This is a genomic window from Streptomyces sp. NPDC104307, from assembly GCF_055584045.1.
In genome coordinates this window covers 223769-450481 of the sequence record NZ_JBVJMU010000006.1, presented here as the reverse complement: position 1 = coordinate 450481, position 226713 = coordinate 223769, and the positions used below count along the sequence as shown (strand labels likewise).

Sequence of the window (226713 nt, the reverse complement as noted above, 5' to 3'; positions counted from 1 at the left end):
CTCCGGCGCCATCTTCGGTCTGCTCGGCGCCACCGCGGTGCTCATGCGCCGGCTCAACTACGACATGCGCCCGGTCTTCGCACTCCTCGCGATCAACCTGATCATCACCTTCAACCCCTGGGGCGGAATCGCCTGGCAGGCGCATGTCGGCGGGCTGGTCGCGGGCACGCTGATCGCGATCGGCATGGTGCACGCTCCGCGCGAGCGGCGGAATCTGGTGCAGTACGGCACCTGCGCCGTGGGCCTGGTCGCGGTGGTCCTGATCGTGGTCCTCAGAACAGCCTCACTGACGTAGAAAGTGCGCCGTCAGCTCGATACGGACCGTTTGTGATCGAAGTTGTCCACAGCGTGTACCTGATCTTGTGCATTCGGTGGGTACAACTGCGCCCCTTGCCGCTGAGCTGGGTTTTTCCAGCTGGGACAAGGGGCGTACCGCCCGAGTGAGGGGCGGCTGCAGTCACACCGGCGTCAACGGTCAAGGAGTTATCCACAGATCGTCTGACCTTTTCCCCCGCCTGTGGATAACGCTGTGGGTAACTCAGGGCAAGGGTTGCGGAACCGGGGTCCGCTGTGGTGCTACGTGCTCGGTGGGGCTACTTCCACTGGGTGGAGACGCCGAAGCCGCCGGCGATGAAGCCGAAGCCGACGACGATGTTCCAGTTCCCCAGCGCATCGATCGGCAGGTCGCCGTCGGTCACGTAGAAAACGACGATCCAGGCCAGACCGACCAGGAAGAGCGCCAGCATGACCGGCGCCACCCAACTGCGGTTGGTCAGCTTTATGGCCGTTGCCTGCTTCGCCGGAGGGGGCGTGAAATCGGCCTTCTTGCGGATACGTGACTTCGGCACGAGGAACTCTCCTGTCGATGCGCTGCGTTACCGCGCAGGGAACTGTTGGCTGACGCCGGGCGTGGCGCGAGGGGGAAATCCTGCCTCCCCCGGGCGTCCGTTAGCGTAGTGCTTCCGTGGCGCCGAAGGAGATAAGGGTACGTTGAGCAATTCTGCCGACTCTCCCCCAGGGCCGGTCCGGCGCTCCCTCCGGAACCCGGTCAGAGTGCTCACCGCTGCCGTTTTCGCCCTGGCCGGTCTGATCTTCGTCACCAGCGCGAACACGGCCAAGGGCACCAACATCCGCACGGACTCCTCGCTGCTGAAGCTCTCCGACCTCATCCAGCAGCGCAGCGACAAGAACGCCGGCCTGGAGGAATCCGCCGCGTCCGTGCGCGGGGACATCGACGCCCTCGCCCAGCGCGACGACGGCAGCACCAAGGCGGAGGACGCCCGGCTCAAGGCGCTGGAGCGGTCGGCCGGCACCACGAAGCTCTCCGGCCGGGCCGTGTCCGTCACCCTCGACGACGCCCCGCCGAACGCCACCGCCAACCCCGGCTACCCCGATCCGCAACCCAACGACCTGGTCATCCACCAGCAGGACCTGCAGGCGGTCGTCAACGCCCTGTGGCAGGGCGGGGCCGGCGGCATCGAGGTCATGGACCAGCGGCTGATCTCCACCAGCGCGGTGCGCTGCGTCGGCAACACCCTGATCCTCCAGGGCCGGGTCTACTCACCGCCGTACAAGATCACGGCCGTGGGTGACCCCGGAAAGCTCAAGCAGGCACTGAACGCCTCCCCGGCGATCCAGAACTACCTGCTGTACGTGAAGGCGTACGGGCTCGGCTGGAAAGTCGATGAGCGCCAGGCGGTGACTCTTCCCGGCTACTCGGGCACAGTGGATCTCCACTATGCGGAGCCGGTGAAGTAGCGACAGCTGCGGGGAGGCCGACCGGTGTCGGTGCGACTGATCGTCAGGACGTTCAGCGAACTGTGCATCACGATCGGTGCCCTGATCATCCTCTTTGTGGTGTACGTGCTGTTCTGGACCGGAGTGAAGGCCGCCGGTGCGACCGAGGGGCAGATCGACGACCTGCAACGCCAGTGGGCCCAGGGCGCGATCTCCGCACCCGCACCCGCCCCGTCGCAGTCGGCCTCACCGAAGGCCCCGAAGTCCCCGGCCACCAAGGCCCCGGCCCCGAAGGCGTACCGCGACGGGAAGCCGTTCGCGATGCTCTACATACCGCGCTTCGGAAAGGGCTGGGACTGGCCCGTTCTGGAGAACACCGAGGTGAAGACCCTGCAGAAGGGGCTGGGGCACTACCGGGGCACCGCCCGCCCCGGAGCCACCGGCAACTTCGCGGTGGCCGGCCACCGACGCACGTACGGTGACCCCTTCAAGGACTTCCCGAAGCTGCGCCCGGGGGACCCGGTGCTGGTGACGGACGGGACTACGTGGTTCACGTACCGCATCGACAAGAAGCCCTACCGCACCGTGCCGAGCGATATCGGCGTCATCGATCCCGTCCCGCGCAAGTCCGGCTTCGACGGGCCCGGCCGCTATCTCACGCTGACCACCTGCGACCCGGAATGGGGCAGCAGCCACCGGCTGATCGCCTGGGCGCACCTGGACGCGACCCAGCCCGTCACCGACGGAAGGCCTGCGGCTTTCCACAACTGATGCGCCGGACAGGCTCTACTCTGGTCCCGTATCGAATACGGAGGGGTCAGCATGTACGGCTGGATCTGGCGTCATCTGCCGGGCAACGCGTGGGTGCGCGGGTTCATCTCACTCGTGCTCGCAGTGGCGGTTGTCTACGTGCTGTTCCAGTACGTCTTCCCGTGGGCGGAGCCGCTGCTTCCGTTCGGCGACGTGACGGTCGACGGCGCGGCCGCGACGGGGGCCGGCCGATGAGCGCCCGCATCCTGGTCGTCGACAACTACGACAGCTTCGTCTTCAACCTCGTCCAGTACCTCTACCAACTCGGCGCCGAGTGCGAGGTGCTGCGCAACGACGAGGTGACCACGGCCCACGCCGAGGACGGCTTCGACGGCGTCCTGCTCTCGCCGGGCCCCGGCACCCCCGAGCACGCGGGCGTCTGTGTCGACATGGTGCGGCACTGCGCGCGGACCGGTATCCCGGTCTTCGGGGTCTGCCTCGGGATGCAGTCGATGGCGGTGGCGTACGGCGGTGTCGTGGACCGCGCCCCCGAACTGCTGCACGGCAAGACGTCCGCGGTGATCCATGAGGGCAAGGGGGTCTTCGCCGATCTGCCCTCGCCCTTCACCGCGACCCGCTACCACTCGCTCGCCGCGGAGCCGGACACGGTTCCCGAGGAGCTGGAGGTCACCGCGCGCACGGCCGACGGCATCATCATGGGGTTGCGGCACCGGGAGCTCGCGGTCGAGGGAGTGCAGTTCCATCCGGAGTCGGTGCTCACCGAGCACGGTCATCTGATGCTGGCCAACTGGCTCGCGCAGTGCGGTGACGCCGGAGCCGTCGAGAGGTCGGCGGGGCTCGCGCCGGTGGTGGGCAAGGCCGTCGCGTGACCCCACCGCGCCACGGTCGGGACGCCGGTCGGGACGGCCCGCACGAAGAGGGGACGGACGAGGCCGCGGGCGCGTTCGAGGCGGCGGTCGGCCAGCTGGCGGACCCGCTGAACGACCCGCTGCCCGGGGAGCACGCCTCCCCCTGGTTCCGCGCGGAGGGCACCCCCGGGAGGGCTGCCGGTCCGGACGGCGGTCCGGGGGTCGCCGGTACGCCGTCGCCGCAGGCGCCACACGGGCCGCAGGCGGCTCAGGAACCCCCGCGCGAGTGGTACGACCCCGAGGGGTACGAACGGGACTGGTACGGCCACCAGGAGCCCGCCCCGGCTGCCCCGTCCGCCCCTGCTGCCTCGGCCGTGGTGTCACCCGCCCACGACGAGACGGTCGCACTGCGGACGTCGGACACCCGGCGAATAGCGTCGCACGCGCAGCCGCAGGCGCGGCCGCCGCGCCGCCCGGAGCCGGAAGGCGGGCCGGAGGCCGAGGACGCCACGGAGGTCATGGCGGTGGTACCGGCCGCGGGGCGCGTGGACGCCACGGACGACACGGATGCCCTGGACTCCCCGGAAGGGGAGCCGAACAGCACCGGCGGCCGGGCCGAGCGGCGGCGTGCGGCCAAGGGCCGCGGCCGCAGGCGCGGCGACCAGCGTCCGGGGACGGGGACGGGGACGGGGACGGGGACGGGTCCGGCGTCGGAGCCCGCCGCCCCCGCGAAGCCGATGTCGCGCGTCGAGGCACGACGGGCCGCGCGGGCGGCCAAAGACAGCCCGGCCGTCGTGGTCAGCCGGGTGGTCGGTGAGCTGTTCATCTCGCTGGGCGTGCTGATGCTGCTGTTCGTCACGTACCAGCTGTGGTGGACCAATGTGCGCGCCGACCAGATCGCCGGCAACGAGACGCACAAGATCCAGGACGACTGGGCCAGCGGAAAGCGTGCCCCCGGCATGTTCGAGGCCGGCCAGGGCTTCGCCATCATCCACATCCCGAAGCTGGACGTGGTTACACCGATCGCAGAGGGCACCAGCAAGGAGAAGGTCCTGGACCGGGGCATGGTCGGTCACTACGGCGAGAAGCCGCTGCGCACGGCGATGCCGTCGGACAAGCAGGGCAACTTCGCGCTGGCCGGTCACCGCAACACCCACGGTGAGCCGTTCCGCTACATCAACCGGCTGAAGCCCGGTGACCCGATCGTGGTCGAGACGCAGGACGCCTACTACACGTACGAGATGACGAGTGTGCTGCCCCAGACCTCGCCGTCGAATGTGTCGGTGATCGGCCCGGTGCCGCCGCAGTCCGGGTTCACCAAGCCCGGCCGGTACATCACACTGACGACCTGTACGCCCGAATTCACGAGTACGTACCGAATGATCGTCTGGGGCAAGATGGTCGACGAACGGCCGCGCAGCAAGGGGAAGCCCGACGTGCTCGTGGACTGAACGGGCCGAACATCATCAGAACAGGGACGGTGCGGTGGCAGCGAGGACCGAGGACCAAGAGCAGATCGGCGAGTCCGCACCCGTGGTGCGGCGCACGCGCCGCCATCCCTTCGCGACCGCGGTCAGCGTCTTCGGTGAACTCCTGATCACCGCGGGCCTGGTGCTGGGTCTCTTCGTCGTCTACTCCCTCTGGTGGACCAACGTGCTCGCCGACCGCGAGGCGACCAAGCAGGGCCACACCGTCCGCGACCGCTGGGCCGACGGACCCGGGGCGCTGGACACCAAGGACGGCATCGGCTTCCTGCACGTCCCGTCGATGAAGAACGGCGAGGTGCTCGTCAAGAAGGGCACCGACACCGAGAACCTCAACGACGGCATCGCCGGCTACTACACCGACCCGGTGAAGTCGGCGCTCCCCTCGGCAGAGAAGGGCAACTTCACCCTGGCCGCCCACCGGGACGGCCACGGGGCGAAGTTCCACAACATCGACAAGGTGCGGACCGGGGACGCGGTCGTCTTCGAGACCAAGGACACCTGGTACGTCTACAAGGTCTTCAAGGAGCTTCCGGAGACGTCGAAGTACAACGTCGACGTCCTTCAGGAGGTCCCGAAGGGCTCGGGCAAGAAGAAGCCCGGCCGCTACATCACGCTGACGACCTGCACGCCCGTCTTCACCTCGAAGTACCGCTACATCGTTTGGGGCGAGCTGGTCCGCACGGAGAAGGTCGACCGCGACCGTACGAAGCCGGCGGAGCTGCGCTGAGCCGGGCACCGACAAGCACGTCGAGCACCAACGAACACGGGGCCCCGATCACCGTTGAGGTGATCGGGGCCCCGTGCTGTGTTGTGCTGTGGCGCGACGGCTAGTGGCCGTTGTTCCCGCCCAGGAAACCGTTCCCGTCCCCGTCCCCGCCGCCGCCCATGGTGGTGAGCGTGATGGTGGTGCCGGCGGGGTCGGCCTGGGTGTTCGGCTGCGGGTCGATGCCGGTGACCATGGCGTTGTCGTCGTCGGAGCTGCCCTCCGCGAACTGGATGTTCGTGAAGCCGGCGTCGTTCAGGATCTGCTTGGCCTCGGAGACCTTCTTCGTCCTGACCTCGGGAACGGGCTTTGTCGTCGGCTGCGGCGGGCCCTTGGAGACCTTGAGGAGGATCGCGGTGTCCTTGCCGACCTTCTCGTGGGCCGCCGGGGTCTGACCGACAACCTCGCCCGCGGGCTTCTCTTCGTTGTCGACCTCGGACTTCCCGATGTTCGTGAAGCCGTTGCCGGTGAGCTGCGCGACCGCTTCCTCGTACTTACGGCCACTCACATCCGGCACCAGGATCAGCTTCTCCGTCGCGACCGAGATCTCGACCTCGGAGTTCTTCTCGGCCTTGGCGTTGCCCTTGGGCGACTGGTCCAGGACGGTGCCCGGCTGGGCGTCGGCGGACTCCACCGACTTCACGTTGACCGTGAAGCCCTGGTCCTCAAGGACCTTGCGCGCGCTGTCCTCGGACTTCTCCGTGACGTCCGGGACGCTGACCTTCGGAGCACCGGTGGAGACGAAGACCGTCACGGTCTCGTTCTCCGACATCTGCTCGTCGGGCGTCGGGGTCTGCCGGCAGATCTTGTTCTTGGGCTGGTCCTTGCACGCTTCCTTCGGGCCCTGCTTGAGCACGATGGTGGCGTTGTCGGCGAGCCTCTGCGCTTCCTTGACGGTGCTGCCGACCATGTTGGGAGCGTCGAACTTGTCGCCGCCGCCGCTCGTGTCACCGAAGACCGACTTGCCGATCAGGACCGCCCCGATCAGCACCAGGATGCCCGCGACGATCAGCAGGATCGTCGAGGTGTTGCTCTTCTTCTGACGGCGGCGGTCGGGCCGGTCGTCGTAGCCGTAGCCGCCGTCGTCCGGGTTGACCGGGGGCAGCATCGAGGTCTGGGCGCCATTCTGGTCCGCGGGGCGCATGGCGGTGGTGGGCTGGTCGTTGCCGTACCCGTCGTAGCCGCCGTAGCCGGCCGCACCCATCGCCGCGGTGGCGGCGACCGGCTGGCCGTCGAGGCAGGCCTCGATGTCGGCGCGCATCTCGTCGGCCGACTGGTAGCGGTAGTCCGGGTCCTTGACCAGGGCCTTCAACACGATCGCGTCCATCTCGGGCGTGATCTCGGGGTCGAAGTTGCTCGGGGTCTGCGGCTCTTCCCGTACGTGCTGGTAGGCGACCGCGACGGGTGAGTCACCGATGAACGGCGGCCGGACCGTCAGCAGCTCGTAGAGCAGACAACCCGTCGAATAAAGGTCCGACCTGGCGTCGACCTGCTCGCCCTTGGCCTGCTCCGGGGAGAGGTACTGAGCGGTGCCGATGACGGCCGAGGTCTGGGTCATCGTCATACCGGAGTCGCCCATGGCACGGGCGATGCCGAAGTCCATGACCTTGACCTGGCCGGTGCGCGTCAGCATGACGTTGGCCGGCTTGATGTCACGGTGGACGATGCCCGCGCGGTGCGAGTACTCCAGCGCCTGGAGGATGCCGACCGTCATTTCGAGGGTGCGCTCCGGCAGCAGCCTGCGGCCCGAGTGCAGCAGCTCTCTGAGCGTCGAGCCGTCGACGTACTCCATGACGATGTACGGGATCGAGACCCCGTCGACGTAGTCCTCACCCGTGTCGTACACCGCGACGATCGCCGGATGGTTCAGGGAGGCGGCGGACTGGGCCTCACGGCGGAACCGGGCCTGGAAGGACGGGTCGCGGGCGAGGTCCGCCCGAAGCGTCTTCACAGCTACGGTGCGGCCGAGCCGGGTGTCGTGGGCGAGGAATACCTCGGCCATGCCACCACGGCCGAGCACCGAGCCCAGCTCGTACCGGCCGCCGAGGCGACGCGGCTCTTCCATAACTGTTCCAGCCCTCTCCGTCAGTCCTGACCACACCGGTGTGCGGTCCGGCGGTGTGCTGTTCGCGCATACGCTACCGGCCGCGCACTACGTGATCAGCCCGCAGCCCCTACCTGATATCCGACCGGTATCCCAACGTGCGGATATGGCGTCCGGCGTGACGGGCATCACTTCTTGCTGTCGATGACCGCCTGCATGACCTTCTTCGCGATGGGGGCCGCCAGGCCGCCACCGGAGATGTCGTCGCGGGTGGCCTTGCTGTCCTCGACGACCACGGCGACGGCGACGGGGGAGCCGCTGTCGGTCTTCGCGTACGAGACGAACCAGGCGTACGGGTTCTCGCTGTTGCCGAGACCGTGCTGGGCCGTACCCGTCTTGCCGCCGACGGTGACGCCGGGGATCTTGGCGTTACCGCCGGTTCCCGACTCGACGACGGTCTTCATCATTTCCTGGATCTTCTGGGCGTTCTCACCCGACAGGGGCTGGCTGAGCTGCTCCGGCTCGTGGGTGTAGATGTCGTCCAGGCTGGGCGACTGCCGCTTGGCGACCATGTACGGCTGCATCAGCTTGCCGTCGTTGGCGACCGCGGAGGCCACCATGGCCATCTGGAGCGGGGTGGCGCGGTTGGACGCCTGGCCGATGCCGGCCATCGCGTTCTGCGGCGGAACGTCCTTGGGGTAGATGCTCGCGGTGGCGCGGACCGGGGTGAAGACGTCCTTGTTGAAGCCGAACTTATCGGCCTGGTCGATCATCTTCTGGTTGCCGAGGTCATCGCTGATCTTGCCGAAGACAGTGTTGCAGGAGATCCGCAGCGCTTCTCGGAGCGAGACGTTCTCACACTGGATGCTGCCCTCGTTCGGCAGGTCCTGGCTGGTCTGGGGCAGGCGGAAGGGCACCGGCGAATTCGTCTTGGCGTCGATGTCGGTGTACAGCCCGTTCTCCAGGGCGGCGGCCGCGGTGACGATCTTGAACGTCGAACCGGGCGGGTAGGTCTCGCGCAACGCCCGGTTGAGCATCGGCTTGTCCTTGTCCTTCTGGAGCGCCTGCCAGGCCTTGGAGTCCTTGTCCGAGTTGCCCGCGAAGGTCGAGGGGTCGTACGAGGGCGTGCTGGCGAGTGCCAGGATGGCGCCGGTCTGCGGGTCGAGGGCGGCGACGGCGCCCTTCTTGTCACCGAGCCCCGTGAAGGCGGCCTTCTGCGCGGCGGAGTTGAGCGTGGTGACGACGTTGCCGCCCTGCTTCTTGTCGCCGGTGAACATCGACATGGTGCGGTCGAAGAACAGCTGGTCGTCGTTGCCGGTGAGGATGCCGTCCTCGATGCTTTCCAGCTGGGTGGCCCCGAAGGCCTGCGAGGAGTAGCCGGTGACCGGGGCCCACAGGGGGCCGTCCTGCCAGACCCGCTTGTACTTGAAGTCGCTGTCCTCCGTCTCCTTGGACCCGGTGACGGCCTTGCCGCCGTCGACGATGATGTCGCCGCGCTCGTGGGCGTACCGCTCGATGCGGACGCGGCGGTTCTCGTCGCGGGTGTTGAGCTCGTCGGCCTTCACGTACTGGAGGTAGTTGGTCCGCGCGAGCAGGGCGAAGATGAGGACGCCGCAGAAGATCGCGATCCGGCGCAGGGGCTTGTTCACGGTCGGACCACCTGGGTCATCTCGGCGTCGGAGGTAGGCGCGGGGGCCGGGGCGGGGCGGCGGGCGGTGTCGCTGATCCGGATGAGGATCCCGATCAGTGCCCAGTTGGCGATCACGGACGATCCACCGGCGGCGAGGAACGGCATCGTCATACCGGTCAGCGGGATGAGGCCCATCACACCGCCGGCGACGACGAAGACCTGGATGGCGAAGGCGCCGGAGAGGCCGATGGCGAGGAGCTTGCCGAAGGGGTCACGGGCGGCGAGTGCCGTACGGACGCCGCGCTCGACGATGAGGCCGTAGATCAGCAGGACGGCCATCATTCCGGCGAGTCCGAGTTCCTCACCGACGGTGGAGAGGATGAAGTCGGCGTTGGCGGCGAAGCCGATCAGGTCGGAGTGGCCCTGGCCCCAGCCGGTGCCCAGGGTTCCTCCGGAACCGAAGGACATGATGGCGTTGCCGATTTGCTCGCAGGCGCCGTCCGTCTGATAGCAGGCGAACGGGTCCATCCAGGCGTCCACGCGCTGTTGCACGTGGGATTCGAACGTCGAGACACCCACCGCTCCGACCGCGGACATCAGCAGACCGAAGACAATCCAGCTGGTCCGCTCCGTGGCTACGTACAGCATGATCACGAAGAGACCGAAGAACAGCAGCGAGGTCCCGAGGTCGGTCTCGAAGACCAGGATCAGGATCGATACCGCCCAGATGACCAGAATCGGGCCGAGGTCACGGCCGCGGGGCAGGTAGAGCCCCATGAACCGGCGGCTGGCCAGGGCCAGGGCATCACGTTTCACCATGAGATAGCCGGAGAAGAAGATCGCGATGATGATCTTTGCGAACTCGCCGGGCTGGATGTGGAGGGGGCCGATACTGACCCAGATCTTGGCGCCGTTCACCGCCGGGAAGAACATCGGCAGGACCAGTAGGGCCAGCGCCGCCACCATGGAGATGTAGGTGTACCGCTGCAGGATGCGGTGGTCCTTCAGGACAATCAGCACCGCGACCAGCAGCGCGATGCCGATCGCGGAGTACATCAGCTGCTTGGGGGCGTCAGGGGTGAACTTGCCCCACGCGCTCTCGGCACGGTCGATCAGCCGCTGCGACTGGTCCAGCCGCCAGATCAGTACCAGGCCGAGGCCGTTGAGCAACGTGGCCAGCGGCAGCAGCAGCGGGTCCGCGTACGGCGCGAACTTGCGCACCACGAAGTGGGCCACGCCGCCGAGCAGGATCAGGCCGAGGCTGTAGCCGAACATGCCGGACGGGAGTGTGCCGTCGATGGCGAGACCCACGTTGGCGTAGGCGAACACCGAGATGGCGATGGCGAAGACCATCATCATCAGTTCGGTGTTGCGCCGGCTCGGTGCGTCGATCGCGCCGATCGTGGTCGTGTTGGTGACAACGCTCATAGTGCTGAAGGCCCCCTACGGCTTTACTGCTTACCGCACTGCGGGACCAGCTTCTTCTCTTCCTCCGAGAGGCTGGGACCAGGAGTGGGAGTCGCTGAAGTCTGGTTGGTCTTGGTGGTGCCGGACTTTCCGGACGACTTGTTGGTGCCCGTGTCCGTACCGCCGGCCCGGCCCTCGTCACTGGGGGCGTTCTTCTCGGCTGCGCGGCGCTGTGCGTCCTTCTTGCAGGCAGTCGCCTGGGCGGAGAGTTCGTCGATCTTCTCGCGGGCGTCCGCGAGGTTGCCCTCGGTGATGGTCGCCTCGACCTGCTTGCGCTGGTAGGGCGGCAGGTACTTGAGTTCGATCTCGGGGTGGTCGTTCTCCACCTTCGAGAGCGAGACCCAGGCGAGGTCCTGGCTGATGCCCCGGTACAGCGCGACGTTGTCGTTCTTGGCGCCCACGTAGAACTGGGTCTGCGTCCAGCGGTAGCCGCCGTACAGACCGCCGCCGATGACCGCCAGCGCGAGCACGACGTACAGCGACCTCTTGAGCCACTTGCGGCCGCCGGGCTTGACGAAGTCCTCGTCGGAGTAGGACCCGAAGGACCCGTCCGGCATTCCGTCGTACCCGGAGTCGTCACCGCTGCCGGGCGGGCCGAAGCCACCCGCGGGCGGCGGGACGGGGCGGCCGAGGCCTGCCGCCCGTCCGGCGGGGGTCTGCATCGCGCCGTCGTCGTTGAGCTGGGCGGCCTGGTTCTCCGCCACCGCGCCGACGATGACCGGGGTGTCGTTGAGCTGCCCGGCCAGGGTGTCGTTGCCGTCGACGTCGAAGACGTCCGCGACGATGCAGGTGATGTTGTCCGGGCCACCACCGCGCAGAGCGAGCTGGATCAGGTCCTGGATGGTCTCCTGCGGCCCCTGGTAGCTGGCGAGCGTCTCCTCCATCGTCTGGTGGGAGACGACGCCGGAGAGGCCGTCGGAGCAGATCAGATAACGGTCGCCGGCCCGGACCTCGCGGATGGAGAGGTCGGGTTCGACGTGGTCGCCACTGCCCAGCGCGCGCATCAGCAGGGAGCGCTGCGGGTGGGTGGTGGCCTCCTCCTCGGTGATCCGGCCCTCGTCGACCAGCCGTTGGACCCAGGTGTGGTCCTGCGTGATCTGGGTCAGTACGCCGTCACGCAGCAGGTACGCGCGTGAGTCACCGACGTGTACGAGGCCGAGCCGCTGACCGGTCCACAGGAGGGCGGTGAGCGTGGTGCCCATGCCCTCCAGCTGCGGGTCCTCCTCGACCATCATGCGCAGCTGGTCGTTGGCCCGCTGCACCGCCGTACCGAGCGAGGTGAGGATGTCGGAACCGGGTACGTCGTCGTCCAGCTGCACGAGTGTGGAGATCACCTCGGAACTGGCGACCTCACCCGCGGCCTGTCCGCCCATTCCGTCGGCGATGGCGAGAAGGCGGGGACCGGCGTAGCCGGAGTCCTCGTTGCCTTCCCGGATCATGCCCTTGTGCGATCCGGCGGCGAAGCGCAGGGAAAGACTCATGCGCACCTCGCCCGTCGGTTCGGGGTACAGCCGGTCTCGCGCCACACTGCCCACCCTCCGGTCGGGAGCCCTGCCGGGTCCGATGCCCGGGTCACCGCGGCTCGCTCGCTCCGCTCGCTCATTGTCGTACTACTTCCGCAGCTCGATGACGGTCTTGCCGATCCGGATCGGCGCGCCCAGCGGAACAGGCGTCGGGGTGGTGAGACGGGTCCGGTCCAGATACGTGCCGTTGGTGGACCCGAGATCCTCGACGATCCACTGGCCGTCACGGTCGGGGTAGATCCTGGCATGCCTGCTGGACGCGTAGTCGTCGTCCAGCACGATCGTTGAATCATGGGCGCGGCCCAGCGAGATGGTCTGTCCCTGGAGCGCCACCGTGGTGCCGGTGAGGGTGCCCTCGGACACGACCAGCTTGGTAGGCGCCCCCCGGCGCTGGCGGCCGGGCTGCTGGCGTTGCTGCGGCGGTGCCGCAGCGGTTTGGCGTGCCTGTGGCGGGCGCGCGTCGTTCGCAGTACGGCGTGAGCCGCGCTGCGTCACGCGCGTTCCGAACAGGTCGCTGCGGATGACCTGGACGGCCACGATCACGAACAGCCACAGAACAGCCAGGAAACCTAGCCGCATGACCGTAAGGGTCAGCTCTGACATTGCCCCCGCTTCACCCTTCGGCTTGCCGGTAAACGATGGTGGTGTTGCCCACGACGATCCGCGAGCCGTCGCGGAGCGTAGCGCGGGTTGTGTGCTGCCCGTCTACCACGATGCCGTTGGTAGACCCGAGATCCTGGATCGTCGAGGGCGTTCCGGTCCGGATCTCACAGTGCCGGCGGGAAACGCCGGGGTCGTCGATCCGCACGTCGGCGTCGGTGCTGCGGCCCATCACCAACGTCGGGCGGGAGATCTGATGGCGGGTGCCATTGATCTCGATCCAGCGTCGCACCTGCGTGTTCGGCAGGGGGCTGGGATTGGCCGGCGGGCGCCGGTCGGATGCGGGTGCTGCGGGACGCCCCGCGCCCGGCGGTGGGGCCGCGGGCATGGGCGGGGCGGAGGTGGGCGGGTAGCCGTAGCCGCCGGGGGCCTGCGGGGCGGCGGGGCGCCCGTGGCCGGAACGGGGCGGGCCGGCGGGCTGTCCGGGCTGGTTCTGGAAACCGTGCTGCTCAGGCTGGCTCTGCTGTGACGAACTCGATGCCAGCGTGCGGCTGCGTACCCGGTAGAGACCGGTGTCGAGGTCGTCGGCCTTCTCCAGGTGGACCTTGATGGGGCCCATGAAGGTGTACCGCTGCTGCTTGGCGTAGTCCCGGACCAGGCCCGAGAGCTCGTCGCCCAGCTGGCCCGAGTACGGGCTGAGCCGCTCGTAGTCGGGGGCGCTGAGTTCGACGATGAAGTCGTTGGGGACGACGGTCCGCTCGCGGTTCCAGATGGTGGCGTTGTTGTCGCACTCCCGCTGGAGGGCTCCAGCGATCTCGACCGGCTGCACCTCGGACTTGAAGACCTTGGCGAAAGTGCCATTGACGAGACCTTCGAGACGTTGCTCGAAACGCTTCATGACTCCCATGGGGCACCTCCTCCGGTGTCGTCGTCCCTGTACTGCTTACTGATCGTATCCACGCGTCGGGAAATCGGCTGGTTCCCCTTGTCTGCACTGCGGATGAGTGTCCCCCCTCACACGGATCGTAGAGGCGGTCTCCTCACAGTGTCCCGCACCTTGGGTGCACTCAGGAGGAGTGGGGGGCGCCGGGTCCGGGTTCCCGGTTCCCGTCAGGCGTTCGACGAAACAAAGGGATGTGAATCCGCCCTGTCCAGCGTGCTAATCTTCCAGATGTCGCCAGGGGCTCGCACCGAAAAGTGAGAGATTCTGGAAACACCACTCATGCGCGAGTGGCGGAACGGCAGACGCGCTGGCTTCAGGTGCCAGTGTCCTTAGGGACGTGGGGGTTCAAATCCCCCCTCGCGCACAAGAAAGAAGCCCCGCAGACCTTGGTCTGCGGGGCTTCTTCAGTTTGGCCCGGGGTCGGTCGGCCGGTCTTGGTTTCACGTGAAACGCCCGATTGATGCCCGTCGGCGCGGGCGCGCAGGGGGAGCGGGTCGGGCGGGAGTCGGGCGGGAGTGCTGGGATCGTTATGCGGAAGGTCCGGTCCCATGGGACCGGACCTTCCGTATGTATGCAGGCGCCCCGGGTTTCTCGGGGGCCTCAGGTGTTCAGTTGCTTGGGGTGCTTGGGGTGCTTGAGGTGTCTCAGGCGGCGAGTCGGGATGCGAGGCTCTTGGCCTTCTCCGTGGCGTCGGTGAGCGCCTTCGCGCGGGAGGCCTCGGCGAGCGGGATCAGCTCGGCCATCCCCGGATTGCTGTGGGCCAGGGTGAGCTCCGGGACGATGAAGTCGACCTCGGCGGCGAACATGGACGTCAGCAGCGTCGCCAGATAGTTCTGGACGAACTCGGCGCCCTCGCGCGGGGTGCCGGGGGCGTAGGAGCCGCCGCGGCTGGCGACGACCGTGATCGGGGTACCGGCCACCGGGCTGTCGGGGCCGGTGTTGTGGCCCGCGATGATCACGTGGTCGAGCCACGCCTTCAGGGTCGACGGAATCGAGAAGTTGTACATCGGTGCGCCGATCAGCACCGCGTCCGCGGCGATCAGCTCGGCGGCCAGTTCGCTGCGCAGCGGGTGCTCGGCGCCGGCGGCGGCGGCCGCGGCGTCCAGGTGCGGCAGCGGGGTGACGGCGAGGTCGCGGTAGATGACCTGCCCGTCGGGGTGCTGCTCGCGCCAGGCCTCCACGAACGCGGCGGTGACCTCACGTGACGCCGAACCCTGGGGGAAGACGGCGGAGTCGAGGTGAAGAAGGGTGGCCATGGGGGTCTCCAGGGATGTCAGTAGCCAGACGGGCCGGTGAGGCGGGCCTAGTTTTCGTATGTACCTAGTAATAACATAGTGGCTTACTAATCGTAAGTCCCTAGCGATGGCGCAGTACCCTGGGCGTATGGCGGATCACAGCGAGCAGGCGTGCCGACGGGTCGACGTGAGCATCAGCCGCGTCTTCGAGCTGTTCGGCAAGCGCTGGACGGGGCCGATCGTCTCCGTGCTGATGCAGCAGCCCGTGCACTTCGCCGATCTGCGGCGAGCGATTCCCGGCATCAGTGAGCGCATGCTCTCGGACCGGCTGTCCGAACTGGGGACGGCGGGGCTGGTGGTCCGGGAGGTGGACGAGGGGCCGCCGCTGCGGGTTTCGTACCGCCTGACCGAGGCCGGCGCCGCGATGGAGCCCGCGCTCAAGGAGCTGGGGCGCTGGGCGGAGACGCATCTGACGGACGGCGGGGGCGACTGCTAGGGACTGGCGTCAGTTTGACGACATGCCCGCGCCTTTCGGACGCGCCGGGGGTTTTCCACAGGTGCTCGGAGCGGTCATCCACAGGGGGAGACGGCTGCCGGTGAACGGCGGTACCTTCGTCGGTAGTTGATGTTGGACCGGGGCGCCGGGCGGCGGCTCCGGGCGAGGCCGGGGGAGCTGCGCGCCATGGGTGGGATCGAAGCGACGGTGCCGGTACAGCGGGCCGTGGAGGGGGATTCGCGCATTCCGGTCGTGCCCGGGTTCGCCCGGCGCGGGTACCCGGAGGGGCCCGGTGGCCCTCGGTCGCCGCGGGACGCGGGCAAGGCGCTGCGTGAGCGGGTACCCCGGTCCTCACACGCGTCGCTGGTCCTGCCCGGGGGCAGGCCCGACGCGGTCCGGGCGGTCGAGGAGTCGAACCGGGGCCGGGTGCCCGAGCTCACGCCGATCCGGGTGGGGCGGATGGCCGCCACCCCGTTCGCCTTTCTCCGGGGTTCGGCCGGGCTGATGGCCCACGATCTGGTGGGCACCCCCGTCACGGGTGTGGCGGCCCAGCTCTGCGGCGACGCCCACGCGGCCAACTTCGGTCTGTACGGCGATGCGCGCGGCAACCTGGTCATCGACCTGAACGACTTCGACGAGACCGTGACCGGGCCGTGGGAGTGGGATCTCAAACGCCTGGCCACCTCACTTGTGCTCGCGGGCCGTGAGGCCGGCGCGGACGAGGAGACGTGCCGCAGGGGCGCGTACGACACGGTGGGTGCCTACCGGCGGACGATGCGGCTGCTGGCCAAGCTGCCCGCGCTCGACGCCTGGAACGCCATCGCGGACGAGGAGCTCGTCTCGCACACGGACGCGCGTGATCTGCTCGGCACGCTGGAGCGGGTCTCCGAGAAGGCCCGCAACAACACCAGTGCCCGCTTCGCGGCGAAGTCCACGGAGGAGTCGGGGGACGCCGGACGCCGATTCGTCGACGCACCGCCGGTGCTGCGCCGGGTGCCGGACGCGGAGGCCGCGGCCGTGGCGGCGGGGCTCGGTGACTACCTGGGCACCGTCTCACCGGACCGGGTGCCGCTGCTGGCCCGGTACGCGATCCACGATGTGGCGTTCCGGGTGGTCGGCACGGGGAGCGTGGGCACCCGGTCCTATGTGGTGCTGCTGCTCGATCACCGGGGCGAGCCGCTGGTGCTTCAGGTGAAGGAGGCCAGGCCCTCGGTGCTGGCTCCCCATCTGCCCGCTGCCGGGTTCGAGGTGCCGGAGGTGGCGCACGAGGGGCGCCGGGTGGTGCTCGGGCAGAAGAGGATGCAGGTCGTCAGCGACATCCTGCTCGGCTGGACGACCGTGGACGGGCGGCCCTTCCAGGTGAGGCAGTTCAGGAACCGCAAGGGCAGCGTCGATCCGGCGGCCCTCGCCGCAGACCAGGTCGACGACTACGGCCGGATGACCGGCGCGCTGCTGGCCCGTGCGCACGCGCACAGCGCCGACCCGAGGCTCATCGCGGGCTACTGCGGCAAGAACGACGAGCTGGACGAGGCGGTGGCCGCGTTCGCGGTGACCTACGCGGACCGTACGGAGGCGGATCACGCCGAGCTCGTGCGGGCGATCGCCGCCGGTCGGACGGAGGCGGAGCCGGGGGTGTGACATCCGTTGCGCGGACCGCGCGTCTCCGGGGCGTTGGCCGTGGCCATACGCTGGACGAGTGACCCACGAAGCCGCCGGGGTGCCGACCACCCGGAACGACGATGACCGGCAGGACGACGACCGGCTGGACCAGGACGTGCAGGACCAGGACGTGCAGGACCTGGGCTCGCAGGACCAGGACCGGAACCGGCAGGACCAGGACCGGCAGGACGAGCGGCCCGGCCGTTCGGACGACGCGCGCGCCGAGACCGCTCCTCCCGCCGGGGCGTCGGCCGACGGCGTCGGCGGTGGGCCTGCTGAGCAGCCACGGCCCGAGGCGCGTCTCGCACATGCCGTGCGGGTCGCCGAGCAGGCCCTGATCGAGTTCGAGATCGCGGTGGAGACCTTCCGGGTGGAGGTGGAGAACTTCTCCCGGCTGCATCACCAGCGGCTGGGCCCGATGTACGCGCGTCTCGACGAGCTCGATGCGCAGATCGCGGAGGCACGGGCCGCGAGGACCGGCGACCCCGAGGATCTGCGCAAGGCGCAGGAGGCGCGGGCGGTCGTGATGCCCATGCCGGGTGTGGACGAGCTGTTCCACGACTGGATGGACTCCGACGGGCTCTCCCCCGAGGCCAGCGCGATGCTGACCGAGCAGCCCGTCCGGCCGCCGAAGCGGGTCCGGCCGACCGAGGAGGCCCGCAAGCTGTACCGCGAGCTGGCGCGCAAGGCCCATCCGGATCTGGCCCAGGACGAGGAGGAACGGGCCCGCCGGGACGAGTTCATCACCCGCGTCAACGCCGCGTACGGGCGTGGGGACGAGGAACTGCTCAAGGAGCTGGCCCAGGAGTGGGCGGCCGGACCGGCCGCTCCGGAGGCGGAGCTGGGGGAGGCCGATGAGCTCTACGCCCGGCTGAACTGGCTGACCCAGCGCAAGGAGCTGCTGACGGTGCTCGCGCAGGAGCTGGAGCAGAGCGCGATCGGCGCCATGCTGCGGATGGCTCCGGACGATCCGGATCACCTGCTCGAAGAGATCGCGGATCAGCTGCTGGGCGAGGTGTCGCAGCGTGAGGCGGAGCTGGCAGCCCTGGTGCAGTAGCGTTTCCGGAGATTTCGGAGCGTAACTAACGAAAGAAGGCGTGACCCATGAATTTCGGCCCGCTCCCCACGGTCGATGTGACGGCGGTGCCGGCGGACGGCCTCGTGCTGGACGTACGGGAGGACGAGGAATGGGCGGCCGGGCACGTCGACGGCGCCCTGCACATCCCGATGAGCGGCTTCGTGGGCCGCTTCGGTGAGCTGACGGAGGCGGCGGAGGACGGTCGGCGCGTGCATGTGATGTGCCGGGTCGGCGGCCGGTCCGCCCAGGTCACCCAGTACCTGGTGCAGCAGGGCATCGACGCCGTGAACATCGACGGCGGAATGCTCGCCTGGGACGCCGCCGGTCGCCCGATGGTCACCGACAGCGGAAACCCGGCCTTCGTCGCCTGATCGTCCGCCGCCTGGGGCCTGGGGTGCCTCGTGGGTGCCTCGCGGGTGTCCCCGGGGTGCCTCCTGGGTGTTGTCTGGCCCCGGCGGCGGGTGGCGGGTGGCGGGGGTCAGTCCAGGGAGTGCGCGGCCAGCAGGTCGCCCAGAGCCTCCTCGTGGGCGGCGGCCGGGCCGAGGGAGAGCTCCAGCTGCTTCGCCCAGGCGTGGAAGCGGTGCAAGGGGTAGTCGGTGTCCGCGCCGAAGCCGCCGTGCAGGTGCTGTGCCGTCTGCACGACCCGGCGCACCCCGTCCGACGCCCAGATCTTCGCGACGGCGACATCGCCCGCCGGGGGCAGCGCGCCACTCCCGCCGGTCGCGATCCGCCAGGCGGCCTGCCAGAGGGTGACCTCCATGGCCCGCAGGTCGATGTATCGGTCAGCGGCCTGTACGGCGACGGCCTGGAAGGTCGCCACCGGGAAGCCGAACTGCTCGCGCTTCCCGGTGTATTCGCTCGTCATGGCCAGCACGGCCTCACCCAGCCCCAGCGCGAGCGCGCAGGTCCCGGTGGTGAGCAGCGCGTGCAGCCACTCCCAGGCGCCGGCGGCGTCGATCAGCTCGTGGGGCGCGATCCGTACCGCGTCCAGCCGTACCTCACCGAACAGTTCACCGCTGGTGGAGACCTGCTCCGCGATGGTGAGGCCGTCGTGGCCGCTCCGGACCATGGCCACAACGGCGCGGCCGTCCCCGGTGTGGGCGGGCACCGCGATCCAGTCGGCGGTCCGCGCCCACGGAACGGCCGACTGCACACCGTCCAGCACCCAGCCGGCTTCCGAGCTGTCGCCCTCGTGCCCGGTGTCGTCCGGGCGGGCGGTGACGGCGAGTTCGGCCGGATCGTGGCCGGTGCGCCCGTTGGCTCCGACGGTGAGGACGAGCTCACCGCGGCCGACGCCGGGCAGTAGCTCGGCGGCCAGCCCCTGGTCCCCGTACCGCTGGAGCGCCATCGCGACCGCGCACGTCTCCAGCAGGGGGACCCGGGCGAGGACCTTCGCGGATTCGCGCAGCACCAGGCAGAGCGCGATCAGGTCGAGGCCGGCCCCGCCGTGCTCGGGGGAGAGTGTCAGGCTCAGCAGGTCCCCGGCGGCGAGCCCGGCCCACAGCGGCCTGTCGATGTCCTCGGCCACCGCACCCGGTACGAGCGCGGGGCTGGGAACCGCGTCGGGCACGACGCCCGAGAAGACGGCCCGTGCCGCCTCTGCGGCTGCCTGCTGTTCCTCGGTGTAGGTGAAGTCCACTGTCCTGGCCTCCCGCGAACCGCTTTGCCCGTACCGGACCTGACGGAGCGTCAAGATAGAACAGGTTCTACAAGAAGGGAACAGGTGCGGGGGTGCGGGGGTGCGGGTACGGGTGCGCCGGTGGAGCGCTCACCGGTCGAAGTCGAGTTCCACCTCCCCGGTCACCGGATGGGACTGGCAGGCCAGTACGTAGCCGGCGCCCGTCTCTTCCGGTTCGAGCGCGAAGTTGCGGTCCATCCGCACCTCGCCCGAGACCAGGAAGGCCCTGCACGTACCGCACACGCCCCCCTTGCAGGCGTACGGCGCGTCCGAGCGGCTGCGGAGCACCGTCTCCAGCAGTGATTCGCCCTCCTGCACGGGCCACTTGCCCGAGCGGCCGTCCAGAGTCGCCGTGAGCATGCTGTCGGCAGGAGCCTCGATCCGGGGGCGGACCGCGGCGCCGGGCCCGTCGTCGACGTGGAAGATCTCCTGGTGGATCCGGGCCCGCTCGACTCCCAGGCCGTGCAGCGCGCCCTCGGTGGCCCGGACCAGGCCGAGCGGACCGCACAGATACCAGCCGTCCACATCGGACACCGGGAGCAGCGCGGGCAGCAGCCCGGTGAGCCGGTCGCGGTCCAGCCGACCCGAGGGGAGGCCGGCCTGCTGCTCCTCCCGTGAGAGCGCGGTGACCAGCTGGAACCGGTCCGGATAGCGGTCCTTGAGGTCAGCGACCTCGTCCAGGAACATCGTCGACGCGGCGGTCCGGTCGCTGCGGATCAGGCAGAACGAGGCGTCGGGCTCCCGCGCCAGCAGCGTCGCCGCGATGGACAGCACCGGGGTGATCCCGCTGCCGCCCACGACCGCCGCGAACTGCCCGGGGCGCGGGGTGAGTACGAAGCGGCCCATCGGGGGCATCGCCTCGACCTGGTCGCCGACCGCGAGCTCCTTCAGCGCGTAGGTGGAGAAGACGCCGCCGTCGACGAGCCGGATGCCCACCCGCAGGCGCGGCTCGGCCGGCTGCTCGGTGGCCGGTGCGCAGATCGAGTACGAGCGGCGGACCTCCTCACCGTCGACGGTGTAGCGGACATTGAGGTGCTGGCCGGGTCTGTGGCGGAAGGTCTCGCGCAGATCCGGCGGCACGGCGAAGTCGACAGCGACCGAATCGTCCGTGAGCCGTTCGATCGCGCTGACCCGGAGCGGATGGAACATCTACAACTCCTTGAAGTGGTCGAACGGTTCGCGGCATGACACACACCTGCGGAGCGCCTTGCAGGCGGTGGAGGAGAACCGGCTCAGCAGCTCCGTATCGGTGGAGCCGCAGTGCGGGCAGCGCACCGACAGGGCGAGCGGCACGGGCCCGGCGGCGGGCGAGGCCGTGCTGTGCGACCGAGGAGGCGCTATGCCGAACTCGGTGAGCTTGCGGCGCCCTTCCGCGCTGATGTCGTCCGTGGACCAGGCCGGGGTGAGGACGGTGACCACGGAGACCTCGGTCATGCCGTGGTCGAGCAGCACGCGCTCGATGTCCGTGGACATCGTCTCTATGGCGGGGCAGCCGGTGTAGGTGGGGGTGAGCCGGACCGTGACGCGGCCCGGTGCCAGCACCTCCACACCCCGGAGCACGCCCAGCTCCTCCAGGGTCAGCACCGGCAGCTCCGGGTCGGGGACGGAGCCGGCGATGCCGCGCAGCTCGTCCTCCAGCGTCGTACGGGTCACCATGACGCCCCCGGGTGACTGCGGTGCAGATGCTGCATCTCGGCGATCATCCGGCCGAAGGGCTCCGTGTGGATGCCCTGGCGCCCCGCTCCGGCCGTCCAGGCGCCGGACTGCGGGCCGGTCGGTACGGTCAGCGTGGCCCGCTCCAGAACGGTGGTGACGGACGCCAGCCAGTCGCTCCGCAGGGCGTTCCAGTCCACCTCGACGCCTTCGACGGGCTGGGACAGCTCACCGGTGAAGCGCCACAGCGCGTCCACCGCGTGCTGCATCCGGTCGTGGCTCTCCGGCGTGCCGTCCCCGAGGCGCAGGGTCCACTGCTCGGCGTGGTCCCGGTGATAGGCGACCTCTTTGACCGCCTTCGCCGCGATGCCCGCGAACTCGCCGTCACCGGCCGCCAGCCGCTCGTACAGCCCGTGCTGGTGGACGGAGAAGAAGAGCTGGCGGGCGATGGTGTGGGCGAAGTCGCCGTTCGGCTGCTCGACCAGCTGGACGTTGCGGAAGGCGCGCTCCTCGCGCAGATACGCCAGCTCGTCCTCGTCCCCGACGAGGGAGAGCAGCAGTCGCGCCTGGCCCAGCAGGTCCAGGGCGATGTTGGCGAGGGCCACCTCCTCCTCCAGTACGGGGGCGTGGCCCGCCCACTCCCCCAGCCGGTGCGACAGCACCAGCGCGTCGTCGCCCAGGGCGAGGGCCGCGGTCACAGGTGCTTCACCCCTTCCGGGATCTTGTAGAACGTGGGGTTCCGGTAGGGCTTGTCACCGGCCGGCTCGAAGAACGTGTCCTTCTCGTCCGGCGAGGACGCCGTGATCTGGGTGGACGGCACCACCCAGACGGAGACCCCTTCGGACCGGCGTGTGTACAGATCGCGTGCGTTGCGCAGCGCCATCTCGGCGTCCGGGGCGTGCAGGCTGCCGGCGTGGGTGTGGGAGAGGCCACGCCGCGAGCGCACGAACACCTCCCACAGTGGCCATTCGGTCGAGCTGCTCATGCTGTCGCCTCCCCGTTCGGTACGACCGTCGTCTGCGTCGTGGACGCCCGATGCGCCCGTTGCGACTGTTGCGTCTGTTGTTTCTGTGCGTAGGCGGCGGCTGCCTCGCGGACCCAGGCGCCTTCCTCGTGTGCCCGGCGGCGCTGGGTGAGGCGCTCCTCGTTGCACGGACCGTTGCCCTTCAGGACCTCCTGGAACTCCGTCCAGTCGATCGCCCCGAAGTCGTGCTGACCGCGCTCCTCGTTCCACCGGAGGTCCGGGTCGGGGAGGGTGAGGCCCAGCACCTCCGCCTGCGGGACGCATATGTCGACGAAGCGCTGCCGCAGCTCGTCGTTGGAATGCCGCTTGATCTTCCAGGCCATCGACTGGGCGGAGTGCGACGAGGCGTCGTCCGGCGGGCCGAACATCATCAGGGACGGCCACCACCAGCGGTTCACCGCGTCCTGGGCCATCTCGTGCTGGGCGGCCGTGCCGCTGCTGAGGGCCAGCAGCAGCTCGTATCCCTGTCGCTGGTGGAAGGACTCCTCCTTGCAGATGCGGACCATCGCGCGGGCGTAGGGGCCGTAGGAGCAGCGGCACAGGGGCACCTGGTTGGTGATCGCCGCCCCATCCACGAGCCAGCCGATCGCGCCCACGTCCGCCCAGGTCAAGGTGGGGTAGTTGAAGATCGACGAGTAGCGCTGGCGGCCCGCGTGGAGCTTGTCGAGCAGCTCCTCGCGGCCGGTGCCGAGGGTCTCGGCCGCGCTGTAGAGGTAGAGGCCGTGTCCCGCCTCGTCCTGCACCTTGGCGATCAGGATCGCCTTGCGGCGCAGCGAGGGCGCACGGGTGATCCAGTTGGCCTCGGGCTGCATGCCGATGATCTCGGAGTGGGCGTGCTGGGCCATTTGCCTGACCAGCGAGGCGCGGTAGGCATCGGGCATCCAGTCGCGCGGCTCGATGCGCTCGTCGGCCGCCACTGCGGCGTCGAAGGCTTCCACCAGGGCCCCGTCCGCCCCCTCGGTGCTGCCCGCTGTCGCCTGCGCCGCCTGGCCCGCAGTCAATGCCGCCATCCCGGACTCCCTACCGACCGATCGTTCGGTTCAATGACTTCAATGGTGAGTCTGCGGCCCGTAGGGTGTCAACCCTGTGGATAACTGACCGGGATCGACGGGGATCGGGGCGGGATGGATTCGTACGACGACAGGGGCGTCGGCGGCAGGGACGGACGCGTTGCCGGTCCCGATTCGGGGGCGGTTCCAACGGTTCCCGATCCCCGTGCGGAGCCCGATCCGGAGCCGGGTCCGAGCCCGATACCTGGTCCGGTTCCGGATACGGACCCTCGCGGAGACGCTGGTTCGGAGTCCCGTTCCGGAATGGCCGGGCTGTCGTTTCCGTACCAGGTCGCCGCCGCTGTGGCGCTCGCGGTGATCGGGCTGGTCACCTGCACTCAGCTGGCGATGGTGTTTCTGCACGTCGCCCCCTCCAACACGGTGACCAAGCAGCACGGCAAGGGGGTGGACCAATGGATCTATCCGGAGTTCGAGCAGAACTGGAAGCTCTTCGCCCCCAATCCGCTCCAGCAGAACGTCGCCGTGCACGTGCGTGCCGAGATAGCAGGCCCCGACGGCCGTCGCACCACCCCCTGGATGAGCCTCTCGGGCGAGGACGGCAAGGCGATACGCGGTAATCCGCTGCCCAGTCACGTCCAGCAGAACGAACTCCGCCGGGGCTGGGACTTCTACCTCGGGTCCCACGACAGCAAGAACCGGGCCAACGGACTGCGCGGCACCCTCTCCGAGCAGTACATCCGCCGGATCGTCATGCTGCGCCTCGGTGAACACGACTACGGCGGCACCGTCGAACGGATCCAGGTCCGCTCCGAGGTGCGCTCCGTCGCGGCGCCTGCGTGGAGTGACGAGAAGATCAGCACGAAACCGTCCTACCGGGTGCTGCCGTGGTGGAACGTCACCGCGGCCGACCTCCCCGAGGGCTCGGCGGATCCGAAGGAGACGGACCAGTGAGCACGGCCGGACCAGTGAGCACACCTGGACCAGTGAGCACGCCCGGACCAGTGAGCACGCCCCGCCACGCGCACGGGCTCGCCCGCGGTATCCAGCGCATCACCGCCTCGTCCCTCGGCCCGTACCAGAGCGCCGTCATCCGGATCGGCTTCTCCGCCACGTACCTGCTGTTCCTGCTGCGGGAGCTGCCGCACCGGCACGAGATGTACGGCCCCGATGCCCCGTGGCGCTGGGACATGGCGGAACAGCTGATCTCGAACAACCAGGCCTTCACCACCCTCATGTGGACGGACAGCACTGTCTGGTTCGAGATCGTGTACGCGCTGGCGCTGATCGCCGCAGCCCTGCTGCTGGTGGGCTGGCACACCCGCGCCATGTCCGTCCTGTTCATGGCAGGAGTGCTGTCGCTGCAGAACCGCAGCATCTTCATGGGCGACGGCGGCGACAACGTCCTGCACCTGATGGCGATCTACCTGGTGCTGACCCGGTGCGGGCAGGTCTGGTCGCTGGACGCCCGCCGTGCGGCGCGCCGAGCGCGAGCGGCGCTGACGGCGGACGGGGGCGCGGACGCGGACGCGGACAAGGGCGGACGCTCGCCGCGTGGGGACGTGGCCGGTCCGCTGCTGTGGGTGGCGTTCGGGGCCGTGCTCGTCTGGGCCACGGGGACGGACCACCTGGGCGGAACCGTGTGGCTGCCGGTGCTGTTCTGGATTCTGTGGACCGGGCACGGCGTCTGGTGGGCCGTGAACCGGTACGCGCCGCACAGCGAGCCACGCACCCTGCTCGACGTCATCGCCAACCTCGCGCACAACGCCACTCTCGTCGTGATCATGGCCGAGGTCTGTCTGATCTACTCCACCGCCGGCTGGTACAAGATCCAGGGGTCGAGGTGGCAGGACGGCACGGCGCTGTACTTCCCGCTCCAGCTCCACTACTTCACGCCGTGGCCCGCCCTCTCGGACCTCCTCGCCTCAAGCGGGGTGATGGTGATGGTGCTGACGTACGCCACGGTCATCGTGCAGGTCGCGTTCCCGTTCACCCTGTTCAACCGGCGGGTCAAGAACATCCTGCTCGTCGTGATGATCGGGGAGCACGCCGGTATCGCCCTGCTGCTGGGGCTGCCCTTCTTCTCGATGGCCATGATCGCCGCGGACGCCGTCTTCCTGCCGACCGTCTTCCTGGTGTGGCTGGGGGGCCGGGCGGCCCTCGGACGGGAACTGCTGTCCCGGGGGCGTGGCAAGGTCCCGCCACCCCGGGACGGGGCCGAGGACCGGGAGGCACCGGAGCACAGTGGCAGCGGGGGCCATACGCTCGTCGGGTGAGCAGCGAGACCGGTAACACCGGCAGTACGAGTGGTGCCAGCGGTACCGGCGATACCAGCGGTACCAGTAGGAATGCGTCGACCGATGAGTCCGTGGTGGCCGAATCGTCCGTGGTGGACGAGCCGGCTCAGTACGACGACGGGTTCGGCACGGAGATCGGTGTCGGGCCGCACCCGCTGCCCTGGCCCGTGGGCGAGCGTTACGACCCCGAGCTGCTCGCCCACGGCGACCGGCGCAATGTGGGCGACGCGTACCGGTACTGGAGCCGGGAGGCGATCGTCGCCGATCTGGATCTACGGCGGCACGATTTCCATGTGGCGGTGGAGAACTGGGGCCACGACTTCAATATCGGCTCCGTGGTGCGCACCGCGAACGCCTTCCTCGCCAAGGAGATCCACATCGTGGGGCGGCGGCGCTGGAACCGGCGCGGGGCGATGGTCACCGACCGCTACCAGCATGTCCGCCACCACCCCGACACCGCGGATCTGACCGCCTGGGCCGCGGCCGAGGGGCTGCCGATCATCGGTATCGACAATCTGCCGGGCGCCGTGCCGCTGGAGCGGACCGCGCTGCCGCGGCGGTGCGTGCTGCTGTTCGGTCAGGAGGGGCCGGGGCTGACCGAGGAGGCCCGGGAGCACGCCTCGATGGTGTGCTCGATCGCGCAGTTCGGGTCGACGCGGTCGATCAACGCGGGGGCGGCTGCGGCGATTGCGATGCATGCGTGGGTGCAGCGGCATGCGGATATTCCTGGGGCGGGGGTGTAGGGCTGCCTGGGGCTGCCTGGGGCTGCCTGGGGCTGCCTGGGGCTGCCTGGGGCCCGGGGGGCGGGCTTGGGCGTCGGGGCGGGTGCGGGTGCGGGTGGGGCCTGCGGCCGGCCTTCCCCCACCCGCCCCTTCCCGTAACCGGGGGCGCTGCCCCCGGGCCCCCGGTCCTCGAACGCCGGACGGGCTGAGTGTGCGGGTGGGCTGAGTGTGTGCGGGTGGGCGGTCAGCGTTGGCGGCGGACTTCCAGGGTGCGGAAGCGGTTGGAGACGAATGCTCCGTCGCACAGGGCCGCATTGGCCGCGGGGTTGCCGCCCGAGCCGTGGAAGTCGGAGAACGCCGCGGTCTGGTTCACGTACACCCCGCTCGTCAGGTTCAGCGAGAGCTGGGCCGACTCGTCCAGGCAGACGTCCACCAGTGCGCTCTCGACCTCCGGTGACGTGGTGTACGCACCCACCGTCATCGCGCCCTTGTCGCGGATCGTCCGGCGCAGGAGCTCCACGGCGTCGGTCGTCGAGTCGACCGCGACGGCGAACGAGACCGGGCCGAAGCACTCCGACAGGTAGGGGGAGTCCTCGTCCGGCTTGGTGCCGTCCAGCTTGACGATCAGGGGCGTACGGACCACCGCCTCCGGGAAGTCGGGGTTGGCCACCTCCCTGGAGGGCAGGGCGACTTCGCCCAGCTCTGCGGCGGCCTCCAGACGGGCCCGCACCTCAGGGTTGACCAGGGCGCCGAGCAGGGCGTTGGCACGCGCGTCGTCACCGAGGAGACCGGTGACCGCCGCGGCGATGTCGACGACCACGTCGTCGTACGCCTTGTCACCGATGTCCGTCGTGATGCCGTTGCGGGGAATCAGCAGGTTCTGCGGGGTGGTGCACATCTGGCCGCTGTAGAGGGAGAGCGAGAACGCCAGGTTGGAGAGCATGCCCCGGTAGTCGTCCGTGGAGTCGAGAACGATCGTGTTGACCCCGGCCTTCTCCGTGTAGACCTGCGCCTGAAGGGCGTTGGCCTCCAGCCAGTCACCGAACGCGGTGGACCCGGTGTAGTCGATGATCCGGATCTCCGGGCGGAGCGCCAGGGTCTTGGCGATGCCCTCGCCGGGCCGCTCGGCGGCCAGGGCGACCAGGTTGGGATCGAAGCCCGCCTCCGTGAGCACCTCACGCGCCAGTTGAACCGTGAGGGCCAGCGGAAGCACCGCGCGGGGATGCGGCTTGACCAGGACGGGATTGCCGGTGGCGAGGGAGGCGAAGAGGCCCGGGTAGCCGTTCCACGTGGGGAAGGTGTTGCAGCCGATCAGCAGCGAGATGCCACGGCCCGCCGCGGTGAACGTCTTGTGCAGCTCGATCGGTTCGCGCTTGCCCTGCGGTTTGGACCAGTCCGCGGTACGCGGGGCGCGGGTCTGCTCCTCGTACGCGTACGCCACCGCCTCCAGGCCGCGGTCCTGGGCGTGCGGGCCGCCGGCCTGGAACGCCATCATGAAGGCCTGGCCGCTGGTGTGCATCACCGCGTGGCCGAACTCGTGGGTGCGGGCGCTGATCCGGGCCAGGATCTCCAGACAGACCAGGGCCCTGGTCTCGGGGCCCGCCTCGCGCCAGGCCGGCATTCCCGCGCGCATCGCCGGGATCAGGACGTCCGGATCGGCGTGCGGATACTCGACGCCGAGCTCCGGCCCGTACGGGGAGGTCTCCCCGCCCGTCCACCCGTCGGTGCCCGGCTGACCGAGGTCGATACGGGTGTTGAGCACGGCGCCGAAGGCGGCCTTGCCCTCGGCGGCGCCCAGGCTGCCGGGGGCGCCGCCCTCGCCGTACGCCTTCGGGTGCTCGGGGTGCGGGGACCAGTACGCACGCGAGCGGGTCGCGTCGAGGGCCCGGTCGAGCGTGGGGCGGTGCTTCTCGGTCAGCAGGTGCGGGGAGAGCTCGGCGGCCATGACGGACCAACTCCTCATCGAGCTGGGCAGGGACGGGCGGACAGAGTTAGAGTAACCGAACGATCGGTCGGGACAAGGGGCCCCACGAAACCTGTGGATAACTCGTAGGGGAGGATCGCTGGCATGACCACGGCCAAGCGGGACACGTACACCCCGGAGACTCTGCTCACCGTCGCCGTCCGTGTCTTCAACGAGCGCGGCTACGACGGCACGTCCATGGAGCACCTCTCGAAGGCGGCGGGGATCTCCAAGTCGTCCATCTACCACCACGTGTCCGGCAAGGAAGAGCTGCTGCGGCGAGCGGTCAGCCGGGCGCTGGACGGGCTCTTCGGAATCCTCGACGAACCGGGTGCGACGCGTGGTCGCGCGATCGCGCGCGTCGAGTACGTCACCCGCCGTACGGTCGAGGTGCTGATAGCCGAACTGCCCTACGTCACGCTGCTGCTGCGGGTGCGGGGCAACACGAAGACGGAGCGCTGGGCGCTGGAGCGGCGGCGCGAGTTCGACCAGCGGGTGGGCGATCTGCTGAAGGCCGCGGTCGCGGACGGCGATCTCCGCTCCGACGTGGACATACGCCTTGCGACCCGGCTCCTCTTCGGCATGGTCAACTCGCTGGTGGAGTGGTATCGGCCGTTGCCCGACGGTGGTGCGGAGCGGGACCAGCTGGCGGACACCGTTGTGCGTCTGGCCTTCGACGGGATGAAGGCGTAGGGAGGCCCGAGGCCTCCCGGGCCCAAGTCGCCGGGCCTCAGGTGAGCTCCGTGGGGCGGTCCGGTCCCGGAGCCAGGTCCGTCTCCTCGAACACCAGCAGGGTGCGGGTGGAGAGCACCTCCGGGATGGACTGGATCCTGGTCAGCACCAGATCGCGCAGTGACTGGTTGTCCTGCGTGTGCACCAGCAGCAGAACATCGAAATCGCCGCTGACCAGCGCGATGTGGGTGGCTCCTGGCAGCGCCTGGAGCTGCTCGCGGACGGTGCGCCAGGAGTTCTGGACGATCTTGAGCGTGATGTAGGCGGAGGCTCCCTGCCCCGCCCGCTCGTGGTTGACCCGCGCGCTGAAACCGCGGATCACCCCGTCGTCGATGAGCCGGTTGATCCGGGCGTAGGCATTGGCGCGCGACACGTGAACGCGGTCGGCCACCGACCGTATCGAGGCCCGGCCGTCCGTCTGGAGCAACCGGACGATGGCGCGGTCGGTGGAGTCGAGCGGCCGTGCCGGAGGGGTCCGGCCGGGGTCCTCGCCCCCGTCGGCCATTTGTTCAGCTGCCATGTTCCCGCGCCTCCCTGTCCTGGACGAGCTGTCTCCATCCCAGGCTGTGGAGAACCGTTTGTCCACAGGCTGATGGTGCCTGTAGCCAAAATGCGCTCGCGACCGAACAATCGGTAGGTGAGACGCACCACAGTCGCGCCTCACGCAGTCGTTGATATTTCTACATATTTCGACACCCCTCGATGCCAGACCCCTCGATGCCAGGAGGTGCTTGTCATGACGGTCCAAGAGCTGCCCGGCGCGGCCGCCTACCGGCCCACCCCGCCCCCGGCGTGGAAGCCGCTCACCGACCCGGCGCCGCTGCTCCCGGACCCCGAGCCGTACCGCGTGCTCGGTACGGATGCCGCGGCCGACGCAGACCCCGAGCTGCTGCTCCGGCTCTACGCCGAGCTGGTGCGCGGCCGGCGGTACAACGCCCAGGCGACCGCCCTCACCAAGCAGGGGCGGCTCGCGGTCTACCCGTCGAGCACCGGCCAGGAGGCCTGCGAGATCGCGGCCGCCCTGGTGCTGGAGGAGCGGGACTGGCTCTTCCCCAGCTACCGCGACACGCTCGCGGCCGTGGCGCGCGGGCTGGACCCGGTCGAGGCGCTGACGCTGCTGCGTGGTGACCGGCACACCGGCTACGACCCGCGCGAGCACCGCATCGCCCCGCTCTGCACCCCGCTCGCCACCCAGCTCCCGCACGCGGTGGGTCTGGCGCACGCGGCGCGGCTCAAGGGTGACGACGTGGTCGCGCTCGCCATGGTGGGCGACGGCGGCACCAGCGAGGGCGATTTCCACGAGGCGCTGAATTTCGCCGCCGTGTGGAAGGCCCCGGTCGTCTTCCTCGTGCAGAACAACGGCTTCGCCATCTCCGTACCGCTGGCCAAGCAGACCGCGGCACCCTCCCTGGCGCACAAGGCCGTGGGATACGGGATGCCGGGCCGGCTGGTCGACGGGAACGACGCGGCGGCCGTGCACCAGGTGCTCTCCGAAGCGGTCGATCGGGCCAGGAGCGGCGGCGGCCCGACGCTCGTCGAGGCCATCACCTACCGCATGGACGCGCATACGAACGCCGATGACGCGACCCGCTACCGCGGCGACAGCGAGGTCGAGGCGTGGCGGGCGCACGATCCGGTCCGGCTCATGGAGCGAGAGCTGACCGGGCGCGGTCTGCTCGGGGACGACGGCATCGAGGAGGCGCGGTCGGCCGCGGAGCGGATGGCGGCCGCACTGCGCGAGCGGATGAACGCGGATCCGGTGCTCGACCCGATGGATCTCTTCGCCCAGGTGTACGCGGAACAGACCCCGCAGCTGCGCGAGCAGGCGGCCCGCCTGCGCGTCGAGCTGGACGCGGAGAACGAGCAGCACGGCACGGACGACGGGGGAGCAGGGCGATGACCACCGCAGCGGCCACGGCCACCGAGCGGGCGGCGAAGGCCAAACCCGCCACCATGGCGCAGGCCCTCGGGCGCGCGCTGCGCGACTCGATGGCCGAGGACCCCTCCGTGCACGTCCTCGGGGAGGACGTCGGGACGCTCGGCGGCGTCTTCCGAATCACCGACGGCCTGGCGAAGGAGTTCGGCGAGGACCGTTGCACGGACACCCCGCTGGCCGAGGCCGGCATCCTCGGGGCGGCCGTCGGCATGGCGATGTACGGGCTGCGGCCCGTCGTCGAGATGCAGTTCGACGCCTTCGCCTATCCGGCGTTCGAGCAGCTCATCAGCCATGTCGCCAAGATGCGGAACCGGACCGGGGGCGCCATGCCGCTGCCGATCACCGTCCGGGTGCCCTACGGCGGCGGCATCGGTGGCGTCGAGCACCACAGCGATTCCTCCGAGGCGTACTACATGGCGACGCCCGGTCTCCATGTCGTCACGCCCGCCACGGTCGACGACGCCTACGGGCTGCTGAGGGCCTCGATCGCCTCCGACGACCCGGTGGTCTTCCTGGAGCCCAAGCGGCTCTACTGGTCGAAGGCTGACTGGTCGCCGCAGGCGCCCGCCGCCGTGGAGCCCATCGGACGGGCCGTCGTGCGCCGGAGCGGACGCAGCGCGACCCTGATCACGTACGGGCCGTCGCTGCCCGTCTGCATGGAAGCCGCAGAGGCCGCGGTCGCGGAGGGCTGGGACCTCGAAGTCGTCGATCTGCGCTCGCTGGTCCCGTTCGACGACGAGACGGTGGCCGCGTCCGTGCGGCGTACCGGCCGGGCGGTCGTCGTCCACGAGTCCACCGGTTTCGGCGGTCCGGGCGGCGAGATCGCGGCCCGGATCACCGAGCGCTGCTTCCACCACCTGGAGGCGCCGGTGCTGCGCGTCGCCGGATTCGACATCCCTTATCCGCCGCCCATGCAGGAACGGCACCACCTGCCGGGCGTGGACCGGGTGCTCGACGCCGTCGCGCGACTTCAGTGGGAGGCGGAGCACTGATGCCGCAGGTACTCGAATTCAAGCTTCCGGATCTCGGGGAGGGGCTGACCGAGGCCGAGATCGTGCGCTGGCTGGTGGAGGTCGGTGACGTCGTCGCCATCGATCAGCCGGTCGTCGAGGTCGAGACGGCCAAGGCGATGGTGGAGGTGCCGTGCCCGTACGGGGGCGTGGTCACCGCACGGTTCGGTGAGGAGGGCAAGGAACTGCCGGTCGGGGCACCGTTGCTGACGGTCGCGGTCGGGTCCGTCGAGCCGGAGCCGTCCGGGAGTACGGAGGCCGCGGAGGCGGAGCCGTCCGGGTCCGGCAATGTGCTGGTGGGGTACGGGACCGGCGCACCGCCGGTCCGCCGGAGGCGGGTCCGGCCGGAGGGGCTCTCGGTGCCTGCCGTTGCTCCTGTTGCGTCTGTTGCTCCCGCGGGTCCTGTTGTTCCCGCTGTTGCTGTCGTTCCTCCTGTTTCTGCTTCTGGTGATTCTGGTGCGTCGGACGGGGCACGGGGGCCGGTCGCCGTCGTCTCCCCGCTGGTGCGCAAGCTCGCGCGGCAGCACGACCTCGATCTGCGGCAGCTCGCCGGATCCGGGCCCGACGGGCTGATCCTGCGCGCCGATGTGGAGTCCGCCATCCGGTCCGGACCCGAGACCCCGCAGGAGGCCGAAGCGACGGACCGGGCAGCCGTACACCCTGCCGGTGAGCGGGTTCCGCTGCGAGGCGTACGGGGCGCGGTCGCCGACAAGCTGGCGCGCAGCCGGCGCGAGATCCCCGACGCCACCTGCTGGGTGGACGCCGATGCCACCGAGCTGATGGCAGCCAGAGCGGCGATGAACGGCGCCGGTGGTCCCGGCGCCGGGCCGAAGGTGTCGGTGCTCGCGCTGCTCGCCCGCATCTGCACCGCCGCCCTGGCCCGGTACCCGGAACTCAACTCCACGGTGGACCAGGAAGCGCGGGAGATCGTGCGGCTGCCCGGTGTGCACCTCGGGTTCGCGGCCCAGACCGAGCGGGGGCTCGTCGTCCCGGTCGTACGGGACGCGCACGTGCGCAGCACCGAGTCGATCGGGGCCGAGATCACCAGGCTCACCGAGGCCGCCAGGACAGGAACGCTGAAGCCGGCGGAGCTCACCGGAGGCACGTTCACGCTCAACAACTACGGGGTGTTCGGGGTGGACGGATCCACGCCGATCATCAACCACCCGGAGGCGGCGATGCTCGGCGTCGGCCGCATCGTCCCCAAGCCGTGGGTGCACGAGGGCGAGCTGGCCGTGCGACGGGTCGTCCAGCTCTCGCTGACCTTCGACCACCGGGTCTGCGACGGCGGTACGGCGGGAGGCTTCCTGCGCTACGTGGCCGACTGCGTGGAACAGCCGGCGGTGCTCCTGCGGACGTTGTAGGTTCTCCGGCCGGTTGGTTCCTGGGCCGGACGGCAACCGGCCCAGGAACCAGGGTTCCACCCCCGGCCCGGAAGGTTCCCCGGCCGGGGCGGCACGCATACTCGGGGCATGACCGCGTATGACGCCATCGTCCTCGCCGGGGGTGCCGCGAAGCGGCTCGGCGGTGCTGACAAGCCGGGGCTCCGGGTCGGTGGCCGTGCGCTGCTCGACCGGGTGCTCTCGGCCTGCTCCGGCGCCGGGACCACGGTGGTGGTCGGGGGCAGGCGGCCCACCGCGCGTGCGGTGACCTGGGCACGCGAAGAGCCGCCGGGCGGGGGTCCGCTGGCCGCGCTCGACGCCGGGGTGCGGCACACCGGGGCGGAACGCCTTCTGGTGCTCTCCGCAGATCTGCCCTTCCTGGGGGCCGACACGGTCGGGGCCCTGCTGGCAGCCGCCGGCCTGGGCGACGCGGAGGGCGCCGTCTGTACCGACGGGGAGGGCCGCGACCAGCCGCTGGTGGCCGTCTACCGTGCGGAGCCGTTGCGCAGGGAGCTGGCGCTGCTCGCCGCGGAGCACGGTGGACTCGCCGGACTGCCGCTGCGGTTGCTGACGCACGAGCTGCGGCTTTCCCGGGTGGCGGCGGACCCGCTCGCCTCGTTCGACTGCGACACCTGGGAGGACATCGCTTCGGCCAGGGCCCGCATCAGAGAACATGGGAGCGTGCTGGACGAATGGATCACCGCAGTCAAGAACGAACTGGCCATCGAACTCGACGTCGACACCGCCGTCCTGCTCGACCTCGCCCGTGACGCCGCCCACGGTGTCGCCAGGCCCGCCGCGCCCCTGACGACCTTCCTGGTCGGGTACGCGGCGGCGAAGGCGAGCAGCGACGGGGGCGGGGCCGAGGCGGTGGCCGAGGCCGCCCGCAAGGCCGCCGCGCTCGCTCTCCGCTGGGCGGACGAGACCGGGACGCCATGACGGGCCGCAGCGGCAGTACCGGGCGGCCCCCGGCTGCCGCGAAGAGCCCGTCCGGAGGCGCTGACCCCGCTGAGTCCGCTGAGTACGCCGAACCCTCTGAATCCCTCCAATCCCCCGAGCCGCCCGACTCCGCCGATGCCGATGCCGATGCCGATCCCGACGCCGATACCGAAGCGCGGCGGGTAGCCAGGGCCAAGGCCAGAGCCAGGGCCAAGGCCGAGGCCGAGGCCGACGAGGAGCGGGCGGTCGCGCAGGCCCTCGCGCTGGTCGGCCGACAGCCGGGCCCCGGCCCGTACCCCGACCCGCGCCCCGGCCCCTACCTCGACCCGGGCCCCGGTGCCGCGCCTGTCGGCAGCCCCGCCACCGGCCTGCGTCCTGACCCGGACCCCGCCCCCCGGCGTATCCGGGCGACCCAGTGGGGCGAGGCGCGGGCCGTCGCGGCCCGTGCCGGGCTGGGGGCTCCTCCCCGTACCGGGCGCGTCCCCCTTGATCAGGCGCTCGGACATGTGCTGGCCGAACCGCTCGCCGCGCTCACCGATCTCCCGTCCTTCGACACCTCCGCCATGGACGGATGGGCCGTCGCGGGACCGGGCCCCTGGCACGTCCGGCAGCACGAAGGCGTCCTCGCGGGCCACGCCTCCCCCGCCCCGCTCCCGGACGGCGACGCCGTACGGATCGCCACCGGCGCCCGTATCCCGGCGGACGCGACCGCCGTCATCCGCAGCGAACACGCCTCGGCCGACGAGTCGAAGGGGCTGTTGTACGCGCGGCGGCAGGTGAGCCCCGGGCAGGACATCAGGCCGCGCGGCCAGGAGTGCCGGTCCGGGGAGCAGCTCCTCCCCGCCGGAACGCTGGTGACGCCCGCCGTCCTCGGGCTGGCCGCCGCCGCCGGGTACGACGAACTGCTCATCCGCCCCAGGCCGCGCGTCGACGTCCTCGTCCTGGGCGACGAACTGCTGACGGCCGGGCTGCCCCGCGACGGACTGATCCGTGACGCGCTCGGCCCGATGATCGGCCCCTGGGTGCACGCCCTGGGCGCCGAGGTCTCCGCGCCCCGCCGCCTGGGTGACGACGCGGAGGCGCTCCGTAAGGCGCTCGTCCTCTCCGAGGCCGATCTGGTCATCACCACCGGCGGCACCGCCGCCGGGCCGGTCGACCATGTGCACCCCGTACTCGCCGATCTGGGGGCCGAACTGCTCGTCGACGGTGTCGCCGTCCGCCCCGGTCATCCCATGCTGCTGGCCCGGCTGCGGGCCGGAGGGCCGTATCTCGTGGGGCTGCCCGGCAACCCGCTGGCCGCCGTGTCCGGGCTCCTCACGCTTGCCGAGCCGCTGCTCAGCGGGCTGGCGGGGCGGGCGTCGCAGGAGCTCTACCGCGTCGCGGTCCGTGACGACGTGCACGGCCACCCGCACGACACCCGGCTGGTGCCGGTGGTCCACCGCGCCGAGGCCCCGAGCACGTTCGCACCAGCCGGAACCGGCACGCTCGCACCAGCCGGAACCGGTGGTGGGGCAGACCACGTCGTACCCCTCCATTACAACGGTCCCGCCATGCTGCGCGGGATCGCCGCCGCGGACGGGCTGGCCGTCGTGGAGCCGGGCGGGGTACGGTCCGGCACCGAGGTGGAGATCCTCGATCTACCGTGGGCCCCGGCGACGCCGTGGACTGAAGGGTGTTTCACGTGAAACTTCCCGGCCATGACGCGATGGCCAGGCGCGCCGACGAGCATGTCGTACCCACCCGGGTGATGCTCCCGCGCCGGGTCGTCGACGGACCGGCGCGACAGGTCGCCAAGCGGCTGATGATGGCTCTGATGGTGCTGGCCGCCACGGTGCTGATCGTCTGGGTCGACCGCGGTGGCTACCACGACGCGGCCGACGACAGCGTCGATCTGCTGGACGCGGTCTACTACGCGACGGTCACCCTCTCGACCACCGGGTACGGCGACATCACCCCGTACAGCGACGGAGCCCGGCTCATCAATGTGGTGTTCGTGACACCACTGCGCGTGCTCTTCCTCATCATCCTGGTCGGCACCACCCTTGAGGTCCTCACGGAGCGGACCCGGGAGGACTTCCGGCTGAAGCGTTGGAGAACCAACTTGCGTGACCACACCGTCGTCGTCGGCTTCGGCACGAAGGGCCGTTCGGCCATACAGACTCTCTGCGCCACTGGACTGAGCAAGGATCAGATCGTTGTCGTCGACCCGGCGTCCAAGGTGATAGAGGCCGCCAACGCCGAGGGTTTCACCGGAGTGCTCGGTGACGCGACGCGCAGCGATGTGCTGCTGCGGGCCGAGGTGCAGAAGGCGCGTCAGATCGTCATCGCCACCCAGCGCGACGACACGGCGGTACTGGTCGCGCTGACCGCCCGCCAGCTCAACCGAGGGGCGAAGATCGTCGCTGCGGTGCGCGAGGAGGAGAACGCCCCGCTCCTGCGGCAGTCCGGTGCCGACGCCGTGATCACCAGTGCCAGCGCGGCCGGACGGCTGCTCGGCCTCTCCGTGCTCAGCCCCAGCGCGGGCACGGTGATGGAGGATCTGATCCAGCAGGGCAGCGGGCTCGATCTGGTCGAACGGCCGGTGATAAAGGCCGAGGTGGGCAAGAACGTCAGGGAGACCGACGATCTCGTCGTCAGCGTTCTGCGCGGTCACCGGCTGCTCGGTTACGACGATCCGGCTGCCAGCCCCCTCCAGCTGACGGACCGCCTGATCACCATCGTGCGGGCCACGAACGAAGCGCCCCCGAGCCACACCCCGCCGACGGCCCCGCGCCCCTGATCGGACGGGGCCCGGCAGGACCCGGCAGGACCCGCAGGACCTCACCGCGCCGAACGGCCCCGTCCCGTCGCGCCTCGCGGCGTTCGTCCGCACGGCACGGAGTAGCCTCGCGGCCATGCATGCGATCACGATCCCCGAACCCGGTGGCCCCGAGGCGCTCGTCTGGGCCGAGGTGCCCGATCCCGTCCCCGGCGAGGGCGAGGTCCTCGTCGATGTCGTCTCCAGCGCGGTCAACCGTGCGGATGTGCTCCAGCGGCAGGGCTTCTACAACCCGCCGCCCGGCGCCTCGCCCTACCCGGGGCTGGAGTGCTCGGGCCGGATCTCCGCCATCGGCGCCGGTGTCACCGGCTGGTCGGTCGGCGACGAGGTGTGCGCGCTGCTGGCGGGCGGCGGCTACGCGGAGAAGGTCGCCGTCCCGGTCGGGCAGTTGCTCCCCGTACCGGCCGGACTGGACCTCGTCCTCGCCGCGGCGCTGCCCGAGGTGACCGCGACGGTCTGGTCGAACGTGTTCATGGTGGCGCACCTGCGCCCCGCCGAGACGCTGCTCGTGCACGGCGGGTCCAGCGGCATCGGCACGATGGCGATCCAGCTGGCCAAGGCGGTCGGAGCCCGGGTCGCGGTGACGGCGGGCGGGCCCGAGAAGCTGGCGCGCTGCGCGGAGCTGGGCGCCGACATCCTGATCGACTACCGGGAGCAGGACTTCGTCAAGGAGATCGGCCGGGCGACGGACGGGGCGGGCGCCGACGTCATCCTCGACATCATCGGCGCGAAGTACCTGGACCGGAACGTGCAGGCGCTCGCCGTCAACGGCCGGCTCGCGATCATCGGCCTCCAGGGCGGTGCCAAGGGCGAACTGAACCTCGGCGCCCTGCTGAGCAAGCGGGCCGCCGTCACCGCGACCTCGCTGCGCGGCCGCCCGCTCGCGGAGAAGGCCGCGATCGTCGCGGCCGTACGCGAGCACGTCTGGCCGCTCCTCGCCGACGGCGTCGTACGGCCGGTGGTGGACCGTACGCTGCCGATGCCGGACGCGGCGGAGGCGCACCGGGTGATGGAGTCCAGCACCCACATCGGCAAGGTGCTCCTGCGCTCACCCGCAGCGGCCTGAGCCGGCCACCGCACCCCGGACCAGAACCGCAGGACCCCGAACCGGATGGGCCCGGCACACAGAGACCGTGTGCCGGGCCCATCCGGTTCGGGGTGATCAGTACGGATACGGGTACGGGGTTACAGGTACGGGCCGGAGCGGATCGCCCCGTTCGGGTCCCCGGCGCCTTCCTCCTCCTCGTGGACCGTGCCCGGGGGCAGGGCGCGGCGCATCGACTCCAGCTGTGCGCGGGCCGCCATCTGCTGGGCGAACAGTGCCGTCTGGATGCCGTGGAAGAGGCCCTCCAGCCAGCCCACCAACTGGGCCTGCGCGATCCGCAGTTCCGCCTCGGAGGGAACCGACTCCTCGGTGAACGGCAGTGAGAGCCGCTCCAGCTCCTCCACCAGCTCCGGCGCGAGGCCGTCCTCCAGCTCCTTGACCGAGCTGGCGTGGATCTCCTTGAGGCGGACGCGGCTGGCCTCGTCGAGAGGAGCCGCCCTGACCTCCTCCAGGAGCTGCTTGATCATGCTGCCGATGCGCATCACCTTCGCGGGCTGCTCGACCATCTCCGTCACCGGGATCTCGCGCGACTCGTCGTCAGTGCCACCGCCGCCGATCGCCATTCCGTCCTGTCCCACCACGAGGACTTGGGGGTGCTCCTGCGACCGTTCATTCCTCGGCATCTCCATGTCGTCCATTGTCTCGCACACCTGCGGTACAGCACTGTGGTGCCCCCGGAAACGTGAGATCCACCGTTTCCGAGGGCACCGGAACAATGCCGGAGCGACTGGTCAGCCCGCTGCCGGGGCCCGCCGGCCGGTCATCCCGCGCGCCGTGACAGCGTCAGCCGGGAGCGGGTGAACAGCGCCGCCAGCAGGCCGGCCAGCAGCGGAACGACCACGGCCAGCAAGCCGATGGTCACCCAGGGCACCACGATCGGGGTGTACGCGGACTCCATCGGGTCCTGCCGCATCGCCTCCAGCGCGTTGCGCAGGTCGATCAGGCGCAGCGCCACCGCGGGCACCAGCCCCGCGGCCGTCCCGAGCAGCACCCCGGTGAGCGCCACCACCAGGCACTGGAACCCGGAGAGCGTCCGCCGTACCCGCGGGGGCGCACCCACCGCGCTGAGCGTGGTGAGGTCGGCCTCCGCGTCCGCCTTGGACAGTCCGGTCGTGATCGCGGCCGCACCCACCGTCACCACCCCGGCGAACAGCGTCAGCACCAGCAGCATGATGTCCTCGCTGTTGCCGGGCTCCGTTCCGGTGCGCACGTAGACGTTCGCACCTGCCTGCTGGATCGCGGCATCCGTCCGCTGCGTCTCCGCGTCCGTCGGCGGGTGGGCGACGCTGTACACGCTGGCGTACGTGGCGGTGTGGAGGCCGAGCCGCTGTGCGGTCTTCTCCGGCATGATCATGCGGATTCCGGGTGTCTCGGCGTACTTCGCGTCCGTGACGTGGACCTTCAGCCGGTCCTTCGTCGTCCTGGCCGGGCCCGGGTGCAGGGTGAGGTTCTTCTTGTCCTTCTTGCTGTACTGGTGGACGGCCTTGAGCGTGACCTGCCCGTCCTTCGCGTACGCCCGGTTGAGCAGCACGGGGGTGCCCGCCTCCAGCGCCTTGGCGGCGGCCGGGTCGTCGAGCTTCACGTAGGCCTTCAGCAGCGACGCGTCACCGACGACGATGTTGCTCCCCCCGGCGTTGAACGCGTCCATGGTGTAGCGCTCGTCCACGCACTCGGGGGAGTGCATCATCTTGCGGTGCTCCTCGTCGCTCATCCGGAGGGCGAGCTCCTTGGCACCCGTGGTGTGGAGCGGGCAGGTGTGCCCCCTGCCGGTGGGCTTGACCAGTTCGAGCGAGCCGCAGGTGTCGTCGTCCTCGTAGTAGGTGTTGCAGTCGCTGCCGGCCCAGACCCGGGAGACTTCGGCGGGTTTGCCGATGGGGTTCATGTTCCGTTCCACGGCCGCGCGTGCCAGCGGAAGCTGCTCGGCGGACTTGGGGTCGTCGTCATAGGCGTACAGCGCGACCGACGTCGCGCTGAACATCGGCGTGTAGTCGTACTCCCCCTGGGCGTCCTTGCTGGACACGAACGTGGCGATGGCGACCGAGCCCGCGACCGCGGCCATGACCGCCGCGACCGCCGGGGCGGTCCTGCCCCGGTTGCGGGCCGCGTCACGCAGTGCCATCCGGGGCGAGAGCGGCAGCGCGCGGCCGAGCCGTCCGAGGAACCCGACGATCACCGGGATGCAGCACAGGAGCCCCAGCTCGGCGACCACCGAACCGGCGGCGACCTCGGTGGAGTTGCCGGTGGTGCCGCCCAGGATGGCGATCGCGACGCCGACGGCCAGGGCGCAGGCGCCCACGATCGGCAGGACCCGGGAGCTCCGCCGGATACCGCGGTGTCCGGTGAGCGACTCCAGTACGGACTGCCGGCCCGCCACGATCGCCGGGGCCAGCGCCGCCAGCACTCCGGTGATCATTCCGATCACGGCGATGGCCAGCAGTTCCGTCGGCTCCAGGGCGAGCGAGCCGAAGCGGTGTCCGGCCTGTTCCTCGATCAGCGGCCGGAACACCGCCGTGAGGATCAGTCCGGCCACCACCCCCACCACGGCTCCGGCACCGCCGAGCACCAGCCCGCCGGCGAGGACCACGGCCCGTACGTGCCGCCGGTCCCCGCCGCAGGTACCGAGGAGGCCGAGCTGACGGCGTGAGCGGCGCGCGCCGACGGCGAAGGCCGGTCCGGCGAGCAGCACGATCTCCAGGACCGCCATGGCGACGACCGTGATGAGGGCCGCGCTCAGCTCGGCGGAGGATTCGGGTGCCGTGTTGCTGCCGCGCTTCTTGATCAGCGGGACCTCGGAGTCCTGCGGCGGGTCGAGGACGACCTGGCGCGAGACGACGAGCGCGCCCTTCTTGTTGGCCGCCATGACGTCGGGCCAGGTGACTCCCGCTCCGCCGGCCGCCTTGACCAGCCAGGTCAGGTCGCCGGGATTGGGCGGCAGCACCTTCTTGTCGCGGGCGGCGTCGGCCTTCCACGGGGCGATGACCGCGCCCGGGTCCGCGTACAGGGCCTTGGCCGACAGGTTGTCCGGCTGCTCCACCGTGCCGGTGACGGTGTACTCGCGGTCCGGTCCGTGCACGGTGATGTGTGAGCCGATGTGCAGTCCGGCCGACTTCAGGAACGCCTCGGTGGCGGCCATCTCGCCGGTGCCCTTCGGGAACGCGCCGTCGACCAGGTCGAGCATGCCGCGCGCCATCGCGTCCGAGGTCCGGAACTCGACGATGTCGACGTCCGCGACGCCGTACCCGGTGGTGACGTTCGCGGGCACCGACTGGATGCTGACGGAGCGCGAACCCTTCGGGAACGCGGTCCGCAGGTCGATGGCGGGAATGCCCCCGTCCGGCTGCGGCTCTTCGCTGAGGGGGCCGTAGTCGTCCCCGTCGACCGACTGGTCCAACGGACCGGCCTGGGGGTCCTTGAACAGCGCGTCGGCCGAACCCAGCTGAGCCGCGAGCTTCTCGGTGGTGGTGTTGTCCACACTGCGGTACGTCACGTCCAGGGCGGTGACGCCGAGCACCGGTATCGCGATCATCGCGACCACCAGCGCGCTGCGCCCCTTGGCACGCATGGCGTCGCGCCGGGCTATCCGCAGGGCGGCACGCCACCCCGTGAAGACGCTCACTCGGTGCCCCCGGCGGCGAGCAGCGAGTCCGCGCCGACGCTCAGCGTCTGGTCGACGATCGAGCCGTCCCGCAGGAAGACGACCCGGTCCGCCCAGGCGGCGTAGCGCGGTTCGTGCGTCACCATCACCCCGGCCGCACCCTGGTCGCAGCGGTTGCGCAGCAGCGCGAGGACGGTCTCGCCGGTCTCGGAGTCGAGCGCCCCGGTCGGCTCGTCGGCGAGTACCAGACGCCGGTCCCCCACCAGTGCGCGGGCGATCGCGACGCGCTGTTGCTGGCCGCCGGACATCTCGTCGGGGAAGCGGTCACCGATCTCCAGGAGGTTCATCTCCTCCAGCGCGGCTCGGGCCTCCTTGCGTGCCTTGCGGACGGGGACACCGTCCAGCTCACGCGGCAGGGCGACGTTCTCCGCGGCGGTCAGGGCGGGGATCAGGTTGTAGTCCTGGAAGACGTAGCCGACGCTGCGGCGGCGCAGCGCGGCCACGCCCTTGCGGCCGAGCGAGGCGATGTCCTGGCCCTCGATGACGACCTGGCCCGCCGTGGCGGTGTCCAGGCCACCGGCGATGGTCAGCAGGGTGGACTTGCCCGAGCCGGACGGGCCCATCACGGCGACGAGTTCACCGGCGTGCACCGACAGGTTGATGCCGCGCAGCGCGTGCACCTCCGCGATGCCGGTGCCGTGGGTGCGGGTGAGCGAGCGGAGTTCGAGCACCGGCGCGTCCACCGACAGGGGCGGAGCGGTCGGGGACGGGGCGTGCAATGACATGACGGGTGGTTCCCCCTCGGAACGGAAAGGTTCTGTGGTCGGTGAGCCGGTCTCCGGTGGCGGGCGGCGGGCGGCCATGGCTCAGCGGCGGGTGCGGGCCTTGACGGTGCGGGCGGGGCGGGCGGGGCCGGGAGCGGGCGTGCTGGTCTCCGGCTCCGTGGCGGCGGCCTCTGCCAGCCGGACCAGCCGGGCCTCGCAGTGGTCCAGCCAGCGGGCCTCCGCCTCGGCCTGGAAGATCAGCTGTTCCAGTACGAGCAGCCAGGCGACCTCGTCGCGGTTGGCGGGCACATCGGTGAGGGCCTGCGCCTTGAGACGCGTGTAGTCCTGCATCGCCTTCACGGTGTGGTGGCGCTGGGACTGGATGACGGCCCTGATGTCCACGCCGGGTGCGCCGACGGCCATGGCGAGCTTGATGGCCAGCTCGTCGCGGGGCGGACTGCTCCGGTCCACGGGGGTCTCGAACCAGCTGCGCAGCTCGGTGCGCCCCTCGTCGCTGATCGAGTACAGGGAGTGCCCCTGGTCGTCCTCGCCGTCCTGGACGACCAGGCCGTCACGCTCCAGTCTGCTCAGTGTCGTGTACACCTGCCCGACGTTGAGCGGCCAGGTGGAGCCGGTGCGGGACTCGAATTCGGTGCGGAGCTGGGAGCCGTAACGCGGCCCCCGTTCCAGGAGGGCGAGTAGCCCGTGGCGGATCGACATACTGAGTATGTATACCGAGTATGTTGCTGAACGCAAGTCTGTGACCTGGTGCGAAGGGGGCGGATCGCCTCGGGTGTGGCGGTCAGTCGGCGCGGCGCATGCGCAGTGCGAGGAAGCCGAGACCCAGCCCGACCAGGCAGATTCCCACGCCGAGCGACATCTCCTTGACCTGTTGTACGGCCTGTCCGTCGAGGGCCTGCCGGGTGGTCCGGCCGACCCCGGGCGACGCGCTCGCGTCCGGGGTGGCGGCCGGTACGGCGGCGGGGTCCGTCGCGTCGGACCGGTTCTCCTCGGCCTCGATGGCGTCGTCCGCCCGTGCGATCTCCCGGGGCGTCAGCTGCCGCCCGGGGCGCTGCCGCCCCTCCCCGGCGGGCAGCCCGGCGAGCGGTGACTGTTCGTCGTCCGGCCGCGCCGATCCCGCGCTCGGTGAGGGTGATCCGGTGGCGTCGGACGGCTGGGGTGTGGAGGGGGGTGGCGGTGCGGGTGCGGCGGAGGATGCGCCGGGGCCCTGCGGGGCGGGCGTGGGCTCCGAGGGCGGCACGGTGGGCGTCGCGGACGGTGTCACGCCTGGCGACGAGCCCTGCGGCGGCCCGGAGGCGGACCCGGACGACGGCGCCGGCGACGGGCCGGCTGGTCCCGGCGACGTTCCGGCCGGTCCCGGCGCGCCGGAAGAAGAGCGCGCGGCCACGGAAGGTCCCGCCGCCCGTGCCTCCCCGCCCGTCATGGCACCCAGGGCCGCGGCCGCCGTCAGTGCGAGGCAGGCCGCGCGCCGTGAGGGCCGCGAGGGGGAGCGTCCTGAAGCCATGTGGCCAGCGTCACATGTGACGATATGTCCGGCATCTCAGGTGACGCGGACGGATGGCCCGACCCGGAATCGCCGTACCGAACCGGTCACACGAGGCCCGACCCGGAACCGGCCCACCGAAGCGGTCAACGAAGGACGCGACCAGGACAGGGACGTACTACGCCGGATCCCCGGTAGCGATACGGAGCTCGAAGTGGGCGCCGGTCTTGGGCACCGCGGTTCCGGCGGTGGGGAACTGGTCGACGACCTGGTCCTCCGCGTAGGCGTTACCCGGCACCTCGATCTTCTTGATCGTCCAGCCGGCCGCGTCCGCGCACTGCCGCGCGGAGATGATGTCCTTGTACAGGAAGCTCGGGGCGTCGACCTTGTTCGGGTCGTCGTTGTCCTCCATCGCGTCCGTGCACTTGTCGGTGTCCATCGTCCGGTTCCGCTCCGGACCCTTGTGATCGGCGGCCGGCTCCGACTGGTTCGTCGTGGGCTTGTCCTCGTCGCCGCCCTTCATCGAGAGCACCGTGATCAGTCCGCCGATCGCGATCAGCGCCACCACGATCGAGCCCACGATCACCGGAACGTTCCGCTTGGAACCACCGTTGGAACCGCCACCCGCGGGGGTGGTCGCCGTCTGCGGCGACACCGAGTACGGCGGAGGGGTCTGCTGCTGCATCGGCTGCATCGGCGCCTGGCTCTGGTACGCCGGGGCCGACTGGGGGTAGCCGTACGACGGCGCGGGCGTCGGCGTGCCGTAGGGGCCGGGCTGCTGCTGCGACTGGTACGGGCCGGGCTGGTACGGCGTCTGGACGTGCTGCGGGGCCGGGGCGGACTGGTCGACCGGCGGGAAGACGGCGGAACCGACGCCGGAGCCGCTGTTCGCCGGTGCGCCGGCGTCCCCGACGATCACCGGGGCGCCCGTCCGGCCGCCGGCGCTCAGCACCCGGTGGATCTCGTCCTGCATCGCGGCGGCGCTCGGGAAGCGCTCGTTCGGGTTCTTCTTCAGCGCGCGGGCGACGAGCGCGTCCATCGCCGGGGTGATCGACCGGTTGATGGTGGACGGCGCGACCGGCTCCTCCTGCACATGCGCGTACGCGATGGCCAGCGGGGAGTCGGCGTCGAACGGGATGCGGCCGGTCAGCAGCTGGAACAGCATGATGCCGACCGAGTACAGGTCGGAGCGCGCGTCCACCCCGCGGCCCAGGGCCTGTTCGGGGGAGAGGTACTGAGGGGTGCCGACGACCATGCCGGTCTGCGTCATCGACGTGACGCCCGACTGCATGGCGCGGGCGATGCCGAAGTCCATGACCTTCACGATGCCGCGCTTGGTCACCATGACATTGCCCGGCTTGATGTCGCGGTGGACCAGGCCCATTTCGTGGCTGGTGTCCAGGGCGGCCAGCACATCGGCCGTCACCTTGAGCGCCTTGTCGGCCGGCATCGCACCGTGACTGCGGATGTCCGCCTGGAGGACGGAGCCGAGCGGCTGCCCCTCGACGTACTCCATGACGATGTACGGCATCAGCGCGCCACCGAGCTCGTCCTCGCCGGTGTCGAAGACGGAGACGATGTTGGTGTGCTGGAGCTTCGCGACCGCCTGCGCCTCGCGCCGGAACCGCTCGCGGAAGGACTGCTCGCGGCCGAGTTCCGTATGAAGCGTCTTGATCGCGACCTGCCGGTCCAGCGCGGAGTCGTACGCCAGATATACGGACGCCATCCCGCCTTCGCCGAGCAGGTCACGCAGCTGGTAGCGGCCGCCGGCGACCGAACCGCCCGCGTAGCGGCCCTGGGCCCCTTGTGCGCCGTCCTGGCTCATGACTTGACTTCCCCCTCGGGCGCGTGACTCACGCGAAGATCCGTATTACGGGCCAAGTCTGCCCGAGGGGTACGACACGTCAAGCCAGGTGCCCGTTCCGTGACCCTACGCACAAGAAGCGTCTCGGAAGCGTTACAGGAACCGGATGTAACCGGAGGCAATTTGCGCGGGCGGCTTCCCAGCCGGTTGGATGGCCGGTCCCTCTCGAAATCGGTGTGTCCGACGAAGGCTGTAGCGTGACGTGGCAATGCGAGCGTGCGATGCGGACGTGGCAATGCAGCAGGGCAGTAGGGGCTTTTCGGACGAAAGGCCCCGGACACCGTGAGAACCGCGGACGCGCGGACAGATACGACGGCGAGGACTGATGGCACCCGAACCCGAAGCAAACGGCGGCGGAGTTCCGGATGGCACCGATTCCTGGGGCATCGGCGGTGTTGTCGGCGACGGACGTTACCGGCTGACCCACCGGCTCGGCCGAGGCGGTATGGCCGAGGTCTTCGCGGCCGAGGACGTCCGGCTCGGGCGCACGGTCGCGGTGAAGCTGCTGCGCTCCGATCTCGCGGAGGACCCGGTCTCCAAGGCCCGGTTCACGCGCGAGGCCCAGTCGGTCGCAGGGCTCAACCACCATGCGGTCGTGGCGGTGTACGACTCCGGCGAGGACACCGTGGGCGGGCAGACCGTCCCGTACATCGTGATGGAGATCGTCGAGGGTCACACCATCCGTGACCTGCTGCTCAACGCCGAGCCGCCGCCGCCGGAGCAGGCGCTGATCATTGTCTCCGGGGTGCTGGAGGCGCTCGCCTACTCGCACCAGCACGGCATCGTGCACCGGGACATCAAGCCCGCCAACGTGATCATCACGCACTCCGGTGCGGTCAAGGTGATGGACTTCGGCATCGCCCGCGCACTGCACGGCGCGCAGTCGACGATGACCCAGACCGGCATGGTCATGGGGACGCCGCAGTACCTCTCCCCCGAGCAGGCGCTCGGCAAGGCCGTCGACCACCGTTCCGACCTGTACGCCACCGGTTGTCTGCTGTACGAACTCCTCGCGCTGCGGCCCCCGTTCACGGGTGAGACGCCGCTCTCCGTCGTGTACCAGCACGTTCAGGACATTCCGGTCCCGCCCTCCGAGGTCTCCGGCGGGGTGCCCCCGGAGCTGGACGGGCTTGTCATGCGCTCGCTCGCGAAGGACCCGGACGACCGGTTCCAGAGCGCGGAGGAGATGCGCGGGCTCGTCCAGTACAGCCTGCAGATGCTCCAGGTCCAGGGCGGCCACACCGGCACCTGGAACACCGGACCGGTCGTGCTGAACGAGGGCGGCGCCACCCCGCCCCAGGGCATGACCGGCGCCACCCGCGCGATGGGACACCCGCAGCACGGGGACACCTCGCAGGGCCCGATCCTGCCGCCGATGAACCCGGACGACGGCGGGTACGGCGGCTACGACGGCAACGGCAGCCACCAGGCCGGCGGCGGCCGGGGCCGGGGCAAGCTGTGGCTGTTCGTCGTGCTGGCACTGATCGCGATCGGCGCGGGCGTCGCCATCGCGCTGAACGCGACGAAGAGCGACGGCGAGAAGCCCAAGAAGGACCCGACGCCGACATCCAGCTCCCCGTCGTCCCCGACGAAGAGTTCGTCCTCGCCTACCGACGAGCAGACCCAGGACACCGAGCAGCCCGGGAGCTCCTCCGGCGATCAGCAGGAGACGCCGCGCAGGCCCTCCTACACCCCGTCCACCACCCCAAGCAAAACGGACGAGCCCCCCAAGCCGCCGACCCCGTCCGAAACGGACTCGGGCACCACGACGGACGGCGGCGCGAGCACCGACACGGGCGGCACGACGACGGACGGCGGCAGCAACAACACGGGCGGCGACACCGGCAGCACGACCACCGACGGCGGCACCAACGGCGAGCAGGACGGCGGCACGACGCCGGCCGGTGGCGCGGCCGGCGAGCCGGGCGGCACGGCGGAGGGCGCCAGCACCGGCACCGCGGAGGGGCCGGTGGGCACCACCCCGTGAACGGCGCCCGCACGCCGTAGCACCCTCACCCCGTGAAGGCCTCGCACACCGCGTCGTACTCACGGGTCCACCACACCGCCAGGGCCGACACCGCGGGAAACTGCGGGTCGGCCCTCCGGTCGTTCAGGCAGTACCGCCAGCGCAGTATCCAGAAGTCGTTGAGCCGCTCCCACCACACCCGGTGCACCGCCGCGGCCAGTTCCGCGGCCCCGGCCCCGGCCGCCCGCCGGTAGGCGCGCGCGTAGGCCCGTACCTTCGCCAGCTCCAGCTCACCGGCCGGCTGGACGAAGAAGATCGCGGCGGCCCGTACCGCCTCCTCCGCCCGCGGCTGCACGCCGAGGCGGTCCCAGTCGAGGATCGCCACCGGATCCGCGCCCCGGTAGAGCACGTTCAGCGGGTGGAAGTCGCCGTGCACCCAGCCGGTCGCCGGGACCCCGGGCGTGGGTGGCCGGCGGTCCGCGTGCTGGTCCAGCAGGGTGCGCCGCTCCAGGAGCCGGTGCTCGGCCAGTTCGTCGAAGGAGTCCCGGGGCCGCCGGCCACGGGCGGCGGCCAGCAGCTCGTCGATCACCGCGAAGGTGTCGGCGGGATCAGGGCTGGCATGACCGGCCGGCCTGCCCGCACCCCCCGCAGCCCCCGCGCCCGCCTCCATCACCTGCTCAAGACCTGTGTGTACGGCTCCGAGGAGCGCCCCGAGCCGTACCGACTGGGCCACGGTGAGCTGGGCGCCGGCCCGGTGCAGCCCGTCGACCCAGGGGTGCAGGGCGTAGCAGCGGCCGCCGATCTCGGTGACGGTGCCGCCCTCGGCGTCCTTGATGGGCGGTGCGACGGGCACTCCGAGTGACTGGAGCCGCTGGGTGGCCCGGTGCTGGCGGACGATCGTGGCGCGGTCGCCGGTGGAATCGTCCAGGTGGTGCTTGAGGAAGTAGGAACCCCGGGTCGTGGAGACCCGGTATCCATGGTTGAGCAGTCCCTGGTCCAGCGGTTCGCAGGTGAGGGGCTCACCTGCGTGCGGGTAACGGCGGAGCACTTCGCGGACCGGGGGAACAGGCGTAAGGGTTACAGATGAGCGCGGCACCCGCCAGATGTTAGATCACGCTGTGTTGCAGGCTGTGACGAGTTGCGTGGAAGTCCAGAGTGTGCACCTTGACGAAATGCGGGTCGAGCCGGAGGAACGCCGGGGTGAAGGGCTCCCCGTTCACCTCGACGGGGGCGGGACCGAAGAGCTCGCGCTGGGCGCAGGTCGGCTCTACGGTCCGCGCGGGCCCGGTGAACTCCACGGACCACAGATCCCGGCTGCCGGCCGCGGCGGCCGCATTGAAGTTGTCCGCGCCGTACGCGACGACGGTGCCGTTGCAGGCGTCGTGGTAGCCGAGTCCGCCGTGCATCCGCAGGACCACCCGGCCGTCGATCACGACGTGGCGCGCCACCGTCAGGAAGGGAAGAGCACGCATGCTCGTCGCCAGTCGGCCGTAGGGGACCCGGCCGAGCAGGTCGATTGCGTGGAGTTCTTCCTCGGTGGACATGACCTCCACTGTGCGTGACCGCAACGTGAGTAGATAAGAGGCCGCAGCCCCCGGTGCCGGGGGACCAAAGTCCCGAATTCGGCTCCCCCGCCGACGTACGGCTCAGCGCTTCTCCGCCTGGAGCCGCGCCACATAGGCGGCGGCCTGCGAGCGGCGCTCCATACCGAGTTTGGAGAGCAGGCTGGAGACGTAATTCTTGATCGTCTTCTCCGCGAGATGCAGCCGCTCCCCGATCACCCGGTTGGTCAGCCCTTCACCGATCAGATCCAGGATCTTGCGTTCCTGGTCGGTCAGGCCCGCGAGTTTGTCGTCGCCGCGCCCATTCTTGCCGTCGCGCAGCCGCTCCAGGACCCGCGCGGTGGCCACCGGGTCGAGCAGCGACTTCCCGGCCGCCACGTCCCGTACGGCGGTCAGCAGCTCGTTGCCCCGGATCGCCTTGAGCACGTATCCGGAGGCGCCGGCCATGATCGCGTCGAAAAGTGCCTCGTCATCGGCGTACGAGGTCAGCATCAGGCAGTTGATGGACTCGTCCCGGGACCGGATCTCCCGGCAGACCTCCACCCCGCTGCCGTCCGGCAGCCGTACGTCGAGGACGGCGACATCGGGCCGGGTCGCGGGGATGCGGACCAGCGCGTCCTCCGCCGTACCGGCCTCTCCGACCACCTCGATATCGTCCTCCACCGAGAGCAGCTCATGAACTCCGCGGCGGACGACTTCATGGTCATCCAGCAGAAAAACCGTGATTTTTCCTTCTTTGCGCACAAACGCAGTCTCACACACTCCCCCCTTCCCTGCCGCTGTCCGGCGGGATAACGTGCCGTTGTTCCGGCAGCCTGCAAGGCTGTTACCAGTGCTGTGACCAGCGAGAGTTCCCGAATTCCTCGATTTACTTGGATATCCAAGCAAAATCGCAGGTCAGATAGGGTTTCGCAGTTACGCGAGGCACTGGGTAACGTGCCTGATAACAGGGCGCTCGCCGGGGCACCTGTCACGCCTGTTCCCGGACCGAGCGGCACCCCACCCCGTGCACGGGTACGGACACAGGCGAGCCGCACTGGTCTCCCGGCAGACCCCGGGGGCCGGACCGACGGAGGAGCACGCACGTGACCGTGGAGAGCACTGCTGCCGCGCGTAAACCGCGACGCAGCAGCAAGCGGACCAGCGCCGCGAAGACGCCCGCGAAGACACCGGGGACTTCCGGACCCGAGCTCGTACAGCTGCTGACGCCCGAGGGCGAGCGCGTCGAGCACCCGGACTACTCGATCGACCTGAGCGCGGACGAGCTGCGCGGCCTGTACCGGGACATGGTCCTCACCCGCCGCTTCGACGCGGAGGCCACCGCCCTCCAGCGCCAGGGCGAGCTGGGCCTGTGGGCCTCGCTGCTGGGCCAGGAGGCCGCCCAGATCGGCTCCGGCCGGGCCCTGCGCGACGACGACTACGTCTTCCCGACCTACCGCGAGCACGGTGTGGCCTGGTGCCGGGGCGTCGACCCGACCAATCTGCTCGGCATGTTCCGGGGTGTGAACCACGGCGGCTGGGACCCGAACACCAACAACTTCCACCTCTACACGATCGTCATCGGCTCGCAGACGCTGCACGCCACCGGCTACGCCATGGGCGTCGCCAAGGACGGCGCGGACTCGGCCGTGATCGCGTACTTCGGTGACGGCGCCTCCAGCCAGGGCGATGTGGCGGAGGCGTTCACCTTCTCGGCGGTCTACAACGCGCCGGTCGTGTTCTTCTGCCAGAACAACCAGTGGGCGATCTCGGAGCCGACCGAGAAGCAGACCCGGGTGCCGCTCTACCAGCGCGCCCAGGGCTTCGGCTTCCCCGGCGTCCGGGTCGACGGCAACGACGTACTGGCCTGCCTGGCGGTCACCCGCTCCGCCCTGGAGCGGGCCCGCCGCGGCGAGGGCCCCACCCTGGTGGAGGCCTTCACCTACCGGATGGGCGCGCACACCACCTCCGACGACCCGACGAAGTACCGGGCCGACGAGGAGCGCGCCTCCTGGGAGGCCAAGGACCCGATCCTGCGCCTGCGCACCTACCTGGGACACGAGGGCATCGCCGACGAGGCGTTCTTCACCGCCCTCGAAGAGGAGAGCGAGACCCTCGGCAAGCGGGTCCGCGAGGCGGTACGGTCCATGCCGCAACCGGACCGGATGGCGATCTTCGAGCACGCCTACGCCGACGGGAGCGCCCTCGTCGACGAGGAGCGCGCCCAGTTCGCCGCCTACCAGGCATCGTTCGCCGAGGAGGGCAAGTAGCCATGGCCATGGAAAAGATGTCCATCGCGAAGGCGCTCAACGAGTCGCTGCGCAAGGCCCTCGACACCGACCCCAAGGTCCTCATCATGGGTGAGGACGTCGGAAAGCTCGGCGGCGTCTTCCGGATCACCGACGGCCTCCAGAAGGACTTCGGCGAGGACCGCGTCATCGACACCCCGCTCGCGGAGTCCGGCATCGTCGGCACCGCGATCGGCCTGGCGCTGCGCGGCTACCGGCCGGTCGTGGAGATCCAGTTCGACGGCTTCGTCTTCCCCGCGTACGACCAGATCGTCACGCAGCTCGCGAAGATGCACGCCCGCTCGCTCGGCAAGATCAAGCTCCCGGTCGTCGTCCGGATTCCCTACGGCGGCGGCATCGGCGCGGTGGAGCACCACAGCGAATCGCCCGAGGCGCTGTTCGCGCACGTCGCGGGCTTGAAGGTGGTCTCCCCGTCCAACGCGTCCGACGCGTACTGGATGATGCAGCAGGCCGTCCAGAGCGACGATCCGATCATCTTCTTCGAGCCGAAGCGGCGCTACTGGGACAAGGGCGAGCTGGACACCGAGTCCATCCCCGGCCAGCTGCACCGCGCCGCCGTCGCCCGCACCGGCACGGACCTCACGCTCGTCGCGTACGGCCCGATGGTGAAGGTCTGCCTGGAGGCCGCCGCGGCCGCGCAGGAGGAGGGCAAGTCGGTCGAGGTCGTGGACCTGCGCTCGATGTCCCCGATCGACTTCGACGCCATCCAGACCTCGGTGGAGAAGACCCGCCGCCTGGTCGTGGTGCACGAGGCGCCGGTGTTCTACGGTTCCGGCGCGGAGATCGCCGCCCGCATCACGGAGCGGTGCTTCTACCACCTGGAGGCACCCGTGCTGCGGGTCGGCGGCTACCACGTGCCGTACCCGCCGGCCCGGCTTGAGGACGAGTACCTGCCGGGTCTTGACCGTGTGCTCGACGCCGTCGACCGCTCGCTGGCGTACTGAGGACTGGGGCGTGACAACGATGACCGAAACTACGAACGCCGCTCGCTTCCGTGAGTTCAAGATGCCCGACGTGGGCGAGGGACTGACCGAGGCCGAGATCCTCAAGTGGTTCGTCCAGCCCGGCGACACCGTCACCGACGGCCATGTCGTCTGCGAGGTCGAGACGGCGAAGGCGGCCGTCGAGCTGCCGATCCCGTTCGACGGAGTGGTGCACGAGCTGCGCTTCGGCGAGGGCACGACCGTGGACGTCGGCCAGGTGATCATCGTCGTGGACGTGGCACCGGGCAGCGGCGACGCGGCCCCGGAACCCGCTCCGGCTTCTGCTCCGGTTCAGGATGAACCGGAGCCCGAGGCGCCGAAGGGCCGCACCCCGGTCCTGGTCGGCTACGGCGTGGCCGAGTCCTCCACGAAGCGGCGCGCCCGCAAGGGCACGGAGACCGGACCGCCGGCCGCTGCGGCGACCGCGATCCAGGGCGAGATGAACGGGCACGGCACCGCCGCCGTGTCCGCTGTGCCCGAGACCCGGCCGCTCGCGAAGCCTCCGGTGCGCAAGCTGGCGAAGGACCTGGGCATCGACCTGGCGACGGTCAGCCCGACCGGCGAGGGCGGCGTCATCACCCGCGAGGACGTGCACGCGGCGGCGACCCCCGCCCCGGCCCCCGAGCCGGTGCGGGCGCAGCCGCAGATCCCGGCCCCGGCGGCGGCGGAGGACTCCCCGCCCCCCGCCGTGGTCGCCTCCATGGGTGCGCGCGAGACCCGTATCCCCGTCAAGGGCGTACGGAAGGCCATCGCGCAGGCGATGGTCGGCAGCGCGTTCTCGGCGCCGCACGTGACCGAGTTCGTGACGGTCGACGTGACGCGCACGATGAAGCTCGTCGCGGAGCTGAAGGAGGACAAGGAGATGGCCGGGGTGCGGGTCAATCCGCTCCTGATCATCGCCAAGGCCCTGCTGGTCGCGATCAAGCGCCACCCCGAGGTCAACGCGGCCTGGGACGAGGCGAACCAGGAGATCGTGCGGAAGCACTACGTGAACCTGGGCATCGCTGCGGCCACCCCGCGCGGACTGATCGTGCCGAACATCAAGGACGCGCACGAGCAGACGCTCCCGCAGCTGGCCGCGTCCCTGGGCGAGCTGGTCTCCACGGCCCGCGACGGCAAGACGTCCCCGGCGGCGATGGCGGGCGGCACGGTGACCATCACCAACGTCGGCGTCTTCGGCGTCGACACGGGCACGCCGATCCTCAACCCCGGCGAGTCCGCGATCCTCGCGGTCGGCGCGATCAAGCTCCAGCCGTGGGTCCACAAGGGCAAGGTGAAGCCCCGTCAGGTCACCACGCTGGCCCTCTCCTTCGACCACCGCCTGGTCGACGGCGAGCTCGGCTCGAAGGTGCTGGCGGACGTCGCCGCGATCCTGGAACAGCCGAAACGGCTGATCACCTGGGCGTAGCCGCCCCTGTGGTACGTGTGTGAGGTGGGCCCGCGCGAGGTGTTGCGCGGGCCCATTTCCGTTTCCCGCGTTGTAACAGCCATGTATTAGCCCGTGAACGGGCGGAACGGCTGAGTCCCTCCGGACGGTCCTCTTGATCAGAAGCGCTCGCTGGTACCGACCCGTACCGAGTGGGCCGGTACTGACCAACCGATTCTGAGGACGGAACCATGCGCGCTCGTAAGCTCACCTTCGCAGCCCTGGCGCTCGCCGCGGGTCTCTCGCTCACGGCCTGCCAGAACGACGACGACGCCGCGGGCCAGGCCGACCCGTCGTCCGGCTCGTCCGCCTCCGCCGCCTCCTCCTCGGGTGGTGGCTCGGATTCCGGTGGCACGGACGAGTCCGGTGGCAAGGATTCACCCGCCCCGGACTCCGCCGCCTCGGACTCCGCAGCCCCGGACTCCGCCGGCGGGAGCGGAAGCGGCTCCAAGGGTGGTAAGTGCACCACCGACGGGCTGAAGATCACGGCGCTGGACACCTTCATCGACGGCGACCGCGACGGCAGCATCGCGGTGGCGCTGACGAACACCAGCGGCGCGGACTGCGTGATCTCCGGGTTCGTTGGCGTCGACCTGAAGACCAACGCGGGGACGATCTCCGCCACGCGCAAGGGTGACCCCGGCGACCCGTACACCCTCAAGAACGGCAAGGAGATCGACTCCAACGTCAACTACCCGCTCAACAAGACGGGTGGCTCCGGCGTCCGCATCACGGGTCTTGTGGTGACCCCGCCGAACGAGACGAAGTCGGTCACCCTCGACTGGCCGGGCAGGAGCTCGCTGCCCGCAGGAGACGGCAGCGACGGTGGCAAGGTGCTGGTCGGCCCGATCGGCAGCGCCGGCCAGGGCGGCTGATCAGGTACGTGTGTGAGGTGGGCCCGTGCGAGGTGTGCGCGGGCCCACTGCCATGTCCGCCCGCCGGGACGGCCGGTAAATCCCCTGTCCGACCACCGGATCACAGTGATACACACTCGGAGTGGAAAAGACCCTGGACTTCTCCGACCTGCTGCGACTGATCGACGAACGGTCAACTGCCTTCGGCGCGGCGGTCGCTGCGGCGACCGACCTCGACGTGCAGGTGCCGACCTGCCCCGAGTGGACGCTGTTCGACCTGGTCCAGCACCTGGGCGAGGGGCGCCGCTCCTGGGCCGCGACCGTCGCCGCCGGGCCCGACGCCGTCGCCAAGGCCGGGTGCGAGGACGCCCCGCCCGCGCCCCGGGAGCGCCGGGCGATGCTGGACTGGCTGGCCGCGTCCACGCGGGAGCTGCTGGTCGCGCTGCGCGAGGCCGGGCCTGACCGCGCCTGCTGGACCTGGTGGGGCGCGTCGCAGTCGCCCTCGACCTGTGGCGCGGTCGCTCGCCACCAACTCCAGCAGATGGCGGTGCACACGTACGACGCACAGCTCACCGTCGGCACCCCGCAGCCGCTGCCGGACGAGGTGGCACTCGACGGAGTCGAGGAGTTCCTGTTCACCTGCAACGCGACCACGAGCCCCTGGCCGCACAAGCCCACCACCATCGACTACCACGCCACGGAGGGCCGCTCCTGGCGCCTCACGGTCGACGGCGACGGCGCCCGCTCCACCCGCATCCCCGGAGAGACCCTCGAACCGGCGGGCCTCTCCGTGTCGGGCAAGGCCGGTGAACTGGTCCTCGCCCTCTACGGCCGCATCGGGCTGGAGTCCTTGGAGGTCAGCGGCGACCTGGACATCTTCGACCAGCTCATCGCCTGGGAACCGGAGGAGTAGGGCGTAGGGCGTCAGGCGTTACGGGACGTTCCACGCGGAGATGACCGGCTGCCCGCCCTCGGTGGCGAGGAAGCCGAGCGTGCCCGGATGCGGGTGACCGAGGAGCCGGGCGGCCGAAGCGTCGAGGCCCGCGTCGGTCAGCGGAACGTCGGTCCGGCCGGCGTGCTGCCCGGACAGGCTCCACTCGGTCTGACCGTGCCTGATCAGGATCAGTTCGCCCATGGCCGTGCACTGTACCGGCCAACGCCGCGCCTCAGTCGCGTACTTCCACGTGCGGCTGCCTGCGCAGGTTGACTTCGGCGAAGACCGTCTTGCCGACGGTGCGCGGCTCGACGCCCCAGCGGTCGGCGAGCCGGTCGACGATGAGCAGGCCGCGCCCGTAGCAGTCGTCGTCCCCCGCCTCGCGCACGGCGGGCAGCCGCTCCCCGCGCGGGTCGCTGACCTCGATACGGAGGGTGGTGGCCGAGAGGATGAGGTGCACGCGGAAGAGCCGACCGCGCACGGAGCCGTGCAGTAGGGCGTTGGTCGCCAACTCGCTGACCAGCAGCGCGACTTCCGCGACGTGGTTGGGATACCCCCACTTGGTCACCAGCCGCACGGCCCGGAGCCGGCAGAGGTGGACGCTGCGCGCCGTGGGCGTGTAGTCGAGCTGGTCCTCCTGGAGGACGGGCTCGGGGGTGGGTGCGGGGGCCTTCTCCTGGGCTGCGGTCATGGACGCGTGCCTCTCGGGGTGGGGGGCGGTGGCGATGCCGGACCTGAGTAGGGCAGGGCGGTGCACTTCCGCCGGGCGGTGCCGCTGTGTGAGCGGCGTGGTGCCGAACGTAGCGAGCCATGAACGGTGGGCGCAAGTGAAACGGAGACACTTGTCCCCAATGAGTGACAGTGGTCGACGCGTCTGTCTCCCAGGCGAGAGACTGTGGCGGTGAATCGAGCAACTCAGCAGGGCAACCGGACGTCAACTGTCCTCGGCCGCAGGCTTGGCAGCGAGCTGCTACGCCTGCGCGACGCCTCTGGAAAGACGCAGCAGCAGGCCGCTCAGGTCATCAGCGCGACCAACTCGAAGATCGTGAAGATGGAGCGGGGATGGGTTCCGATGAGGGACCCGGACGTCCGCACCCTCTGCGAGTTCTATGGCCTCGCGGATGTGAAGCTCATCAACCGTCTTCTGGAGGTGGCTCGCCTCGACAGGGAGCGCCGCAAGGCGAAGGGCTGGTGGAACCAGTACCCGGAGCTGCGCTCGCTGGTTGAGTACGTTGCGCTGGAAGACATCGCGACGGAGATCAGAACCTGGCAAGGGGCCTTCGTACCCGGCCTGCTTCAGACGCCGGACTACGCGAGGGCGCTGGCAGTCGGCAACGCGGACTGGGAGGAACCCGAGGAGATCGAGCGCTTCGTCGAAGCGAAGGTCGCCCGCCAGGTGCGCCTGGCAGACAGCAACCCGCTCGCTCTGTGGGCGATCGTCGCGGAAGGTGCCCTCCGGCAACTGGTGGGCGGTCGCGAGGTAATGCGTACGCAACTGGACCGCCTGGCGGAGGCGGCTGCCGAGCCAAATGTCACGGTGCAGGTTGTCCCCTTCCTCGCAGGCTCGCACCCGGGCATGACCAGCGCTTTTAGCGTGGTGTCATTCGCTGAACCCGGGGCGATGGACGTGGTCTACATGGACACCACGTCGTCTACGCTGTGGCTGGAGAGCGAGACGGATGCCGCGCGTCACAACGTCACGTTCGGTCGTATCGCCAGAAACGGGCTCGCTCCCCGCGATTCCGTCGCTCTGATTGGGCGTATTCGCAAGGAGTTGTAGTCGTCGTGCCACACTTCGAGTTCGTCAAGTCCAGCTACAGCAGCGGGAACGGCGAGTGCGTCGAAGTGGCCCGCAACATCCCCCGTACCGTCGCCGTCCGGGACTCCAAGCAACTGGTCGGCCCCGTCCTCCTCCTCGCCCCCGCCGCGTGGGACGCCTTCCGGGAAAACCTGGGGCGACAGGCGTAGGGCGGCCCCCTCACCGGCCCGCTACCGGCGGCGCCGGTGGTGGGCGATGGTGACGGCGGCGAGGAGCGGCCCCCAGGCGATCAGCGGCAGGTAGAGGATTCCGGCGACGGTGCTGCCGAGGGGAGTCATGTCCGGGTGCGGGAAGGCGAACCAGAACGCGAACTGGGCCAGAAGCAGCGTCAGCAGCCCGGCGCCGACGCCTGCCGCCGCGGTCACCGCACGCGGGTTCGGCCGACGCCCGCCGACCAGGGGAATCCAGCGTGGCAGTACCTCACCCCATGGCCGGACCAGACCGAGCGTGAGCAGGGCGAGCAGCTCTCCGCCCAGGGTGAGCCCGACCACGTACACCGCGCCCCAGCCGGAGAAGCCCATCGCCTCGTACCCGGCCTCGGTGTAGCCGGCGGTGAATCCGGCTGCCAGCAGCAGGCGCCAGATTCCGGACGGCAGCGTGACGAGCGCGGCGACGTGGGCGGCACGGATGGCCCAGCGGGGCGGGTGCGTACTGCGCGCGTCGAGCTGTGTGGTCGTCATGTGCCCTATTCTCTCGGCGCGTTGCCACTGAGGCGTCGCCCCTGAGGACGGGCTACGGAAGCGGCTTCGGAGGGAGACCCGTACGTTCGTCTACCTCGCGAGGAGGAGGGCTGCCCGCCCCCGAGGGTTACTCGGCCCCGCCGCGTGGGACGCCTTCCGGGAGACGCTCGGGCGGCAGCCGTGGGCCGGCCGCGCGGCAGGGGCGGAGGCATCCTTGACGTGGGTCACGCGTGAGGACGACGCTCGTACACTCACGAGCAGCCGACCTGGTACAGGAGAGCCCAATGGCCTTACAGTTTCTGGGAATTTGGCCGAACACCCCCGACGACGGGTCACCCACGATCTGGTTGGACGACGCGACCGGTGACCTGATCATCCAGTCTTGGACTGCCGACGAAGAGACCGTTCGGCAGGCGCAGGAGGTCGGTTCCGTGCCCGGCCACTCGACCGACGTTCCAGATCACGAGAGCATGATCCGTCTGCCCGCCAACATGCTCCAGTTCATTCCGCGTCCGGACAGTGAGGCCAACGGTGGCAACAGCGGTACGTGAAGCACTCGCCAAGGCGCAGCACTCGGCCATGCACCTTGAGATGCGGGACAGCTACATGCGGGACGATCCCGAATTCGTCCGCTGGCAGGAAGGCCACCGACACGACCCGGCGGACCGCGAGTCCTGGTGGCGATCGTGGCTGGACGTGGTGGAGGAGACGACCGGCAGGGGCGTCTCCATGCGACGGCTACGCGTCGTCTCCGAGCCGCTGAGTGACTACGTGCGCTACGAGTACGACGGCACCTTTACGAACGTCGCAGCGGGTGAGGACGTGCGTTGGTTGCCCCGTGCCCGGTCGCACGGGCTGTTGCTCCCCGTGCTGGAGGGTTGGGTGATCGACGCGGAGACCGTGATCCTCCATCACTTCAGCGGTGACGGGCAGTGGGCCGGTGAGCGGATGGAAGCCCGTCACGATCCGGCGTTGGCGGAGCAGTACGCGACGGCGTACGAGGGAGCGTGGGAGAGGGCCGTTCCCCACGCGGAATACCGGCCTGCCTGACGGTCCCGCGCCATGGCTCTTTCTGCGTCATCCAGTGCCCAGCAGGCCCGGCAGGCTCTCGCGGACCGGCTCGCGGAAGTCTGCCGGGATGCCGGACTGTCCGGACTCGACCTTGCCGAGCGCTGCGGGTGGAGCCGTTCCAAGTCGTCCCGCATCATGAACGCCCGTACTCCTCCGTCTGCCGAAGACATCCGGGCATGGTGCCGGGCCTGTGGTGTGGAGGAGCAGGCCGAAGACCTCACGGCCATGCTGCGGACGGCGGAAGGCATGTGGGTGGGCTGGCGCCGCATGGAACGGGGTGGGCTCAGGCAGGCGCAGGAGGCGCGGTTGCCGCTGTACGAGCGCACTCGCCGCTTCCGGGCTTACTCGTCATGGCTCGTACCGGGCATGATCCAGACGCGGGCGTACACCACTGCCGCACTCCAGGCGATCCAGAAGCGGCGCGGCCTCGTGGACGACGTGGCGGACGCGGTGGCTGCGCGCATGGAACGTCAGCGCGTCTTGTACGAGGGTGACCGACGCTTCGCGTTCCTCGTGGAGGAATCGGTGTTGCGAGCCGGGATCGGCGGCGCCGAGGTCATGACCGGTCAGCTGGCTCGCCTGATCGCAGTTGCCTCACTTCCCAATGCGAGCTTGGGAGTTGTCCCCATGAGGCCGGATCGGGAGCGCTGGCCGGCAGAAGGGTTCTGGATTTACGACACAACGCAAGTCAACGTCGAACTGGTCTCCGGTTACCTCACGATCACGCAGCCGAGCGAGGTAGGCATGTACGTCGAGACGTACGCAGAACTGGCAGCACTGGCCGTCTACGGGGCGAACGCTCGTATGTTGATCAACTCGGCCATGGATGAGCTCGGCTAACTGGTGTGCAACCTCGTGCACAAAACTGTGAGTTGGTCGTCTTGCCCGCCTAGCGTGGTCGTCGTCGAGCCACGCGAGGGGGCGGCGATGACCAGGACGCAGACGACGTCTCCCCTGTCCGGGTTCCAACTGCCCTGGACGGGAACGTGGGCGTGACCCGGACCCCGCGCCATAAGTTGAACCGGCATCGCAAGCGTCCAACGTTTGCCCTGCAGAAAAGGTGCGTATGAAGCGAATCATTGCCCGGGTGTGGAAACTAATTCGTGGCCCTCTGCAATGGCGCGTCCTATGGTTCGCGCACGCCAAGTTCATGGTTGGCGTAACGGGTGTGGTGCGGAATGAGGCAGGAGAGATCTTGCTTTTGAAGCATCGCATGTGGCCCGCTGATCGGCCGTGGGGGCTTCCTACTGGCTACGCGATCAAGAGCGAAGAATTCTCGGACACCGTCGTTCGAGAGGTTCGGGAAGAAACCGGACTTGACGTTGTGCCGGGACGACTGGTTCAGGTGACCAGCGGCTACAAGCTCCGCGTGGAAATCGCGTACGAAGCCCTTCATGTGGGTGGAACTCTCAAGCTTGACGGCTTCGAGATTCTGGAGGCGAAATGGTTCAGTCCGGATGCACTCCCGGAGGGAATGCAAGGGAGTCACATTCAGCTCATCAAGTCAGGCACCCCAACCTAGCGGAGCTGGCCCCGAACGAGTCTGTGAGCGGCGCCGGGGCAATGGCCGGACTGGCGGCTATGCGTGCCGACGCGTCGTCGCTCACCGGAAAGCACCCAGCCCACGTCTTCCGGACTCTGTCGGAAATGCTCACCCGGTGGGCGGCTGACGGAATCGACACCACGCCGTTTCATGCCGGCATAGAGAACGTCAAGCGCCGGTACGCCAAGTATGGGCTGGTGAGAACGCTGCCGTTCGATCGGGTGCTGGTCGGCTGTGAATCCTCACGCGCCGGAGCCTTCGGCGGATTCCACCACCCGGACCAGGGATATCGACACCTTCAAATGGTGGCCGTCATCACGATGTACGGGCCGCTGGAACGCCGGAATCCCGAGCGCCCCGCGCTGGCACTTCTCGATCTGCTTCGCGCGTACGCCCACGACTGCCTCCACTACGGATCGCGTCGACGATACGTGGAAGTGGCAGGCATGCCGGTCCGGACTCAGTACGGAATCAATTATCGCCGCACGGGCGGTCAGTCCTACTCGGCAGCCGATCGGCACGGGACACGGCACACCCGGAACATTGGAATTGTCATGGAAGGTGCGTGCGACAAAGAAGCGCGCGCCATCACCCGGCAGGCAGCAGAGCGTTTCGGCGTCACGGAGCCCTCAGACGTTCTCGGCACACTCGCATTCAGGGACGTGACGGGTGCGCTGACCGAAGCGGACACCCGGCGGGTGGTGGAATTGCCGCAAAGCCAGGAACAGACGCTCTACGCGGCGGCACTCAGCGGCTACGAGAGGGGCGTCAATCGTCGGTACGCGCAATTCCTTGAAGAGTTCGCCCCCGGAGAAGGTAGCGCGTGTCACACGCGTCTGCTCGCAGCCATGATCAGCGGCGATGTCAGTGAGCTGGGGGCGTGGTTGGACGAGCGGCACGGCCCTGGAACGTTCACGGGCCTGTTTCGCACTCCTGGGTATTTTGATCCTGGCCTGACCGCGTAGGGCGCCTCTCAGGGCCGCCCGTGAGTACCCGAACAGCTGATCACGCAGGCCGTACTCCTCCTCGCCCCCCGCCGCGTGGGACGCCTTTCAGGGGACCTTGGGGCGGCACGCCGGGTAGCCCGCCCCGGGTTCCGTTGCGCGGCCTGATGTCAGGAGGCGAGCACGGCGGGGTTTCCGTCGCTCCAGATGTTGGTGATCCTGCGGTGTGTGAACCGCCAGCCGTCCGGGGTGCGGCGCAGTCGGTCTTCGTAGCGGCCTCCGCCGAGGAACTTCTCGCCGTCGGGCAGGCCGTGGCGGACGTGCTGGGCTTGGTAGTAGCACGTGTGCTCGGCCTCGTCGCCGTGCACCGCGGCGACATGGTTGCCGTTCAGGTGCTGGGTGGCGTCGGTCCGCTCCAGGCTGGTGCGGATCCTGGCGACGATCGCGTCGGGCCCGTGGAGCCGCTCTCCCGAGCCGCTGTACTCCCAGCGGGCGTCGTCCGTGAACAGTGCGCCCAGCGCCTCCCAGTCCCTGGTGTCCAGGGCTGTCGCGTACGCGATGACGGCGTCCACGATCGCAGCGCGGTCGGTGAGTTCCTGGAGCATTGAGCCGCCTTCCGGGTCGGTGCACGATTTGATACCGAGTACATGATTGGTAACTGTCGGACCGGGCGGAAGAAGGCACTTTCATGTCCCAGAGGCACATCGATGTGACAGCCCTGGCCAGCGAGGCGTGCCCGGTCTCGGAGGTTCTCGATCACGTCTCCGGGAAGTGGAGCATCGGCATCCTGGTGGCGGCTGCGCAGGGCCCGGTCCGGTTCACGGAGCTGGAGCGTTCGATCACCGGGATCAGCAGGCGCATGCTCACGCTCAATCTGCGCAAGCTGGAGCGGGACGGCCTGCTCGTACGCACCGTCCATCCGGTCGTTCCGCCCAAGGTCGAGTACACGCTGACGGAAATGGCCCGGGAGCTCCACACGTCGCTGCTGGAGCTCACCGACTGGGCCAAGCGGCACGGCGGCTCCGTCGCCGCCGCCCAGGCGGCCTACGACCGCGAGCACAACGGCTGACGGTCGCTGTCGCGGTGTGGTCCTTGTGCAGATCCGGGCGGAGATCGCCGGCACGTGATCGTCCGTGTGGGCAGCCTCTGACGGGCGGCGGTCCGTGAGGGGCCCGGGGCGGGTGGCTCGGCGGCATGTGCGGGTGGCCCTGGCGGGCGACGGCGAGTCGTGGCCGGTCACGCGAACGGGCCTACGGTGCGCGGTGGTTCAGACGGGCAGCAGGCCCGGGAACTGCCCGTGCCCCATGTCCGGCGCGGTGACCGCCAGCCAGCCGTGGCCGTGTACGACCGTGTCCAGGACACCCACCATGTCCGGGTCGACCGACAGTTCTCCGCAGGCCTCGCGGACGCCACCGGTTACGGCTTCGGGGTCCTCGTCGTCCTCCTCTTCCAGGTCGCCCTCGGCCGCGTACTGCTGGACCATCAAGCCGTCCTCGGCTGCGAACCAGATGTCCGCGCCGCCGGCGTCGTCCACGTAGAAGAGCTGGGCCCGACCGCACGCGATACTGACGCGCTCCACCGTCTCGATCATGTCGTTCCAGTCGTCGTCGCCGACGAGCTGGGTGAACTGGCCGAACACCAGCCGCCAGCCGTCCAGATCCGGCGTGACGAAGGCTCGGCTGATGCCGCGGTCCGCATCCTTCGGGCTCGGTATCCGTACCGCGTCGGCCATCGCGGCCGCGACACCCGCCTCGATCGTCACCGGACGGGGATGGTGCAGGCCCAGCGCTTCGAAGACGCCTTCGTATGTCGCCCCGGGCACGGCCAGCCACCAGGCACTGAGCTGGGTGTCCGGAACATTGCGGACATTGCCCGGCAGCTTCACTTGCACCAGCCGCTCCACCAGCATGCGGTCGCGATCGCCGAGTGCGTCGAGCCCGCCGCCTTCGACCAGGACACCGAGCGCCCCGCGCCGTACCGGCCGGTCAGCAGCCGGATCTCGGCACAGCTCCCGCAACCGAGGTGCGAAGGAATCCCACATGGCCCGGAGGTAGTCACCGGCCGCACCCTGGAAGTGACCGACCCGGACAACCCTGTTCACCAGCGCCCGCAACCCGGCCTCGGAGTCGACGCGCAGCCTGAGCAGCCCCGCGAAGCCGTAGTCGGAAAGCGAGCGGTCGAGGTCGAGAGCCAGTGCCGCGTACTGCCCGGCGCAACGCTCGTCGAAGACGCGGAGCAGCCGGACCGCGAAGTAGCCGTTCAACTCCCCGCCGCGTGACGCCGCGAGAACGGCGTCGAAGGCCGGCGGTCCGATACGGCTCAGCACACTCGCGTACGCCGCGAGACGCGGGGACGAATAGTCTGCGGACACCCCGGTCAGCAACCGCGGCAGCGCCCGCTCACCCCATGCCGCCAGCCGTTCGACCGCCGGGGCCACGCGCTCCGGGTCGCCGCTGTCCAGATCCCTGATGAGTACGGCGACCCCGAGTTCGGTGTTCACGAAGGGATCCTAACGACTCCGTGCATGGTCGGCGGTTCGCTCCCACCCCACACCTGCCCCCGGCTCGCGACATCAGGATGAGAGGTTCCCAGTGCCCAGCAGGCTCGGCAGGCCCTAGTGCCGCGTCAGTCAAGGTTCGCCCCGTCGCGACGCCCGGCACGCACTCTCGCCGCACCGGCCGAAAGCCCAAGTACATCCAGTACGAGGGCTTCCGGCCGGCAAGCCGAGAGCACACACCGGACGCCGCTCCTTTACGGGCAAACCTTGACTGACGCGGCACTAGCGGACGGTCTCGCTGCTGAAGGGGCTCTTCACGGGTGTCCATCGCACTGCTCAAGGCAGCGGATGTGGTCTCCCGGGGATCCGGGCGGCGGCTGCGGCGACGGTCGCCAGGTCTTCGCCCGAGAAGCCGGCGCGGCTCAGCACCGCCAGGGACTTGTTCGTTGCCAGCGTGCACAACGCCAGCTCTGCTGCCTCCTGCTCATCGGCCCCCGCCGCCAGCAACGCCTGCTCCAGCATCGCCCGCAAACCGTCGATCATGGCGCGGACCATCGCCTGGCCCGTTGCGTCGAGGGCCGGGAACTGTGTTGCCGACACCGTGAGCAGGCAGCCATCCGGGACCGTCGGGTCGGCGATGCGGTTCAGGGTGACCCGCAGGTAGGCGGCCACAGCGGCGCTGGGGCTCCGGTGGAGGCCGGACAGTGCCTGGTCGTACAGCGGGTGGTAGGTCTGCGCGTACAGCTGGAGGCTTTTCTGGAAGAGGGCGCTCTTGTCGCCGAAGGTGCCGTAGAGCGAGCTCCGGCCCAGGCCCGTGCCCTCGGTGAGGCGATCGATCGAGGCCTCTGAATAGCCCCAGCGCCAGAAGACGTGCATCGCACGTCGTAGCGCCTCGTCCACGTCGAATTGCTTGCGGCCTGCCATGGTTCGTCAGCCTACACATCTTGCACCGATCGTTTCAAGATGTGTAGGGTCACCGGCATGACAAGTTGCACTGATCGTTCCATGATGAGTACGGGCGACAGCACGGCACGCTTGAATTCGCTGCAGCTGCCCGACGGGTTCACCGACGTCTTCACCAGCCGGCTCGTGGAGCTGGACGGGCTGCGGCTGCACGCGGTCACCGGCGGGGACGGCCCGCCGGTGCTGCTGGTCGGCGGGTGGCCACAGACCTGGTACGCCTGGCGGGAGGTGATGCCCGCGCTCGCCCACGGGCACACCGTCGTCGCCGTCGACTCGCGCGGGGCCGGGCTCTCGGACAAGCCCGACGACGGTTACGACGCCGGCACGCTGGCCGCCGATCTGGTCGCGCTGATGGCCGCGCTCGGGCACGACCGGTTCGACGTGGTCGGCCACGACATCGGCACGTGGACCGGATACGCCCTCGCTGCCGATCACCCCGAGCGGGTGGGCCGGCTCGCCGTCGTCGAAGCCGTGATCCCCGGTCTCGTGCCGTCCCCGCCGGTCTTCAGCCCCGCCGCGGTCAACCAGAAGCTCTGGCAGTTCGGCTTCAACCGGCTCACCGAGCTCAACGAGGAACTGGTCCGAGGGCGTGAACGGCTCTTCTTCGGCCACCAGTTCGCCACCAAGGCCGCCACCCCGGCCGCGATCCCCGCGTACGCCGTCGACGTCTATGTCGACGCGATCGCCGAGGATCCGCGCGCGCTGCGGGCGAGCTTCGCGTACTACCGGGCGCTGGACGAGACGATCGCGCAGAACGAGCAGCGCAGCAGGACCCGGCTGGCGCTGCCGGTGCTCGCCGTCGGCGGCGCGCTGTGGAGCGGCGCCAACGCCGCCCAGACGATGCGACTGGCGGCCGACGACGTCACCGGGGTGATCCTCGACGACTGCGGCCATTATCCGGCCGAGGAGCAGCCGGTGCGGTTCACCGAGATCCTGGAGGACTTCCTCGGTGGTGGGGCGCCTGCCCGGCGCGATCTGGCGGGCCAGGCGCCCGTCCCAGGAGGGGTTCAGGGTTCGCGACTCATGAACCGTTCTCCGGGACCTTCAGCGGACTTCTAGGACGTGACGGTGTAGTGGCCCGAGCACTTGGAATAGCTGCCCTTCACCACGCAGACCCACATGGTGTACGAGTGCTTCTCCGGCAGGTTGCCCGTCACCTCCTTGTGGTATCCCGCAGTGTGACCACGGGTTGAGGCGACGCGGCCGGTGCTGAGGTGGGCCTCGACTCCGTATCCGTCCGACGAGTCGTCCTCAACGACGAGAGTGTCGCCGAAGGCCTTCCATTCGCCCCATCCGACACCCTTGCTGCTGTTTCCGTCGACGTAGATGCCAATGAATCGTCCGTCAGCGCTGCCGGGGGGAGCCGAGAACGTGAAGTTGGGTGCGGCGCTTGCCGGACCCGCCCCGAACAGCATCGTGGCTCCGGCCAGGAGGGCCGTGGACGTGATCAGCCCGGATATCCTGAGGCGGATTCTTGCCTTCATGTATGTGTGCTTCTTTCCTGTATGGCGGTTTGGGCATACCCGTGGGGAAGACCTCTTGCCCGCCGGGGCAAGAGCCGCGGACCGCCTTCGCTCGTTCGGGGTCCTGTACCCACATGCGGAACGCGGCCGGTGCCGTGATTCTCGACCATGGGACCGCCGCCGTCGAGCGGTTGGGTGCATTGTCCATCTTTCAGCTTGATGTGCTCCCGGCCCCGGTCTCCGGGCGGGCGCCGATGGCCGGTGGATTCCGGTCATATGCTGCAGAGGCGCTGGCGGCAGCGGTCGCGAAGCTCGAACAGGGCTCGTACCGACCGGTGACAGCATCTCGACCACTCTCTCCGGCGGTTGAGCGACACCGATGTGGCCCGACGCGGCGGACATTGCGTCCGTATCGCGCGGCTGGCCTCGGCTCAGCACAACTCGGTCAAGCTCACCGATGGAATGCTCAAGGAGCTGTAGACCACGTGCGTCGGTACAAGTCCGTCTGCGGCGGCGGCAACACGGGCCATCCGTCACCCTCCGCGCCGTGTGACCCGCACCGCGAGCACCGCCATGTCCGTCCCTGTGCGGGATGGCCGCGAGGCCGTGTCTGACAAATAGAGCCAGGCGGTATCTGTCAGACACGGCCTGCGGGACAGCCCTTAACCGCGTCGGGCCTCGGTGTCGCCGTTGACGGTGCGCAGGGTCAGCCGGTGCTTGTGGTCCGAGGCCTCGGACGGGATGTTCGTGGTCGAGCGGCCGTTCACGGTCTGCGCGTCGGTCGCGTACGCGGGGGCGTCGGCCGGCAGTGTCACGCGCACGGAGCCGTTGCGGGTCACGCCGTCGAGCGTGCCGGGCGAGGTGGCGCACCCCAGATCGACGTCGCCGTTGACCGTCTCCGCCTCGACACTGGCCCCCTTGAGGCCGCTCGCGCGGACGGACCCGTTACGCGTCACGAGGTGCTGGCGGGCGCTCTTGGTGCCCGCGTCCTGCACGGTGACGTCGCCGTTGACGGTGCTCAGGCTCAGCCCGCCCCGCACATCGCTCACATCGACGCCGGCGTTGCGCGCCCGCACCGTGAGCGTGACGCCGCTCGGTACGCGTACGAGCGGCATGCCGCCGCAATTCGCCTTCGCCCGGTCGTCGCCCTCGTCGCAGGGCAGGTCGAGGGTGTATGTACCCCCGTGCTCGTCCCCGTCCCCATGGGCGAGGACCGCCTCGTCCACCGTCAGGTGGCCGTCGTCCGTCCCGACGACCCGGACGCCGCCCTGGGTGGTGATGACGAGCCGGCTCCCCTGCGTGAGGGAGGCGGTCCGGAATCCCCCGTCGGACGAGGTGTGCGCCGTCCCGGGCAGCGTCCGGTCCGCGCCGTCGTGCCCGCAGGCCGTCAGCACCAGCAGCGGAACCAGCGCGCACCCGGCCCGGACGGTGCGGCCCTTCGCTTCGTTCCACGATGAGGTCATGGGACGCGTATGCCCCGGGAACGGGGGTTCACCTGGGGTGCGGGAACGCCGGGGGCCGAGCCCGGGAGGACCCGGCCCCCGGCGCCCCGCCGCCTCACCGCTTCAGCAGGAAGCCGAAGTCGCCGGAGACCCGTCCGGCCAGGCGGACCGGTGAGACGAGTTTCCCTTCGGCCAGCAGGCGTTCCGTCTCGGCCCGCGAGAGGCCGAAACCGTCCGCGATCAGGCGCAGCGGACGGACCGGAATCCTGGCCGCGAATCGGACCGATACGTCGATCGCCTCGCGGTCCAGGGCTTCCGGTTCGCCCGTGTCGAGGCGCCAGGCGTCGGTCCAGTCGAGGGCGATGCGGTTACGCCGCCGTAGCGCCGGGTCCTGGAGCAACTCGGCTGCGAGGGCCGGGTCGTTCTCGTGCATCCGGTCCAGCAGTTCGGGCCGGATGGAGCGCACGTGCGCCCGTTCCAGGACCGTGAGCTTCGTGGTCTCCCCGCATGTGGTGCAGAGCGCGAGGAGCCAGGCGTCGAGGAGCTTGTGGTGGGCGTTGACACGGAACTTGCCGTTCGCCCGGAAGCTCCCGGACGCGCACGCGTGGCAGCGGCGCAGGACGAGTGGCAGGCAGGTGGGCATGACGACCCAATGGGTGAGCACAGAGGTACACCGTTCTCAGTCTGAGAAATCCGCAGCAGGAATCAGCACGGCGCACAGGTGCGACGCGCGACAGATCAGCAGTCGGGAGGTCTCAAACGGTGTACAACGGAACGCCCTTGCCTGGACGACGGGGATCGGCAGCACGGTAATCGCGTGCGGGGGCGGCGATCCACTGGTTTTCCGGCCTCGCCGTGGGGCTGCGCTTTACCCGGCAGGTAATCGCGGTGGCGGCCGGTGCGGGCCAGGATGGCGATCACCGCGCCGATCGGGGCGGATCGGCGAACTGGAGGATCAGTCATGGCAGTCAACGCGCCCGCATCCCCGTCCACGACCACCCGCGACGCCGTGGAGGAACTGCTGCGCCGGATCGGCGCGGGGGACCCCGAGCGCATCGCTGAGCTGTACGCGGAGCGCGGTGACTGGAAGCTGGACTGGCCGGAGGCCGAGCACGGCCGGGCCGCCACTCCGTGGATCCGGCACCGCTCCACCCGCGCCGACGCCGCCGCGCACTACCGCGAGCTGGGCGAGCACCACGTGCCCGGTTCCGCCGCCACCGAGATCGAGCGCGTCCTGGTGGACGGCGACGACGCGGTCGTGTTCGGGGAGATCCGGCAGACGGCCCGGTCCACCGGACGGGCCTACCGCGCACGGTTCGCCCTGCACCTCACCTTCGCGGGCGGTCTCGTCACCCGGCACCACGTCTACGAGGACAGCCTCGCGGTGGCACGGGCCTTCGAGGCCGGGGACCCGGGCGCGAAGGCCGAGCGCCAGGACTGAGGGGATATCCCCCCTACCGATCCGCCTGCCTGCCCGATGTCGCCCCGGCGGGCCGTGCGCGATCGTCGGTCCCGTGACGCAGATCGCGTACGGGGAAAGGGGAGACTGTGCGACTTCGGAGTTCCAAGGCCGCGACGGCACTCGTGGCACTGGCCCTCACCGGCGGGGCGATCGTCCCCGCTGCGGCAGCGCAACCGGCGTCCGCCGACGGGACGTGGCGGGTGAGGGGTTACGGCACCGTCCTGCGCATCGCGGACGGTCGGTTGCGGGAGTACCAGACGACCTCGGTGAGCTGCCTGGAGGGCGAGTCCGCGGAGCAGACGGGGCAGGGCACGTTCAGGGCCGGCGACGGGACGGTCCTCACCGTGCGCCCTGACGCCGGGTCGCTGGAGCTGTCCGGTTCGGTGGGGCGCAGGGAACTGCGGCGGATCGGGAAGCTGCCGGAGGCGTGCGAGCGCCCCACCGGCACGGACCCGGTGACGACGTTCGACGTCTTCTGGCAGTCCTTCGAGGAGAACTACCCGTTCTTCGACGCCAAGGGCATCGACTGGCACGCCGTGCGCGAGACGTACCGGCCGAAGGTGCACGCGGACACCACGCGCGACGAACTGTTCGCGCTGTTCAGCGACATGGTGAAGCCGCTGTACGACGCGCATGTGGCCGTCTTCGACGGAGACCGCTACTTCGCGGAGAGCCGGCCGGGGACGGCGGTGCCCGGTCCGGAACTGGACGCCAGGATCAAGAACCACATCGTGGCGCGCGATCTCAAGGGCAAGAAGCCCCGGGAGTTCGCGAACGGCCGGATCAGCTACGCGGATCTGCCGGACGGCCTGGGCTATCTGCGGATCTCCGGATTCGCCGGGTACGACCCCGAGGACCCGTCGTACGCCGCCCAGTTGGCCCAGCTCGACACGGTGCTGGACACCGTCCTCACCACCGGGCGCACGGCGTCGCTCCAGGGGCTGGTCATCGACGTACGGATCAACGGAGGCGGCTCCGACGCGCTCGGCGTGCACATCGCGGAACGCCTCACGGACACCCCGTACGCCGCCTACCGCAAGCGCACCCGGTACACCCGGCCCCGGCCCGTCCCCGTACAGCCCGCGAAGGGGAAGCCCCGGTACACCGGTCCCGTCGCCGTACTGACCTCCGGGACGACGTACAGCGCGGGTGAGACCTTCACCCAGGCGCTCATCGACCGGCCCGGCCGGACGATCAGGATCGGGGAGCCCACCCAGGGCGTCTTCTCGGACACGATGGACCGGGTGCTGCCGAACGGCATGGCGCTGTGGCTGCCGAACGAGGAGTTCCTGACCCGCTCGGGCCGGACCTTCGACGGGGCGGGCATCCCGCCGCACATCCGTACGCCGGTCTTCACCGAGGAGGAGTTCGCGGAGAACCGCGACTCGGCGTTCGACGCGGCGGTGGCGGCACTGCGGCGTTGAGGCTCTCCGCGGCCGGCCGGCCGACGGGCTCTCAGGCGGGCCCGGCCCCCACGCAGAACTCGTTGCCCTCCGGGTCCGCCATCATGATGTGGTGCCCGTCGAACGCCTCCAGGACGGTGCCGCCCGCCCGCACCAGGCGTTCGGACTCCGCGCTGATCCGGGCCCAGCGCTCTTCGGGGGTGCCGTGCCCCGGCACCCGGACGTCCATGTGGAGTCGGTTCTTCGCGGTCTTGGGCTCGGGGACCTTGAGGATGGCCAGGCGGGGGCCGTTGCCGTCGGGATCGCAGAGCCATGCGCCGTCGTCCACGGAGTCGTCCTCCGGCAGGTCGAAGGACGCGTGCCACTCCTCGCGGGTGCGGAAGGGAGCGGGCGGTGGCTCGTCGACGTAACCGAGAGCCGTCCTCCAGAAGGCCGCGAGCAGCTGCGCGTCCGCGGCGTCCAGCGTCAGATCGATGGTGGCTGCCATGGAACGACCGTACTGCGCGCCTCTGACAGTCGACCCGCTCCGAGCCGGCCGCCGATCCTCCCGAAACGGGGGACTAGCCTGGGAGTTCCGGGCAGGCGACGGGTGCCGATACCGCTTCACCAGCTGGAGAACGATCTTGCCGAACGACGAACACGACCGGTCCGACGTGCACCCCGAGGCACCGTGGTGGTGGGGCATCGGCCCGGTGGGGGCCGTCCTCCTCATCATCATCGGGATCGCCGGAACGCTGTGGGTGTTCGTGTGGTCCGACGCGATGGACGACACGACGGCCGGCTACCAGACGGCCAGAGTCATCGCCATCGGGCTGGTGATTCTCGGCGCAGCCGTCCTGGAACGCTTCCGCAGCCGCCGTCCGCGTGCGGCCGAGGCGGAGGACCGGCAGGACAGCTAGGGCGTGTTTTGGTCAGGCCGGATCACGGCCTGGGTCACGGTGAAAGAGGGGTCCTGCGGGCTTTCCGCAGGACCCCTCTTCTGTGACGTCGGGCTTCTGTGACGTCGGGCAGGACCCGTCCGGGCTACTTCTTGAAGCCGTAGTCCATGAGCTTCTTCGCGTCCGAGGTCCGGGTGGACTCGGACGTGGCCGTCAGGACCGTGCCGATGACCGTCTTGCCCTTGCGGGTCGCGGCGAAGACCAGGCAGTACTTGGCCGAGGGGCCGGAGCCCGTCTTCACACCGATCGCGCCGCTGTACGAACCCAGCAGCTTGTTGGTGTTGGTCCACGACATGTAGCGGTAGCCACCGCTCTTCGTCGTGACCTTCTGCTTGGTCGACTTGGTCTTGACGACGCTGCGGAAGGTGGAGTACTTCATCGCGCTGCTCGCGATCTTCGTGAGGTCCTTCGGGGTCGAGTAGTTGGACCCGTTCCCTATGCCGTCGAAGGAGTCGAAGTGCGTGTTCTTCAGGCCGAGGGTCTTGGCCGTGCTGTTCATCTTGCCGATGAACGACTTCACCCGGGCCGCGCGCGTGGAGCCGGAGCCGAACTTGTCGGCCAGGGCGTACGCGGCGTCGCAGCCGGACGGCAGCATCAGGCCGTACAGCAGCTGACGGACCGTGACCTTGTCACCCACGATGAGGCGGGCCGAGGACGCGCCCTTGGAGACGATGTAGTCGCTGTACGCCTTCTGGATCGTGACCTTGGAGTCCAGGTTGAGGCCCTTCGTGGCCAGCACCACCCGGGCGGTCATGATCTTCGTCGTGGAGCCGGTGGAACGGCGGGTGTCCGCGGCCTTGCTGAACAGGGACTTCCCGGTGCCGTTGTTCATCACGTAGCCGCCCTTGGCGACGAGCGTCGGCGGCTTCGGCGCGGCGGCCTGGGCCTGGGAGGCGAACGCGCCTCCCGCGATGACCGCACCTGCGGTGAGGGCGACCGTGGCGGTGGCCGATACGCGGCTTATGCCCTTAATGCCGATATTCATGTTGAAAGCTCCAAATGCCCCTGGAATGCGGCCACATGAGGGTGCCGCGCGTTGTGAGACGTATGAGTCGGATGAAGGGTTGTAGGAAGAGGGGGGTGAATTCTCCGGTGTGCGCCGCCGCCTCACCGCGAGGGGGCGAGCGCCTTCCGGAAGGCGTGGTGGTGGTCGGCCGCGAAGTCGGTGGGCCCGACGCGGTCGGACGCGAGCCGCTGTACGTAGGGGGCGCGCGTCGTGAACGGCTTCCATGCGGGGCTGTCATGTCTGTTCATCTGTCCCGTGGCGGCGAACCGACTCCAGCTAGGAGGCCACCGTGTCCGACAGGTCGGCCTGGGCGGCGTCGGGCGGCTCGAAGAGATCGTTCTCGAACAGGTGGGCCAGGTCGATCATGTGGCCGGTGCCGGTGCCGGTGCCGGTGCCGGTGCCGGTGCCGGTACCGAGCGCCGTGCGCCGCCCGCGCGGCCCTTTGGCGGCGCGCACGGCGCAGTCCATTATCCGGACGCGCCGTTGTCTGCATCCATGTTGTATCTATGCTGTGCGCATGCCTGCCCCAGCCTCCTCGCCCGTCCGCCCGCCCGTGAAGCGTCCCCCCGCCGCAGAGCGCGTCTACACCCACATCAAGGAAGCGGTCCTGGACCGCCGTTACGAGGGCGGGACGCTCCTCACCGAGGGCGATCTCGCGGACGCCGTCGGGGTCTCCCGGACGCCCGTGCGCGAGGCTTTGCTGCGGCTGGAGGTGGAGGGGCTGATCAAGCTCTACCCGAAGAAGGGCGCCCTGGTGCTCGCCGTCTCCGCGCAGGAGATCGCGGACGTCGTGGAGACCCGGCTGCTGGTCGAGGAGTTCGCCGTGCGCCGGGCCGTGCCCGCCTCCGCGAAGCTGATCGCCCGGCTGGAGGAGCTGCTCGATGAACAGCGGCAGATGTCGGAGGCGGGTGATCTGGCGGCCGTCTCGGTGAAGGACCGCTGCTTCCACGCGGAGATCGTCCGGCACGCCGGCAACGAGATCCTGTCCCGCCTCTACGACCAGCTCCGGGACCGGCAGCTGCGGATGGGCGTCGCCGTCATGGAGGCCCACCCCGGCAGGATCGCCGCGAACATCACCGAGCACGGTGAGCTGCTGAAGGCGATCAGGTCCGGTGACGCGGACGGTGCCGCGCTGGTCGTGCGCCGTCATGTGAGCCGGGTCAAGGTGCTGGTCAGGGGGGAGGACCGGTGAGCTCCGCCGCCTCGCCCACCCTCTCCCTGCCCGGCGATCCCCCCGGCGGCCGGCGTGCCGCCCGGGTCTGGGGCGTCGGGGTGGCCGTCTACTTCGTCGCCATCATCTTCCGCACCAGCCTGGGCGTCGCGGGACTCGACGCCGCCGACCGGTTCCACGTCAACGCCTCCGCCCTCTCCACCTTCTCCATCCTCCAGCTGCTCGTCTACGCGGGCATGCAGATACCCGTGGGCCTGATGGTGGACCGGCTGGGCACCAAGAAGGTCCTCACCATCGGCGCCGTCCTGTTCACCCTCGGGCAGCTCGGCTTCGCGCTCTCCCCGTCGTACGGCGCCGCGCTGGCCTCCCGCGCCCTGCTCGGCTGCGGCGACGCGATGACGTTCATCAGCGTGCTGCGGCTGGGGACGCGATGGTTCCCGGCCCGGCGCGGCCCGATGATCGGTCAGGTCGCCGCCCTCTTCGGGATGGCGGGCAACCTCGTCTCGACGCTGGTGATCGCCCGCTCGCTGCACGGACTCGGCTGGACCACCACCTTCGTCGGCAGCTCGCTGGCCGGGGTCGTGGTGCTCGTCCTGCTGCTGCTCTTCCTGAAGGACCACCCCGAGGGCCACGAACCGCCGCCCGCGGAGCACGCCGGAGCGGCGTACGTGCGCAAGCAGATCGCCGCCGCCTGGCGGGAGCCCGGCACCCGGCTCGGGATGTGGGTGCACTTCACCACGCAGTTCCCGGCCATGGTGTTCCTGCTGCTGTGGGGCATGCCGTTCCTCGTCGAGGCGCAGGGGCTGAGCCGGGGGACGGCGGGGGAGCTGCTCACCCTGGTGGTGCTCTCCAACATGGCCGTCGGCCTCGTCTACGGCCAGATCATCGCCCGGCACCACGCGGCCCGGCTCCCGCTCGCGCTGGGCACGGTCGCGGCGACCGCGCTGCTGTGGGCGTCGGTCATCCTGCACCCCGGCGACCACGCGCCGATGTGGCTGCTGATCACGCTGTGCGTGGTGCTCGGCGCCTGTGGGCCCGCGTCGATGATCGGCTTCGACTTCGCCCGCCCGGCCAATCCGCCGGAGCGCCAGGGCACCGCGTCGGGGATCGTCAACATGGGCGGCTTCATCGCGTCGATGACCACGCTGTTCGCGGTCGGCGTGCTGCTGGACGCGACCGGCGACAACTACCGCATCGCGTTCGCCTCGGTCTTCGTCCTGGAGGCCCTCGGCATCACGCAGATCCTGCGGCTACGGCTCAGGGCCGCGCACCGGGAGCGCGAGCACCACGTGATCAGCCGCGTGGAGGCCGTGCACGTACCCGCGTGACCGGCCTGTGTGATTGGCCTGTGTGACCGGCCCGCGTGACCGGCCCGCGTGACCGGCCTGCGTGACCGCGCTGTGTGACCGCGCTGTGTGACCGGCTGCGTGACCGCGCTGTGTGACCGCGAAAACGGCGGCGGCGCGCCCGTCCCCTCGCGGGGGTGGGCGCGCCGATTGCCGTGACTACGGGGTGACGGCGAAGTTCCGCAGGATGGCGGCGGCCAGCTCCTGATCGCCCTCGGTCTTGATGCCGTCCGCGACCGCGCTCGCCCGCACCCGGCCGCAGGCCAGCCGTACGTACGTCTCCCAGTCCATCGCCAGCGTCACCGCGGGACCCAGCGACGGCGCACCGTCCACCGAGCCGCGGCCCTCCGCGTCGACCCGGACCGTCCGCAGGAACTCCACCGGACCGTGCACATCCAGCACGACGGCCGAGTTGGGCGGTGCGCCCGCGTCCTTGGCGACCACCTTCGGCAGTGCGGCCAGCAGCGTGTCCCGGACGATCGCCGCACCGGGGGAGTCCAGATTGCCGGGCTTCCCCAGCGTCGTCCGCAGATCCTGCTCGTGCACCCAGACGTCGAAGGCGCGCATCCGCAGCGCCAGTTCGAGGGTCTGCTCGGCGCCGAGCGGCGCACGCGTCATGGTCTCCGGGTCACGCGTCTCGTTGCGCAGCTGACGGGACCGCCGGATGATCGTGTACTCCAGCTCGGAGGTCATCTCCGGTGCGGTGTGGTGACGCCGCACATCGACCTGCATCTCCATGTAGCGGGCGAAGTCGCTCTGCACATGGTAGAGATCGCGCGGCAGGGTGTGGATGGGGCGCGGGTCACCGAGCTGCTCACACTCCATGCCGATGATGTGCGACACGATGTCGCGCACCGACCAGTTGGGGCATGGAGTACGGCCGTTCCACTCCCCCTCGGCGAGTGGGCTCACCAGCTCGGCTATCGACTCGATGGAGTGGGTCCAGGCATCGGCGTAGGTCTGGAGGCTGGGATGGACGGTCACGGGACCCCTCGGGCGGTTCTGCGGTGCATGGGCTGGAGAACTGGGCGCGGACGGCGGGCTGCGGGCTGCGGGCTGCGATGAGGTTCGGTCGGTCCAAGTTACGCTGCGAGCAGGCACCCCGGCAGTGCTTTCGTGTGACGATCGTAGGCCCGTGTTGACGGCTCATATGCCAGGACGGTGGTAGTGTGCGCGCCTCTCTCATCCAGATCGCAGTAGACCCGGACGAATCCATCGACGCGCGCAGAGAGCGGGCGGCTTCGCTGGTCGTGGACCGGCGGGGCGCTGGTCTGGTGGTCCTGCCCGAACTCTGGCCGGTCGGAGCCTTCGCCTACCCGGCGTTCGAGAGCGAGGCCGAACCGCTGCTCGGCCCCACGCACGAGGCGATGTCCAAGGCCGCGGCTGACGCCGGGGTCTGGCTGCACGCCGGTTCCTTCGTCGAGCGGGCCGACGACGGCACCCTCTACAACACCACCCTGGTCTTCACGCCAGAGGGCGAACGGGCCGCCGCCTACCGCAAGATCCACCGCTTCGGCTTCGACAAGGGCGAGGCGGTCATGATGGGCGCCGGGGACGAGCTGGTCACGCTCGCCCTGCCGCAGACCACGATCGGCCTCGCCACCTGCTACGACCTGCGCTTCCCGGAGATGTTCCGCGGGCTGGTCGACGCGGGCGCCGAGACCCTGGTCGTCGCGGCGGGCTGGCCCGAGCGCCGCCGCGCCCACTGGACGCTGCTCGCCCAGGCGCGGGCCGTCGAGAACCAGGCGTACGTGCTGGCCGTCGGCTGCGCCGGTACCCACGCCGGGGTCCCGCAGGCCGGGCACAGCATCGTCGTCGACCCCTGGGGCGAGGTGCTCGCGGAGGCGGGCGCGGACGAGGAAGTGCTGAACGTGGAGTTCGACCCGTCCCGGGTGGCCACCACCCGGGAGCAGTTCCCGGCACTCAAGGACCGCCGACTGGGACTCGCGCCGCCGGCCGTTCTCGGATAGCCGGGGACCCTTTTCGGGCCGCTCGCTGTTTCACGTGTGGGCCGGTGCCTGTTTCACGTGAAACAGGCACCGGCCCACACGGGGCTATGCGGCTCAGTCCTCGTGGTCCTTCTCCGCGAGGACGATCACGCACACCGCCACCGCGATCAGCAGGCTCGCATCGGCGTCGTCCCGCACGATGTCGATCCCGTACGTGTCCCGGATGGACAGCCAGCGGCGCGAGATCTGGGCCAGCAGCTCCCCGTCGTAGTCCACCGCGAACTCGCGGTCCAGGATCTTGCCGCTGACATCCAGCTCGGTGCCGTCCGCCAGGGTCACCCGGTAGTGATTGCGCAGCAGCGACAGATGCTTCCGCTTGACCTTGGCGAGCTGCTCGCCGTCCCGCTCGATGAGCATCGTGTCCCGCAGGCTCAGCAGCTTCTGCTTGATCTCGACGACGATCCGGCCCTGCGCGTCCTTCAGCTCGAAGGTGTCACGGACCCGCATGGCCTTGCCGTCGACGAGGAAGACCTTGTGGCCGTCCGCGTCCTCGATCCAGTAGTCGTCACCGATGCTGAAGAGTCGTTCACGTACGAGAAGTCTCATGGCTCACAGGTTCCCCGAGGTACCTGTGGAATGCGTGGACGCCACGGTGATGTTGACTGCTTACATGGCAACACGTGCGCGCGTCAGGGCCCCCGAACTGATCGGCAAGGGCGGCTGGCTCAATACAGGCGACCAGCAGTACACCCTCGCTGACCTGCGAGGGCGCATTGTGATCTTGGATTTTTGGACGTTCTGCTGTGTGAACTGCCTGCATGTCCTCGATGAGCTGCGCGAGCTGGAGGAGAAGCACCGCGACACCGTGGTGATCATCGGCGTCCACTCGCCGAAGTTCGTCCACGAGGCGGAGCACCAGGCAGTGGTCGACGCCGTCGAGCGGTACGAAGTGCACCACCCGGTGCTCGACGATCCCGAGCTGGCGACCTGGAAGCAGTACGCCGTACGCGCCTGGCCGACGCTCGTCGTCGTCGACCCCGAGGGCTATGTCGTCGCCCAGCACGCGGGCGAGGGCCACGCCCACGCCATCGAGAAGCTGGTCGAGGAGCTGGAGGCCGAGCACGCCGCGAAGGGCACCCTGCGGCGCGGCGACGGTCCTTACGTGGCGCCCGAGCCGGTGGCGACGCATCTGCGGTTCCCCGGCAAGGCGCTGCTGCTGGACGACGGCGGCTTCCTGGTCTCCGACACCACCCGCCACCGGCTGGTCGAGCTGGACGCGGACGGCGAGACCGTCCGGCGCCACTTCGGCACCGGCGACCGGGGGTTCATCGACGGCGGGCCCGAAGAGGTCCGGTTCAGCGAGCCGCAGGGGCTGACCGTGCTGCCCGACGGGCGGATCGCCGTCGCGGACACCGTGAACCACGCCATCCGCGCGCTCGACCTCACGACCGGTGCCACGACCACCCTCGCGGGCACCGGCCGCCAGTGGTGGCAGGGGGCGCCCACCAGTGGTGCGGGGCGTGAGGTGGACCTCTCCTCGCCGTGGGACGTCGCCTGGTTCGACGGCAGGCTCTGGATCGCCATGGCGGGCGTCCACCAGCTGTGGACGTACGACGCCGAGGACGGCACCGTGCGGGTCGCGGCCGGGACGACGAACGAGGGGCTGGTCGACGGTCCGGGAGCGGAGGCCTGGTTCGCCCAGCCGTCCGGGCTCGCCGCCACCTCGGACAGGCTCTGGGTCGCGGACTCCGAGACGTCCTCACTGCGCTATGTCGACCTGGAGGGCGCCGTCCACACCGCCGTCGGCACCGGGCTCTTCGACTTCGGCCACCGCGACGGGGCCGCTGAGCAGGCGCTGTTCCAGCACCCGCTGGGCGTCACCGCGCTGCCCGACGGATCGGTCGCCGTCTGCGACACGTACAACCACGCCCTGCGCCGCTACGACCCGGCGAGCGGTGAGGTCAGCACGCTCGCCACGGATCTGCGTGAGCCCAGCGACGCCGTGCTGGTGGACGGCGATCTCGTGGTCGTCGAGTCCGCCCGGCACCGGCTGACCCGGCTGCGGCTGCCCGAGGAGGCGGTACGCGTCGCCGACTCGGCGCACCGCACCCAGCGCGCCGCCACCGAGATCGCCCCGGGCACGCTCCGGCTCGACGTGGTCTTCCAGGCGCCCGCCGGTCAGAAGCTGGACACCCGGTACGGGCCCTCGACCCGGCTACTGGTCTCCTCGACTCCGCCGGAGCTGCTGGCCGGGGGCGAGGGCGCGGGCACCGACCTGTTCCGCGATCTGGTCCTGGCGGACGGGGTCACCGAGGGCGTCCTGCACGTCTCGGCGATGGCCGCGTCCTGCGACGACGACCCCGCGAACGAGTACCCGGCCTGCCACGTCCACCAGCAGGACTGGGGCGTCCCCGTCCGCGTGGTCGCGGAGGGGACGCCCCGGCTGCCGCTCGTGCTCGCGGGGATGGACGAGCAGGGCTGACAGCCGTACCGGGGGACGGGGACGGGCTCAGGGGCTGGCCCTATCGGGGGACGGGCTCAGGGGCGGGCGGCTCAGAAGTCGTCGGCGCCGTTGCGCAGCTCGTACGTCCAGTAGCCGGTCCGGTACGCCGCCGGGTCGACGGCGATGCCCTCGGCGCCGGGTGCCCGCACGGTGGCCTGGCCGCTGCCGCCCTGGAGCCACACGGCGAACGCCGTCACGGGCTCCACGTCCTCGTCGGCGCCGCCGTCAGACAGCTTCACCAGCGCGTACGCCGGTGCGCCCGCGGCGAGCACGATGGGGGTGGCCGGCTTGCTCTTGGCGACCGACGGGATGTTCTGCTTGTGGCTCTCCAGGAACTGGATCTCCGGGAAGCCCTTCATCTCGCACCTGTGGCCCGAGGTGTTCTTGGCCGTCAGGACGATGTGCGTGTAAGGCGGGCCGTCCTGGGTGGCGGCGCTGATCCTGACGTCCTCGGTGGTGCAGAGCGGGGCACTCGCGGACCCGGTGGCGGACTTCGCCGCGCCGCCGGTGCTGCTGCCGGTGGTGCTGCCTCCGGTGGTGCTGCCTCCGGTGGTGCTCTTCGCGGCCACGGAGGTCTTGGCGGCGGTGCCGTCCCCCGCGTCGGACTTGGCGGCGGAGCCGGAGCCGGTGGCGGGCTTCGTGGCGGAGGCCGGTGCGGAGTTGTTCGCCGGGCCCTCCGACCTGGTGCCGGTGCCGGTGCCGCTGTCGCCGCCGCAGGCGGTGAGCGCCAGGGCGAGTACGGCGGTGGTCGTGGCGGCCAGGGCCGCGGCGCGGCCGCGGGTCCGGAAGGCAGACATGGATGGTTCCCCCGAGTACGACGGTGAGACGAGAGGCCGGTGCGGTGGTGAGTCGCCCCGGCGTGCTGACAGTCATGAGTCTTCCGGGCACCGCTCACGTCCCGCTGACGTGCGGCTAACGTCCCGCTGACGTGGTCCGCACCCCGGCTGCCGCCGGGATCAGCCGTCTTCGGCGAGCCGCCGCACCGCCTGCTCGTACCGCCGTACGTACTCCGTCCCCGACGCCACCCGAAGCAGCGCCTCCAGCGCCCGCACCGCACCCTCGTCGTACCCGGCGCACTCCGCCTCCGCCGCTGCCAGGTCCAGCAGCCGGACGCCCTCGCCCTCCGTGCCCAGGGCCAGGTGCGCCTCGCCGCTGACGGTCAGCAGGAGCACGCGACGGGCCGCCTCCTCGTGCTCGGGGCCCAGGTCGAACGCGGTCCGGGCGCAGTCCAGCGCTTCCTGCGGCCGCCCGGCCACGAGCCGCAGCCGGGCCAGGTGCTGGAGGGCGAGCATCTCGGTGTGCGCGTCGCGCTCCTGCCTGGCCAGCGCGACGGCCTGCTCGCAGCCCTCCAGAGCCTCGTCCAGGCCGCCCTGCTCAGCCTGGACGACCGCCAGGTTGATCAGTGCCGTCGCCTCGCCCAGCCGGTCCCCGGCCCGCCGCGCCAGACCGGGCGAGGGCTCCAGCAACGCGGCGGCCTCCGTGGTCCTGCCCTCCTCAGACAGCACCCAGCCCAGCAGGTTGCGCACCCGCGACTCGGCGTACGGGTCGTCCCGAGCGACCGCCGCGTCCAGCGCCAGCCCCAGGGCCGGGGCCCAGCCGTCCCTGACCCGCCACACCACGTGCGGCCACTGGAGCAGGATGATCCGCCAGGCGCGGTCGTCGAGACCGGCACCGCGCGCGGCGGCGGCCGCCAGGGACAGGTCCTCGCGCTCGGTGGCCAGCCAGCTCATCGCCTCGGCCCGGTCGGTGAAGTCCCGTACGGCGGCGGGCTTGCGGAAGTCCTCCGGCAGCACGAAGCAGGGCTCACCGCCCGGTTCCGCCGTGTCGGCGGCGGCGAGCGCGGTCGCGATGCAGTGGTCGAGCACGCCGAGCAGGGCGTCGGGGCCGGACTCGGGGTCGATCTCCCGCGCGTAGAGGCGCACCAGATCGTGCAGCTCCCAGCGTCCGGGGCTCGTCTCGCTGACCAGGTGGGCGGCGGCGAGCCGCTCCAGCGCCGCCGCCGCGACGACCGGATCGCTGCCGGCCAGCGCGGCGGCGGTGTACCGGTCGAAGTGGCTGCCGGGGTGGTGGCCGAGCCGGGCGAAGTGGTGGACGGCGTCCGGCGGCAGCTGCTGCACGGTCAGCCGCAGCGCCGCGGAGACTCCGGTGTCCTCCACGTCGAGATAGGTCAGCCTGCTGCGCTCGTCGGCCAGTTCGTCGGCCGTCCCGGCGAGCGTCCGGTGCGGGCGGCCCGCCAGCCGGGCGGCCGTGACCCGCAGGGCGAGCGGCAGTCCGCCGCAGAGCTCGGCCAGCCGACCGGCCGCCACCGGTTCCGCGAGCACCCGCTCCTCGCCCAGCACCCCGGCCAGCAGCGCGGTGCCGTCCGGCGGTTCGAGCACGTCCAGCGGCACCGGGCGGGCGGCGTCGGAGGCGACGAGACCGTCCAGCCGGTGCCTGCTGGTGACCAGCGTGACGCAGTCGGTGCCGCCCGGCAGCAACGGCCTGACCTGGGCCGAGTCGCGGGCGTTGTCCAGCACGACGAGCAGGCTGCGCCGGTCGGTCAGGGAGCGGAAGAGCGCGGCGGCGCCCTGGACGGACTCCGGGACCCGGCGGGGCGCGACACCGAGCGCCAGCAGGAACTCCCGCAGCACCTCCAGCGGTGTCGGCTGCCCCGTGTCACCGAACCCGCGCAGATCGGCGAAGAGCCGCCCGTCCGGGAACGCGGCGGGGGCCCGGCGCGCCCAGTGCAGGGCCAGCGCGGTCTTGCCCACCCCGGCCGGTCCGGTGACCAGGCAGATGGGCGCCTCGCCGGCCGCCGCCCGGGAGAGCGCGGCCAGCTCGGCGGCCCGGCCCTGGAAGCCACGTGGGGCGCGCGGCAGCAGATCGGCGGGGTGGGGCTCGCCGCCCCGGAGGCCGCCCGGAGCGCCTGCGGCCGGCGAACCCGGGGCAGACACCCCGACAGCGGACACCCCGCCAGCGGGCACTCCCGTCGTGGGACCGCCCGTCGTGGGACCGCCCTTCGCGGCCGTGCCCGTGCCCGTCGCACCACCGGGCCCGTCCGGCTCCGGCTGCGGGTCGCCGCGCAGGATCCGGGCGTAGGCGTCCGCCAGTTCGCGGCCGGGGTCGATGCCCAGCTCGTCCGCGAGCAGCCGCCGGGTGCGGTGGAACCAGTCCAGCGCCTCCGACTGGCGCCCGGAGCCGTGCAGCGCCGACATCAGGGCCGCGGCGAGGGACTCCCGCATCGGATGGGCCACGGCCTCGTCGCGGAGCACCGCCGCCGCCCGGTGGTGCTCGCCCAGCTCGGCGTAGGCGTGGGCCAGTTGCTCGACCGTCGTGAGCCGGGACTCCTCCAGCGCCTGCGCGGCGGCCTGGAGCGGTGCGCTGGGATACGTACCGGTCAGCGCGGGCCCCTCCCACAGGGACAGGGCCTCCTTCAGCATCAGCACGCTGTCGGCCGGACTGCGCTGCTCCCGGGCCAGCATCAGGAGTTCCTCGAACCGCTGGGAGTCCAGCAGGGTCTCCGGCACCCGCAGCACGTACGCGTCCCCGAGCGTGGTCAGCTCGACCCCGTAGGCCTCCGCGTCCGCGCCCGTCAGCAGGGCGCGCAGCCGCGACACATGCCCCTGGATGACCGTACGGGCGTGCAGCGGCGGGGTGTCGTCCCAGAGGGAACCCGTCAACCGGGCCACGGACACGGGGGTGTTGGCGCGCAGCAGCAGCGCGGCGAGCAGGCTGCGGCGTTTGGCGGGGCCGAGTGGCAGCGGACCCGTCAGCGTGTCGACGCAGACGGTGCCGAGCAGCCGGAACTCCACGAGCGGCTCCCCTTCCGGGTGTGACGCGCCCGGTGCCGGGTCACGGACAGGGCCCCAGAATATCCGGCGCCGCCCGGGGACGGGGAGGGGGTGCGCCCGGTCCACGGGGCGCACCCGCCCGGGTCACAGGTGGCGGTCGTCCTCGGAAACCACTGTGGTGGTGGGGGGTACGACCATGCGGCGGCGCCGCATGACACTCGCGTAGACGAACACGCCGATGATGCCGACGATCATCATGATCCAGCCGACCAGGTCGACGTTGACGCTGTCCATCTCCCAGTCGGTCGCGAAGGCGAGAATCGCCCCCGCACCGATGAGAATGATGCATCCTCCGAGTCCCATGAGTTCCGCCTCCTCGATGCCCCGGAAGCTCCGGGCCGTGTATCGAGCGGATACCCGGCCCGGCAACGACCATGTCCGAGAAGACGGTTGGTGTTCTGCTCAGCCCGCCAGGAACGACGCCAGGGCGGTCGCCAGCAGGTGCGGGTCGTCGGCGCCGCACAGCTCGCGGGCGCTGTGCATCGACAGGATGGCGACGCCGATGTCGACGGTCTGGATGCCGTGCCGGGCGGCGGTGATCGGCCCGATCGTGGTGCCGCACGGCATCGAGTTGTTGGAGACGAACGTCTGCCACGGCACGCCCGCCTTCTCGCACGAGGCCGCGAACACGGACCGGCCGCTGCCGTCGGTGGCGTACCGCATGTTGACGTTGGTCTTGAGGATCGGTCCGCCGTTGACGACCGGGTGGTGCGTCGGGTCGTGCCGCTCGGCGTAGTTGGGGTGGATCGCGTGGCCGGTGTCGGAGGAGAGGCAGACGGTCCCGGCGAAGGCGCGGGCCCGGTCCTCGTACGTACCGCCGCGGGCGAACACCGAGCGCTCCAGGACCGTGCCGAGCAGCGGTCCGTCCGCTCCGGTGTCGGACTGCGAGCCGTTCTCCTCGTGGTCGAAGGCGGCCAGCACCGGGATGTACGGGATCTCCGCGTCGGGCTGTCCGGCGACGGCGGCGAGCGCGGCGACCGCCGCGTGCACCGAGAGCAGGTTGTCCATCCGGGGCCCGGCCACCAGCTCGCGGTCACGGCCCAGGTAGGACGGCGCCTCGACGGGGTGCGGCATCAGGTCCCAGCCGGTGATGTCCTCGGCGTCGACCCCCGCCTCCTCCGCGACGAACCGGATGAGGTCGCCCTCCTCCACATCGCCCAGGCCCCAGATCGGCTGCATGTGCTTCTGGCGGTCGAGCTTGAGCCCGTCGGGGTTGGCCGACCGGTCCAGGTGCACGGCCAGCTGCGGGACGCGCAGCAGCGGCCGGTCGATGTTGACCAGCCTGTGCGTCCCGTCCCGGAACGAGATGCGCCCGGCGAGGCCGAGGTCCCGGTCCAGCCAGGTGTTGAGGAGCGTGCCGCCGTAGACCTCCACGGCGACCTGCCGCCAGCCGTGGGCGCCCGTGTCGGGCAGCGGCTTCACGCGCAGGTTCGGTGAGTCGGTGTGTGCGCCCGCGATCCGGAACGGGGTGTGGGCCTCGGCGCCCTCCGGCACGTACCAGGCCACGATCGCGCCGCCGCGCAGGACGTACTTCCCGCCGCTGGACCCGTCCCAGGCCGCCGTCTCCTCGACCTTCCGGAATCCGGCCTTCTCCAGCCTCGACGCGGCGGTCGCCACGGCGTGGTACGGGGAGGGGCTGTCCATCAGGAAGGCCATCAGATCGTCGGTGTGCCCGCGGTCGAAGCGGAGGGGAGAACTCATGTTCTTCACTCTAACCAGGCAAGAGCGGGAGGTTTCACCGTCCGTCCCCGGTGACGCGCCGCTATCGTCCGGTCACCGCGGCGGACGGTTTCTCGCCGTCCTGCGCCTGCTGGGCCCGGTCCGCGACCATGGCGGCCAGCGCCTTGACCTCCGCGTCGGGGACGGCCGACTTGCCCTGGGTCCCGGTGCTGATGCCCAGCACGAGGGTGCCGACCCGGAGTTGGGTGATGGTGGCGGGGCCGCCCATGGTGCCCATGCCGGCCCGGTTGGCCTCGCGCTCCGCCCCCGGCTCACCGATCTCGACCGGTTTGGCGCCCACCCCGACCCTGTCCCCGCCGTAGTACGCGTTCAGCGCGTCATAGGCGGCGTCGGCCGTCTTCTCGTCCTTGTAGGCGAGGGCCCAGAAGTTCAGCGAGGTCACGTCGGGCTTGCGCACGAACGAGGAGGCGCCCCAGAACGTGATCTCCCCGCAGGTGGCCTGCCGCTTCTTCTTGTCGGGCACCTGGCAGACCGGCGGCGGGTACTCGGCCACCGGTTCCTGAGCCTCCGGTTTCATCACGGTCCGCCAGCCCGGCAGGGCCTTCGCGTCCGGTATGACCGACAGCAGCTCCGCCCTGCCGACCGCCTTCGCGGCACCGCCCTTGCCGTCGCCGCCGTCCCCGCTGCCGCAGCCCGCGAGGAGCAGCGCCACCGCCCCGACCGCCGCGCCCCGTACGTACCACCGCTCGCCCGGACGACTCATGTGCCGGCCTCCCCCTCGGAATCGGCTCCGATCATAGGGAAGGCACGGGCGGCGGCCGCTACAGCGTGTCGATCGCTGTCAGATCGATATCGATGTCGTACGGAACGGAGAGCTTGAGCCGGTCGCGGTGGACGCCGGTGGAGGTGTAGGTCTTGTGCGTGGCGTCGTACTCGTACGTCCACACTGCGGGCCGGTCGTGCTCGCCGCTCATCTCGACCCGCCAGAAGTGCGGGATGCCCGCTGCCGCGTACTTGTGCGGTTTGGTGTCACGGTCGCGGTCCTCGGAGTCGGGCGAGACGACTTCGACGGCGAGCAGGACGTCGGCCGCCTCGTACCGGGTCTGGCGACGGCCCGTGATGGCTTCGGCCTTGACCAGAACGATGTCTGGCTCGGGGACGGTCCTTTTACTCAGGACGACCGCCATCTCTCGGCGGACACGCAAATCTTCTGGAACGTGTACTCGCAGACCATTGACCAGCAGGTCCATCACCAGCGTGTGAAAATCGCGCTGCGGACTCACGAAAACCAGGCTCCCGTCGATCAGCTCTGTGTGCGGCGGGAGGTCAAGCGTGAAGAATTCGTCCACGGTGTAGCCGTCCTCCGGCGGGACCGGCCACGTGGAATCGTCGCGGCGCAGCTGCGACGCTTCGGGCAGTGCCTCGGCAGTCATGGTTCCTCCCATGGACGGGATTCTCGGACCTTCACTCAGCGTACCCACCCCATACGACAGCACCGCCACCCGAAAGCGTGTCCGGGTGGCGGTGCGTGTTGACGATCATGGGCGGTGAAGCCCTGAGCGGTGACGCCTAGAACGCGGCCTCGTCCAGCTCCATCAGGGAGTTGTCGACGGACTCGGCGAGCGCGCGCTCGGCGCCGACGCCGGGCAGGACGTTCGCGGCGAAGAACTTCGCGGCGGCGATCTTGCCCTGGTAGAAGGCGACGTCCTTCGCGGAGGCCGTCGGCAGCTTCTCGGCGGCCACGGCCGCGCCCTTGAGCAGCAGGTAGCCGACGACGACATCGCCGGAGGCCAGCAGCAGGCGGGTGGTGTTCAGGCCCACCTTGTAGATGTTCTTCACGTCCTCGCCGGTCGCGGTGAGGTCGGTGATCATCGTGCCGACGATCGCCTCCAGGTCCACGGCGGCCTTGGCGAGCGAGTCCAGCGCGCCGGACAGCTCCTCGTTGCCCTGGGCGCCCGCGAGGAACTTCTTGATCTCCTCGGAGAGCGCGTTGAGCGAGGCGCCCTGGTCGCGGACGATCTTCCGGAAGAAGAAGTCCTGGCCCTGGATGGCCGTCGTGCCCTCGTACAGCGTGTCGATCTTGGCGTCACGGATGTACTGCTCGATCGGGTACTCCTGGAGGTACCCGGAGCCGCCGAAGGTCTGGAGCGACTGGGCCAGCTGCTCGTACGACTTCTCCGAGCCGTAGCCCTTCACGATCGGGAGGAGCAGGTCGTTGAGGCCGTGCAGCGCCTTCGCGTCCTCGCCCGCGGACTCCTTCTCCTGGATCGCGTCCTGGACGGAGGCGGTGTAGAGGACCAGGGAGCGCATGCCCTCGGCGTACGCCTTCTGCGTCATGAGCGAGCGGCGCACGTCGGGGTGGTGCGTAATGGTGACCTTGGGGGCCGTCTTGTCCATGAACTGCGACAGGTCGGTGCCCTGGACGCGCTCCTTGGCGTACTCCAGCGCGTTGAGGTAACCGGTCGAGAGCGCCGCGATGGCCTTCGTGCCGACCATCATGCGGGCGAACTCGATGATGCGGAACATCTGGCGGATGCCGTCGTGCTTGTCACCGATCAGCCAGCCCTTGGCGGGGTGCTGGTCGCCGAACGTCATCTCGCAGGTGTTGGACGCCTTGAGGCCCATCTTGTGCTCGACGTTCGTCGCGTACACGCCGTTGCGCTCGGCCAGCTCGCCGGTGGTCCAGTCGAAGTGGAACTTCGGGACCATGAAGAGCGAGAGGCCCTTGGTGCCCGGTCCCGCGCCCTCGGGGCGGGCCAGCACGTAGTGGATGATGTTCTCGGACATGTCGTGCTCGCCCGAGGTGATGAAGCGCTTCACACCCTCGATGTGCCAGGAGCCGTCCTCCTGCTCGACGGCCTTCGTGCGGCCCGCGCCGACGTCGGAGCCGGCGTCCGGCTCGGTCAGCACCATCGTCGAGCCCCACTGCTTCTCGACGGCGATCTCGGCGATCTTCTTCTGCGCGTCGTTGCCCTCGTCGAAGAGGATGCCGGCGAAGGCCGGGCCGGAGGAGTACATCCACACGGCCGGGTTGGCGCCGAGCAGCAGCTCCGCGTAACCCCAGATCAGGGAGCGGGGGGAGGTCGTGCCGCCGATCTCCTCCGGGAGGCCCAGGCGCCAGTACTCGGAGTCCATGAAGGCCTGGTACGACTTCTTGAAGGTGTCCGGGACCGGTGCGGTGCTGGTCTCCGGGTCGAAGACCGGCGGGTTGCGGTCGGCGTCGGCGTAGGAGTCGGCGAGCTCGTTCTCCGCGAGGCGGGTGACCTCGTCGAGGATGCTCTTCGCGGTCTCGACGTCCATCTCCGCGAACGGTCCGGCGCCGTACACCTTGTCGCGCCCGAGGACCTCGAAGAGGTTGAACTCGATGTCGCGGAGATTCGACTTGTAGTGCCCCATGGGAAGGCTCCGTAATCAATAGCAGTGGCGCGCAGCGCCCCGTGGAGGGGTGGCCCGGACTCGCGGACGGGGTCGTTGTCAGCTGACCCCATACGATGATGCTACCCGTCAGTAATAAGACGCAACCCCTCAAGGCAGAGATGTGTCCGATTACTCTTTGCACCATGTACGGCTACGACCAGAATCAGGGCGCACAGCAGCCGATGGGTGGCGGCTACGGCGAGCAGCCGCTGTATCCCGAACCCTCGCCGCCCTCGCTGGGCGACGCGGTACGGGCCTTCACGACCGGCTCGCTGGCCGCAGAGGACTTCCAGCAGATCTTCGCGACGTCGAAGGTCTACTGCCCGCGCGGTGACAACCCGGGCTTCCTCGCGCTGCACAACACCCAGCAGCCCGTCATCCCGATGTTCACCACGCTCAAGGAGCTGCGGCTCTACGCGGGCAAGGAGTCCAAGTACTTCGTGATCACCGGCGCCGAGGTGATCGACCTGCTGCCCACCGGCTACGGCTTCGTCCTCGACATGGAGGGCGAGCACCGCATGGTCTTCGACGCCAAGGCCGTGGAGCAGATGGTCGACTTCGCGATGCGCCGGATGTACGGCTGAGGGGTACGGGACAGCCCTCAGCGCCTCTCGTTCGCGGCGGGCAGGCCGCGGGCGCGCAGCACCCGGCGCTGCACCGGTCCGAAGACGCCCGTCTCGACCACCACCCCGACGGCCAGGATCACCAGGGCGGCCGCCAGCACCGGCCCGAGGCGGCCGCTGCGCCGACCGGCGTCGAGCACCTGGCCGAGGCCGGGCAGCGGGGTGGATGCCATGAGCTCCGCCGTCATCAGGGCCCGCCAGCCGAACGCCCAGCCCTGCCGGAGCGCGGCCACCACACCGGGCAGGGCGGCCGGAAGCAGGACGTGGCGCACCCCGGCCGCTCCCGTCGCCCCCATGGTCCGGCCCGCCCGCACCAGGAGCGGCGGCACCTGGTCCAGCGCGGTGAGGACCCCGGTCGCCACCGAGGGGACGGCGCCGAGGAGCACCACCAGGTAGACCGCGGCCTGCGAGGTGCCGAGGCAGATCACGGCGATGGGCACCAGGACCGCCGCCGGAAGTGACTGGAAGGCACTCAGCGTCGGGGCGAGGGGCACCCGCACGAACCGGAACCGGTGCAGCAGCAGACCGAGGGGTACCCCCACCGCCGCGGACGCCGCGAACCCCGCGAGGCAGCGGCCCAGGCTGTGCAGCAGTCCGGGGCCGAGCGTCCCCGCGGACCAGGCGGCGGACAGTTCGCGCAGGACCGCCGCCGGTGCGGGCAGCACCGGCGACAGGCCGAGCAGGTGGACCAGCTGCCAGACACCCACCACCAGCAGGACCGCGGAGCAGCCCGGCCCGACGCGGGCCGCGAGGCGCCTCAGCCGCGCTCCGGCGAGGCCTCGGCGCAAGCCCCCGCCGGACGGCTCCCGGGTGCGGCGCGCGGCGGTCCGCCCGGCTCCGGTGGGCAGCGCGTTCGCCGGACGGGCCGGGCTCTCAACAGCGTGCACGGCGGTCAGCCTCCTCACCGAGCCGGGCCGTGATCTCGTCGACGAGACGGGCCGCGTCCGGGGCGTCGGCGCCTCGCGCGGAGCGGGGGCCGACGGACCACTCGGCCGCCACCCGGCCTGGGTCCGACGCCATCAGCACCACGCGGTCCCCCAGCGCCACGGCCTCCCTGACGTCGTGGGTCACGAAGAGCACCGTCGCCCCCTGTTCCGCACAGACGCGGACGAGCTCGCCGTGCAGCGTCCCCCGGGTCACGGTGTCGAGCGCCGCGAACGGCTCGTCCATCAGCAGGACGTCCGCGCCCTGCGCCAGGGCGCGGGCCAGGGCGACCCGCTGGCGCATGCCGCCGGACAGCTCGTGCACCCGCTGCCCGTAGCTCTCGGGGAGCCCCACCAGAGTGAGCAGGCGCCGGGCCCGGTCGCGGCGGCGGGCGAGGGAGACGCCCGCGAGACGGAGCGCCAGTTCGATGTTCCGGCCCGCCGTGAGCCACGGGAACAGGGCGTGGTCCTGGAACATCACGGCGGGACGTCCGCCCGCGACGGAGATCCTCCCCGCGCTCGCCGTCTCCAGCCCGGCGACCAGGTGGAGCAGGGTCGACTTGCCCGAACCGGAGGCACCGACGAGGCACACGAACTCGCCCTTCGCGAGCCGCAGACCGACGTCCTCCAGCACGACGCGGCGGGCCGCACCCGTGCCGTACTCCTTCGTGACGCCGCAGACCTCGACGGCCGTGGTGCTGTGCCCGGTCATCTCAGAAGTCCCAGCCCGCGTCGTCGGGTTCGGGGGCGTCGGTGGCCCCGGCGGCGAAGGAGCCGCCCGCCATGCCGGCCGACAGCGTGGTTCCGTCGGCCGGGTCGATCAGCAGGAACGAGCCGGTCGGCCGGGAGCGGGCGTACGGGTCGAGCGCGAGCGGTTCGGCAGTGCGCACCACGACCCGGCCGATGTCGTTGGCGACGAGCTGTCCGGGGGTCGGGTGCTGGGAGAGGTCGTCCAGGGTGAGGCGGGAGGGGATGTCCTTGACGATCGCCTTGACGGTGCGGGTGGTGTGTTTGACCAGTACCCGCTGGCCGACGGTGAGGGGCCGGTCCGCGACGTGGCAGACGGTCGCCTCGACGTCCTGCGTGGTGCGTGGCGCGTCGCCGCTCTCCACGATGAGGTCGCCGCGCGAGATGTCGATGTCGTCCGCCAGCAGCAGGGTGACCGACTGCGGCGCCCGCGCCGTGTGCACGGACCGGCCCAGCAGGTCGATCCCAGAGACGGTCGAGGTGTGGCCGGAGGGCAGTACGGTCACCGGGTCGCCCACCCGGAAGGCCCCTGCCTCGATCCGGCCGGCGTAGCCCCGGTAGTCGGGATGCGCTGCGGTCTGCGGCCGGATCACGTACTGGACGGGGAAGCGGGCGTGGCAGGTGGTGAGGTCGTGGCTGACCGGGACCGTCTCCAGGTGCTCCAGTACGGTCGGGCCGCCGTACCAGTCCATGTGGGAGGACGGTTCCACGACGTTGTCGCCGGCCAGTGCGGAGATCGGGATCGCGGTGATTTCCGGGACGCCGAGCGAGGCCGCGTAGGCGGTGAACTCCTCGGCGATGGCGGCGAACACCGGCTCCGCGTAGCCGGCCAGGTCCATCTTGTTGACCGCGAGGACCACCTGCGGGACCCGCAGCAGCGCGGTCAGCGCCGCGTGCCGGCGGGTCTGCTCGACCACGCCGTGGCGGGCGTCGACCAGGATCACCGTCAGCTCGGCGGTGGAGGCGCCCGTGACCATGTTGCGGGTGTACTGCACATGGCCCGGGGTGTCGGCCAGGATGAACCGACGCCGGGGTGTGGCGAAGTAGCGGTAGGCGACGTCGATGGTGATGCCCTGTTCGCGCTCGGCCCGCAGTCCGTCGGTCAGCAGCGCCAGGTCCGGTGCTTCCTGGCCGCGCTTGCGGGACGCGTCCTCGACGGCCTCCAGCTGGTCGGTGAGGACCGACTTGGAGTCGTGGAGGAGCCGTCCGACGAGGGTGGACTTGCCGTCGTCCACGGACCCGGCGGTGGCGAACCGCAGCAGGGTGGTGGTCGACAGCCGCTCGGCCGACTGGGTGGGTGTGGTCATGTTAGAAGTACCCCTCGCGCTTGCGGTCTTCCATCGCGGCCTCTGACATCTTGTCGTCGGCGCGGGTCGCGCCTCGCTCGGTGAGCCGGGAGGCGGCGATCTCGGTGATGACGGCGTCCAGGGTGGTGGCGTCGGAGTCGACGGCGCCGGTGCAGGACATGTCCCCGACCGTGCGGTAGCGGACCTGGCGGGTCTCGACCGTCTCGTGCTCCTTGGGGCCGCCCCAGTCGCCGGCGGTCAGCCACATGCCGGAGCGGCTGAAGACCTCGCGCTCATGGGCGAAGTAGATCTGCGGGAGCTCGATGCCCTCGCGCTCGATGTACTGCCACACGTCCAGCTCGGTCCAGTTGGAGATCGGGAACACCCGGACGTGCTCACCCGCGGCGTGCCGGCCGTTGTACAGCTGCCACAGCTCGGGGCGCTGGCGGCGCGGGTCCCACTGGGAGAACTCGTCGCGCAGCGAGAACACCCGCTCTTTCGCGCGAGCCTTCTCCTCGTCACGCCGCCCGCCGCCGAACACCGCGTCGAAGCGGTGCTGCTGGATCGCCTCGGTCAGCGGCACGGTCTGGAGCGGGTTGCGGGTCCCGTCGGGGCGCTCGCGGAGCACCCCCCGGTCCAGGTACTCCTGCACCGAGACGACCCGCAGCCGCAGCCCGTGCTCCGCCACCACCCGGTCGCGGAAGTCGAGCACCTCGGGGAAGTTGTGCCCGGTGTCCACGTGGAGCAGCGTGAACGGCACCGGCGCGGGCGCGAACGCCTTGAGCGCCAGGTGCAGCATCAGGATCGAGTCCTTGCCGCCGGAGAACAGGATCACCGGCCGCTCGAACTCCCCCGCCACCTCACGGAAGATGTGCACCGCCTCCGACTCCAGGACGTCCAGATGGGAGAGCGTGCTCGGGCCGTCCGTCTCGGCGTGCGGCAGCCGGGCACTCGGCGGGCCGGTGAGCCGGAGCGTGGCTCCCGCGTCCGCCTGGCGCACTGCCCCCGTACTCGCCATCGCTCAGGCCGCCGGAAGGGCGGTGGCCAGCGAATTCGCCGCCTGGAGACCCAGGTTGAGGCCCGCGGCCGCCGGGTCGTCCGACCAGGGCTGGGTCCGGGCGCTGGCCGCGAACCGGCGCAGCGCGGACGCGGGCGCGCTGCGCGGGGCCAGCCGGCCGGCGCGCCAGGCCTCGCGCAGCGCGATTCCGGCGCCTTTGCTGTTGCGGTGGGCCACGCGGAGCCCCGGCACGAAGTGCACCCGGCCACCGGACTCGGAGAGCCGCTCCACCAGACCGTTGTCGCTCGCGGTGACCTGGTCGGGGAAGCCCTCGGCAGCGCGGAACGCCTCAGTCCACACCGCCGAGTTGCCGCCCGCGAAGAACGTGACCTCGCTGCCGGGGACGTGCTGTGCGTAGCGGACCTCGTAGCGGTACTGGCGGGCGCGTGCCACCACACTGCTGTCGAACGGCAGCACCCGGCCGGTGATCGCCGCCCGCCCGGGGGTGAGCGCCTTGTCGAGGACGTCGAACCAGTCGGGCAGGGGCCGGGCGTCGTCGTCGAGGAACGCCAGGACATCGCCGGTCGCCTCCTGGCCCGCGAGGTTGCGGCCGGCCGCCGCACCGCGGCGCCGTCCGTGGCGCAGCAGGCGGACGGGGAAGCGGTGGGCCGACTCGTCGACGCGCAGCGGGGTGTCCGAGGCGTCGTCGACCAGGATCACCTCGTGGACGATGCCCGTGTCGCACGCCGCGATCGAGGTCAGCAGTGCGTCGATGTCGGTGGGGCGGTTCCGGGTGGCGACCACCACGGAGACCTGCTTGCCGTCGTCTGGGGATGTCGTACTCATCGCGGTTCTACTCCTTGCGGACATTCGCCGCGGCCACCTGAGTGGGCCGGGCGGGGGTCGTGGGGTGCGGCGGGACGCGGCCGGTCACCGGGGTGCGGCGGCGAACGGGTCGAGGACCTCGTCCACCTCGTCGAGGAGCGTGCCGAGCGTGGCGGAGTGCCCGTCGTCGGCGGCCGGCTCCGTGGTGATCACGATGCGGGCCGCGGCCTCGGCGGCGAGTCGCACGGCGGCCTCCGCGTCGGCCGCGCGGACCACGACATGGCCGCAACGGTCCTCCGACCAGCGCAGTTCGTGCACCGTGTCCCCGGGCTCGACCTGGACGTCGACCTGGACGACGCCGTCCATCGCACCGGCCTCCGCCGTGCCCGTGACCGAGGTGACGGTTCCCGGGGCGGCGACGAGGAAGCGGATGGCGGCCGCACCCGCCGGCTCCTGCCGCCTCGGCAGCGGGTCGCCGTCCAGGGCGAGCCGGTAGGCGGCCTCCTCCAGGTCGACGCCGTGGACCAGGCGGACCAGTTCGTTGATGCGGTCACCGCCGCGACGGCTGTGCGACTCGATGACGCGGGGGCCGGCGGCGGTGAGGATCAGTTCGGTGTGGGCCGGCCCGTCCACGAGGCCCACGGCGTCCAGCAGGGCTTCGACCGTCGCGATGACGGCCTGCCGGTCGGCTCCGTCCAGCGGCGCGGGCACCACATGGCCGAGCTCGACCACACCCTGCCCGGTCTCCTTGCCGGTGACCGCGACGACGGTGTGTGCCCCGGCCCGGGAGAACGTCTCGACGCTGAGTTCCTCGCCGGTCAGCCACTCCTCGGCCATGAAGTCGTCGAGGCCGAAGCCCTCGCGCCACGCCCACGCCTCTTCGACCTCGTCGACGGACGCGATCCGGCGGACACCCAGGCTGCCGGAGCCCATGGTCGGCTTGAGCACGGCGGACCCCGCCGCCTTCACGAAGTCGCGCAGCTCGGCGGCGGTCGGCCGGGTCACCGTCCGCACCGGTCCGATGCCCTGTTCGTTCAACAGGGCGCGCAGGGCCGGCTTGTCGTGCAGCAGCCGGGTGGTCCGCTCGCCGTTGCCGGGCAGTCCGAGCGCGTCGGTGAGATGGCCCGCCACCACCTGGGCCGCCTCGGTCTGGGTGAAGACCCGGGCGAACGGACGCTGTTCGTGCAGGGCGCGCACCAGGGCGGTGACGGTGGGAACGTCCTGGTAGTCGACGAGCAGCAGCTGGGAGCAGTGCTCCACCACATCCGGGTCGAACGCGGATGGCTTCTGGATGTGCACCACGTCGAGACCGAGCGCTGCGGCCTTGCGGACGATGCCGGCCTTTCCGCCGATGACGAGAACGCGGGTTGCGGGCAAGGGAATCACCTTCGTTAGGGGTTCGACTTCGTCTGGGGTTCGGCGGATCAGGCGGATCAGGCGGATCAGGCGGGTTCGGCGGATCAGGCGCGGGCGAGCGTGGGGAGCGCGGCCAGACGCAGCGCCTCCCACACGGAGGCGGTGTCCGCCGGGAGTGCGTCGTCGGTGTCCGCCGCCGGGGAGCGGGGCTTCAGTCCGGCGAGGTACGGCGCGAGGTCGAGCCCGGTGAACCGGGACAGGCGCTCGGTCTCCTCGCCCCGGCACAGTGCGTGGTACTCCACGACCAGGGCGTTCCCGGCCGGCACCGCCGGTGCGAAGTCGAGCCAGTGCTGGTTCCAGGACGTCCACTTGGCGAGGGCGGCCTCCCGCGTGCGCGGCACATAGGGCCGGTCGCCCTTCCAGCGCAGCATCGAGCGGGCCGCCTCCTCGGGGTGGCGCACCAGCATCACGTAGCGGGCGTTCGGCAGTACCTCGCCGAACCAGGGCAGATGCAGCAGGTACTCGTTGTACTTGTCCCCGGAGTGCGGCAGTTCGCCCTGGGTCTCGGCCAGGATCCGCCGTGCCAGGTCCACCGGGTCGTCTCCGCACGTGCCCTCCGCGACGTCCCTGGCGGCGGCCCGCAGGCTCTGTTCCACCCGGGCGCGCCAGCGTTCGACGCCCGAGCCGTCCGGCGGCCGGCGGTCCAGGGCGTGCAGGATCTCGTCCGTGCGCAGATGGTGGTCGGCCAGGTCCTGCCGGTTCAGCCAGCGGTGCAGCAGATAGGGGAGTTTGCCGTTGACGGTGAAGTGGCCGCCCGCGTCGTGGAAGGCCAGGTTCATCGCGTAGGCGAGGGCGGTGGTGCCGCAGCGCTGGCCGCCGAGCAGGATTACGGGTGAGTCGCTCATGCGCCGGCCTCCACCGTGTGCGCGTAGGGGTCGGCGGGGACGGCGTCCTCGCCCGCGGCCCGCGTCATCTCGCGGAGCAGCCGCATACAGGTGCTGCTGGCCTCGAATCCGCCGGCGGTGAACTCCTCGCCCCACGGCTCGTCGCGCTGCGCCTGGTTCAGCACCCGGCCGATGCGCCAGTGCGTCTCCAGGGAGATCCAGTCCCGGTATCCGTCCTCGGCCAGCCGGTCGAGGATCGCGGGCCAGGGCAGGTCCCCGTCGCCGAGGCGGACATAGGCCCGCCGGCCGTCCGGGTCCTTCACATGGACGTGCCGGATGCGTTCGCGGCCGAGCGCGTAGTCCTGCGGGAACGGGGCCGGGTCCCAGCCGCTGAAGACGCTGTTGCCCGGATCCCACAGGATGCCGAGCCGGTCGTCGCCCAGCGCGTCCAGGAACTCCAGGGTGTGTCGCATGGTCGGGCTGTTGGTCCGCATGCCCGTCTCGACGAGCAGGGGGACGCGTCCGAAGGGGACGCCGTCCAGGACCTCCCGGGCGGCCGCGGCGGCCCCGCGCGGGTCCGGATCGCCCTGCCGGTAGAAGGTGAAGATGCGGACGAACGGTGCTCCGAGCAGCTCGGCCCGGCGCACGGAGTCCGTCACCAGCGCGCGGGCGGAGTCCGTCTCGGCGGCGGTGCGGGGCAGTTCGCACTTCAGCGCCGGCGGGTCGAAGCCGGCCACCCGCAGTCCGTGCCGGGCCACCGTCGCCCGTATTCGGGCCAGGGCGGCGTCGTCCATGCGATGCGGCGCCACGCCGCCGCTGGAGCGGATCTCCAGCCCGCCGAAGCCGAGGCGGGACGCCGTGGCCGCCGCCTGCTCGATGTCCTGGGACAGTTCGTCGTTGATGATGGCGAGTCTCACGAAAGGATCTCCTCGCTGAGGGCCTGGGGGAGGCGTCGGTCCGGTGGGTACCACTCGCGCAGGAGGGCGATGTCCTCGGTGAGGGACGGTGCCTTCGACTCGACGGTGACCGCGCGCAGTTCACCCGCCGCGTCGAGGACCCTCCGGGTCAGCTCGGGCCGGGCGGAGGCGAGCGGCCGGTGCCGTGAGGTGGCGGGCTCGTCCCAGTCGAACCCCTTGACCTGGGCGTAGGGGATCCAGCGGGCGAGCCGGGCCGCCGCCGCGACGGGATCGGCGTCGATCCTGGCGAGGCCCATCGTGTCGAGCAGGACCGAGGTGCCCGCGCGGCGGCACAGCTCGTCGAGTTCGGCCACGGGCGCGTATCCGTGGTGGGTCTCCACCAGGACGAGGGAGCTGTCACCGACCCTGGCGGCCAGCGCCTCGATCTGCGCGAGCGTCAGGGCGAAACGGTCGGGGGCGGTGCACCCGGCGGCCGCGAAGACCTTCACCGGCAGGCCCCGCTCCGGCGCGCGCAGTCCGTCGACGGAGCCGGGCGGGTGCTCCGCGGAGCCCAGCACGGTGGAGACGCCGACGAAGCAGACCTCGGCCCCGGCGGCGCGCAGGGCGCCGAGCCCGCCGGCCTCCCACGCGTGGTCCTTGCCCTCCCTGACGTCGACGGCCGTGCCGCCGGACGCGAGGGTGAGGCCGGCCAGGGCCCCGGCGTCGAGGCGCGGCGCGGAGCCGGAAGAGACACCGATCAGCGGCTTCACGCGGCCACCGCCGCGGCGGTGGTGGCGATCGACGAGAGGATGTCGGTCACCGCACGGGCGCCGTCGAGGTGGCAGCGCACCGGGGGACGCCCCGTCGCCACCGCCTCGGCCATCTCCCGGTAGACCTCGGTGCGCAGTTGTGAGGTCGGCACCGTGGGCCAGGTCTGTTCCGTGCCGTCGAGCTGGGTCATCACCATGCCGTCGGTGATGTTGAACCCCCCGTCGGGTCCGAGGATCTGGAGCCGTTCGGTACGGACCGTCGACTCGGCGGTCACGGTGAACGCGAGGGTGGCCCCGGACCGGAAGGCGACCATTCCCGTGACACGGGTGTCGATGCCCGCAGCGACCTCCCTGGTCGGCGTCAGGCGCACCGACTCCGGCTCCCCGAGCAGCTGACACGCCAGGTCGAGATAGTGGACCCCCAGGTGGGCGGAGATCCCGCCCAGGGCCATGGTGGGATCGCTGCGCCACCCGGCACGCCGGTAGTGGGCCGGCGGCCGGAACCGCGACACCTCCAGTACCCCGGTGACGGAGGACGCCGACCAGGTGGCGGCGAGGGCCGCCGCCGGCAGCCGCATCCGGTGCTGGAGCATGACGCCGACCGGCAGCCCGGTCCGCCGGGCGGCGGCCGCGACCATGTCGATCTCGTCCACGGACACGGCGGGCGGCTTCTCCAGCAGGACGGCCTTGCCCGCCTCCAGCGCCTCGACCGCCAGCCGCGCCCGCCCGCCGGGCGGGACGCACAGGGCCACCAGATCGACGCGTGGGTCATCGAGGAGCGACCTCCAGGAACCGGCCCGGTGGTGATCGCCGGTGTCGACCGCGGGGTCCTGCTCCAGGACGGACACGATCCCCGCCTCCGGCAGCTGCTCCAGTGCGGCGGCGTGCTGCTGGGCGGCGATGCCGAATCCGACGAGGCCCACCCCGAGTCGCGGGCTCATGCGGCACCTCCCGCGGTGGCCGGGGCGGCGTGGAGGGCGCCCCAGCCGAGCTGTTCGACGACCGACGCCGGTACGGGGACGCCGTGTTCGGCGGCGACGGTCTCGGCCAGCCGCTCCTGCTGTTCCGGCAGATGGACCTCGGGCGGCCCCTGGGGGTAGCCGGCGGCCACCGCGCCCGACAGGACGTCGAGGAGTTCCTCCACCGGAGGGTCGCCGAACGCGTCCGGCGCCAGTGCGAGGAACAGCTGGGAGCAGTCCATGGTCCGCTCGGGCTCGGCACGCTGCTTGTGGACGAGGGGGCTCACCGTGCCGCCGGCCAGGATGCCGGCCAGCACCTCGGTGATCACCGCGACCCCGAGGCCCTTGTATCCGCCGAAGACCGGGACGGCGCCGCCCCGGTCGAGTTCCTCCGGATCGGTGGTGGGGCGGCCCTCGCGGTCCACCAGCCAGTTCGCGGGCACCTGTTCGCCTCGGTGCGCGGCATGCCGGATCTTTCCGCTGGCGACCGTCCCGGTGGCGAAGTCCACGACCAGCGGGGACCCGTCGCCACGGGGGACGACCATGCACACGGCGTCGTTCCCGAGCGTCGGGCGCCCCGCGCCGGGGGCGGCGACGCTCGGACCGGAGACGTTGAGGACGAGGCCGACCACGCCGTGGCGGACGAAGTGGTCGCGGTAGGCGGCGAGCATGCCGACGTGGTTGTTGCCCCGGACGGCGACGGCGGCCAGCCCGGTGCGGGCGGCCCGCTCGGCGCACCGGCCGGCCGCGAGGTCCGCGGCCACCTGTCCGAACCCGCCGCGGGCGTCGAGGCGTACGACGGACCCCTCCTCCTGGCTCCACTCGGGCTCGGCGGCGGGGTCGATGCCTCCCTCGCGCAGCCGGTCGAGGTACATCGGCAGCAGGCCGACACCGTGCGAGAAGTGACCCCGCACATCGGCGTCCACCAGGACCCGGGCGACCAGGGCGGCGCGCTCGGCGCCGACGCCGGCGGCGGTCAGCGATCCGGCCGCCGCCTCCCGCAGCGCCTCCGCGGTGAAGCGGACCGCCGCCTTCGGGCGGGGCTCCGGGCGGGGGGCGCGGTTGAGGTGGACGGTCCGGTCGGCGGACGCCGCCACCTCGGCGTCGGTGGTGACCAGGAGCACCGCGCCGCCCCGCCGGGCCGCGGTGCGCGCCGGTTCGGCGCCGGACTCCTGCGGCCGCCGCCCGGTGGCGTCGACGACCAGGACGGGGGCCGGGCCGGCCGGGCAGCGCTCGTGCGCGGCCACCACGCTCACGCCCGCCGGGAGGGACGGCCTGATCCGCCGGGACCGGCCGGTCCCGCCCGCGTCGATGGCCCCGTACTGGGCCCGCCGTCGTCCGGCGAGCACCTGGATCAGGGCGGCCGCGGACCCGGTGTCGTCGGCGAGCACCGCGATGATCTCGCCGGCGGCCACGGTGACGGTCAGCCCCGCGATCAGGATGCGCTCCGCGCCCTCCGGGCCCTCGGCCACGATCAGGTCCGCGATGCGGAATGCGGGCGGCCTGCCCGCTGATTCGGTCATTGCTGGCTCCTCGAAATGCCGTGGTACGGGTCGGAACACCACCGGGTCGTCCGGGGGCGGGGCTAGGCCGTGTCTGACAAATACCGCCTGGCGCGGGGTCGTCCCGCTGTGTCACGGGACGGCCCCGCGCGAGCCCTGGGCGGCGGTGGCTGTTTCACGTGAAACAGCCACCGGCCCTCGGGGAGAGGCCCTCGGACACGGCCTACGACGCGGCCGTCGGCTCCAGGAACTCCAGCCGGTTGCCGAACTTGTCGAACGCGTAGAAACGGTCGTGGCCCGGGAAGTTGTCGTCCCACGTCACCTCGTGACCGCCCTCCTCCAGCCGCTTGGCCAGTCCGCTCAGCGACTCGACGAGGATCCCGGGGTGCGCCTTGCGCGCGGGCGAGAAGTCCTGCTCGACACCGAGGTGGACCTCCAGGCCGCCGCCGCGGAACCAGCACCCGCCGCGGGCCGCGAGGACCGGGGGCTTCTCCAGCTCCGTCATCCCGAGCACCTCGCCCCAGAACGCCCGGCACTGGTCCTCGCCGCCCGGCGGGATGGCCAGCTGGACGTGGTGCAGTCCCCCGAACGCGTAGTCGGCGCCGGTCTGTTCGTTGTTCTGCTCTGTCATGTCTGTTCTCTCTTCTCTCTGTTGTGCGGGCACCGGTCCGGCGCCGGGGACGCCGGACCGGTGCTGTACGGATCGGCCGACGTGGTGTCAGCCGGTCGAGGTGAGTGCCTCGTGGCGCGCGGCCATGCCGTCGCTGCGTACGGTGAACGACAGTTTCCGTACGCCTTCCTGGGCACGCCGCAACGCCTCGTCCTGTGACGTGCCCACCGCGCAGACATGTGCACCCCGGGCGAAGGAACCGGTGACTCCCTTGAGGCGCTTGCCCGGCTCGCGCAGCACCTCGACGTCGACGACGCCCTCCAGCGCGCGGGCCTCCTCCTCGCCCGCCACCTCCACGATCTCGCCCACCGCGTCCGGGCAGGCGTACCAGATGGCCGCCGCGCCGGGGCCGTCGTGCGGGGCGGCGAGAGTGGCGCGGAGATCGTCGAGGACCTTGATGCCCACGGCCTGGCGGGCGACGACGTCGATCAGGTCGACGCCGCTGACCCGCGCCCACAGCTCGGGGATCTCGTCGCCCGCCGGACGCAGGTGCGTCTCCACGATGTGGACGGCGTCCTCGGCCACGATGACCTCGGTGTGCGTGACGCCCCGCCGGACACCGAGGGCCGTCAGCATGTCGGTCACGGCGGTACGGATCCGCCGCTCATCGGCGTCCGGGAGGGGGGCCGGCACGACGTGGCCGACCTCGACGAAGTGATCGTGCTCGGAGATCTTGAGGGTGACGCCCACGGCCAGGTGCTCGCCGTCCTCGCTGACGCACTCCACGCTGTACTCGTCGCCGCTCAGGAACTCCTCGACGAGCAGGTCCGGCGCGTCCAGGTCACCGGCTCCCTCGGCGCCCCACTCAAGGGCGCGGGGGATGTCGGCAGGGCCGTCGATACGGGTGACGCCCTTGCTGGCGACGCCGCGCACGGGCTTGCAGATCAGCGGGTAGCCGGTCCGCTCCGCGACCTTGAGGACACCCTCGGCGTCGTGGACGGTCTCGGCGACGACCCCGCCGATCCCGGCCTCGGCCAGCACCCGGCGCATCGCGTACTTGTCGGCCACCGCCCGTACCGTCTCCGCGCTGTGCCAGTCGAGACCCAGGTCGAGCCCGATGGCCGCGGTCTTCTCGGTGTCCTTCTCGGTGAAGTTGGTCAGCCGGTCGACCGGGTCGACCGCGTGCACGAACCGCGCCGCGGCCACCCATTCCTCGACCGGGGCGTCCTCGCGGAGCACGATCAGGCGCTGGATCTTCTCCCGGCTGCGCAGCCGGGGCACCACCTCGGGCCGGCAGATGACGGTCGTGCGCAGTCCCGGCCAGGCGTCGCGGGCGCGGTCGGGCAGATCGCGTCCGCCGCTGACGATCAGGAGATGCTGGGGCGGGGGTGTCTCGGACATGCTTTTCCTCCGTCAGTGCGCATTCCACCGAGGGGTGGGAATGGGTCGGTGCGGTCGGTCAGGAGCCGTTTGTCGCGGGTACGGGCTCCGCGTGCGGTGTGGTGGTGGGCCCCGCGGTGGCCGGTTGGGGCTTCTGCCGGGTGCCGAGCCAGCTCAGGGCCGCGGACAGCGGGAAGCAGGCCGCGATGATCAGCCAGCCGCCCGGCCCGGTCCGGGAGAGGAGCCACAGCACCACGGCAGGGCCGGCGATCTCCGCCGTCGAGAAGCCCACGTTGAAGAAGGCGAAGTACCGGCCCTGGGCCGCCTCCGGCGACATCGCGAAGGAGATCTCCCAGGACGAGGCCGAGTGCAGCAGTTCCCCGAAGGTCAGCAGGAGCAGGGCGGTCACCAGCGTCACGATCGCCCAGCCGGACGTGTCCGACCAGCCGCTCGCCGCGAAGGCGACGCAGGCGAACAGCAACAGGACCGACGAGACGGTGGTGGCCCGGGTCGCGGTCGCCAGGTCCGCGATATGGCGGGTCACCCTGACCTGGGCCAGCACCGTGAGGACCGTGTTGGTGGTGACGAGGACGGTGATCATCCAGATCGGTGACTCGGTGTGCTCGGCCACCCAGAGCGGCAGCACGGTGATCAGGATCGCGTCGTGCAGGAACATCACACCGTTGGCCGCCGTGGCCGCCACGAACCGCCAGTCGCGGATCGGCGGAACCACCGCCTTCGCGCTCTTCCCGTCCCCCTTGTCCTTGGCCACCGCCGGGCCGACCCGGGGCAGCATCCAGACGAGGGCGAACACCACCAGGAAGCTGACCGCGTTGCCGATGAAGAGCCAGTGGAACGCCGTCTTCGAATTGGTGGTCAGGGCGATCCCGGCGAGCGAGAACCCGACGGTGAAGCCGAGGTTGCGCAGGGACCGGATGAATCCCATCGTGCGGTTGCGTTCGGTTCCGGTGATCAGTCGGCCCACCAGGGCCTGGTTCAGGGGCTGTCCGGCCCGGTCCATGATGTACAGCAGGCTGGCCGTCACCACGAACTGGCTGAACCCGTCGACCCTCAGGTAGGCGAGGTAGCCGATGGCCCGCCACAGGCAGACCACCAGGATGATGTTCCTGGGGCCGAACCGGTCGGCGAGCATGCCCATCGGCACGGTGGTGGCGAGCCCGACCACGCCCGCGATCCCCAGCCCCACGCCGAGCTGTGTCTCGTTGATCCCGGCGAACCGCGTGAAGTAGAGGGCGGAGCTCGCCAGGAACATGCCGGTTCCCATGGAGCCGATCAGCGCGTTGACCGCGATGATCCGGGACTCCCTGGTGGCGGGCAGCGCCCCGGTCAACCGGGTGCGCCAGGTCTTCTGTTCGGTCATCTCTCTTCCCTCCCGGAAGCGGTCGGTCCGTCCCACCCGGTGCGCCAGTGGCGGACCAGTCCGGCCCAGGTGCCGGCCGCCCCCGAGGGCAGATAGGTTCTGCGGATCCGCAGCTGGTCCGCGGTCCACGGTGTGGCGGGCGAGCGGACCGTTCCGAAGGCCAGCACGTCGTCGGGCAGCGGCGGTTCGTCGGGCACTCCGCCGTAGGGGTAGGCGAACAGCCGGGCGGGGCCGGGCCCGTACCGCTCGCGGATGTCGTCGAGCGAGCCCAGGCTCTGGGTGCGGGCCTCGGCCGGCGGGATCCGGTCGAGGTGCGGGTGGGTGCGGGTGTGGGCGCCGATCAGGTGCCCCTCCCGCGCCAGTTCGTCGCACTCCTCGTACGTCAGGTGGTCCTCGCGCGGACGGGGGCTGCGCCGGCCGAGCAGTCCGGTGCAGGCGAAGAACACCGCACGGACGCCGAGCCGGTCCAGGATGTCCCGTGCGTGGGTGGTGTTGTCGCGGTAGCCGTCGTCGAAGGTGACGAGCACCGTGGGGCGGTCGGGCCGGCGAGGGCCCCCGTCGGCCAGCAGGTCCGCCGGATCGTACGGGTCGAACCGTTCGAGCACCTGCTCAAGGCCCCGCTCGAACGCGTCCGGGGACAGCGCGGTGTAGTGCCGCACGTCCGGGTGCACGTGGTGGAAGTACAGCACCAGGGGCCACCGCGGGGCACTGCCCAGGGCGGGCTGGTGCTCTGCCGGGACGCCGGGAACCACGGGCGGGCGCGGTGTCATCGCACACCTCCGCTCACCGGACGGCCGGTGTCCGTCGCGGCTCCAGGCCCTTCGGGGGAGTCCAGGGCCTGCCGCATCACGCGGTCGATGTGGCCGGCCAGCTCCTCGATCCGTTCCGCGCTCCAGTGGACCGTGGAGTACTTCAGGCTCATCTCCAGCTCCCCGTCGACGATGTCCCCCTCGGCCATCAGCAGATAGCGCTCCCGCTGGAGCGGCGAGCGGTGCGCGCCGAAGCTCTCGTCCGCGGGCCGCAGCACCGCACCGGGCGCGCGCTGTTCCAGCCGCAGCAGATGACCCCGGAAGTTGAGCCGGACCCGGGGGCGGGGGCGGGCCGCCAGGGCGGCACGCTCCTCGGGATCGGGCGAGAGGAAGCGCAACGCGTCGAACCCGTAGCGGCGTTCGGGCAGCGCGGCCGGCCCGTCGAGCGCGGCGGCCAGGGCGCCGAAGCCCTCGCCCTCCCACCGCAGTACGGCCGGGTAGGTGCTCTGTACGTAGCCGACCGTGCGGGACAGGTCGAGGTCCCCGGGGGACACGTCTCGGCTGTGCGCGTAGACGTCCACCCCGTGCACGGGCTCCCCGGTCCAGGCCGCCAGACCGCCGACGAGAGCGGCGAGGGCGAAGTCGTGCGGGGCGACACCGGCGGCGGGAAGGCGGTGGAGCACCTGCCCCGTGAGGTCCGGGGGCAGCCGGAAGCGGTGGGTGCGCAGCGTGGACAGCGGTGCGGGGCCTTCCGCGTCCGGCCGGATCGCGGCGAACTCCACGATTTTCCCGGCCCATTCGGCGGCGTCCTGCCGGGCCTGCCCGGAGCACACCCAGTCCCGCAGCGCGGCGCCGACGGCCCGGGGCCCCGTCGCGGCGGTCCCCGTCCGGCCGTCGCCTAGCAGCAGTTCGAGGTCGTCGACGAGCAGGCCCATCGACACCCCGTCGAGGACGAAGTGGTGGACCGTCAGCAGCAGTCTGGCCCCGTCCGGCGTGCCGTCCACGTACAGCAGTTGAAGGACCCGGCCCTCGGCGAGCGACATCGAGGTCTGCGCCTCGGCCAGCGCCTCCTCCAGCCGGGCGGCCCGCTCGCGCGGCGGGACGGGGGACAGGTCGACGACGCGGACGGCGTCCGAAGGATCGGTCTCACGCAGCTCGGCCGTGCCGTCCGCGCGCAGCGCCGTGCGCAGCGCGGGGTGGCGTCGGCGCAGCGCCCCGGCCACCCGGGCGAGGCGGTGCGCGGACATTCCGGAGTCGGTGGTGAACAGCGCGTTCAGGCAGAAGTGGTCGCGGTCCGGCAGTTCGCCGTCGCCCAGCCAGCGGTGCTGGGCGGGCAGCAGGTCGAGCGGCCCTGCGGGCTCCTCCTCGACGGCGGCCGGCGCGCGGCGGCCCTCCGCGCGGGAGACGGCGGCGCGGGCGGTGCGTCCGGCGAGCAGGTCGCCGGGGGTCATGGAGATGCCCCGTGCCCGCATCCGCCCGCAGACGCGCAGCGCCATGAGGGAGTCGCCGCCCTGGGCGAGGAAGTCGTCGTCGGGTCCGAGCCCCGGCGCGAGCAGCAGTTCGCGGAGCAGGGCGAGAACCGTGTCCAGCGGGGAGCGCGCCTCGTCCTCGCGCTCCGGCGTCACCCCGGCGGCGAGGACGGCCGCCGCGGCCTCCGCCGCCGCGCGCCGGTCGGTCTTGCCGGAGGTGGTGAGGGGCATCCGGTCGAGTACGGCGATGCGGCCCGGCACCAGGTAGGCGGGGACCCGCTCGCGCAGGTGCTCCCGGACCGCCCGGGGGTCGGGGCCGTCCCCTTCGCGGGCGACGGCGGCCGCCAGCACGTTCCCGCCGGCCCCGTCGTCCAGGGTGAAGGCGGTGGCGGAGGTGATCCCGGGGGCTTGGAGCAGGTGGCGGTCGACCTCGTCGAGTTCGATGCGGTGGCCGCGTACCTTCACCTGGTTGTCGACGCGCCCCAGGAATTCGAGGCCGCTGTGTTCCCGGCGCACGACCATGTCGCCGGTGCGGTACATCCGCGCGCCGGGCGTCGCCGCGTACGGATCCGGCAGGAAGCGCTCCCGCGTCCGCGCCGGGTCGTTGAGGTAGCCCAGGGCCAGCGGCTCGCCGCCGATCCACAGTTCGCCCGGTGCGCCCTCCGCGACGGGCCGCCGGTCCTCGTCCAGCACCCGTGCCACCCGGCCGCCGACCGGTTCCCCGATGGGCAGCCCGTCGGTGCCGGGCACCTCGTCGCCGGGGGCGAGCACCAGGGCGGTCGCGGTGACCACGGTCTCGGTGGGGCCGTACCCGTTCACCAGCACGGTGTGCGCGAGGGGGGTGCGGCGGTGGGTGCGGGCGTCGGCTGACGTGGCGTTCTCGCCGCCGATGACCACCGTGCGGACCCCGGCGAAGGAGGGCTCCCGCTCGCCGTCGAGCTCCGCGCAGAGCATGCGCCAGTAGGCGGTGGGGAGTTGAAGGACCGTCACCTCCAGCTCCTCGGCGGCCGAGGCGAGCCGGACGGTGTCGGGGACGCCGCCCGCGCCGTGGAAGGCGAGGGTTCCGCCCGCCGCGAGGGTCGGCCAGATCTCCTCCTGGGCCACATCGAACCCGAGGCTCGCGAACTGCAGCACCGTGCTGTGCGGGCCGAGCCCGAACAGGTCCACGGCCGCGCCGGCATGACGCGTCAGCGCCCCGTGCCCGACCAGGACACCCTTGGGCGCTCCGGTGGACCCGGAGGTGTAGATGACGTACGCGCCCTGCTCGTCGTCGGCGGTGCGCGCGCTGTGCGGGCCGGCCGGTTCCGCCGGGTCCCCGGCGGGCGGCAGGAGCGCCGTGCTGTCGTCGAGGACCGCGGTGGCGCCGCTGTCGCGGAGCACGTACGCGAGCCGTTCCGCCGGGGTCGCCGTGTCGACGGGTACGAACGCGGCGCCGGCGAGCCAGGTGCCGAGCATGGCGACGACCGCCTCCGGACCGGAGGGCAGGCGCACCAGGACGGTGTCGCCGCGCCGTACGCCGCGGCCCGCGAGGGCGAGCGCGGCCTGCTCGGCGCGATTCCACAGCTGGGCGTAGGTCACGGTGCCCGCCGGGGTCCGCAGGGCGATGTCCGAGGGGCGGCCGGCCGCGTGGCCGCGGATCAGGTCCGCGACGGCAGGGTTCCGGGTCATGCGTTCCCGCCCTCCTCCGTCGTGCCGGGGCCGCCGGGGTCGAGGACGAGCCGTGCGTGGGCCAGTAGCCCGTCGTCGTACATCCGGTGCCGCTGCACGACGATCGTCAGGTCTGCGGCGGCGAGGTCGGCCACCAGGTCCTGACCGGCGGGCACGGCGCGGCCGCGTGCGGAGAACGTGGTGACGTAGGGGTCGTGGAACATCACGTCGGCGCCCGCGCCGAGCAGTTCGAGGGCGAGCGGCTCGGCCGGCGAGTGGCGGATGTCGGCGACGTCCGGCTTGTAGGTGACGCCCAGCAGCAGCACCTTGGCCCCGCGGACGTTGATCCTGTTCGCCGTCAGCAGTTCCTGCGCCCGGGAGGCGACCCAGACGGGAATCGAGTCGTTGATCCGCTGCGCCTGTTCGGCCATCCGGAACGGCACCCCGGCCTGTGTCGCGCGGTGCACGAGGTAGAGCGGGTCGACCGGAATGCAGTGGCCCCCGACCCCCGCGCCGGGACGGAACGGGGTGAAGCCGAAGGGTTTGGTCGCGGCGGCCTCGATGGTCTCCCAGACGTCGACACCCAGCCGGTGGCAGATCTGCGCGAACTCGTTGACCAGGGCCAGGTTCACCTGGCGGTAGGTGTTTTCGAGGATCTTGGCGGCCTCGGCCTCACGGCTGGAGCGGGTGACGTGCACCCGCTCGGTCAGTCCCGCGTAGAACGCGGCGGCGCGGGCACCGCACGCCGAGGTCAGCCCGCCGACCACCTTGGGCGTGTTGTGGAAGCCGTACCGGGTGTTGCCCGGGTCCACCCGCTCCGGCGAGAAGGCCAGGTGGAAGTCGCTGCCCGCGGTCAGGCCGGACTCCTCCAGGATGTCGCGGATGACGCCGTCGGTGGTCCCGGGGTACGTAGTGGACTCGATGATCACCAGCTGTCCGGGGCTCAGGTGCTGGCGGACCGTGCGCACCGCGGAGAGCAGGGGCTCCAGGTCCGGCACGCCGTGGGTGTCCACCGGCGTGGGAACGCACAGGGCGACGACGGAGCACTCGCTCAGGAACGCGGGGTCCGTGGTGGCGTCGAGCAACGGGCCCACGGCGTCCAGTTCGGCACGGGTCACCGTGTCGACGGGCGGTCGCCCGATGTTGACCTGAGCCACCAGGAAGTCGCTCAGATCCAGTCCGCGGGTGCGGTGTCCGCCCGCGGCGGCGGCCACGGCGAGCGGCAGGCCCGCGTAGCCGATGCCCACGACGGCGACGTCGACGGTGCGGTCGTGGTGCGCGGCCAGGGCGAGGCCGTTCGTGAGGACCGGCTCGGGTGGACCGGGTGGTGCGGCGGCGATGACATCCATCGGACTCTCCTGTGCGCGGACTGGGCGGGTGGGCGGGTGGCGCGGGGCGCGCACCTACCACCAGCCGTTGTCGCCCTCGGGCCGGTCCACGACGGTCGCTCCGGCGGCCGGCTCCGCCGCCGAGGCGTGGGCCGTTCCCGTCGCGGTGAGGAGGGCGGTACAGGAGAGGGCGGTACAGAGGAAGGCGGTACAGAGGAAGGCGCGGAATCGTGCAGGCATAGCTGTCCCCCGGTGCGTCTGGCGAGTGCGGAATCCGGCGGAGAGAAGGGCGGTCGCAACCGCTCGTCGCCGGCGGAATCCATGCTGCTGCCGCGCCTGTTCACGGGGCAAGACGTTGCGTGCGGCGGCCATCAGCCATGGCGACAGGGCGCCACACCCCGTCCTTGTCTCAGAATGTGAGAATCTCCCGTAAGGGGTGTCCCGCCTTATGTAGGGGGGTGCGGCTCGGAGCCGGTCTCAGTCCAGCAGCCCGAGCTCCGCGACACGCAGGGCCACCTGGAAGCGCGTGTGCACTCCCAGCCGGTCCGTGAGGCCGGTCATGTACCGGCTCAACGTCCGGGAGGAGATGCCCAGATGACGGGCGATCGCCTCGTCCTTGACGCCGTCGGCGAGCATGCGCAGCACGATGAGGTCCTGGGAGTCGAGTTCCTCCGCGAGGGCGGCCGCCGGGGCCGCGGGACGCAGCGGCGTGGAGGTGTGCCAGCAGTAGTCGTAGAGCGCGTGCAGGGACCTGGCCAGCGCCTGGCCGTGGATGGCGGAGGCTCCCTCGCTGCTGTCCTGCGGGTTGATCGGAAGCACCGCGAGGTCGTCGTCGAAGAGGATCATCCGCAGCGGCAGGTAGTCCGCCGTGCGGGTCTCGCGCCCGATCCGTTCCGCGTCGGTCAGGTACGCCGCCATGTAGGGGACCTCGGCCGTCCGTCGCGAGTAGAGCGTTTCCACCCGGATGCCCCGGCTCTCCATCTCCTTGTCCCGCAGCAGCATCGCGTCCACGAGTTCCTCCGGCGGCGGCCCGCCGGGGTGCATCGACCGCATGCGCACGCCGCAGGTGCTGCCCGCGTCCTCCAGGAAGGCGTTCACCAGCGCCGGCGTCGGCAGGGTCTCGATCTCGACGGACTCCCGCCGCTCGTCGTGCAGTCGCGGATAGCCGCCGATCAGCGAGGCGACCGCGCCCCTGATCCTGGCCAGATGCTGCAGGTGCGCCTCGGTCTGGCGTTCCTCGGCGGAGAACAGCCGGGTCAGCGCGGCCTCCGGGGTGACGGTCACGTAGCCGCAGGGGGCCGACCACGAGGGGACCAGCAGGCCGACGGCGCAGAGCGCGTCGCAGGCCTGATCCGCCTCGGCGAGGGAGCAGCGGGCCTCGGCCGCCATCTGTTCGAGCGACCAGCCGGGATTCCGGTGGATCAGCCCGTAGAAGCGCTGGCGTACCCGTTCGGTCAGCTCGTTCACTCGTCCCCCTCGGTGTCGGCTCGGCTCCCCCTCCGTCGCGGCGGGACGTCGCGGCCTCCCCGTGGGCCGCCGAGAGGGGACAGAGCTGACCCATAGGTACCACTCACCCATCCGGGGGGTCGATCCTCCTGGCGGCCGATCCTCCTGGGGCCGATCCTCGTGCGCGGCGGGGGCGCGGGAATGGATGCCGCCTTGCAGGATGTTCACCATTCAACTAAATTGAACGCAGAACAGTCCCCGGAGGTGGCTCCCATGCCCGCAGTAACCGTCGAAAACCCGCTGACCCTGCCCAAGGTCGCCGCCTCTGGCGACGCCGTCGCCCGTCCGGTGCTCGCCGTGACCACGGCGCCCAGCGGCTTCGAGGGCGAGGGATTCCCCGTGCGCCGCGCCTTCGCGGGTATCAATTACAAGTACCTCGACCCGTTCATCATGATGGACCAGATGGGTGAGGTGGAGTACGCGGCCGGTGAGCCGAAGGGCACCCCCTGGCACCCGCACCGCGGCTTCGAGACCGTCACCTACCTGATCGACGGCACCTTCGTGCACCAGGACTCCAACGGTGGCGGCGGCACCATCCAGAACGGCGACACCCAGTGGATGACCGCCGGGTCCGGGCTGCTCCACATCGAGGCCCCGCCGGAGTCGCTCGTCACCTCCGGCGGCCTCTTCCACGGCCTCCAGCTCTGGGTGAACCTGCCCAAGGCCGACAAGATGATGGCCCCGCGCTACCAGGACATCCGCGGCGGCCAGGTGCAGCTGCTCGCCTCCCCGGACGGCGGCGCGCTGCTCCGGGTGATCGCGGGCGAGCTCGACGGACACCAGGGCCCCGGTGCCACCCACACCCCCATCACGATGATCCACGCGACCGTGCGCCCCGGCGCCGAGGTGACCCTGCCGTGGCGCGAGGACTTCAACGGCCTCGCCTACGTGCTGGCCGGCCGGGGCACCGTGGGCGAGGACCGCAGGCCCGTCCACATGGGCCAGACCGCCGTCTTCGGCGAGGGCTCCTCGCTGACGGTCCGGGCGGACGAGCAGCAGGACGGCAACACCCCGGATCTGGAGGTCGTCCTGCTCGGCGGGCGTCCCATCCGGGAGCCGATGGCGCACTACGGGCCGTTCGTGATGAACAGCCAGGCCGAACTGAAGCAGGCCTTCGAGGACTTCCAGGCCGGCCGCCTCGGCACCGTGCCCGCCGTCCACGGGATGTGAGCCGCGCCGTCCGCGTGATGTGAGCCGCGCCGCCGCCGTATGACGGTTCGTCACTCGTACGGCGGCGCGGGCGGGACACCGTCCCCGGGACGTGATCGGGTGGGGAGGGTGCAGACCCCCAAGCCCCTCCTGCCCGTGGGTGCCCGGCGACTGGCCGCCTGGTGCGGTGTCGTCCTGCTGGTCACCGGCGTCGCCGCGGTGGCCATCTGGCTCTGCGTCGCGCTCAAGACCGCCGTCACCCCCGTCCTGCTCGCGCTGCTCGGTACGGCGCTGCTCGGCCCGGTGCACCGCCGGCTGACCAAGCACGGGGTGAACCGTTCGGTGGCGGCCGGGTTCACCTGCGTGCTGCTCGTCGCGGTGGTCGGCGGGGCCGGATACATCGTCGTCGCAGCCCTCGTCGACACCGGCGAGCAGATCGTGCAGTCGCTGAAGGACGCCGGTCAGTGGGTCGTCGACCACTTCGGCGTCACCGGCAACACGGACGTGAACAACCTGGCCGACAGTGGCAAGAAGCTCGTCGAGAAGTTCGGCGCGAGCGCCGCGGGCGGGCTGCTGAGCGGCCTCAGTCTGGTCGGTTCGCTCATCGCCACGAGCGTCCTCGCGCTCCTGCTGACCTTCTTCTTCCTGCGCGACGCCGACCGGGCCGCGCACCTCGCGCACGCCGTCGCCCCGCGCGGCGCAGGTGACCTGGTCGAGGCGATGGGGAGGCGCGCGTTCGAGGCCGTCGAGGGCTTCATGCGCGGTACGACGTTCATCGCGCTCATCGACGCCGTCTGCATCACGGTCGGCCTGCTGATCCTGCGGGTGCCCGGCGCGGTGGGGCTGGGCGCGCTCGTGCTGGTCGGCGCCTACATCCCGTATCTGGGGGCGTTCATCTCGGGGGCCGTCGCGGTCCTGGTGGCGCTCGCGGACCGGGGCTTCGTGATCGCGCTCTGGGCGCTCGGGATCGTGCTCGCCGTGCAGGTGCTGGAGGGTCACATCCTCCAGCCGGTGATCCAGAGCCGTACGGTCCAGATGCACCCCGCCACCATCATGATCGCCTTGACGGCGGGCGCAAGCGTGGCGGGCCTGCTGGGGATGCTGCTCGCGGTCCCGGTGTGCGCGGCGGCGTTCGGCGTCCTCGGTGAACTGCGCAAGCGCGGAACGGGCGAACCACCCGACCCGCCGGACACACCCGACCCGCCGGGCACACCCGACTCGCCGGGCACACCCGACTCGCCGGGCACACCCAGCCCGCCGGGCACACCCAGCCCGCCGGGCACACCCAGCCCGTCCGGCGCTTGAGGACGGAACCCTCGCGCCGGAGTGCCCGAACGCGCCGGAGTGCCCGAACAGACCGCCCACGCAGAGCCGGGCCCCGGCTACGGCTCCGGGAAGGGAACCGGCTCCACCTCCGCCAACTCCACCGGCTCCGCCGACTCGTACAGCTCGAACCAGATCGACTTGCCCTCACCGCGCGGGTCCACCCCCCACGCGTCGGCGAGCATCTCCATCAGCACCAGTCCCCGCCCGCTGGACGCCATCTCGCCGGGCCGCCGCTTGTGCGGCAGCTCGTCGCTGCCGTCGGCCACCTCCACCCGCAGCCGCCGCTCCCCGTGCTCCCCGCTGGCCTGCGCCACCATCAGCGCGTCGCCGTCCGTGTGGACCAGCACGTTCGTGGCCATCTCGGAGAGCATCAGCACGGCGGAGTCGACCTGCTCCGGGTCCGCCCAGTCGTGCAGCATCTCGCGCACCTGCTGCCGGGCCGCCGCGATCCGTTCCGGTTCGGCCTGGGCGATGGTCAGCGCGGTCCGCCTCGGCGGGGTCAGCCGGGTCGCCGGGCTCTCGCGGCGCAGCAGCAGCACCGCGACGTCGTCCTCGCGGCGGTCCGAGAGCGGGCCCGTCGTGTAGTGCGAGGTGGGCCCGTGCACCGCCTGCACCAGGGCGTCCGCGAGCTTCTCCAGATCGCTGGTGTGCCGTTCCAGGATCGGCCGCAGCCGGACCCAGCCGGTGGCCAGGTCGTGCCCGCCGGTCTCGATCAGCCCGTCCGTGCAGAGCATGATCGTTTCTCCTGGCTCCAGGGTGAACCGGGTCGTCGGGTAGTCCGTGTCCGCCTCGATGCCCAGCGGGAGCCCGCCCGAGGTCTGCCGGATGAACGCGGTGCCGTCGGGCGTCATCACCACGGGGTCGGGGTGCCCGGCCCGCGCGATGTCGAGGGTGCCGGTGGCCGGGTCAGCCTCGGCGTACAGGCAGGTCGCGAAGCGCGGTCCGGTGTGCTCCGCGTCCTCGTTCGCGTCGGTGAGCCCGGAGAGGAAGCGCGAGGCCCGCGAGAGCACCGCGTCCGGGCGGTGCCCCTCGGAGGCGTACGCGCGCAGGGCGATCCGCAACTGGCCCATCAGCCCCGCGGCCCGCACGTCATGGCCCTGGACGTCGCCGATGACGAGGGCGACCCGGCCGTTGGGCAGCGGGATCATGTCGTACCAGTCGCCGCCGACCTGGAGCCCGCCCCCGGTCGGCACGTACCGCGCGGCCACCGTCATCCCCGGGATGCCGGTCCCCAGGGACGGCATCATCGTGCGCTGGAGCCCCTCGGACAGCTCCCGCTCGGTCTCGGCGATCCCGGCGCGGGCCAGCGCCTGCGCGAGCATCCTGGCCACCGTCGTCAGCACGGACCGCTCGTCCGGCGAGAACGACACCGGGTGCCGGAAGCCGGCCATCCAGGCGCCCATCGTGCGGCCCGCCACGATCAGCGGCAGAAAGGCCCAGGAACGGCGCCCGAACCGGCGGGCCAGCGGCCAGGTGGCCGGGTAGCGGTGGACGTACTCCTCGGGGCTGGGCAGGTAGATCGCCCGCCCCGTCCGCACGACCTCGGCGGCCGGGTAGTCGGTCTCCAGCGGCATGTCGTTGAACGGTCCCTCGTCACCGGCGTGCTGGCCGTGGTGTCCGACGATCGTCAGCCGCTCGCCCTCGACCCCGAAGACGGCCAGCCCTTCGGGCGAGAACCCCGGCATGGAGAGCGAGTAGGCGACCCGCAGCACCTCCGCCGTCGACCGGGCCTCGGCCAGTGCGCGTCCCGCGTCCAGCAGGAACGCCTCCCGGGACCGGCGCCAGTCGCCGGTGATCCGGTTCTGCGCCCCGTCGGCGCCCGGCTCCGGATCCGCCACCTCCTGGAGGGTGCCGACCAGCAGGTAGTCCGCGTCACTGCCCTCCGTGGGCGGCAGCGGCCGGGAACGGCTCCGTACGGTACGTATCACCCATCCGTGGCCGTCCACGATCCGCAGCCGGGCCTCGGCCAGCGTGCCCTCCGCGACGGCCAGGTTGACCACCCCGTAGATCTCGTTCCAGTCGACGGGGTGGAAGCGGGAGCGCACCTCCGACTCACGCAGGAGGCCCGAGTCGGAGGGCAGCTCCAGCAGCCGGGCCGCCTCGGCGTCGAGCCAGACCGTCCCGGCGGCGTTGTCCCAGCGCCAGAGACCGGTCGCGGTCGCGGCCAGGACTTCCTCGGTGCGCATTGCCCCACTTTAAGAAGATGTGGCGCCCGAACGCCACCGGCGGTCCCGGCTGCCACGCCCCCCGGCGTCCTCGCCGGGGACAATGGCAATGAAACGGCCGGGTCGCGGGCGGTAGCCTGGGGTGGCTGTATGTGCCCCCAACCGCGAAGACTGGATGAACGACGATGCATCGGTACAGGTCCCACACCTGCGGCGAGCTCCGCGCCTCTGACGTCGGCACCGACGTCCGGCTGAGCGGCTGGCTGCACAATCGCCGAGACCTGGGTGGCATCCTCTTCATCGATCTGCGCGACCACTACGGTCTGGTGCAGCTCGTCGCCCGCCCCGGCACCCCCGGCAACGACGCCCTGGCGAAGCTGACCAAGGAGACCGTCGTACGGATCGACGGCAAGGTCTCCGCCCGTGGCGCCGACAACGTCAACCCGGAGCTCCCGACCGGCGAGATCGAGATCGAGGTCACCGAGGTCGAGGTGCTGGGCGAGGCCGCCCCGCTGCCCTTCACGATCAACGCCGAGGACGGGGTCAACGAGGAGCGGCGCCTGGAGTACCGCTTCCTCGACCTGCGCCGCGAGCGCATGCACCGCAACATCATGCTGCGCTCCTCCGTGATCGCCTCGATCCGCTCCAAGATGGTGGCCCTCGGCTTCAACGAGATGGCGACGCCGATCCTCACCGCGACCTCTCCCGAGGGCGCCCGTGACTTCGTGGTCCCGTCCCGGCTGAACCCCGGCAAGTTCTACGCGCTGCCGCAGGCTCCGCAGCAGTTCAAGCAGCTGCTGATGATCTCCGGTTTCGACCGCTACTTCCAGATCGCGCCCTGCTTCCGCGACGAGGACGCCCGCGCCGACCGCTCGCCCGGCGAGTTCTACCAGCTCGACGTCGAGATGTCGTTCGTCGAGCAGGAGGACGTCTTCCGCCCGATCGAGAAGCTGATGACCGAGCTCTTCGAGGAGTTCGGCAACGGCCGCCACGTCACCTCGCCCTTCCCGCGCATCCCGTTCCGCGAGTCGATGCTGAAGTACGGCAACGACAAGCCGGACCTGCGCGCCAAGCTGGAGCTCGTGGACATCTCCGACGTCTTCGCGGACTCGGAGTTCAAGGCCTTCGCCGGCAAGCACGTCCGCGCGCTCCCGGTGCCGGACACCGCGGGCCAGTCCCGGAAGTTCTTCGACGGCCTCGGTGACTACGCCGTCGAGCACGGCGCCAAGGGCCTGGCCTGGGTCCGGGTCGGCGAGGACGGCAAGCTGGCTGGCCCGATCGCCAAGTTCCTCACCGAGGCGGACGTCAAGACGCTCACCGAGCGGCTCTCCCTCGTTCCCGGCCACGCCGTGTTCTTCGGCGCCGGCGAGTTCGACGAGGTCTCCAAGATCATGTCGGTCGTCCGCGTCGAGGCAGCCAAGCGCGCCGGCCACTTCGAGGACGGCGTCTTCCGGTTCTGCTGGATCGTCGACTTCCCGATGTACGAGAAGGACGAGGAGACCGGGAAGATCGACTTCTCGCACAACCCCTTCTCGATGCCCCAGGGCGGACTGCAGGACCTGGAGGAGAAGGACCCGCTGTCCATCCTCGCCTGGCAGTACGACATCGTCTGCAACGGCATCGAGCTGTCCTCCGGCGCCATCCGTAACCACGAGCCCGAGCTGATGATCAAGGCCTTCGAGATCGCCGGCTACGACCGCGAGACCGTGGAGCACGAGTTCGCGGGCATGCTCAAGGCCTTCCGCCTCGGCGCCCCGCCGCACGGTGGCATCGCCCCCGGCGTCGACCGCATCGTGATGCTGCTGGCCGACGAGCCCAACATCCGCGAGACGATCGCCTTCCCGCTGAACGGCAACGCCCAGGACCTGATGATGGGCGCGCCCACGGTGCTGGACGAGACGCGGCTGCGCGAGCTGAACATCCAGCTCCGCAAGCCGGTCGCGGCCACGAAGGAGAAGGCCGAGGCCAAGGACTCGGTCGTCAGGGACACCGGCGCGAAGTAGCGTCAGCGGTTCCGCTTCGGTTCCACGTGAAACAGCCCCCGGCCGGTCGGCCGGGGGCTGTTTCACGTCCTGGCGGGAGCTGCCCACACCTGGACTCCGGGCATACAAGTACACGAATCACCTGAACGGGTACAGCCGGATGGCCCCGGCGCCGGATTGGCCGGTCCCTGCTGCGGCAAAGACTGCCTGGGCCGACATCGGCACAGCGGACCCCAGGCCGTGGACCCCAGGCCGTGTCCGCCGAGCCGCCGCGGCTTCGCCACCGACTGCTGAGGAGCTCCTCCGTGTCCGTGCCCCGTTCGTGCGTGCCCCTGCGACTGCCGTATGTCCTCTGTGCCGTACTCGTCCTGCTGCTGACCGGGTGCGGATCGGGCGGCCTCCTCGGTACGGGGGACAGCGCCGCCCTCAAGGGGGCCCCGGGCGCCTCCGGTGTCCCCGGCCCGCCCCGGACCACCGTGCCGTCGCCCGCGGCGTCCCCCGCGCCGTCGTCGGCCGGACCCGCCGCCGCCCGGCCCAGACCGTCACCGGCCCCGCCCCGGGAGATCCCCGGGCTCGGCCCTCGGACCAGGGCGGCGATCCCGGCCGGTACCCGCCAGGCGTTCGTCGTCACCGGCGAGGCCATGGACTCCAACCGCTCCACCGCCGTGCTCTACACCCGCGACACCCCCACCGCGGACTGGCGGGCGGCCATGGCGCCCTGGCCCGCCCACAACGCCCTGAACGGCTGGACGGACGAGCACTGGGAGGGCGACCTCCGCTCACCCGTCGGCGTCTTCACCCTGACCGCGGCCGGCGGCCGGCTCGACCCCCCGGCCACGGCGTTCCCGTACGACCTGAGCCCGGACTTCAAGGTGGAGGGCGAGGGCTTCCACGGGGAGCCGCTGGAGGGCTCGTTCGACTACGTCATCGCCATCGACTACAACCGCGTCCCCGGCGCCTCCCCCCTGGACCACACCCGTCCGCTCGGCGCCGAGCGCGGCGGCGGCATCTGGATCCACGTCGACCACGGCGGCCCCACCCAGGGCTGCGTCTCGCTCGCGGAGGACCGGATGAAGGAGCTCCTCGGCCTCCTCGACCCGGCCAAGGACCCTGTCGTCGTGATGGGTGACTCCGCGTCCCTGAGCGCCTGAAAGCGACCGCGCGCCGCGGCGCCAGCCCGTAATCTGGATCTGCCCGACCGATTCGAGGAGGCTGGCGTGACCGTGATCGACAACGAGGTACTGACCCAGGAGACCTTCGAGGATCTGGCCCGTCATGCCATACGCGTGGACGAAGCGCTGCGTCTGGAATTCGTGAACGGGAAACTGGGGGTAAAGGCTGTGCCGGACGGGGACCACGGGCGGATCATCGTCTGGCTTACGCAGATCTGCATGCAATCGGATCCGGGTAACTGGCTCTTCGGCGAGCAGGGCCTGCACATCGAGACGTACCGGAAGGGCAACGCCCGTCCGGACGGCGCGTTGGCCCGTCTCGACGCCTTCGTCGGCCAGGGCGAATGGGCTGACCCGGCCCACGTCCTCATGACCGTCGAGGTCACCTCGTACGACGACGACACCGACCGCCGGGACCGGATCGAGAAGCCGCGCGCCTACGCGGAGACCGGCATTCCGGTGTATCTGCTCATCGACCGCGAGACCTGCGAGGTCAAGGTGCACTCCCAGCCGGACGGGGTGCGGTACGAGACGGTGGTCACCGTCCCGTTCGGCAAGACCGTCCGGCTGCCCGAGCCGGTGGGCATCGAGCTGGACACCGGGCCGCTCAAGGACTGGGTGCGCTGACGGACACGGACGAAGGGGCGGGACCGTCGCCGTGTGCGCGGTCCCGCCCCTTCGCCGTGGTCGCGTCCGTTACTCGGGCTTCTCCTCCAGGCGCGGGAACAGCACCGCGCCCTTCGTCACCGTCGCGCCCGGCGAAAGCCGGCCCCAGTCGGCGGCCTCCAGCATGCGCTGGTCGGCGAGCGCGCCCAGGGACTCCTCCGCGCCCAGGGACTCCCACAGCTTCTGCGAGGTGTCCGGCATGACGGGGTTCAGCAGGACCGCGACACCGCGCAGCGCCTCGGCGGCCGTGTACAGGATCGTCGCGAGGCGGGCCCGGCCCTCCGGCGACTCGTCCTTGGCGACCTTCCACGGCTCCTGCTCCGTGATGTAGCCGTTGACCTGCTTCACGAAGTCGAAGATCGACAGGATGCCGCCCTGGAAGTCCAGCTCCTCGCCGATCTTCCGGTCGGCCTCCGCGACGGCCTTCGTCAGCCCGTCCCGCACCGCCTGCTCGGGCTCGCCCGCCGCCGTGGCCTCGGGGAGCGCACCGCCGTAGTACTTGCCGACCATGGCCGCGAGGCGCGAGGCCAGGTTGCCGTAGTCGTTGGCCAGCTCGGAGGTGTAGCGGGCGGTGAAGTCCTCCCAGGAGAACGAGCCGTCACTGCCGAAGGCGATGGCCCGCAGGAAGTACCAGCGGTAGGCGTCCACGCCGAAGTGCGAGGTCAGGTCCTGCGGCTTGATGCCCGTCAGGTTCGACTTCGACATCTTCTCGCCGCCGACCATCAGCCAGCCGTTGGCGACGACCTTGCCGGGCAGCGGCAGACCCTGCGCCATCAGCATCGCGGGCCAGATCACCGCGTGGAAGCGCAGGATGTCCTTGCCGACCAGGTGCACGTTCGCCGGGAACGTGGCGTCGAACTTCTCCTGGTTGGCGCCGTAGCCCACCGCCGTCGCGTAGTTGAGCAGCGCGTCGACCCATACGTAGATGACGTGCTTGTCGTCCCACGGGACCGGGACGCCCCAGTCGAAGGTCGAGCGCGAGATCGAGAGGTCCTGGAGGCCCTGCTTCACGAAGTTCACGACCTCGTTGCGGGCCGACTCGGGCTGGATGAACCCGGGGTTGGCCGCGTAGAACTCAAGCAGCTTCGGGCCGTACTGGCTCAGCTTGAAGAAGTAGTTCTCCTCCTTGAGGATTTCCACCGGCTTCTTGTGGATCGGGCACAGCTTCGTGCCGTCCTCCGCCTCGATGAGGTCGCCGGGGAGCTTGTACTCCTCGCAGCCCACGCAGTACGGGCCCTCGTACCCGCCCTTGTAGATCTCGTCCTTGTCGTACAGGTCCTGAACGAACTCCTGCACCCGGTCGGTGTGACGCTTCTCCGTCGTACGGATGAAGTCGTCGTTCCCGATGCCGAGGTGCTCCCAGAGGGGCTTCCAGGACTCCTCGACGAGCTTGTCGCACCACGCCTGGGGCGTGACGTTGTTCGCCTCGGCCGTGCGCATGATCTTCTGACCGTGCTCGTCCGTGCCGGTGAGGTACCACACCTTCTCGCCCCGCTGGCGGTGCCAGCGGGTGAGCACGTCGCCTGCGACGGTCGTGTAGGCGTGGCCCAGGTGAGGAGCGTCGTTCACGTAGTAGATGGGGGTCGAGACGTAGAAGCTCTTCACGTCCTCGCCCCCCTGCTTCTCTGATCCAGTGGCCGCCATGGTCGAAATCCTAACGGTCCGACGAAGATCCACTCACACCGATAAGCGCGGCGGCGGACGCGGCGGCGGAGGCGGAGAGCTTTGCGAAACATCCCTTCCGGTAGCAAAGACGCATCCTGGGATGGAGTGGACACGCATGGACGAGGCAGAGGACATCACGATGCGGGTACTGGTCGCCGAGGACGAGGAGATCCTGGCGGAGCTGGTCGCCACCGGGCTGCGCCGGGCGGGGTTCGCCGTCGACACCGTGTACAGCGGCGACGCCGCCCAGGCCTACCTGGGACTGCACGACTACGACGTCGTCGTCCTGGACCGGGACCTGCCCCGGGTGCACGGCGACGACGTCGCCCGCGGACTGGTCGCCTCCGGCTCCCGCACCAGGATCCTGATGCTCACCGCAGCCGGGTCCATGGAGGACCGGGTCTCCGGACTCGACCTGGGCGCCGACGACTATCTGGGCAAGCCGTTCGAGTTCCCCGAGCTGGTCTCGCGGGTCCGCGCGCTGCGGCGGCGCAGCGCCCGCCCCGTGCCGCCGCAGCTGGTGCGGTACGGGATCCGGCTCGACACCGTGCGGCGTACCGCGTCCCGCGACGGGCAGGAGCTGGACCTCTCACCGAAGGAGTTCACCGTGCTGCAGCTGCTGCTGGAGGCCGACGGCGCGACGGTCAGCGCGGAGGAGCTGCTGGAGCGCGCCTGGGACGCCAACGCCGACCCGTTCACCGGGGCCGTCCGCGTCTGCATGAGCAAGCTGCGCGGCAAACTCGGTGAACCGGCGGTGATCCGCACCGTGCAGGGTGTCGGGTACGCCCTGTGAGGCAGCCGGCCCGGGTGCCGCACTCCACGATCAGGACCCGGATCGCGCTCGTCTACGGCGGGGTGTTCCTGGTGCTCGGCACGGCCCTGATGGTCACCGTCAACCTGGCCTCCCGCGCCGGTACGGACTCGCAGGCCCGCTCCATCGCCCGCACCGCCGCGGTCGTCCAGCCCGGCTACGCGGTGAACGGCCCCCTCGTCACCCGCCGGAGCCTCGGCCCGCCGACCGTCTACGACCTCACCGACCACGTCAGCGACGCGGCCGGGCACCAGCTGCTCATCTGGTCCGCCGCCGCGCTGCTCGTGATGACGGCCTGCGCGGTGGGCGTCGGCTGGTGGACCGCGGGGCGGGTCCTGCGGCCGGTCCACGTCATGACCGCCAAGGCGCGCCGGCTCTCCGAGCACACGCTGCACGAACGGATCGCCTCCAGCGGCCCCGACGATGAGCTGAAGGAGCTGGGCGACACCCTCGACGCGCTGCTCGCCCGGCTGGAGAAGGCCTTCGACAGCCAGCGGCGGTTCATCGCCAACGCCTCGCACGAGCTGCGGACCCCGCTGGCCACCCAGCGGGCGGCGATCCAGGTCGGCCTGGACGACCCGACCGCGGACGACCTCGTACGGACCCGGCAGACGCTCCTGGACAACAACCGGCGCAGCGAGCGGCTCATCGAGGGGCTGCTGGTGCTGGCGCGCAGCGAGCGGGGGCTCGCGAACGGCGAGCGGGAGGACGTGGACCTGGCCCGGGTGGTGGCGGAGGAGGCGGCCCGGCACCCGGGGGTGACCGTGGCGGTGGCCGGGTGCGCGGTGCGGGGGAACCGGATGCTGCTGGCCCAGCTGGTGGCGAACCTGCTGGCCAACGCGGTGACGTACAACGTGCCCGGCGGGACGGTGCAGATGTCGCTGGCCATCGCGGGCGGGGACGGGGTGCTGCGGGTGTCCAACACCGGTCCGGTGGTGGACGGTGCGGACATCCCGGGGCTGTTCGAGCCGTTCCGGCGGGGCGAGGGCAAGGACCGGATGGGGCCGGGCTCGGGGCTGGGGCTCTCGATCGTGCGGTCCATCGCGGAGGCGCACGGCGGTACGGTCACGGCGGTGCCGGGCCCGGAGGGCGGCCTCGCCGTGACCGTACGTTTGCCGGCCGGTCAGGCGCCCGCGGCGACCCACGCGGGCAGTGCGGCGAGCACCTCGCGGTAGAACACGGCGTCCGCGACCTCGCGCGGGGCGGGGCCCGCGTGGAAGAAGCCGGCGTTCGGGGCGTCCAGCTTCCGCAGGAAGTCGAAGCCCTTCGAGTCCTGCTCGCCGAACCCGACGAACTGGAAGAACAGCGGCAGCCGTGCCGCGTCCGCCAGCGCCTGGCGGGCGGCCTGCTTGGCGTCCGGCGGCCCGTCCACCTGGAAGATCACCAGCGCCGGGCCGCTCGCCCCGGAGCTCTCGTAGTGGGCGACGACCTCTTCGACGGCCCGGTGGTAGTTCGTCCGGCCGAGCCGGCCGAGGCCCGCGTTCAGCTCGTCGATCCGGCCCTCGTGGCCGTCCAGCCCGACCGTGCCGGTGCCGTCGATGTCCGTCGAGAAGAAGACGACCTGGACGGTGGCGCTCTCGTCCAGGTGCGCGGCGAGGGCGAGGGTGCGGTCGCCCAGGTGCTGGGCGCTGCCGTCCTTGTAGAACGGCCGCATGGAGCCGGAACGGTCCAGGACCAGATAGACGGTGGCCCGCAGGCCGGTCAGCCCGTGCGCCTTCAGCCCGGCCTGGGCGGCCTTGTACGGGGCGACGAGCTCGGGCGCGCGGGACTTGACCCGGGCGAGGGAGAGCGCGGGCTTGCCACCGGCGGGGGCGGTGACGGGTGCGGGGGCTGGGGTGGGCGTGGGGGTGGGCTCTGTGACGGGCTCGGTGGTTGCGGCGATGGGCTCCGGTGCGGGTTCCGGTTCCGGTTCCGTGATGGGTTCCGGTTCCGGTTCGGGGTCCGGGTCCATGTCGATGGTGATCGGCTCGGGAGCGGCCTCGGCGGCGACCGGCTCGACAGTGACCGGCTCGGCAGCGGGGATTTCCGCCGGGGTCTCAACGGGCTCCGGGGCCACGACAGCCGCCGGCGCCTCGACCGGGGCCGGCTCCGGCTTCATCTCCGGTTCCGGTTTCGGTTCCGGCTTTGCCTCCGTGGCCTTCGTCCTGGGACCTGAGCCCTGCGGCGGAACCGTGGGGGTGGCCTTGGGCGCGGGGGCGGCGGCCTTGTCGAAGGCGGCCGCCACCAGATCCGTCGCCAGGTTGTCGTCGTCCTCTGCGGACCGGGACGCGGTGGACCGGGAGGAGGCCGGGGCCGGGACCGATGCCTTGGCGGCCGGGGCGGGTTCGGGCTCCGACTCGGCCCGCACGACCGGTTCGTCCACCGCCACCGAGGACGACTCCGTGGGCCGGGTGCGCTCGCCCTGGGGCGGGACCGTGGCCGTCGTCGGGCCGTCCTGCTCCGTGACGTCACGGCCGAACACCTTGCGCAGCAAGCTCCGAATGCCCATGGGCGAGGCCTTTCACGTGAGTTGGGTGCGATGAATGTCCGTACTGCGGGAATTGATCCCTGGCCAGGGCGGATACGTAAGGTTAGCGGCCGGATCCGGCCGTTCGGTGGCGCGGCCCGCCTGAGGGACAACCGAGCCGAAACCGATCCCGGACCGAGTCCTGCAACTGCGCGGCGGTGGTCTGATGTACGTCATTCACATGTATTTCTGTAGTGCCGAGTTGCCTGGTTGACGGATACGTCCGGAGCCTGTGGACATCGGGCGCACTAGGGCCTGTCCGGCGGATCAGGGTCGGATAGGCCCTAGAGTCGCGAGCATGGTTTCCGGTGAGGCGCCGCAGGCGGCGGGCAGTGTTCGGGTCGACGTCTGGATCTGGTCGGTCCGGCTGACGAAGACGCGGGCGCAGGCTGCCGCCGCGTGTCGCGCGGGTCATGTGAAGGTGGCGGGCGAGCGGGCCAAGCCGGCCCAGGCGCTGCACGTCGGCGACGAGGTACGGCTGCGGCACGCGGGCCGGGACCGGGTGGTGGTCGTGTCGAAGATCGTGAAGAAGCGGGTCGGTCCTCCGGTGGCCGCGGAGTGCTTCGTCGACAACAGCCCTCCCCCGCCGCCGCGCGAGGCCGCGATCCAGGTTCCGGTACGGGACCGGGGGGCGGGGCGGCCGACGAAGCGGGACCGGCGCGAGATGGAGCGGCTGCGGGGAGAACCGCCTGCCGAGTGACCGCTCGTGGCCGGGCGGTCAGGGACTCTCCTACGGCTCGGGGGAGGCGATCGCCCTTGCCGCCGCTACCTCCTGGCGCAGCGGGGCCAGTACGCCCTCCTCGTCGCCCGGGAGTTCGGCGCGTACCTCCACCAGGACCTCGCTCGCCCTGATGCCCGACGCCAGTTCGCGCAGCTGCCGCTGCACCTCGGCCACCTCGGCGGGTTCCGGTTCCGGGGCACCGTGGTTGACGCGTACCCGGGCGGCGGTCGTGGCGTCCACGATGCGTTCGACCGCGACGACCAGGGGCCACCAGGCGGCGGCCCGGCGGCCGGTCGGGGGCGGCTCGGTCAGGGCGCGCTGGAACTCGGAGCGTACGGAGGACAGATCGCGGTAGATGCGGCGCCGCGCCCGGACCCGCTCCGCCCGGTCGCCGGGCGCCTCCGGCTCGAAGGCGTACGCCACGTAGTCCGCGATGTCCGTCACCGCGTCGGCCAGCCGGTGGCCGATCCGGGCGTGCCAGCTCTCCGGCCACAGCAGGTATCCGGCCACCAGCACGATGCCGCAGCCGATCAGGCTGTCCAGGAAGCGCGGCCAGACCAGGTGCACGCCCTGGTGGTTCAGCAGGTCAGACAGGAGCAGGATGACCGGCGTGATGGCCGCCGTCTGGAAGGCGTACCCCTTCGCCGTGAACGCCGGGATCAGCGCGGCGAGGAGCATCATCACCGGCACGTCCCACCAGCCGAGCGGCACCTCCGCCAGCACCGGCGCCGCGATGACGAGGCCCGCCGCCGTGCCCACGGAGCGCAGCACCGCGCGGGAGAACACCGAGCCGAAGTCGGGCTTGAGGACGAAGGTGACGGTGAGCGCCACCCAGTAGGAGCGCGGGACGTCGAACAGCGAGGTCAGCGACTGGGCCAGCCCGATGCAGAGCGCGAGGCGCAGCCCGTACCGCCAGGAGGGCCCGGACAGCAGGACGTTGCGGGTCGCGCGCCGGACCCGTACGCCCAGCGCGGCCGGACGGCCGAGCCGGTCGTCGACGTTGTACGGGTCGGGCTCGGCCTTGTGCACGACGACGGCGGCGTGCCGCAGCGCGCTGTCCACGGCGAGCGTGGCGGGTGACTCGGGCGCGGGCAGGGCGGGTTCGCCGCCGCCGGTACGGCTCTCCTCGATGTCGTCGGCCAGCGAACGCACCGCCGCCGGGATCTCGGGCGGCAGCGGCCGCCGCCGCAGGTGCACCGCGGGGGCGGCCTCGACGAGCGGGATGACGACGTTGAGCTGGGACAGCAGCCGCACCATCGCGCCGCTGCGGCCGTGGTAGCGGGCGCGCCGGGCCAGGACCAGGTCGTAGGAGGTGTTGAGGGAGTCGGTGACGGCCTGCCGCTTCTCCTCGTACGAGCCGGTACCGGCGGCGGCGAGCAGGTCCGCGACCGTGCGGTACGTCCCGGCGACCGCGACCCGTTCCGGCAGTTTCCGCCGCAGCGGCCAGGCCAGCAGGGTGAGTACGAGGACGAACAGTCCGCCGAGCGTCAGCAGCAGCGGCGCCACCCACCAGGGGTCAGGCATCGGAAGTCCGGCGCCCACCACCGAGTTGAGCAGGAGCAGCAGACCGGATACGGAGGCCACGGCGCCGATCGTCGACATCATCCCGGAGACGAGCCCGATGACCGTCAGCACGGCGACGGCGGCCCAGCCGGTCCCGTACACCAGGGTGCCGGTCATGATGCCGAGCGCGCCGAACACCTGCGGCACGGCGATGTTGAGGATGCGCATCCGGTACGCGTCGGCGGTGTCACCGATCACGCCGGAGAGCGCGCCCATCGAGACGAGCGCCCCGTACACCGGCCGGTCGACGGCGAATCCGACGGCGAGCGGTGCGGCCAGGGCGACGGACGCGCGGCCGACGGCGGCCCACGGGACGGGGGTGGGCTGCGGGCGCAGCCCGTACCGGAGCCAGACGGGCGGCATCCCCCGCCGCGGTGCCGCGACGGAACCTGTGCCGGAACCGGTGCTGGTGTCCGTGTCGGTGCCACTCCCACGACCGGTGCCACTGCCGTTACCGGTGCCACTGTCGGTCAACGCGCCCCCTCGTCGGTGCTCAGCGGTCAGCTGCGGTATCCCTCGACCTCGTCGGCCGGGCGGACCCGGGCCTGTGACGGGTCCTCCCCGAACTCGCTCAGCGCGCGACGCTGCCGCAGCAGGTCCCAGCACTGGTCGAGCCGGACCTCCACCGTACGCAGCCGCTTCTGCTCGTCGGCGGTGAGGCCCGGATCGCGGCCGCCCCGGTCGCGCAGGCTCCGCTCCTCCGCGACGAGTCCGTCGATGCCGCCGATGATGTCGTGCTCCTGCTCGTTCATGGTGTCGTCCTCTTCCTGGGGTTTTCAGCGGTCCGGTTCCTGGGGTCTTCAGCGTCCGGGGTTCAGCGGTGGCCGTGGTGGCGCAGCACGATGACGGTCTTGCCGCGGGCCCCGCCCGTCCGGTTGCGGTCCAGGGCCTGCGGGGCCTTCTCCAGCGGGAGTTCGATGTCGATGGGTACGCGAAGCACTCCTTCCGCCGCGCCCGCCGCCAGGACGTCCAGCAGTACGGGGTTCGGGTCGAGCCGGAAGTCGATGCCGCACACGCCCTCGGGGAGCGCGGCCGCGCCCGCGACGCCCCGGGTGCTGAGCGCGATACCGCCGGCCCTGACCGCCGCGGCGTGGGCGGCGAAGGCCTCCGGGGTGTCGGAGACCAGGTCGGCCAGCGCGTCGATGCCGTCCGGGCAGACGGAGCGCACCGACTCGGCCGCCGGGCCCAGGGTGGTGTCGATCGTCGTGGCGGCGCCCAGCGAGCCCATCCGGGAGCGCTCGTCGCCGCGCACCGCCGCGACGACGCGTAGGTCGCGGGCCCTGGCGAGCTGGGTCAGGCAGCTTCCGACACCGCCCGCCGCGCCGATGACCAGCAGGCTCTCGTGGCCGCGCAGCACCACCGTCTCCAGGATCTGCGCGGCCGCCATCCCGGCCGAGGGCAGCGCGGCGGCGGTCCTGGCGTCCAGACCGAGCGGGACGAGCGTGATCGCGGCGTCCTGCGGGACACAGACGTAGTCGCAGTACGTACCGGCGCCGGCCGGCGGCCCGGTCCGGCCGAAGACCCGGTCACCGACCCGGAAGCGGTTGTCGCCGCCGCCGATCATGTCCACCCGGCCCGCGAAGTCCACGCCGACGACGAACGGGAACACGGGCGGGGCCATGAACGGGAACACGGGCGGGGCCTGCCCGTCCGGGGAGCCGTCGGCCGTCTGCCAGTCGGAGGGGTTGAGGGAGGCGTATTCGACCCGCACGCGTACCTCGCCCGGTGCCGGTTCCGGCTTCGGGAGCTCCACCAGCGCGGGGTAGGACCGGAACGCGCCGACGGCGATGGCTCGCATGCGGAACACCTTCCAGTCGCCCCCGGCAGTGCACGCAACCCACTCTTCCCCGGCCCGCCCGCACCCGCACGTCGGCGCCCACGGGGCGCATCCGTCACACGTCGGGCGGCGGCACAGGCGTCACAGGTGGCGCGGGCGGCAGCACCCGCTGGGCCCAGATCCGTGCCGCGACCGCGCACACCGCCAGGGCCAGCCCCGTACCGAAGACGATCCACACCGTGGTGCGCAGGGAGGCCGTCAGCGCGTCGTAGACCGCGGCCGCCCCGTCCGTCTCGTTGCCCGGCACCTCGGCCAGCACCCGGTTGCGGGCGTAGGCGAGCGCCCCGCGCAGCAGCAGCGCGCCGGCCGCGAAGCCGGTACCGGCGACGGCGGTGGCGGCCAGCGCGGCGAGCGCGGAGCCCCGGCGGCCGGGCCCGCCGCGCACCCAGGCCAGGACCACGGCCAGCAGGGCGAACACCAGCGTGCCGACGGCGGGCCAGATGCTCGCGGCGCGCAGCCACCGGAAGCTCTGCCGCAGCTGGTCGGCCCGGTCGGCGGAGACGATCTGGATGTCCGTGTGCTCGATGGGGATGCGGTCGGCGAACGGCACCCCGTTGTCCAGCAGGTTCTGCTTCACCTGTTCCGTCACGGGGGCCAGGTCGATGGTGACGCTCTCGCCGCTGCCGCCGTCCAGTGCGGCGGTGACGGCCTCGTGGGCGGTGCGGTTGGCGGCGTTCCAGGCGGCCTGGAAGGCGTCGGTGGTGGTGAAGGACCGCACGGCCTGGTGCAGGAAGCCGCGCACGGTGTCCCCGAGCGGACCGACGTCGATCTGTTTCATCGCCTCGTCGGTGATCAGGTCGGCCACGGTGTTCTGCACATCGGGGTCGGAGGCGAGCGGCGCCACGGCGGCGACGTAGCGGTCGGTGTCGTCGATCTCCAGATCGACCCAGGCGGAGAGCGCGCTCAGCGGCACCAGGACGGCGAGCAGCACCAGGAGTACCGCCGAGAGTGCCGTCGAGAAGTAGGTCCGCACCTCACCAGGGAATCCCGGATGCGCCGGGAACGCTCGGGCCATGAGCCATTCGAGTTGCCGGGAGGCGCGACCAGGTGTGCTCTGGAGGGAGACAGAGGGGGACGGAAATGGACAGCGGGGGCGACGGAAGGAGCTTCCCGTCATGGCCGCACATGCTTCTGTGCAGGCACGCGGAGTGCGAGCGCGTGCCCAGCACCGGTCCACCACCAGCTGGGCGCTGCCCGTCACGCTCGGGGTGGTCCTCGGCTGGTACGCGACGTCCATCGTCCGGGGCGGCGGTGTGCTCACCGGCGGGCAGCTCGCCCTCGGACTGATCTCCGGCGCTGTTCTCGCCGTCCTCTGCTTCGGACTGGGCCGGGTACAGAAGCGGCTGCCGGTCGAGCAGGCGGCGGCGGCCTACGGAGTCCTCTTCGGCGGCTCGATCGGCTTCCTCTACAGCCTGTCCGGCAAGAGCGTGCTCGCGGCCTCCGTGCTGGGGCTGCTGACCGGGGCGGCCATGCTGGCGGCCTCGTTCTACGCCTTCTACACCCGCCGCAGCTGAGGGCGCGCCCGCCACGCCCCTCCGCCGTGTCCTGCGTCTACGATCCTTGACCTTCTCCGCGGGGGAAGGCCAAGGATCGGCGTGCCGGGCGAGCACCGCCCGGTATGAGGAGGCACGAGGTGCACGAGGTGACGGACCAGGGGCACGGGCGGCCGCCCGAAGCGGCACTGATCACGATCGGGGCGTTCGCCCGGCTCTCCCGGCTGTCCGCCAAGGCGCTGCGCCGCTACGACGAGCTGGGCCTGCTGGAGCCCGCCCTGGTCGACCCGGTGAACGGCTACCGGTACTACGACCCGGCGCAGGCGCGGACGGCCCGGCTGGTGGCCTGGCTCCGCCGGATCGGCATGCCGCTCGCCCGGATCACGGAGGTGATCGCGCTGGACGACGGCGCGGCCGCCGCCGCGATCCGGGGGTACTGGGCGCAGGTCGAGGCAGAAACGGCGGCCCGGCGCGATCTCGCGGCCTTCCTCATCGACCAGCTGTCGACGGAGGAAGTTATGACTCAGGTGGGAACGCTCGGAATCCGGTACGCGGCACGCACGGAGACCGGTGCGGTGCGGGAGACCAACCAGGACGCGGTGTACGCCGGTGCCCGGCTGCTCGCGGTCGCCGACGGCTTCGGCGCGGGCGGTGCGGGGGCGAGCACGGCGGCGATCGAGGCCCTGAAACCGGTGGCGCGGGGCGCGGTACCGGCCGCGGGGCTGCTGAACCTCCTGCACGACGCGGCGGAGCAGGCCGCGCAGGCGGTGCGGGACGCGCTCGCGGGCAGCGCGGGAAGCGGAACGCCCGACGAGTCGGGGACCACGCTGACCGCGCTGATGTGGACGGGCGCGCAGCTGGGGCTCGTGCACATCGGGGACTCGCGGGCGTATCTGCTGCGCGGGGGCGAGCTGTTCCGGATCACGCACGATCACAGCCTGGTCCAGTCGATGATCGACGACGGTTCGCTCACCGAGGAGGAGGCCGTCTCGCACCCGCAGCGGGCGCTGCTGCTCAAGGCGCTGGGCGGCGGCGGACCGGCCGGCTCCGGACCCGATCTGGACGTGCGGGACGCCCGCCCCGGTGACCGCTACCTGCTCTGCTCCGACGGGATCTCGGCGGTCGTGGCCGGTACGGAACTGGCCCGGGTGCTGGCCGGGGCGGACGGCCCCGGCACGGCGGTGCGCGAGCTGCTCGGACTGGCCGCCGCTGCGGGCGCCCCCGACAACGCGGCGTGCGCGGTGGCGGACGTGGTGGCGCTGTGACGGTACGGGGCGGGGCCGTGGGGTCGTGACGGCGTTACGGGGCGGGCCCGCGCGGTCGTGATGACCGTGCGGGCCCGCCCCGTACTCGCGCCGCGTCGGGCGTCAGCCGCGCGGGCACCGTCCGCGTCGGGCGTCGGGCGTCAGCTGCGGACCACCGTCACCGGGCACGCCGCGTGCTGGGTGACGTGCAGGCTGACCGAGCCGAGCAGGGTGGCCTTGAAGCCGCTGTATCCGCGCGCGCCGACCACCAGCAGGTTCGCGCCCTCGGCCCGGTCCAGCAGGGACTGCGCCGGGTTGCCGATCACCACGACCTTGCTGATCGCGGCGGCCCCCACGGCGCCGAGCGCCTCCTCCAGCGCCTCGGTGAGCGAGACGGTGGCCATGGCCTGCGGGTCGAAGTCCTCCGGCAGGCCCGGCATCATGGACGCCCAGCTGGTGGCGGGGTACTCCCAGCTGTTGACGGCCTCGACCGTGTCACCGGTCAGCTCCGCCTGGCGTACGGCCCAGTGCAGTGCCTTGATCGACGACTCTGAGCCGTCAACGCCCACCACGATCCTGCCCATCTCTGCCTCCAGCTCGGTTCGGCTCGGTTGCTCGTTGCTCGTTGCTCGTTGCTCGGTTGTACGGGGGTGCGCCGTGCGGCTGCCGCGTGGCGCACCCTCCCGCCCAACTGTAGTCAAACCGGACGAAACCACAGCGCTCGGGCCGGTCAGGCCTGCCCGAGACCGGCGAGCTGCTGCTCGAACGGGACCACCTCGTCGTCCACGCCGAGGGCCCTGGACGCCCCGGAGACGGCCCGCCCGCCGGTGATCGCGCTCGCCAGCTCGCCGCCCGCGCGCCGGATCCGGGCCGGCAGGCCGTCGGCGTACTCATCGCCCGAAGAGCCCCAGTCCTCCGACGCCGCGTACACCGACGTCGGCAGCGTGACGGCCCGCAGATAGGCGAAGAGCGGGCGCATGGCGTGCTCCAGCACCAGCGAGTGCCGGGCGGTGCCGCCGGTCGCGGCGACGACGACGGGCTTCCCGGTCAGCGCGGTGTTCTCGACCAGGTCGAAGAACGACTTGAACAGTCCGCTGTAGGAGGCGGTGAAGACCGGGCTGACGGCGATCAGCCCGTCCGACCCCGTCACCGCGCCGATCGCTTCCTCCAGCGCGGCCGAGGGGAACCCGGTCACCAGGTGGTTGGCGATCTCGACGGCCAGGTCGCGCAGCTCGATCACCCGGATCTCGACCGGGCGGTCCTGCTCGGCGTCCAGCCGCTCCCGGGCGGCCCCGGCCAGCCGCTCGGCCAGCAGCCGGGTCGAGGACGGGCTGCTCAGCCCGGCCGAGACGGCGACGATCCTCAGTGGTTCGGTGGCGAACACGGTCAGCTCTCCTTCGCGACGGCAGGGGCGGTGGTAGTTGCGGCGGTGGCGGCGAGAACCGCCGGGTGCAGGGGCGCGGACTCGGGGACCCCGGCCGGCCGCAGGGCGGCGAACTCCTTGCGCAGCACCGGTACGACCTCCTCGCCGAGGATGTCGAGCTGCTCCAGGACGGTCTTCAGCGGCAGCCCCGCGTGGTCCATCAGGAACAGCTGGCGCTGGTAGTCGCCGACGGTGTCCCGGAAGGACAGCGTCCGCTCGATGACCTCCTGCGGGGAGCCGACGGTCAGCGGCGTCTGCTGGGTGAAGTCCTCCATCGAGGGGCCGTGCCCGTAGACCGGCGCGTTGTCGAAGTACGGGCGGAACTCCCGTACCGCGTCCTGCGAGTTCTTCCGCATGAAGACCTGGCCGCCGAGTCCGACGATGGCCTGCTCTGCGGTGCCGTGCCCGTAGTGGGCGTAGCGCTGCCGGTAGAGGTTCACCATCTTCGCGGTGTGCTCGATGGGCCAGAAGATGTTGTTGTGGAAGAAGCCGTCGCCGTAGTACGCGGCCTGCTCGGCGATCTCCGGGGAGCGGATCGAGCCGTGCCAGACGAACGGCGGCACACCGTCCAGCGGGCGCGGGGTCGCGGTGAAGGACTGCAGCGGGGTACGGAACTTCCCCTCCCAGTCGACGACGTCCTCGCGCCACAGCTTGTGCAGCAGGGCGTAGTTCTCGATGGCGAGCGGCATGCCCTGGCGGATGTCCTTGCCGAACCAGGGGTAGACCGGCCCGGTGTTCCCCCGGCCCATCATCAGGTCGACGCGGCCGTCGGCGAGGTGCTGGAGCGTGGCGTAGTCCTCGGCGATCTTCACCGGGTCGTTGGTGGTGATCAGCGTCGTGGACGTGGACAGGATCAGGTTCTCGGTGCGGGCGGCGATGTAGCCGAGGGTGGTCGTGGGGGAGGACGGGACGAACGGCGGGTTGTGGTGCTCGCCGGTCGCGAAGACGTCGAGGCCGACCTCCTCCGCCTTCCGCGCGATGGCGACCGTGTTCTTGATCCGCTCGTGCTCGCTCGGCGTCCGGCCGGTCGTCGGGTCGGTGGTGACGTCCCCGACGGTGAAGATCCCGAACTGCATGGCGCCCGCCTCCAATATTGTTGAACGTTGAACTATGTGAACACACCCTACAACGGAGTGCCCCACCTCCCTATTCCACGGGATCGAACGGGTTCCAGCCATCGCACACGGACGGTCGCGAAGAGCTACGAGCGGCTACGGACGGCTGCGCTCAAGCGGGATGCCGGTATCAGGACCGCTCGCCGGTGCTTTCGGCGTGCTGCGGGTGCTGTGGGTCCCCGCCGAGCAGGTGTTCCCTGCCCCAGGCCCCGAGCGGAGCCAGTGCCGCGTTCAGGGACGTGCCGAGCGGGGTGAGGCCGTACGTGACGCGGCGCACCGCTCCCTCGAAGGCCTCCTCGCGGGAGACGATGCCCGCCGCCTCCAGCTCCCGCAGATGCGAGGCGAGGACCTTCTCCGTGACGCCGGGAAGCGCGCGCCGCAGCTCACCGAACCGGCAGGGTTCGACGTCCAGCGCCCACAGGATGAGCACCTTCCACTTGCCGCCGACCACGTCGATCGCCGCGTCGATGCCGCACACGTAGCTGTCTCGCCGGGTCACCCACTGAGTTTAGGGTAACCACCCACAAAATAGTGCGTACTTGATCGCCTCACGGGCGGATACGAGCCTGTGGGACATGGACCACGACACCTCTTCCCAAGCCCCTGTCACCCTCCTCGGTCTCGGTGACATGGGCACCGCCCTCGCCCGCGCCTGGCTGGCCGCCGGGCACCCGCTGACCGTCTGGAACCGCACACCGGCCAGGGCCGACGCGCTGACCCGCGAGGGCGCCCGCACGGCGCCCACCCCGGCCGCCGCGATCGCCTCGGCCACCGGGCCCGTGGTGCTCTGCCTGCTGGACGACACTTCCGTGGCCGAAGTCCTGGACGGCGTCGACCTCGGCGGCAAGGACCTCGTCAACCTGACCACCAGCACCCCGGAACAGGCCCGTGAGCTGGCCCGCCGGACCGAGGTGCGCGGGGCCCGCTTCCTGGACGGCGGGATCATGGCCGTACCCCCGATGATCGGCCGCCCGGAGACCGGCGGCTACGTCTTCTACAGCGGTGACCACGCGCTGTTCGAGCGCCACCGCGCAACGCTGGAGGCCCCCGCCGGGGCGAAGTTCACCGGCGGCGACCCCGGGCACGCGGCGCTGCACGATGTCGCCCTGCTCAGCGCGATGACCGGCATGTTCGCGGGTATCGCGCACGCCTTCGCCCTGGTGGACGGCGAGAAGGACCTCGACCGGACCGCGTTCGCCGCCCTGCTCACGGACTGGCTGCGCGCCATGACCGGCTCGGCCCAGGCGATGGCCGCCCAGCTGGAGAGCGGCGACTACACGGAAGGGGTCGCCTCCAACCTCGCCATGATGGCGGCGGCCAACGACACCCTCCTGGCCACGGCGGCGGGCCAGTCGGTCGACCCCCGGCTCCTCACCCCGTACATGGACCTGATGCGCCGCCGCGTGGCCCAGGGCCACGGCGACGAGGGCCTGGCGGGGACGGTCGGGCTGCTGCGGAGTGCGTGAGGGGGACTGATTCCGCGCCACTCGTGCGGGCGATAGCCGGAGCAGGACTTTCGAAGTACTTTCAAAGTCATGAGCAATCAGAGCGCTGCCGTGAACTTCTCCGAGCTGGTGAACAAGAACAAGCAGACCCTTGCCCGGCTGGACGAGTCACCACAGCTGTTGCTGCACCGCAGGGACGGCGAGGATCTGGTCCTCACCACGGCGGTACGGGCCGAACAGGACCGGAGCGTGGTGTCGGCGGCCACCCGGATGCTCGCCGCCATGGCGCGACGCGAGCCCGGCAGCATGGAGTTGCTCCTGGACATACTGCCGGACGCGTTCCCCTGGGTCCGGTTCCTGCCTGAACCCGATGTCCACGCATTCGCCGTCGAACTGGTCGACACCATGCGCGCCGCCGACTCGATCGGCAACAGCGCTTCAGTCGCCCAGATGCTCACCGCGTGGCAGCACAGCGCCGAGGTCCACTCCGACCCCGAACTGCTGGCCGCGTTGACCAGGGACCACGAGGAGGACTACGGCCAGGCGCCCGACCCGCGGGAGCTCGCATGACTGCGGGTCGCGGCGACCGGGCAGCGCCTCCCGCGCCGGAAGGGCAGTGGGAAGTCCGCTTCGCCGACGCGGTGGCGAGAAGTGCCGTGACGCGGGGGTTATGGCGCGTTACCATCGCGCCATGACCTCCGTACCGTGCCGGAACTGGTGGCGCTCCTTCTAGGAGCGGCCACCTCTTCTGCGCGGGACCAGGGCCGTTCGATACGGACGGCCCTTTTTCTCTGCCCTCTTCCGGTACGGGCTTCCCGCCCGGTGGGCCGTCCTCCACGCACACACCGACGCGAGGAGAGACCACTCATGACCATGACCACGGTCACTGCCCCGACCACGATCACGGCCACGCCCGCGGCCGACGCCGACGCCGCACCGGACATCGCGCTGGAGGACCGGATCCGGCGGTACCCGGAGAGATTCCGGGTCCTGACCGGCGACCGGCCCACCGGGGCGCTGCACCTCGGGCACTACTTCGGCACGCTCCACAACCGGGTGCGGCTCCAGGATCTCGGGGTGGAGACGTTCATCGTCATTCCGGACTACCAGGTGCTGACCGACCGGGACGTGGCCGAGCGGCTCACCGCGACCATGGAGGGGCTGCTGCTGGACTACCTGGCCGTCGGCATCGACCCGGAACGCTCGGTGATCTTCAACCACAGCGCCGTGCCCGCGCTCAACCAGCTGATGCTGCCGTTCCTGAGCCTGGTCTCGGTCGCGGAACTCGGCCGCAACCCCACGGTCAAGGACGAGATCGCGCACTCCCGGCAGGACTCCGTCAGCGGGCTGATGTTCACCTACCCGGTCCATCAGGCGGCCGACATCCTGTTCTGCAAGGGCAACCTGGTGCCGGTCGGCAAGGACCAGCTGCCGCACCTCGAAGTGGCCCGGACCGTCGCCAGGCGGTTCAACGAGCGGTACGGTCACGTCTTCCCGGAACCCGAGGCGCTGCTCTCCGCCGTGCCGCAGCTGCTCGGTACCGACGGCACCAAGATGAGCAAGAGCCGCGCCAACTCCATCGCGCTCGGCGCCGATGCGGACGAGACGGCCCGCCTGGTCAAGGGCGCCACCACGGACGCGGAGCGGCACATCACCTACGACCCCGAGGGGCGGCCCGGCGTGTCCGGACTGGTGCTGCTGGCCGCCCTCTGCCTCGACCGCGATCCGCACACCGTGGCCGAGGAGATCGGCGGCGGGGGCGCGGCCGACCTGAAGCGGACGGTGACCGACGCGGTCAACACCCGGCTGGCCCCGATCCGCGCCCGACGGGCCGAGTACGCACGGGACATGGGATACGTACGGTCCGTGCTGCGGGCAGGCAACGAGCGCGCCAACGCCATCGCCGACGCGACTCTGACGCAGGTGCGGGAGGTAATGGGGGCCTTGGCCGGGACGCGTACCGCGGGGTGAGCCATGAGCGCCGTCGGCTGGGACGGCCCGCGGGCCGGCCGCCTCGGCCGACGGCGTCAGGCGGGCTGCCGTGTCATACGTCGACCTGCTCGAAGATGTGCGGGTACGACACGACATCGTCGGGGAACTCGGCCGCCATGCGCTGGAACTCCGGACTGCCGAACGCCGTGGCGAGCGCCTCCGTCGACTCCCAGACCGCGACGTTCATCAGCAGCCGGCTGTCCCCCGTCCCCCGGTGCATCCGCAGGGAGACGAATCCCGGCTGAGCCTTCATGAACTCCACCTGCCTCCTGAAGAGGGGCAGGAAAGCCTCCGCGCTCTCCTCCGGGACCAGGAAGGTGTTGGCCAGGACGATGGGCCCGGTCTTCTCCCTGAACTGCGCCAACATCGGCGTGTGCGGGTCGAGACTCTGCAGGTTGAGCATCTTCTGCGCTTCCCCTCACCATGGGTGGGTGAGCAAGATTACGCGGGTCGCGGGCGGCGGTGAGGGGCCTCGACGGGCCCGGGGGCCTCGGTGTCAGCGGTTCGTCAACGAGCTCCGCCTGCGCAGCAGTTCGGCGAGACCGCGTCGGGTGGCGGCGATGACCACCCGGTCGGTGGGCTGGAGTACGTAACCGGGGTGCAGGTTCCACACGAGGCCGCCGGGCCGCTGCTCCGCGCCGGTGCCGGTGCCCGGTGCCTGCGGGGGCGGGACGGGCGCCGCCAGGTCCGGGCGGCGGTCGGCGGGCGGGGCGACGTCCAGGGCGAGGACCCGCCAGGCGCCGGAGCGGAACGCCTGCTCCACCGTCCGGCCCTCCAACTGCGGGTGCCCGGCCACCTCGACCGCGGCGAACAGCATCACCTTCCGCTCGACCGGCACCGCGCCCAGGATCTGCCGGCCCATCATGGCGACCGCGAACGAGGGCGCGGCCAGATGGGAGACCGAGCGGGATCGGGTCAGCGCCTGCGGGTGGGCGGTGCGCAGGGTGCGGTAGACGGCGGTGGCGAACTCGTCGTCGAACAGGCGCAGCGTCACCCGCAGGTTCGGCTTGACCGAGCGGGCGTACAGCGCGGCTTCCAGGTTGGTGGTGTCGATGCTGGTCAGGGCGAGCAGGGCGCGGGAACGCCGGATCTTCGCCGCCTCCAGCACGCCTTCCTGCGTGACGTCCCCGATGACCACCGGCACGTGCAGCCGCCGGGCCACCGGAATGCCGCGCGCGTCCGGGTCGTCCTCCACGCAGACCACCGGGATGCCGAGTTCGCGCAGCTGGACCAGGACGCGGGTGCCGATCTTGCCGAGGCCCAGCAGCACCACGTGTCCGGACAGTCCGCGCGGCGGACGGCGCAGCGAGGAGGCGGTGCGGAGCGATCCGAAGGCCTCCAGCACCCCAGCCACCAGCAGCGGCAGCAGCATCAACCCGGCGACACCGGACAGGATTTGAATGACCTGACGGGCCGTGGGGTCACCGATGGCCGGGTCGCCCATGGCGAACAGGTCGAGCAGGGTCAGATACGCGGCGTGCAGCGGCTTGTCCCCGGTGGTGAACGTGGACGCCACCGCGAGCCCGAGGACGGCCGTGCCGACACCCAGCGCCGACCAGCGCAGCCGGCGCGAGAAGAACTGGCTCAGCGGGGCGCTCCTGCCACCCATCCGCCGCGTCCGCGCGTTCGCGCCGTTCCGGCTGACGGCCTCCAGGACGATGGTGCCGCGCCCGGTCGCCGCCGCCACCTCGGTCTGGTCGGGCAGCAGCCGGGGGCCCTCGTCGCCGCTGCTGTCGGAGCCCTCGGTGCCCGCCGGGTCGTGGGTGGTGGAGGAGAGCAGGGCCAGCGTGCACAGGCCCGGGTCCGCGACCTGGCCGTCGCGGGGCGGGGTGCGTTCGGCCGCCCTCAGGAGCAGGCCCTCCGCCTGGATCACCTTGCTGGATCCGGCGAGCGCGGTCGCCGCGAGGGCGGGGGCGGCGGTGTCCGCGTCGGACAGGACGGTGGTGGAGGCGTCCAGCGCGGTGTGGTCGAGCCCCGGAGAGGCGACGGCGGCCGCCTGGTCGAGCAGGGCCTCCAGATGCTGGCCGAGCTTGCGGTTGTAGAGCCGGATCACCAGCCGGACACGGGGGTTGAGCCGGCGGGCGGTCAGCGCGGCGCGGATGTTGCGCTCGTCGTCGTCGTAGACCAGGGCGAGCGCGGCGGCCGTGTCGACACCGGCCTCCTCCAGTGCCTCGTCGGACGGCTCGTGCGCCTGGAGGATGCGCACCGCCTCCACCCCGGCGTTGGTGTCGCTGTCGGGGTTACCGCCGCCGTTCCCGCCGTTGCGGCTCATCGCCGACGACATCCGGCCGAACAGGGCCGCCGCCCGCCCGCGCCCGGTCAGCGCCACCTCCGGCCGGCTCGGATCGGGCCCCGGCGGCAGGACGAGGGTGACCCGCTCCCCGTAGACGTAGCGCAGTTCCACGGCGAGCCGCTGGGCGAGCGCGTCGTCACCGCAGACGACCATGTGGCCGGAGAACGGGGAGCGTTGGGGCTGCTGCGGGAGTGGGGTCACATGACCCAGCATGCCTGTTCCCTTCCGAACACCCTAGGGCGCATCCCCGGGTGTTCCGGGCGTTGGCCGGGCGAGGAGTTGGCGGGGATCGGCCGCCCGGCTGATCGCCGTCTCCACCGCCGCGATCCGGTCCGCGAGCAGTCCGAGCGCGGCCACCGCACGGGTCACGGGGTCGCCGTCCGGGCCGCCGAGCGCCTGGCTGCGGACGTATCCGGCGGTGATCGCGGACCAGCGGGCGGCCCGCTCCGGATCGAGGGTGCCGCGCAGCGCGGCGAGCTTCAGCAGGGCGGCCTCCGCGCCCGTGGTGAGCGTCTGGGCCTCGCCCGCGTAGTGGTCGTCGATGACGTCGGACAGTTCGGCGTCGTTCATCACGGGCACGATCCGCTCCGCGATCCGGTTCATGTTGCGGTACGAGCCCTGGAGCCGGAACGGCGGCTCCGTGCGCGTCGCGTCCGTCTGCGCCGCAGAGGCGATGTAGGCGGCGTTGACCGCGAGAACGGTGTCCCGGGCGGTGAGCAGATGGCGCAGCACGGCCACGACGCGTTCCACCTCTGCGGGCGTGTACGGGTGCTGCAACCGGTGCGCGGCGGTGGCGGGTTCCGTGCCGGTGGCGAGCCGCAGCAGCAGCGCCAGGTCCTCGCGGGAGCGTCCGGCGAGCGGGGCCAGTACCGGGTTCGCGGTCAGCGCGTTCTCCACGAAGCTCAGCGCGAAGACGTCCTCGCGGCCGCTCAGCACCTCGCCGAGGTTCCACACGTCGGCCCGGTTGGCGAGCATGTCGGGAATCCGGAACTGCTCACCGGACTCGGTGTACGGGTTGCCCGCCATGCACACCGCGAACCGCTTGCCCCGCAGGTCGTAGCTGCGCGGCTCGCCGTCCCGCACGCCTTCGATCCGGCGGGTGGCGTCGCAGAGCGGGATGAACTTCTGGAGCAGTTCCGGTGACGTGTGCTGGATGTCGTCGAGGTAGAGGAGGGTGTTGTTGCCCGCCTCCAGGGCGAAGTTGATCTTCTCGATCTCCTGGCGCGCGGTCGCGCTCCGCGCCTGCGCGGGGTCCAGTGACGTCACGTCGTGGCCCAGGTTCGGGCCGCTGATCTTCACGAGGACCATCCCGAGCCGGTCTGCCACGTACTCCATCAGCGTCGTCTTGCCGTAGCCGGGCGGCGACACGAGCAGCAGCAGGCCCTGCGAATCCGTGCGCCGGTCGGCGTCCGCCGTGCCGAGCTGTTTGGCGAGGCTGTCCCCGATCAGCGGCAGGTACACCTCGTCGAGCAGCCGGTTGCGGACGAACGCGGACATCACGCGCGGACGGTGGTCGTCCAGCCGCAGCCGGGCGCGCTCGGCCGAGGCGAGCGCGGTGCGCCGGCGCTGGTAGGCGCGGAAGCCGGGGACGGTGGATTCGCGGAACTGATCGGTACGGGAGAGGAGTTCGTCGATCCGGACCGGCAGCCGGCCCCGGTCGACGCGCGGGTGGACGCCGAGGAGCCCGTCCACGGTCGCGGTGAGCGGGGCCTCGCCCTCGTACCGGCGGACGGCCGGTTCCGGGCACAGCTCCACGGCGACGGCCTCCGCGAGATCGCCCGCGTCCAGTTCCGCGCCGCTCGCGCGGGAGTAGGAGGCGAGCCAGCCCTCGACGAGCTGGCGGCGGGCGGGGAGATCGTCCGCGAGGGCCGCGAGCTCCTCGTCATACGCCGAAGTGCCGGTCGTACGACGGAACTTGTCCAGGAAGGTGCGGACCGAGGCGCTGGTCACGAACCCCTCAGGGCCGCTCGTCAGCTCCTCGAAGAGGTACGAGGCGACCGCCCGCGCGCCCTCGCCCCCGATGGCGTCCGCCCACTCCTCCTGGAGCGCGGCGACGGCCGGGGCGAGCCCGAAGGTGTCGCGGGCGCGGGCCAGCGAACGGGCCCGGAGCGTCCAGGAGGTCCGCCGGGCGTCGTCCGTACCGTGCGCCCAGAGCAGCTGGGCGGCGGCCCGGACCGCGGGCGGGCAGCGCAGCAGCCCGGCCCCGGCGCGCAGCCGCAGCAGCACGGTCAGGATCGCGGTGGCGTCCTCGTCGTGGACACCGCGCTGATACCCCTCGTCGTACGCCTCCGCCGCCGACTCCCGTACGAGAGAGCCGAGTTCGACCGGGTCCAGCGAGGCCAGCCGGTCCGCGCCGTGCTCGGCCAGCAGCCGGGCCGCCAGGTGCTCGCCCCGGTAGACGGACGGGGACTCGGAGGGCAGCTGCTGGTCCCAGTACGGGCGGGTCGCGCCGAAGTCCGGGTCCGTCACCGGCATCCGGTAGTCCGTGCCGGTGACGGCGAACGCGAGCCCGTCGCCCTGCGGGACCAGCGTCAGATCGAACGGCTGGGTGTTCACCGCGAACCGGTGGCGGCCGAGGCGGACGGTCGCCCCACCGTCCGCGTACAGCTCGCTGCGGTCGCGGAGCGCCCGTCCGGCCTCCTGGCGGGCCGCGAGCAGCTGCCCGTCCAGCTCCTCCGCCCTTACCGCGTCACCGAGTTCGCGCAGTTCGGCGGCGGTACGGCGGACCTTGGCGACCATCGGGTCGGAGGCGAAGTAGGTGTGGACGGCGTCCACGTCGGGCAGTGCGGCGCTGCGGCGGGAGACCGTGTCCAGCACCCGGGCGGCGGACTGGGCGAGGCGTTCGGTACGGCGGGCGAGGGCGTCCTGGAGGGTCTGCCTGCGGGCCGAGAACGCCTCGTACACCTCCGTCCGCCGCTCGCCCAGCGCGGTCAGGAAGTCGTCGAACTCGGTGAACCGCGCCTCCAGGTTCTCCAGCTGGAGCAGCAGCCGTGCGAGCTGCTCGTCGCAGGCCTCCGGCGTGGAGGCGGCGGCCAGCGCACCCGTCACCGCCTGCCCCAGCAGGGCGAACTCGGCGGCGAACTCGGCCCGGCCCTCGTGGTCCAGGAGCTCGCGGCGGCGGGCGTCCAGGACGGCACGGACCCGGTTCACCCCGCCGAGCACCTCCGCGATCCGCTCCAGGATCGAGGTGCGGACCACGCCGTCACCGATGTCCAGCCCGGCGACGACGTCCGTGACCGTGCTCAGCCCGTCCGTCATCCCCGTCAGCCGGTCACCGAGCGAGGCGGCGTCCGTCACGGTGGCGAGTTCCGACGCCTCCTCGTCGAGGCGGGCGATGTCCGCGTGGTACCCGGCGAACGCGTCGTCCCTGGCCAGGAACGCGACCGCGCGCCGGCCCGCGGACGCGAGGTCGTCCGCGGTGGTGGCGGTGAGCTCGGTGATCCGCTCGGTGTCCGCGTACCGCATCTCGCCCAGCGTGGCCAGATGGCCGTGCGCGCCCCGGAGTTCGGTGAGACGGGTGACCCAGTCGGCGGCGGACTGCGGGGCCTCGCCGCGTACCCGGCGCACCAGCGCGCTGATCCGCTCCGCGCCCGCGTCCAGCGCCTCGGCGGCCTGCCGGGTCAGTTCCTGGACACCCTCGAACTCGGAGAGCACCTGCTGCGCGGTGTCGCGGAGCGCGGTCAACGGCTGCGCCAGATCGCCCAGTTCGGTGTCGCTCAGCCAGTGGTAACGGTCGGTCGCGCGGGTGCAGTCGGCCACCAGCCGCTCGTAGACCGCAGCGGTCGGGGTGGTTCCGTCCGCGCTGTGCGCGAGCGCGAGGCAGTCGGAGATGCCGCGCACCAAGTCCGCGTTGCCGATCCGGGCCAGCGGTCCGGTGCCGGCGGGGCGGGAGGCGGCGTAGGTGTCGGAGACGTACGGCGTCTGCCAGCGCTGGAGGAGGTGGACCCGCGCCGGTCCGGCGTCCGGGCCTTCCACCGGTTCCCGCAGGAGGACGAGCGTCCCGTCGTCGAGCAGGGCGTGGCCCCGGCCCTGGAGCGGGGTGGCGACCTCCTGGCGGATCACGTTGTACGGGAGCAGCAGGCTGCGGCCGTCGTCCCCGTCGCCGCCCCCGTCCCCGTCTCCGGAGCGGAACGCGTACAGCACGTCCTCGCCGTTGGGGGAGCGGACGGCACCCTCGAAGACCGGCTCGGTGAGCGGCCGCGCGATGTCGAAGGTCTTGGCGGCGCCGGTGGTCAGGTAGAAGCCGCCGGGGAAGATGATCCCCTGGTCCTCGGGGAGCCGGTGGCAGGCCGGCCCGATGCCGTCCAGCCGCAGCACCGTGCCGAGGAGCGCGTTGTACACGAGGTGGCGCGCGGCCTCCTCCTTGTACGGGCGGATGCGGAGCAGGACCAGCGGGCCCAGCTCCGCGTACTCGACCTCGGCGTCCGCGAGCGACTGGAGCGGCTCGGTGACCGGCTCCTGGTAGATCCCGTCCGGGGTGTCCGTGTCGTTCTCTGTCTTGACGGTGAGGTGGCCGCCGAGGGTGGAGACGAACAGCCGCGCGTCGCAGCCGTCGCCCGTCCCCCCGATCGCGATGTGCGGATGCGGGCCCGCGATGTGGGCCTCGCGCCCGGCGACGGTCCAGGTGAAGTCGTGCGACGGCGGGAAGACGTGGTCGCGCTCGCCCCTGGCGTCCAGGAACGCGCCGGGCGAGCCGTCCGCGTTGAGCGCCCAGCGCAGGACCCTGATGTCCTTCGCGCTCTCGCCGGTCCGGAACACCGCGAGAAGCCTGCCCTCGGTACGGCGCAGCCGCAGCAGCCGGGCGTCCCGGTAGTAGCGGTGCAGCCCGTCGAACTCGCGGACGAACGCCTCGTCGGTGAGGAGCGGGTCCGTGCCGGGGTCCAACTCAGCTTCGTACAGCGCGAGTACGTCGTCGACGGCGGGCTCGTCGCGCCGCCCCGGGCCGCGCTGGAAGCCGAACAGCAGGTGGCCGCGGAGCGCGACGAGGTCGCGGGGGGTGGACGGCTGCTCGGTACGGATCCGCTCGTTGCCGCCGAGCAGGCGCAGCGCGGTGGAGCCGAACTCCTCGGTACGGCGGGAGTTGAGCGCCTCGGCCCTGCGGGTCAGCTCGGTGGCCTGCGCGGCGAGCCGCCTCCGCAGCACGTCGTAGGCCCCGGCCTCCACGGGGCCGCCCGGGGGCGGCGGGGTTCCGGTGTCCATGCGGTACGGCTCCTTGCGGGGTGGGCGGATGTACGGCGCCGGGGCGTCGGGCTTTTGTCCTCAATCGCCGGACGGGCTTGAGTGGGGGGTCGGTTTCTGCGGGGGTGCGGGTTGTCCGTGGCGGCCGTCCGTCCTCAATCGCCGGACGGGCTTGAACTGTCCGGACGGTTCGCGCGTGGGCGGTCACCGGACGGGCCGGGGCAATCCCAGCCCGTCCGGCGATTGAGGACAAGGCCTGGCTCAGGTGGCGCGGCTACGCCACAGGCGTACCGTTGCGGGCGGCCGGGCCGGCCGGGCCCGGGATCTGGACGTCGCCCAGGCGCATGTCCGCGAGGCCCAGCGCGCGGGCGTGCTCCAGCAGCTCGCGGACCTGGTCCGCACCCACGCCCCCCGCCCCCGGCGCCGCCATCATCCGCATCAGCAGCGCAGAGACCGTCAGGTTCTGCACATCACCCGACGACACAGAACCCAGCACCTTCGTCAGGTCGTCCGTGAACGACGACGTGCCGTTCAGCCACGGCCCCGCGAGGGCCTTCGCCGTGTCCGAGTTACCGACGAAGCCGTCGAGGCTCTTGCCCATGGAGATGGACGAGACCAGCCGGTCGAAGAAGACCGACTCCCCGCCGACGATGTCGATGTCCGCGTTCTCCAGCCCGGCCGACACGATCGTCGCCTGCGCCTCGGCGACCTGCCGCTGCACGTCCAGCCCGGCGAGCCGGATCTCCTTCTCCGCCTCAAGGCGCAGCCGGTACTCCTCGTGCCCGCGCGAGGCGTCGTCCAGCGCCGCCATCGCGGCCGCCTTGTCGGTGAGCCCCGCCGCCTCGGCCTTCAGCTTCTCGCCGATCATCGCCGCGTCGGCGCTCGCCTGGGCCTGCGTGCCCTCCGCCTCTGCCAGCGCCTTGAGCCGCGCGCCCTCCGCCTCTGCCCTGAGCCGGGCGGACGTCGCCTCGGCCTCGGCCAGGCCGGTCTTCTCGATGACCTCGGCCGCCGCGTCCCGCACCTGCACATCCGCGAGACCGGGCGCCGCCGACTCCGCCTGGACACCCTCGGCCAGCCGCAGCTTCGCGCGGGCGTCCAGATCGGCCGTCTTCAGCCGGGCCTCCGCGAGCGTGAGCTGCTCGGCCGCCCGGTGGGTGGCGGCGGCCTCTGCGGCCTCGGCCGCCTTGATGTCCTTGACCAGCAGCTCCTGCGCCTCCGCCTCCGCGGCGATGATCACGGACTTGCGGGTGCGCTCGGACTCCTCGACGGACCGCAGCGTCTTGATGGACTCCTCCTGCTCCGCGACCGTACGGTCCACCGCGATCCGCTCCCGGATCACGTCCGCGACCTCGCGGCGCTCGGCCTCGACCTCCTTCGTCGCGGCGATCCGGTTCAGCTCGGTCTGCCGCTCGCGCCCGATGACCTCGATCATCCGGTCCTTCTCGATGCGCTCGTTCTCGACCGCGATGACCCGCTCGCGGTTCTTCTGCGCGACCGCGATCTCCCGCGCCTGGTTCTCCCGCTGGATGCCGAGCTGCTCCTCGGTCTTGATGAACGCGCCCTGCGCGCCGAGGCGTTCCTCCTCCTGGACCCGGGCGGTCACCGCCTCCTCGCGGGCCCGCAGCGTCTCGACCTCGCGGCGCTGCTTGATCTCGGCCTCGGCCTGGCGGCGCTCCAGCTCCAGGATGGTCTCCCGGGCGTCCACGTCCTGCCGGGTGATCTCCTTCTGCTCGGTGCGCTGGTACTCGTTGGTGCGCACGTGCTCGATCGCGGTCAGCTCGGTGATCTTCCGAATGCCCTGCGCGTCAAGGATGTTGGCGCCGTCCAGCTGCGTCATCGGCGTCTGCTCAAGGAAGTCGATCGCGGCGTCGTCCAGGTGGTAGCCGTTCAGATCGGTGCCGATGACCCGGATGATCCGGTCCCGGAACTCCTCGCGCTTGGTGTACAGATCGACGAAGTCCAGCTGCTTGCCGACGGTCTTGAGCGCCTCGGAGAACTTCGCGGCGAAGAACTCCTGGATCGCGACCTTGTCGCTGGCCCGTTCCGTCCCGATGGCCTGGGCGACCTTGATGACGTCCTCGACGGTCTTGTTGACCCGTACGAAGAACGTGATGTGGATGTCGGCGCGGATGTTGTCCTGGCAGATCAGGCCCTCGCGCCCGGTGCGCCGGATCTCGATGGTCTTCACCGAGATGTCCATCGACTCGGCCTTGTGCAGCACCGGCAGGACGACGGCACCGGTGAAGGTCACGTCGACCTTCTTGGTCTTGGAGATGATCAGGGCCTTGCCCTGCTCGACCTTGCGGAAGAGCCGGGTGACGATCAGCAGCAGGGCGATCGCGATGAGCAGGACCACGGCGATGAGCAGGCCGAGGCCCAAGGAGATGGCTTCCATGACAGTCCTTGGCGGCTGGTGGTACGGAAAATGAGAGGTATGGGGAGGCGGGGCGCGCGGCTCAGCACCCCGGCGAGCGGGTCGCGGCAGCACGCACGGGTGGTGCGGACATGCGGTGCGGACATGGGGTACGGACATGCCGTACGGAGATTGAGGTATCGGACAGACGGCGCGGTCCCGCAGCACGGACGCGTCGCTGGAGACGAGCCGTGCGATACGCGATACGCGATACGCGACACGCGACACGCGGACGCGGCCGGCTCAGCCGGTGTGGCCGGGGGCAGCGCGCCGCCGGTGCGCGGGCAGTGGCTGCGGCGGCCCCGGGTCGAGCGCCTTGTCGTACGGCGAGACCCAGAAGAACTCACCCGCCTCGTCGTACGCGTACAGCAGCCCGGAACTCCCGGAGGTCAGCTCCGCGTCGGCCGGCCGCAACTGTCTGACCTGGACGATCGCGGTGGACCCGTCGGCAGAGGCGACCTCGGCCTGGCCGAAGTCCGGACCGACGGAGCCGGTGCGGATCGTGCACACCCGGCCCAGGAAGTCCTGGCGCGATGGTGGAGGCTGGTCCGGGAAGAAGCGGCGGAAGTGGTGCACGAGCACCCGCACCACGGCCCAGGCGATCAGCAGCGCGCCGACGAGGATACCGAGCGCGAGCGCGGCCCGGGGGGTACCGGTGACCGTGCTGCGGTGCAGCAGCACCGAACCGGTCAGCGAGGCGAACCAGGCGACGGTCACCATGACGGACACCGAGACGGTGACCGGCACACCGCCGACCCCGGCCAGATCGGCGTCCAGGTCCGCGTCGAACGCGTGGTGGTCGGCGGCCCCGGCCAGCACGAGCAGCCAGAAGGCGATCACGACGACGAGCGCCGCGGCGAAGAGAACGGCCGGGAAGGACAACGTCGCTGTCAGGAACTCGCTCATCGTTCCACCCCCTGCCGTCCCGCCGGCAGGACTTGCCGGCGTCTGCGCGCGGTCCGGCGAAGACCGCGGTGCCGCGGCACCGCCGGAGCGGTACCGCGGCAGCCGGGTCGTCCCCCGTCCCCCGTAGCACCCCCGTGTTTCCCCCGTGGTCCCCCGGTCGGTGCTGACTGGATCGTGCCATCCGGTGACGGGCCGTCGCATTGCCGGAGTACGGCAATCTTTCTCCGTCCTCGATGCCGGGCACCGGCACCGGGCCGTAGGCGTTGGGTATATGTCAGCAACGAGTCAGAACTGGAGGCGGGCTGTGCCTGAGCCGGAGATTCCCGACAGCTTTCTGGAGGGATACGCCCAGATCCTGGGCGATGTGGCCGTCACCGGGCGGCGGCTCACCCGGGAGGAGCTGGAGGTCCGCCGGTCTCTGGGCAGGCAGGCCGCGGAGGCGGGACACCAGCTGCGCGCCCTGGTCCGGATGCACCTGGCCGAGACCCGTACCGCCTGGCCGGGCGCCGCTCCCGGCGCCACGGCGGCCACCGTGGCGGCGGTCACGGAGTGCGTGCTGGCCGCGGCGGAACAGGCGGTCGACGCGTTCGCGGAGGGTTTCGAGCGGGCCCAGCGGCTCACCGTGCGGCGGGAGGAGGCGGCCCGCCGGGAGTTCATCGACGACCTGCTGTACGGGCGCAGCGACCTGGGCCGGCTCGCGGAGCGGGCCACCCGCTTCGGGCTGCGGCTCTCGCGCGCCCATGCGGTGGCGGTGGCGGCGGGCCCGGAGGCGTACACCGAGACGGATGCCGTGCCCCGGCAGGTGGAGTCGGCGCTGCTGGCCCGGTTCAGCGGCCGGAAGATCCTCATCACCACGAAGGACGGACGGCTGATATGCATCGCGCCCGGCAGTCAGCCCGACGTCCTGAGGTACTTCGCCAAGCAGGCGCACGCGGCGACGGACGGCGGACGGGTCGCCGTCGGCCGTGCCCACCGGGGCCCCGGCGGAGTGGTCCAGTCGTACGACGAGGCGCTCGACGCCCTTGATCTCGCCGACCGGATGGACCTGGACGACCCGGTGCTGTACTCCGCCGATCTGCTGGTCTACCCGGTGCTGACCCGGGACAGACAGGCGATGTCCGATCTGGTGCGCAGCGAGCTGGGTCCGCTCCAGGAGGCGCGGGGCGGGGCGGAACCGCTGCTCAAGACGTTGTCCGTGTACTTCGAGTCGGGCTGCGTCGCCGCAGAGACGGCCCGCCGGCTCGCGCTGAGCGTGCGCGCCCTCACCTACCGGCTGGAGCGCATCCACCAGCTGACCGGCTCCGACCCCTCCGACCCGATGCACCGCTACACCCTTCAGACGGCGGTGATCGGGGCCCGGCTGCTGGACTGGCCCGCGAAGGAGGTGTGAGGCCGCCTTCCCCTCGCCTCCCCGGCGAAGCTCCCCGCATGCGGACGGGCCGACCTCCCCTTAGCGTGATCATTCGGGGGATCCGGCGGTGTGCGCAACGAGGGAGATCCGCACCATGGCCCGACACGCGCGTGAGCCAGGGCAACCTGCCGAGAACGGCGAGAAGGGCACGCAGGGCAAGAACGGGGAGGTGCGCGGTCCGTCCCACCGGTGGTGGGTACTGGGAGTGATCGGGCTCGCCCAGCTGATGGTGGTGCTCGACGCGACGATCGTGAACATCGCGCTGCCCTCCGCCCAGCAGGAGCTCGGCTTCAGCGACGGCAACCGCCAGTGGATCGTGACGGCGTACGCCCTCGCCTTCGGCTCGCTGCTGCTGCTCGGCGGCCGGATCGCGGACCTGGTCGGCCGTCGGGTGGTGTTCCTGATCGGGCTGGTCGGCTTCGCGGTGGCCTCCGCGATCGGCGGCGCCGCCCCGAGCTTCGAGGTCCTGGTGCTGGCCCGCGCTCTCCAGGGCATGTTCGGCGCGCTGCTGGCCCCGGCCGCGCTCTCCCTGCTCACCACCACGTTCACCGTCCCGAAGGAGCGGGCGAAGGCCTTCGGTATCTACGGGGCCATCGCGGGGGCGGGCGGCGCGGTGGGGCTGCTGCTCGGCGGGGTGCTCACCGAATACCTGGACTGGCGCTGGTGCCTGTACGTGAACCTGCTGTTCGCGTCCCTCGCGTTCGTCGGCGGCTGGCGGCTGCTCACGGCAGGCGCGCCGGTCGACCGCCCGAAGCTCGACATCCCGGGGACCGTGCTGGTCTCGGCGGGCCTCTTCTGCATCGTGTTCGGATTCTCCAGGGCGGAGACCCATCCGTGGAGTTCGCCGGACGTCTGGGGGTTCCTGGTGGCCGGTGTGGTGCTCGTCGCCGCGTTCGCCTGGTGGCAGACCAGGGCCGCGCATCCGCTGCTGCCGATGCGGGTGGTGCTCGACCGGGACCGGGCCGCGTCGTTCCTCGCGATGTTCATCTCCGGCGGCGGACTGTTCGGGGTGTTCCTCTTCCTCACGTACTTCCTGCAGAAGAGCCTGTTCTACTCGCCGGTCAGCACGGGCCTGGCGTTCCTGCCGATGATCGCCGTCATGATCGTGACGTCCGTGACGACGACGAACGTCCTGGTGCCGAGGTTCGGCCCCAAACCGATCGTGCCCCTCGGCATGTGCATCGCCGCGGGCGGCATGGTGTGGCTCACCACCCTGGACCTGAACAGCACCTATGCCGCCCATGTGCTGCCCCCGCTGATCTGCCTGGGGCTCGGACTGGGCTCGATCTTCGCGACGGCGATGAATCTGGCCACCGCCGGGGTCTCCGCCCGCGACGCCGGAGTGGCCTCCGCGATGGTCAACACCAGCCAGCAGGTGGGCGGCTCCATCGGTACGGCGCTGCTGAACACGCTCGCCACGAGTGCGGCCACCAACTACCTGGTCGGCCGCCGCCCGACCCCGGCCGCTATCGCCCAGTCCCAGCTGGAGAGCTACTCCACCGCGTACTGGTGGTCCGCGGGCTTCTTCGCCGTCGGCTTCCTGGTCACGGTGATCCTCTACCGCCGGGGCGTACCGCAGCCGCATCCGGTGGAGGAGCCCGATCCGGTACGGGCCTGACCTCGGGCCTTTCGTTTGGATCAGGCTGAGCTCGCGGGGTCCGGCGCCCTCAGCGTTCGCCGCGGCGGGCCGGGGCGCCCTCAGCGTTCGCCGCGGCGGGCCGGGGCGCCCTCAGCGTTCGCCGCGGCGGGCCGGGGCGCCCTCGGTGAGGCGTACGAACGGTATGGACTCGCCCACGGACCGGTAGCCCTCCGCGCTGCCGTCGACCGTGAACCCCAGGTACGAGCAGAGCCGCCGGGCGACCCGGGGATGCCGGGGCGCGTACCGCACCATCAGCTCGCCGCCCTCACCGGCCGACAGCTCCGCCGCCGTCACCGCGTGGAACCGGCGGCCGATCTGCACGGTGGCCTGCGGCGTACGCAGCAGATTGCGGTACCAGTCGGCGGCGGACCCGTATCCGGACGCCACGGTCCAGCTCCGCCGGCCGTCCACCGTCGCGGACTCGACCACCTCGACGGCGGTCCGGCGCGGCTGTCCCGAGGTGCGCCCGGTGTGGACGAGGAGCAGCAGCCGCCCCCGGAACAGTGGCCCGAGCCCGGCCCGGAACATATGGACCGGGAGCCGGGCGACGTTACGCCGCCAGCCGGTCGGCGGTGCGGGGCGCCGGGGCACGGACGAGTCTGCGGATTGATGTGTCACTGTGCAAACGTTGCACAATCCAAAGGTGTGCGCCACCGTCGCGGTGGGGCTCCCGCAGTGGGAGTACGCGGCCCGGCGCGGTAAAAAGGGGCATGGCCGCGCACGAACAGGCATCTGAGAAACGTCCGTCAGCCCCGTGTACCCCGACCACTCCGTCCACCCCCTCCGCTACCGGCAGGGACGACGTCGACGCGGTGACGCGGGCGGTGCTGACGGCGTCGCGCCTGCTGGTGGCCGTTTCCGCCCGGTCGCTGGCGGCGTTCGAGGACCGGGTGACGCTGCCGCAGTTCCGGCTGCTCGTGGTCCTGGCCACTCACGGGGACGCCAAGCTGGTCTCGCTGGCGGAGCGTCTCGGCGTCAATCCGTCGACCGCGATGCGCATGCTGGACCGGCTGATCGTCGCCGGTCTGGCCGAGCGCCAGGTCAACCCGGCCAACCGCCGGGAGACGGCACTGCGGGTGACCCCGGACGGGCTCCAACTGGTCGAGGACGTCACGGCCGGCCGCCGCCGCGAGATCGCCTCGATCGTCGAACGCCTCGCGCCGGAGCAGCGGTCCGCGTTGATCGAGGCGCTGACGGCGTTCACCGCGGCGGGCGGCGAGCCGGCCGCTCCCGGGGGCGGCGCGGACGCGTACCCGCTGGGCTGGCTGCCCGACCTGCCCGCCGCCCAGGACGGCTGACGCCGCGCTGCTCAGTCGGTCTGGGCCAGCTCCTCCTGCGGAGCGGGCAAGCGCGCGCCCGGCACCGTCGCGGGGCTGCCGCTGCCGCTCTTACTGTCGACGGACGACGGGGCGGGCTTGTCCCCGCCGTTCCCCCGCCACTCCTGGATCTTCTCGACGATCGGCTGCGTCCAGCGGGCGGTGAGCGGGCCGACGATGACGAGGATCAGGACGTACGCGGTGGCGATGGGGCCGATGCGCGGCTCGGTCGCCACGGCCAGACCGGCGATGACGATGGAGAACTCGCCCCGTGCGACGAGCGTGCCGCCCGCCCGCCAGCGCCCGCGCGAACCGATGCCGGCCCGCCGTGCCGCGTACCAGCCGGTGGCGATCTTGGTGAAGACGGTGACGACGGCCAGCAGGGCGGCCGGGAGGAGCACCGGCGGGATCTCCGCGGGGTTGGTGGAGAGCCCGAAGAAGACGAAGAAGACGGCGGCGAAGAGATCCCGCAACGGGGTCAGCAGCTTGCGCGCCCCCTCCGCGACCTCGCCGGAGAGCGCGATGCCGACGAGGAACGCCCCGACGGCCGCGGACACCTGCAACTGCTGGGCGACCCCGGCGACCAGCACGGTCAGCCCGAGCACGACGAGCAGCAGCAGCTCGGGATTGTCGGAGGACACGGCCCGGCTGATCAGCCGCCCGTGCCGCAGCGCGAGGTAGAGCACGAAGCCGACGGTGCCGAGCGCGACGAGCAGCGCGATGCTGCCCCCGGCGAAGCCCACACCCGCGAGCATCGCGGTGAGCAGCGGCAGATAGACGGCCATCGACAGGTCCTCGATGACGAGCACCCCGAGGATGACGGGCGTCTCCCGGTTGCCGAGCCGCCCCAGATCCGCGAGGACCTTGGCGATCACCCCGGACGACGAGATCCAGGTGACCCCGGCCAGCGCCACCGCCCCCACGGGCCCCCAGCCGAGCAGCAGCGCTGCGACGGCACCGGGGGTGGCATTGAGCACGAAGTCCACGGCCCCGGAGGGATACTGCGTCTTCAGACTGGTGACGAGTTCGCTGGCGCTGTACTCCAGCCCCAGCAGGAGCAGCAGCAGGATGACGCCGATCTCGGCGCCGACGGCGGTGAACTCCTCGCTCGCGCCGAGCGGCAGCAGCCCGCCCTCACCGAAGGCGAGTCCGGCCAGCAGATAGAGGGGAATCGAGGAGAGGCCTATTCGGCCGGCGAACCGGCCGATGATGCCGAGCCCCAGAATGACGGAGCCGAACTCCACCAGCAGTGCGGTCGTGTCGTGCACGGTCAGCCCTCCGCAATAATCTCGGAGAGCGTGTCCACGCCCTCGCGCGTACCCACGACGACAAGCGTGTCCCCGATGGCCAGCCGGAAGTCCGGCCCCGGCGACGGATGCGCACTGTGCGTACGCAACACCGCCACGATCGACGCCCCGGTCCGCGTCCGCGCCCGGGTGTCCCCGAGCAACCGCCCGCCGTACGGCGACCGCGTCCCGAGCGGTATGTGCTCGGTGACCAGATCGATCCCCTCGGTCCGCACGGCGTCGATCGGCGCGGCATCGATGAGATGCGCGAGCCCGGTGGCCTCCTGTGGAGTCAGGGGTACGGAGAGCCGGCACGAATCAGGATCGTCCTGGTCGTAGAACCCGATGAACCGCCGCCCGTCGTGATGCACGACGACGGAGATGTGCTGCCCCGTCTCGGTGGTGTAGTCGTACTGCACTCCGACTCCGGGCAGCGTGGTGCGGTGGGTTCCCATGACTTCCTCCCGAGGAGCGCGACGCTTACGAAACGCACTTGGTGATCTCTTTAGTCCCGCATTACCCTAACCGGACCCTTCGGGGGTCACCTCGGGTCAGCGTTCCGCCCGCGAGGGGGCGGCTTGCTCGGGTGGGCCTTGCGCTCCGGGGGGCGGGGAAGCGCGGCTTGCGGGGTTCGGGCGGTGAACGTTGGGGCCCGGGTCAGCGCTGGGTGATTTCCCCAGGTATGCCGGACTTCACGAAGCTGCTTCGAAATGGCAGGATGCGCCCAGAGAACCCGAGGTCAGGCAGTCTGCTCCCCGCGCGTGCGGGGATGAACCCCGGGTGGCCCGGTTCGCCCGGAGCATCTTCCGCTGCTCCCCGCGCGTGCGGGGATGAACCCCAGTCGACGCGGCCTTCCGCCTCGGGCAGCGACTGCTCCCCGCGCGTGCGGGGATGAACCCTCGCGGATCTTGCGAGCGGACCAGGGCAGCCACTGCTCCCCGCGCGTGCGGGGATGAACCCGACTCCGCAGGAACGTCCGCAAGGGCGGCGGCCTGCTCCCCGCGCGTGCGGGGATGAACCCGAAGGAGGCAAGAAATGACCGATCTCACGAAGCTGCTCCCCGCGCGTGCGGGGATGAACCCGCGACCTCCAGGTCTCCCAGCGGACCGCCGAGCTGCTCCCCGCGCGTGCGGGGATGAACCGAACCATTCATCTGCCCTGATGAGGCGTAGTGTCTGCTCCCCGCGCGTGCGGGGATGAACCCCACGTGTGCCGCAGACCAGTCTTCGGTCTGCGCTGCTCCCCGCGCGTGCGGGGATGAACCCTTTCCTCTACGTCTCCACCCCTCCGAGCGACTCTGCTCCCCGCGCGTGCGGGGATGAACCCTTTCCTCTACGTCTCCACCCCTCCGAGCGACTCTGCTCCCCGCGCGTGCGGGGATGAACCCGTCTCGGCCTGCGGCTGCGCACCACCGACCAGCTGCTCCCCGCGCGTGCGGGGATGAACCCGCCTTGTTCTGGGCGGTCACCGACCTGATCAGCTGCTCCCCGCGCGTGCGGGGATGAACCCATGGCCGCTTCGTTGAGGTAGCCGGTGGCCCACTGCTCCCCGCGCGTGCGGGGATGAACCCCCGGCGAGGCTCTCATCGAGCGCCTCCACCTGCTGCTCCCCGCGCGTACGGGGATGAACCCCGGTGGTCGTCCAGCCAGACGTCGCCCCGGTCCTGCTCCCCGCGCGTGCGGGGATGAACCCGTGGAAGACCCACCCGAACCTCACCCTGGCCACTGCTCCCCGCGCGTGCGGGGATGAACCCCATGCCGAGCCGGCCGGTGAGCCCATCACCGCCTGCTCCCCGCGCGTGCGGGGATGAACCCGAGGACAACCCGTACGGCACCGGCAAGCACATCTGCTCCCCGCGCGTGCGGGGATGAACCTCCAAGATCACCGAGGCGGACGTCAGCGACGAGCTGCTCCCCGCGCGTGCGGGGATGAACCCCACCGGATCGAGGCGGAGGGCTGGCTCAAGCTCTGCTCCCCGCGCGTGCGGGGATGAACCCGGACGAGAATCCCGTCGCGCGGGAAGCCCGCCTGCTCCCCGCGCGTGCGGGGATGAACCCTGCCTCCGTGGTGGGAGAAGCCCGCCGCGGCCCTGCTACCCGCGCGTGCGGAAAGGCGGTCGCCCAGCCCGCTGTCCCGCTGCTCCCCGCGCGTGCGGGGATGAACCCGGTACTCCCGCCGCGCGGACCGGTATCGGCGACTGCTCCCCGCGCGTGCGGGGATGAACCCAAGGCCGGGCTGGACAACGCCACTTACCGCACCTGCTTCCCGCGCGTGCGGGGATGAACCCGGTACGGCCGGCACGCTGAGGGCGAAGGACCGCTGCTCCCCGCGCGTGCGGGGATGAACCCATCGAGGAGCTGGCTGACGACACCGCCTCCGACTGCTCCCCGCGCGTGCGGGGATGAACCCATGCCCTGCAGTTCGTCCAGGAGTCGGGCGGCCTGCTCCCCGTGCGTGCGGGGATGAACCCTGTAGTGGCTGGCGATCTCGAAGTACCAGTTCCTGCTCCCTGCGAGTGCGGGGATGAACCCGGCACCAGGTCCAGGACGCTGTCGACTGGAGGCTGCTCCCCGCGCGTGCGGGGATGAACCCTCCGGCCGGGACTGCCCGCGTTGCGAGGACCGCTGCTCCCCGCGCATGCGGGGATGAACCCGGGAGCGGAGCCGACTTCAACCGGGACGTGGACTGCTCCCCGCGCATGTGGGGATGAACCCTCGCTTTTCGTCCCGTGCGGCGCTCTCCGCGACTGCTCCCCGTCGCATGCGGGGATGAACCCTCTGTGCTCGCATGGGTCGAACAGCGGCGCGGCTGCTCCCCGCGCATGTGGGGATGAACCCCATCCCTGGGGGGACCATGCGCATCCGTACCGCTGCTCCCCGCGCGTGCGGGGATGAACCCTACGCCGACCACGGATACAACAACGAGACATCCTGCTCCCCGTACGTGCGGGGAGGAACCCTTGCCGACCTCGTGCCGGAGTAGGCCCGCCGCACCTGGGCCGCTGCCGGCTTTGGGTACGGGCGGGAGATCAGCGGGCCGGTTGCTGCGGGTACGAGGCAGGGTGCGTCCGCGACCTGGTGCACAGCACCCTGTGGACGTTGACCGTGACCCCAGCGCCTGAGGCCGCGTCGATATAGATCTGCTCGGCCTCGTCCGGCCGCATCAGCTGATCGCAGCGGTCACAGATCACCGGGCCTCCTTAGGGGTGGCGACGAGGCGGCAGCGCGCGACCTCTTCGTACTCGGTGTGCCCCATCCGCCCGGCGTGCTTCAGCGCCCAGGTGTCAGGGGTGATGTGTGAGCGGCTCGGCTCGGACTCCTCGCCGCAGCCCGGGGTGAGGCAGCGGATCAGGATGACGGTCTGCGGTGCCTCACCCCGGGGAGCGCCGATCGTCCACTCCACGAACCGCATCACCAGGCTCATGTGCTCGCCCGCGTGGCCTGGGCCGCGCAGGTCGCGGTGTCCGCGCATGCCCGGGGGAACCAGCTGTACGCGGCTCCGTCGGCCGGGTGCGTGCGCTGCTCGCCCAGGTCGACGTCCAGCCCGGACACGAGGGGGTGGTCGCACCAGATGCAGCGCCAACCACGGGCCTGCTGCTCGGTCAAGGTGCTGACTGGTGGTAGTGCTCTCACGATCACGGCATCCTCGGCTCGTCGGCGGTCGGTATCCCGACGGTACGAGCGGGCAGCGCAGGCGAGGGGCAGGATTCCTGCCCCTCGCTCACGGGTTCGAACTACGCCGCGAGTAGTCCGATTTGCTCGGCCAGGGCCGCGGCACGCTGGCGGCGAGCTGGCACTCGGGACTCCGTCTCCTCCAGCACGATCCGGCGGGCGTATCCGTTGTAGCGGATCGTCTCCGGGGCTGCTCGGTGGGCGCGCTCCAGCGTGGCCAGGGCCGTCTCAGGCTGCCCGTCCAGCTGATACGCGCGGGCCTCCTCGATGCGGTGTCGGGCCAGGCGCGGCCGTGACGGGATCGCTGTGCTGTCCGCGTCGATGGCCTGCCGCACTGACTCCCCGCCAGCCCGCAGCTCCACGGCCACGGTCACGGCGTGGGCGCCCATGATGGCGGTGGAGAATGACGTAACCGGGTGGTAGTAGCCAGGTGAAAGCCGGGCCGCGGTGGCGTTCGCCTTGTCCCACCACCGCCACGCCTCGCCCTTCGCCCCCCGCCGAGCCGCCGTGTACCCCGCCTCGAACTGGAGGGCGCCTGCGATGGCGATCGTGCGGTCGTCGGCGTCTGGGAGGAACCGCTGTATGAACTTTAGGGCCTCCATCGTCATGGCGTCGGCCGCGTCGAAGTGCGCGGGCCCACTGTCGCGGTGTGCCTGCGCGGCCAGCCATGCTGCAACACCGATCGCGTGCGGGTCCTCGGACTCCTGCGCCGCGACCATGCCACGCTCGGCTACCCGCCACAGCAGGGCACTGTCCGGCTGGTAGGCCACGAAGAACTGGCTGAGGCTGTACACCTCGGACAGGATGGCCTGCCCCACCCGCCGCTCAGCCGCCGTGTCTGCCTGCCGCACTGTTAACTGCGCGTCCCGGATCAGCCCCGGTAGTAGCTCGCCCAGCACCTCGCGGTGGTTCGGCGCGCGGTGCCGTGCCTGCCACGCCTTCGCCAGTCGAGCCGCTACGTGTTCGGCCGGCGGCGCCTGCCGGTCCGCGCTCAGCGACAAGGCATTCACCGCCGCCCGCACCTCCGGCAGCCGTGAGTGCCCCGGCCCGATGAACAGATCGACGGAGGTGGACTGATCGCCGGTCAGGTCCGAAAGGTCGCGGACGCGCAGCAACTCGGCGATGCGCAGGATCACGGGAAGCTTGGGCATACCGATCTGTCCCGTCTCGACTTGCTTCACCCACGACTGCGACATCCCCAGCAGCCCCGCCACGACCGGCCGCGACATGCCCCGCTTCGTACGGAGGATCTGCATGCGTTGACCGAATGCGATCGGATCGGCGTACGGGTCCGGGGTAGCATCATCTGGCATGGCCTTGCCCCTCTCTGAACAGCTCGTCACTGTCAGGGTATGGGGCAAGGCCCTTTCTGTGTGGCCCCTCACGTGATCCGGAACGCAGCCAGACGCCCCCACGACAGAAGGCTGGACAGGGGCCTGCACCACGTCCAGCTGGCCATCCCGCCTGGCAGACCTGCCCGCTGGTCCTGTTAGCCCGTCACGCCTATCTGCTCTGTTTTTTCCCGCCGCACCGGTCGCACCTCAGACGCCCTTCTCGCCGCGTAGCACCGACGAGCCGGGGGCCGCACCTCGGCCCGTGCGGTCAAATGCTCCACCGCGCCACCCGGATCGGGTGCGCCCTCCTTGAGTCGAGGCAACCCTTCGGAAGCCTGGCAGGTGGCATTCGCGCACTCCGTTGGTTCAGTCAGTTTGATGTGCGGCTGCCTCGTAGCGAGCGACCCAAAATGATCAGCACGACGATGACTACCACCACGCGAATCCCTGGGTCGACTGGGGACATGGAGCCGGCGCCAGCTCCAATGACTGTCAGTAAGAGCTGTCGGATGAACGGCTGGTCGAACTCAGTCTGTGCGGCTGCAGGTCCATGTGCTGCGGTCATGACTCATTCCGTTCTGCAGAGTGGTTCGGCATGGAGGGCGGATGGGCGAGGGTCCTCGTCAGTACCGGCGCAAGCGCCTGCCCAACTCCCTTGTGTTCTCGCTTGCTTCGGACCCTACACACGCAGGACCCGACGCGAGGCGATTTCGATACATCCTCGTTGAAAGATCCTCATCGATCATTGCGAGTCAATACAGTTGATGCTGGTGCAGGCTGAGCGCGGCGAGCTTGCTGGGGCCTGGCATCCGTACACGGTTTCCCCCGCGCACGGGGGAAACCGTGTACGGATCGTCGGTGTCGTCCAGCCCCGGTGATTCACCCCCGCGTGCGCGGGGAGCAAGCGTTGGATGACGCGCATCGGGAGTCCATACAGGGAACATCCCCACAATGTGTGGGGAACTGGGGGACGAAGCCCACCTGCGCCCGCGGCGCAACTCGCCAGGGTTGGCGAGCCCAACGAAGTCCAGCCTATGTTGTGATGGAAGCAGCCCCAAGTTGCCGAATCGAGCGCCCAGCCCGATCATCGCCCTCCCCCTCTCTGAGGCGGAAGCTGCCGACTTCTCAAGTCCCCGGAAGCAGTCCCGCCCACTACCGCAAACCCGTCCTCTACGATGCGGATTCAGAAGACCGGACACATTCCAACGCCGAGCTGTATTCAATGTCGCTATGTCCCACGCAAGCCGAATACATCCACTTCGCGGATCGGCGCTGACCCGGCCCACTCGCACCGTGTGGGCCAAGCACGACCGTCCCACCGAAGGCTGGTTGCCCCTCTGGCAGCACATGTCCGACAGCGCTGCCGTCGCCGGCCTCCTCTGGGACGAGTGGGTTCCCCGCCTGATCCGGCAGCAGATTGTTGACGCGGTCCCGCACCCGGACGACGCCCGCCGCCTCGTCGTCTGGCTCGCTGGTACGCACGACATCGGCAAGGCGACGCCCGCCTTCGCCTGCCAGGTCGATGGGCTCGCCGACGGCATGCGCAGGGCCGGGCTGGACATGCCGCACCAGAAGCAGTGGGGGGACGACCGGCGTATGGCGCCGCACGGGCTGGCCGGGCAGTTCCTGATGCAGGAATGGCTCGTGGAGCGGCACGGGTGGACGGTGCGCGCGGCCGGGCAGTTCGCGGTGGTAGCCGGCGGGCACCACGGGGTGCCGCCCGGGTACGCGCAGATCCACGATCTCGACAGGCACCCCGAGCTGCTGCGTACGCCGGGAGCGAGCGAGGCGCTTTGGCGCAGCGTGCAGGACGAGTTGCTTGATGTCTGCGCGGAGGCCTACGGCGTACGCGAACGACTCGACGCCTGGCGCTCGGTGAAGCTGCCGCAGACCGTGCAGGTGCTGCTGACAGCCCTCGTCATCGTCTCCGACTGGATCGCGAGCAATCCCGACCTCTTTCCGTACTTTCCCGAGGACGTGCCCCGTACCCCGGACGAACGGATTGCGGCCGCCTGGCGCGGACTTGACCTGCCTGGCCCGTGGGAGCCCGCAGAGCCGGAGGGGACACCGGCCGAGTTGTACGCATCGCGGTTCGACCTGCCGGCCGGGGCCGAGATCCGGCCGGTGCAGGAAGCCGCCGTACGGCTCGCGCGTGCCCTTCCCGAGCCGGGGCTGATGGTGATCGAGGCACCGATGGGGGAGGGCAAGACCGAGGCGGCCCTCGCCGCGGTGGAGATATTCGCGGCCCGCAGCGGGGCCGGCGGGTGCTTCGTCGCCCTGCCGACCCGGGCGACGGGCAACGCCATGTTCCCGCGCCTCCTGAAGTGGCTGGACCACCTGCCGGGCGCCGAGCGCCACTCGGTCTTCCTTGCGCATGCCAAGGCCGCGCTGAACGACGCGTACGTGGGGCTGATGCGTGCAGGCGGAGGAGGTGGCGTCCGGGCCGTCGATGTGGACGGACCCACCGGCACCCGCCGGGCATCGCGGGACAGCAGGCCGGGTTCGGCCGAGCTCATAGCCCACCAGTGGCTACGAGGCCGCAAGAAGGGAATGCTCTCGTCGTTCGCGGTCGGGACGATCGACCAACTCCTGTTCGCCGGGCTCAAGAGCCGCCACCTGGCGCTGCGCCATCTCGCACTGGCGGGCAAGGTCGTCGTGATTGATGAAGCTCACGCTTCCGACGCCTACATGAACGTCTATCTGGAGCGGGTGCTGTCCTGGCTGGGCAGTTACCGGGTGCCCGTCGTCGTACTGTCCGCGACCCTGCCCGCCGCCACACGTCGGGATCTGATCCGGGCATACAGGGGTGACACCTCTCCGGAGGGACCCTCCGACAACGCCACCGCCGCGCAGGGATATCCGGTGCTGACGGCCGTCGCGCCGGGCAGCGCACCACTGACCGAGTGCCCGCCGGCGGCTGCCGACCGGAGTACGGACGTCGTACTCGAACCGCTCGACGACGATGTGTCCGTGCTCGGCGACACATTGGCCGACGCGCTGTCCGGCGGTGGCTGCGCACTCGTCGTACGGAACACCGTCGACCGGGTGGTGGAGACGGCGGAACGGCTGCGCTCCCGCTTCGACGGCACGGCGGACGTCACCGTCGCACACTCCCGCTTCATGGACCTGGACCGGGCCGCGCTGGACGCGAGGCTCCTGAGACTCTTCGGACCGAACGGCGATCGTCCGAGCGGGCCGAAACCGCACATCGTCGTGGCGAGCCAGGTCGCGGAGCAGTCCCTTGACGTCGATTTCGATCTCCTGGTCACCGACCTCTGTCCCGTGGACCTCATGCTCCAGCGGATGGGGCGCCTGCACCGGCACCAGCGGGGGCCCGGCCAGAACCAACGGCCGCCGGCCCTGCGCCGGGCCCGGTGCCTGGTCACGGGTGTGGACTGGAACGGCACACCGCCCGAACCGGTACGGGGTTCGGAACGGGTGTACGGACGGCACACCCTGCTGCGGTCCCTCGCCGTGCTCCGCCCGTACCTGCACGCGCCGGGCAGCACGCTGCACCTTCCGCAGGACATCCTCCAGCTCGTCCAGACGGCATACGGGGAACAGCCGATCGGCCCGGCGAGCTGGGCGGAAGCGATGGCCGCCGCCGATCTGGAGCACCGGACCCGCCGTGCGGAGCAGCAGACCGAGGCGGAGGTCTACCGGCTGGACCGGGTTCGCAAGCCGGGGCGGCCGGTGATCGGCTGGATCGACGCGGGTGTGGGCGACGCCGACGACTCCCGGGCCGGCCGGGCGCAGGTCAGGGACAGTGAGGAGAGCCTTGAGGTAATGGTCGTCCAGCGGCAGCCGGACGGTTCGCTGACCACGGTTCCCTGGCTCGACCGGGGGCGCGGAGGGCTGGCGCTGCCCACCGACGCGGTTCCGCCGGCGAGGGCGGCAAGAGCCCTCGCCGAGAGCTCGATGCGGCTGCCGTTCCACTTTTCGAAGCCATGGGTCCTGGACCGGGCCATCGACGAGCTGGAGGAGTTGCTGATTCCGGCCTGGCAGGCGAAGGAGTGCCCGTGGCTGGCTGGGGAGCTGATTCTGGAGCTCGACGAGCACTGTCAGACCCAACTGGCAGGCTATGAAATCGAGTACAGCAGTACTGACGGACTCAGGGTCGGGCGCCCCGGCGCCCTTGACGTAAGGCTGGTGGAACACGTGCCGTCGTTCGATCTGGTGTCACGCCCGTGGCTGCCGGTCCAGCGGCTCGACGGCACGACTGCCGAGCTGTCCTTGCTGGATGTCTTCGCCCAGGCAAGCAGTTTGCGGAGGCTGGTGGGTGACGTACCGACGCAGGAATTCGCGCTGCTCAGACTGCTGTTGGCGATCCTGCACGACGCCGTGGACGGGCCGGAGGACGTCGACGACTGGGCGGAGCTATGGGAGAGCGAGGACGCTTTCGAGGCTGTACCGGCCTACCTGGAGCGGCATCGTGCCCGCTTCGACCTTCTCCATCCGCACCAGCCCTTCTTCCAGGTCGCCGGGTTGCACACGGAGAAGGACGAAGTCTTCTCCCTCAACCGCATCGTGGCCGATGTGCCCAACGGCGACCCCTTCTTCAGCATGCGTATGCCCGAGGCGGAGCGCCTCGGATTCGCTGAGGCCGCCAGATGGCTGGTCCACACCCATGCCTTCGACACGTCGGGCATCAAGTCCGGTATGGCGGGCGACGACCGGGTCAAGGGCGGAAAGGTCTACCCGCAGGGAGTCGGCTGGGCGGGCAACCTGGGCGGGGTGATGGCGGAGGGGGTGAACCTGCGTGAATCGCTGCTTCTCAACCTCGTAGCCCCTGACCACTCCACCTTGCGTTTCAGGGACGACGACACTCCGGCCTGGTGCCGCGAACCCTGCGGACCGGGCGCGGAGTCGCCGCTGAACCTCGCCTCCCGGCCCTCCGGCCCCCGGGATCTCTACACGTGGCAGACGCGAAGGGTGCGCCTGCACCACGACGACACCGGTGTGTACGGCGTCGTACTCGGCTACGGGGACCCCCTCGTGCCGAGGAACAAGCAGCTGCTGGAGCCCATGACGGGCTGGCGGCACAGCGAGGCGCAGGAGAAGAAGCACGGACTGCCGCGCGTCTACATGCCCCGCGAGCACAACCCCGCCCGAAGTGCCTGGCGCGGGCTGGCCGGCCTTCTCCAGAACGTGCCGGGGAAGGGCGGAGCGCAGAGCGGGGAGCCGGCGGCACTTCTCCGGCCTGGCCTGCTGGCCTGGATGGCACAACTGGTCTACGAACAGGCCTTGCCGAGAGGCTTTCTCTTCAGGACGCGCATCGTCGGGGCGCGATACGGAACGCAGCAGTCGGTGATCGACGAGTTGATCGAGGACGGCGTCACCATGCCCGTCGTCCTTCTGCACGCCCAGGACAAGCGGTACGCCGATGCGGCCGTCGACGCGGTGGGTGACGCGGAGCTCGCGGTGAGAGCCCTGGGCGACCTCGCGGCCGACCTGGCCCGAGCGGCCGGATCCGACCACGACGCGCACCGGGCTGCCGCAAGCGAACGCGGATACGGCGAGCTGGACGGCCCCTACAGGCTCTGGCTGAGGCGGCTCGGGGAGAGCGACGACCCGGCGCGCGAGCGTGAGGCGTGGCAGATGCGGGCGGGCCGGATCATCAGGGATCTGGGCGACGATCTGCTGGATTCCGCGACCGCCGCCGCGTGGGAGGGTCGAGTGCTGGACCTGGGCAAGGGCCCTCAGTGGTTCGACGACACGAGCGCCGACAAGTGGTTCCGGATCCGGTTGGGCAAGGCACTTCCCAGGGCCCTTCCGATCCCCGCGCCGCGCGGCGCCACATCGCAAGGTCCGGTCGGCGAAGAGGATTTGGTGGAGGAGAAGGCGTGACCGCAGACCAGCGAGGGAGCGACGCGTCGACCGGCGCCCCCGCCCCCGTACAGACCGAACCCCTGTCCGCCGCGGCCCTGATCAACGAGACGGTGCACGCCCATGTCTCGCGCCTGCAGTGGGGATACCGAGAGGATCGCTCAGAGGCCGTCGCCGCCGTGGCGCGCATCAGGCGGGGCGCCGGGAAGCCGGCCGGTGAGATCCCCGATCTCTGGGGCCTCATCGGGGCCGAAGCACTGTACGTACGAGGGTGGAGCGAGGAGGACGCGGAGCGCGCCGAGAGCGCGGTTCACATGGCCGTCACCCTGTGGGCACTGCATCAACAGGGGCACCACGCGGCAGACATGCACATCAAGGACGGTCCCGGCCTCGGCAAGGCCGTCCGCCGGCTGATGCCGGACGCCACCATCGACGAGCCCATCCGCAAGCGGTTCGTACGTGCCGGCACTGCGACATCCATCGACGCACTTGCCACCCGGCTGCGTGAACTCGTACTCCTGCTACGCCGCGACGACATCGGGATGGACTACGGGAAGCTCGCCTCGCAGCTGTACGCCTGGCAGTGGCCGGGAGGCCGGGCCGAGGTGCATCGCGCATGGGGCCGAAGCTTCCACTCGTACGGGCCGGTCAAGCCCGAGGAAGACGCCCCGTAACGCGCTCCAGGAACCCGCATCATCGCCCCTGCCTGCCGGGTGATCCACCGCCGGATCGTCCGCACGACCGACAAGGACCCTTCGTGAGCCGCACCATTTTCGACGTGCACATCCTCCAGACCGTGCCGCCCAGCAACCTGAACCGGGATGACACCGGATCGCCGAAATCCGCGGTGTACGGGGGAGTCCGGCGATCCCGCGTCTCCAGCCAGGCATGGAAGCGGGCCACCCGGACGGCGTTCAGGAACCTCCTCGACCCCAGCGAACTGGGTGTGCGCACCCGGAAGGTGGCCGAGGCGCTGGCCGAGCGGATCATCGCCCAGGACGAGACACTGAGCGACCAGAGGGAGAAGGTGCTCGCCTTCGCCGCGGAAACGGTCGTCGCGGCGACCGGCACCAAGGTCGAGGCTCCCAAGCGCAAGGCGAGTGCGGCCAAGGGAGCGGCCGGGGACGGAGAGGAGGCTTCGGAGCCGGCACCGGAGTCGTCCTATCTGCTGTTCTTGAGCGCCCGTCAGATCAACGCCCTCGCGGGCCTCGCGGCCGAAGGGCTGCGGTCGGGTGAGCCGGCCAAGGAGTTCTTCAAGAACAAGGAGAGGAAGGCCAGGGCCAAGGCTCTCGCCAACAGCAGCCATTCCGTTGACATCGCGCTCTTCGGGCGCATGGTCGCGGACACCACCGACATCAATGTGGACGCGGCCGCCCAGGTTGCTCACGCGATCGGGGTGCATGCGGTGGAGACCGAGTCCGACTACTTCACCGCTGTGGATGACAGGAATGCCTCCGACGAGTCCGGTGCGGGAATGATCGGCACAGTGGACTTCAACTCCAGCACCCTCTACCGCTATGCCGCGGTGGATGTGGACCGGCTGTACGACAACCTCGGGGCGGGTTCGAACGAGGGGAGCCCCACGACCGACCCGGTACGGAGGGCCGTCGAAGCGTTCCTGGAGGGCTTCATCACCTCCCTCCCCACCGGCAAGATCAACACGTTCGGTAACCACACTCTCCCCGACGCCGTCGTGGTGAAGCTGCGGACGTCCCGCCCGATCAGCTTCGCCGGGGCCTTCGAGGCGCCTGTGGTCGCGAAGGGCATGGGAGGCCATGTCGAGGAAGCATGCGCGGCGCTCGCCTCGTACGTGCCCGGTGTCGAGGCGGCGTACGGAGCCGAGAAGGACACGAGCACGTGGGTCGTGCGGGTCGGATCAGCCACGGACGCGCTGGCGGGCCTGGGGACAGAGGTCACCCTGGCCCAGCTCGTCGAGTCGGTGGGTGCGGCTGTAGGCGACCGGCTGGGCGGCGTCTGAATGAGCGTCCTGACCCTCCGGCTCGCCGGTCCGCTCCAGGCCTGGGGCTCTTCGGCCCGTTTCGCGCGCCGCACCACGGATTCGGCGCCCACGAAGAGCGGAGTGGTCGGCCTTCTGGCGGCGGCGCTCGGACGCGCCAGAGACGGTGACCTCTCCGACCTGGCCGCGTTGCGCTTCGGCGTACGCATCGACCAGCCGGGCACCCGCATCCGGGACTTCCAGACCGCGCACCACGACGACACGGGCAAGTCCATGCCGGTGTCCGAACGCTTCTACCTCGCGGACGCCGTGTTCGTCGCTGGGCTGGAGGGCGACGAGGACCTGCTCGTGCACCTGCTCGCAGCCGTACGCAATCCCGTCTTCCTGCCCTTCCTCGGCCGGAGGTCATGCCCGCCGAGCCGCAACATCGATCTCGGGCTGCATCCCGGAGCGGAGCTCGCCGCGACGCTGGCCGCCCACGAGTGGCAGGCGTCCGACTGGTACTGCCGACGACGGCGCAAGGACGAGTCCGTCGACCTCACCATGCTCCTGGAAACCGGGCCCGATGGTGACGGTGCGGAGGGGCCGGGCGATGCGGTACGGGATCAGCCGATCAGCTTCGACCCACGTCACCGGCGGTACGGGCTGCGAGGAGTGGTCGCGCGAACGGTGACGGTTCCCAACCCCCGTGCCGACCGGAGGAACGAGCGGTCGGCCCCCGCCCCGCATAATCCGGTGGGCCACCTCACTCCGCTGAACAGGGACGGTGCCTGACATGTACCTCACGCGCTTTCGCTTCAATGCGGCGAGGACCGGTGCCCGGCGGCTGCTGACGTCACCACAGATGCTGCACGCGGCGGTGATGTCCTCCTTCCCCGAGGCACCCCCCACACCCGACGGAGGACCACGGGTGCTCTGGCGGATCGACTACAACTCGCCGGCCGAGGTGCTGCTGTACGTAACCAGCCCGGCCAGGCCGGATCTGACACATCTGGTGGAGCAGGCGGGCTGGCCGACGGCGGAGCCCCAGGGCTGGTCGACGTACGACTACGCCACCTTCCTGACCGGGCTGTCCGCCGACAGCGTCTGGGCGTTCCGGCTCACGGCCAACCCGGTGCACAGCATCCGTCGCAAAGAGGGCGAGCCGACGAAACGCACCGCGCACCGGACGCCCCGATACCAGATCGAGTGGCTGCTCAAGCAGCAGGACCGCGGCGGCTTCGCCATCGTGGAGAAGGCGCCGGAGGCCCGTCGGCTGGAGCGGGGGGACGAGTACGAGCTGGCGGTGGGCGGGGCCCGCGGGCTGTCATTCCACAAGAACGGCTCCTCCGCCGGCAAGGGGGGTTCCGCGACGGCGGGCCGGAACGCCGTACAAATCGCCGCCGTGACCTACCAGGGCCGGCTACGGGTGACCGATCCCGAGGTGTTCCGCCTGAGGCTGGCGTCCGGACTGGGCAAGGCGAAGGCCTACGGCTGCGGGCTGATGACCCTTGCTCCCGTGGTGTGAGGGCGGACCATGACCTCTCCATCTCTGGGAGCTCGCAGGCTCTCGTCACCGCGTGAACTGAGCAGGGTGGGGGACCGGCTGTCCTTCGTCTACCTGGAGCGGTGCGTCGTGCACCGCGACGCGCACGCCATCACCGCCGAGGACGCGGAGGGCACAAGGCACATTCCGTCCGCGACCATCGGAACACTCCTCCTCGGCCCCGGAACCCGCATCACCCATCAGGCCATGAGCGTCCTCGGCGAATGCGGAGCAGGCGTGGTCTGGGTCGGTGAACACGGAGTCCGCTTCTACGCGGGCGGGCGTGCCCTCACCCGCTCCTCCGCCCTGGTGCAGGCTCAAGCCACAGCGTGGGCGAACCAACGCCGGCGCCTGGCGGTCGCCCGCGACATGTACCGGCTGCGCTTCCCGGACGAGGACCCGGCCCGCCTGACCCGTCACGAACTGCTCGGGCACGAGGGGAAGCGTGTCAAAGCCTGCTACCGCGAGGAGTCCGCCCGCACCGGCGTCCCCTGGCACGGCCGTCACTACACGCCGGGCGACTTCGCATCCGGCGACGCGCCCAACCAGGCGATCACCGCGGCGGCCCAGTGCATGTACGGAATCGCTCACGCCGTCGTAGCCGCTCTCGGATGCGCTCCGGGCCTCGGGTTCGTCCACTCCGGCCATGAGCTGTCCTTCGTGCTGGACATTGCCGACCTCTACAAGACAGAAATCGGCATCCCGGTCGCGTTCGACGCCGCGGCCGAGGGCCCTGAAGACATCGGCCCCCGAACCCGACGCGCCTTGCGGGACGCCGCGAACCGTACGGGCCTGATGGACCGCGTGGTCACCGACATCAAGCAACTCCTCGGGGCCGGCGGCGGTTCTGGAACCGGCGCTGATGCCGATGCCGAGTCCGATGCGGGCGACGAAGAATCACGAGATCAGGTGATGCTGCAGTCGGACGGTGGAACGGAGCTCAGTGCCGGACGTAACTACGATGGGGGCGTCATCTGGTGACGGTCATTGTCCTCACCAACTGTCCGATGGCCCTGCGCGGTTTCCTCACGCGCTGGCTCCTGGAGATCTCCCCCGGCGTCTTCATCGGCGGCCCCTCCACACGCGTGCGGCAGGCGCTGTGGGCGGAGGTCAGGCAGTATTCGGGCCAAGGCCGCGCCCTCCTTGCGTACAGCGACAACAGCGAGCAGGGGTACGCCTTCGAGACTCACGACCACAAGTGGCACCCGGTGGACCACGAGGGCCTCACGTTGATCCTCCGCCCGAAGGACAGACCGTCCCCCGCTCAATCACCACCCACCAAGGGCTGGAGCAAGGCCGCGAAGCGGCGGCGGTTCGGGGGGCGTTGAGAGCGATGAGACGTCTACTTCGCGGAGGCTGCTTGAACCCGGCTCGATCGCAGTCAGCCCTCGCTGCCTGCGCCTGTCAATGACCGAAGCGGTGGCGGCCGCCGGAGGAGGAGAGGTGAAATGTCCGAGTCGCTGAAGCTGCTCGAATTTGGCCAGCCAGCCGGATAAACCTGCAGGTCACGGAGTCTGCTCCCCGCGCGTGCGGGGATGAACCCTTCCTGCACCCGTCCGAGGAACTGGCGGCGGCCTGCTCCCCGCGCGTGCGGGGATGAACCCGCGCGAGGAACTTATCGAGGTGCCCGGTATCGCTGCTCCCCGCGCGTGCGGGGATGAACCCCCGACCAGAGCCATGCTCCAGCACGCCGATACCTGCTCCCCGCGCGTGCGGGGATGAACCCTGACGATGGTCCCTGCCCGGCCGGACCTCGACCTGCTCCCCGCGCGTGCGGGGATGAACCCGAGCAGCACCGCATCTCTGAGCAGATGCGGCACTGCTCCCCGCGCGTGCGGGGATGAACCCGCGGTGTGGACCGCCTTCGGGCCGACCAACGCCTGCTCCCCGCGCGTGCAGGGATGAACCCGGCGTGAGCACAGTGCAGCTCGTCGGGGCCGGCTGCTCCCCGCGCGTGCGGGGATGAACCCAGCCCGTGCCGTGGGCACTCCTGGCGGCCGACCTGCTCCCCGCGCGTGCGGGGATGAACCCGTGCTGCTGTCGCAGTACGGCATCGTCGTCATCTGCTCCCCGCGCGTGCGGGGATGAACCCCCGCGGTGATCCGCCAAGTGCAGGGCGACGTCCTGCTCCCCGCGCGTGCGGGGATGAACCCGAAGCCGTCGGGGCCGTCAACGTCAACGTCCACTGCTCCCCGCGCGTGCGGGGATGAACCCACCGGCGGCCCCATTCGAACATCACGGGGCACCTGCTCCCCGCGCGTGCGGGGATGAACCCGAGCCCTGCCGCCGCCCAGGGCTTCCTGCTGACTGCTCCCCGCGCGTGCGGGGATGAACCCCTCCGCACGGTGCGCGCGCTCGGCCTTGCTGGCTGCTCCCCGCGCGTGCGGGGATGAACCCGGCTTGTCAGAGAGGTGCAGTCGGGCCGCTCACTGCTCCCCGCGCGTGCGGGGATGAACCCCTACCCAAGCGCTCCCGCGAGGGCAACCACATCTGCTCCCCGCGCGTGCGGGGATGAACCCGCTTCAACGCCTACGTCGTCTCGCTGTACTCCCTGCTCCCCGCGCGTGCGGGGATGAACCCGGGGACCGTGCGGGCTTCGATGTCGTCGATGTCTGCTCCCCGCGCGTGCGGGGATGAACCCAAGGACGGCAACCCCGACCTGACCGCCCGCAGCTGCTCCCCGCGCGTGCGGGGATGAACCCGGTAAAAAGGGCGCGGTCGTCGCTGCCGGCGCCTGCTCCCCGCGCGTGCGGGGGCGAACCCGAGCAAGGGAGGCCTCCGCTTGAAAGGGGTCTTCCCATGAGGCGGAGGCCTCCGGCGCCCAGACGTGGGCGCCGGAGGCCTCACCCGGGAGGCAGGGGCCAGGAAGGACCTTCCGGGGTCCGGTACCAGGCGTGCTGGCGCTCCGGTGTGATCGTGAGGCCGAAGTCCTCTCGGGCCGGGGTTTCCTCGGGGAAGGTCGCGGCCAGTTCCTCCACCGTGTGCCACAGCCGTTGGGGGCCGAGCTGGCGGGCCTTGCCCGATGCGTGGACCGTGGCGGTGGAGCCGTCCCCGGTCCACAGGCCGATGCCGGTGACTTCGCCCGTCTCGTTCCGCCAAGTGCACGAGTTGTATCCGGGGAGTGCCAAGGAGAGCGGGAACCTGAGCCGGTCGAGTACGTCCGTTGCGGGGACTGTGGTGGGCCTGCCGGTCCGGGTCTCCAGCGTGGCGAAGTCGGGGGCCTTCGTAAGGGCGCGGCGTGGCATGAAGAACGCGGGCACGGGCAGGAACCGTCCCGTTGCCTCGCCGTCGCCCGAGACGACGGCTCTCGCGATCCCGAACCCGATCGGGGCCACGATGACGGCCCCCTTCCGGGCCTGGCTCAGCAGAGCGGGTGGGATGTGGTGCAGGCCGGCCGTGGAGATGATGCGGTCGTACGGCGCCCGGTCGGGGTATCCCTGTTCGCCGTCCCCGGCGAACACGAGGGGGTTGTACTGGCCCCTTGCCAGGCGGCTGCGGGCGAGGCGGACGAGATCGGGGTCGACGTCCACGCTGACGACGTTCTCGCTTCCGAGGCGGGACGATGCCAGGGCCGCGTTGTATCCAGTGCCGAGGCCCAGTTCGTAGAGCCGGTGACCGGGCTTCGCGTCGAGGGCGTCGAGCATGGCCAGCATGAGCCGGGGTTCGCTGGATGACGAGGTGGGGATGCCGTGGTCATCGAGCTGAGTCGTCAGCGCGGCGTCCGAGTACACGGACTCCAGGTAGCCCGGATCGCCGGCGGAGACCCTTGCCCACTGGTTCTGCGCGTCCTGTCGGTAGAAGCTCGGCACATAGTGTTCCCGTGGGACGTCGGCGAATGCCGCCAGCCACTCGCTCTGGCGTTCCGCCCCGAGCATGGCGGTGAACTCGGCGCGGAGCCTGGCCGATGCGGTGGTGGTGGGTTCGGTCATGTCGTTGGTCCCTGGAGGTAGTCGGCGTGCGCGGCGGCGATGGGGAGACCGGTGCGGTTCTCGACCCATGACCAGGTGCCGGCCGGGTTGTTCTCGAAGAACACCCACTCGTCGTCGGGCGTGACGGCGAAGTCGAAGGAGCCGAACACGATCCCGTACGAGTCCATGAAGCGCCGAACGGCATTCGCGACGTCGTCGGGCACCGTGGTTGTTCCGTACTCAAGGTTCTCGTAATCGGTGCGCCAGTCGGTGCGCGCCTTCTCCGAAGTGGCGACGATAGTTCCGGCGAACAGGTTGCCGTCCACGGCGACCAGGCGTACTTCGTACTTCTTGGGGATGTCTTCCTGGAAGTAGTGGGCGGTCAGCCGGATGCTGTCGTCGAAGGTGGTCGGGTCGGTCCGGTGGGTGGCCACCATGAGCTGCCGGGTCGCGCCTGTGTTCAGGCGTCCGCCGAGGACTGGCTTGCAGATGAGAGGGCCGTTCACGGTCTTTGCGAATGAGCGGGCTTCGTCCGGATCGTTCGTGATGACGCTGCGTGGGATACGAAGGCCGGCGCGGGTGGCGGCGACGAGTTGTTGCGGCTTGTGTGCGGCGACGCGGTCGAGATGGGGATTGTTGATCCAGCGGACGGGCAGTGCTGACAGCAGATTGAGGATGGCCGCATCCGCTTGGTTCTGGGCCCAGCTCGCGTACGGCTCGGTGACCGTGTCGGAGATTAGGGGACGTCCGGGCCGTCGGTAGTAGACGGCGCCGACTTCCTCAAGCCGCACCGACCGGTGCTCGTCAGCCAGTACGCCCTCCCATCCCGCATCCGTCGGCCTGTGGCGGGCGGTCAGGGTGAGATGTTGGGGGAAGTCGGCTGCGTCGAATCGCATGACGGCTACGTCGCGCCGATTCAGCTGGTCCACCACCATGTCGGCCGAGGCGTCCAACTGTTCCGCCACGACGAGTACCGGCCGGGCGGCGCCCATCAGGAGGCGGGTGCGAAGTAGGGATCGGTCACGTCATCGCCCTTGCCGTCCTGGTTGGTGTCGGTGGTCGATGCCGCGTGGTCGGCGGTGTGCCAGGCCGAGCCATCCGCCTGGACGTTGAGCTGGCGGTCCTCGTCCCAGGTGACTCCGACGATGGACGTGGTGACCAGGCAGGGCGGCTCGGCCGCACGAGCAGCGAACGGAATGGTGGTGGTTGCCATGATTTCTCCGTAGTGATGATGGGGGGATGGGCAGGGGCCGACGCGCGATTTGAGTGGAACTACGGGGTGGTCCGGTGGACCGGCGCGCGCGGACACCTCGAAGGCGTTCCGGAGACGCGTGGTCGCCAGGGCTGTGTTGCGGAGGGCGTGCACACCGCTGATACGGCTGTCTCTTCATCGGGGCGCCGACTGAGGTCGAGCAGGAGCAGGGCATCGGCAGGTCCGAACAGGCCGCGCATGTCTGCGTGGGAGCCGTATTCCGACTGCTCTCCTGTCAGGAGGGCGAGGTGTGTTCTGGCCTGTTGGTCGTTCGCGTTGGTGTCCTTCCGGGCTGTGGTGGCCAGCGGCAGCGTGTGGGCAAGGCATCGTGAATGGACGCCACGGGGACCGGCAGCCTGCCACCGTCGATCTCAGTGGCTGGAGCGCCGTGTTCGTTCTTCACGGTGGTCACCATGTATCTCCCTCCGGGGCGTTTGACGGCGGTGCGTGAAGAGCTAACCGCGCAGAGTGGCGGTGCGGGTACCTTGGAGGGGAGGGCAAAGCATGAATCCCATGAATGCGGCGGGAGTTGATGTGGCGACAGCGTCCGAGAAGCAGCGCAATGGCGGACTCAAAGGCCTCCTTGGCCAGGCGCAATGGTCCGAGACGCAACTTGCTCAGGCCGTGAACCGACTGGGCACAGAGGCCGGGATGCGGCTCACGTACAGCCAGTCCACGGTGGCGCACTGGATCAGGGGCACCCAGCCGGCCGAGCGGGTCAGGCCACTGATCATCGAGGCATTCGAGCGGAAGCTCGGGCGACCCGTTCCGTACGACGAAGCCGGACTGAATCGGTTGAAGCCGGAAGATGGTAATGCACCGGGTGATCGGGTGGATTCCCTGCTGAGACTCGGGAAGGCGGACATGGACCCGTCGCGACGTCGAGTTCTTGCCGCCGGTCTCTACTCGGCGGTGCTCTCCGTACCGTTGTTCGCCGAGGTTGCCCATGCTGACGACGCAGAGCGGATCACGAAGCCCACCGGCCGGATCGGCCGAGGCGAGGTCGAGACTGTTCGCAGAATGACGGAGAGAATCGCGGACATCCTTGACGAACTGGGTGGTGGCCATGCGAGGCCCATGGCGGCGGCATTCCTCGTTAATACGGTGGCTCCGTATCTCAAGGCCGGTGGTACCGCTAAGGTGCATGACGAAATGCTGTCCGCGGCGTCCGATCTCACGTATTTGACCGGGTGGATGGCCATGTATGAGCGCGCTCATGGGCTCGGTCAGAAGTACTACCTTGAGGCGCTCAAGCTTGCAGGGGAGTCCCGTGACCAGGTCACGTACTGCCGGACGCTTCGGGGTATGAGCTTGCAAGCGACAAATCTGCGCCATGGGCGTAAAGCTCTGCAGCTGGCTGATTCTGCGGCCGAGGCGGCTCCGCAGGCCGGCCCCAGGCTGGTTGCGTTCCTTCGGGGGCAGCAGGCTCATGCGTCGGCAATGGTGGGGGACAAGCGCGGTGCCGTCATACGTCTCCGGGAAACTGAGTCGGCGCTGTCGAAGGCGGACTCTCGGCGCGAGTCGATCGGCGGATATGACCAGGCTGCCTACCTGTTTCATGTGTCTCACGTTCACTATGAGAATCGGGAATTGGGAGATTCCATCAAGGCCATGAAGCAGTCGATCAAGGCCATGCCGCTTCAGGAGAGGCAGGGGCGTCTGCACGCGAATGCCGTGCTGGCCCAGCGACAGTTCGAGTTCGGTCATATCGAGGAATCATGTGCCTCGTGGGAGATTTTCCTCAATGACTACACGGTGCTTTCTACGGCCCGTGGCGATGAGCATTTTGAGAAGATGCGAAAGAGCCTTGCCAGGCACCGGGAGTCCCGGGCGGTTCGGGGGATGAGTGATCGGATTCGTCTGGTAGCCGCGATGAAGGCCTGAATTGCGGTTCGAAGCGCCGGTTCTCCCTTGCCTCGGGTGGGGCCCTCGCGTGGGAGAGGGGCCGTTCCTTCGCTAATTGGACTGACGGAGGGGGAAGGGCTTGGTCGGTGGGTCGGACTCTCTCACTGGGTGGAGGTGAGCGAGTCGGGCTTCAAGGGCCACGCCAGTGGTGTCGCGAGGGTTGCGAGAGGGGTGAAATGTCCGAGTTGCTGAAGCTGCTCGAATCTAGCCAGTCCGTCGGATAAACCCGCAGGTCGCGGAGTCTGCTCCCCGCGCGTGCGGGGATGAACCCCGCTCCCGGCGACTGAACTTCGTCACCGTCTCCTGCTCCCCGCGCGTGCGGGGATGAACCACATGGACGTCAAGGCCAAGCGCGAGAAGGACGCTGCTCCCCGCGCGTGCGGGGATGAACCCGTGCCGCGCTGCGCCTGCCGCTGGTCGCCACCCTGCTCCCCGCGCGTGCGGGGATGAACCCCCCATCATGACCGCATCCCTGCGTCAGGCGGCCTGCTCCCCGCGCGTGCGGGGATGAACCCCGGACCGTCACACGGACCGTCACACACACACCCTGCTCCCCGCGCGTGCGGGGATGAACCCGACGGCGCTCCTGTCGCTCTCCCTGTCCGGCTCTGCTCCCCGCGCGTGCGGGGATGAACCCGCAGCCCGCAGCTTTTCGACGAGCGTGTCGTACTGCTCCCCGCGCGTGCGGGGATGAACCCAGCACCGGACGCCCCCTCCTACCGCCAAGCAACTGCTCCCCGCGCGTGCGGGGATGAACCCTCCTCGCCCTCCTCGATCGGGTTCAGGCCCATCTGCTCCCCGCGCGTGCGGGGATGAACCCGCCTTCTTCGGGGACTCGCCCTTGGCGAGCAGCTGCTCCCCGCGCGTGCGGGGATGAACCCAGCCTGTTGCTCGGTGACGGTGCCGACTGGAACTGCTCCCCGCGCGTGCGGGGATGAACCCATCGAGACCGCGTTGCAGGCCCTGGTAAACGGCTGCTCCCCGCGCGTGCGGGGATGAACCCTGGCGTTGCTGGTAGCGCAGTTGTGGTTGCGCCTGCTCCCCGCGCGTGCGGGGATGAACCTACAAGGGCCATCCCCGCGTGCGCGGGGACCATCTGCTCCCCGCGCGTGCGGGAATGAACCCTGAGACAGGATGTTGCTGCCGGCCTTGGACCACTGCTCCCCGCGCGTGCGGGGATGAACCCCCGGCCCGGACCCTGCGCCGGATCGAGACGAACTGCTCCCCGCGCGGGCGGGGATGAACCCGACGTGGTGGCCACCTTCAACCACAACCTGGACTGCTCCCCGCGCGGGCGGGGATGAGCCCATGTAGAGCTGGGTCTGGCGGACTGCGGAAGGCTGCTCCCCTCAGCTGCGGGGGTGAACCCGAGGCCGGGCAGCGACAGTGCGCCATCGAGCGCTGCTCCCCGCGCGGGCGGGGATGAACCCACGTGGGCAAACGTCCCGAAGCCCTTGCGGATCTGCTCCCCGTGCATGCGGGGATGAACCCGGCCCCATCGAGACCCCGGACATGGGCTGGACCTGCTCCCCGCGTGTGCGGGGATGAACCGGGAGCGTCAACCTACTCACGTGAGTAGGTTGGCGCTCCCCGCCCACGCACGCAGTGCCGTTCCGCGCCGCGCCCCGTACGGGCAGAGCCCCCGACCGCCCCCAGACGCGCGCGTGCCCGGACGGTGGGGGAATCGGAACCGTCCGGGCACGCGCGGGTGTTGCTGTCGTGGGCGGAGGTCAGTCCGTGACCTCGATCTTGCCGTTCTTCGGGGTGGACGGTTCCGGCTGGGCCGGGACGTCGGGCTTCGGGGTGGCGCCCTTGAGGTTCTTCAGGAGGGCGGCGAGGTCGACGCCCGTCGTGGAGCTGAGGAGTTCCATGCCCTGGGCGACGTTGTCCGTGACGGTGCGCGAGAGCTGGCTCGCGCCGTCCGTCGAGATCACGGTCATCTTGTCGATGGCGCTCAGCGGCTCGGACGCCTTGGCGACGACCTGCGGGAGGACCTCGACGAGCATCTGGAGCACGGCCGCGTCGCCGTACTGGGCGAAGGCGTCCGCCTTCTTCTGCATGGCCTCCGCCTCGGCCGAACCCCTCGCGGCGATGGCGGCACCCTGGGCCTCGCCCTCGATGCGTACGGCGTCGGCGAGGGCGGAGCGGTGGAGCTTCTCGCCCTCACCGGTCAGGCGGGAGCGCTCGGCGTCCGCTTCGGCCTCCTTGACCTGGGCGATGCGGCGGGCCTCCGCCTCCTGCTCGGCCTGGTAGCGGGCGGCGTCGGCGGGCTTGCGGACCTTGGTGTCGAGCTCGCGGTCGGTCAGGGCGGCCTGGCGCTCGGCGACCTTCTCCTGCTCCTGGAGGATCTCCTGGCGGCGGGCGGCCTCCGCGAGGGGACCGGCGGCGTTGGCCTTCGCGGCGGCGGCCTCCGTCTCGACCTTGATCTCGGCCTGCTTGAGGTAGTACGTCCGCTCGGCGATGGCGATTTCCTCGGCGGCCTTCAGCCGGGCCTGCTCGGAGGCGCGGCGGGCGATCGCCTCCGCGATGTCCGCCTCCTGCTTGGCGCGGGCGGCCTCGGGGCGGCCGAGGTCCTCCAGGTAGGAGCCCTCCGTGGTGATGTCCTGGATCTGGAAGGCGTCCAGGATCAGGCCCTGCCCGGAGAGGCTGGCCTCGGCCTCCTCCGCCACCTGTCCGGCGAACGCGGCCCGGTCGCGGATGATGTCCTCGACCGACATCCGGCCGACGATGGCGCGCAGCGCGCCGGAGAGCACTTCCTGGGTGAAGCCGACGATGCCGTTCTGCTGCTGCAGGAAGCGCTGGGCGGCGGCCCGGATGGCGTCCTCGCTGCCGCCGACCTTGACGATCGCGACGCCCTCCAGGTTGGACTTCACACCGCGCAGCGTGACGGCCCCGCGCACAGCGATCGGGATGTGCCGGCTGGAGAGGTCCAGGGTGAACTTCTGCTGGACGAACGGGACGACGAAGACGCCGCCGCCGACGACGACCTTCTGGCCGCTGTTGTCGATGCTGGCCCGACCGGTCACCGGGTCGACGGACTTCTTGCCGCGGCGGCCGGTGATGATGAACGCCTCACTGGGCCCGGCGACCTTGTAACGGGTGATGACCACGAGGGCCAGCAGGACGAGGAGTACGACGACTCCGACGATGGCGATCAGTACTGGACTCATAGGGTGTCCCCCTCTGCCTCCCGAGGGGGACGGCAGTTCTGTTGCGAGCGGTGATGGGCCGGCCGGCTTGCCGGCTCAGCGTTCGACGGGGCGTACCGAGACCGAGGTGGTCGAGAGCGTGGCCTCGACCCAGATCTCGGTGCCGCGTTCGACCGGCACCGGGCTCTTCGCCGACAGCTTCACGACGTGCCCTCCCAGCCGCAGCAGCACCTCGCCGTATCCGTTGGCCGGAATGGCCGTGACCACGGACCCGGCCGAGCCGACGAGATCCTCGTCGCGCGGTGTGGCGTTGGTCTGGTCCCGCATCAGGGCCTGGCTGAACTTCCAGGTGAGCCAGGCGGCGACCAGACCGGCCACCACACCGGCCACCACGGCGGCGAACGTGCCGACGCCGGTCGTGCCGAGCACGATGGCGCCGCCGAAACCGAGCATCGAGACGAAGCCGGCGATCACCGGAAGGGAGAGCAGCCCGTCGAAGAGGCCGTCCAGCACACCCCCGAAGAGACCTTCGAGTATTCCGTCGAAGATCAGGGACAGTGCGAGCAGCACGACTCCCGCAATGCCGAGACCGAGAAACAAGGTCACGTGATCACCCCTCCCGGTCTGCGGAATCCGCGGAATCCCCCGAACATTTCCGTCGAACTGGCTGGATGGTCCCATACATACCGTACCGGCGACACTGCCGGGTTCCGGCAGTCTTCTACGGGGTCTGGATGCCGGAGAGGTGGCCCGCCAGGGTGTCCAGTGACTGGAACGTGGCACCGAGGAGCGCTACGTGCTTCCAGCGCAGCACCCCCTCCGCGTCGATCAGGAACACCGCCCGGCGTACGCCGATTCCGGGTGCCGCCACCCCGAAGGTCCGGGCGAGTTCGCGGCCGGTGTCCGCCAGCAGCGGCATCCGCAGGCTGTGGGCGCGGGCGAAGGACTCGTGGCTGTCCACATCCTGTGGACTGATTCCCCAGACCTGCGCGTCGAGCCCCTCGAAGGTCTCCATGCCGGAGGAGTACGAGCACAGCTGCTTGGTGCACACCGCTGTGTTGTCGCCGGGGTAGAAGGCGAGGACCACGGCCCGGCCTCGGGCGGCGGAGAGCGTGTAGTCGCGGCGTTCGAACGTATCGCCGTCGAGTGCGCCTCCCGGGAGGGTGAAGTCCGGTGCGAGACTGCCGAGTTCTGGTGACGAGCCCATGGTGTGTGTCCCTTGTTACGTGCCGTCGGTCCGTGTGCCGTTGGTCCGTGTGCAGTTGGTTCGTGTGCCGTTGTTTCGCGACGCCGTTTCGTGTGTGGCTGTTTCGTGAGCGTCGCTGGTTCGTGCCGCTTGTTTCTTGTTGCGACGGTGCCGTCCGTACTCGTACAGCATGCTCGTTACGGCCCCACCCATCCGCACTGGAGGTACGCATGACACGACGACAGCCCCCCTCGGCGGCGGTACTCCTGCTGCACGGCGGACGGGAGGACGGTCTCGGGGCGCCGCCGCCCGGACCGTTCAACCTGCCCGCGCTGCGGATGCGCCCCTTCGCGCACGCGCTGCGGCGGGCGCTGCCGGGGGACGTCCTGGTGCGCGCCGTCCGGTACGGGCACCGGGGCTGGAACGGGGCGCGGGCCGATCCGCTGCACGATGCCGTGCGCGCCCTGGACGAGCTGCGGCGTGCGGCGGGGGACATCCCGGTGGTGCTGGTGGGGCACTCGATGGGGGGCCGCGCCGCGCTGCACGCCGCCGGGCATCCGCTGGTACGCGGTGTGGTCGGGCTCGCCCCGTGGTGCCCGGACGGTGATCCGGTCGAGCAGCTCGCCGGGCGGGACGTCGTTCTCGTGCACAGCCCGCGGGACCGGGTCACCAGTGCGGCGGCCTCCCGCACGCTCACCGCACGGGCCCGCCGGGCCGGGGCCCGGAGCTGTCTGGTCACCGTGCCCGGCAGCGATCACCCGATGCTCCGCCGGGCCCCCGTCTGGCACCGTCTGACCACCGCCCTGGTCACCGGGCTGCTGGACCGGGCCCCGCTTCCGGAGCCGGTCGCCCAGGCGCTGCTGCTGCCGCCGGGGTCATCGGCCGAGGACGGGACGGTGGAGCTGGACCGGGTGTTCCCCGGCAAGGTGGACGGAGCGGACGGAGCGGACGGAGCGGACGGGGCAGGCAGGGCGGGCGGAGCGGACGGAGCGGGCGGGGCCGCGCGGTCGGGCTCCGCGCGCTGATCAGCCGTCTGCGGATGCGGGGGCGGTGCGGGCGGCTGACGATGAAGGGCCGGGCAGTCGGGCCGCCGACGTTGAGGGGCCGGGCAGTCGGGCGGCCCGCGCCCCGTCCCAGGAGGTTGCCTTGCAGGCCGATGAGTACGCCGGCGGTCCGCCGCCGCTCGACAGCACGGCGCTCGCGGCCCTGATCGGCGGAACCACGGCCGGGGTGGGGGTCCTCGACACGAAGCTGCGCTACCTCTACGTGAACCCGGCCCTCGAACGGCTCAACGGCATCCCGGCCGCGGAGCACCTGGGCCGTACGGTCGCCGAGGTGCTCCCCGAGGTCGACGCCCGGGAGGACCTGATGCTGGCGGTGCTCGCCGACGGGCGGTCCCGCGAGATCACCTCCAGCGGCCGGACCCCCGCCGGACCGGGCGGCGCCCGGCGCTACTGGCACGGCGCGTACCACCGGCTGGAGGTGGCCGGCCGGGTGGTGGGCGTCGCGGGCATCCTGATGGAGGTCATGGCCTCCGACGAGGAGCGGCGCCAGCTGGCCCAGGCCCGGCGCCATCTGCGTCTCCTGGACACCGCGAACACCCGCATCGGCACCACGCTCGACATGGACACCACCTGCGCCGAGCTGGTCGAGCTGGTCGTACCGGGGCTCGCGGACCTCGCCACGGTCGAGGTGTTCCCGAGGGACGTCGCCCCGCCGGTGCGCCCCGCACCGCCCGGCGTGACCCGGCTGCGGCGGGCGGCGACGACGGCGGTGCCGGGGCTGCGCGAACGGGTCGCGGGGTTCGGGTTGGCCGGGGACTACATCGACTACCAGGAGGACGCGGCGGTGACGCGCTGCCTGGCCACCAACCAGCCGGTCGTCGAGAACTTCACCGACGACGAGCAGCTGGGCCGCTCCGCGCCCTCCCCCGAACGGGTCGCCGCCTACCGGGCCCTCGGGATGCATTCGGCGGTCATCGTGCCGGTCTCCGTGCGCGGCGGGCCCCTCGGCGTCCTCGGCCTGGTCAGGGCGGGGGACTCGCCGCCCTTCACGGAGCAGGACGTGGTGGTGGCCCGGGAGCTCGCCGGACGGGCCGCCGTCGACCTGGACCACGCGCGCCGGTTCACCCACGAGCACACCATCGCCCTGGAGCTCCAGCGTTCCCTGCTCTCCGAACCGCGCCAGCCGCACCCGCACATCGAGGTCGCCACCCGCTATCTGCCGGCCGACCGGAGCGTGCTGGTCGGCGGCGACTGGTTCGACATCATCCCGATGCGCGGCGGCCGCCACCTCAAGGCGATGGGCGATGTGATGGGCCACGGCGTGGAGGCGGCCGTCGCGATGAGCCATTACCGCTCGCTGCTGCGGCTGCTCGCGGACGAGGAGCTGCCGCCGCACCGCATCCTGCGGCAGCTCGACCGGATGGTGGAGCGGTCGGGGCTCGACCGGGCGGCGACCTGTCTGCTCGCCATCGTCGACCGCTCCGGCGGTATGTGCCAGGTGTCGAGCGCGGGCCATCTGCCGCCGGTCTTCATCGACCCCGGGCCCGAGGGGACCCGGCTGGCCGACGTACCGGCCGGACCGCCGCTCGGCACCGGGTACGGCGGCTACGTCACGACGGAGGTGCGGTGCGAGCCGGGAACGGTGCTGTTCATGTACACCGACGGACTGGTGGAGCGGCGCGGTGAGGACATCGACGTGTCCGTCGGCCGGCTCCGGGATCTGCGGATGCCGGCGAGCGGCAATCTGGAGGAGCTGCTCGACGAGGTGCTCGACCGCTTCGGTCCGGGCGCGGAGGACGACATCGCGGTGATGGCCTCGCGGGCCCGTCGCGCCCCCGGCGGCGGGTGCGTGACCTGGTGAGCCGGTCCGTTGTCAGTGGCGGCTGCGAGGATCGGTGGCATGAAGCCCCTCCTCCTCGCCGACATCGAGGCCGCCGTCCGCAGCAGCTGGGGCGCCGACACCACCACCCCGGCGCACCGGCCGCACTGGACCTCCGGCAACCCCGCCCGCGACCAGTGCGGGGTGACCGCCCTGGTCCTGCACGACCTGCTGGGCGGTGACCTGATACGAGGCGAGGTCCGGGTCGACGGGAAGCGCACGGACTACCACTGGTGGAACCGGCTGGGCCCGGGGACGGAGATCGACCTGACCCGTGAGCAGTTCGCGCCAGAGGAGGTCGTCACGGACGGCACGGTGATCCCCCGGCCGCCGGAGATCGGCCGGCTGCGTGAGGAGTACGAGCTGCTCCGGTGCCGGGTCCTGGAGCTGCTGCACGGGCGCGGGTAGCGGAGCCGCAGCAGCGTGCGCGGCAGTGGGTCAGCCCAGTTCGAGGCTGGTGATGCCGAAGAGGCCGGAGTGGTCGACCTCGGGCGCCGGGCCGGTGTACATGCGGGCCGTCTCGAACGACGGGGTGAGCCCGAGCTGTTCCGCGAGCCGTACCGCCGCCGGGTTGACGTCGGGCACGTCCACGGCGACCGGGGCGGACGGATCGGTCGCCGCCAGCGCGCTCACCAGGGCGGCGGCCGTATCCGGCGTGGCCGCGTACACCGGGCCGATGCGGGAGGACGTACGGCAGGCGCGCATCACCGCGAGCCCCCGCACCTCTCCCTCGCGCAGCGCGACCAGCGCGGTGCGGCCGGGGGCGGTGGTCCAGGCCGCCAGGAAGCCGTCGCGCTCCGCCGGGAAGAACCGGCGGTCGTACGCGGTGACCTGGCCGAAGGGCAGGGTGCGGGCGTCGGCCAGGGTGACACCGGGCGGCGGTGCGATATCGACCGGCGCCAGCCCCTCGTACCGCATGTTCGTCCAGACGGAGCGGAAGCCGGACTTGCGGTAGTTGGCCTGCTGCTCCACCACGCCGTCGAGGCCGGTGTTCCGCCCGTCCAGCCGGGCCGTCCCGGTGGCCCAGAGCCGGCTGCCGTAGCCCTGGCCGCGCAGCTCGGGACGGGTGAGGTAGAAGCCCAGGAAGCCGTGGTCGCTGCCGTAGCGGATCACGGAGACACAGGAGACGGGCGCACCGTCGAGCCTGCCGATCAGGAAGCCGCAGGGGTCGGCGGCGAAGAAGGCCTGACCGTCGGTCAGGCCCGGGTTCCATCCCTCGGCATGGGCCCAGTCCGCCATCATCCTGATGTCGTCCGCGCTTGCTGTGGTGATCTCGAATGTCGGCACGGGACAAGCCATACCCGGGTGCCGGTGGTTCAACGACCGACCGCCCCCTTCACCACCCGCCGTTCCCCCTGTTCCCCCCGTTCACCTCCCGCCGTTCCCCGCTCTCCCGCTCCTCCACCGTTCACCATCCCGTCCAGAGCAGGTGGTTGACGAGCAGGGCGACGGCCGCCTGGGCGGCCAGCCAGCCGCGCCGGCCACGGTCGGGCAGCAGAGCGGCGGCGGGCAGCAGCCAGAGCATGAAGGGCTGCCAGATCCGTTCGGTCTCCGCCTTGCTCATCCCGGACAGGTCGGCGGCCAGCAGCATGAGGAACGCCGCGAGCACGACCAGGACCAGCCGCTGCGGCGCGGCCGCGGTCCCCGTCCGCAGCGTGTTCAGGGCCCCGGGCGCGGCCGTCGCGGTCCGGCGCAGGCCCGCGACCGTCGCGGGCCCGACGGCGATCGCGGTGCAGGCGAGGTTGGCCCAGACCCAGTACCAGTACGGGCGGAACCCGCCCGCCGCCTGGTAGTAGCGCTCGACCAGCAGGTGGTATGCCTCCCACCAGTTGAAGCCCGCCAGGGTGAAGGCGGCCGGTACGACCAGCGCCCCCAGGACGAAGAGCGGAACCGGCCGGGCGGTCCTGGCGAGCAGGAGCACGGTGAGCAGCGGCAGCGCGATGAGCGCAAGGCCGTAACTGAGGTAGCAGGTCAGTCCGTACAGCAGCCCCGCACCGAGCGCCGCGGCCGCGGGGCTGCGGACCTTACCGGTCGCGGCCAGGGCCAGCAGGGCGACGGACCAGGCGGCGACGGCGGCGAAGTAGCCGTCCGCGGAGGTGCCCGCCCAGACCGCGACCGGTGCCAGGACGAGGAAGGGCGCGGCGCGGCGGGCGGTGCGCTCGTCGGCCAGTACCCGGACGGCGACCAGCGCGGCCACCGCGGCGGTGGTGCCGGTGACGATGCACCAGACGCCCGCCCAGGCGCCGCCGCCGAGTCCCACGCGGTCCAGCAGGACGAAGGTGAGGGTGGCGCCCGGCGGGTGTCCGGCGACGTGGGCGGGCCAGTTGCCCGGCGGGCCGATAAGGATGTGGTCGTTGAAGCCGCGCAGGGCGGCGCCGATGTCGTCGAAACGGCCGATGACCCTGAGGTACTCGTGCTTGGTGGTGAGGCGTTCGGCGATGCCGCGTCCCCAGCCGTCGATCAGCGCCAGCGAGAACACCCAGGCGAGCGAGGCGCCCCAGCAGATCGGCAGCAGGGTCCGCCAGCGCAGCCGTGCGGCGAGGCCGGGACCGTACGCCACGACGGCCACGGCGACGGCGGGCGCGGCCGCGGTGCCGGGGCCGATGTGCGGGTCCCAGGACGCGAGCAGCGGCGGCCAGTGGACGTACAGGACGCGGGCGTAGTCCGCGATGTTCCGGCCGACGAGCACGGCGGCGGCGACCAGCAGCACGGCCCCGCCCGCGGCGGCCAGGTCGGCGCGGCCACCGCTGCGGCGGCCGCGCTCCGGTTCGGTGCGCTGTTCCGCGCGTTCCTCGGTCTTCACCCAGGCACGGTACGCACGCCGGGGCGGCGTGGGCGGCTGCCGGCGGGGCGCGTCACCGAACCGTCAGATTCCCGCACCCGGCCGGGCCCGGCCGCATCCCGTGGCGGGCAGCGGCCGGACGACGTCAGCGTTTCGTCAGGATTCGTACGGGCCACGCCCCGGCGCCCCCGGCATAGCGTCGGAGTCATGCGCGACCAACGTCGGCTCCGACGCTCCAGACTTCCCGATCCCGCTCCCGATTCCCCTTCCGCAGCGCTGTCCGGACGCGCCTCGGGCCGCGTCTCCCAGCTTCTCGAACGGACTCCCTCCGCTCCCGGGTTCTGGCGCAGTCCGGTGCGCGGGGTCCGGTTCACCGCGGTGCTCGGGCTGGTGCTGCTCGGCGGGATCACGCTGCTGTTCGTGACCGGTCTGCTGTCGTACGCCGCGTACAACCCGGATCTGAACCCGGTCAACGACAAGACCCCGGACAAGGGGCTGCTCGGCTTCTACCTGTTCGACTGGCCGACGGATCCGCACTGGCTGTACCGGCTGACGCAGGGGCTGCACGTCACGGTCGGCATCGTGCTCGTCCCGGTGCTGCTGGCCAAGCTGTGGTCGGTCGTCCCGAAGCTCTTCGCGCTGCCGCCGGCCCGCTCATTGGGGCATGCGCTGGAGCGGCTCTCGCTGCTGCTCCTGGTGGGCGGGGCGCTGTTCGAGTTCGTCACCGGACTGCTCAACATCCAGCTGGAGTACCTGTTCCCCGGCTCGTTCTACCCGCTGCACTTCTACGGGGCATGGGTGTTCTTCGCCGCGTTCCTCGCCCATGCCGGGCTGCGGGCGCCGCAGGCCGTACGGGTGCTGAGGTCGGGCGCGCTCAGCGGGAACGTGCCGGGGGACGCGCTGGCCTCCCCGGCTCCGGACGCGCCCACGCTGTCCCGGCGCGGGGCGCTGGCGATGGTGGGTGCCGGTTCGCTGGTCCTGCTGATCACCTCGGCCGGGCGGAGCTTCGACGGGCCGCTGCGGCGACTCGCGCTGCTCACCCCGCACGGCGCCGCCGAACCCGGTCATGGGCCGGGGGGCTTCCAGATCAACAAGACCGCCGCCGCTGTCGGGATCACCTCGGCCGAGACGGGGGAGGGCTGGTGGCTGACCGTCAGCGGCCCGGCCGGTGACCTCCGGTTCACCCGGGAACAGCTGCTGGCCATGGACCAGTACAGCGCGGCGCTCCCGATCGCCTGCGTGGAGGGCTGGTCCACCTCGGACCAGCGGTGGCGGGGCGTCCGGCTGAGGGACCTCGCGGAGCTCGCCGGGTACCCGCGCAACCCGCCGGGGGTGCTGGTGGAGTCCCTGCAGCGCAGCGGGGCGTTCCGCCGGGCGGCGCTCCGCGACAACCAGGTGCGCGACCCCCGTTCGCTGCTGGCGTTGCGGGTCAACGGGGAGGACCTGTCGCCCGACCACGGATATCCGGCACGGATCATCGTCCCGGCCGCGCCCGGCGTACTCAACACCAAATGGGTGTCCCGGCTGACCTTCGGAGAGCTGTGAGGAGAGTTGTGAGGAGAGTTGTGAACGGGCTGAACCTCATTAGCCGCGTGCGGCGTTGGTACGCGGAGGGCCCGCTGCACCTCCTTCTGACGGCCGCCTCCTTCGCGCTGGCCGGGTACGCGGGGGTGCGGCTGCTGGCCGGGGACGCGTTCGGCGTCGTCGTCTGGTTCGTCGGCGCGGCCCTCGTGCACGATCTGGTGCTCGTGCCGCTGTACGCGGCGGCGGACCGGCTGCTGCCGCGCGCGCCCGGTCCGCGCCCCGGCCTGGTCAACTTCGTCCGGGTGCCCGTCTTCCTGTCCGGCCTGCCCCTGCTGATGTGGTGGCCGCTGATCACCCGGCACACGGAGCGCTACGAACCCGCGACCGGGCTCTCCCCCGATGCGTTCCTGGGGAACTGGCTGCTGATCACGGCCGCGCTCTGCGTGCTGTCGGCGCTGTGGCTGGTCGTCAGGACCTTCCGGCTGCGGCGCAGTGCGACGAAGGTGCGTTCGCCCGCCTCCCACTGATCGGCCGTGTGCCAGCCGAGGAGTCCGGCGTACCGCAGCAGTGCCGGTGTGCCGAGCCGGGCCCACGGGAAGGGCGCGGCGGACGCCGACAGGTCCCGGCCGGCGCGTCCGTCGTCCAGCTGGACCCGGGCCCGCTCGTCGATGTCCTGCGGCGAGGTCTCCGCGATGAGCAGCCCGCCGGGTGCCAGCACGGCGGCCGTCCGTTGCAGGAGCCTGCGCGGGTCGCCGCCGATGCCGATGTTGCCGTCGACGAGCAGGACGGTGCCCCAGCGGCCCTCGCCCGGCAGCGGTTCGAAGACCGAGCGGTGGAGCGCGGAGCCGCCGAGCCGCAGGGTGCGGGCCACCGCCGCCTCGCTCACGTCGATGCCGAGGGCGCGGTGGCCGCGGGCCGCGAGCGCCGCGACCAGCCGGCCGGGCCCGCACCCGATGTCCAGGACGGGCCCTTCGCAACGGTGCAGGGCCGACAGGTCCGCGGCGTCCGCGCCCGCGCACCAGCGCTCCACGTCCAGCGGCAGCAGCCAGCCGTCCGTACGGCGCAGGAAGAGCGGACCGTGGCCGTTGCGCAGGGCGTTGGCGTACGGGTCGGTGCTCCAGGAGGTGGCGTCCGGGCGCGGCGGGCGGACCGTCTCGCGCTGGGGGACGGTCTCGTGGCGGGGGACGGTCTCGTGCTGAGGGACCGTTTCGTGGTGGGGGACGGTCTTGTGCTGAGGGACGGTTTCGTGGCGGGGGACGGTTTCGTGGTGGGGGACGGCCTCGTGCTGAGGGACCGTTTTGTGGCGGGGAGACGTCTGGCTCATCGGGCATCCGCCCCGTCCAGCTCGGCGAGTACGGCGGCGAACCGGCCGTGCGGAGCCCGTCCGGCGACGTCCACGGCGTCGGCCGCCGTGTCCACGTCCCGCAGCCGGGGCAGATCGCGCACCGTGAGTCCGGCGTCGACCAGCCGGCGGCGCTGCACCGCGCCGGTCTCCGGCACGGACATCGGCACCCCGCGCAGCAGCTCGGGGTCCGGTTCCGCCAGCCCCAGCGCCCAGAAGCCGCCGTCCTCCGCCGGGCCGAACCACGCGTCGCAGCCGTCCCAGGAACCGGGGGAGAGCGCGGGCGCCAGATCGGCGGCGGTGAACTGCGGGGTGTCCATGCCGATGAGGAGGGTCGGCCCGGTGCAGCCCGCGAACGCGCCGGCGAGCCGTTCGTCGAGACCGCCCGCGCACTGGTCCACCACCTCGATGCCCGGAGGAAGCCAGGGCCCTGGCGTCCCATCCAGGACGAGCACCCGGCGCGCCGCGGGCAGCGCGAGGACGGTGTGCAGGGTGTCCGCGAGCGAGGCCTCGGCCAGCCGTGCGGCCTCCTGCGGGGTGAAGGGCGGCGTGAGCCGGGTCTTGACCCGCCCCGGCAGCGGCTCCTTGGCGATGACCAGCAGGGTCACCGCACCGGCGGGCCCGGTGCCGCTCTCGGCAGCCGTCCCCGCGCCGGTACACGCGGCCGGGGTCATCGGGACACCGCCACCGGGGCCGGGGCCTCGCCCAGTACGGCGCGCATGTCGCGCACCGCGTGCCAGGTGCCCCGCCAGGTGCCGGTGACCTTCGACTTCCCGGTGCGCGAGAGGTACGGGACATCCGTCTCCGCGACCCGGAGCCCGGCGTCCGCCGCCCGCACCACCATCTGCAACGGGTACCCGCTGCGCCGGTCGGTGAGGCCGAGCGCCAGCAGGTCCGTCCGGCGCGCCGCCCGCATCGGGCCCAGGTCGTGCAGCCGGAGTCCGGTACGTCTGCGCAGCAGCCGGGACAGCGCCAGGTTTCCCGCTCGGGCGTGCAGGGGCCAGGCGCCGAGCCGGTCCGGGCGGCGGCGGCCGAGCAGCAGATCGCTCTCGCCGGCCGCGATCCGGCGGACGAAGCCGGGGAGCAGCCCCGGGTCGAGGGAGCCGTCGCAGTCGCAGAAGCAGACGTACTCCGCCTCGGCGGCGAGCAGCCCGGCGTGGCAGGCGGAGCCGAAGCCGCGGCGCGGTTCGTGCACCACCGTCGCGCCGAGCGACCGGGCCAGTTCGGCCGAGCCGTCGGTGGAGCCGTTGTCGACGACGATCGCGCGCCAGCCGCGCGGGATCGCACCGAGCACCGCGGGCAGGGCGGCGGCCTCGTCCAGACAGGGCAGCACGATGTCGGCGCGGGGGGCGGAGTTATCGGAGGAGTCGGTCACCCGGCTCACCCTACGGAGAGGAATCCGACAATTCGGGCCACGGATTCTTACGAAACGTGGACGTCGACCGTGTGGCGGTGTCCGCGCGTCCGGCGCGCGTCGCGCGGGTGCCAGGGTGGAGTCATGCAGCCCGTCCCGCCGGCCCGTCCGGCGTCCGAGGGCCGGGGAGCCGCGAGCGAGGCCCCCGGCCCGGCTTCCGCGTCCGGCCCGGCGTCCGCGTCCGGCCCCGCACCCGTGCCCGCACCCGCCTCCACCCCCGCACCCGACCCCGCACCAGGCCCCGTCCCCGCCCCCGGTCATGTCCTCGTCGTGGACGACGATCCGACCGTCTCCGAGGTCGTCGCCGGGTACCTGACCGGTGCCGGTTACGAGGTGGTCCGTGCGGCGGACGGACCGGCGGCGCTGGAGTGCTTCGCGCGCCGCCGCCCCGAACTGGTGGTGCTGGACCTGATGCTGCCCGGCATGGACGGCTTCGAGGTCTGCCGCCGGATGCGGGCGCACGGGCGGGTGCCGGTCATCATGCTGACCGCGCGCGGCGACGAGGACGACCGGATCCTCGGCCTGGAGACCGGGGCGGACGACTACGTCACCAAGCCGTTCAGCCCCCGCGAACTCGTCCTGCGCGTCGACTCCGTACTGCGCCGCGCCCATGCCGCCCCGATAACCGGTGGGCGTTCCGCGCTGATCGAGGGCGCGGGCCTGGTCCTCGATCCGGCGGCCAGGAGCGCCACCCGGGAGGGCACGGCGCTGGCCCTCACCCTGCGCGAGTTCGACCTGCTCGCCTTCCTGCTGCGCCACCCGGGCCGGGTCTTCACCCGGGAGGAGCTGATGAGCGAGGTGTGGGGCTGGGACTTCGGTGACCTGTCGACGGTGACGGTCCATGTACGCCGGCTGCGCGGCAAGGTCGAGGCGGACCCGGCCCGCCCGGAGCTGATCCGTACCGTCTGGGGCGTGGGCTACCGGCTGGACCTGCCACCGGGGGAAGCCGTCGCCGGTCCGGGGAGCAGCCCTGCCGGTCCGGGAGACGCCCCCGCCGACCGGGGGGACACCTTCGCCGGTCCGGGGGAGCCGGCATGACCGACATACTCCTCATCGCGCTGTTCGCGTTCCTGGGCGCCGCCGCGGCCGGACTGCTCGGCGCACTCGTCCTGCGGTTCTTCCGGCACCGCTCGCTCGTCGTCTCGCTGACCGTGGTCGCCGCGGTTGCCGTGACCGCGATGCTCGCCGGGACGCTGGCCGTCGCCTGGGCGATGTTCCTGTCGCCGCACGACCTCTCCGTGGTCACCACCGTCGTCGCGATGGCCGCCGTGGTCTCGCTCGCCACCGCGATACTGCTCGGCCGCTGGGTGGCGGCGCGCAGCCGCGATCTGACCCTCGCCGCCCGGTCCTTCGGGGACGGCGGCACCTTCGCGGCCCCCGAGGCCCCGGCCACCGCCGAACTCGCCGCCCTCACCCGGGAACTGGCCGCCACCAGTGCCAAGCTCGACAGTTCACGGGAGCGCGAGCGCGCCCTGGAGACCTCGCGGCGCGAGCTCGTCGCCTGGATCTCGCACGATCTGCGGACCCCGCTGGCCGGGCTGCGGGCCATGTCGGAGGCGCTGGAGGACGGCATGGCCGTCGACTCGCGGCGCTATCTGCGGCAGATACGCACCGAGGTGGAGCGGATGAACGACATGGTCGGCGACCTCTTCGAGCTCTCCCGCATCCACGCCGGTTCGCTCACCCTCAGCCCCACCCGGATCTCGGTGTACGACCTGGTGGGCGACGCGCTCGCCGGGGCGCACCCGCTGGCCCGCGAGCACGGCGTACGGCTGGTCGGAGACCTGATCGAGGCGGTGCCGGTGGAGGTCGACGGCAAGGAGATGAGCCGGGTCCTGGGCAACCTCCTGATCAACGCGATCCGCCGCACCCCCGCCGACGGCACCGTAGCGGTGGCCGCCCAACGCACGGGCGGCGGCGTGGTCCTGTCGGTGACCGACGGCTGTGGCGGCATCCCGGAGGAGGACCTCGCCAGGGTCTTCGACACCGGATGGCGCGGCAGCGACGCCCGTACGCCTCCGGCAGGGGCGGGCCTCGGGCTCGCCATCGTGCGCGGAATCGTCGAGGCGCACGCGGGCCGGGCCGAGGTCCGCAACGTCACCGGCGGCTGCCGCTTCGAGGTCACCCTGCCGGTGGCGTGAGCGCACGCGTGGCGACGGTCCCGGTCAGCGGGCCGGTCAGCGTGCCGTTCAGCGGGTCGGTCAGCGTCCCGGTCAGCGTGCCGGGCTCGCGGCCATGCCCCGCTGCGGGGCCGCCGCGAACTCCGCCATCCCCTCCGCGAAGCCCACCGTGGGCTTCCAGCCCAGCTCGTCGCGGAGCCGCCGGGAGTCGGCGGTGACATGGCGTACGTCCCCGAGCCGGTACTCACCGGTGATCCGCGGCGCCGGACCGCCGTGGGCGGCGGCCAGGGCCGAGGCCATCTCGCCGATGGTGTGCGGCTCCCCGCTCCCGGTGTTGTACGCGGCGAAGCTGCCCGCCCGTAGCCCGGCGAGGGCCTCCAGGGCCACCGCGTTGGCGGCCGCCACGTCCCGTACGTGGACGAAGTCCCGCCGCTGGGCGCCGTCCTCGAAGACCTGCGGCGACTCGCCCCTGGCCAGCGACGAGCGGAAGAACGAGGCGACTCCGGCGTACGGGGTGTCGCGCGGCATCCCGGGCCCGTACACGTTGTGGTAGCGCAGCGACACCGCCCGGCCGCCCGTCGCGCGCGCCCAGGAGGCGGCCAGGTGTTCCTGGGCGAGCTTGGTCGTCGCGTACACGTTGCGCGGGTCCACCGGCGCGTCCTCGCTGACGAGACCCGGGGTCAGTTCCGTACCGCAGGACGGGCAGAGCGGCTCGAACCGGCCCTCGGCCAGATCCGCTTCCGCCCTCGGCCCCGGTCGCACCGGGCCGTGGCGCGGGCACTCGTAGCGGCCCTCGCCGTAGACCACCATCGATCCGGCGAGCACCAGGTTCCGCACTCCGGCGGCGGCCGAGGCGGCGAGCAGTACGGCGGTGCCGAGGTCGTTGCAGCCGACGTACAGCGGGGCGTCCGCGAAGTCCTTGCCCAGGCCGACCATCGCCGCCTGGTGGCAGACGGCGTCGATGCCGCGCAGCGCGCGGTCCACGGCCTCGCGGTCGCGCACGTCCGCCACGATGATCCCGCCGCCGTCCGGCGGATCCGCCGCCGCGCCGTGCGCCGAGGGGAGCAGGGCGTCGAGCACCACCGCCTCGTGCCCGGCCGAAGTGAGGGTCCGGACGATCTCCGACCCGATGAACCCGGCTCCGCCGGTGACCAGTACGCGCATGACGGCCACGCTAGGGCGCCGCGGGCTCCGGGCGCCGTTTCCCGGTCGGCACGTCACAGGGCCGTAAGAACCGGACCCGTTCGGCGGGACGGTCACCGGTCACCCGGCGGGTGCCCGGCTCAGCCGAAGAGGAACGCGCACGCGGTGGCCGCGCCCAGCGCAGTCCCGGCCGTCACCTGGCCGACCGTGTGGTACCCGAGCGCGACCCGGGACCAGCACACGGCGGCCGTCATCAGGTACCCGAACAGCCACCACGGCGAGTGGACCACGGCGAGCAGGGCGACGACGGCGGAGGCGACCGAGGCGTCCACCGAGATCTTCCAGACCGTGTTGACGGCCAGCAGGACGACCGTCATCGCCCAGAGCCCGAGCATCGCCGTCAGGATGCCGGAGGGGGCACCGCCGAGCACCATGACCGCCGAACCGACGCCGATGGAGCCGAGGATGACGAAGAAGATCGGGGCCCGCTTGGTGCGGTCGACGACATGGCGGTCGCCCCAGGTGCCGCGCCCGCGCTCCCACTCGATGTAGCCGGCCGGGATGATCCCGGCGCACAGCGCGCCGAGCAGTCCCCACAGCAGTCCCGTCCACTCGCCCGCCGCCGCGAACCCGGTCGCGAGCATCCCGGCGAGCAGGAGATTACGTGGCTGGAAGACATCGGTGACCGTACGCGCCGTCCCCGAGGCATCGGTGGTGCCGGCGGTGTCGGTGGTGCTCATGCGCTCTGCTCCTTGGCTGCTGTTCCGGCGGACTCGGCTCCGGACGGCTCCGGTCCGGTGCGGGAGGACTCCAGGATCTGCCGGGCCCGTTCCGCCGTGACCGTGCGGTACGCGGCGGCGACCCGGACCAGCCAGGCGACCTCGCCGTCCTGGTCGGTCGCGTGCTGGGTGCCGACCGCCGTCGCCTCTCCGGGGGCCGCGCCGTCGCCGTGGGCGACCAGGGCCGCCTTGATCCAGTACGCGTCGGTCAGCGGGCCCGTCCGCTCCGGTCCGGTGGTGGCCGCGGCGGTCTCGCCCGCGGCCTCCCGGGCGGCGTCGAGCAGGGTGCCGGGGGCGTAGTGGCGCAGCTTCTCCACCGCGTCGGCGATGTCCGCCGCCCAGCGGTCGATCCGCAGGTCCGCCGGGGTGCCGAACCGGGTCAGCTCGCGGAGCAGGGACGCCGGCGGGTCGAAGGGCTGGTCGGGGAATGCCGTCATCAGCTCGTACCAGAGCGCGTGCAGCCGCACCTGGGCGCGCCAGAGCTTCGCGCGGCGGCGGACGTTGCCCAGGGCGGGGATGGAGGCGCCCACCGCGAAGAACGCGAACAGCACCACCTGCGAGGCCTCGGTGATCTCGTCGAAGCGCAGCGCGAAGGCCTCGCTCGGATCGTCGATCACGCTCACCCAGAGGAACAGCGTCCGGCTGACGGTGTAGCCGACCCCGATGAACATCGCGAACGTCATCATGCCGAGGCCGATCCGGAGCAGCCGCAGCCGCGCGCTCGCGGTGGCGAGCGCCCACTGATAGGCGCAGACGGCGGAGGCGGTGCCGAGGTAGAGGTAGAACACGCTCATGTAGAGCGTCGCCCCCCACTGCCCGGCGTGGTCGGCGACGAACCGGTCGGAGGGGACGGAACGGTCGACGACGGTGAAGAAGAGCACCGTCAGCAGCACCAGCGTGGCGACGGACGCCTTGGCGGCGACCTGCTGGATCAGCCGGGCGAACCGTACGTGCCGGGGGATGTCCCCCTCGTCGGCGTACTGGCCGTAGATGGCGACGATGTAGCTGAGGATGGCCAGGATCGCGATCGTCGCGGTGTAGTGCTTGATCAGCACCGAGAGGTCGGTGACGGAGCTGTCGTTGAGCCCGATGCGCACGGCCCGGGTCTTGGTCCACAGGGCTGCGGCGAATCCCGCGTAGCAGCCCCACAGGGCCCGGCGGCGTCTGTCCGCCTCGTCGCCCCGCAGGGCGGCCGGCATGCGCCACAGGGCGACGGCTGTCATCAGGCCGGCTATCAGGTAGCCGGCAAGGTCGAGCGGGGTCACGGCGGAAGTCCTCGGGGTGGGGGGAAACGATGCGGCTGCGGAACGGACGTCGCTCCGGTGCTACGTGCGGCGGAACAGGCCCCGGCGGCGGTGGGCGACCGGGAGGGAGAGCGAGTTGGCGAGCCGCCCCACCATGTCATCGCTCGTCACGTCCCTGGCCAGTCGGGGGATGAGCGAGGCACCGAATTCGGCCATGCGTTCGTCGTGGGTGTCGTACGCCGCGCGGGCCTGTACGGCGTCCGGGGACCGGAGCGCGTCGGCGCCGACGACCCGGGAGATCAGCGAGGTGTCGAAGACGGGCAGCAGCCGCTGGAGCTGCTCGGCGTCCAGCGAGGTGCCGTGGTCGAACCACTCGTGGCACAGCTCGTGCAGGATGACGTGCTGGGTCTGGTACGCGGTGGGGCGCCGCCGGTAGAGCACGAAGCTGGTCCCGCCGGCCTTGAGCCGCAGCCCGCAGACGCCGTTGACGCGCGCCAGCCGGTCGGGCATCTCGTGCAGCACGATGCTGCGGCCGCCGACCGTCTCCATGTTCGCGACCAGCCCCTCGATCGTGAAGGGGGCGGGCAGGGGAAGCCCGGCGAGTCCGGCCTCGCACTCTTTCCGCAGTTCGCGCAGGGACATGCCCTAGCTCCGGGGTCCGCCGTCGGCCGGGCGCTGCCGGTTCTTCGCGTCCTCCAGCAGGGACAGCGCGAACCGCAGCAGCTCCGGGGGCAGTCCGTCCTCGTCCAGGCCCCGGCCGGCCACCCCGCTGATGTCGCCGGTGCGCCGCTTGGCCAGGAACTGGAGACCGTCCACGACGTCGTCGACGACCTCGGACTCCTCCTTGAAGAAGCGCCAGTCCACGCCGAAGCCGAGGCCGAGGGCCTTGAGGATGTCCTCCGAGGGCTGGGTGACCTTGCCGGCCAGGATGTTGGAGAAGTAGCTGTGCGAGAGCGATCCGCCGCGCTCCCTGACCAGGTCCGCGAAGACCCGTCCCGAGATCTTCCGGCCGGGGAAGGTCTTCTCGACCATGTACTCGACCTTCTGCCGCAACGTCCGCAGCTCCGGTGCGCGTTCTTCTCCGCTGTCCATCCGGCCCCCCACGTGTCCGGGCCCCGCCCGGTTCTGTCCGGTGCCGCGCGGTGTCCGATTCGGTCAACGGGCTCGTACTGTAACCAACTCCGGTCCGCCGTCCCCAGCGCGGGGAGCCGTGAGCGCATTCCGAACGGGGACGTAGTGGCACATCCCGTGCCGGGGTGCAGGAGCAGGGTTGCGCAAATACTCTACGTCACTGTTAACTCGAAAAAACACGGGCAGGGGACCACGAGGGGAGCCCCTTGCCCGTGAAATTCGCTGAGGGCGCCTGCGGTGAACCGGTGCCTTCCGTGACGACCGGTGCCTTCCGTGACGGGTGGGACACGCAGGGTCCTCGGGCACCCGGTCCCGTGGCCCCGCGCACCCGGTCGCGCACAGGGGTGTAGCCCTTCACGACGGGGGATGCGTGAAGGGCTACACGTGCATTATGGCCCGACGGCAGGCAGTCATCAACTGACCCGCCGGTCAGTGTTCTTGACGGACCCGGCGGCAGAGCCCCGCAGAGGCGGCCCCGGGGCGGCCCGCTCAGATAACTTCCCCCGTCCGGCCAGGGAAATCTGTCGCCGCTATGATAGAGACGATGGCTCGCACAACGAGAGTTTCTCCTCCGGTCAACGAAGTCGGCGACACGCGGCAGGTGCCCATGCCCCCCGAAACCCCTGCGCATCCCGCCGACCGTCTCGATGACGACGACTACCCCGCCTACACCATGGGCCGTGCCGCGGAGATGATCGGCGCCACCCCCGGATTCCTCCGTGCGATCGGTGAGGCCAGGCTGATCACCCCCCTGCGCTCCGAGGGCGGCCACCGCCGCTACTCCCGCTACCAGCTCCGCATCGCCGCCCGCGCCCGGGAGCTCGTCGACGGGGGCACGCCGATCGACGCCGCCTGCCGCATCGTGATCCTGGAGGACCAGCTCGAAGAGGCGCTCCGGCTCAACGAGGAACTGCGCGGGCCGACGCCGTAGGGCAGCTCGCCCCCCGGTCCCTCTCCTCAGCCCCTCCACCCAGCCCCCTCTCCTCAGCCTCCGTTCACCGCTGCCGTGCTGCCCCGTTCGATGAGCCGGGGCAGCGGCACCTGGATGGTGTGCGCCGTGCCGCCGTCGAGCAGCGCGGTCAGCTCCCGCGCCGCGAGCCGGCCGAAGGCGACCGTGTCCCTGGACAGCGCGGTCAGCCACGGTGCCGTCAGCCGGCACAGCGCGGAGTCCTCCCACGACACCACGGAGACATCGGCCGGGACCCGGAAGCCCAGGCCCGCCGTGACCGCCACCCCGGCCGCGGCCATCACGTCGTTGTCGTAGACGATCGCGGTCGGCGGGGTGCCGTGCTCCAGCACCCGGCGGGTCACCGCCGCGCCCTCGGTGTCCGAGTAGTCCGTGGTCACCGAGTGGGCCTCGGTCAGTCCGCGCCGGTCGGCCTCGATGCGCAGGGACCGGATGCGCCGGTCGGTGTGCGCCAGTGAGGGCAGTCCGGCGATGTGCACGATGCGCCGGTGGCCCAGCTCGTGCAGCCGCCCGACCACGGCCGCCATCGCTCCCGCGTCGTCGGCGCGGATCTGCGAGAGGCCCGGGTGGGGGCCGGTGTCGCTGCCGGGGAGGGCGCCGATGACGACGCCGGGCAGGCCCAGTTCGTCCAGCAGGCCGACGCGGGGGTCGTCGGTGCGCGGGTCCACGACGAGCACCCCGTCGACCCGCCGCTCCGCCCACCAGCGCCGGTAGACCGCGCACTCGGCCGCCACGTCCTCCACCACCTGGAAGAGCAGCCCGAGCCGGCGCTCCGCCAGTACCTCCTGGATGCCGGAGATCAGCTGGAGGAAGAAGGAGTCCACGCCCAGGTTGGCCGCCGGGCGGGCCACCACCAGACCCACGGTGGCCGAGCCCTCGCCGGACAGCGCGCGGGCGGCGGTGCTCGGGTGCCAGCCCAACTGCTCGGCCACGCGCCGGATCCGGTCCCGGGTGAGGGCCGAGACCCCCGGGCGGTCGTTGAGCGCGAAGGACACCGCGCTCTCCGACACCCCGGCCCGCTGGGCGATGTCCTTCATGGTCGGCCGTCGCGCGGGCGTCCGTCTGGCCGGCGAGGTGTCCCCGGCCGGCGGCCGCTTCGGTGTCACCGAGTGCCTCTCTCCTGCGTTCCCTGTGCGCTGCCATGGGTCGTCGGGTTCGCTCTCCCCCGGAGGGCATCGTAAAGCCTTCGCGGCCGAGGGGCGAGAGTGAAGAGCTCAGACAACTAATGCGCTTGAGCTGATACCACCTAAAGCGCATTAGTCAATGATCTTCAATGTGCTGCTACACCGCGTTGACCTGGCAGTATGCCGAAAGATGCGAGCTAATTGCAGGCAATGTATTGACTTTCCTTCACGCGCATTGCAGGGTCTGCTGGGCGAACGCATCCGGCCGGTCGGTGACCTCCGGTCCGCCGTCCGCACGCCTGGTCCGAGCAAAGGAGCCGTTCACCGTGCGCATCTCTCGCAGAGCAGTCGCCACTGCCGCCGTCCTCGCCACTGTCCTGCCGTTGAGCGCCTGCGGCGGCGGATCGGGTTCGGGCTCGTCCGACGCCTCCGGCAAGGTCGAAGGGAAGATCACCTTCCAGACCTGGAACCTCCAGGCGAACTTCAAGGACTACTTCAACGGCGTGATCGCGGACTTCGAGAAGAAGTACCCGGGCACGGACGTGAAGTGGGTCGACCGGCCCGGCGAGGGCTACGCGGACAAGATCAGCGCGGACGCGGCCGGCGGCACCCTCCCGGACGTCGTCAACGTCTCGCCCGACCTGGTGGCCCCGCTGGCCAAGGCGGGCATTGCGATGGACCTCGACAAGGCGGCCGCCAAGTACCGCAAGGAGTACCTGCCCGGCGCCTGGCAGAGCCACCAGATACCGGGCACGGAAGGGACGTTCGCCTTCCCCTGGTACCTCAACACCGGGCCGATGTTCTACAACAAGCGCCTCCTCAAGGACGCCGGACTCGACCCGCAGAAGCCGCCGGCCACCTACGACGAGGTGTTCTCCGACGGGCGGAAGCTGGCCGAGAAGAGCAAGGGCAAGGTCGCCGCACTCGCGAACGTGCCCACCATCGAGGACTTCGGCCGCTACGGCGGACAGCTGATGAACAAGGAAGGCACCGGCTTCGCCTTCAACGACGCCAAGGGCATCGAACTCCTCACCCGTTACAAGGAGTTGTACGACGTCAAGGGGCTCGACGCGCAGGCGCTGACCGCGACGCCCGAGTCGTCCGGCCACAAGTTCCTCACCGAGTCCGTGGCGATGAACCCCGGCAGCGCGCTGGACCTGGCCAACTTCAAGAAGCAGGCGCCCAGCCTCTACAAGAACATCGGCATCACCGACCAGGTCAGCAACACCGGCAAGGCCAACATGTACGTCATGGGCGTCATGGTGAACGCGCAGACCAAGCAGAAGCCCGCCGCCGTGGCCTTCGCCCACTACGTGACCGACGCGACCCGGCAGATGGAGTTCGCCAAGCAGGTCGCCATCTTCCCGAGCACCGCCGGCTCGCTCGACGACCCGTACTTCACCAAGGAGGACGGCACCGACGAGACCCGCGTCCGGGTCGCCGCCGCCAAGTCCCTCAAGACGGCGGTCAATTACACCCCGGTGCTGTTCAGCGAGCAGATGAAGACCGAGCTGCGCAACCAGATCGCCAAGGCGCTGCAGGGAAAGCAGAGCCCCAAGGAAGCCCTTGATAACGCTGTCAAGGCCTGCGACCGGCTGTTGCAGCAGAGCTGAGCCCCCTCGTGACTACCCCCGCCTCCGCCCCCGCCCTCACCCCCGTCCCCGCACCCGCGCCGGCCCCCGCCCCCTGGCCCGCCCGCCGGATCAGCCGCCATCTGCCCCTCAGCCCCTGGCTGTTCGCGGCTCCCGGGCTGATCGTGGTCGGCGCGTTCAGCCTCTACCCGTTCTTCAGCACGCTGGTCAACGCCTTCACCGACCGGCGGACCCTGGTCCCGGGGAAGTTCGTCGGCCTGGCGAACTTCCGCGAACTGCTGCACGACGAGATGTTCTGGACCGGGCTGCGCAACAGCGCGCTGTACGTACTGGTCGTCGTCCCGGCGCTCGTCATCCTGCCGCTGCTGCTGGCGATGCTCGTCCAGCGGCACATCCCCGGCATCACCTTCTTCCGCTCCGCCTTCTACACCCCGGTCGTCGCGTCCATCGTCGTCGTCGGCCTGATCTGGGTGTGGATGCTCGACGACCGGGGGCTGATCAACTCGCTCCTGGAAGCCGTGGGCATCGGCAAGGTGGGCTTCCTCAGCGACCAGTGGCTGCTGCTGGGCAGCGCGATGGCGGTCACGGTCTGGAAGGGCCTGGGCTACTACATGATCATTTACCTGGCCGCGCTGGCGAACGTCCCGCGCGAGCTGCACGAGGCGGCCTCCGTGGACGGCGCCGGAGTGGTGCGCCGCTTCTTCACCGTCACCGTCCCCGCCATCCGCTCCACCATGGTGCTGGTCGCGGCACTGTCCTCGGTCTCCGCCTTCAAGGTGTTCTCCGAGGTCTATCTGATGGCCGGACCCTCCGGCGGCCCGGCCGGCGAGGACACCACCCTGGTGATGCTCGTCCAGCGGGTCGGCACCGGACTGACCGGACGGGTCGGATACGCCTCCGCCATCTCCGTCGTCATCTTCGTCGTCACCGTCGGCCTGATGCTCCTGGTGCTGCGCGCCGACCGCAAGGAGGACGCGTGAGCTTCCTGAAGACCACCGACGCCGAAGGGCGCCGCATCGCGCCCTGGCAGCTCGTCCTGCGCTACGTGCTGCTGCTCGCCGTACTGGTGCTGACCGTGGGGCCGTTCCTGTGGCAGCTCTCGACGTCCCTGAAGGGGCCGGGCGAGGACATCTTCAGCTCACCGCCGAAGTTCTTCCCCAGCCATCCGACCCTGGACAACTACAGCAGGGTCGCCGACACCATCCCGGTGTGGGACTACGCGTTCAACTCGCTCAAGGTCGCCGCCGCCAACGTGGTCACTAACTGCGTGGGCGCGGCCCTGGCGGGCTACGCGCTGGCCCGGCTGCGCTACCGGGGGCGGCGGGCCGCGACGCTGGCGTTCATCCTCGCCATGCTGGTGCCCGTGGAGGGCATCATCATCGCCCAGTTCACCACCATGCGGGATCTCGGGCTGAACAACACCCTGCTCGGGGTGCTGTTGCCGGGTTCCATCGGTGCGATGAACGTCCTGCTGATGCGCAACGCCTTCCTCAACCTCCCGCAGGAGATCGAGGAGGCGGCGTTCGTGGACGGCGCCAACGTCTGGCAGCGCTTCCTGCGGATCGCGCTCCCCTCGGTCAGGGGCACCCTCGCCGTCGTCGCGATCTTCGCCTTCATGGGCTCGTGGGACGACTTCCTGTGGCCGCTGATCGTCCTCAGCGACCCGGACCACTTCACCCTGACCATCGGGCTGAACTACCTGCACGGCACCTTCGCGAACGACGAACGGCTCGTCGCCGCGGGCACGATCATCGCCGTGCTCCCGCTCATCGTGCTCTTCGCCGGTCTGCAGCGCTTCTTCTTCCGGGGGGTCGGCGAGGGCGCCGTCAAGGGCTGACCGCCGCCCGCCGGCCGACCGCACGCCGCCACCCGCACCACAGAACCAGGACCCCTGTTCCGTATGAGCTCCTCCCCGCTTCGCTTCGGCGCCAACTACACGCCCAGCCAGGGCTGGTTCCACCACTGGCTGGACTTCGACCTCGACGCCGTACGGGCCGACCTGGACTCGATCGCCGGCCTCGGCCTCGACCACATCCGGGTCTTCCCGCTCTGGCCGCTCTTCCAGCCCAACCGCACCCTGATCCGCCCGCGCGCCGTCGAGCAGCTCGTGCAGCTGGCCGACGCCGCCGCGGAGCGCGGGCTCGACGTCAGCGTGGACGGGCTCCAGGGCCATCTGTCGAGCTTCGACTTCCTGCCCGCCTGGACCCGGACCTGGCACCGGCGCAACCTCTTCACCGACCCCGACGTCGTCTCCGGCCAGGCCGAGTACCTGCGGACCCTGGCCGCCGCCCTCGCGGACCGGCCGCACTTCATCGGGATGACCCTCGGCAACGAGATCAACCAGTTCTCCGGGGACCCGCACCCCGACCCGGACCGCATCACCCCCGAACAGGCGGGCAGCTGGCTGACCCGGATGCTGGCGGCCTGCGAGGAGGGGGCGCCCGGCAAGCTCCACCTGCACGCCGAGTACGACGCCGCCTGGTACCAGGACGACCACGCCTTCACCCCGGCGCAGGCCGCCCGGACCGGAGCCGTCACCGCCGTCCACTCCTGGGTCTTCAACGGCACCGCCCAGCGCCACGGCCGTACCGGCACCGCCACCGAGCACCACGCCGCCTACCTGATCGAACTCTCCAAGGCCTGGGCCCTCGACCCGCACCGGCCGGTCTGGCTCCAGGAGGTCGGCGCCCCCGCCCCGCTGATCCCGGCCGAGCACGCCGCCGCCTTCACCGCCGCGACCGTCGAGAACGCGCTGGACTGCGAGGACGTCTGGGGCGTCACCTGGTGGTGCTCCCACGACGTGTCCCGCTCGCTGGCCGACTTCCCCGAACTCGAATACGGGCTCGGCCTGCTGACCAACGACCGGCAGGTCAAACCGGCCGGACGCGCCATCGCGGAGCTCATCCGGGAACAGCGCGCCCGTACCCGCGTGCCCGCACCCCGCACCACGGCCCTCGTCGTCGACGCCGGAGACGACGCGACCGCGCCCCGCCGCTCCACCTGCGCCCCCGGCGGCGAGGTCTTCGAGGCCTTCGCCCGGCTCACCGCGGACGGGGTCCGCCCCACGACCGTCCTCGCGAGCATGGCCGGCGACGCGGAGCACCTCGCCGCGCGCGGTATCACCGAGGTGCTCACGCCCGAACAGGTCCGCTGACCGCGCGGCCGATCCCGCCCCTGACCACCGTGCCCAGCACCGGAATCGCACCTCACACGATACGGAGCACACCATGAACCGACCCCTGCCGCGCCCCGCCGCACCCAGCCGCCGCACCGTGGTCCTCGCGGGCGCCGCCACCGCCGCCGCGCTCCTGGCACCGGCCTCCCCCGCCGCTGCCGCACCCACCGCCCCGTCCGGACCGGGCGCGGGACAGCCGTACGCCTCCTACTGGTTCCCGGACTCGCTGCCGGCCGGCGAGCCCGGCGACGGTGTCACCTGGCGCAGCCTGAAGGCCTGGCGCCCCGGGAGCGACCCGGACCTGCCGTTCAACACCGCCTCTGTGCCGCTCGCGGACCGGTTCACGCCCGTCCCGGTGAATCCGACGGCCCGCACCGGCCAGGCGCGGATCAGCTCCCTGGTGGCCTTCGGGAACACGGCCGGGAACCCGTCCCAGGGCTCCGCGACCGCCGATCACTACGCCCTGAACCACTGGGCGTACATCGACGAGCTCGTCTTCTGGGGCGGCTCCGCGGGAGAGGGCCTGATCCTCGCGCCCAACGCCCCGGTGGTGGACGCGGCGCACCGCAACGGCGTGCCCGTGCTCGGCACCGTGTTCCTGCCGCCCGTGCACCACGGCGGCGACCTGCGCTGGACGCGCGACCTCGTGCAACGCGACGCCGCCGGCCGCTTCCCGCTGGCCGCGAAGCTGGTGGAGGTGGCGCTCGCGTACGGCTTCGACGGCTGGTTCATCAACGCGGAGACCGAGGGCGGGGACGCCGCGCTCGGCGCCGAGATGCTCGCCTTCGTCACCGATCTGCGGGCGCGCGGCAGGTCGGCGGGGCTGCGGATCACCTGGTACGACGCGATGACGGTCCGGGGCGAGGTCGGCTGGCAGGGCGCGCTCAACGCGCAGAACACGGCGCTGTTCGAGGAAGCGGACTCGATGTTCGTGGACTTCCGCTGGACCCCCGCGACGCTCGCCGCCTCCGGGGAGAACGCCGAGGCCGCAGGGCGCAGCCGCTACGAGCTCTGGGCGGGCGTCGATGTCGAGTCGACCGGCTGGAACCAGTCGGTCGACTGGGACGCGATCATTCCCACCGACCGTCCGCACACCACCAGTTACGGCTTCTACCGGCCCGAGTGGACCCTGAACCACCTCCCCGAAGGCCGCACCCCCGCCCAGTTCCACGCCGCCGACCAGCGGTTCTGGACCGGCCGGTCGCTCGACCCGGCCCGCCCCGACCCGGCCGGCGGCTGGCGGGCCCCCGCGGCGGCGGTCGCCGACCGCTCGACCGTCGACCGGCTGCCGTTCGCCAGCACGTTCAACACCGGCCACGGGCTGCGCTGGTACGAGAACGGCCGGATCTCCTCGGACGCGGAGTGGAACCACCTGGGCCTCCAGGACCGGCTGCCCGGCCGGCGCTGGGTGGTCCGCACCGAGGGCCGGGCCCCGTCCGTGGCCTTCGACTTCGACGACGCCTGGCACGGCGGCAGCAGCCTCCTGGTCGACGGCGAACCCGGCGCCCCCGTGACCGTCGAGCTGTACGGCACCCGGCTGCCGTTCGACCGGCGCACCGTCGTCGAGCTCACCCACCGCACCGACGCGGGATCGGGCCCGGTCACCGTCGAACTCGCCGTCGCCCGGCACGAGCCGGAGCGGCCCGGGGACCCGGTCGCGTACACGTACGTCCCGGCGGGCGAACTGCGGGCGGGCGGCACCGGCTGGACCACCTCCGTGCTCCGGCCGCACTCCCTGGCCGGGACGGTCCGCGCGCTGGGCGTACGCCTCACGGCGGCCGGTCCGGTGCGCTGGCGGCTCGGCGCCCTGGCCGTACGGGACGGCGCGGCGAAGGCCCCGGCCGCGCCGACCGGGCTGCGCGTCACCGGGGCGTCCCCGGGAAGCGAGGGCACCGGGCTGCGGCTGCGCTGGAACCGGGCCCCCGGCAGCCCGCGCCACTACGAGCTGCACCGCGTCCTGCCCGACGGCACCCGGCGCTTCCTCGGCGGCACCTGCGGCACGGCGTTCTTCGTACCGGCCCTGCGCCGGGAACCGGCCGAGAAAGCCGCTCGTTTGCAGGTCAGGGCCGTAAGTGAGCTCTACACGACGTCCGGCGCCGCCACCACCACGCACCGCTGGTAACCCACCGGCACCCACCCCCCCGCACCCACTCACAACGGAGCCACCCTCATGCACGACGACCGCACCCTGGTCGAAGCCCGTCTGAAGCGCGTCCTCGACGAGCGCATCCGGCCGGCCGTATACCCGGAATCCGTACCGCTGGACGTCGCCGTCTGGAACGCTCCGGGCGAGCCGGTCCCGGTCGCGGAGGGCCTGGGCGGTGCCACGGAGCCGATCGCGGTCGGGGACCGGTGGGGCGCTCCGTGGGGCACCAGCTGGTTCCGGGTCTCGGGCACGGTCCCGGAGGCGTGGGCGGGCCGGACGGTGGAAGCGCTGCTCGACCTGGGCTTCGACGAGAACATGCCGGGGTTCCAGTGCGAGGGGCTCGTCTACCGCCCCGACGGCACCCCGGTGAAGGGCCTCAACCCGCGCAACCAGTGGGTGCGCGTCGGCGCTCCCGCCGAGGGCGGCGAGGAGGTGCTGCTGCACATCGAGGCGGCGTCCAACCCGGTGATCCTCGACTACCACCCCTTCCTGCCGACCCAGCTGGGCGACAAGGAGACCGCGGGCAGCGAGCAGCAGTACGTGCTGGCCCGGATGGACCTCGCGGTCTTCGACGAGCACGTGTGGAACCTCGTCCAGGACCTGGAGGTGCTGGGCGAGCTGATGCAGGAGCTGCCGGTGGACGGCGCCCGCCGCTGGGACATCCTGCGCGCCGTCGGCCGCTGCCTCGACACGGTCGACCTCCAGGACGTCAACGGCACGGCGGCCGCCGCCCGCGAGCAGCTCGCGGAAGTCCTCGCGACGCCCGCGCAGCCCTCCGCGCACCGCATCAGCGCGGTCGGCCACGCGCACATCGACTCCGCCTGGCTGTGGCCGCTGCGCGAGACGGTGCGCAAGGTCGCCCGTACGACGTCGAACATGACGGCCCTCCTGGAGGACGAGCCGGACTTCGTCTTCGCGATGTCGCAGGCCCAGCAGTTCGCCTGGATCAAGGAGCACCGCCCCGAGGTCTACGCCAAGGTCAAGCAGGCCGTGGCGGACGGGCGGTTCGTGCCGTCCGGCGGCATGTGGGTCGAGTCCGACACGAACATGCCGGGCTCCGAGGCGATGGCCCGCCAGTTCGTGCACGGCAAGCGGTTCTTCCTCGACGAGTTCGGCATCGAGAACGACGAGGCGTGGCTGCCCGACACCTTCGGCTTCGCCGCCGGACTGCCGCAGATCATCAAGGCGGCCGGTTCCAAGTGGCTGCTCACCCAGAAGATCTCCTGGAGCCAGACCAACAAGTTCCCGCACCACACCTTCCAGTGGGAGGGCATCGACGGCACCCGGATCTTCACGCACTTCCCGCCCGTCGACACCTACAACTGCTCGATGAAGGGCAGCGAGATCGCCCACGCGGCGAAGAACTTCAAGGACAAGGGCGTCGCCCAGCACTCCCTGGCCCCGACCGGCTGGGGCGACGGGGGCGGCGGCACCACCCGCGAGATGATCGCCAAGGCGGCCCGGCTGAGCAGCCTCGAAGGGTCCGCGACGGTCACCTGGGAGACGCCCACCGACTTCTTCACCAAGGCGGAGGCGGAGTACCCCAACGCACCCGTCTGGGTCGGTGAGCTCTACCTGGAGCTGCACCGCGCGACCCTGACCAGCCAGGCGAAGACGAAGCAGGGCAACCGCCGCAGCGAGCACCTGCTGCGCGAGGCCGAGCTGTGGGCCGCCACCGCCGCCGTGCGGACCGGGGCCGCCTACCCGTACGAGCAGCTGGACCGGATCTGGAAGACGGTGCTGCTGCACCAGTTCCACGACATCCTGCCCGGCTCGTCGATCGCCTGGGTGCACCGCGAGGCCGAGAAGACGTACGCCGCCGTCGCCGAGGAGCTGAACGGCATCGTCGACGCCGCGCAGCGCGCCCTGGCCGGTGACTCCGCGACGGGCGGGACCCTCCTCTTCAACTCCGCCCCGCACGCCCGCGGCGGCGTCCCGGCCGGTGCGGCGGCGCCCGTCACCCCCGCCGACGGCGCCACGCTCGCACCGCGCGACGGCGGCGGCTTCGTCCTGGACAACGGTCTGCTCCGGGTGGAGATCGACGCCCGGGGCCTGGTCGTCTCGGCGTACGACCTCGCCGCCGGGCGCGAGACGGTGGCCCCGGGACAGGCCGCGAACCTGCTCCAGATCCACCCCGACTTCCCGAACATGTGGGACGCGTGGGACGTCGACGAGTTCTACCGCAACACCGTCACCGACCTGACGGACCTCGACGAGCTCACCCCCGTCCAGGACCAGGGCGCCGTCTCCGTACGGATCGTCCGAGGCTTCGGTGACTCGAAGGTCACCCAGCTGCTGACCCTCGCGCCGGGCGTCAAGCGGCTCGACATCGACACCGAGGTCGACTGGCACGAGACGGAGAAGTTCCTCAAGGCGGCGTTCCCGCTGGACATCCACGCCGAGCGGTACGCCTCCGAGACCCAGTTCGGGCACTTCTACCGGGCCACCCACACCAACACCAGCTGGGAGGCCGCCAAGTTCGAGGCGTGCAACCACCGCTTCGTGCACCTGGAGGAGCCGGGCTGGGGCGTCGCCCTGGTCAACGACTCGACGTACGGGCACGACGTGACCCGCACCGTCCGCGACGCCGACGCGGGCACGACCACCACCGTGCGGGTATCCCTGCTGCGCGCCCCGCGCTTCCCCGACCCGGAGACCGACCAGGGCGTGCACCGCTTCCGGCACGCGCTCGCCCCGGGCGCGGCGATCGGTGACGCGGTCCGGGAGGGCTTCCGGATCAACCTGCCGGAGCGCCGGATCGCCGGTGACCGCGAGGTCGCCCCGCTGGTGGCCGTCGACAACGACGCGGTGGTGGTCAGCGCGGTGAAGCTGGCCGACGACGCGAGCGGCGACCTGGTCGTACGGCTCTACGAGTCGACGGGCGGCCGGGCCAGGGTCCGCCTCGCCACCGGGTTCGAGGCCGCGGGCCTCGCGGTGACCGATCTGCTGGAGCGGCCGCTGGCCGGCGCGGTGGTTCCCGAGCTCCGTGACGGCGGTGTCCAGCTGTCGCTGCGCCCGTTCGAGCTGATCACGCTGAGGCTCGCACGCGGCTGAGTTCAGTGCCTTACGGCCCGGTGCGGCGGTGGACCTGTCCGCCGCCGCACCGGGCCGGTGAAGCACTGACCCGTACGGCGACGAATATCTACAGCGGCAAGCACAGAATTTTACGCAATGCGCGATGAGGGTTTATGACACGCCGGGTGGAGTGTAATTACTTGCCGCGCCCGCTCGCATTCATTGTGCTACGGTAGATCTCAGTTGCAGTTGTGGTTCCCAAAGACTCCAAGTGCTCTCCTCAGCTAAATTGGCTGGTGGGTGCACTTTTGTATTTCCGGCTCATTATCCGGATGGGGTAATCATCGCGGCGACGTGGGACTGGCACAGTGCGAGTTCCCGGGCTCTGCCCCAGAAGGAGATAAAAATGGCTACTGGCACCGTCAAGTGGTTCAACGCGGAAAAGGGCTTCGGCTTCATCGAGCAGGATGGTGGCGGCGCTGACGTCTTCGCCCACTACTCGAACATCGCCGCCTCCGGCTTCCGTGAGCTGCAGGAGGGCCAGAAGGTGAACTTCGACGTCACGCAGGGCCAGAAGGGCCCGCAGGCGGAGAACATCACCCCCGCGTGAACCTGATTGCTCCGGCGCTCACGCGCTGAGAAGCTTTCGCGCAGCTGGGGCCCGCACCTTGGGGTGCGGGCCCCAGCTCGTTGCTTTCCCGGGTCCACCCCCGAGCGATGCCGTGCCGGTGTACGACCGCCACGAGCTGCCGGGCAGGCCCCCGGGCCACGATCTTCACCATTCGGCGGACGATCCGCCATGGCTCCCGGACCGGAACACCGGCCCGCCGGGGCCCCGTGACACGACCTGTGGGACCGCACAGCGGCCCGCTCGTCCCCGTCATTGCGAAGCACCGGACCCGGTTCGGCCGGGCCCGTATCGGCTCAAGACCGGCTGCCGGGCTTCGTCCACGTATGCCAACGGCCCGTTCTTGCGATTCTTGTGCCGCTCGTCGCCGCAATGAATTCCTCGATACGCGCCATATCGAGGGAGGGTTCCTATGAACCGCGACCGCACACCCCGCTCGAATGACCGTTTCTCCCGCACTTCCGGCGGTTCCCGTTCGGGAGGCGGCTTCCGCTCGCAGGCCCCGAGCCGCCAGGGCGGCCAGGGCCGCTTCGGCGCCCCGGCCCAGCGCTCCGGTGGCGGCGGTTACGGCCGCAGGCCCGCCGCCAAGCAGGGCGAGTTCGCCCTGCCGACGACCATCACCCCGGCGCTGCCGGCCGTGGAGGCCTTCGCCGATCTGGAGATGCCGGCGGCGCTGCTCTCGGCGCTCGCCGCCCAAGGCGTCACGATGCCGTTCCCGATCCAGGCGGCCACGCTGCCGAACTCGCTGGCCGGCCGTGACGTGCTGGGCCGGGGCCGTACCGGCTCCGGCAAGACGCTCGCCTTCGGTCTGGCCCTGCTGGCCCGTATCGAGGGGCGCCGCGCCGACGCCAGGCGCCCGCTGGCCCTGGTGCTCGTCCCCACCCGGGAACTGGCCCAGCAGGTCACCGACGCGCTCACCCCGTACGCCCGCTCGCTCAAGCTGCGGCTGGCCACCGTCGTCGGCGGTATGTCGATCGGCCGGCAGTCCGCGGCGCTGCGCGGCGGCTCCGAGGTCGTCGTCGCCACTCCTGGCCGGCTGAAGGACCTGATCGAGCGCGGCGACTGCTCGCTGGACCGGGTCTCCATCACCGTCCTGGACGAGGCCGACCAGATGGCCGACATGGGCTTCATGCCGCAGGTCACCGAGCTGCTCGACCAGGTGCAGGCGGGGGGCCAGCGGATGCTGTTCTCGGCCACCCTGGACCGTAACGTCGACCTGCTGGTGCGCCGCTACCTGCACGACCCGGTCGTCCACTCGGTCGACCCGGCCGCCGGTGCCGTCACCACGATGGAGCACCACGTGCTCTACGTGCACGGCGCCGACAAGTACGCCACCACGACGGAGATCGCCGCCCGCGACGGCCGCGTGATCATGTTCCTGGACACCAAGCACGCGGTGGACAAGCTCACCGACCACCTGCTGAACAGCGGGGTCAGGGCGGCGGCGCTGCACGGCGGCAAGTCGCAGCCGCAGCGCACCCGCACCCTGACCCGGTTCAAGACCGGGCACGTCACGGTGCTGGTCGCCACCAACGTCGCGGCCCGCGGCATCCACGTCGACAACCTCGACCTTGTCGTCAACGTGGACCCGCCGAGCGACCACAAGGACTACCTGCACCGGGGCGGCCGCACCGCCCGCGCCGGGGAGTCCGGCAGTGTCGTCACGCTGGTGCTGCCCAACCAGCGCCGCGAGATGACGCGCCTGATGTCCGACGCCGGGATCACCCCGCAGATCGCCCAGGTCCGCTCCGGCGAGGCCGAGCTCAGCCGGATCACCGGTGCGCAGGCGCCCTCCGGCGTGCCCGTCGTCATCACCTCGCCGGTCTCCGAGCGGCCCAAGGGCGGGTCCTCCTCCCGGGGCCGGCGCAGCCGCCCGGCCCAGGCCCGGCGCACCGCGTCGTCGGCGTCCGCCTCCTCGTCGCGGGGCGGCGGCGCACCGCGCCGGTCCTCCGGCGACCGTGCCGCCTGACCGATACCCGCGTTCCCGTTCCGTTCCGCTCCCCGACCCCGTTGAGGCACTATGCGCTGCGTCATCGCCCGCTTTCCGTTCGACCTGTTCAAGCCCGAGGTCGAGGAAGCGATGAAGGGCATCAAGCCCGAACCCGTCACCGGGGAATCGGTGATCATCAGCCGTCGGGTCTACCCGGTCAAGCAGGTGGGTGAGGTGATCACCCGGCAGGACCGCCGCGATTTCACGGCCGCGGAGGTGACCAGGGCGCTCGGGCGTCTCGGCTTCACCTGCCGGCCCGTGCCCGCGCCCGCCGCTCCGGTGGAGCTCAGCCCCATGGAGGCCGCCTCGGCCGCGCTGGGGACGCCCGGACCGGACGCCTGAGCCACGCCGCCCGCACCACCGCCTGGGCCCGGCCCCCGAGAGGGAGCCGGGCCCAGGCGCGTCGTACGTCCCTCGGCGGTCAGCTCCAGAGCGCCTCCGCGAGCGTGACGCCGACGAACACCGCGCCCAGACCCGCCACCACGCTCGCGACCACGTTGGCCGCCGCGTAGAAGCGGGCGCCGTCCTCCGCCAGCCGCAGCGTCTCGTAGCTGAAGGTCGAATACGTGGTCAGCGCACCGCAGAGCCCGGTCCCGAGCAGCAGCTGTACGTGGGACGAGGCGGCCCCCGCCGTCACCGCGCCGGTCAGCACCCCCAGCACCAGGCAGCCCGTCACGTTCACCGTGAACGTCCCCCAGGGGAAGACGGTGTCGTGCCGGGACTGCACCGACCGGTCGGTCAGGTAGCGCAGCGGGGCGCCGACGACCGCGCCGGCGATCACTAGGAGCCAGTTCACCGGGGCTCCTCCGGTTCGCCGCGCCGTACCAGCTCGCAGGCGTCCAGGATGACCGGGCTGTCGCCGGTCAGCTCCTCGATCAGCGGCAGGAACGCGCGCACCTTCTCCTCGGCGTCCACGATCACCACCGCCACCGGCAGGTCCTCGCTCAGCGAGAGCAGCCGCTGGGTGTGGATCATCGAGGAGGCGCCGAACCCCTCGATGCCCCGGAACACGCTGGCGCCCGCCAGTCCCGCCGCGTGCGCCCGGTGCACGATCTCGGTGTAGACCGGCCGGTGGTGCCAGCCGTCGGACTCCCCGACCAGGACGGTCAGCCGCAGGGCGCGCTCGGTCCTCGATGTCGTCATGTCTGCCTCCACGCCAGCACGCGGCGGGTCAGCCACACCGCGCTCCACACCGCTGCGAGGGCCGCGAGCAGTGTCAGTCCCAGATACGCCAGTCCGCTGCGGGCCCGGCCGCCGTCGACGAGGCGCTGGATGTCCACGGCGTAGGTGGAGAAGGTGGTGAACCCGCCCAGCACCCCCGTACCGAAGAACGGCCGCACCAGCCGGTGGGCGGCCCAGACCTCGCTGATCACCACCATGAACACGCCGATCACCGCGCAGCCGATGACGTTGACCACGAGGGTCGTCCACGGGAACCCGCCGGCCCCGGTGGGCCAGAGCAGCGACGCCCCGTAACGGGCGCACGCGCCGGTCGCGCCGCCGAGCGCGACCACGGCGACGACCGGGGCCTGTGGGTTCAGGGTTCTGGTGGGCACACGTCTCCTACCTGCCGGGGCGCCCGCCGGACGCGGGCGCGCTCGTCGCCAAGTAGGGACCGTTGGCGTCGCGCTCACGAGCGCGACGCGGTTCGGGTACGGCGGGCCCCACCGCCGCGCGGCGGCCGTTCCCGGCGCCGCTCACCCCCAGAATATCGTGTGGGCCGTACGGGGGCGTGCCGGGCTCCGCAGGGCCCCCGGACGCCGGGACCGGAGCGGGGGCGTGCCGGAAGGTTCACCCGATCGGCCAGCGCATCTGCGGGTGCGACCGGGAGGCCGCAGGGTGGTCCCATGTGGCCCCGTCGAATAGTGCTGGGCGCCGCGGTCCTCCCGCTCACCCTGCTGGTGCTGCGGGACGCCCCGGTGCGGATCGCGCTGCCCACGTCGGCCGCCGCCCACGAGCGGCCGCGCCCGGTGCCGTACCGGGTGCCGCAGCCGGCCATCGTCAGCCGGACGGCCTGGCACGCGGACGAGCACCTGGTCAGGGAGCCCGCGGTCTACACGGGCCCGGTGCGGGCGGTCTTCATCCACCACACCGGGGAGTCCAACGACTACGACTGCGCGGATGTGCCCCGGATGCTGCGGGCGGTGGAGGAGTCCCACGTCGAGGGCAACGGCTGGGACGACATCGGCTACAACTTCCTCGTCGACCGGTGCGGGACGATCTACGAGGGCCGGGCGGGCGGCATCCGGCGCTCGGTGCGCGGCGCGCACACCACGGGCTTCAACGCCGACAGCGTGGGCATAGCGGTGCTGGGCAACTACGGCAGCGGGACCACCGTGCCGCCGGTCCTGGTGCGGGCACTGGCGAAGGTGGCCGCGTGGAAGCTGGCGCCGGGCGTCGATCCACGCGGCAAGGTGCGGCTGGTCTCGACGAACGACGCGAGCAGGTACCCGAAGGGCACGGCCGCCGTCCTGAACGTCATATCCGGCCACCGCGACGCGTACCAGACGACCTGTCCGGGCGAGGCGCTGTACGGCGAGCTGCCCGCGATCCGGGCGGCGACGGCGGCCCTGCGCAAGGGGCGGTGAACGAGAGCCACCCGGTTATTGCGCTAGTACATATTTACTTTCTCACTAGTCCGAACCGGGTTATCGTGTCGGCATGTCTGCCACACCTCCGCTTCCCGTCACCCTGACCGGCCGCCACGTCCGTCTGGAGCCGCTGTCCCCGGACCACCTCGACAACCTCTTCGCCGCGGGCGGCGGTGACGAGGAGGTCTGGCGCTGGCAGGGCGGACCGGCCCCCCGCACCCGGGAGGAGCTCGGCGAGAAGCTGACGGCCCTGCTCGCGGCCGCACAGCGGGGCGTCTACGTCCCGTTCGCCGTCGTCCACCGCGAGAGCGGCCGGGCCATCGGCTGGACCACGTACATGGACGTCGACGTGGCCAACGAGCGGCTGGAGATCGGCTCGACCTGGTACGGGCGCGCGTACTGGCGCTCGGCCGTCAACACCGAGACCAAGCTGCTCCTGCTCACCCACGCCTTCGAGGAACTCGGCATGGGCCGCGTGCAGTTGAAGACCGACCATCTCAACGAGCGCTCCCAGGCGGCAATCGCGCGCCTCGGCGCCCAGCGCGAAGGGGTGCTGCGACGCCACCGCCGCCGCCCGGACGGCAGTTGGCGCGACACGGTCTACTTCTCGCTGCTCGCGGACGAGTGGCCGCAGGCGAAGGCGCGGCTGGCGGAGCGGCTCTGACGGTGGACCGCTGGCGCACGCGGAAGCGCCCGGCCGGGTGATTCCAGCCGGGCGCCCATGTGGAGCGTCGAGTCGCGCCTACTCCGCTGCGCCGAACCGACTCCCGCCGGCGGCAGCGGCAAACGACGAAAGGGCCGTGCGCGAGAACAGCAGTGCGGGGCCGTGCGGGTCCTTGCTGTCGCGGACGGCGACGGTCCTGGCATCGACGATGCCGCATTCGACGCACTGCGCCCCGGTGTCGCTGTACGAGGACTTCCACCAGGTAACGGGCAGGGTGGAGGCGTCGTGGATGTTGCTCATGTGCTTTTCCTTATCTCTGTGATGAGGTCTGCCGACGCCTCAACGGAAAGCGCGGCGGAACTCAGCCGTTGCCAGGCGTCCCGGTGAGCGGCGACCTTGTCGCTCTCCTCGACGTACAGGGCCGAGGTCAACCCCTCGGTGTGAACGACATCGAGGTCGGCATGCGGGCCGAATCCCAGAATGGTGAAGCTGCCCAGCTGCCCGACATGCAACGGTGCGTCGGAGGGCAGTACCTGGAGGTTGATGTTGGGTCGCTTGCCCGTGGTGAGTAGTCGGCCCAACTGCTCCCGCATCAGCCCCTCGACGTTCGACGTCGATCGCAGGGCGGCCTCGGAGATGATGGCCCACAACGCGAGCGGGTCCTCGCGAGTGAGTACTGCCTGTCGCGCGAGACGTACCTCGACCAGAGCGTCGACGCGTGCTTCGACTGCCTCGGACATCGCTGTCGCGTGAATGATCTCGCGGGCGTACTCGGCCGTGTGCAGCAGGCCGGGGATCGCCCCCACATTCCATGCGGAGATCGATTCCGCCTCGGTCTCCAGGCTGATCAGATCCTCGTACACGGGCGTGAGAACGCCCCGGTACGAGTGCCACCAGCCGCGCTGGGCGCCCTCTTTGGTGAGCGTCAGCAGCGCCGCACGCAGTTCGTCACTCACTTCGCGGCCGACCTCGGCGTACAGGTCGAGCAGGGCATCGATGTCCTTGGCCTTGGACGCGCTGCGAGCAGTCTCGATTCTCGAAAGCTTCGAGTAGACGAACTGGCCCTTGGACCGCTCGGCGACCTCTTCGAGGGTGAGTTCGCCGCGCAGTGCGCGCAACTTCGCACCGAGGCGCCGACGGCGCACTGTAGGCGCACTCACTTCTTTGCCCTCCCCTTTGCTGGTTGCTCGACAGTCTGCCGTGACGGCTCATTGCCTGTCACCTGCGCACTTCGCACTGGTGTTTCAGCTCCTATCGATAGATGTAAATTTCTATAGTGCTGCGATTAGACTTGCACAATGTGTAGCTGAGCGAGCACTCTGGTGTGACGAAAGATCGCAACTTCTTGGAGTGTGCGACGAGCTCGTACGCGCTTCGAAGGCCACCCGTGAGGGGACACGCATGATCGAACAGTGGTGGACTGATTCGCCTGCATGTTGTGCACCACCCGTTGGACCGCCACCCATTCTGTTACTCGCAGGCGAGCCTCAATCAGCCGCAGCCGCAAGGAACTTCGTGCGTGAGTTCGTCTCGTACCACGTTCCGGGTGTATCCGAGGACTACGTCGAGACGGTCGTCCTGGTCGCGTGCGAGCTGGTCACCAACTCGATCCGCTACGGCACCGAGCCCGGCGACTCCGTGCGCGTCGTGCTCGACGCCGACGACAACCGGACGCGCGTCGAGGTACACGATCCGGTACGCCGACGCCCCCGGCTCCGGCCCGTATCCCATGAGCGCGATCGTGGGCGTGGCCTGATCATCCTTGACGCGCTGTGCCCCGGTTCCTGGGGAGTCGAGGACATCCCGTTCGGCAAGGCGGTATGGGCGGAGGTGAAGGCGCCCTGATCGCGCGGCGCCTCGTTGCCCGGGGCCTTGTCCACCGACCGGTGGACAACGGGTTCCACCGGCCGGGGCTGCCGGGCGAGGGGCCCCGCGGACGAGCATTTACCGCATGAGAATACGACCCGTACGCATGGCCCGCTGGAGTGCGCGGCACCCCTGGAAAGCGATCGTCGGCTGGTTCGTCTTCGTGGTGCTGTGCCTCGGCGCGGGCATCACGGCGGGCAACAACCCGGCCACCACCAAGGACTTCTGGGTCGGTGAGGCCGGCCACGCCGAGTCGATGGCCACCGACGCCGGACTCCAGCGCCGGCCCGCCGAGCACATCCTGATCCGGTCCGGCTCCGGCCCCCTGGACGGCGCGGAGGCAACCGCCGCCGCCCGCGACGTCACCGCCCGGATGACCGCTCTCCCCGAGGTGGCCGAGGTCGCGCCGCCGGTCCGCTCGAAGGACGGCACGGCGCTCCGGGTGACCGTGGTGATGAAGGGCGCCGAGCTCGACGCCAAGAAGAACGTCGCCCCGCTCCTCGACGCCACCGGGAAGGCGGCCGCCGCCCATCCGGGGCTGGTCGTGGAGGAGTCCGGTTCGCCCGCCATCTCCCAGGGCGTCAACGACCAGCGCGGCAAGGACCTCTCGCTCTCCGAACGCCTCACCCTGCCGGTCACGCTCGTCATCCTGCTGATCGTGTTCGGCTCTGTCGTCATGGCGGGTGTGCCGCTGCTGCTGGCGCTCTCCTCGATCGCCGCCACGATGGGCCTCGCCATGCTGGCCTCGCACCTGATGCCCGACCCCGGCGTCGGCACCAACATGATCCTGCTCATCGGACTCGCGGTCGGCGTCGACTACACGCTCTTCTACCTCAAGCGCGAACGCGAGGAACGGGCCCGCGCGGCAGGCCGGTTGAGCCCGGAGGCGCTGGTGGAGCTCGCGGCGGCGACGGCGGGCCGCGCCATCGTGGTCTCCGGCCTCGCCGTGATCGTCTCCACCGCCACCCTGTACCTCGCCACCGACGTCATCTTCTCCTCGCTGGCGACCGGCACCATCCTGGTCGTCGCCGTCGCCGTGATCAGCTCGCTCACCGTGCTGCCCGCCCTGCTGGTGAAGCTCGGCCACCGCGCGGAGCGGCGTGGAGCCAGGAAGGCCGCCCGGCGCGCCGAGCGCGGCGCCCCCGCCGTGACGAAGCGCGCGAAGCCCGAGAACGGCCGGGTGTTCGGCGCCCTCATGCGCCCCGCCCAGCGCCACCCGGCGATCACCCTGTGCGTGTCCGTGCTGGTCATGCTCGCCGTCGCGGCGCCCGCGCTGGGGCTCAAGCTCATCGACCCGGGCAAGGACACCTTCTCCCGCGACATCCCCGCCATGCGGGTCTACGACCGGATCACCGCCGAATTCCCCGAACTCCTGGTCAAGCACGAGGTGGTGACCCGCTCCGCCCCCGGCCAGGCACCCGAGGTCAGGAAGGCGCTGCTGGAGCTCGGGCGGCGGGCCCAGGCGGACCCGCTCTTCGCGCACAACGCGGAGCCGCTGCTGCGGACCTCCGACGACGGGCGGATCAGCGTGCTGGAACTGCAGGTGCCGCACCCGGCGCCCGCCGACGAGGCGATCGCCTCACTGGACCACCTGCGGGACCAGTACATTCCGTCCACCGTGGGCCGACTCGCGGGCGTGGAAACGGCCGTGAGCGGTGATGTGGCCCGAGGCCAGGACTACGTGCACCACGAGCGGAACAAGCTGCCGCTCGTCCTCGGCTTCCTGCTCCTGCTGACCTTCGTGATGACGGCGGTGGCCTTCCGCTCCGCGGTCATCGGCCTGATCGGCGTCGTACTGAACCTGCTCTCCGCGGCGGCCGCGCTCGGCGCGCTCGTGCTGGTCTTCCAGGGCACCTGGGCCGAGAGCCTGCTGGACTTCGACTCCCTCGGCGCGATCGCCTCCCGGGTGCCGCTCTTCCTCTTCGTGATCCTCTTCGGTCTGTCGATGGACTACCAGGTCTTCGTCGTCAGCCGGATCAAGGAGGCCATGGACCACGGGATGACGGCCCGCGAGGCGGTGCTCGACGGCATCGAGCGGTCCGCGAAGGTGGTCACCAGCGCGGCGCTGGTCATGGTCACGGTGTTCGCCGCCTTCGTCTTCCTGCACCTCACCGAGATGAAGCAGATGGGCTTCTGCCTCGCGATGGCGGTCCTGCTGGACGCCGTCATCATCCGGATGATGATCCTGCCCTCCGCGCTGCTGCTCCTGGGCGACCGCGCCTGGCGCCCGCTGCGCCCTTCACGTACGAAGAACACGGCCCCGGCCGCACCGCCCGTGCTCCCCGTACGCTGACCGCCATGCTTCAACGGCCGCAGCGCGGCGATCCGTTCTGGATCTGGGTGCTCCACGGGTGGGAGGCGCTGTCCTGGGCGCTGGCCGCCCTGGTCATCCTGATCACCCTGCTGGGGGATACGCCCCCGGGACGGAAACTCGGGCTGCTCGCGCTGATGGCCGTGCTCGCCCTCTGCTACGCGCTGGTGCGGCTGCGCCCCGGCAACCCGGTGCTCGGCCCGTACGGATATCTGGGCGTGCTGATCGTGGTGCTGGGAGGCGTCTCGTACCTCGGGGACGGCTTCGGGGTGTTCTACACCGTGATGCTCACGCAGTTCATCGTCTTCGCGGACAGCCCGAGGGGCGCGATCCTCCTCACGGGGCTCGGCGCCGCGGCGATCACGATCGGTGGCAGTCTGCGGGAGGGCGGGCAGGGCGGGGTGTTCCTCACCAACACGATCTCCTCCCTCGCGGTCTGGGCCGTCGCCGTCGTGATGGCGGTCCTGACTCCGCGGGCGCTGGCCCAGCGCGACGAACGGGCCGCGCTGCGGGCGGAGTTGAAGAGCACCCGGGTCGAACTGGCCGAGGTGTACCAGCGCCAGGGCGCCGCAGAGGAACGGGAACGGCTCGCCCGGGAGATCCACGACACCCTCGCCCAGGGCTTCGCCTCCATCATCGTGCTGGCGGAGGCCGCCAGGTCCCAGCTGGCGGTGGACGTGGAACGCAGCGCCCAGCAGCTCCAGTCCATCGAGCAGACCGCGCGGGAGAACCTGGCGGAGGCCCGGGTCCTGGTCGGCGCCGCCCCCAGCAGCGGGGTGGCGGCCGGCTCCGTCGCCACGACGCTGCGCCGCACCCTGGACCGCTTCACCGAGGACACCGGCCTCACGGTCACGGCGGAGCTGGCGGACATCGAGTGCGACCAGCCGACCCGGATCGCGCTGCTGCGGTGCACCCAGGAGTCGCTGGCCAACATACGCAAGCACGCCGCCGCCTCCACCGTGGGCGTCGTCCTGGCCCGGCAGCCCGAAGGCGCGGAACTGGAGATCACCGACGACGGACGCGGGTTCGTCGTCGAGGAATCCCACGGCTTCGGACTCGACGGCATGCGACGGCGCCTCGCGGAGTTCGGCGGCGGCCTCACCGTCACCAGCTCGGTCGGTGACGGCACCCGCATCCTCGCCACGATCCCGCTGAGCCACGATCCCTCAGAACGGCTTAGCCACGATCCCTCCGAACGACAGGTCCCAGGTGTGACATGACATCAGACCCCTCGGCAGTCGCCGCCCCGCTGCGCATCATCCTGGCCGACGACCACACCGTGATGCGCGCGGGTCTGGTCGCCCTGCTGGGCTCCGAGCCCACCGTCGAGATCGTCGGCGAGGCGGGCGACGGCCGGGAGGCCGTCCGGCTCGTCGAGCTGCTCCGGCCGGACGTCGCCCTGCTCGACCTGCGGATGCCGGTCCTGGACGGGGTGGGCGCCACCACGGAGATCGTCGCGGGCCCCACGTCCACCCGCGTCCTGATCCTGACCACGTACGAGACCGACGCGGACATCGAACGCGGCGTCGAGGCGGGCGCCACCGGCTACCTGCTCAAGGACGCCACCCGCGAACAGCTCGTCGACGCCATCCACGCGGCCTCCCGTGGTGAGACGGTGCTGGCCCCCCGGGTCGCCCAGCGGCTGGTGGCCAAGATGCGCCGGCCGGTGCCCGTCACGCTGACCGCCCGCGAGGCCGAGGTGCTGAACGCGGTCGCGGACGGGCTGTCCAACGGGGAGATCGGCCGGCGGCTGTTCATCGGGGAGGCCACGGTGAAGACCCACCTGCTGCGGATCTTCGCCAAGCTCGACGTCAACGACCGTACGCGTGCGGTGGTCGTCGCGATGAACGGCGGTCTGCTGCAACGCCGTTAGCGCACCCCGTCGGCTCCGGCCGGGGTCGCGGCCGGGTTCGCGTCCCGCCATGTACTTGTCGTTTATCGATATGCTCCCCTAGGGTGAGCATATCGATATTCGATGGATCGGGGATGCGATGAACACGCGGCTCACGAAGGTGCTGGCCTCGGTGACCCACTGGCTGGCGGTGCTCAGCGGCCTTGCCTTCCTCGGCACCGGCGCCTCGCACATGCTCGACGACGGGGCCGTCTGCGTGGAGACGGGCTTCTGGGCCAACGCCCGGCTGGCGCCGGGACTGCCGGTCGCGAAGGGCGTGGACGCGTCGGGCAGCCTCACCCGGCTCTGCCAGGACAGCCCCTCCGTGGGGCAGCGCGCGGCGGATCTCGGGGGCGAGCTGCCCTGGCTGCTGTTCGGGGCGATAGCGCTGCTGCTCTTCTCCCGGCTGCTGACGGCCGTGCTGAAGCAGGGACCGTTCACCGAGCCGGTGGCCCGGCAGCTCACCGCTCTCGGCTGGGTCGTCGCCGTGGGCACTCCGGTCGCCGGGCTCGTCGTCGGCTGGTCGCATTCCTGGCTCGTGGGGTCCATGGCGCCGGTGGTGGGGTCGGGGCCCGAGCTGTCCGGACCGATGGTTCTCGTGCTCGCCGGCCTCGCGGGTGTGATCCTTGGGAAGATCATGCGCGAAGGTGTCCGCATGCGGGAGGACCTCGAAGGGACCGTCTGATGCCCGAGGACGAAATCCATTCGATCCGCATCCACCTCGACCGGCTGCTGGTCGAGCGCGGTATGACGCTCACCGAACTGTCCGCACAGGTGGGGATTACCGTCGTCAACCTGTCCGTGCTCAAGAACGGGCGGGCCAAGGCCATCCGCTTCTCCACCCTGTCGAGGATCTGCGAGATCCTCGGCTGTCAGCCGGGAGACCTGATCACTCACGAGCCCGCTGAGCGGGCCTAGGGCGGCCGTCGCTGGCGAGCGCCGCGCCGTGGCCGAGGGCGCCGTGGTCGTAGGCGCTCTCGGCGTGCAGCGTCTGGTCGAGGCCGGTGAGCTCCTGGTCGGGGGAGGCCCGCAGGCCCATCAGCCGGTCGATCGCCTTGCCGATCCCGTACGTCATGAGGAAGGTGTACGCCGCCACGGCGAGGACGGCGACGGACTGCCGGCCGAGCTGGGCCGCGCCGCCCCCGTAGAACAGCCCCTCCGGTCCGCCGGTCATCGTGGTGGTCGCGAACAGGCCGACGAGCAGGGTGCCCACGATGCCGCCGACGAAGTGCACGCCGACCACGTCCAGCGAATCGTCGTAGTCCAGACGGAACTTCCACCCGACGGCGTACGAGCAGACGACCCCGGCCGTGAGCCCGACCGCCGCACCGCCCACGATGCCGACCGTGCCGCAGGCGGGGGTGATCGCCACCAGCCCGGCGACCGCGCCGGAAGCCGCGCCGAACGTGGTGGGGTGGCCGTCGCGCTTCTGCTCGACGAAGAGCCAGCCGAGCAGTCCGGTGCAGCCGGCGACGAGCGTGTTGAGCATCGAGGCCGCCGCCAGTCCGTTGGCGCCCAGGGCCGAGCCGCCGTTGAAGCCGAGCCAGCCGAACCAGAGCAGTCCGGCGCCGAGCATCACCATGGGCAGGTTGTGCGGGCGCATCGCGTCCTTCTTGAACCCGATGCGCGGACCGACCACCAGGGCCAGCGCAAGCCCGGACGCCCCGGACGCGATCTCCACCACCAGCCCGCCGGCGAAGTCCAGCGCGCCCAGCGAGTCCTTGATCCAGCCGCCGGGCCCCCACACCCAGTGGGCGACGGGAGCGTATACGAGCAGCGTCCACACCGGTACGAAGACCAGCCAGGCGGCGAACCGCGTACGGTCCGCGATCGCGCCGCTGATCAGCGCCGCGGTGACGATCGCGAACGTCAGCTGGAAGGTGGTGAACAGCAGGGTCGGGACGCTGCCGGTGAGCGTGCCGGGGCCGATGCCCGCCATGCCCAGGTGGCCGAGGCCGCCGACCAGGCCGCCGAACGCGTCGCCGTCGAAGGCCAGCGAGTAGCCCGCGAGCAGCCAGACGACCGTGACCAGCGCGATCGACACGAAGCTCATCATCAGCATGTTCAGGACGCTCTTCGTGCGGACCATGCCGCCGTAGAACAGCGCCAGGCCCGGAGTCATCAGCAGAACGAGCGCGGTGGCGGCCAGCAGCCAGGCGGTGTCGCCTGTGTCGAGGCCTGCCGCGGCCAGGGTCACGGGGGTCACTCGGAGGTCCCTCCTCGGTACGGCGTGCGGTTCGGTCGGCAGTCGGGCGACAGAGAGCTGTCGAAGAGCTGTCGGAGAGCGTGACCGGCGCGCGTTTCGTAACGAGGACCCGGAGGTTTCCGCGATATTTCATTGCGGGGTGGTTGCCGAAATCTCACCGTCCCGGGTACGGCGGTGGGCCCGGTTCAGCAGCCGTGCCCGGGTACGGCGGGGGACCCCGGCTCAGCAGCCGCACCCGGGACGGCAGTGGGCCCGGTTCAGCAGCCGCCGCGGGTCCGCGAAAGGCCGTAGACGGAGTCCAGCCGGTAGGTGCCGCCCCTGGGCACGGTGAGCTCCGTCCAATCACCGTTCTGCCGCAGGCAGCCGCCGGCGCCGTGCCCGCCGACCTCGCGCGCCCGCAGCCACGGCGAGTACGCGAGCCGTACGGTCAACGAGCCCGACTCCGGTACCCGGACCACCAGCTCTGCCTCGCCGCCGCTCACCACGGAGGCCGGTGCCGGCACCAGGGGGACCGCGTCGCGCACCCGGTAGACGGTCCAGCCGTCGTCCCGCCACACCCGCCGCAGCCAGGGCTGCCCGCCGCGCACCAGGGCCGCCTCCGCCTCCGCGGGGCCGTCGGGCTTCCCGTGGTGCAGCACGACGTACCCCACGGCCCAGCGGTCCAGCCAGGCGCGGTAGGTGGCCGGGGACAGCGTCCCGTCGTAGAAGAGGCGCCCGCGTTCCACGTCGAGCTGCCGGTTCCAGCCGCGTGCCATGCTCACGTGACGGGCCAGCACGGTCGCCTCGCGGTGGTTGCGGGCGGGGACGACCTCCACCCGGGTCCGGTCGGCGCCGAGCCGGCGCAGTTCGTTGACGACGCCGTCGGTGCGGGCGGCCCAGGCGGGCACGTCGTTGGAGACCCGGAGATCGTCCAGGGTCTTGTCGGCCAGCCAGTTGGCGGACAGCCCGAGGGCCACGGCGATCACGACCGTACGCGTCCAGTTCCGCTTCCGGACGAGCTCCAGGAGCGCCGCCAGGAGTACCGGGACGGCGACGAGACCGAGGAGCCGTTCCACGTTCGTCCCGATCGGGGAGGCGACGAGGAAGACCAGGACGACGCCGACCGCGTACACCACGGCGCCGTAGCGCGGGACGCGCCACCGCCGGCCCGGCGGCGCCGCGAGGGCCAGCGCGGCGCAGATGATCAGTGGCATCCACAGCCGGCCCCGGTTCATGGGCTGTTCGCCCTCGCCGGGGAAGAGCAGCGCGACCGCGCCCACGACGACGAAGAACGGGACGATCAGGACGGCGCCCTTGCGCCACTGCCGGTCCAGCAGGTACGCCGCCCCCGCGACCACGAGGAACAGCCCCGCCACCGGACTGGCCATCGCCGCCAGCGCCCCGGCCGCGAGCGGGATCACGGTGCGGTGCGCGTACAGGCAGGCGACGAGCCCGATCGCGACGCCCAGCGCGAACGTCGTACGCCCGGAGGCGACGTTGCACCACAGGGCCAGCGAGGCGAGCACCGCCGGGGCGATCGGCCGGCGCACCCCGGTGCGGACGAACAGCAGGGCGACGAACCACGATCCGGCGATCCCCGCGGCCACCGAGACCGTGCGGACCCCGAGGAAGGCCATCAGGTACGAGGAGAAGACGCTGTACCCGGCGGTGTGGATCCCGCCGTACCAGGAGAGGTTGTACGCGGAGCCCGGGTGCCGGGCGGTAAACCCCGACCAGGCGAGCTGCGCGGCCAGGTCGCCGCCTCCGGTGGCCAGGACGGCCACCCACCACACGTACAGCGGCACCACGACGGCGACCGCGACGAGCGGCACGAGGTGGCGCCGCCACCAGGGCGGGGCGGCCGGTTCACCGCCCCGGTCCGCCCTCGGCAGCTCACCGACGTCACCCGTACCCGCTCGCACTTCCCCGCTGACACCCACCCGGGCAACCCTAAGGGCTGTCCCGGGCGGGGTGTCGGCTGTGGGGTGTCGGTTGTCGGTCAGCGCAGGGTGCGCAGCATCGCCGCGTCGAACGGCGTGATGTCACCGGTGCGGCCGGCGAGGGTCTTCGCGGCCCACTCGGGGTCCCCGATCAGCCCCCGGCCGACGGCGACCATGTCGAACTCGTCGCGCTCCATCCGCTCCAGCAGCTGCCCGATGCCGGTGACCGTGGGGCTGTTGCCCTGGAAGGCGTCGAAGAAGTCACCGTCCAGGCCGACCGAGCCGACCGTGATCGTCGGCCTGCCGCTGATCTTCTTCACCCATCCGGCGAGGTTCAGGTCGGAGCCGTCGAACTCGGGCAGCCAGTAGCGGCGGGTGGAGGCGTGGAAGACGTCGACGCCGGCCTCGGTCAACGGAGTGAGCAGGGCGTCCAGTTCTGCGGGCGTCTGCGCGAGCTTCGCCTCGTAGGCGTCCGCCTTCCACTGGGACATGCGGAAGACGATCGGGAAGGCGTCGGACACGGCCGCGCGGCAGGCGGCGACGATCTCCGCCGCGAACCGGGTCCGTGCGACGAGGTCGCCGCCGTAGGCGTCGGTGCGGCGGTTGCTGCCGGACCACAGGAACTGGTCGATCAAGTAGCCGTGCGCGCCGTGCAGTTCGATGCCGTCGAAGCCGAGCCGCTCGGCGTCTGCGGCAGCAGAGGCGAACGCGGCGATGACGTCGTCGAGGTCCTGCTGCGTCATGGCGCGGCCCTTGGGCTCACCGTTCAGGGAGATGCCAGAGGGCCCGACCGGCTCGGCGTCCGCGACCGGCGGGGCGCCCTCGGTACGGGTGACGCCCACGTGCCACAGCTGCGGGATGATCGCGCCGCCCTCCCGGTGCACGGCGTCCGCGACCCGCGCCCAGCCCGCGAGGGCGTCATCGCCGTGGAACCGGGGGACCTGGTCGCTGGTGCCGGCCGAGCTGTGGTCGATGTAGGTGCCCTCGGTGACGATCAGCCCGACACCGCCGGCGGCCCGCCGTGCGTAGTAGTCCGCGACATCCTGGCCCGGTACACCGCCGGGGGAGAACTGCCTGGTCATCGGTGCCATGGCGATCCGGTTGCGGGAGCTGAGCCCGCGCACGGCGAACGGGCGGGAGAGGGTGTCTGCTGCACGGTCGGCGGTCACATCTGTCACGGGGTGTCCTGTTCGTAAGCGGAGGGTGTCTCCCTTTCACCAACAGCCGCGCGTGCCCCCGGCATCCCTGTTCCCAGCCCGATGTGGCCAAGGTCTCCCGGGACGGCCGCAGGCCCCGCCTGCGGGTCCGGGGCGCGGTGGGCTCGGGAGGGGGGCCGAACGTGCACACGTGCACATCGCGAGACGGACGTATTGCCGTGTGTTGCGGCACGTTGACGCACCGTCAACGATGTGACGAGGTCATGCCAGCATGCCGGGATCGCTTGCCCGGCCCGAATCCGCCCCGCCATCGTCGGTTGCTGCGTACGGACCCCGTACACCGCACCCCATGGCGCGAGGTCCCCTCGCGCCACCGTCCGAGGAGGACCTCACGATGGCAGCACTGCGCAACACCCGGCGGCGGATCGCCGCGTTGATCGCCACGACGACGACCGTGGCCTTGGCGGCCGCGGTCGGTGCGGCCTTACCCGCCCAGGCGGCCGCGCCGGAGGGCAGAGTTCTGCACGCCGGATCGGCGGAGGCGATACCCGGAAGCTACATCGTCACGCTGAAGCGGTCGGCCGGGCTCAAGGCGTCCGCGGCCCAGGGCAAGCAGCTCATAGCCGGCTACGGCGGCCGGATCGAGCGCACCTACTCATCGGCGCTGAACGGCTACGCCGCGGCTCTCAGCGGCACAGAGGCCAGGCGGCTGGCCGCCGACCCGGCCGTCGCCTCGGTCGAGCAGGACCAGAAGGTCCACGCGACCGCCACCCAGAGCAACGCGCCCTGGGGCCTCGACCGCATCGACCAGCCGAACCTGCCGCTGAGCGGCACGTACACCTACCCGGACTCGGCGGGCGGCGGCACGACCGTCTACGTCCTGGACACCGGGGTGCGCATCACCCACCAGGAGATCAGCGGCCGGGCCTCGTACGGCTACGGCTTCGTCGACAACGACACCACCGCCCAGGACGGTTACGGGCACGGCACCCATGTGGCCACGACCGTCGCGGGAAGCACCTACGGGGTGGCGAAGAAGGCGAAGATCGTCGCCGTACGCGTCCTCGGCAACGACGGCTCCGGTACCACCGCCGGGGTCATCGCCGGGGTCGACTGGATCACCGCCAACCACGTCGCCTCGTCCGTCGCGAACGTCTCGCTCGGCGGCGGTGCCAGCACCACGCTGGACGACGCGGTGCGCAAGTCCATCGCGTCCGGGGTCACGTACTCCATCGCGGCGGGCAATTCCGGTGCGCCGGCGGCCAATTACTCCCCCGCCCGCGTCGCCACCGCGATCACCGTCGGCGCGACGACCCGGACCGACGCCCGCGCGAGCTACTCGAACTACGGCTCGACGGTCGACATCTTCGCGCCGGGCTCCGGCATCACGGCCGGCTGGAACAGCTCGGACACCGCCACCTACACCG

206 protein-coding genes, 1 tRNA gene, 2 pseudogenes and 4 CRISPR repeat arrays (2 of these 213 only partly in view) are annotated in these 226713 nt (G+C 71.1%); of the genes and pseudogenes, 96 read left to right on the top strand and 113 right to left on the bottom strand.

Annotation, left to right across the window (positions count from 1 at the left end; translation table 11 throughout):
* A protein-coding gene (locus tag ACZ601_RS19415) for a rhomboid family intramembrane serine protease (RefSeq protein WP_469539417.1) crosses the window boundary here: on the top strand, positions 1–295 show its 3' portion. Its footprint begins 605 nt before the window's first position; 295 of the gene's 900 nt are visible here — the last part of the coding sequence; the start codon falls outside the window, past its left edge; the stop codon is at positions 293–295.
* Positions 296–593: 298 nt separating this feature from the next.
* Here ACZ601_RS19415 and crgA read toward each other — a convergent pair whose 3' ends face one another.
* On the bottom strand, positions 594–848 hold the full coding sequence (crgA, locus tag ACZ601_RS19410) for a cell division protein CrgA (RefSeq protein ID WP_073733268.1): 255 nt from the start codon (positions 846–848) through the stop codon (positions 594–596).
* 142 nt (positions 849–990) lie between these two features.
* On the opposite strand from crgA, the gene ACZ601_RS19405 reads away from it, so the two are divergent.
* Genes ACZ601_RS19405 through ACZ601_RS19380 form a run of 6 tightly spaced genes read left to right on the top strand, consistent with a single transcriptional unit; the run spans position 991 to position 5570 of the window.
* Positions 991–1758, top strand: coding sequence for a DUF881 domain-containing protein (locus tag ACZ601_RS19405; protein ID WP_440578465.1), 768 nt, complete (start codon positions 991–993; stop codon positions 1756–1758).
* A gap of 24 nt (positions 1759–1782) precedes the next feature.
* Complete coding sequence (locus tag ACZ601_RS19400) at positions 1783–2508, top strand: class E sortase (RefSeq protein WP_469539414.1); 726 nt, start codon at positions 1783–1785, stop codon at positions 2506–2508.
* A gap of 51 nt (positions 2509–2559) precedes the next feature.
* The gene (locus tag ACZ601_RS19395) at positions 2560–2742 is read left to right on the top strand and encodes a hypothetical protein (RefSeq protein ID WP_390088391.1); all 183 of its coding nucleotides are present in this window, start codon (positions 2560–2562) and stop codon (positions 2740–2742) included.
* The gene (locus ACZ601_RS19390; protein ID WP_440578467.1) at positions 2739–3377 is read left to right on the top strand and encodes an aminodeoxychorismate/anthranilate synthase component II; all 639 of its coding nucleotides are present in this window, start codon (positions 2739–2741) and stop codon (positions 3375–3377) included. Before ACZ601_RS19395 ends, ACZ601_RS19390 begins: the two co-directional genes overlap by 4 nt.
* Complete coding sequence (locus ACZ601_RS19385) at positions 3374–4807, top strand: class E sortase (RefSeq protein ID WP_469539410.1); 1434 nt, start codon at positions 3374–3376, stop codon at positions 4805–4807. The genes ACZ601_RS19390 and ACZ601_RS19385 overlap by 4 nt, the downstream gene beginning before the upstream one ends.
* Before the next feature lie 34 nt (positions 4808–4841).
* Positions 4842–5570 (top strand): class E sortase, encoded by a 729-nt coding sequence (locus ACZ601_RS19380; protein WP_469539408.1) that lies wholly within the window; start codon positions 4842–4844, stop codon positions 5568–5570.
* Between the two features lie 100 nt (positions 5571–5670).
* On the opposite strand, the gene pknB is transcribed toward ACZ601_RS19380, so the two are convergent.
* From pknB to ACZ601_RS19350, 6 genes are all read right to left on the bottom strand, one after another.
* Positions 5671–7671, bottom strand: coding sequence for a Stk1 family PASTA domain-containing Ser/Thr kinase (gene pknB, locus ACZ601_RS19375; RefSeq protein ID WP_440579140.1), 2001 nt, complete (start codon positions 7669–7671; stop codon positions 5671–5673).
* A 167-nt stretch (positions 7672–7838) separates the two neighbouring features.
* The gene (locus tag ACZ601_RS19370) at positions 7839–9299 is read right to left on the bottom strand and encodes a peptidoglycan D,D-transpeptidase FtsI family protein (RefSeq protein WP_440579139.1); all 1461 of its coding nucleotides are present in this window, start codon (positions 9297–9299) and stop codon (positions 7839–7841) included.
* The gene (locus ACZ601_RS19365; protein ID WP_469539404.1) at positions 9296–10708 is read right to left on the bottom strand and encodes an FtsW/RodA/SpoVE family cell cycle protein; all 1413 of its coding nucleotides are present in this window, start codon (positions 10706–10708) and stop codon (positions 9296–9298) included. The genes ACZ601_RS19370 and ACZ601_RS19365 overlap by 4 nt, the downstream gene beginning before the upstream one ends.
* 23 nt (positions 10709–10731) lie before the next feature.
* On the bottom strand, positions 10732–12228 hold the full coding sequence (locus ACZ601_RS19360; RefSeq protein WP_469539401.1) for a Stp1/IreP family PP2C-type Ser/Thr phosphatase: 1497 nt from the start codon (positions 12226–12228) through the stop codon (positions 10732–10734).
* A gap of 129 nt (positions 12229–12357) precedes the next feature.
* The gene (locus ACZ601_RS19355) at positions 12358–12873 is read right to left on the bottom strand and encodes an FHA domain-containing protein FhaB/FipA (RefSeq protein WP_073733278.1); all 516 of its coding nucleotides are present in this window, start codon (positions 12871–12873) and stop codon (positions 12358–12360) included.
* A gap of 10 nt (positions 12874–12883) precedes the next feature.
* Positions 12884–13777 (bottom strand): FhaA domain-containing protein, encoded by an 894-nt coding sequence (locus ACZ601_RS19350; RefSeq protein ID WP_469539397.1) that lies wholly within the window; start codon positions 13775–13777, stop codon positions 12884–12886.
* A gap of 317 nt (positions 13778–14094) precedes the next feature.
* On the opposite strand from ACZ601_RS19350, the gene ACZ601_RS19345 reads away from it, so the two are divergent.
* A tRNA-Leu gene (locus tag ACZ601_RS19345) sits at positions 14095–14177 on the top strand.
* Between the two features lie 280 nt (positions 14178–14457).
* On the opposite strand, the gene ACZ601_RS19340 is transcribed toward ACZ601_RS19345, so the two are convergent.
* Complete coding sequence (locus ACZ601_RS19340; RefSeq protein WP_440577408.1) at positions 14458–15069, bottom strand: FMN-dependent NADH-azoreductase; 612 nt, start codon at positions 15067–15069, stop codon at positions 14458–14460.
* Between the two features lie 127 nt (positions 15070–15196).
* Between ACZ601_RS19340 and ACZ601_RS19335 the strand changes: the two genes are divergently transcribed.
* From ACZ601_RS19335 to ACZ601_RS19320, 4 genes are all read left to right on the top strand, one after another.
* On the top strand, positions 15197–15544 hold the full coding sequence (locus ACZ601_RS19335; protein ID WP_469539394.1) for a winged helix-turn-helix transcriptional regulator: 348 nt from the start codon (positions 15197–15199) through the stop codon (positions 15542–15544).
* 186 nt (positions 15545–15730) lie between these two features.
* Positions 15731–17182, top strand: coding sequence for a DUF2252 domain-containing protein (locus ACZ601_RS19330; RefSeq protein ID WP_469539391.1), 1452 nt, complete (start codon positions 15731–15733; stop codon positions 17180–17182).
* Positions 17183–17240: 58 nt separating this feature from the next.
* On the top strand, positions 17241–18260 hold the full coding sequence (locus tag ACZ601_RS19325; protein WP_469539388.1) for a J domain-containing protein: 1020 nt from the start codon (positions 17241–17243) through the stop codon (positions 18258–18260).
* Between the two features lie 47 nt (positions 18261–18307).
* On the top strand, positions 18308–18652 hold the full coding sequence (locus ACZ601_RS19320; protein ID WP_390088363.1) for a rhodanese-like domain-containing protein: 345 nt from the start codon (positions 18308–18310) through the stop codon (positions 18650–18652).
* Between the two features lie 107 nt (positions 18653–18759).
* Here ACZ601_RS19320 and ACZ601_RS19315 read toward each other — a convergent pair whose 3' ends face one another.
* The 6 genes from ACZ601_RS19315 to paaA form a co-directional block, all read right to left on the bottom strand.
* Positions 18760–19920: an acyl-CoA dehydrogenase family protein gene (locus tag ACZ601_RS19315; protein ID WP_469539385.1), complete on the bottom strand. Its 1161-nt coding sequence runs from the start codon at positions 19918–19920 to the stop codon at positions 18760–18762.
* A 129-nt stretch (positions 19921–20049) separates the two neighbouring features.
* Positions 20050–21108: a 2Fe-2S iron-sulfur cluster-binding protein gene (locus ACZ601_RS19310; RefSeq protein WP_469539381.1), complete on the bottom strand. Its 1059-nt coding sequence runs from the start codon at positions 21106–21108 to the stop codon at positions 20050–20052.
* Entirely contained in the window at positions 21109–21615 is a 507-nt protein-coding gene (gene paaD, locus ACZ601_RS19305) for a 1,2-phenylacetyl-CoA epoxidase subunit PaaD (RefSeq protein WP_469539378.1), read from the bottom strand.
* Entirely contained in the window at positions 21609–22310 is a 702-nt protein-coding gene (gene paaC, locus ACZ601_RS19300; protein ID WP_469539376.1) for a 1,2-phenylacetyl-CoA epoxidase subunit PaaC, read from the bottom strand. Before paaC ends, paaD begins: the two co-directional genes overlap by 7 nt.
* Positions 22307–22597 (bottom strand): 1,2-phenylacetyl-CoA epoxidase subunit PaaB, encoded by a 291-nt coding sequence (gene paaB / locus ACZ601_RS19295; RefSeq protein ID WP_469539373.1) that lies wholly within the window; start codon positions 22595–22597, stop codon positions 22307–22309. The genes paaC and paaB overlap by 4 nt, the downstream gene beginning before the upstream one ends.
* Positions 22594–23646: a 1,2-phenylacetyl-CoA epoxidase subunit PaaA gene (paaA, locus tag ACZ601_RS19290; protein WP_469539370.1), complete on the bottom strand. Its 1053-nt coding sequence runs from the start codon at positions 23644–23646 to the stop codon at positions 22594–22596. The genes paaB and paaA overlap by 4 nt, the downstream gene beginning before the upstream one ends.
* 114 nt (positions 23647–23760) lie before the next feature.
* Between paaA and ACZ601_RS19285 the strand changes: the two genes are divergently transcribed.
* The 3 genes from ACZ601_RS19285 to ACZ601_RS19275 all read left to right on the top strand — a co-directional run bounded on the left by ACZ601_RS19285 (position 23761) and on the right by ACZ601_RS19275 (position 26683).
* Positions 23761–24597 carry a DUF5819 family protein gene (locus tag ACZ601_RS19285; protein WP_469539368.1) on the top strand — a complete coding sequence of 279 codons (837 nt, stop codon included), beginning with the start codon at positions 23761–23763 and terminating at the stop codon, positions 24595–24597.
* 50 nt (positions 24598–24647) lie between these two features.
* Positions 24648–25919 (top strand): HTTM domain-containing protein, encoded by a 1272-nt coding sequence (locus tag ACZ601_RS19280; protein WP_469539365.1) that lies wholly within the window; start codon positions 24648–24650, stop codon positions 25917–25919.
* A gap of 92 nt (positions 25920–26011) precedes the next feature.
* Positions 26012–26683 carry a TrmH family RNA methyltransferase gene (locus ACZ601_RS19275; RefSeq protein ID WP_469539516.1) on the top strand — a complete coding sequence of 224 codons (672 nt, stop codon included), beginning with the start codon at positions 26012–26014 and terminating at the stop codon, positions 26681–26683.
* A 223-nt stretch (positions 26684–26906) separates the two neighbouring features.
* Here the strand turns inward: ACZ601_RS19275 and paaN are convergent, their stop codons facing one another.
* Positions 26907–28607, bottom strand: coding sequence for a phenylacetic acid degradation protein PaaN (paaN, locus tag ACZ601_RS19270; RefSeq protein WP_469539362.1), 1701 nt, complete (start codon positions 28605–28607; stop codon positions 26907–26909).
* A gap of 123 nt (positions 28608–28730) precedes the next feature.
* On the opposite strand from paaN, the gene ACZ601_RS19265 reads away from it, so the two are divergent.
* On the top strand, positions 28731–29318 hold the full coding sequence (locus ACZ601_RS19265) for a TetR/AcrR family transcriptional regulator (RefSeq protein WP_440576475.1): 588 nt from the start codon (positions 28731–28733) through the stop codon (positions 29316–29318).
* Positions 29319–29355: 37 nt separating this feature from the next.
* Here the strand turns inward: ACZ601_RS19265 and ACZ601_RS19260 are convergent, their stop codons facing one another.
* Positions 29356–29862, bottom strand: coding sequence for an Lrp/AsnC family transcriptional regulator (locus ACZ601_RS19260; RefSeq protein ID WP_073733296.1), 507 nt, complete (start codon positions 29860–29862; stop codon positions 29356–29358).
* Between the two features lie 231 nt (positions 29863–30093).
* On the opposite strand from ACZ601_RS19260, the gene pdhA (ACZ601_RS19255) reads away from it, so the two are divergent.
* The 7 genes from pdhA (ACZ601_RS19255) to ACZ601_RS19225 all read left to right on the top strand — a co-directional run bounded on the left by pdhA (ACZ601_RS19255) (position 30094) and on the right by ACZ601_RS19225 (position 38508).
* Positions 30094–31257, top strand: coding sequence for a pyruvate dehydrogenase (acetyl-transferring) E1 component subunit alpha (pdhA, locus tag ACZ601_RS19255; protein ID WP_469539359.1), 1164 nt, complete (start codon positions 30094–30096; stop codon positions 31255–31257).
* The gene (locus ACZ601_RS19250) at positions 31254–32285 is read left to right on the top strand and encodes an alpha-ketoacid dehydrogenase subunit beta (RefSeq protein ID WP_440576473.1); all 1032 of its coding nucleotides are present in this window, start codon (positions 31254–31256) and stop codon (positions 32283–32285) included. The genes pdhA (ACZ601_RS19255) and ACZ601_RS19250 overlap by 4 nt, the downstream gene beginning before the upstream one ends.
* Entirely contained in the window at positions 32285–33667 is a 1383-nt protein-coding gene (locus ACZ601_RS19245) for a dihydrolipoamide acetyltransferase family protein (protein WP_469539354.1), read from the top strand. Before ACZ601_RS19250 ends, ACZ601_RS19245 begins: the two co-directional genes overlap by 1 nt.
* A gap of 108 nt (positions 33668–33775) precedes the next feature.
* Positions 33776–34624, top strand: coding sequence for an NTP transferase domain-containing protein (locus tag ACZ601_RS19240; protein WP_469539351.1), 849 nt, complete (start codon positions 33776–33778; stop codon positions 34622–34624).
* Positions 34621–36309: a molybdopterin molybdotransferase MoeA gene (locus ACZ601_RS19235; RefSeq protein ID WP_469539348.1), complete on the top strand. Its 1689-nt coding sequence runs from the start codon at positions 34621–34623 to the stop codon at positions 36307–36309. The genes ACZ601_RS19240 and ACZ601_RS19235 overlap by 4 nt, the downstream gene beginning before the upstream one ends.
* Positions 36306–37403: a potassium channel family protein gene (locus tag ACZ601_RS19230; RefSeq protein WP_440576469.1), complete on the top strand. Its 1098-nt coding sequence runs from the start codon at positions 36306–36308 to the stop codon at positions 37401–37403. The genes ACZ601_RS19235 and ACZ601_RS19230 overlap by 4 nt, the downstream gene beginning before the upstream one ends.
* Before the next feature lie 115 nt (positions 37404–37518).
* Positions 37519–38508, top strand: coding sequence for an NAD(P)H-quinone oxidoreductase (locus ACZ601_RS19225; RefSeq protein WP_469539345.1), 990 nt, complete (start codon positions 37519–37521; stop codon positions 38506–38508).
* A 119-nt stretch (positions 38509–38627) separates the two neighbouring features.
* Here ACZ601_RS19225 and ACZ601_RS19220 read toward each other — a convergent pair whose 3' ends face one another.
* The 6 genes from ACZ601_RS19220 to ACZ601_RS19195 all read right to left on the bottom strand — a co-directional run bounded on the left by ACZ601_RS19220 (position 38628) and on the right by ACZ601_RS19195 (position 46235).
* Positions 38628–39176, bottom strand: coding sequence for a bacterial proteasome activator family protein (locus ACZ601_RS19220; RefSeq protein WP_440576467.1), 549 nt, complete (start codon positions 39174–39176; stop codon positions 38628–38630).
* A 131-nt stretch (positions 39177–39307) separates the two neighbouring features.
* Complete coding sequence (locus ACZ601_RS19215; RefSeq protein ID WP_469539341.1) at positions 39308–42163, bottom strand: FtsX-like permease family protein; 2856 nt, start codon at positions 42161–42163, stop codon at positions 39308–39310.
* The gene (locus ACZ601_RS19210) at positions 42160–42927 is read right to left on the bottom strand and encodes an ABC transporter ATP-binding protein (protein WP_440576465.1); all 768 of its coding nucleotides are present in this window, start codon (positions 42925–42927) and stop codon (positions 42160–42162) included. The genes ACZ601_RS19215 and ACZ601_RS19210 overlap by 4 nt, the downstream gene beginning before the upstream one ends.
* An 81-nt stretch (positions 42928–43008) precedes the next feature.
* A complete protein-coding gene (locus tag ACZ601_RS19205) occupies positions 43009–43626 on the bottom strand; it encodes a PadR family transcriptional regulator (protein ID WP_469539337.1) in 618 nt (205 codons plus the stop codon).
* Positions 43627–43708: 82 nt separating this feature from the next.
* The gene (locus tag ACZ601_RS19200; RefSeq protein WP_469539334.1) at positions 43709–44191 is read right to left on the bottom strand and encodes a hypothetical protein; all 483 of its coding nucleotides are present in this window, start codon (positions 44189–44191) and stop codon (positions 43709–43711) included.
* A 397-nt stretch (positions 44192–44588) separates the two neighbouring features.
* Positions 44589–46235 (bottom strand): protein kinase domain-containing protein, encoded by a 1647-nt coding sequence (locus ACZ601_RS19195; protein WP_469539331.1) that lies wholly within the window; start codon positions 46233–46235, stop codon positions 44589–44591.
* Positions 46236–46599: 364 nt separating this feature from the next.
* Here ACZ601_RS19195 and ACZ601_RS19190 point away from each other — a divergent pair, with 364 nt between their 5' ends.
* The gene (locus tag ACZ601_RS19190) at positions 46600–48261 is read left to right on the top strand and encodes a protein kinase domain-containing protein (RefSeq protein WP_469539329.1); all 1662 of its coding nucleotides are present in this window, start codon (positions 46600–46602) and stop codon (positions 48259–48261) included.
* A gap of 25 nt (positions 48262–48286) precedes the next feature.
* On the opposite strand, the gene ACZ601_RS19185 is transcribed toward ACZ601_RS19190, so the two are convergent.
* From ACZ601_RS19185 to ACZ601_RS19175, 3 genes are all read right to left on the bottom strand, one after another.
* Complete coding sequence (locus tag ACZ601_RS19185; protein ID WP_469539326.1) at positions 48287–49288, bottom strand: phosphotransferase; 1002 nt, start codon at positions 49286–49288, stop codon at positions 48287–48289.
* Positions 49289–49346: 58 nt separating this feature from the next.
* The gene (locus tag ACZ601_RS19180) at positions 49347–49784 is read right to left on the bottom strand and encodes a pyridoxamine 5'-phosphate oxidase family protein (protein WP_440577573.1); all 438 of its coding nucleotides are present in this window, start codon (positions 49782–49784) and stop codon (positions 49347–49349) included.
* Between the two features lie 102 nt (positions 49785–49886).
* Complete coding sequence (locus ACZ601_RS19175; RefSeq protein WP_440577572.1) at positions 49887–50546, bottom strand: response regulator; 660 nt, start codon at positions 50544–50546, stop codon at positions 49887–49889.
* A 341-nt stretch (positions 50547–50887) separates the two neighbouring features.
* Between ACZ601_RS19175 and pdhA (ACZ601_RS19170) the strand changes: the two genes are divergently transcribed.
* The 5 genes from pdhA (ACZ601_RS19170) to ACZ601_RS19150 all read left to right on the top strand — a co-directional run bounded on the left by pdhA (ACZ601_RS19170) (position 50888) and on the right by ACZ601_RS19150 (position 56266).
* A complete protein-coding gene (pdhA, locus tag ACZ601_RS19170; RefSeq protein ID WP_469539321.1) occupies positions 50888–52051 on the top strand; it encodes a pyruvate dehydrogenase (acetyl-transferring) E1 component subunit alpha in 1164 nt (387 codons plus the stop codon).
* 2 nt (positions 52052–52053) lie between these two features.
* On the top strand, positions 52054–53034 hold the full coding sequence (locus ACZ601_RS19165) for an alpha-ketoacid dehydrogenase subunit beta (protein WP_371777353.1): 981 nt from the start codon (positions 52054–52056) through the stop codon (positions 53032–53034).
* 10 nt (positions 53035–53044) lie between these two features.
* Positions 53045–54481, top strand: a complete 1437-nt coding sequence (locus ACZ601_RS19160) for a dihydrolipoamide acetyltransferase family protein (protein ID WP_469539316.1) — start codon at positions 53045–53047, stop codon at positions 54479–54481.
* 209 nt (positions 54482–54690) lie between these two features.
* Positions 54691–55374 (top strand): DUF4232 domain-containing protein, encoded by a 684-nt coding sequence (locus ACZ601_RS19155; protein WP_469539313.1) that lies wholly within the window; start codon positions 54691–54693, stop codon positions 55372–55374.
* Between the two features lie 121 nt (positions 55375–55495).
* Positions 55496–56266: a maleylpyruvate isomerase family mycothiol-dependent enzyme gene (locus tag ACZ601_RS19150; protein ID WP_469539311.1), complete on the top strand. Its 771-nt coding sequence runs from the start codon at positions 55496–55498 to the stop codon at positions 56264–56266.
* Positions 56267–56362: 96 nt separating this feature from the next.
* Here the strand turns inward: ACZ601_RS19150 and ACZ601_RS19145 are convergent.
* Together ACZ601_RS19145 and ACZ601_RS19140 are read right to left on the bottom strand one after the other, a co-directional pair.
* Positions 56363–56488: pseudogene (locus tag ACZ601_RS19145) on the bottom strand (histidine phosphatase family protein); the annotation flags it as partial.
* Positions 56489–56519: 31 nt separating this feature from the next.
* Positions 56520–56978 (bottom strand): ATP-binding protein, encoded by a 459-nt coding sequence (locus tag ACZ601_RS19140; protein ID WP_469539308.1) that lies wholly within the window; start codon positions 56976–56978, stop codon positions 56520–56522.
* A gap of 210 nt (positions 56979–57188) precedes the next feature.
* Here ACZ601_RS19140 and ACZ601_RS19135 point away from each other — a divergent pair, with 210 nt between their 5' ends.
* Both ACZ601_RS19135 and ACZ601_RS19130 read left to right on the top strand, forming a co-directional pair.
* On the top strand, positions 57189–58067 hold the full coding sequence (locus ACZ601_RS19135) for a helix-turn-helix domain-containing protein (RefSeq protein ID WP_469539305.1): 879 nt from the start codon (positions 57189–57191) through the stop codon (positions 58065–58067).
* A gap of 5 nt (positions 58068–58072) precedes the next feature.
* Complete coding sequence (locus ACZ601_RS19130; RefSeq protein ID WP_469539302.1) at positions 58073–58255, top strand: DUF397 domain-containing protein; 183 nt, start codon at positions 58073–58075, stop codon at positions 58253–58255.
* A gap of 21 nt (positions 58256–58276) precedes the next feature.
* On the opposite strand, the gene ACZ601_RS19125 is transcribed toward ACZ601_RS19130, so the two are convergent.
* Positions 58277–58786, bottom strand: a complete 510-nt coding sequence (locus tag ACZ601_RS19125; RefSeq protein ID WP_469539300.1) for a hypothetical protein — start codon at positions 58784–58786, stop codon at positions 58277–58279.
* A gap of 284 nt (positions 58787–59070) precedes the next feature.
* On the opposite strand from ACZ601_RS19125, the gene ACZ601_RS19120 reads away from it, so the two are divergent.
* The 5 genes from ACZ601_RS19120 (at position 59071) to ACZ601_RS19100 (ending at position 62365) form a co-directional block, all read left to right on the top strand.
* Entirely contained in the window at positions 59071–59337 is a 267-nt protein-coding gene (locus tag ACZ601_RS19120; protein ID WP_469539296.1) for a hypothetical protein, read from the top strand.
* The gene (locus ACZ601_RS19115; protein WP_469539294.1) at positions 59318–59836 is read left to right on the top strand and encodes a DUF6879 family protein; all 519 of its coding nucleotides are present in this window, start codon (positions 59318–59320) and stop codon (positions 59834–59836) included. The genes ACZ601_RS19120 and ACZ601_RS19115 overlap by 20 nt, the downstream gene beginning before the upstream one ends.
* Before the next feature lie 12 nt (positions 59837–59848).
* Positions 59849–60697 (top strand): helix-turn-helix domain-containing protein, encoded by an 849-nt coding sequence (locus tag ACZ601_RS19110; RefSeq protein WP_469539291.1) that lies wholly within the window; start codon positions 59849–59851, stop codon positions 60695–60697.
* 226 nt (positions 60698–60923) lie between these two features.
* Positions 60924–61379 (top strand): NUDIX domain-containing protein, encoded by a 456-nt coding sequence (locus tag ACZ601_RS19105; RefSeq protein ID WP_469539288.1) that lies wholly within the window; start codon positions 60924–60926, stop codon positions 61377–61379.
* A 59-nt stretch (positions 61380–61438) separates the two neighbouring features.
* Positions 61439–62365, top strand: coding sequence for a hypothetical protein (locus tag ACZ601_RS19100; RefSeq protein WP_469539285.1), 927 nt, complete (start codon positions 61439–61441; stop codon positions 62363–62365).
* Between the two features lie 149 nt (positions 62366–62514).
* On the opposite strand, the gene ACZ601_RS19095 is transcribed toward ACZ601_RS19100, so the two are convergent.
* Complete coding sequence (locus ACZ601_RS19095) at positions 62515–62949, bottom strand: nuclear transport factor 2 family protein (RefSeq protein ID WP_469539282.1); 435 nt, start codon at positions 62947–62949, stop codon at positions 62515–62517.
* Positions 62950–63032: 83 nt separating this feature from the next.
* Between ACZ601_RS19095 and ACZ601_RS19090 the strand changes: the two genes are divergently transcribed.
* Positions 63033–63413 (top strand): winged helix-turn-helix transcriptional regulator, encoded by a 381-nt coding sequence (locus ACZ601_RS19090; RefSeq protein ID WP_363221398.1) that lies wholly within the window; start codon positions 63033–63035, stop codon positions 63411–63413.
* 198 nt (positions 63414–63611) lie between these two features.
* Here the strand turns inward: ACZ601_RS19090 and ACZ601_RS19085 are convergent, their stop codons facing one another.
* Positions 63612–64844 (bottom strand): hypothetical protein, encoded by a 1233-nt coding sequence (locus tag ACZ601_RS19085; RefSeq protein WP_469539280.1) that lies wholly within the window; start codon positions 64842–64844, stop codon positions 63612–63614.
* 333 nt (positions 64845–65177) lie between these two features.
* Positions 65178–65765 (bottom strand): TetR/AcrR family transcriptional regulator, encoded by a 588-nt coding sequence (locus tag ACZ601_RS19080; RefSeq protein ID WP_469539277.1) that lies wholly within the window; start codon positions 65763–65765, stop codon positions 65178–65180.
* A 111-nt stretch (positions 65766–65876) separates the two neighbouring features.
* Here ACZ601_RS19080 and ACZ601_RS19075 point away from each other — a divergent pair, with 111 nt between their 5' ends.
* Complete coding sequence (locus ACZ601_RS19075; protein WP_469539276.1) at positions 65877–66863, top strand: alpha/beta fold hydrolase; 987 nt, start codon at positions 65877–65879, stop codon at positions 66861–66863.
* On the opposite strand, the gene ACZ601_RS19070 is transcribed toward ACZ601_RS19075, so the two are convergent.
* From ACZ601_RS19070 to ACZ601_RS19060, 3 genes are all read right to left on the bottom strand, one after another.
* The gene (locus tag ACZ601_RS19070; protein ID WP_469539274.1) at positions 66860–67288 is read right to left on the bottom strand and encodes a hypothetical protein; all 429 of its coding nucleotides are present in this window, start codon (positions 67286–67288) and stop codon (positions 66860–66862) included. The two genes, ACZ601_RS19075 and ACZ601_RS19070, sit on opposite strands and share 4 nt — an antisense overlap.
* Positions 67289–67929: 641 nt before the next feature.
* Positions 67930–68730 (bottom strand): DUF4097 family beta strand repeat-containing protein, encoded by an 801-nt coding sequence (locus tag ACZ601_RS19065; RefSeq protein ID WP_469539272.1) that lies wholly within the window; start codon positions 68728–68730, stop codon positions 67930–67932.
* Positions 68731–68824: 94 nt separating this feature from the next.
* Entirely contained in the window at positions 68825–69373 is a 549-nt protein-coding gene (locus tag ACZ601_RS19060) for a DUF1062 domain-containing protein (protein ID WP_469539270.1), read from the bottom strand.
* 297 nt (positions 69374–69670) lie between these two features.
* On the opposite strand from ACZ601_RS19060, the gene ACZ601_RS19055 reads away from it, so the two are divergent.
* Positions 69671–70150, top strand: coding sequence for a nuclear transport factor 2 family protein (locus ACZ601_RS19055; protein ID WP_469539269.1), 480 nt, complete (start codon positions 69671–69673; stop codon positions 70148–70150).
* Between the two features lie 107 nt (positions 70151–70257).
* A complete protein-coding gene (locus ACZ601_RS19050; RefSeq protein ID WP_469539267.1) occupies positions 70258–71595 on the top strand; it encodes a S41 family peptidase in 1338 nt (445 codons plus the stop codon).
* Between the two features lie 31 nt (positions 71596–71626).
* Here ACZ601_RS19050 and ACZ601_RS19045 read toward each other — a convergent pair whose 3' ends face one another.
* Positions 71627–72061, bottom strand: a complete 435-nt coding sequence (locus tag ACZ601_RS19045) for a VOC family protein (protein WP_469539264.1) — start codon at positions 72059–72061, stop codon at positions 71627–71629.
* Positions 72062–72197: 136 nt separating this feature from the next.
* Between ACZ601_RS19045 and ACZ601_RS19040 the strand changes: the two genes are divergently transcribed.
* The gene (locus ACZ601_RS19040; protein WP_469539262.1) at positions 72198–72473 is read left to right on the top strand and encodes a hypothetical protein; all 276 of its coding nucleotides are present in this window, start codon (positions 72198–72200) and stop codon (positions 72471–72473) included.
* 124 nt (positions 72474–72597) lie between these two features.
* Here the strand turns inward: ACZ601_RS19040 and ACZ601_RS19035 are convergent, their stop codons facing one another.
* The 3 genes from ACZ601_RS19035 to ACZ601_RS19025 form a co-directional block, all read right to left on the bottom strand.
* Positions 72598–73497, bottom strand: coding sequence for a D-alanyl-D-alanine carboxypeptidase family protein (locus ACZ601_RS19035; RefSeq protein WP_440573938.1), 900 nt, complete (start codon positions 73495–73497; stop codon positions 72598–72600).
* A 122-nt stretch (positions 73498–73619) separates the two neighbouring features.
* Complete coding sequence (locus ACZ601_RS19030) at positions 73620–73766, bottom strand: hypothetical protein (protein ID WP_469539258.1); 147 nt, start codon at positions 73764–73766, stop codon at positions 73620–73622.
* 28 nt (positions 73767–73794) lie between these two features.
* Entirely contained in the window at positions 73795–73974 is a 180-nt protein-coding gene (locus tag ACZ601_RS19025) for a hypothetical protein (RefSeq protein ID WP_469539256.1), read from the bottom strand.
* A gap of 61 nt (positions 73975–74035) precedes the next feature.
* On the opposite strand from ACZ601_RS19025, the gene ACZ601_RS19020 reads away from it, so the two are divergent.
* Both ACZ601_RS19020 and ACZ601_RS19015 read left to right on the top strand, forming a co-directional pair.
* Positions 74036–74710 carry a GntR family transcriptional regulator gene (locus tag ACZ601_RS19020; protein WP_469539253.1) on the top strand — a complete coding sequence of 225 codons (675 nt, stop codon included), beginning with the start codon at positions 74036–74038 and terminating at the stop codon, positions 74708–74710.
* Positions 74707–76017 (top strand): MFS transporter, encoded by a 1311-nt coding sequence (locus tag ACZ601_RS19015; RefSeq protein ID WP_469539251.1) that lies wholly within the window; start codon positions 74707–74709, stop codon positions 76015–76017. The genes ACZ601_RS19020 and ACZ601_RS19015 overlap by 4 nt, the downstream gene beginning before the upstream one ends.
* Positions 76018–76194: 177 nt before the next feature.
* On the opposite strand, the gene ACZ601_RS19010 is transcribed toward ACZ601_RS19015, so the two are convergent.
* On the bottom strand, positions 76195–77019 hold the full coding sequence (locus ACZ601_RS19010) for a maleylpyruvate isomerase family mycothiol-dependent enzyme (RefSeq protein ID WP_469539248.1): 825 nt from the start codon (positions 77017–77019) through the stop codon (positions 76195–76197).
* A gap of 185 nt (positions 77020–77204) precedes the next feature.
* On the opposite strand from ACZ601_RS19010, the gene ACZ601_RS19005 reads away from it, so the two are divergent.
* Positions 77205–78005, top strand: coding sequence for a carbon-nitrogen family hydrolase (locus tag ACZ601_RS19005; RefSeq protein ID WP_469539245.1), 801 nt, complete (start codon positions 77205–77207; stop codon positions 78003–78005).
* Between the two features lie 93 nt (positions 78006–78098).
* On the opposite strand, the gene ACZ601_RS19000 is transcribed toward ACZ601_RS19005, so the two are convergent.
* Complete coding sequence (locus tag ACZ601_RS19000) at positions 78099–78590, bottom strand: LURP-one-related/scramblase family protein (RefSeq protein WP_440573932.1); 492 nt, start codon at positions 78588–78590, stop codon at positions 78099–78101.
* Positions 78591–78654: 64 nt separating this feature from the next.
* Between ACZ601_RS19000 and ACZ601_RS18995 the strand changes: the two genes are divergently transcribed.
* Positions 78655–80466 (top strand): NHL domain-containing thioredoxin family protein, encoded by a 1812-nt coding sequence (locus tag ACZ601_RS18995; protein WP_469539242.1) that lies wholly within the window; start codon positions 78655–78657, stop codon positions 80464–80466.
* Positions 80467–80537: 71 nt separating this feature from the next.
* On the opposite strand, the gene ACZ601_RS18990 is transcribed toward ACZ601_RS18995, so the two are convergent.
* The 7 genes from ACZ601_RS18990 to ACZ601_RS18960 form a co-directional block, all read right to left on the bottom strand.
* A complete protein-coding gene (locus ACZ601_RS18990) occupies positions 80538–81284 on the bottom strand; it encodes a DUF4232 domain-containing protein (protein WP_469539239.1) in 747 nt (248 codons plus the stop codon).
* A 159-nt stretch (positions 81285–81443) separates the two neighbouring features.
* Positions 81444–84278, bottom strand: a complete 2835-nt coding sequence (locus ACZ601_RS18985) for an AfsR/SARP family transcriptional regulator (RefSeq protein ID WP_469539236.1) — start codon at positions 84276–84278, stop codon at positions 81444–81446.
* A gap of 123 nt (positions 84279–84401) precedes the next feature.
* Positions 84402–84620, bottom strand: coding sequence for a DUF6458 family protein (locus tag ACZ601_RS18980; protein WP_440573928.1), 219 nt, complete (start codon positions 84618–84620; stop codon positions 84402–84404).
* Positions 84621–84719: 99 nt separating this feature from the next.
* Complete coding sequence (locus ACZ601_RS18975; RefSeq protein WP_440573927.1) at positions 84720–86018, bottom strand: M18 family aminopeptidase; 1299 nt, start codon at positions 86016–86018, stop codon at positions 84720–84722.
* A 61-nt stretch (positions 86019–86079) separates the two neighbouring features.
* The gene (locus ACZ601_RS18970) at positions 86080–86760 is read right to left on the bottom strand and encodes a hypothetical protein (protein WP_469539233.1); all 681 of its coding nucleotides are present in this window, start codon (positions 86758–86760) and stop codon (positions 86080–86082) included.
* A gap of 58 nt (positions 86761–86818) precedes the next feature.
* Complete coding sequence (locus tag ACZ601_RS18965) at positions 86819–87442, bottom strand: Uma2 family endonuclease (RefSeq protein WP_440573944.1); 624 nt, start codon at positions 87440–87442, stop codon at positions 86819–86821.
* Between the two features lie 124 nt (positions 87443–87566).
* Positions 87567–89393 carry an acyl-CoA dehydrogenase gene (locus ACZ601_RS18960; RefSeq protein ID WP_440573925.1) on the bottom strand — a complete coding sequence of 609 codons (1827 nt, stop codon included), beginning with the start codon at positions 89391–89393 and terminating at the stop codon, positions 87567–87569.
* 164 nt (positions 89394–89557) lie between these two features.
* Here ACZ601_RS18960 and ACZ601_RS18955 point away from each other — a divergent pair, with 164 nt between their 5' ends.
* Positions 89558–89998: an SseB family protein gene (locus ACZ601_RS18955; RefSeq protein WP_018522179.1), complete on the top strand. Its 441-nt coding sequence runs from the start codon at positions 89558–89560 to the stop codon at positions 89996–89998.
* Between the two features lie 17 nt (positions 89999–90015).
* Here ACZ601_RS18955 and ACZ601_RS18950 read toward each other — a convergent pair whose 3' ends face one another.
* From ACZ601_RS18950 to ACZ601_RS18860, 19 genes are all read right to left on the bottom strand, one after another.
* On the bottom strand, positions 90016–90924 hold the full coding sequence (locus ACZ601_RS18950) for an ABC transporter permease (protein WP_469539229.1): 909 nt from the start codon (positions 90922–90924) through the stop codon (positions 90016–90018).
* Positions 90911–91672, bottom strand: coding sequence for an ABC transporter ATP-binding protein (locus tag ACZ601_RS18945; protein WP_469539226.1), 762 nt, complete (start codon positions 91670–91672; stop codon positions 90911–90913). Before ACZ601_RS18945 ends, ACZ601_RS18950 begins: the two co-directional genes overlap by 14 nt.
* A 1-nt stretch (position 91673) precedes the next feature.
* On the bottom strand, positions 91674–93014 hold the full coding sequence (locus ACZ601_RS18940; protein WP_469539224.1) for a sulfate adenylyltransferase subunit 1: 1341 nt from the start codon (positions 93012–93014) through the stop codon (positions 91674–91676).
* A gap of 1 nt (position 93015) precedes the next feature.
* Complete coding sequence (cysD, locus tag ACZ601_RS18935; protein ID WP_469539513.1) at positions 93016–93936, bottom strand: sulfate adenylyltransferase subunit CysD; 921 nt, start codon at positions 93934–93936, stop codon at positions 93016–93018.
* A gap of 78 nt (positions 93937–94014) precedes the next feature.
* A complete protein-coding gene (locus tag ACZ601_RS18930) occupies positions 94015–94836 on the bottom strand; it encodes a glycosyltransferase family 2 protein (protein ID WP_469539221.1) in 822 nt (273 codons plus the stop codon).
* 84 nt (positions 94837–94920) lie between these two features.
* The gene (locus tag ACZ601_RS18925) at positions 94921–96192 is read right to left on the bottom strand and encodes an ATP-grasp domain-containing protein (protein ID WP_469539218.1); all 1272 of its coding nucleotides are present in this window, start codon (positions 96190–96192) and stop codon (positions 94921–94923) included.
* A gap of 83 nt (positions 96193–96275) precedes the next feature.
* Entirely contained in the window at positions 96276–97076 is an 801-nt protein-coding gene (locus ACZ601_RS18920; RefSeq protein WP_469539216.1) for a sulfotransferase, read from the bottom strand.
* Positions 97073–97972 (bottom strand): sugar phosphate isomerase/epimerase family protein, encoded by a 900-nt coding sequence (locus ACZ601_RS18915; protein ID WP_469539214.1) that lies wholly within the window; start codon positions 97970–97972, stop codon positions 97073–97075. The genes ACZ601_RS18920 and ACZ601_RS18915 overlap by 4 nt, the downstream gene beginning before the upstream one ends.
* The gene (locus ACZ601_RS18910) at positions 97969–98721 is read right to left on the bottom strand and encodes a hypothetical protein (protein WP_469539212.1); all 753 of its coding nucleotides are present in this window, start codon (positions 98719–98721) and stop codon (positions 97969–97971) included. The genes ACZ601_RS18915 and ACZ601_RS18910 overlap by 4 nt, the downstream gene beginning before the upstream one ends.
* Positions 98718–99662 (bottom strand): Gfo/Idh/MocA family protein, encoded by a 945-nt coding sequence (locus tag ACZ601_RS18905; protein ID WP_469539208.1) that lies wholly within the window; start codon positions 99660–99662, stop codon positions 98718–98720. Before ACZ601_RS18905 ends, ACZ601_RS18910 begins: the two co-directional genes overlap by 4 nt.
* The gene (locus ACZ601_RS18900) at positions 99659–101203 is read right to left on the bottom strand and encodes an Ldh family oxidoreductase (RefSeq protein ID WP_469539205.1); all 1545 of its coding nucleotides are present in this window, start codon (positions 101201–101203) and stop codon (positions 99659–99661) included. The genes ACZ601_RS18905 and ACZ601_RS18900 overlap by 4 nt, the downstream gene beginning before the upstream one ends.
* Positions 101204–101405: 202 nt before the next feature.
* Positions 101406–101813 (bottom strand): VOC family protein, encoded by a 408-nt coding sequence (locus ACZ601_RS18895; protein ID WP_440578240.1) that lies wholly within the window; start codon positions 101811–101813, stop codon positions 101406–101408.
* Between the two features lie 87 nt (positions 101814–101900).
* Complete coding sequence (locus ACZ601_RS18890; RefSeq protein ID WP_469539202.1) at positions 101901–103193, bottom strand: ATP-grasp domain-containing protein; 1293 nt, start codon at positions 103191–103193, stop codon at positions 101901–101903.
* Between the two features lie 58 nt (positions 103194–103251).
* Positions 103252–104553, bottom strand: coding sequence for an MFS transporter (locus tag ACZ601_RS18885; RefSeq protein WP_469539199.1), 1302 nt, complete (start codon positions 104551–104553; stop codon positions 103252–103254).
* Positions 104550–105323, bottom strand: a complete 774-nt coding sequence (locus tag ACZ601_RS18880) for a polysaccharide deacetylase family protein (protein ID WP_469539196.1) — start codon at positions 105321–105323, stop codon at positions 104550–104552. The genes ACZ601_RS18885 and ACZ601_RS18880 overlap by 4 nt, the downstream gene beginning before the upstream one ends.
* A complete protein-coding gene (locus tag ACZ601_RS18875; RefSeq protein WP_469539194.1) occupies positions 105320–108439 on the bottom strand; it encodes an amino acid adenylation domain-containing protein in 3120 nt (1039 codons plus the stop codon). Before ACZ601_RS18875 ends, ACZ601_RS18880 begins: the two co-directional genes overlap by 4 nt.
* Entirely contained in the window at positions 108436–109767 is a 1332-nt protein-coding gene (locus tag ACZ601_RS18870) for a nucleotide sugar dehydrogenase (protein ID WP_469539191.1), read from the bottom strand. Before ACZ601_RS18870 ends, ACZ601_RS18875 begins: the two co-directional genes overlap by 4 nt.
* Positions 109768–109821: 54 nt before the next feature.
* Positions 109822–109986 (bottom strand): hypothetical protein, encoded by a 165-nt coding sequence (locus tag ACZ601_RS18865; RefSeq protein ID WP_469539189.1) that lies wholly within the window; start codon positions 109984–109986, stop codon positions 109822–109824.
* A 237-nt stretch (positions 109987–110223) separates the two neighbouring features.
* Positions 110224–111213 (bottom strand): LuxR C-terminal-related transcriptional regulator, encoded by a 990-nt coding sequence (locus tag ACZ601_RS18860; protein WP_469539186.1) that lies wholly within the window; start codon positions 111211–111213, stop codon positions 110224–110226.
* A 252-nt stretch (positions 111214–111465) separates the two neighbouring features.
* Here ACZ601_RS18860 and ACZ601_RS18855 point away from each other — a divergent pair, with 252 nt between their 5' ends.
* A complete protein-coding gene (locus ACZ601_RS18855) occupies positions 111466–112422 on the top strand; it encodes a pirin family protein (protein WP_469539183.1) in 957 nt (318 codons plus the stop codon).
* A 108-nt stretch (positions 112423–112530) separates the two neighbouring features.
* Complete coding sequence (locus ACZ601_RS18850; protein ID WP_469539180.1) at positions 112531–113706, top strand: AI-2E family transporter; 1176 nt, start codon at positions 112531–112533, stop codon at positions 113704–113706.
* Positions 113707–113783: 77 nt separating this feature from the next.
* Here the strand turns inward: ACZ601_RS18850 and ACZ601_RS18845 are convergent, their stop codons facing one another.
* Positions 113784–115913, bottom strand: coding sequence for an ATP-binding SpoIIE family protein phosphatase (locus ACZ601_RS18845; RefSeq protein ID WP_469539179.1), 2130 nt, complete (start codon positions 115911–115913; stop codon positions 113784–113786).
* Positions 115914–116077: 164 nt separating this feature from the next.
* On the opposite strand from ACZ601_RS18845, the gene aspS reads away from it, so the two are divergent.
* The 3 genes from aspS (at position 116078) to ACZ601_RS18830 (ending at position 119673) form a co-directional block, all read left to right on the top strand.
* Positions 116078–117895 (top strand): aspartate--tRNA ligase, encoded by a 1818-nt coding sequence (aspS, locus tag ACZ601_RS18840; RefSeq protein WP_440578201.1) that lies wholly within the window; start codon positions 116078–116080, stop codon positions 117893–117895.
* 284 nt (positions 117896–118179) lie between these two features.
* Positions 118180–119025, top strand: coding sequence for a L,D-transpeptidase family protein (locus ACZ601_RS18835; RefSeq protein WP_469539176.1), 846 nt, complete (start codon positions 118180–118182; stop codon positions 119023–119025).
* 66 nt (positions 119026–119091) lie between these two features.
* Positions 119092–119673: a Uma2 family endonuclease gene (locus tag ACZ601_RS18830; RefSeq protein ID WP_440578801.1), complete on the top strand. Its 582-nt coding sequence runs from the start codon at positions 119092–119094 to the stop codon at positions 119671–119673.
* A gap of 69 nt (positions 119674–119742) precedes the next feature.
* On the opposite strand, the gene metG is transcribed toward ACZ601_RS18830, so the two are convergent.
* Entirely contained in the window at positions 119743–121356 is a 1614-nt protein-coding gene (gene metG / locus ACZ601_RS18825) for a methionine--tRNA ligase (RefSeq protein WP_469539173.1), read from the bottom strand.
* A gap of 160 nt (positions 121357–121516) precedes the next feature.
* Here metG and ACZ601_RS18820 point away from each other — a divergent pair, with 160 nt between their 5' ends.
* On the top strand, positions 121517–122170 hold the full coding sequence (locus tag ACZ601_RS18820; RefSeq protein ID WP_073733731.1) for a response regulator transcription factor: 654 nt from the start codon (positions 121517–121519) through the stop codon (positions 122168–122170).
* Positions 122167–123363 (top strand): sensor histidine kinase, encoded by a 1197-nt coding sequence (locus tag ACZ601_RS18815; protein WP_469539170.1) that lies wholly within the window; start codon positions 122167–122169, stop codon positions 123361–123363. The genes ACZ601_RS18820 and ACZ601_RS18815 overlap by 4 nt, the downstream gene beginning before the upstream one ends.
* On the opposite strand, the gene ACZ601_RS18810 is transcribed toward ACZ601_RS18815, so the two are convergent.
* A complete protein-coding gene (locus ACZ601_RS18810; protein ID WP_469539168.1) occupies positions 123312–124676 on the bottom strand; it encodes a VWA domain-containing protein in 1365 nt (454 codons plus the stop codon). The genes ACZ601_RS18815 and ACZ601_RS18810 overlap by 52 nt on opposite strands.
* Before the next feature lie 316 nt (positions 124677–124992).
* On the opposite strand from ACZ601_RS18810, the gene ACZ601_RS18805 reads away from it, so the two are divergent.
* Entirely contained in the window at positions 124993–125394 is a 402-nt protein-coding gene (locus ACZ601_RS18805; protein ID WP_327337842.1) for an RNA-binding S4 domain-containing protein, read from the top strand.
* 30 nt (positions 125395–125424) lie between these two features.
* On the opposite strand, the gene ACZ601_RS18800 is transcribed toward ACZ601_RS18805, so the two are convergent.
* From ACZ601_RS18800 to ACZ601_RS18785, 4 genes are all read right to left on the bottom strand, one after another.
* Complete coding sequence (locus tag ACZ601_RS18800; RefSeq protein ID WP_469539165.1) at positions 125425–127341, bottom strand: FUSC family protein; 1917 nt, start codon at positions 127339–127341, stop codon at positions 125425–125427.
* A gap of 137 nt (positions 127342–127478) precedes the next feature.
* Positions 127479–127730, bottom strand: a complete 252-nt coding sequence (locus ACZ601_RS18795; RefSeq protein ID WP_469539162.1) for a DUF2630 family protein — start codon at positions 127728–127730, stop codon at positions 127479–127481.
* Between the two features lie 62 nt (positions 127731–127792).
* Positions 127793–128776, bottom strand: a complete 984-nt coding sequence (locus ACZ601_RS18790) for an NADP-dependent oxidoreductase (protein WP_469539158.1) — start codon at positions 128774–128776, stop codon at positions 127793–127795.
* A gap of 94 nt (positions 128777–128870) precedes the next feature.
* Positions 128871–129788, bottom strand: a complete 918-nt coding sequence (locus ACZ601_RS18785; protein ID WP_440578189.1) for a hypothetical protein — start codon at positions 129786–129788, stop codon at positions 128871–128873.
* A 142-nt stretch (positions 129789–129930) separates the two neighbouring features.
* Here ACZ601_RS18785 and ACZ601_RS18780 point away from each other — a divergent pair, with 142 nt between their 5' ends.
* Together ACZ601_RS18780 and ACZ601_RS18775 are read left to right on the top strand one after the other, a co-directional pair.
* Positions 129931–130329, top strand: coding sequence for a hypothetical protein (locus tag ACZ601_RS18780; protein WP_469539155.1), 399 nt, complete (start codon positions 129931–129933; stop codon positions 130327–130329).
* A 128-nt stretch (positions 130330–130457) separates the two neighbouring features.
* On the top strand, positions 130458–131573 hold the full coding sequence (locus ACZ601_RS18775) for a MerR family transcriptional regulator (protein WP_469539510.1): 1116 nt from the start codon (positions 130458–130460) through the stop codon (positions 131571–131573).
* 140 nt (positions 131574–131713) lie between these two features.
* Here the strand turns inward: ACZ601_RS18775 and ACZ601_RS18770 are convergent, their stop codons facing one another.
* The 4 genes from ACZ601_RS18770 to ACZ601_RS18755 form a co-directional block, all read right to left on the bottom strand.
* Positions 131714–132136 carry a universal stress protein gene (locus ACZ601_RS18770; protein WP_073733380.1) on the bottom strand — a complete coding sequence of 141 codons (423 nt, stop codon included), beginning with the start codon at positions 132134–132136 and terminating at the stop codon, positions 131714–131716.
* Between the two features lie 146 nt (positions 132137–132282).
* Positions 132283–132936: an FMN reductase gene (locus ACZ601_RS18765; protein ID WP_469539152.1), complete on the bottom strand. Its 654-nt coding sequence runs from the start codon at positions 132934–132936 to the stop codon at positions 132283–132285.
* A 2-nt stretch (positions 132937–132938) separates the two neighbouring features.
* Positions 132939–134051: an LLM class flavin-dependent oxidoreductase gene (locus tag ACZ601_RS18760; RefSeq protein WP_469539149.1), complete on the bottom strand. Its 1113-nt coding sequence runs from the start codon at positions 134049–134051 to the stop codon at positions 132939–132941.
* A gap of 169 nt (positions 134052–134220) precedes the next feature.
* A complete protein-coding gene (locus ACZ601_RS18755) occupies positions 134221–134589 on the bottom strand; it encodes a winged helix-turn-helix transcriptional regulator (RefSeq protein WP_469539148.1) in 369 nt (122 codons plus the stop codon).
* Positions 134590–134665: 76 nt separating this feature from the next.
* On the opposite strand from ACZ601_RS18755, the gene ACZ601_RS18750 reads away from it, so the two are divergent.
* The 3 genes from ACZ601_RS18750 to trpS all read left to right on the top strand — a co-directional run bounded on the left by ACZ601_RS18750 (position 134666) and on the right by trpS (position 137506).
* On the top strand, positions 134666–135556 hold the full coding sequence (locus tag ACZ601_RS18750; protein ID WP_469539144.1) for an NAD(P)-dependent oxidoreductase: 891 nt from the start codon (positions 134666–134668) through the stop codon (positions 135554–135556).
* 69 nt (positions 135557–135625) lie between these two features.
* A complete protein-coding gene (locus ACZ601_RS18745; protein ID WP_440575465.1) occupies positions 135626–136105 on the top strand; it encodes a hypothetical protein in 480 nt (159 codons plus the stop codon).
* A gap of 297 nt (positions 136106–136402) precedes the next feature.
* Positions 136403–137506, top strand: a complete 1104-nt coding sequence (trpS, locus tag ACZ601_RS18740) for a tryptophan--tRNA ligase (protein WP_469539142.1) — start codon at positions 136403–136405, stop codon at positions 137504–137506.
* A gap of 73 nt (positions 137507–137579) precedes the next feature.
* On the opposite strand, the gene ACZ601_RS18735 is transcribed toward trpS, so the two are convergent.
* The 5 genes from ACZ601_RS18735 to ACZ601_RS18715 form a co-directional block, all read right to left on the bottom strand.
* Positions 137580–137930: an antibiotic biosynthesis monooxygenase family protein gene (locus ACZ601_RS18735; protein ID WP_469539141.1), complete on the bottom strand. Its 351-nt coding sequence runs from the start codon at positions 137928–137930 to the stop codon at positions 137580–137582.
* A gap of 93 nt (positions 137931–138023) precedes the next feature.
* Positions 138024–140033, bottom strand: a complete 2010-nt coding sequence (locus tag ACZ601_RS18730) for an NAD-binding protein (protein WP_469539139.1) — start codon at positions 140031–140033, stop codon at positions 138024–138026.
* A 21-nt stretch (positions 140034–140054) separates the two neighbouring features.
* Entirely contained in the window at positions 140055–145019 is a 4965-nt protein-coding gene (locus ACZ601_RS18725) for a DNA repair ATPase (RefSeq protein WP_469539137.1), read from the bottom strand.
* 253 nt (positions 145020–145272) lie between these two features.
* On the bottom strand, positions 145273–147393 hold the full coding sequence (locus ACZ601_RS18720; protein ID WP_469539135.1) for a flotillin family protein: 2121 nt from the start codon (positions 147391–147393) through the stop codon (positions 145273–145275).
* A 261-nt stretch (positions 147394–147654) separates the two neighbouring features.
* Entirely contained in the window at positions 147655–148317 is a 663-nt protein-coding gene (locus tag ACZ601_RS18715; RefSeq protein ID WP_469539134.1) for a hypothetical protein, read from the bottom strand.
* A 304-nt stretch (positions 148318–148621) separates the two neighbouring features.
* On the opposite strand from ACZ601_RS18715, the gene ACZ601_RS18710 reads away from it, so the two are divergent.
* Together ACZ601_RS18710 and ACZ601_RS18705 are read left to right on the top strand one after the other, a co-directional pair.
* Positions 148622–149707, top strand: coding sequence for a PucR family transcriptional regulator (locus tag ACZ601_RS18710; RefSeq protein WP_440574594.1), 1086 nt, complete (start codon positions 148622–148624; stop codon positions 149705–149707).
* Between the two features lie 115 nt (positions 149708–149822).
* On the top strand, positions 149823–151346 hold the full coding sequence (locus ACZ601_RS18705; RefSeq protein WP_469539130.1) for an MFS transporter: 1524 nt from the start codon (positions 149823–149825) through the stop codon (positions 151344–151346).
* A 111-nt stretch (positions 151347–151457) separates the two neighbouring features.
* On the opposite strand, the gene ACZ601_RS18700 is transcribed toward ACZ601_RS18705, so the two are convergent.
* The gene (locus tag ACZ601_RS18700; protein ID WP_469539128.1) at positions 151458–151985 is read right to left on the bottom strand and encodes a nitroreductase family deazaflavin-dependent oxidoreductase; all 528 of its coding nucleotides are present in this window, start codon (positions 151983–151985) and stop codon (positions 151458–151460) included.
* Between the two features lie 92 nt (positions 151986–152077).
* Between ACZ601_RS18700 and ACZ601_RS18695 the strand changes: the two genes are divergently transcribed.
* On the top strand, positions 152078–152665 hold the full coding sequence (locus ACZ601_RS18695) for a MarR family winged helix-turn-helix transcriptional regulator (protein ID WP_469539126.1): 588 nt from the start codon (positions 152078–152080) through the stop codon (positions 152663–152665).
* An 11-nt stretch (positions 152666–152676) separates the two neighbouring features.
* Here ACZ601_RS18695 and ACZ601_RS18690 read toward each other — a convergent pair whose 3' ends face one another.
* The 5 genes from ACZ601_RS18690 to ACZ601_RS18670 all read right to left on the bottom strand — a co-directional run bounded on the left by ACZ601_RS18690 (position 152677) and on the right by ACZ601_RS18670 (position 158953).
* Positions 152677–153951: a cation:proton antiporter gene (locus ACZ601_RS18690; RefSeq protein ID WP_469539123.1), complete on the bottom strand. Its 1275-nt coding sequence runs from the start codon at positions 153949–153951 to the stop codon at positions 152677–152679.
* A gap of 2 nt (positions 153952–153953) precedes the next feature.
* Positions 153954–154424, bottom strand: a complete 471-nt coding sequence (locus ACZ601_RS18685; RefSeq protein WP_024492051.1) for a cation:proton antiporter regulatory subunit — start codon at positions 154422–154424, stop codon at positions 153954–153956.
* A 293-nt stretch (positions 154425–154717) separates the two neighbouring features.
* Positions 154718–156026: direct repeats of the CRISPR family, unit length 29 nt; unit sequence CTGCTCCCCGCGCGTGCGGGGATGAACCC.
* Between the two features lie 78 nt (positions 156027–156104).
* A CRISPR array of direct repeats spans positions 156105–156683; the repeat unit is 29 nt; unit sequence CTGCTCCCCGCGCGTGCGGGGATGAACCC.
* Positions 156684–157155: 472 nt separating this feature from the next.
* Complete coding sequence (locus ACZ601_RS18680; protein ID WP_469539118.1) at positions 157156–157392, bottom strand: DUF7848 domain-containing protein; 237 nt, start codon at positions 157390–157392, stop codon at positions 157156–157158.
* Positions 157389–157574, bottom strand: coding sequence for a hypothetical protein (locus ACZ601_RS18675; protein ID WP_401924623.1), 186 nt, complete (start codon positions 157572–157574; stop codon positions 157389–157391). Before ACZ601_RS18675 ends, ACZ601_RS18680 begins: the two co-directional genes overlap by 4 nt.
* Before the next feature lie 128 nt (positions 157575–157702).
* Positions 157703–158953 (bottom strand): helix-turn-helix domain-containing protein, encoded by a 1251-nt coding sequence (locus ACZ601_RS18670; protein WP_469539115.1) that lies wholly within the window; start codon positions 158951–158953, stop codon positions 157703–157705.
* A gap of 1251 nt (positions 158954–160204) precedes the next feature.
* Between ACZ601_RS18670 and casA the strand changes: the two genes are divergently transcribed.
* From casA to cas2e, 7 genes are all read left to right on the top strand, one after another.
* The gene (casA, locus tag ACZ601_RS18665) at positions 160205–164821 is read left to right on the top strand and encodes a type I-E CRISPR-associated protein Cse1/CasA (RefSeq protein WP_469539112.1); all 4617 of its coding nucleotides are present in this window, start codon (positions 160205–160207) and stop codon (positions 164819–164821) included.
* Entirely contained in the window at positions 164818–165474 is a 657-nt protein-coding gene (gene casB, locus ACZ601_RS18660; protein WP_469539110.1) for a type I-E CRISPR-associated protein Cse2/CasB, read from the top strand. The genes casA and casB overlap by 4 nt, the downstream gene beginning before the upstream one ends.
* 83 nt (positions 165475–165557) lie before the next feature.
* On the top strand, positions 165558–166778 hold the full coding sequence (cas7e, locus tag ACZ601_RS18655) for a type I-E CRISPR-associated protein Cas7/Cse4/CasC (protein WP_469539107.1): 1221 nt from the start codon (positions 165558–165560) through the stop codon (positions 166776–166778).
* The gene (gene cas5e, locus ACZ601_RS18650) at positions 166779–167531 is read left to right on the top strand and encodes a type I-E CRISPR-associated protein Cas5/CasD (protein ID WP_469539104.1); all 753 of its coding nucleotides are present in this window, start codon (positions 166779–166781) and stop codon (positions 167529–167531) included.
* 1 nt (position 167532) lies between these two features.
* Positions 167533–168264 (top strand): type I-E CRISPR-associated protein Cas6/Cse3/CasE, encoded by a 732-nt coding sequence (gene cas6e / locus ACZ601_RS18645; protein ID WP_469539101.1) that lies wholly within the window; start codon positions 167533–167535, stop codon positions 168262–168264.
* A gap of 9 nt (positions 168265–168273) precedes the next feature.
* Entirely contained in the window at positions 168274–169263 is a 990-nt protein-coding gene (gene cas1e / locus ACZ601_RS18640) for a type I-E CRISPR-associated endonuclease Cas1e (protein ID WP_469539098.1), read from the top strand.
* Positions 169260–169610, top strand: coding sequence for a type I-E CRISPR-associated endoribonuclease Cas2e (gene cas2e / locus ACZ601_RS18635; RefSeq protein WP_469539095.1), 351 nt, complete (start codon positions 169260–169262; stop codon positions 169608–169610). Before cas1e ends, cas2e begins: the two co-directional genes overlap by 4 nt.
* Positions 169611–169796: 186 nt before the next feature.
* Positions 169797–171045: a CRISPR direct-repeat array (repeat unit 29 nt; unit sequence CTGCTCCCCGCGCGTGCGGGGATGAACCC).
* An 80-nt stretch (positions 171046–171125) separates the two neighbouring features.
* On the opposite strand, the gene ACZ601_RS18630 is transcribed toward cas2e, so the two are convergent.
* The 3 genes from ACZ601_RS18630 to ACZ601_RS18620 are packed head-to-tail and all read right to left on the bottom strand — an operon-like array spanning position 171126 to position 173403.
* Complete coding sequence (locus ACZ601_RS18630; protein WP_469539092.1) at positions 171126–172211, bottom strand: methyltransferase domain-containing protein; 1086 nt, start codon at positions 172209–172211, stop codon at positions 171126–171128.
* Positions 172208–173182 (bottom strand): ATP-grasp ribosomal peptide maturase, encoded by a 975-nt coding sequence (tgmB, locus tag ACZ601_RS18625; RefSeq protein WP_469539091.1) that lies wholly within the window; start codon positions 173180–173182, stop codon positions 172208–172210. The genes ACZ601_RS18630 and tgmB overlap by 4 nt, the downstream gene beginning before the upstream one ends.
* Positions 173182–173403, bottom strand: a complete 222-nt coding sequence (locus ACZ601_RS18620) for a hypothetical protein (RefSeq protein WP_440574578.1) — start codon at positions 173401–173403, stop codon at positions 173182–173184. Before ACZ601_RS18620 ends, tgmB begins: the two co-directional genes overlap by 1 nt.
* Before the next feature lie 552 nt (positions 173404–173955).
* Here ACZ601_RS18620 and ACZ601_RS18615 point away from each other — a divergent pair.
* Positions 173956–175326: a hypothetical protein gene (locus tag ACZ601_RS18615; RefSeq protein ID WP_469539507.1), complete on the top strand. Its 1371-nt coding sequence runs from the start codon at positions 173956–173958 to the stop codon at positions 175324–175326.
* 263 nt (positions 175327–175589) lie between these two features.
* Positions 175590–176899: direct repeats of the CRISPR family, unit length 29 nt; unit sequence CTGCTCCCCGCGCGTGCGGGGATGAACCC.
* 178 nt (positions 176900–177077) lie between these two features.
* Here ACZ601_RS18615 and ACZ601_RS18610 read toward each other — a convergent pair.
* From ACZ601_RS18610 to ACZ601_RS18600, 3 genes are all read right to left on the bottom strand, one after another.
* Positions 177078–178517 (bottom strand): flotillin family protein, encoded by a 1440-nt coding sequence (locus tag ACZ601_RS18610; protein WP_469539088.1) that lies wholly within the window; start codon positions 178515–178517, stop codon positions 177078–177080.
* 75 nt (positions 178518–178592) lie between these two features.
* Entirely contained in the window at positions 178593–179102 is a 510-nt protein-coding gene (locus ACZ601_RS18605) for a hypothetical protein (RefSeq protein ID WP_469539085.1), read from the bottom strand.
* A 115-nt stretch (positions 179103–179217) separates the two neighbouring features.
* Positions 179218–179703 carry a peroxiredoxin gene (locus ACZ601_RS18600; protein WP_469539083.1) on the bottom strand — a complete coding sequence of 162 codons (486 nt, stop codon included), beginning with the start codon at positions 179701–179703 and terminating at the stop codon, positions 179218–179220.
* 209 nt (positions 179704–179912) lie between these two features.
* Between ACZ601_RS18600 and ACZ601_RS18595 the strand changes: the two genes are divergently transcribed.
* From ACZ601_RS18595 to ACZ601_RS18585, 3 genes are all read left to right on the top strand, one after another.
* Complete coding sequence (locus ACZ601_RS18595) at positions 179913–180707, top strand: alpha/beta hydrolase (RefSeq protein ID WP_469539081.1); 795 nt, start codon at positions 179913–179915, stop codon at positions 180705–180707.
* Positions 180708–180828: 121 nt separating this feature from the next.
* Complete coding sequence (locus ACZ601_RS18590; protein ID WP_469539079.1) at positions 180829–182547, top strand: SpoIIE family protein phosphatase; 1719 nt, start codon at positions 180829–180831, stop codon at positions 182545–182547.
* A 39-nt stretch (positions 182548–182586) separates the two neighbouring features.
* On the top strand, positions 182587–182973 hold the full coding sequence (locus tag ACZ601_RS18585; RefSeq protein ID WP_469539077.1) for a YunG family protein: 387 nt from the start codon (positions 182587–182589) through the stop codon (positions 182971–182973).
* A 30-nt stretch (positions 182974–183003) separates the two neighbouring features.
* On the opposite strand, the gene ACZ601_RS18580 is transcribed toward ACZ601_RS18585, so the two are convergent.
* Both ACZ601_RS18580 and ACZ601_RS18575 read right to left on the bottom strand, forming a co-directional pair.
* A complete protein-coding gene (locus tag ACZ601_RS18580) occupies positions 183004–183852 on the bottom strand; it encodes a GNAT family N-acetyltransferase (protein ID WP_469539074.1) in 849 nt (282 codons plus the stop codon).
* Positions 183853–183973: 121 nt separating this feature from the next.
* Positions 183974–185368 carry a hypothetical protein gene (locus tag ACZ601_RS18575; RefSeq protein ID WP_469539071.1) on the bottom strand — a complete coding sequence of 465 codons (1395 nt, stop codon included), beginning with the start codon at positions 185366–185368 and terminating at the stop codon, positions 183974–183976.
* A gap of 186 nt (positions 185369–185554) precedes the next feature.
* On the opposite strand from ACZ601_RS18575, the gene ACZ601_RS18570 reads away from it, so the two are divergent.
* Together ACZ601_RS18570 and ACZ601_RS18565 are read left to right on the top strand one after the other, a co-directional pair.
* On the top strand, positions 185555–186892 hold the full coding sequence (locus ACZ601_RS18570; RefSeq protein ID WP_469539068.1) for a molybdopterin-dependent oxidoreductase: 1338 nt from the start codon (positions 185555–185557) through the stop codon (positions 186890–186892).
* Positions 186859–187398 (top strand): hypothetical protein, encoded by a 540-nt coding sequence (locus tag ACZ601_RS18565; RefSeq protein ID WP_469539066.1) that lies wholly within the window; start codon positions 186859–186861, stop codon positions 187396–187398. Before ACZ601_RS18570 ends, ACZ601_RS18565 begins: the two co-directional genes overlap by 34 nt.
* Before the next feature lie 185 nt (positions 187399–187583).
* Here ACZ601_RS18565 and ACZ601_RS18560 read toward each other — a convergent pair.
* The 3 genes and pseudogenes from ACZ601_RS18560 to ACZ601_RS18550 all read right to left on the bottom strand — a co-directional run.
* Positions 187584–188195 (bottom strand): annotated as a pseudogene (locus ACZ601_RS18560) (methyltransferase domain-containing protein); the annotation flags it as partial.
* On the bottom strand, positions 188192–188887 hold the full coding sequence (locus ACZ601_RS18555) for a TIGR04282 family arsenosugar biosynthesis glycosyltransferase (protein WP_469539064.1): 696 nt from the start codon (positions 188885–188887) through the stop codon (positions 188192–188194). The pseudogene ACZ601_RS18560 and the gene ACZ601_RS18555, both read right to left, overlap by 4 nt.
* Entirely contained in the window at positions 188884–189597 is a 714-nt protein-coding gene (locus tag ACZ601_RS18550) for a glycosyltransferase family 2 protein (RefSeq protein WP_469539061.1), read from the bottom strand. Before ACZ601_RS18550 ends, ACZ601_RS18555 begins: the two co-directional genes overlap by 4 nt.
* Positions 189598–189711: 114 nt before the next feature.
* On the opposite strand from ACZ601_RS18550, the gene ACZ601_RS18545 reads away from it, so the two are divergent.
* Positions 189712–190665 (top strand): response regulator transcription factor, encoded by a 954-nt coding sequence (locus ACZ601_RS18545; RefSeq protein ID WP_469539058.1) that lies wholly within the window; start codon positions 189712–189714, stop codon positions 190663–190665.
* Positions 190662–191768 (top strand): sensor histidine kinase, encoded by a 1107-nt coding sequence (locus ACZ601_RS18540; protein WP_469539056.1) that lies wholly within the window; start codon positions 190662–190664, stop codon positions 191766–191768. Before ACZ601_RS18545 ends, ACZ601_RS18540 begins: the two co-directional genes overlap by 4 nt.
* Positions 191769–191840: 72 nt before the next feature.
* On the opposite strand, the gene ACZ601_RS18535 is transcribed toward ACZ601_RS18540, so the two are convergent.
* From ACZ601_RS18535 to ACZ601_RS18515, 5 genes are all read right to left on the bottom strand, one after another.
* Positions 191841–192911 (bottom strand): NAD-dependent epimerase/dehydratase family protein, encoded by a 1071-nt coding sequence (locus ACZ601_RS18535; protein ID WP_469539053.1) that lies wholly within the window; start codon positions 192909–192911, stop codon positions 191841–191843.
* Between the two features lie 119 nt (positions 192912–193030).
* Positions 193031–193630 carry a hypothetical protein gene (locus ACZ601_RS18530; protein ID WP_440578515.1) on the bottom strand — a complete coding sequence of 200 codons (600 nt, stop codon included), beginning with the start codon at positions 193628–193630 and terminating at the stop codon, positions 193031–193033.
* Positions 193627–194934 (bottom strand): MAB_1171c family putative transporter, encoded by a 1308-nt coding sequence (locus tag ACZ601_RS18525; protein ID WP_469539050.1) that lies wholly within the window; start codon positions 194932–194934, stop codon positions 193627–193629. Before ACZ601_RS18525 ends, ACZ601_RS18530 begins: the two co-directional genes overlap by 4 nt.
* A 60-nt stretch (positions 194935–194994) precedes the next feature.
* Positions 194995–195555 carry a toxin gene (locus tag ACZ601_RS18520; protein WP_469539048.1) on the bottom strand — a complete coding sequence of 187 codons (561 nt, stop codon included), beginning with the start codon at positions 195553–195555 and terminating at the stop codon, positions 194995–194997.
* 3 nt (positions 195556–195558) lie between these two features.
* Positions 195559–196005 carry a hypothetical protein gene (locus tag ACZ601_RS18515; RefSeq protein ID WP_440578512.1) on the bottom strand — a complete coding sequence of 149 codons (447 nt, stop codon included), beginning with the start codon at positions 196003–196005 and terminating at the stop codon, positions 195559–195561.
* 646 nt (positions 196006–196651) lie between these two features.
* On the opposite strand from ACZ601_RS18515, the gene ACZ601_RS18510 reads away from it, so the two are divergent.
* On the top strand, positions 196652–196975 hold the full coding sequence (locus ACZ601_RS18510) for a MerR family transcriptional regulator (RefSeq protein WP_440578511.1): 324 nt from the start codon (positions 196652–196654) through the stop codon (positions 196973–196975).
* A gap of 53 nt (positions 196976–197028) precedes the next feature.
* On the opposite strand, the gene ACZ601_RS18505 is transcribed toward ACZ601_RS18510, so the two are convergent.
* Positions 197029–198048 carry a LacI family DNA-binding transcriptional regulator gene (locus ACZ601_RS18505; RefSeq protein WP_440579307.1) on the bottom strand — a complete coding sequence of 340 codons (1020 nt, stop codon included), beginning with the start codon at positions 198046–198048 and terminating at the stop codon, positions 197029–197031.
* 413 nt (positions 198049–198461) lie between these two features.
* Between ACZ601_RS18505 and ACZ601_RS18500 the strand changes: the two genes are divergently transcribed.
* The 9 genes from ACZ601_RS18500 to ACZ601_RS18460 all read left to right on the top strand — a co-directional run bounded on the left by ACZ601_RS18500 (position 198462) and on the right by ACZ601_RS18460 (position 211023).
* The gene (locus ACZ601_RS18500) at positions 198462–199748 is read left to right on the top strand and encodes an ABC transporter substrate-binding protein (RefSeq protein WP_469539043.1); all 1287 of its coding nucleotides are present in this window, start codon (positions 198462–198464) and stop codon (positions 199746–199748) included.
* Positions 199749–199756: 8 nt separating this feature from the next.
* Positions 199757–200707, top strand: a complete 951-nt coding sequence (locus ACZ601_RS18495; protein ID WP_469539040.1) for a carbohydrate ABC transporter permease — start codon at positions 199757–199759, stop codon at positions 200705–200707.
* Positions 200704–201564, top strand: a complete 861-nt coding sequence (locus ACZ601_RS18490) for a carbohydrate ABC transporter permease (protein WP_469539038.1) — start codon at positions 200704–200706, stop codon at positions 201562–201564. The genes ACZ601_RS18495 and ACZ601_RS18490 overlap by 4 nt, the downstream gene beginning before the upstream one ends.
* A 63-nt stretch (positions 201565–201627) precedes the next feature.
* The gene (locus ACZ601_RS18485) at positions 201628–202881 is read left to right on the top strand and encodes a glycoside hydrolase 5 family protein (RefSeq protein WP_469539035.1); all 1254 of its coding nucleotides are present in this window, start codon (positions 201628–201630) and stop codon (positions 202879–202881) included.
* Between the two features lie 73 nt (positions 202882–202954).
* Positions 202955–205024, top strand: coding sequence for an endo-beta-N-acetylglucosaminidase (locus tag ACZ601_RS18480; RefSeq protein ID WP_469539032.1), 2070 nt, complete (start codon positions 202955–202957; stop codon positions 205022–205024).
* 48 nt (positions 205025–205072) lie between these two features.
* Positions 205073–208102: an alpha-mannosidase gene (locus ACZ601_RS18475; RefSeq protein WP_469539029.1), complete on the top strand. Its 3030-nt coding sequence runs from the start codon at positions 205073–205075 to the stop codon at positions 208100–208102.
* A 367-nt stretch (positions 208103–208469) separates the two neighbouring features.
* On the top strand, positions 208470–208673 hold the full coding sequence (locus tag ACZ601_RS18470; RefSeq protein WP_015609674.1) for a cold-shock protein: 204 nt from the start codon (positions 208470–208472) through the stop codon (positions 208671–208673).
* Positions 208674–209103: 430 nt separating this feature from the next.
* Positions 209104–210660 (top strand): DEAD/DEAH box helicase, encoded by a 1557-nt coding sequence (locus ACZ601_RS18465; protein WP_469539024.1) that lies wholly within the window; start codon positions 209104–209106, stop codon positions 210658–210660.
* 51 nt (positions 210661–210711) lie between these two features.
* The gene (locus ACZ601_RS18460; RefSeq protein WP_440574082.1) at positions 210712–211023 is read left to right on the top strand and encodes an SCO5918 family protein; all 312 of its coding nucleotides are present in this window, start codon (positions 210712–210714) and stop codon (positions 211021–211023) included.
* 79 nt (positions 211024–211102) lie between these two features.
* On the opposite strand, the gene crcB (ACZ601_RS18455) is transcribed toward ACZ601_RS18460, so the two are convergent.
* From crcB (ACZ601_RS18455) to crcB (ACZ601_RS18445), 3 genes are read right to left on the bottom strand one after another with little or no spacing between them, the layout of a single operon-like run.
* Positions 211103–211477 (bottom strand): fluoride efflux transporter CrcB, encoded by a 375-nt coding sequence (gene crcB, locus ACZ601_RS18455; RefSeq protein ID WP_469539022.1) that lies wholly within the window; start codon positions 211475–211477, stop codon positions 211103–211105.
* Complete coding sequence (locus ACZ601_RS18450) at positions 211474–211824, bottom strand: DUF190 domain-containing protein (RefSeq protein ID WP_024492021.1); 351 nt, start codon at positions 211822–211824, stop codon at positions 211474–211476. The genes crcB (ACZ601_RS18455) and ACZ601_RS18450 overlap by 4 nt, the downstream gene beginning before the upstream one ends.
* Positions 211821–212237 (bottom strand): fluoride efflux transporter CrcB, encoded by a 417-nt coding sequence (gene crcB, locus ACZ601_RS18445; RefSeq protein WP_469539019.1) that lies wholly within the window; start codon positions 212235–212237, stop codon positions 211821–211823. The genes ACZ601_RS18450 and crcB (ACZ601_RS18445) overlap by 4 nt, the downstream gene beginning before the upstream one ends.
* Positions 212238–212528: 291 nt before the next feature.
* On the opposite strand from crcB (ACZ601_RS18445), the gene ACZ601_RS18440 reads away from it, so the two are divergent.
* On the top strand, positions 212529–213269 hold the full coding sequence (locus tag ACZ601_RS18440; protein ID WP_469539016.1) for a peptidoglycan recognition protein family protein: 741 nt from the start codon (positions 212529–212531) through the stop codon (positions 213267–213269).
* A 73-nt stretch (positions 213270–213342) separates the two neighbouring features.
* Positions 213343–213936: a GNAT family N-acetyltransferase gene (locus tag ACZ601_RS18435; RefSeq protein ID WP_469539013.1), complete on the top strand. Its 594-nt coding sequence runs from the start codon at positions 213343–213345 to the stop codon at positions 213934–213936.
* A gap of 78 nt (positions 213937–214014) precedes the next feature.
* Here the strand turns inward: ACZ601_RS18435 and ACZ601_RS18430 are convergent, their stop codons facing one another.
* Both ACZ601_RS18430 and ACZ601_RS18425 read right to left on the bottom strand, forming a co-directional pair.
* Positions 214015–214236, bottom strand: coding sequence for a DUF397 domain-containing protein (locus tag ACZ601_RS18430; RefSeq protein ID WP_469539010.1), 222 nt, complete (start codon positions 214234–214236; stop codon positions 214015–214017).
* Entirely contained in the window at positions 214233–215096 is an 864-nt protein-coding gene (locus ACZ601_RS18425; RefSeq protein ID WP_469539007.1) for a helix-turn-helix domain-containing protein, read from the bottom strand. The genes ACZ601_RS18430 and ACZ601_RS18425 overlap by 4 nt, the downstream gene beginning before the upstream one ends.
* A gap of 241 nt (positions 215097–215337) precedes the next feature.
* On the opposite strand from ACZ601_RS18425, the gene ACZ601_RS18420 reads away from it, so the two are divergent.
* The 6 genes from ACZ601_RS18420 (at position 215338) to ACZ601_RS18395 (ending at position 220922) form a co-directional block, all read left to right on the top strand.
* On the top strand, positions 215338–215781 hold the full coding sequence (locus tag ACZ601_RS18420; protein ID WP_469539004.1) for an ATP-binding protein: 444 nt from the start codon (positions 215338–215340) through the stop codon (positions 215779–215781).
* A 106-nt stretch (positions 215782–215887) separates the two neighbouring features.
* Positions 215888–218095 carry an MMPL family transporter gene (locus tag ACZ601_RS18415; RefSeq protein ID WP_469539001.1) on the top strand — a complete coding sequence of 736 codons (2208 nt, stop codon included), beginning with the start codon at positions 215888–215890 and terminating at the stop codon, positions 218093–218095.
* Positions 218096–218100: 5 nt separating this feature from the next.
* The gene (locus tag ACZ601_RS18410; protein WP_469538999.1) at positions 218101–219333 is read left to right on the top strand and encodes a sensor histidine kinase; all 1233 of its coding nucleotides are present in this window, start codon (positions 218101–218103) and stop codon (positions 219331–219333) included.
* Positions 219330–219986, top strand: a complete 657-nt coding sequence (locus ACZ601_RS18405; RefSeq protein ID WP_469538997.1) for a response regulator — start codon at positions 219330–219332, stop codon at positions 219984–219986. The genes ACZ601_RS18410 and ACZ601_RS18405 overlap by 4 nt, the downstream gene beginning before the upstream one ends.
* Before the next feature lie 118 nt (positions 219987–220104).
* The gene (locus tag ACZ601_RS18400; RefSeq protein WP_469538994.1) at positions 220105–220689 is read left to right on the top strand and encodes a DUF2975 domain-containing protein; all 585 of its coding nucleotides are present in this window, start codon (positions 220105–220107) and stop codon (positions 220687–220689) included.
* A complete protein-coding gene (locus ACZ601_RS18395; protein ID WP_073733446.1) occupies positions 220689–220922 on the top strand; it encodes a helix-turn-helix domain-containing protein in 234 nt (77 codons plus the stop codon). The genes ACZ601_RS18400 and ACZ601_RS18395 overlap by 1 nt, the downstream gene beginning before the upstream one ends.
* Here the strand turns inward: ACZ601_RS18395 and ACZ601_RS18390 are convergent.
* The 3 genes from ACZ601_RS18390 to ACZ601_RS18380 all read right to left on the bottom strand — a co-directional run bounded on the left by ACZ601_RS18390 (position 220894) and on the right by ACZ601_RS18380 (position 225307).
* Positions 220894–222210, bottom strand: a complete 1317-nt coding sequence (locus tag ACZ601_RS18390) for an ammonium transporter (protein ID WP_469538991.1) — start codon at positions 222208–222210, stop codon at positions 220894–220896. The two genes, ACZ601_RS18395 and ACZ601_RS18390, sit on opposite strands and share 29 nt — an antisense overlap.
* Before the next feature lie 257 nt (positions 222211–222467).
* Positions 222468–224021, bottom strand: a complete 1554-nt coding sequence (locus ACZ601_RS18385; RefSeq protein ID WP_469539504.1) for a hypothetical protein — start codon at positions 224019–224021, stop codon at positions 222468–222470.
* Positions 224022–224188: 167 nt separating this feature from the next.
* Positions 224189–225307 carry an NADH:flavin oxidoreductase gene (locus tag ACZ601_RS18380; RefSeq protein WP_469538989.1) on the bottom strand — a complete coding sequence of 373 codons (1119 nt, stop codon included), beginning with the start codon at positions 225305–225307 and terminating at the stop codon, positions 224189–224191.
* Positions 225308–225680: 373 nt separating this feature from the next.
* Here ACZ601_RS18380 and ACZ601_RS18375 point away from each other — a divergent pair, with 373 nt between their 5' ends.
* A protein-coding gene (locus ACZ601_RS18375; RefSeq protein WP_469539502.1) for a S8 family peptidase crosses the window boundary here: on the top strand, positions 225681–226713 show its 5' portion. It continues 179 nt past the right edge of the window; only the first 1033 of its 1212 coding nucleotides appear in the window; it begins with the start codon at positions 225681–225683; the stop codon falls past the right edge of the window.

Coding starts and splice junctions, on each gene's coding strand:
- ACZ601_RS19035 (WP_440573938.1), bottom strand. CDS start 73,497: ATGAATATCGGCATTAAGGGCATAAGCCGCGTATCGGCCACCGCCACG.
- ACZ601_RS18415 (WP_469539001.1), top strand. CDS start 215,888: ATGAGAATACGACCCGTACGCATGGCCCGCTGGAGTGCGCGGCACCCC.
- ACZ601_RS18620 (WP_440574578.1), bottom strand. CDS start 173,403: ATGGCAACCACCACCATTCCGTTCGCTGCTCGTGCGGCCGAGCCGCCC.
- paaA (WP_469539370.1), bottom strand. CDS start 23,646: ATGGCGGCATTGACTGCGGGCCAGGCGGCGCAGGCGACAGCGGGCAGC.
- ACZ601_RS18515 (WP_440578512.1), bottom strand. CDS start 196,005: ATGGACAGCGGAGAAGAACGCGCACCGGAGCTGCGGACGTTGCGGCAG.
- ACZ601_RS18555 (WP_469539064.1), bottom strand. CDS start 188,887: ATGACCCCGGCCGCGTGTACCGGCGCGGGGACGGCTGCCGAGAGCGGC.
- ACZ601_RS18680 (WP_469539118.1), bottom strand. CDS start 157,392: ATGAGCCTGGTGATGCGGTTCGTGGAGTGGACGATCGGCGCTCCCCGG.
- ACZ601_RS19090 (WP_363221398.1), top strand. CDS start 63,033: ATGTCCCAGAGGCACATCGATGTGACAGCCCTGGCCAGCGAGGCGTGC.
- ACZ601_RS19330 (WP_469539391.1), top strand. CDS start 15,731: ATGGGTGGGATCGAAGCGACGGTGCCGGTACAGCGGGCCGTGGAGGGG.
- ACZ601_RS19120 (WP_469539296.1), top strand. CDS start 59,071: ATGGCCTTACAGTTTCTGGGAATTTGGCCGAACACCCCCGACGACGGG.
- ACZ601_RS18595 (WP_469539081.1), top strand. CDS start 179,913: ATGACACGACGACAGCCCCCCTCGGCGGCGGTACTCCTGCTGCACGGC.
- ACZ601_RS19190 (WP_469539329.1), top strand. CDS start 46,600: ATGGCACCCGAACCCGAAGCAAACGGCGGCGGAGTTCCGGATGGCACC.
- ACZ601_RS18905 (WP_469539208.1), bottom strand. CDS start 99,662: ATGAGCCCGCGACTCGGGGTGGGCCTCGTCGGATTCGGCATCGCCGCC.
- ACZ601_RS18730 (WP_469539139.1), bottom strand. CDS start 140,033: ATGCTGGGTCATGTGACCCCACTCCCGCAGCAGCCCCAACGCTCCCCG.
- ACZ601_RS18720 (WP_469539135.1), bottom strand. CDS start 147,393: ATGGAAGCCATCTCCTTGGGCCTCGGCCTGCTCATCGCCGTGGTCCTG.
- ACZ601_RS18410 (WP_469538999.1), top strand. CDS start 218,101: ATGCTTCAACGGCCGCAGCGCGGCGATCCGTTCTGGATCTGGGTGCTC.
- ACZ601_RS18990 (WP_469539239.1), bottom strand. CDS start 81,284: ATGTCTGCCTTCCGGACCCGCGGCCGCGCCGCGGCCCTGGCCGCCACG.
- ACZ601_RS18750 (WP_469539144.1), top strand. CDS start 134,666: ATGGACCACGACACCTCTTCCCAAGCCCCTGTCACCCTCCTCGGTCTC.
- ACZ601_RS19265 (WP_440576475.1), top strand. CDS start 28,731: ATGACCACGGCCAAGCGGGACACGTACACCCCGGAGACTCTGCTCACC.
- ACZ601_RS18715 (WP_469539134.1), bottom strand. CDS start 148,317: ATGAGCGAGTTCCTGACAGCGACGTTGTCCTTCCCGGCCGTTCTCTTC.
- ACZ601_RS19000 (WP_440573932.1), bottom strand. CDS start 78,590: ATGAGACTTCTCGTACGTGAACGACTCTTCAGCATCGGTGACGACTAC.
- ACZ601_RS18795 (WP_469539162.1), bottom strand. CDS start 127,730: ATGAACGAGCAGGAGCACGACATCATCGGCGGCATCGACGGACTCGTC.
- casA (WP_469539112.1), top strand. CDS start 160,205: ATGTCCCACGCAAGCCGAATACATCCACTTCGCGGATCGGCGCTGACC.
- ACZ601_RS18945 (WP_469539226.1), bottom strand. CDS start 91,672: ATGACCGGGCACAGCACCACGGCCGTCGAGGTCTGCGGCGTCACGAAG.
- pknB (WP_440579140.1), bottom strand. CDS start 7,671: ATGGAAGAGCCGCGTCGCCTCGGCGGCCGGTACGAGCTGGGCTCGGTG.
- ACZ601_RS19045 (WP_469539264.1), bottom strand. CDS start 72,061: ATGGCAGCCACCATCGATCTGACGCTGGACGCCGCGGACGCGCAGCTG.
- ACZ601_RS18435 (WP_469539013.1), top strand. CDS start 213,343: ATGTCTGCCACACCTCCGCTTCCCGTCACCCTGACCGGCCGCCACGTC.
- ACZ601_RS18805 (WP_327337842.1), top strand. CDS start 124,993: ATGGTTTCCGGTGAGGCGCCGCAGGCGGCGGGCAGTGTTCGGGTCGAC.
- ACZ601_RS19070 (WP_469539274.1), bottom strand. CDS start 67,288: ATGAAGGCAAGAATCCGCCTCAGGATATCCGGGCTGATCACGTCCACG.
- ACZ601_RS19110 (WP_469539291.1), top strand. CDS start 59,849: ATGGCTCTTTCTGCGTCATCCAGTGCCCAGCAGGCCCGGCAGGCTCTC.
- ACZ601_RS18820 (WP_073733731.1), top strand. CDS start 121,517: ATGCGGGTACTGGTCGCCGAGGACGAGGAGATCCTGGCGGAGCTGGTC.
- ACZ601_RS19220 (WP_440576467.1), bottom strand. CDS start 39,176: ATGGAGATGCCGAGGAATGAACGGTCGCAGGAGCACCCCCAAGTCCTC.
- ACZ601_RS18735 (WP_469539141.1), bottom strand. CDS start 137,930: ATGCTCAACCTGCAGAGTCTCGACCCGCACACGCCGATGTTGGCGCAG.
- ACZ601_RS18420 (WP_469539004.1), top strand. CDS start 215,338: ATGATCGAACAGTGGTGGACTGATTCGCCTGCATGTTGTGCACCACCC.
- ACZ601_RS18970 (WP_469539233.1), bottom strand. CDS start 86,760: ATGAGTCGTCCGGGCGAGCGGTGGTACGTACGGGGCGCGGCGGTCGGG.
- ACZ601_RS18520 (WP_469539048.1), bottom strand. CDS start 195,555: ATGTCCCTGCGCGAACTGCGGAAAGAGTGCGAGGCCGGACTCGCCGGG.
- ACZ601_RS19360 (WP_469539401.1), bottom strand. CDS start 12,228: ATGAGTCTTTCCCTGCGCTTCGCCGCCGGATCGCACAAGGGCATGATC.
- ACZ601_RS19310 (WP_469539381.1), bottom strand. CDS start 21,108: ATGTTCCATCCGCTCCGGGTCAGCGCGATCGAACGGCTCACGGACGAT.
- ACZ601_RS19245 (WP_469539354.1), top strand. CDS start 32,285: ATGCCGCAGGTACTCGAATTCAAGCTTCCGGATCTCGGGGAGGGGCTG.
- ACZ601_RS18480 (WP_469539032.1), top strand. CDS start 202,955: ATGAACCGACCCCTGCCGCGCCCCGCCGCACCCAGCCGCCGCACCGTG.
- ACZ601_RS18400 (WP_469538994.1), top strand. CDS start 220,105: ATGAACACGCGGCTCACGAAGGTGCTGGCCTCGGTGACCCACTGGCTG.
- ACZ601_RS18875 (WP_469539194.1), bottom strand. CDS start 108,439: ATGACCCGGAACCCTGCCGTCGCGGACCTGATCCGCGGCCACGCGGCC.
- ACZ601_RS19100 (WP_469539285.1), top strand. CDS start 61,439: ATGCGTGCCGACGCGTCGTCGCTCACCGGAAAGCACCCAGCCCACGTC.
- ACZ601_RS19140 (WP_469539308.1), bottom strand. CDS start 56,978: ATGACCGCAGCCCAGGAGAAGGCCCCCGCACCCACCCCCGAGCCCGTC.
- ACZ601_RS18900 (WP_469539205.1), bottom strand. CDS start 101,203: ATGACCGAATCAGCGGGCAGGCCGCCCGCATTCCGCATCGCGGACCTG.
- ACZ601_RS18630 (WP_469539092.1), bottom strand. CDS start 172,211: ATGACCGAACCCACCACCACCGCATCGGCCAGGCTCCGCGCCGAGTTC.
- ACZ601_RS18790 (WP_469539158.1), bottom strand. CDS start 128,776: ATGCGAGCCATCGCCGTCGGCGCGTTCCGGTCCTACCCCGCGCTGGTG.
- ACZ601_RS18855 (WP_469539183.1), top strand. CDS start 111,466: ATGCCCGCAGTAACCGTCGAAAACCCGCTGACCCTGCCCAAGGTCGCC.
- ACZ601_RS19250 (WP_440576473.1), top strand. CDS start 31,254: ATGACCACCGCAGCGGCCACGGCCACCGAGCGGGCGGCGAAGGCCAAA.
- tgmB (WP_469539091.1), bottom strand. CDS start 173,182: ATGGGCGCCGCCCGGCCGGTACTCGTCGTGGCGGAACAGTTGGACGCC.
- ACZ601_RS19260 (WP_073733296.1), bottom strand. CDS start 29,862: ATGGCCGACGGGGGCGAGGACCCCGGCCGGACCCCTCCGGCACGGCCG.
- ACZ601_RS19165 (WP_371777353.1), top strand. CDS start 52,054: ATGGCCATGGAAAAGATGTCCATCGCGAAGGCGCTCAACGAGTCGCTG.
- ACZ601_RS19320 (WP_390088363.1), top strand. CDS start 18,308: ATGAATTTCGGCCCGCTCCCCACGGTCGATGTGACGGCGGTGCCGGCG.
- cas1e (WP_469539098.1), top strand. CDS start 168,274: ATGACCTCTCCATCTCTGGGAGCTCGCAGGCTCTCGTCACCGCGTGAA.
- ACZ601_RS19080 (WP_469539277.1), bottom strand. CDS start 65,765: ATGGCAGGCCGCAAGCAATTCGACGTGGACGAGGCGCTACGACGTGCG.
- ACZ601_RS18705 (WP_469539130.1), top strand. CDS start 149,823: ATGGCCCGACACGCGCGTGAGCCAGGGCAACCTGCCGAGAACGGCGAG.
- ACZ601_RS19335 (WP_469539394.1), top strand. CDS start 15,197: ATGGCGGATCACAGCGAGCAGGCGTGCCGACGGGTCGACGTGAGCATC.
- ACZ601_RS19180 (WP_440577573.1), bottom strand. CDS start 49,784: ATGTCCACCGAGGAAGAACTCCACGCAATCGACCTGCTCGGCCGGGTC.
- ACZ601_RS19340 (WP_440577408.1), bottom strand. CDS start 15,069: ATGGCCACCCTTCTTCACCTCGACTCCGCCGTCTTCCCCCAGGGTTCG.
- ACZ601_RS18920 (WP_469539216.1), bottom strand. CDS start 97,076: ATGAGCGACTCACCCGTAATCCTGCTCGGCGGCCAGCGCTGCGGCACC.
- ACZ601_RS18540 (WP_469539056.1), top strand. CDS start 190,662: ATGACCGACATACTCCTCATCGCGCTGTTCGCGTTCCTGGGCGCCGCC.
- ACZ601_RS18965 (WP_440573944.1), bottom strand. CDS start 87,442: ATGGGAGGAACCATGACTGCCGAGGCACTGCCCGAAGCGTCGCAGCTG.
- pdhA (WP_469539359.1), top strand. CDS start 30,094: ATGACGGTCCAAGAGCTGCCCGGCGCGGCCGCCTACCGGCCCACCCCG.
- ACZ601_RS18430 (WP_469539010.1), bottom strand. CDS start 214,236: ATGAGCAACATCCACGACGCCTCCACCCTGCCCGTTACCTGGTGGAAG.
- ACZ601_RS18955 (WP_018522179.1), top strand. CDS start 89,558: ATGTACGGCTACGACCAGAATCAGGGCGCACAGCAGCCGATGGGTGGC.
- ACZ601_RS19285 (WP_469539368.1), top strand. CDS start 23,761: ATGGATTCGTACGACGACAGGGGCGTCGGCGGCAGGGACGGACGCGTT.
- ACZ601_RS19205 (WP_469539337.1), bottom strand. CDS start 43,626: ATGTCGATCCGCCACGGGCTACTCGCCCTCCTGGAACGGGGGCCGCGT.
- ACZ601_RS18565 (WP_469539066.1), top strand. CDS start 186,859: ATGGGTGTCCCGGCTGACCTTCGGAGAGCTGTGAGGAGAGTTGTGAGG.
- ACZ601_RS19125 (WP_469539300.1), bottom strand. CDS start 58,786: ATGACGACCACACAGCTCGACGCGCGCAGTACGCACCCGCCCCGCTGG.
- ACZ601_RS18535 (WP_469539053.1), bottom strand. CDS start 192,911: ATGCGCGTACTGGTCACCGGCGGAGCCGGGTTCATCGGGTCGGAGATC.
- ACZ601_RS18760 (WP_469539149.1), bottom strand. CDS start 134,051: ATGCAGTTCGGGATCTTCACCGTCGGGGACGTCACCACCGACCCGACG.
- ACZ601_RS18475 (WP_469539029.1), top strand. CDS start 205,073: ATGCACGACGACCGCACCCTGGTCGAAGCCCGTCTGAAGCGCGTCCTC.
- ACZ601_RS18545 (WP_469539058.1), top strand. CDS start 189,712: ATGCAGCCCGTCCCGCCGGCCCGTCCGGCGTCCGAGGGCCGGGGAGCC.
- ACZ601_RS18845 (WP_469539179.1), bottom strand. CDS start 115,913: ATGCGCACCGAGGAAGTCCTGGCCGCGACCGCGACCGGTCTCTGGCGC.
- ACZ601_RS18930 (WP_469539221.1), bottom strand. CDS start 94,836: ATGAGTACGACATCCCCAGACGACGGCAAGCAGGTCTCCGTGGTGGTC.
- ACZ601_RS18880 (WP_469539196.1), bottom strand. CDS start 105,323: ATGACACCGCGCCCGCCCGTGGTTCCCGGCGTCCCGGCAGAGCACCAG.
- ACZ601_RS18770 (WP_073733380.1), bottom strand. CDS start 132,136: ATGGGCAGGATCGTGGTGGGCGTTGACGGCTCAGAGTCGTCGATCAAG.
- ACZ601_RS18585 (WP_469539077.1), top strand. CDS start 182,587: ATGAAGCCCCTCCTCCTCGCCGACATCGAGGCCGCCGTCCGCAGCAGC.
- paaD (WP_469539378.1), bottom strand. CDS start 21,615: ATGGTGACCCGTACGACGCTGGAGGACGAGCTGCGCGGCATCGCCGGC.
- ACZ601_RS18800 (WP_469539165.1), bottom strand. CDS start 127,341: ATGCCGCCCGTCTGGCTCCGGTACGGGCTGCGCCCGCAGCCCACCCCC.
- ACZ601_RS18485 (WP_469539035.1), top strand. CDS start 201,628: ATGAGCTCCTCCCCGCTTCGCTTCGGCGCCAACTACACGCCCAGCCAG.
- ACZ601_RS19195 (WP_469539331.1), bottom strand. CDS start 46,235: ATGAGCCAGGACGGCGCACAAGGGGCCCAGGGCCGCTACGCGGGCGGT.
- trpS (WP_469539142.1), top strand. CDS start 136,403: ATGACCATGACCACGGTCACTGCCCCGACCACGATCACGGCCACGCCC.
- ACZ601_RS18440 (WP_469539016.1), top strand. CDS start 212,529: ATGTGGCCCCGTCGAATAGTGCTGGGCGCCGCGGTCCTCCCGCTCACC.
- ACZ601_RS18870 (WP_469539191.1), bottom strand. CDS start 109,767: ATGGATGTCATCGCCGCCGCACCACCCGGTCCACCCGAGCCGGTCCTC.
- ACZ601_RS18395 (WP_073733446.1), top strand. CDS start 220,689: ATGCCCGAGGACGAAATCCATTCGATCCGCATCCACCTCGACCGGCTG.
- ACZ601_RS18465 (WP_469539024.1), top strand. CDS start 209,104: ATGAACCGCGACCGCACACCCCGCTCGAATGACCGTTTCTCCCGCACT.
- ACZ601_RS18725 (WP_469539137.1), bottom strand. CDS start 145,019: ATGGACACCGGAACCCCGCCGCCCCCGGGCGGCCCCGTGGAGGCCGGG.
- ACZ601_RS18745 (WP_440575465.1), top strand. CDS start 135,626: ATGAGCAATCAGAGCGCTGCCGTGAACTTCTCCGAGCTGGTGAACAAG.
- ACZ601_RS18780 (WP_469539155.1), top strand. CDS start 129,931: ATGGCCGCACATGCTTCTGTGCAGGCACGCGGAGTGCGAGCGCGTGCC.
- ACZ601_RS18600 (WP_469539083.1), bottom strand. CDS start 179,703: ATGGGCTCGTCACCAGAACTCGGCAGTCTCGCACCGGACTTCACCCTC.
- metG (WP_469539173.1), bottom strand. CDS start 121,356: ATGGCGGCCACTGGATCAGAGAAGCAGGGGGGCGAGGACGTGAAGAGC.
- ACZ601_RS18470 (WP_015609674.1), top strand. CDS start 208,470: ATGGCTACTGGCACCGTCAAGTGGTTCAACGCGGAAAAGGGCTTCGGC.
- aspS (WP_440578201.1), top strand. CDS start 116,078: ATGCATCGGTACAGGTCCCACACCTGCGGCGAGCTCCGCGCCTCTGAC.
- ACZ601_RS19030 (WP_469539258.1), bottom strand. CDS start 73,766: ATGAACAGACATGACAGCCCCGCATGGAAGCCGTTCACGACGCGCGCC.
- ACZ601_RS18895 (WP_440578240.1), bottom strand. CDS start 101,813: ATGACAGAGCAGAACAACGAACAGACCGGCGCCGACTACGCGTTCGGG.
- ACZ601_RS18570 (WP_469539068.1), top strand. CDS start 185,555: ATGCGCGACCAACGTCGGCTCCGACGCTCCAGACTTCCCGATCCCGCT.
- ACZ601_RS18405 (WP_469538997.1), top strand. CDS start 219,330: ATGACATCAGACCCCTCGGCAGTCGCCGCCCCGCTGCGCATCATCCTG.
- ACZ601_RS18610 (WP_469539088.1), bottom strand. CDS start 178,517: ATGAGTCCAGTACTGATCGCCATCGTCGGAGTCGTCGTACTCCTCGTC.
- ACZ601_RS18505 (WP_440579307.1), bottom strand. CDS start 198,048: ATGAAGGACATCGCCCAGCGGGCCGGGGTGTCGGAGAGCGCGGTGTCC.
- paaN (WP_469539362.1), bottom strand. CDS start 28,607: ATGGCCGCCGAGCTCTCCCCGCACCTGCTGACCGAGAAGCACCGCCCC.
- ACZ601_RS19155 (WP_469539313.1), top strand. CDS start 54,691: ATGCGCGCTCGTAAGCTCACCTTCGCAGCCCTGGCGCTCGCCGCGGGT.
- ACZ601_RS19350 (WP_469539397.1), bottom strand. CDS start 13,777: ATGGGAGTCATGAAGCGTTTCGAGCAACGTCTCGAAGGTCTCGTCAAT.
- ACZ601_RS18670 (WP_469539115.1), bottom strand. CDS start 158,953: ATGCCAGATGATGCTACCCCGGACCCGTACGCCGATCCGATCGCATTC.
- ACZ601_RS18890 (WP_469539202.1), bottom strand. CDS start 103,193: ATGTCCGAGACACCCCCGCCCCAGCATCTCCTGATCGTCAGCGGCGGA.
- ACZ601_RS18810 (WP_469539168.1), bottom strand. CDS start 124,676: ATGGGCATTCGGAGCTTGCTGCGCAAGGTGTTCGGCCGTGACGTCACG.
- ACZ601_RS19225 (WP_469539345.1), top strand. CDS start 37,519: ATGCATGCGATCACGATCCCCGAACCCGGTGGCCCCGAGGCGCTCGTC.
- ACZ601_RS18975 (WP_440573927.1), bottom strand. CDS start 86,018: ATGAGTTCTCCCCTCCGCTTCGACCGCGGGCACACCGACGATCTGATG.
- ACZ601_RS19240 (WP_469539351.1), top strand. CDS start 33,776: ATGACCGCGTATGACGCCATCGTCCTCGCCGGGGGTGCCGCGAAGCGG.
- ACZ601_RS18450 (WP_024492021.1), bottom strand. CDS start 211,824: ATGACGACATCGAGGACCGAGCGCGCCCTGCGGCTGACCGTCCTGGTC.
- ACZ601_RS19020 (WP_469539253.1), top strand. CDS start 74,036: ATGCCTGCCCCAGCCTCCTCGCCCGTCCGCCCGCCCGTGAAGCGTCCC.
- ACZ601_RS19395 (WP_390088391.1), top strand. CDS start 2,560: ATGTACGGCTGGATCTGGCGTCATCTGCCGGGCAACGCGTGGGTGCGC.
- ACZ601_RS18960 (WP_440573925.1), bottom strand. CDS start 89,393: ATGGGGCACTACAAGTCGAATCTCCGCGACATCGAGTTCAACCTCTTC.
- ACZ601_RS19095 (WP_469539282.1), bottom strand. CDS start 62,949: ATGCTCCAGGAACTCACCGACCGCGCTGCGATCGTGGACGCCGTCATC.
- ACZ601_RS18510 (WP_440578511.1), top strand. CDS start 196,652: ATGCCCCCCGAAACCCCTGCGCATCCCGCCGACCGTCTCGATGACGAC.
- ACZ601_RS18685 (WP_024492051.1), bottom strand. CDS start 154,424: ATGGGAACCCACCGCACCACGCTGCCCGGAGTCGGAGTGCAGTACGAC.
- ACZ601_RS19105 (WP_469539288.1), top strand. CDS start 60,924: ATGAAGCGAATCATTGCCCGGGTGTGGAAACTAATTCGTGGCCCTCTG.
- ACZ601_RS18995 (WP_469539242.1), top strand. CDS start 78,655: ATGGCAACACGTGCGCGCGTCAGGGCCCCCGAACTGATCGGCAAGGGC.
- paaB (WP_469539373.1), bottom strand. CDS start 22,597: ATGAGCAGCTCGACCGAATGGCCACTGTGGGAGGTGTTCGTGCGCTCG.
- ACZ601_RS19365 (WP_469539404.1), bottom strand. CDS start 10,708: ATGAGCGTTGTCACCAACACGACCACGATCGGCGCGATCGACGCACCG.
- ACZ601_RS19235 (WP_469539348.1), top strand. CDS start 34,621: ATGACGGGCCGCAGCGGCAGTACCGGGCGGCCCCCGGCTGCCGCGAAG.
- ACZ601_RS18885 (WP_469539199.1), bottom strand. CDS start 104,553: ATGACCGAACAGAAGACCTGGCGCACCCGGTTGACCGGGGCGCTGCCC.
- ACZ601_RS19055 (WP_469539269.1), top strand. CDS start 69,671: ATGGCAGTCAACGCGCCCGCATCCCCGTCCACGACCACCCGCGACGCC.
- cas5e (WP_469539104.1), top strand. CDS start 166,779: ATGAGCGTCCTGACCCTCCGGCTCGCCGGTCCGCTCCAGGCCTGGGGC.
- ACZ601_RS18530 (WP_440578515.1), bottom strand. CDS start 193,630: ATGAGCACCACCGACACCGCCGGCACCACCGATGCCTCGGGGACGGCG.
- ACZ601_RS18460 (WP_440574082.1), top strand. CDS start 210,712: ATGCGCTGCGTCATCGCCCGCTTTCCGTTCGACCTGTTCAAGCCCGAG.
- ACZ601_RS19210 (WP_440576465.1), bottom strand. CDS start 42,927: ATGTCATTGCACGCCCCGTCCCCGACCGCTCCGCCCCTGTCGGTGGAC.
- ACZ601_RS19390 (WP_440578467.1), top strand. CDS start 2,739: ATGAGCGCCCGCATCCTGGTCGTCGACAACTACGACAGCTTCGTCTTC.
- cas6e (WP_469539101.1), top strand. CDS start 167,533: ATGTACCTCACGCGCTTTCGCTTCAATGCGGCGAGGACCGGTGCCCGG.
- ACZ601_RS18695 (WP_469539126.1), top strand. CDS start 152,078: ATGGCCGCGCACGAACAGGCATCTGAGAAACGTCCGTCAGCCCCGTGT.
- ACZ601_RS18865 (WP_469539189.1), bottom strand. CDS start 109,986: ATGCCTGCACGATTCCGCGCCTTCCTCTGTACCGCCTTCCTCTGTACC.
- ACZ601_RS19065 (WP_469539272.1), bottom strand. CDS start 68,730: ATGACCTCATCGTGGAACGAAGCGAAGGGCCGCACCGTCCGGGCCGGG.
- ACZ601_RS18615 (WP_469539507.1), top strand. CDS start 173,956: ATGAATGCGGCGGGAGTTGATGTGGCGACAGCGTCCGAGAAGCAGCGC.
- ACZ601_RS18940 (WP_469539224.1), bottom strand. CDS start 93,014: ATGACCACACCCACCCAGTCGGCCGAGCGGCTGTCGACCACCACCCTG.
- ACZ601_RS18980 (WP_440573928.1), bottom strand. CDS start 84,620: ATGGGACTCGGAGGATGCATCATTCTCATCGGTGCGGGGGCGATTCTC.
- ACZ601_RS19355 (WP_073733278.1), bottom strand. CDS start 12,873: ATGTCAGAGCTGACCCTTACGGTCATGCGGCTAGGTTTCCTGGCTGTT.